Origin of the sequence: Ruegeria meonggei, from assembly GCF_042768335.1 — a bacterium.
GTDB lineage: Bacteria > Pseudomonadota > Alphaproteobacteria > Rhodobacterales > Rhodobacteraceae > Ruegeria > Ruegeria meonggei.
Genome location: NZ_JAXHBT010000001.1, coordinates 2,655,001 through 2,877,500 on the forward strand (window position 1 = coordinate 2,655,001; position 222,500 = coordinate 2,877,500).

Consider the following 222,500-nt stretch of genomic DNA (forward strand, 5'->3'; position numbering starts at 1 on the left):
CCAGGCCTCGACACAACGAAAGCGATAGATCCGCTCTTCGACCGTCATCTCGGACATGATGTCCTGAAAGTCATACTCGCCTGGTTTGTCGACCAGACCATCAATCTTTACGCTCCAGGGCTCGGTCACCAGCGTATGGGCGTATTTTGCCGGATCTTCCTTGCGGGTCCCAAACTCATAATAATTGTTGTACGACGTGATTTCTTCCCAGGAGTTTGGCTCAAGCGCCTCTTGCGCCGCAGCCCCCAGTGCCATTCCCGCCAGCCCGACACCTGCCAGCCCGGCCATGATCTGGCGCCGGTTCAAAAACGCCGCCTGTGGCGTGACGTCGGCATGTGTCAATGTGTTGGTCCAGCGATGCGCCATCTGGGTCTCCGTAGCTATTAACCTCGGGTATGAGATAAGTCGCTAATAGCACGTCACCAAGGAAACACGCGTAACGATTGAGAGACGGGATTGTAACGTATCGGGTTCCAGGCAAACCGGTCCGGGGTGAATCATCGCAGCAACAACCCGGAAAATCTGACAGCTCGGGAACTGGCGGCGTCCACGTCTTTTGGGTATGCGGGACACACCCATTAGTTGATCAGAGATTGAAGCCGTGCTCGCTATACAAGCTATTCCTTTATCCCTATCCATCCTGTGGCGTTATGTGATGGTGTTTCCGGTCCTCGTGATCGGCCTGTTCCTTTATGGGTTTCTGGGGGGCCTTCTGGGCTTTGTGATCGGGCTGATCATTCCGGCCGCCTCTGTCATTCTCATGATTGCGATCAGTGCGTCGTCCGGCATCATTCCAGTGATGGTTGGGACCCGGTTTGGCTTTGCGTCCCAGCAGATCATGCCCAGCGCCGGATACAAGAAACTGATCCTGCCGTCTATCGTCTATGGCGCAACCGAGGCCCTGGCTGTTGCGGTGCTTCTTGTACCGACCACAGGTCTGTTGGCAATCACCGTTATGCCCGATGTCACTGACCTGACCGGAGAAGGGGTTGCCGATTTGCTGAACGGTTCCTTTGGCGCGTCTTTAAGCGGGCTCTCTATCGTCGCCGTTGTTGCGATCTGTGCGATCCGGGCCAGTATCCTGGTGCCCATCGCCTCGGCTTCGCTGGGGCGCGATCCGGATGACCGGGCCTATACGCCTTTCCGGCATTTCGGGGAATCGTTCTGGTCTTTGTTTGCGTTAGTCCTGCTCAGCTATGTGGGAATAGCGGTCATCTACACCGTTATCTCACTGGCTCTGGCGTTCAGCAGTTTCGGCACGGTGATCGCCGATGGTCTGATCGAATTGGCAGAGATGATTGAGGGCACCGCCCCGTGGCGTGCCATTTGGCCTGTAATCGCGGTGATTGCATTGTACATAGTGATCGGCTTTTGGGCACTGAGCGTGCAATGCGCAGGCGGAGTTCTGGTGTATCTGCGCCTGCGAGACACTGCTCCGGCGCATCCCGCAGCCGTGCAGCCTAATCCACGCAACACATCAAAAGCCACGTCACAATCAGGGCCACTGATGAACGCCGAAGATTTGCGCGCATTGCGCAAAAGCCGCGAGCAGGGCAATCACTAGGGCGCGACCTGACCAGGCACTTCATGACAGTTTCACACTGAGTTGACGGGCTTCGGCGGATAACGCCATCCCTCGGCCCTGCGACCTTTACAACCCCTGCGGGAAAAAGGCAGGCTGCACACTATGTTAGGTAAGTCGTTGACCGGATGGATACCCTGTCCCGCCAGCAAAAACAGCAACAAAGGAGAATGCAAATGTGTGACATCTGTGTGATGAACTCGGTCAAGGAGCGTATGCTGTCAAGACGCGGATTCTTCAAAGCCGCCGCAGCCTCAGGCGTTGCGGTCGCTGCAACGGGGGTCTCTGCGCCAATGGCGATGGCTGCGGGCCATGGCAAGGTTGAGGATATGACCCATACGATCAGCCCCGATTTTCCAACCTATTTTGGCGAACCCGGATATACTTCGGAACAACTGTTCAATTTCGGTGAGCACGGGTTCAACCTGCAGCGCCTGACTGTGAACGAACACACCGGCACACATATCGATGCGCCGTTGCATTTCTCGGCGGATGGCGCGTCAGTGGATGAGATCCCGGTCTCGGATCTGGTTGCCCCACTTTGTGTTGTCGACATTGCAGCCCGCGCCGCCGAGGATGCCGACACCCTGCTGACCCCCGATGATCTGAAGGCTTGGATGTCTGCCAATGGCGACATTCCGGATGGTGCCTGCGTTGCGCTCTATTCCGGCTGGGCGGCAAAAGCGGACAGCGACGCCTATCGCGGCTTTGACGGTCAGGCACAGCATTATCCCGGTTTTCATGTCGAGGCCGCCCAGATGCTGATCGAAGACACCGGAGCTCGCTCGATCGCATCAGATACGCTGTCGCTGGATCACGGTATTTCGGCTAGTTTCGCCACCCATTACGCGTGGCTGCCCACGGGTCGGTTTGGGATCGAAAACCTCGCCGGGCTGGACCGTGTCCCTGCCGCAGGGGCGACACTGGTGATCGGCGCACCCAAACATGCCGGTGGTACCGGCGGTCCAGCGCGGATTTTTGCGATGGTTTAGACGCGTTGTCTTAAAACTGAACGAGCAATCCGAGGATCAAGTGACTGCTTCAGCCTTGGAATCAGACATTTTGCCTAGCATGTTGACCTCATCGTCTGGTATTTCTTTCAGAACAAATATAGAAATCCAAATGATCACGAATGAACAAATGATGGAAGCGATAGAGCTGCCAAATGTGGCTGAGCTTTCCTTTGAGGCGTTTTCCCAAGACGACCTTATTAATCTGATAATGCAAAGATCAGAAATCCTCCACGATCAACCCAGATCGGGTCGTATCATTCGTGCTTGGAGCTCGGGAAATGCAGGTCCTGCCAAATTCCTTGTGGAAAAGCATGGAACCGAGCTGGCACGCCGTGCCGCCGCCATAATTTATCTGGAGTACCAAGAAATTCGGGATACGATTGATACCATCGCACCATCGTCAGTCGCTGATATTGGTTGTGGATATGCGATGTTCGATTTGTTCCTCTGGAAGGATCACAGATGCGACCTCACACTCATTGATCTGGAAACCTCGGACAAACGCCACTTTGGGTACGAGGAGACCGGCGCCGCATATTCAAATCTGGCTGTGGCGCATTCGTTCTTGACGGAGAATGGAGTCAGTCACAACAAAATCACCTGTCTCAATCCGGAACGGGATGAATTGCCTCCGGCTGCAAAGTTCGATCTGGCCATGAGTTTCATTTCTTGCGGATTCCACTACCCGGTTCAGACCTATGCAGATTTTTTCCGGAACGCCGTATCAGAAGACGGCACCATCATTCTGGATTTAAGATCCCGTCTGGTACGCGCGGGAACCGAATTTCTCGAAACCATCGGAACTGTTTCCCACCTGGTTGATGCCGCAAAAGGCAGCGCAAAGCGTGTGTCGGTGAGGAAGAATCTCCAGGCTCAAGCAAACTGATCATTCACCTTTGCTACGCCAGCATTTGCTGGCCACACGCGCTCCGGTTCGGTTTACTGGGTGAAATTGGGATTGAGTAAACTGTTGGGCCAAAAAGGCCCGCCAGTTTGGCCAGCCTTTTTGGTATCACCACGAAGTCAATGCACCACGGCATCATCCGGGCGGGGGCGTTCTGACGTCCCCAACCGATCACCGATGATCAAGCCATCGGCCCCGGCAGTGACCGGAACGGTGTCGCCATCCATGATCTCACCGGCAAGCAAAGCCTCGGCCAGTGGGTTCTGCAAGGCGCGCTGGATCACCCGTTTCAGCGGACGGGCCCCAAAGACCGGATCATAGCCTTCGTTAGCCAGCCATTCCTTTGCATCGTCGTCCATCACCAGCTCGATCTTGCGGGCGGCCAGACGTTTTTGCAGACGCGCCATCTGGATATCGACGATCCCGTCCATATCGCCGCGCTTGAGCCGGTCAAAGATGATCGTCTCATCCAGACGGTTCAGGAATTCCGGCCGGAAATGCGCCCGGACCGCATCCATCACATCCCGCCGCGCCTGCGCGCTGTCCGCACCCTCGGGCAACTGGCTCAGCGCCTGAGACCCAAGGTTCGACGTCAGGATGATCAGCGTTTGCTTGAAGTCCACGGTGCGGCCCTGGCCATCGGTCAGAACGCCGTCATCGAGAACCTGCAACAAAACGTTGAACACATCCGGATGTGCCTTTTCGACCTCATCAAACAGCACGACCTGATAGGGCCGGCGCCGCACGGCCTCGGTCAGCACACCACCTTCGTCATACCCGACATAGCCTGGAGGGGCACCGATCAAACGAGCAACCGCGTGTTTTTCCATGAACTCGGACATGTCGATGCGCACCATCGCGTTGTCGTCGTCAAACAGGAAATTGGCCACGGCTTTGGTCAGCTCGGTCTTGCCGACGCCGGTCGGCCCCAGGAACAGGAACGACCCCAGCGGGCGGCCTTCGTCGTTCAGACCAGCGCGCGCACGGCGCACAGCATTGGATACAGCAGTGACCGCAGCATCCTGACCGATGACACGCCCGTGCAGATCATCTTCCATCCGCAGCAGCTTTTCACGCTCACCTTCCAGCATTTTCGAGGTTGGGATACCGGTCCAACGCTCGACAACCGATGCGATCTGTTCCGGGCGCACAGTTTCCTCGGCCATCATCTGGCTGCTTTCGGCATTCTCTGCCTCGGTCAACTGTTTCTCAAGCTCGGGGATGACGCCGTAAGACAGCTCTCCGGCCTTGGCCAAGTTACCTTCGCGCTTTGCGATCTCAAGATCAGCGCGCGCCTTGTCCAGCTGTTCTTTCAGATCGCGGGCTCCGGCCAACTTGTCGCGTTCGGCCTGCCATTGTGCCGTCATCTCGGCGGATTTCTCCTGCAGATCGGCCAGATCCTTTTGCAAGGTGTCCAGGCGGTCCTTGGAGGCAGCGTCATCCTCAAGCTTCAGCGCCTCTTCCTCGATCTGCAACTGCAGGATCTGACGGTCCAGCTGATCCAACTCTTCGGGTTTTGAGTCCACCTCCATCCGCAGGCGCGACGCGGCCTCATCGACAAGGTCGATGGCTTTGTCGGGCAGGAACCGGTCGGTGATATAGCGATGCGACAGGGTCGCCGCCGACACCAGCGCCGAATCCGAGATGCGCACACCGTGGTGCAATTCGTATTTTTCCTTGATGCCGCGCAGGATGCTGATCGTGTCCTCGACCGTTGGTTCAGCCACCAAAACCGGCTGGAACCGGCGCGCAAGGGCTGCGTCTTTTTCCACGTATTTGCGGTATTCATCCAACGTGGTCGCACCGATACAATGCAGTTCACCCCGGGCAAGCGCAGGCTTGATCAGGTTGGCGGCATCCATCGCGCCGTCGGATTTCCCTGCGCCTACCAAAGTGTGCATCTCATCAATGAACAGGATGATTTCACCGGCGGCCTCGGTGACCTCGGTCAGAACTGCCTTGAGACGTTCTTCGAATTCGCCACGATACTTCGCCCCGGCAATCAGTGCGCCCATATCAAGCGCCAGCAGCTTTTTGTCCTTGAGCGATTCTGGCACGTCACCGTTGATGATGCGCAGAGCCATGCCCTCGGCAATCGCTGTCTTACCGACGCCGGGCTCACCGATCAGGACCGGATTGTTCTTGGTGCGGCGCGACAGAACCTGCATCGAGCGGCGGATTTCCTCATCCCGCCCGATGATCGGGTCGATCTTGCCCTCGGCCGCAGCCTCGGTCAGGTCGCGCGCGTATTTCTTGAGCGCGTCATAACCCTCTTCCGCTGACGCGGTGTCAGCAGTGCGACCTTTGCGGATGTCGTTGATCGCCTCATTCAGTTTCTGCGCGGACACCGCTCCGGCATCCAACGCCTCTTTGGCTTTGGATTTCACCATGCACAGCGCCATCAGAACGCGCTCGACCGGAACAAAACTGTCGCCTGCCTTGGTGGCGATCTTGCCAGCCTCATCCAGAACTTTGGCGGTCTGACCATCCATATAGACCTGGCTTGCGTCACCACTGACTTTCGGAATCTTGGCCATTGTCGCATCCAGTGCCTCAACCACCCGGCTCGGCGCGCCGCCAGCGCGGGTGATCAGGTTGCTGGCCAGCCCCTGATCGTCATCCATTAATGCTTTCAGTATATGTTCGGGGGCCAACCTCTGGTGCCCCTCGCGCAGTGCAATAGTTTGGGCTGCCTGCACGAATCCCCGTGCCCGCTCGGTGAACTTGTTCAAGTCCATAGCTCTCTCCTTTTTCCAAGCGCCCTAGGTCTGCTGCGCCCGCCTGGCGGCACGCATCGGTCTGGGCCTCACATTCAATTTGGGAAATATTTGCGTTTGTTCAAGAGGCTAAACCGGAAATTCAGGCTCAGCGGCGCTGCACGGTATAGACACTGTACCCGCCGGTTTCCGCAACTTGCCGCGCGCCGTACATATCCACAAGGGATTGCGACGCATCGCTGCCCGTCGGGCACGAGACCAGATCGGCCGCATCGTCCAGAAAATCGATTGTAAACGCGGTTTCGCCGGTAAGCTGGCAGTCGTCATCAGTCGAGCGGTACCCGCCAACCAGCCGCAGATTGTCATTGGTGGGTGACTTGATGACCATATCCGAGGCTTCGTTTTCCAAAGGCATGTCCTGACATGCGCCCAACGTCACAATAAGGCCAATACCGATCAGATGTTTCATTGTCCCACCTTTTCCAATCTGTTTTTGAATGATCCGAACCATAGCACAATCTGGGCGATGGCAAATGTCTCTGGTCACCCGACCATCTCGCATGGACACAAGCGCCCGAACCCGCTAGGACGCAGACGTTTGCCAAAAAGGAGCCGCAGCCATGTCCGATGATCGCCTGATCGTAGCCCTTGACGTTCCGAACGCCCTGAAGGGTCTGGAAATGGCCCAGCGGTTGGGGGACGCGGTATCCTTCTACAAGATCGGACTGGGTATGCTGACCGGAGGCGGGTTGGCTCTGGCCAATGAGCTGAAACAAGAACACGGCAAACGCATTTTTCTGGACATGAAACTGTTCGACATCGGCAACACCGTCGAGAATGCGGTTCGCGGGCTGGCGCAGTTCGATCTGGATTTCCTGACCGTGCATGGCGACCCACACGTAGTGCGCGCGGCAAAAGAGGGTGCCGCAGGCAAAGACCTGAAAATCCTGGCCGTCACTATCCTGACCTCACTGAACCGCGACGATCTGGATGCCAGTCTGCTGAAACAGGGCGACGTACAGGATCTGGTCGTCGAACGCGCAGCCAAAGCACTGGAGGCTGGCGCCGATGGCGTCATTGCCAGCCCGCAAGAGGCCGCGCTGATCCGCGCCCTGCCCCAGGCCGAAGGTCGCCTGATTGTCACCCCCGGCGTGCGTCCTGCAGGGGCAGCCCTGGGCGATCAGAAACGCGTGGCCACCCCGGCCAGCGCAATTGCCGACGGGGCCGATCACATCGTTGTCGGCCGCCCGATCTATCAGGCAGAGGACCCAAAGGCGGCCGCTGAGGCGGTTCTTGCCGAGTTAAATTCTTTGGCAGGGTCCTAATCGAGGCCTGAGAAATTCTGTGGATTTGGGCTGAAATCCACCGCCAACCAGTTGACCTTGCGTCACTTTCCTCCAAAGCCGCGCCAAATTGCCCCTGTGCCTCAAAACACACATGCAAAACACGAGTTTAGCTTGTGTGATCTAGTTCCTATCGAAATCCATGGTTTTGGGCGATTCTAAACCCGTGATACTCCCCGCGGACCATCTCTTCCTGAGGTCCGTCACCTCCCCCCGCCCACTTGCGGGGGGTCTTCTTGTCAGACATTCCCATCCCTGCGCAGCCCTCCTGTTTCGGGCGGGTCGTCTTATAAGCAGGTTGCGCAGTTCACGATTACCAGCAGCTTCGACGTCGGACACAGCGCAGCCTTTGCGTTGCTAAAGCCCAGGGGCGGCTTTCTCTTTGTGTGCAGACAAGGTAGATTTCTGACAATTCCTCAGACGCGCCAATGCGCATAAGAGAGATGAGCCACATGCCCGCCTTATGCCGCGATTGCCTGACGATACTGGAACAGGAGCCCCGTTGCCCGTCCTGCGGCAGCCCGCGGATCAAAAGGCATGCGGAATTGTTTGATCTGTCCATCGCCCATATGGATTGCGATGCCTTCTACGCCTCGGTCGAAAAGCGCGACAACCCCGAGTTGGCCGACAAGCCGCTTATCATCGGTGGTGGAAAACGCGGCGTGGTGTCGACCGCCTGCTATGTCGCCCGCATTCGTGGCGTGCGTTCGGCCATGCCGATGTTCAAGGCTTTGCAGCTTTGCCCCGACGCGGTGGTGCTAAAGCCGCGCATGTCGGTCTATGCCGAGGTCTCGCGCGAGATTCGGAAGATGATGGACGAGATGACACCCATTGTTGAACCCTTGTCCCTGGACGAAGCATTCATGGATCTGTCCGGAACCCAACGCCTGCATGGCGCACCGCCCGCGGTGATGCTGGCACGGCTGGTGAAGCGGATGAAGGACGAGTTGGGCGTCACCGGCTCAATCGGTTTGTCGCATAACAAGTTTCTGGCCAAGGTGGCCTCGGACCTGGACAAACCGCGCGGGTTCTCGGTTATTGGCAAGGAAGAAACCGCCGAATTTCTACATGACAAGCCGGTGCGATTGATCTGGGGTATCGGACCTGCCGCACAGGAATTGCTGGACCGTGCGGGGATCCGGATATTCTCGGACCTACTGCGCTGGGATCAAGAAGCACTGACAGCTCGGTTCGGATCAATGGGATACAGGCTTTGGCATCTGGCGCGCGGGCAAGACAAACGGCGTGTCTCAGCCCATGAGCCGATGAAGTCGATCAGCAATGAGACCACGTTTTTCGAGGACACGGCCAGTCTGGATATTCTGGACGGGCATTTGTGGCGTATGGCCGAAAAGGTCGCTGACCGTGCCAAGGCCAAAGAGCTGGCCGGACGAGTGGTGACGCTAAAGCTGAAAAAAGCCGATCACAAGGTTATCACCCGCCGCGTGTCGCTGCGCGACGCCACACAGATCGCCGACCGGATTTATCGCACCGCGCGGGGCTTGTTCGATCAGGTGGGCGATCAAGGGCCCTATCGTCTGCTGGGCTGTGGCTTGTCTGATCTGTGTTCCGAGGATCAGGCAGATATCTCTGGCGATCTGCTGGACCCGGGGGCCGCGCGCCGCTCACAGGCCGAACGTGCAACAGATGAGATCCGGCGCAGATTCGGCACCGATGCGATTGTAAAAGGTCGCGCCCTGCGCTGAGTCTATTCGGCCGCCAGTCGCAACGGCTCCTCGCCGACGCGGGCAATATCCTGGATGATCTCGCGCAGAATCTCCTGAAACGCAGCGAAGTTCTCATTTGGTTCGATCCGGGCCTCATCCATATAGAGAGATCGGTCAATCTCGACCTGAACCGCATGCTGGTGGCGGATGGGACGGCCATAGGTCTGGGTCACGTAGGCCCCGGCAAAAGGCGCATTGCGCGCAACGTTCAGCCCGGCCGCGACAAAAGCCGCTTCGATCCGATCGACCACCTTGGCCGAAGCAGATGCGCCGAACCTGTCGCCCAGCACAACCTCGGGCCGTTTGGATTTGGCGGTACTGGCCATCGCAACCGCCTCATGCGGCATCGAATGACAATCGACCAATACCGCCTGCCCAAACGCCTCATGAGATTCAGCCAGCAAGGATTTGATGCGCGCATGGTAGGGACGCCAGCAGGTGTCGATGCGCAGGCGCGCCTCGTCCATTGTCAGCTTGCCACGATAGATTGCGCGCCCATTGGCGACCACGCGGGGAATCACACCCAGCCCCGAGGCCACGCGCGGATTGTGCCCATGACGGCGTGCACCCTGAATCAAAGCCGGATCCAGTTCCTCGGCACTGCGGTTCAGGTCCAGATAGGCACGCGGCACCGTCGCCGCGATCATCGGCGCGCCATAGTCTGCGGCCGCCGAAAACAACTGGTCGACAAACGCATCTTCCGAAGATCGAATCACATTCTGGTTCAAAACAGTGCGGTTGAGCATTGATTCAGGATAGTTCCGACCGCTATGAGGCGAGGAAAAGACCACACAAGACGTGCGCTTGGCAGGCATATCCAGATCATAGGGCGCGTTGAGCATGACGTCTCCTTGTTCGGACTGAACATAGACCGGAAAATAGTTCAACCAAACCCCTTGAACCCGTTTGCGACTCCTTTTATAGACCCCGCTACCGGCGCGGGTATCCGCGCCCCATTTCGTTTTGGGGCAGGTCTTGCAAAGGTTCGTGGGCGGTTAGCTCAGCGGTAGAGCACTTCGTTGACATCGAAGGGGTCACAAGTTCGATCCTTGTACCGCCCACCATCGTATCACTGTTTCGGGTCTGACCCGGGGCACCCGCAAACCCAGGCGCTGGCCACGTCCTTGATGAAGGCGCCGCAGATTGGAGACAGACCATGAAGGTCAAGAACTCGCTCCGCTCGCTCAAGAACCGGCACCGTGATTGCCGCATTGTGCGTCGCAAAGGCCGCGTCTATGTGATCAACAAGACGCAGCGCAAGTTCAAAGCTCGCCAGGGCTGAGAACTGCACTTATAGATTTGAAAGAACCGCGCTTGCCAGCGCGGTTTTTTTGTTTGGGGTGCCTTAGGGCAATGTCGGCTTTGCGGACAAAGCCGACCTTCGATCTATCGCAAGCAACGTCTGCTTCCCGACGCGATCCAGACGGTTCTTTCCGTCATCGACTACGTGGTAAGGAGACGAACCAACGCTTCTGATGGGCTTTCAGTCCGCCGCGTCTCATATACAATTTGCACTTCGGAAAAGATGATCTCTACGGTGACATCATTGAACGATATCGTCCAAAAGCGCGGCGAGAGAGCTTTCCATTTTGCTGTGCGGTCGCTGTCACAAACCTCCGTAAAGTCCCATGCATTCGTAGGATACTTTGCGTCACGCAACCCTTCCACATTGATTGGGTTTTTTTCGAAATGGATCACATCAAAAAACTTGAGAATGGCAATACCACCTCCTGCTACAGGTGCGATGTCGTAACTAAGCAGCAGATCAGATCCATCGAAAAAAATGGCCGGGTTTTCATTAGTACCAATTGTTGGAAAATCCTCTTGTGGGGTTTTGCTTTCCATAATTTCCTCTTGAAGGTGGGCCTCAATCTATAAAGCAAACCTTGGTGCAGATCGCAGCATTGGTCAAACTGGGTTCTGAGCAGTCGTTCTCTTCAGTCCCTAGCCTGACCATGCCAGTCGTCTTACCTAATGTGTCACACCAGTGACCACTTAACCGACTAAATTTGTCAGTTTTACTTGCATCCCTCCCAGAATCGTTTAATTGACCAAATCAGTCGGGTTAAGCCGGCCACGATTTTCAATGTTGGAACATATGATGCTGAAATCCTCTACCTGCGTTGCTGCCGCCTTGACGGCCCTGATCGCAACTTCCGCCGCTGCCGAAGGCGAGCTGAACCTGTATTCGTCGCGCCACTACGACACCGACGAACGCCTGTACTCAGATTTCGAAGAGGCTACAGGGATCAAAATTAATCGTATCGAAGGCAAAGCCGACGAGCTGATTGCCCGGATGGAGGCCGAGGGCGCGAACTCACCAGCTGACATTCTGCTGACCGTCGACACCTCTCGTCTGGAGCGGGCCAAAAACGCGGGCATTCTGCAAACAGTTGACAGCGCCGTTCTGGAAGACCGCATTCCCGCCAACCTGCAGGACAGCGACAATCAATGGTTCGGTTTTTCCCAGCGCGGACGCATCATCTTTTTCGACACGGAAAACGTAGCCAACCCTCCGGCCACTTACGCCGATCTGGCCAAGCCTGAATACGAGGGGCTGGTTTGCATCCGGTCGTCCAGCAACACGTACAACCAGACTTTGCTGGCCTCGATCATCACCCATGAAGGACCAGAGGCGGCCAAAGCATGGGCCGAGGGCGTCGTGGCGAATATGGCCCGTGACCCACAGGGCGGTGACACCGACCAGCTGCGCGGCATCGTGTCAGGCGAGTGCGACATTGCCGTATCGAACACCTATTACTACGCCCGCGCCATCCGTAAAGACGTCAAAGGTGTGTCTGCAGATATCGACGCGATCGGCTGGGTCTTTCCCAATCAGGACAGCTATGGTGCCCACATGAACCTGTCCGGCGCCGGTGTCGCGGCCAACGCTCCGAACAAGGACAACGCGATCCTGTTTCTCGAATACCTGGCCAGCGACTCGGCACAGCAGTATTTTTCGGGTGGCAATGACGAGTTTCCGGCAGTTGAAAACGTCGCCCTCGCGGACTCCGTCAAAGCTCTGGGAGAGTTCAAGGCAGATGACGTAGACCTGTCAGACGTGGCCAAAAACATCCCTGCGGCGCAGAAAACCTTTAACGAGGTTGGCTGGAAGTAATCCTCCCAAAATCAATTGAGCAGTTGAAGGGGCGCAGAGCATTCTGCGCCTTTTCTTCTTGCGTATCGTTTATTGCTGAGCGATATTTCCATATATGAAACATTTTTCCATATTTGAAGCGTGTTAGATGATCTCGCAAACCGACTCGCAAACCGGTTGAGCGAGCTGCGGCAAGGTCGCGGGTGGTCCCTGGACCAACTGGCCGAACACAGCGGCATCAGCCGCGCCACCCTGTCCCGAATGGAGAAGGGTGATGTCAGCCCAACCGCAGAAACGCTGGGGCGATTATGCGCTGCGTACGGCTTGCCGATGTCACGCCTTTTGATGATGGTCGAAGACAGCTTTGACCCTCGTGTCCCGTTTGAACGACAACCGGAATGGAGCGATCCCGAAACCGGATTTACGCGTCGGTCCGTTTCACCCCCGGCAACGGGGTTAAGCGGCGAGGTGATGGAAGGGCATCTGCCACCGGGCACCGTGATCTCTTACGAGACGCCGCCGAAGCCGGGGCAGGAACATCATCTGATCCTGCTGGACGGTGCTTTGACCCTGACCGTGGATGACGTTGCCCATGACCTGAGTGGTGGCGATTGCCTGCGCTATCACTTGTCCGGCCCAACCCGGTTTGAAACCCCGCCCACCCGCGGTGCGCGGTACCTGCTGGTGCTGATATGATTGCGCGCCTGACAGGGGTCGAATTTGGCGCGGCGCTGGAGGATCTGACCGACATTCTGCACAGTTGCGTGCATGCCGGGGCCAGCATTGGGTTTATCCTGCCGTTTTCACCGGAACAGGCCCGGCAATACTGGGCGGATCGCATTCGGCCGGATTTGAGCTCTGGCGCGGTGGATTTGTTCGTTGCCCGTGATGCGCAGCGGGTTGTGGGCACGGTGCAACTGATACCCGCTGTCATGCCAAATCAGCCCCACCGGGCGGACGTGGCCAAGCTGTTGGTTCACCCCGATTCCAGGCGCAAAGGTCTGGGACGCGCATTGATGAACGCGTTGGAAACTCGCGCGGCGCAGCAGGGGCGAACGCTGCTGGTACTGGACACCCGCAGCTCCGACCCCTCGCAGAATTTGTATCAAAGCCTTGGGTTTCAGATCGCCGGAGAGATTCCAAACTATTGCCGCAACCCGTTCGAAAACCGGTTGGAGCCCACAACCTATATGTTCAAAGATCTGCAGTAGGCTTTGGAACTCGGCAACGGGGACGGTTCAGTCAAGCTGTTTCCAGTTGACGCGTTGATCCACCAAGGCCAACCGACCAGTTCTTGCCCGCCCAGTTTTGTCACAGCTTTCGATTGAGATCCTTGACCACAGCCCTCCCAACACCCTTGAACCTACACCGAACCCTTACCGCATCGAAATCACGGTGAAAAAACAAAACAGAAAGAATGCGTCAAACCCGCCAACACGCAAGAAGCGAATGAAGATGGGATCAAAGCTCATCAGTAGGGCGCCGAGGAGTGCGATGAGAACCCTAGCAGGCGCAATCGCTTGAGTGCGACGGAGGCAAATGAGGGATCGGCGATGTTCATCTCACAGAAATCGCACCAGTCGGTATGATTTCGGGCCGACTGAAACAGGTGCAAGGCCTTCGAAATTCTGCTCTAAACACCTGCGAGGAGGCGCGCCGGACAAGGCAATACGAATGTGGACGGCAATGCTGCTGGTATTTCGAAACGGTGCTTTGGTGGGCAACAGATGGCAAATGAAGGAAGAAACCGACGATCACGGAAAAGAAGCGACTAACTGTCTTCTGGCCGGTATTGCCTCTGCATAAACGACACGATCAAGGCTTCCGGAATGGTTGGCAATCCACGCAATTGGGCTTTTGCGCGGCCCACAGATCATTCGTTGGTGTTAAGCGAAACTCCCAGTGGCCTTTTCAGTGAAACGATCAGCGAGATAGTCGGATAAGGCCCGAACGCGTCGCGGCAGGTAAGGCATTTCCGGGCGTAAAATGAAGATCCCACCACCTGCGCTCGGCTCCGTGTGATCGGGCAAAACCGAGTGCAAGCGCCCTGTTTGCAAGTCATGAGAGATGAGAAACTCCGGTAGCCATGCTATGCCGCGCCCAGCGCGGCACGCTGCGTGAAGCGCGTCGAGACTGTTGCAGGAGAATCCTGGCCCAAGCCGCGATACGCCCCCCGCTGTTCGTATGAATCCCCAATCCGAAAGCTGCTTTTCCTGACCGAGGCGCAGACATTTGTGCGTGGTGAGGTCCACTGGCCGCTGAGGAACACCATGCTGTTCGAGATAGGCAAGCGCGGCGCAGGGAACCCGCCGATTGTTCGTCAGCTTTCGCGAAATAAGAGATGAATCTGGCAAGACGCCGCTGCGGACCGCGATATCGAAGCCCTCTCCTACCAAGTCGACGATCTTGTCTGTCAGCAGCAATTCGATATCGACCTCCGTATTGAGTTCCATGAATTCGATCACCAAAGGGACCACATGTAACTGGCCAAGCGCCGCCGAACTCGTCAGGCGGATTGGGCCGCGCAGGTTGCCGGTGTCATCGGCGATATCTTCTTCCAAGGCCGTCAGACGGGCAAGAATATCCCTTGCTTCCCCCACATATCGCTGCCCCGCCTCGGTCAACGTCATTCGCCGGGTCGAGCGGACAAGAAGCGGCACCCGCAACTTCTGCTCTAGTTGATACATCCGCTTTCCGACAGCCGATGGGGTGTATCCCAACACGCGGGCAGCAGCCGAAAAGTTGCCGTGGTCAACGACAGCCAACAATATTTCCAGTTCGGTTTTTAGTGTCATTTGATCCAAAAACTATCAAATGTTGATCCAAAAAACCAGATTATCAGTGTACTTTTTCCAAGTTATCTCAGGAGTGGATCAATAAACCAAGGGGATTTGCCTTGACCTCCGCTTCGAACACCTCTCTCTTTTCACCGCTCACTCTGCCGAATGGGCGTGTGTTGAAGAACCGGATCATCAAATCGGCGATGTCGGATTCACTGGGTGATGGCCGGGGCAACCCGACCGCTGCACAGATGCGTCTCTATGAACGCTGGGCTGCTGGTGGCACGGCGGCGTCGATCATCGGTGAGGTGCAGGGTGATCCGCGTTACCCCGAAAAACCAGGTAATCTTGTGCTCGATAGTCAATCTGACACAGCGGCCTTCAGTGACCTTGCCCAGCGCGGATCGGCCAACGGTGCGCAGCTCTGGCTGCAGCTTGGTCATGCCGGAGCTTTGGCGCATCGGCCGATCAGCCTTCCCAAGGGCCCGAGCGCCATAGACTTTCCAGATTTCCATAGCGAAGCAATGTCTCTGGTTGAGATCAAGGCTATTCCAGAGTGTTTTGCCCGCACAGCCCGTTATGCGGCCGAACTGGGATTTGGTGGTGTTCAGGTTCATGCCGCACACGGATTTCTACTGAGCCAGTTCCTCTCTCCACTTTTCAACCACCGGACGGATGAATACGGCGGTCAGATCCATGCGCGGATGCGCCTTTTGATCGAGACAGTTGAAGCCGTCCGCGAAGCGGTGCCGTCTGATTTTACAGTGGCGGTCAAATTGAACGCCACTGACCAACTTGCCGGCGGGCTGACAGAAGAAGACGCGCTCAGGGTGGTTGCAGCTCTTGAAGGTAAGGGCGTTGATCTGCTGGACATCAGCGGTGGAACCTATTTCCCCGGCGCGCCCTCAAGTTCCGAACGTGCGACCAGCGGCCCGTATTTTCTGGATTTTGCCCGGGCGGCACGGGCGGTGACTGCGATGCCGCTCATGGTCACCGGCGGGTTCAAACATCGCAAAGAGGCAGAGGCCGCCGTCGTTTCAGGGGATGTGGATGCGGTGGGTATAGCACGGGGCTTCATCCTTGATCCCGCTTTGCCCAAGACATGGCAGGCGGGAAACGGAGATCCCACCTTCCCGCGCTTCTCCACTCTGCCACCAGGTGGCATGACGGCATGGTTCACGATGCGAATGGCAGATCTGGGGTACGATCGGGAAGGCCTGGCGGATCGCGATATCGCCCAGGCTGTAGCCGAATATGAAAAACGCGACGAGCAGCGAGCAGCGACCTGGAAAAAGAGGTTTGCTTGTCGTGAAGCCCATACCGGGGCCAGCCAGGCGTAGGCAGGGTCGAAATACCGCGGTGATCACGCGGCAGCGGTGTCTGTCATCTCGATCAGTTGAATGAGATTGCCGCACGTGTCATCGAAAACCGCCATGCGAACCGGTCCTGCATCCATAGGCTCAACAACAAACTCTACGTCCAGCTCGTCCAGTCTTTTTCGTTCCGCATCAAGGTTCACAACCTGAAAGGAATGCGCGGGAATACCATCGGCAACCAGCGCGTCCTTGTAGGGCTTCACAGCCGGATGTTCACTTGGCTCAAGGAGCAATTCCGGCCCATCTGGATCTTCGCAGGATACAACCGTCAACCAACGACTTGCACCTAAGGGGATGTTGTTCTTCACCGTGAAACCGAGGACATCAGTGTAGAATTTCTCTGCTTTGTCTTGGTCATCGACAAAGACGTTCGTCACATAGATTTTCATGGTTTTTCTCCATTCTGTTTGTATTTTTTGATCCATAAAGCCGCCGCGACATGATCATCGCCGATAGACAACGAATGTGCTTTTGTGCGCCCTTTCCAGGATGTCTCGATCAAGCCAGCTTTCTCTAAAACAGCAAGGTGCTGGGAAACCGTCTGACGGGACAATGCAACGCCATCCTTGGCAACCGATGACGCACAGACCTCGAACAAGGACTGAGCCGGTTGCTTGCTCAGACGGACGATGATGCGACGGCGCGTGCTGTCAGCAAGGGCTTTGAAAATGAGATCGAGTTGAGCATCTGTCATCGATTGCCGATATGCAGCAATATTACTGCATGTTAAGCTTGGTCGATAGGCCGTCATCTGTCCGGATCAGAGCAATGCCTGCAAAGTTGCGCTGTGCCGACATGATGGCTCACGTTGAACCCGCGCAGGACCGGGTCGAGTTGTGACAGAAATCCTCACTCGGGAAAGGGTTTTGTCCGCGGTTTCATCATTTTGCATGGCGCGGCTTGCGACGTAGCAATCGCGAGAACAACCGCCCGTCCGTGACCGCGAAACCCAGAGCAATTATGCCAAATCCGATCCATGCTTCCGGCTCCATCCGCTCGCCCAGGAACATCACACCAAGCGCAATTGCGAAAGGCGGGATTAGCAAGGTGACCAAAAGCAGATTTGCAGCGCCCGCCCGGGCCAGGATTGCAAAGTAAAGAATATAGGCCAGCACAGTAGAGAGGGCCACCAAACCCAACAGCGCAGCCCAAACACTTGGGGATAGCGCAAAACTCGGGGGACCATCGACGACATAGACAACCGGGACCATGAGAATTGTGCTGCCAACCAACATGCCAAACGCGTTTACCAGTGGGGGTTGATCGGACAGCGCAGTCCGTCCCCAAACACCGGCGAAGGCATACGACAGCGTCGCGCCGAGGATTGCGAGCTGCGCCAGATTGCTGGGGTTGAATTCCGTCAACGCGCTTGGCCCCATGATGAAGGCCACCCCGGCGATACCCAAAGCGGCACCCACAATTTTCTTCGGTGTCAGGGGTTCGTCTTTGAGAAGTACACCCGCTACAACAGCCGCAAACATCGCTGTCGTCGCATTCAGTATCGAGGCAAGCCCACTGTTGATCTGCGTCTGCCCCCAAAAGATCAGCGAAAAGGGAATGGCGTTGTTGAGCGCCCCCATAACAAGAAAAGCGCCCCAAACTCTTAAAGACGTTGGAAACCGCAATCCTTTCAGGCCGACGATCAGGGCAAGCAGAGGAACAGCCCAGAAAACCCTGTGAAGAGTGATCGTGAGGGGCGGCACTTCCGACAACGCTACTTCGGCGAAAAAGAACGATCCGCCCCACACCGCAGCGAGCAGCAGCAACATGATCGCAGCCTTCAGATCAATCGATGTCATCGGAGTTTGAGCCATGTCTTGCGTATCCAACGGTAAACTTGCGACCACTAAGTTATCTCGCGCCTCGCGGAACAGGCGACCCGTTTCTTGCGAATTGGCACGAAGGGGGAAGCTTTTCCTGCCAGCCACAAGCTTAACATGACTGGGTCATGGTTCAGTCTCTGCCATTAGTTTAGGTGGACCTGTCACGGTTTGATGCCGCCCCAAGTTCTCGTTTATGCAGCCTGAGCCTAGAAGGCCAATTCAACATGCTGATGATAGATCGCACCTTGCATATGTTGATGGAGAAAGATCGATTGAAGGCGCTAAAGCGGGCAGAAGTTGTGAGCGCTGGGAAACGTTTCTTGAATTCAATGTATCGGCTTCTGGTATGCCAACCTGTGCTGTTGGCACGCGCATGAGGCCGTCGGCGAACGCTCGGAGAAGTTCCCCACAATCGGGCTGAACCTGTCGTCAAAAAGCGCGACCCTTCAGTGCCGGAGTTGCGGCTATCTCGGGCAGATTGCCTGAAGGCACTTCTCGAGATGTCCCAAAAAGTTTATGGGTTTACCCTGGTGGCTGCGAAGCAATCCTCAAAAGCAGGTTGCCACCCATTCACAAAATGCTGTTGATGCGCGTTTCTCGATTGGGGTGGTATTTCGTTGGACGACATAATGTGACTGACCGTTTGCGACCGGATCGCCGACAATTTTGATTGGTCGACCCGTCGCGATGGCTTGCCGTGCAAACCGCTCAAACATAATGGCACATCCGTTCTCGGATGCTGCTATTTCACAGGCAGCTACAGAGGTATCGACGACAATTCGCGGGGAAATGTTGTCAGTTGGCAGGCCATTGGCGGAAAGATAACGCGCCCAATGGTCGTCAAAGCCCAAGACGTGAATCGCGTCGAGCTTAGTCAGATCTGCGAGCCTTTGGATCTTCGTTGATGTTTGCATCCCGCAAACGGGTACGATCCGCTCGTCCGACAGCTTGACCATGTGTGGGTCAAATTGGTTCTGCGCGGCCAACAAAATCTCGACGTCTACGGGGTGTTTTTCTAACTCGTTTTGCCACAACGACGTTACTAGCTTGATCCCGATGTTGGGATGTGCCTCCTGGAAGGCAGGCAGTTTCGGCGAGAGCCAGATGATCATCGCCGCCGAGGCGCGCAGAATGATGGTTGTGTCTAACTCAGGCCCGAAAAGCCCGCTTGTTGAAAACGCGATGTGTTCAAGCGCATCACGCACCGAAACCAAATAGGCTTGACCGATGTCCGTAAGCTGCAGGCTTTTGGCGCGGCGGATGAATAGTTTTTGCCCAAGCTTGGTCTCTAGCGCCTTGATATGTTGGCTGACGGCTGTTTGCGTCAGGCCCAATTCATGGCTTGCGGCCGTAAAGCTTAGATGGCGAGCGGCGGCATCAAATGTGCGCAGCCAATTCAGGTTGAGGTTCTGCTTCATCCGCATGGCATAAGTTATTTATGTGCTTGAGGGCAATTAGTTTCGTTTAACTTCTGGCATTAACCGAACTACCAAAACGTAACGGCCCTGTAAGGACTCGAATTCAGAGGAGAGCATGATGTCAAAAACCGATCTGGGAACCGATGCAGACATGGCCCTGAACCTTGTCGATCTAGCGCGCTACCCCATTGCTGATCTGGAAACAGGCGAAGGCGCGGAGTTTCTCAAAGCGTGTCAGGACCATATGGAAACGCATGGCTGGTGCAATCTGGATGGGTTCATCCGCCCTGACGCTCTTGCCGCCCTCGAAGACGAAGCGACCAACTTTTTGCCCGGAGCCGAGGTTCTGACCATCAAGCGGAACATTTATCAGGGTGCAGTTGATCCTACGCTGCCTGCTGATGACCCCCGACGTCGCGAATATACCCATGTTGCGACCCAATTGGCCGACGACCAATTGCCCGCAGATACGCTGATCCAGCAGCTTTATCAGTCAGAAATTCTTACTGATTTTGTCCGTCGAGTACAAAAGAAACCTGTGCTGTATCGCTGCGCTGATGAATTCCAGGCATTGAATGTTGTCGCACTATACCCCGGCAGTTGGCACGCATGGCATTACGACACGACTGAATGCACGGTGACGTTGCTTTTGAAAGCTGCGGAAAGTGGTGGCGACTTTGCTTTCCTTCCAAATTCCCGCACCGACGAGACCGAAGACCGCGCCGCTGTCGACCGTTTGTTGGCCGGAGACATGTCGCATACGCAAAAGTTCGATCGTGGGGCTGGAACGTTCACGCTGTTTCGCGGTGGATATTCCTTGCATGGTGTTACCGAAGTGTTTGGCGCACATCCCAGAATTACGGCAATTATGACCTATGATGAACAGATGGGCCGTGTCATCAGCGACGACATCAATGTGCGCATTTATGGCAAACGTGTCGAAAAAATTCTTGGCGATCGCAAAGCCGCGATGACACAGGCACAATAAGGAAAACTCGAATGAAAACTGCTCTTCTCGTTATTGATGTGCAAATGGCACTCGCTCATGAAGACGCCGCCGGTGCCGAGCGATCGTGCCCGGAAGCTTCCGAAAATATCGCACGATTGCTGTCACAGTTTCGCGGGTCCGGCGACAAGATCATCCATGTCCATCACCATGGCACTGATGCGGATGATCCGTTTCGTCCAGACGTTCCAGGCGCTGCTGTTCAGCCATTTGCAGCCCCTCAGAATGATGAGCAGGTGATCATCAAGCACGTCTCCAGCGCGTTTGGCGGAACGACACTTCTGTCGGATTTGCGAGCTGCGGGTATTGAACGGGTGATCATCTGTGGTGCCACCGCCAATCATTGTGCGGAATCGGCTGCACGTTCGGCCAGCAGCCTTGGTTTTGATATGGTCTATGCGTCTGACGCAGTTTGGGCCTACAACTCGACGGGGCCGGATGGGGTGACCCATACCGCCGAGCAAATTCACTCAGTCACGCTTGCCAACCTTCACGGCGAATTTGGTACGGTTCAATCGACCGATGAAATCCTAGCCGCTGCATAGTTACCAACCTTAGGAGACGAACACATGCGCATTGGCTTTATCGGGCTTGGCACGATGGGTGGAGCTGCGGCCCTGAACTTGATCAAGGGCGGCCATCAGCTGGCCGTTTGTGATCTGGACCCTGACCGCGCCAATCAGCATCTCGAACTTGGAGCATCTTGGGCTGACACGCCTGCCATGGCCGCCAAAGGAGCCGACATCGTCTTTACCATGGTGTTTGGCCCAAAGCAGATCGAACAAGTGGTGCGCGGTGAGAACGGGCTTCTTTCAGCGATGGAGGAGGGTCAGATCTGGGTCGATATGACGACCAATCAGCCCAATCTTGCGCGGGAACTTGGCCTCGAACTTGCTGCCAAAGGCGCGCAGGCGGTTGATGCGCCAGTGTCTGGAGCGGTTGATGGTGCCCGTACAGGCAACATGCCACAGTTCGCAGGCGGCAGCGAGGAGACCATCGAACGCATCCGCCCTGTAATGGAGCTCATGGGGCCGATGCATTACATGGGGCAAAGCGGCAGCGGATCAATCACCAAACTGGCCAGCAACCAACTCTGGGCAATTCACGCCACAGCGATGGGTGAAGCACTGGTCATGGCCGTAAAGTCCGGCGTTGAATTGTCCCGCGCCTGGGAGGCCCTGAAAATAGGGGCTAGCGAAAGCTGGTGCATGCACCATGATGCCCCCTCGGTCTTTGCCGGGCACTACGATCCATCCTTCACGTTGGACCTGTGTCAAAAAGATCTGGGGCTCATTGTCGAGGCCTGCGATGATGCCGGGACAGCAGCGCCAGCAACGCGACTGGTGTGCGCGCAATTTGAAGAAGCGCGACAAACTTACGGCGGCGACAAAGGCGAGCTGCATGTGGTCAAGCTGGAAGAAGATGCCGCGGGAGTGTCACTGCGCATGGAAGGAGACTGGATACCTCATTGGGAAAAGTAGTGAACGAGAAACCCTATGGCCGCTCTGCAAAGTCCCAGGATCAGACATTGGCGCAGCTGCGGCGAAATAGCGCTTTGTCCGCGTTGCAGTCGCCGAGCTATCTTCCGATTTAGTGCTTGGGCGAAGGTCCGCTACGCGGGCTGCAACCGCAGCATCGTGACGCATCGGCCAATGGCCGGTTTGGGCCGGTGAAGACGGGAGAGGCGCCGTCGGATAAGACTGCGTGTCCCGCTACCAGCCCCTCAGATCATTAGATGCGATTGATGAGACGGCGTAGCTAACATGTCCAAAGACACCAGGCCCGGAGCGGCTTTGATGACTTCGACAATCCGGTTCATCATCGTTGAACAGGTAACAAAGCGCGTCGGCACATTGTCATTCCGCAGGTGCAAGTCGGGCTTGCCGTAGACCCGCCAGGTGTTGCTATCGGTTTCACCTTCTTGGTGAATGCGGCCTTCCATTCTGAACTCGAACTGAGGCCTTTCCACGGTAGTGACTGTCGTCGTGTCTATGGTTCCGATCAGAGAACCTACCGCGACCTCAGTCCCAAGCGCGCGACAAGCAACTGGGGCGTCGGCCACGATTGGTAGTACCGTTGAACTGATAATTGCGACGGACAGGTCCAGCCGCGACACCATCGCTTCCAAGGTTTGCCGCGCTACGAATTCAGGCCATCCGTCTTCAGCAACATGTCGTTCGAACTCGGCACGAAGCATATCGATGCACAGGTGTCGCGCGACTTCAGGCCCGTAGTTGTCGACATTTCAAACAGAGTGTCCTTCGACCCGGTCTATCCTGTGCGATGCGCCCAAAAGAGTGGTGATCAGGTTCAGCCAGAAGACATCCTGGGTGCCGGATGCCGCGAGCGTAACACCGTTCGCCCTGGCCAACACGTCAAGCTCCTGTGCCAAATCCGGCGCACTTATCCAAGGGTAGACGGTTTTCTCCTCAATTGTGACAGCATTCACTTCGTTCTCCAGGCACACCGCGAAATGCCGCTGCATGGTCTCGAGGTAACTCCCGACGCAGACGATGGCGATGTCGGCGCCGCGAGCCAGAACCGCTTTTGCATCTGCCTCAGCCTTAACTCCCAGTGATGTTCCAAGACCTGCTAAATCTCCCAGATCACAGCCACCTTGCTTTCGCTGCGTCCGATCGCTCCGATGATATCTAAACCACGTTCCACAAGAAGCCGGGTAAACGACCGAGCCCATTTCTCCGACACCGTAAACGATCTCCCGCACTGGCCGTGAGTTCTTGTTAGCGACCGTCATTCACCCGCAACCTGGCGTTCATAGTCGGCGTTGTCATACCAACCCAGCGACTTGATCACCTTGAGATCGTCGTCCAGATCCCATTCCTCCCAACCAGAGAACTTCACATGGCTGCCCGTTTCTTTGTGGTGTCCCTCAAAGGTCCACGCGTAGACCATATGGTGATCGGCAACTAAAACACTGTCGAGCTTGAGGGCGAGATTAGGAAAGTCGGCCATAAAACCCGCAGCCATTTCGGCGATTTCGGCTTGGCTTGTCATCGGGTCGCCGCGGTTCATACCCATGGTCGTGTCATTTGCGTATCTGCTTGCCACGGCCTCTGGATTTCGTTCGGTCCAAGCGTCGCAATGCGCTTTCGCCATTCTTTGAGCAGTCTCAAAATCAGGTATCAAAATATCCCCCAGAAAGCAGCAACTGCGTTTCAGCGAAGTTAGCGCATGGAAACCAACTTCATCAAGGCGACGGGAAATGCCACTGAGGTCACGCAAATACGAGAAGTTTGCAGGACCAAAGCACGTTTTCATCCCGGCTTGCCAGCGGTATTCGGGTTTAATCAGCGTCAGGTAGTCAGCGAATGTCGTGCCAAAGTACTCTTCCTCAATCTTGGTAACCGCGACATCACCGGTCAAGTCAACATTCCCGTCGTCACATTTGGCAGCGATTTCATTCAACGCGACTTCGAGCCCAGAAGTCGGACAATCTGTTGTGTTTGATTACATACTGCCAACTGCTAGGAACTATGCAGTAGCGACCCCTTGACCGCATCGCGCCTCCTGCTGCAGCCACTTTCGCACAACACTGACGGCTCGCCGCCTTCCTGCGCGTTGGTTGGTGGCGAGGTAATATCCACCAAAACGAATTTCAACGTCGTTGAGGCGCACCAACTCACCCGTCTCAACCTCTGTTTGACAAAGGTGCTGATCCATCAGAACCGCCCCCAAGCCTGCCACGGCTGACTGGATTGATAGCAGCGCTCCTAATGGATGAGGCAGATCAAGAGTAGGAACCTCTTTCAAACCAGATTTTGAGAACCATTCTGGCCAAAGGCGGAAGGTTGCCTCTTCAATCAATGGGCCGGATGCCAGAGCCTCAAGATCAGCCTTAGAGCTGGCATTTGGCGCAAAGCTTGGGGCGGCAAATGCTCTGACCAGAGATGGGAACAACAGGTCGTATCCTTCGTCTGGATGGGTGCGAAGATATCTTAAGCCCAGATCGAAGTCATGCGCTTCAATATCCATGACCTCAGTTGTGATTGAAAGTCGCAGGTCTATCTCTGGATGCGCATCTTTCAGTCGCGGTAGGCGCGGCACCAGCCATTTTTGCGCGACGGCACTCTCAGTCGTCATGGTAACGACACCTTTGGGCGCAGAGATCAGAGCGTCAGTTGCGATTGCAATTTGATCAAGAGCGGGTGTGATCTGACCCAAGTAGATTTGCCCTTGTTCTGTGAGGGCAACACCGGATTTTTGCGTCCGGAAGAGATGCACGTTTAGCCGTTTTTCCAACCCGCGAACGTGACGGGAAATTGCAGAGTGCGATACGCTCAATTCCTCAGCTGCATGGGTAAAGCTACCCAACCTTCCAGCAGCCTCAAATGCACGCAGCGGATTTAGGGGAGGTCAGTTTCTTGGCATGATAGATTGTGACTTTTTGGAACAATTAATGTCAAGAAACGGCGTTTGTGGGATACCAAATTTTTTATGAATGTAGGTGGACACCAAAAACAGGAGGGCCAAATGAAATATGCCGAATCTCGTGATTTTGTATCACATCGTCAAACCCCCATCTCAGGAGTCAAAAGTTCGTACGCCTTGTATGAAAAAGTCAAAGAGTCGCTCCGTTCGCTGTTAGCAAAGCGAAATGATCCGGCGAGAATGAGCAGGGTTGAACGGCAAGATTCCGGAATCTCCTAAGCTGAGACTGATTGGCATAACGCCTTACACGGACCTTTGATTAAATAAGTCAGGCAGGCAAACCAGCTTTACGCAGACCGGTCGCCAAAACTTCGAAATCGTCCAGACGCCGCCACATGGATTCATAACCATGCGCAAGAGAGGAGAGATTATCTTCGGTCACTTCGATGCCTCGACTCCCAAATTCGTCATGACGTTCCGCGATAAATTCCTGCAAGGCAGCCGCCGCCTCAGATTGCCGGCCACGATGCGCGTAAGAAGCTGCCACGAATGCTGTAGCTAACGAGTTGAGCCGCGCCTCGCCAATCAAAAAGCCGATTGCTTCCTCGTAGTTTCCGCAGAAGAATTCTATCTGCCCCATAATCCAATCGATGGACGGGGGATGAAACGGATCTAATCGCATCGCTTCCGATACGACATCTCTCGCCTTCTCGTGCCTCCCCAGCAACAGAAAAGCATAACCACACCACGCCATGGACTCCGCTTCGTTTTCTATCTGCGACAAAGTCTTTTCGAACTGTGCTTCTGCTTCGTCCCAGAGTCCTGCGCAGAGATAAGCAAACCCCAGTTGGTCTTGAATGTAGACGTCCCGGTTGTCCAGTGCGGCGCCTTTTCGTGCGATATGCAGGATGTGATCTGGTGCGTCAGAGTCCGCCAATCCGAGCCAAAGATCGATAACATAGGTGTCTGAGAGGTACATGTAAGACCGAGCGATGGACGGATCGAGCGCAATGGCCCGTTCCAGCAAAGCTCGTGCTTTGGCCGTGTCCCTGGAATTTAGGCCATCTCGAAGTGCTTTGCTTCGTAGCATCAGCTCATAGGCCTTCATCTCATCTGCTGGTTTTTGCGATGATCGGTCAACAACGTTGTGTTGAACACGTCCCGGAAGGACCGCAACGATGTTGCTGGCCACCTCGTCCTGAACGGACAGGACGTCTTCCAACTCGCGATCATATCGTTCTGACCATAGCTGCGAGCCCGTACTAGCTTCCGCGAGCTGTACAGAAATCCTTACCCGGCTACCGGCCTTTCGAACGCTGCCTACTACGAGATAATCGGCTCCCAATTCTGCTGCGATCTCTGCCGGATCGGCTTCCTGTGTTCTGAAACGGAAAGATGCGTTTCTGGAGACAACCTGAAGCGTACGAAATCGAGACAACCCGGTGATAATGTCTTCCGCGATGCCATCGCTGAAGAATGCCTGCTCCGGTTCGTCACTCAAACTGTGCAAAGGTAAGACCGCGATGGTAGCTTTGCGGGGTGTAGCTGCTGGTTTCGCGTCAGGCTGTGCATGCTCCGCTCCTCCAATGCGCCAGGCCCTAACAGGCTCTGCGATGTTCTTGATGGTATGTGTGCCTGCATCTTCCCACACGACCGAAACACGGTTGCCTACCACGCGATAGACAGCGTCCGAGACGAGCACACCTCCTGGCGGGGCAAGTTGCTCTAAACGCGAGGCAAGATTGACACCAGAGCCGAAGACATCATCTTCTTGCATAAGGATATCACCAAGATTGATGCCAATGCGGAAAAGCAACGGGTCTGGCTCTTCCAAGGGAGCTTGTTGCCATTCAACGGCGCAAGAAACCGCGTCTGCAGCACTATTGAAGCTAGCCAAAAGGCCATCACCCATAAGTTTAACAATCCGTCCGTGGTGACGATTGATCAGAGGTGCAACTGTTCCAGTTAAGTGAGCGGACAACGCAGCAAACGTGCCAGCTTCGTCTCGCTCCATGCGACGAGTATAGCCGACCATATCGGCAACCAGAATTGCTGCAAGCTGTCGCTCCAAATTTGCCTCCCTCGCTCTGCATAACGACTGGTGTGGTATTAGGCCATCCGTAACTGAATGGTCACATCTATTGAGCGGAGGCTTTGTGCTCGTTGAGAGTGCTCGTCCGGCACCTGCGTACGCAAACGCAGCGTATGATCGCAAAGCGGGCGCGACGGCAGCATACGTTAAGTGTGCAGAGTTTCCGGTTTGGGTCGCTTCAACGACGACGGCAGCAATTGTTGTAGCGAGGATCAGCAATATCTAACGTTCACAGAGACCCAATGCGGCATACTAGTTTCAGAACGGGTCGTCGGTAACCTGTGCTATCGTTCAATTACCTACGATTGATGCAGAGATAGGATTTGGGGGATTATGTGATGACGAGCGATGTTACGGTTGTAGGCTTGGGTGCCATGGGATCTGCGTTGGCGGCAACCCTTTTGGACGCCGGGCGAGGCGTGACTGTCTGGAACCGTTCGCCAGACAAATTGAAGCCTTTGGTGGAGCTCGGCGCACGGGGCACCTCCGACTTGGGTGAAGCAATTTCCTCAAGTCCGAAGACGGTCATCTGCCTATTAAACTATTCGACCACGAATGCCTTGTTTGGAACACCGCAGGTCTCGAAAGCCGTTTCCGGTCGCAGCATCGTTCAGCTTGGCACGTCATCTCCTCAGGAATCCGAGAACAGTAAAACTCAATTCAATGACTGGGGCGCCGCTTACCTTGACGGGACCATTATGTGTTGGCCCGGAAACATCGGAACTCCCTCGGGCCGGATCGCGGTCGCGGGGGACAAAGCCGCCTTTGATGAGTGCGAAACTGACTTGAAAATACTCGCTGGTGATATGCGTCACCTGGGTCCAAATGTCCGTTCGGCTGCGACTTTGGAACTTGCGTTTCTGTCGCGCCTCCTTGGCATTATTTTCGGGTCAATCCACGGCGCTTTGGTCTGCGAAGCCGAAGGCGTGCCCGTATCGGAATTCACGTCCATCTTACCTCCAGGAGACAGAGCTATTCCGCTGACAGAAACAATACACGCCGGTTCATTCGATCAGATTTCCAAAGGCGGCGCATCGGTCGACGTAGCCGCAGAGGCAGTCACTGGCCTATATGACCATGCGATTTCAATAGGTATAAATAGTGAGCTTCCATCACTGATGCGTGAATGGGTGAAGAGGGCGCAAAATGCAGGTTTCGGAAAACAAGAAACCGCAGCAGTCATCAAAACACTTAGAAAACAATGAGGCCTTTGCGGCTGCTCTGGAGGCAAACTGACCGAAACTGTGCCGCGGAGGCAGTTGTCACTGGGTAACTGGAGCACTGGGACGTTCAGCCAGACTCTGTCTCGACCATTTCGCCAATTAGATATTGTTTAAGACAAGCAAGCGGCCAGTCACGCTCACCACAGAGATCATCAGCGCTGAATGGCCGCTAAGCGGGCTGCTCCGCAGTATTGGTAAGACAGGCTGAGAGTCCGGTTTGGGCCGTGATATGTCGAAGATCACGTGCCCTGCCGTCTCATACAGCTGCACTTCTTGACTGACGCTCTAAAAATGGGAGATCGGATATTGGGGCGATTGTCCGAGATGTTGAGGGTATTGACGGTTTTTCGAGTGACCAACCGTCTAATAGGAGCAGACATTCAACGAAACCGAACTCGACTGGTACCCGTGAAACAACACTGTTGTTTTCGCGGCTTCGTTCCAATTGATGATCTCTCAAGAAATGGCCCCATTTCCAGAGGAACCTGCGGGCTCATTCAGGTCCAACGCCGCAGGGTCGATCATGCGCTTATCAGCGCTCATCTTGACAGAGTTTCGCATGGCTTTGCTTCGCCGCAGCAAGCGTCGGAAACTTGCCTCGTCGAGCTCAAGTAGAGTCGAAGGTGCCAATGCCTTCACGTTTAGGCGACGGGGCCGTTTCAATAACATGGCCAATTGCCCGAACATTTCACCACGACCCAGCCGAGTGGTGTTCCTGCCGAGTTCCACTTCCACCGCCCCGGAAGCAATAAAGAATACACTTTGGGCGAACTCGTCTTTGGATATGATGGTATCACCTGAGTTGGCATATCGGGCACGCAGTACCCGGCTGAGTTTCCTGAGCGAAGACTTGTCGAGATCGGAAAATAGTGGGAATTGCCTGACTAGATCCCGTCCTTTAAGAGTGATGTCCAACTTCGGACGTCCTTCAGATAACGTACGTCGCGTCGCCACTTCCTGCATCAACACAGAATAAAGTTCTTCGCCCACAAGGCCGTCTTCGCGCATGACCGCATATTCACGTTCTTCAAGGCGCAGCGCGGTTCGCTGGATGAATCGTCGCTCTAACTTTTCGGCGTAACCGGGAAATTGCAGCCGCAGACCGTCCAGCGCCGTCTCAACCGCCTCGGATCGACGCGCCAACACTTCATCCAGCAATTCGGCAACCCGGCGGCCATGGATCCGGCGGATGCGGCCGCGGACGAATCCATCGAGGTCCTGCAGGATCAGACGTTGCATGAGCAATCTTTCGAACCTATCCGTTGTGATACGCGTGAGCGGGAACGAAATTCGAAGCCGGTTGTGCAGAAACACGGCGATCCGAAAAGATCTGCCGTAAACGACCGACCGATTTGATGCGCGCTGATAGCCGATCCGCCCGCCAGTCCGTGCGCCTTCAATGAGCCGATCCGCATCGGACAGAATCTTCTCACTCAGAACCGATGACATAGTGCGTTCCCGCATCCGAGCCAAGACGGAATCCCGCTCTGCACCGGCCAGTGCAATAAGACCAAGAGTGACCCGGTCACGATCCAGGATCTGCGCACTGTCTTCGGCGGCCTTTACGGCCTCGTCCAGGCGTTCGCTAAACTGTTTGGCTTCGTTTCTGACGATATCGTGCGTCAGGTTATAGTTTTCTGCGGTGCGGGACACGTCCTCGCGAACCGATTGCAAAGCGACAGCGACCACTTGTCGTGAAAGTGCCGTATCAAGCGGAGAAAGCTTGTCGAGCCCCAGTTTTGTGATCACCGTGCGCAAGGTTGTACCCTGAACAATCAGTGTAAACAGCGTAAAGCCAGTGGCCAGAATGCCGACCAGGCGCTTGGTCTCAAGCGGGATATGCGTGCTTTCGGTGACTGCCAGAGCCAGCGCCAGCGTCACGGCACCACGCAGCCCACCCCACAGTATTGCGGTGCGATAGGGACGTTCAACAGCTGGCGACAGACCGATTGCCGTAAGCAATGGCAGCAACCCGAACAGAATTGCCGCTCTCGCGAACATGGCAGCCAGAACCACCACAACCAGCAGGCCGAAGTCAGACGGCCGCACCTCTTCCAGCAATCGCGGTATCAGTAATGCTGCCAGAATAAAGATCAGCGCGCCTGCCCAATGTGCCAGAAGATCCCAAACTTCTTGCAGATTTGTCCAGGCGACCGGTGACAAACGACCGGGGCCTGTAAGGTTGAGGGTTAGACCAGCGGCCACCACCGCGATGACACCCGAAGCCCCGATGCTTTGTTCTGCAACGATGTAGGCGAGGTATGGCAGCGCAATGGAAATTGAAATCTGCGCCATCTCCCAGCGATCTACAAAGGCCATCAGCCAAACTGCTAGGCGCGCCATGAGCCAACCGGTGAGTACTCCGCCTGCGATTAATAGCGGAAATTGCCCCGCGGCTTCACTTAGTAATGGATTGGGTCTCCCGAGCATGACAAAGCTCATGAATAGCCCGAAAAGAGCAACCGCAGCTGCATCGTTAAGAAGGCTTTCGCCCTCGATTATTCGCGACAGCCTGCGCGGTGCCGAGATCGACCGGAAAATGCTGACAACCGCCGAGGGATCAGTCGTTGACACAATGGCGCCAACCAGCAGGCAGGCGGCCAGTGGCAGCGTGCTTACCCAACTCAGCGCATAGCCAATGGAGAATGTCGCCACAATCACTGCCACAACGGCCATCATCAGGATGGGCATCCAGTCATCCAGCATCCTGCGCAGGTTCATGCCTAGTGTGGCCTGAAAGAGCAACGTTGGCAGGAAAACATAGAGGAAGACGTCTGATCGGATCGGCAAATCAATAATCGCCCGCGCTCCGGGGTTCAGCGCATCCGTCAAGTCAGTATTGAGAAAGAACGTCGCGCCAAGCCCGATCACAATACCCAGGACGGCCAGGATAACGCTGTAAGGCAGGCGCAGCCGTGCAGCCAATGGTTCCGCCACGCCGATTACAACAAAAAGAGAAGTGATGATGGTCGTAATGACGACGATATCCATAGTTACGTATTACCTGAGAACTCGAATTAGTGGAATCCACTCTTAAACCCGGATCGACCACGTGGAATCAATGTGTGAACTTACATTTGACCAGAATGTGCAGTTGCAGCGAATGTCAGGAACGACGGACCGCAGTGCGACACCAGCGCGGTAAATGAACGGTTAGTATGAGCCGCTGGTGTCGCCAACTAAAGCTGAAATTGTGCTGATGCCGCGCAACACCCGATGGCGGCTGTGAACCCAAACCGAGCTTTGGTTCGGGACCAACGGACCACTCGTGGCGCGCTGATGTTCGCGTAATCTCCAACGTGGAAATTCGACCTATCTGAGTGCAAGGTAATTTAGGGCTGCATTTGGAGGAATACGTTTTGATGGAAATGAGTTCTGACTCTGGGACTTCCCCAGAATACTCCAAAGCGGTGGAGAAATTTGATCTGGACGTCGCGAAGTCTGTCTTTTTCGGTAATTTCAGCGAGGGGATCAATGCATGCGTAGAATGTTGTGATGCCCATTTGCAGGGCAATCCCCTGGCTTTGAACTGGATTGCATTGGACGGGCACCATGAGACCCGCGACTTTAGACAGTTGCGCGATGAAGCTGCACGCTTCGCCAACTTGCTGAAAGAGCAAGGTATCCAACCCGGCGACATCGTGGCGGGTCTGTTGCCGCGCACCCCGGATCTTGTGACAGTTGTTCTCGGCGCCCTCCGGGCCGGTGCGGCCTATCAGCCTTTGTTTACAGCTTTTGGGCCCAAGGCCATTCAGGATCGTTTGACCATGAGCGGCGCGAAGCTGGTTGTGACCGACGCCGCGAACCGCAAAAAACTCAATGGAGTGGAAGGTTGCCCGCCTGTCGCGACGATAGTGGATACACAACAAGGTGTTGTTGGGGGAGACATTGATTTTCGCCGGACAACGGCCGCGCAGTCGCCTGAGTTCGTCCCTGTTTTGCGGAACGGCGATGATCTGATGTTCATGATGGCGACTTCTGGAACTACAGGTCCTTCCAAAGGAGTTCCCGTGCCCCTAAAGGCTCTGCCTGCCTTTCGATCGTACATGGTCGAAGGGATTGGCCTGCGGCATGAGGATGTATTCTGGAACATTGCCGATCCAGGCTGGGCCTATGGTCTCTACTATGCATTGGTCGGCCCGCTACTATTGGGACATGCAACCACTCTGGTCGAGGGGCCATTCACAGTGGACAGTACATATGACGTGATTTCGAGACTGAGCGTGACTAACTTTGCAGGCGCGCCCACTGCGTTTCGACTGATTATCGCCTCTGGGACCGAACACGCGTCACGGCTGCGTGATCAGATCCGCTGTATAAGCAGCGCAGGCGAGCCACTGAATCCCGAAGTCATCCGCTGGTTTGAAACCGAACTGAATGCGACGATCAAAGATCACTATGGGCAGACCGAAACGGGTATGCTGGTGAATAACCATCACGGGCTAGAACATCCGGTACGCCCGGGATCGGCCGGCTATGTTATGCCGGGATACAGGGTCGAGGTTCTGGCTGAGGATGGCAGCATTGCGGATCTCAATGAGCCCGGTCAATTGGCGGTCAATATTGCGGATTCACCTCTCTTGTTCTTTAGCGGCTACCTGAACAAGGGCAACAAGTCGATCGAGAACGGATACTATCTGACTGGGGACACCGTGGAGCGGGATGAACACGGATGTATCACCTTCGTGGGCCGGAACGACGACGTTATCACCTCTTCGGGTTATCGCATCGGACCGTTTGACGTTGAAAGCGTTCTGATTGAACATCCCTCTGTGACCGAGGCGGCAGTGGTAGGTGTGCCGGACAAGGAACGGACCGAAATAGTGAAAGCGGTAGTCGTACTGGCGGAGGGCACAGAAGGTAGTGAGGCGTTGGCTGCAGAGCTGAAGGATTATGTCAAACAGCGCCTTTCTGCACACGCCTATCCTCGGCTTATCGAATTCGTCAAGGAACTTCCGAAGACACCCAGCGGCAAAATTCAAAGGTTCCTGCTTCGAGGGGCGAGTGTCGGTACTGCGTGATCGAGCCTATTGAAGGCAAGCTCCGTCGTTCAAGTACACGGTATCTTTGCTGGGCAACGAATGGCCACGTAGACCTTCAAATGTGAGTTCGAACTGACCCACGGTGTGGCAGCGTGACGAATGTCGGCTATGCGTGCTGCGACCGCAGCATCCGGTAGCAGCGCTGAGAGTCCGGAATGGGCCGAAATCGAGATCCGTCATCAGAGGGACAGGGGGCTATGCTGCGCCACCTCCGAGGTCTCTTGTGAGCCCAAAGTTATCACATAAAAAGGGGGGCCGGAGATATGAGAGCCCATTAGGGAAACCGTTTCTTAATCGCGCAGAAGCCCTCCAGAGAGCAGTGTTATCCTCCCGCCATGCCAGCGACGTTGACATAAAGGGCGTACACAGAATGGCTTGCTGCCATGAAAAGCTGGCTGTTGGCACGGCCTCCAAAGCAGAGATTGGCACATCGTTCAGGCAAAGCGATGCGACCTATAGGAGTTCCATCAGGGGCAAAGACCATCACTCCGTCCAGTTCGGCATCACCCATGCCCCATCCGCACCAGAGATTACCGTCTACATCCACGCGGAATCCATCTGGCGTGCCAGAACCTGCATCGATTAGCACGCGTTTGTTCCGGATCGAGGAGCCATCTGTGTTCACGTCATAAGCCAGTATCTTTCGAGACGGTTCACCACGCGATTCAACAATGTAGAGCGCGGTCTCATCGGGGCTGAAGGCCAAGCCGTTTGGTCCCAGAATGTCATCGGCTACCACTTTCAGTTTTCCGGTGTCGGGGCCCCGTCGGTATACGTTCTGGCCCAACTCTGGTTCGGCGCGATGACCTTCGTAGTTGCCTGAGATGCCAAACGGTGGATCGGTGAACCAGACACTGCCGTCGGATTTGACAATCACGTCATTGGGCGAGTTAAGTCGCTTTCCGTCAAGGCTCTCGGCTAGCACGGTGATTGAGCCATCATATTCTGTACGCGTAACCCGTCTTCCACCGTGCTCGCAGGTTATCAGGCGGCCTTGTCTGTCCCGGGTCTGACCGTTGGCGAAGTTCGAGGGCTGACGAAACGCTGATGACTGTCCGGTAACCTCGTCCCAGCGCATAATCCGGTTATTTGGAATATCACTCCATAGCAGATATCGCCCGTCACCGAACCACACTGGCCCTTCACACCAGCGACAACCAGTTGCCAATCGTTCTACACCGGCCAACGGCAGCCTGTATTTATCGAAGCGCGGATCCAGCGTCACAACGGAGGGGTCTGGATACCGCTGAGAGGGTTGCCAGCTATTTTCGAAGTCATATTTGTCCGTCATAGTGCATCCTCAGTGTGGTGCCTGCTCAAGCTAAGTGACTGGTCTTGATTTGAACAGGGCCCGCTTGTCACCATCGGCAAAGCTCCTAGGGAAGTCTGTGCAAATCTCAGTTCCGCTGATCGCAGCAGTTCGACTAGGTCTGCGTCTTCCGCCAAGCTGTGACTCGACCTGTATAGAATCAAAGTAGTCAGGTTTCCGTCCAACGTTTGTGCCCTGTGAGGACTCCGTGATCGACTTTGAACTTGCGTTGGTCGAGTTCAATTGCTCATACGATAATGTTTTAGTACCTGCGGATAATTTGGCGGAAAACTCCAGACTTCATCGCCCGTCGCGCGTACAAGCCCACGCGCTTGAGGGTCTCGGTCTGTAAGCAGAGTAAGGAACAAGTCACTGCTGGCCCACGGTGAAGACCGGAAATACCAATGACCATTTCCTGCACTGGCCTCTTCAGCCCTGGTCACATCGATGATGTGCAGGGAACCGATCTCTGACAGTCGACTCTGGAAGATCGATGCGTTTATTGCTTCGTCAGAAACCTGACCCAGACGGTCCCGTCCGAAAACGAACCGCGACATGGCGAGCGCTGAATCGGTCTGCGACTGATAGAGCGTCAAATCTGTAACCGCATCCAGCAGACCGTCTTCAATCGCCTGCAAAAAGTAGCTGCGATCAAGGTCGCTGCTGATCAGGATCAAATGCCCCAGCCGCGGCTTTGGGTTCGACCGGAGCGCAATTTGGTAAGTCGCTTCAAATGCGAGCCGCGAACCTGCGCTGTATCCTATGAGATGAATGCGGCGCGCGCTTGTATGCTTTGACAGGTATTCGATAAGGGATCGGAGGTTGCGGCGCGTCGACAACGCGGATTCCTGATCACGAAAATATGCGAACCGATGGGGTGTTGCGGGCCAATTGTAGCTTATGAATGCGCCCTGTTAGCCCAGAAAGTGCTGCAACTCTTTGGAAACAAGCGTCGAGTAATCAAAATCGACGTTGTAGCCATGGATGTAGATGAAGATGTCTTTGTTGCGAGAGGATGCAAGTTGATCCTCAATCTTCTTGGCAAAACGACGACCGACCGCCTCCATATCTTGTTGTGACGGAGGGTCTTCAAGATACCGCGTGACACTGAATGGCATGACGCCACTCTCTTGGACCTGAGAGACGCTGAGAAAAAAGTCCTTTGCTCGCTGGCTTGTCATGGTGATGCGACGAAGATCTTCCCAAGACTCCAATGGCGGGTCGATCTGCACATCGGCAACACCAGTGCGCAAAATGTGACCGCGTTCATTGTTATAGAAGGCTTGTGGGTCGACGGGACCTGCGGGTAATCGATCTGTCGCATAGAACAGCTGCGAGCGCTGATGGAAATTGTCGGCAGTAATATCAACGAAAGGGTCAATTGCGGCTTCAGCGTAGACCGTTGGCGAGGGCATCAACTCAACTTCGTCATAGACGTTTGACCCGCAAGCGGCGAGCACACAGCAAGAACACGCGGTTGCCACGTGCAGAGCCTGAGCAATCAGTCGCCTGCGTGTTCCTTTCGCCAATTGCCCGCGCCAGAGTGTTCGACCTCGGCCCTTATTGTCGGCCGCACGCCTGTAGGCATCACCGCTTACGTCCCGGTGCAATTCAGGGATCCCAGATCTGTTTGTGTTTGGCGGCGCCATCTTTCGCATTATGCAGGTACTCAGAAGCTGTAGGTCACGCCCAACACAGGCCCGGATTGCGAAAGCTTGAACCTGTCTTGACCTTCACCTTTGTCAACCATGATATAGCGATAGCCTGCCCGCAGATTCCACTTAGTGGTGATGGCATAACCTACAGTCGCTAAGAACTGCGCCATCTCGCGGTCTGAGCGAAACCCGCCATAGTCGGCCAAGGCAACGGCCGACCATCGGTCATTGATCTGATACCGGATACGGGCTGCGATCAGAGGGTCTATCCAATCGTCGCTGGTCTTAGCACTTGGCGCCGGGGTGGGGCCGCCGACCAGAGTGGTTGTGTTGCTTGTCTCAAACCAACGAAATCCACCCCCAACATCCACGGTCAGATCTTGGTTCTGATAGGCCGTGTAGGCGGCATAGCCACTGAAGAACTGCGTCTTCAGACTGGTTTCATCGCCGCTGAACACCGGGCCGGGAGTATCACCGTCAAAGGACAGGTCTGTGCACATGTAGTCCGCGATCAGTGACCATCGGCCATTTCGCGCTTCAAGCGTCCCCATGAAGGCCAGATCAAGGTTTTCAACCGCATCACTGAAGCTCAGCTCCGACTCCAACGAGCCAATTGTTGTCTTGGTGTCTGCGCCGTAGATGTAGAAGCTGCCGTAAAAGCTCCAGCCGGTATCCTGTGCCACTGCTGCGGATCCGCCAAGCAGCGTCATCGCTGCAACTAGCGAGTTAGCTGCGATACGGCATATTCTTAAGCGCTCCATGACCCGCTTCCCCGTTTTGCCTATCCAGAATTGGAAGCGCGGCAAAAGGTGGACCGCGCCGTAGTCCTGTTACGTTTCACACTCGCATTCGACTGGGTCGAGTATCGGCACAGACGCCGCGTGGCGCTTCACTTCGTGTGCGCGAAAATCAGAAGGTGTTTGACCGGTCCATTTCTTGAATGCCCGTGTCATGGCGGTTGCGTCAGAGTACCCTAGCTGATCAGCGATATCGCCGACTGACGTCGCAGACCCGGAAAGCAGGTGTTTGGCACGGTCGCATTTGGCTTCGATGACTATGCGCGAAAGAGATGTCCCATAAGCCGCAAGTCGGCGATTGAGAACAGCACCACGAGCACCGCATGCTCTTGCAAGCGTCGTAACTGAAAAGTCACTTCGCCCTACCATTGAGTTGGCAACGCTCTGGATCGAACTCAGTAAGTCTGTCGGTACTGGATTTTTGGCGTCCTGACCTGCCGGAATGCCTTCGGCGGCGGTTCGGTTAACCAAATCGTGCAGAAGCCAGGCACTTGGGAACCGGATGGAATACCCATCTGGGCCCGCACCGACTGCCCTGATACCGTAGAAGTATGATGGGAACAGATCAGGACGGTTCACCCGAACAAGGACCCTGTTTGCTTCCCAATTCTGACCAGCGGTTTCATGTAGTAACGTGGCCCACCGGCTGATCTGGAACGCATCCATATAGGCAGGAGAGCAGCGCGGCGTGAACCTGCGTTTAGCAGAAAGCACGGCGTAATCTCCGGATACATCGAGTGTCATCGTGACCGCATTTGTGTTGTTTCCCGCATGAACGCAGAACTTGCCGATGAAATCAGCCAGGGAATTGGCGGTCCGAAAGGCTTGCCCGAATGGGGATGAAACGGTCGGATCTGAAGTCTGGCCAACAAGTGCGGGAAAATCTGGTGATGTGTTTTGCGCGACCGCTTCGAACACGGCGTAGATCGTATCGTGTGGAATGAAGCAATTTGGTGCGCTTAACTCTGAAAACGAAAGATCGAAACCCGCAAGGAGATCTTCTACGGATCGACCGGATTCCCGATAAGCGACCAACAGCGGTAAGAGAACCCGCCCGCGCGCAAGTGGCGGTGTCCTGTGCTGAGCGTTCCCGTCCTGGCCCGTCATCCTACATCCTACACGAACTGCAATAAAAATTTTGAGCACTCCAAACATAGTCCGGCGCAGCTCGGTGTCCCTGACCTGTGTCAAAGCCAAACACACTTTTTGAAGAAATAAGTCAGTTCCCGCTGGATGGGGCATGCGCGAGTTAAATCTCACCACCCGATGATTGCAGTTTAAGGAATTTTTTTCTAACTGGAATTATCGGTCAGCCGCATGACCGCAAAGAAGAAGAAATTCTGACAGGCTGGTTAAAGCGTTTTCACACCCTGTCATTTTGAACCAGTTTTCCGACGCGGTTGTTCCAATCTGTCAGGGCATACATTCGAGTTCTGTGTTTTGTTGAAAAGCAATGACCACGGTTCCAATAGTAGAATTTCTGCACACCGCAAAGTGAGAGGCGTGAGTATGCGCGCCTGATCAGGTGCCGGGGCCATCAAGCAATGCATTTTTTTAGTTGGTTAGTGGAGAGGCAAATGATCAATCACACGCACAAACGCTGGAAGCTGGTGGCCTTGGCTGCAGCGTTAGGCAGCTCCGCGACGGCTCAGAGCTTTGATACGACGGTCGATGCACTTGCCGAGACATACGAGATGCCGGTCACAATAAGTAACTTTGTTCGGGCTGCGACTGATAACGAATTGAAAACGTATGACAGGTTGGCCGGAGGCGTAAACCAGTTCTTCCACTTCAAAGAACCCACGCCAATCGACAATCAGCCCACTATCCGGATGAACCGGGACACGCTCTATAGCGTTGCGGTTATCGACATCAGCAAAGGCGCAACCTTGACACTGCCCGATGTGGGCGACCGGTACATGACGACGATGGTGGTCAATCAGAACCATTTCATCAATGAAGTGTTTGACGGTGGTGGTGTGTTTCAGCTCGACATGGACACATTCGACACCCCCTACGTACTTGTATTTATGAGAATACTGGTGGATGCTGAGAGTCCGGAGGACATCGCGGCAGTCAACACAATTCAGGACGGGTTCACTATCGAAGCTGCCTCGGCAACGCCCTTTGAGATGCCCAATTATGACACCGAAAGCTTCGCGGCCGTGCGTCAGGCCGCGATTGAGTTGGGCAGGTTCGCCACAGATAGCGTTCGGACCTTTGGCACGGCAGATCACGTCGACCCGTTGCGCCATTTCCTGGGCACCGCAGTCGGCTTTGGAGGTCTACCGGAAGAGGAAGCCTTCTATCTCAATATCGAGCCCGGCCTGCCGCTCGGCGAATACAGTATCCAGGTGCCGGCGGATGTGCCCGTAAACGCATTCTGGTCCGTGAGCCTGTACAATGCAGACGGGTTCTTTGAACTCAATTCCCTTGACGCCTACGTGATCAATTCGGTCTCGGGCACCAGGAATGACGACGGCAGCGTGACCGTGCATTTCGGTGGCTGCGACGACGGTCGCGCCAACTGCCTTCCGATCATGGATGGCTGGAACTATGCGGTACGCCTTTATCAGCCCGGCCCCGACGTAATCGACGGAAACTGGGCCTTCCCGAACGTGCAACCCGTGAACTGAAAAACAGGATGCTGAGATGAAGATACTATTTCTGACAGTCGCTCTTACACTCCCGACAGGGGTCTGGGCTGAGGATGTTGTCGATGTGAACGTGGACAATCTCGTGGGCGCTGAAACGGACCATATGTTCCGCACCAACATGAATAACCTCGGCTTGGCCGTTGGCGAGTTAGGGCATATGCGCGAAGCCACCACACCTGACAATCAGCCAGTGATCCGCATGAACCAGGACACGCTCTATTCCGCCGTTCTATTGGATTTGAGCGAACCAGTCGAAGTGACGCTTCCCGAAGCGGATGGCCGTTACATCTCGATGCATGTCATCAACCAGGATCATTTCATGTATGCCGAGGCAACGCCCGGCTCTTTCCTGATCACCAAAGAAGACCTTGGTACGCCATTCGGATTCATCGCCTTCCGCACTTTTGCAGACGTAACCGACCCAGAGGACATCGCCGCAGCACGGGTGGCGCAGGATCAGATTGTCGTCAGTGGCGGTGGAACTGGTCCGTTTGATGCGCCCAGCTGGAATACCGAACAACTCGCCGTAGCACGTCAGGCAATCAGCGATTTGTCCTTGCTGGGCATCGATACGTCGCGTGCCTTTGGTAGAACCAAAGAGGACGTTGACCCGGTTCAGTTTCTGGTTGGGGCGCTTTCGGGTTGGGGCGGCCTACCGCCTGAGGCAGCAATTTACCTGCTAAGCGCGGTCGATAAGAATGACGGAGAAACGCCACACGCGGTTACAGTTAAGGATGTCCCGGTTCGGGCGTTCTGGTCGGTGACCGTCTATAATGGCGAGGGTTTCCTGGCTGCTAATGATCTGGGTGTTAACAGCTACAACGGCTACACGGCCGAAGCCGCGGATGACGGATCAGTTACGCTCCATTTCGGTGGGTGCGAGGACGGCCGCGTGAACTGCCTTCCGATCACTCCGGGGTGGAACTACGCGGTCCGCCTTTACGAGCCAGAGGATGCAATCCTGAGCGGTAGGTGGTCTTTCCCGACGGTGGAACCGATCAACTAGGCCACTCGTCCATCCCGCCCTTCAAAAGGAGTACATGGCCATGCGTCGATCCCATGCACTTTTGGGGCTATTTTTGCAGCCAGCGTAGGAACCTCAACCGTTGCAGACGAGGCCGCCGATTTGGCCCAGGAACTGGCCAACCCACTTGCTGCCATCATCTCGGTTCCGTTTCAGTTGAACTATGATGATAACCTGGGTGTCTCTGATCAGGGGTCGCGCACCACGTTGAACTTTCAGCCGGTCGTGCCCTTTGAACTTAACAATGACCTTAACTTGATCACCCGTACGATCATTCCTTACATCTGGCAGGAGGACGTTGTGCCGGGGACGCGTCAGGAAGGGGTCGGCGATATTCTGTTCTCCGCGTGGTTTTCTCCCGCAGGAACAGGGGATCTGACATGGGGCATTGGTCCGGTCGTGCGGTTACCAACCTTTAGCGACGTGTCAAGCGACACATGGGCAGCCGGGATCACCGGCATTGCCCTGCGTCAGACCGGGCCGTGGACCTATGGTGCGCTTGCCAATCATCTGTGGGATCTGGAGAGCAATCCCGAAACCCCCACGAATGTGAGTTTTCTCCAGCCTTTTCTTGCTTATTCCACTGAAGGTGCCTGGACCTATTCGCTTCAAAGCGAAAGCACTTATGACTGGGAGGCTGAAGCCTGGGCCGTGCCAGTTAACGCATCGGTGTCACGGCTGGTGCAATGGGGGGCGGTGCCGGTCAATCTGCAAGCCGGGGTCGGCTATTGGCTGGAGACACCCGAGGTCGGTGCAGATGGCCTTAGACTACGCTTGCAGGCCCAGGTCGTCTTACCCAGAAGGCGCTGACCGTTGGCACAGGCTTTGCTTACCAAATTCGGAAATTAGGTAGGTCTTGATGGTCGAACAGATGCAACCCACGGGCAAGCGCATGTCGAGCTTGATCCCGATCATGAAGACCTGATCGTCAGAAGCTGCAACCGTCTTATACGACACGTGGTTCGGGTGATGTCTTTGTTCATGGTCATTGTGATCGGATTCGCCGTCATTGATGCCGGGTAGCCAAGGCCGGCTCTGGGCCGTCCCCAGAACTTTGCAAAGTCCGCTTATCTGCGCGTATCGGACATTCGAAAGGAGGTGAACCAAAACGACCCGCTGTTTCGGCACAATTGATCTGTGTTTACAGGTTGTCTAACTCGAATGAACGCAATCCCACGTTTCGATCAAGTGCGCAAAACTATGGGAAAACTACGCAAACTTATGGCGTGCGCGAAGTGTTATGCGCCAACCTACAAAAATATGTAGGGGTGCGCATTACGCTGCATTGCCTTCATTGATTTTGTTTAGAAATTTCGCCCATTCTCGCCCATAATCTTGCGCGGCATTTGCGCATAAGCTTGCACGATTTTCCCATAACTTTGCGCGGTTCTACATAGTCGCTCAATTGATGGCAGTTTCTGCGCCACTTCTTCAACTTTGAAGTATTGTACCTCAATCATAAGTGCAGTCTAAGTGGTAAAATTCAACCCTTATCTGAAGGACGAAACTCATTTTTGAAATTGTGGCAGGGCCCCTTCAACATCTACCGGGGCGGCTCGCTGTTCATGACGTTCGCCGCAATAGCAAAGTCACTCGCACGGCAACCCGAATGTTTCCGCCCACTCGTCGGACGACAAGTTGCTTGTGATTAGTTGGGGATGTACTGGCGTCGTTAATTAGCCAACCGATCAAGACCCGCTTCTTGTTATTGCCAATTACTGCGCACTGGCCAATGACAACAATCGGTGTTGCGGAGCGGGTCTTGTTCTCTTCTGTCAGCCCTTCGGCTTGTGGGTCCCGGAATTCAGAGAGATACGCCACCGCCGAAACTCTCAAACCCATTTGTTGTTTCGGTTACATCCGCCTCGAAGTGGGCGATCAAGGGCATTACCAAGGGCTCGATATGCTTGTTCCATACAGGTCCTTTGTAGAAACTATCTTTGATCCTGTCTCGTTCCTCGAGCGACGAGAATGCCCGCATCCAGTGGACTTTGTCAGGATTGTCCAGATCCCGCAGAGGTCCAAAGACCAGCATCCCGGCGTCGCGCAGTGCAACACGGTTCTTCTGCTCAAAGAACTCGATAAACTCCTCGCGACGTCCGGGTTTTAGTGTGTAGCGACGAACTTCGATAATCATGTGTGTAACCTGTTCGCTCAGAAAGTTCTCTTGGGGGAAGTCTGTTGAGATTGATCCTTACCGTACCACTTAACGTACTCATTTGTGATACTAGGAACTCAGAACTTCCTGGGTTTCCGCACCCACGTCAATCTTGATAACCCATGATATCTCCCTCCGCATTATGGATGTGGTTGATACTAAATCTCTGTAGAAGTCCGCCAAGTTCGAACAAAGTCTGTCCAGACCCACTAGCCATCGATTGACCGAAACAACGGATCTTGCCGCATATGAATTTAATACGTCGAATTTCGGGGCGATGCCGCATGCATTTTCTTGATGAATCCGGTCGAACATTCGACTGCCTCCAGCCGAGGTGACCGAGCCAAAGACGCCTCTTCCTTCGAGTGCCTATTCTAAACGAAATCAGTATATTATCCAGAATCTGTACAACTCCAAAAGCGTCAATCTTGAGTGTGAACTACAGTTCAGCTTGTACTAGGGTTGAATAGTGTTCAGCGCCTTGAACCAAGTTTATTGTGGCTTTTTCACCAAACACACCCTTTAGCGAGTGAGACATTTCAACCGGCGACCAAGTGTCATTAGTCCCGTGCCAAAGGACGACGTCGCACTGCACCGCTGACATAGTTTCGCTCCAATCTGCGACATAGGCGCTGATAAATGCAAGATAGGCCGCTGGCCTCTGTACGAAGCTCTCCGATAGCGCCTTTTTCATAACGCTGACGAAGGTCTCGTCTTCTAAAAGAACTCTTTCCGAAGGGCCGCACTTTGCGAACAATACTTTGACCATAGTTTCTGGAAAAAACCGGGTCAGCAAACTTTGAAGGCGCGTCAGAAACCGGAGTATCCTTGGACGCTTCATGGCCAATTCAAAAACAGGTTTTCCCGCCATCTTGGGTAGAAAATCACCTATGAAAAGTGGGGCAGCGGGCGATATCAATGTTAGTCGGCCAACCAGGTTTGGCCTGGACGCCGCAACTTTTATTGCCGCCATGGCGCCGATGGAAAAGCCAACCACATGCACACACTCGCCGTCGGTTTCCCCCAACGCTGCATCTATGGCATCACAAAGATCTGCGTCGATGGCCTTCGGATCAAAGTTCAGCAAATTCAGAGCAATGGCTTCAATACCAGGATTGGCCTTACTTAGTAGCTCCGCATCTGATGGGCTGCCAGGCATACCGTGGCAAAACACTACTTTCTTCATGATCGTATTCCCGAGTGGTTTAAATGTGGCGCCACAGATCAACTGCCAACCGTCAGATCTTCAATAGTTCCGCCGTCGCGCAGGAAGTCGCCCCAAACCCAGGCCATGCGGTCTACAAACCACATCTTGCCGCCCGAGATCACAACTATGCCGAGGCAAGTGAACCCTAAGTCGAATGCCCACAGACCATAGGCAAACGGCAAGAGACCAACGCCGCTGGCAATGGCGACCGTATTTGCGACGCGCTTATGATGTTCCGCAACTTTTTCGCGGTGCCGCAGCCAGACACGCTCGCCAAGAACACCCTGTGCGGACCAACTGTCGAAAGACTCCGGCCGCGAAAAAGCGCGTGGGTTGATCCATATCCAGACAAGAACGATGCCGACCGCAAGCCACGCCCAATAACCAATCCATGCTCTGCTCCAGATTGCCAACGCCAGAAGCGGCAGGGGTGTCAACACACGGGTCCAAACGGACCAAGAGTTCGCATGCCGCAGCCAAACCTCGTCCTTCATGCCCATGAGGCGTTCGGAAAATCGAGCTATGTCCATCTTTGCAACTCCTAGATCCACCTCTCCGCAAATGGGAGGGATAGGATTTATTTATGTGGATGAGGAGACGCCGCCCCGCTCGTTAGTTGGTAGGCGTCTGGTTTCTTATTTGAACCAGGGCTTCAGCCCAGGCAATGGGTTGGTCGTACATCACCATATGGGCGGCGCCATCGATACGGGTAAAACTCTTCGCTGGAGCCTTAAGGTGTTCGTAATACTCATGTACCAGATCTGCCGGGGTGTTCTGGTCTTCTGCTCCGGTTATGAAGTGGACCGGTAGATCCAGGACTGGGTGCGAGGTGAAGAGGTCGTATGCGCCAACAATCTCAGGCTGTTCAATTGCTGTGCTCGATAGCTCAAGACCGCGGAGATAGTTCTTAACCTGTGCGTCCGTGTAGTAGGGGCTCCGCCCTTCTAGCACATAGGAGAGATAGCGATCCCATAGCCCTTTGGTGTGAAAGTCTCCAGCTCCATATTCTGCCAAAACTTCGCGCTGAACGGTGAGATCTGCTTCATCAAGTGCATCGAAAGGTTCAATCGCCTTGAGTTTCTGCTGAGTTTCAACATCGCCACGAACTTCAGCCTGAACCATTGCCCACTCAAAACCCATGTTCATACTGCGTACCCACGCGACACGCTCTGACGTTGGGACGAACGTGTGATAGGGGGAACTATCCTCTGCGATAGTCATGAACCCTAGCGCGCTGCCCCAGGACTGGCCGGTCAGGAATATTTTTTCTTGCCCAAAGCGGTCGCGTAGGAGGTTGGTGAGTTGAAGCGTATCCACCACCAAATTGGATGGCGTGATGTCTTCTACCGTGAGATCTTCGTTGAATGAACTTCCGGCTCCGCGTTGATCCCAGTGGACAACGACAAAGCTTTCTTCCAGCAAGGGCGTGTGGAACAGATCGACCCAGGGCATCACGGCACCACCAGGACCCCCGTGCAAAAACAGCAGGACCGGTTGGGACAAATCACAAGTGCGAATAAGTATCGTTTGCTCAATCCCGCCAAGAACAATTATTTCCTGTGAAACGAAGCTTCCGAAACACTCTTTGGCTGCAACATCTTCGCCGCTGCGCGTCACGGTAACTTCTTGACGATCCTGGGCAAAAGACCATCCAGCAACGATGGCAGCACAGAATGTCAGTAGTAAGAGACGGCGTTGACGTTTGAGTGAGTACATTGTTCGCTATCCTTTGAATTAAAGCATTGTGGTTGCGTCTCGAATCTGTTGCGACCTGAACTCAATACCTCAGGTTGAGATTGGGCTCGCGCTCGTGATATTCTGGGAGGCCAACATCGCGACGCATGTGATTAGATAGGAATGCCAGCTCGCCATGTTTGGGTAAACGCGGGAAAACAGGACCGCCCATAAACGCTGGGCGTTTCGGGACCATAAAAGTAAGATAGTCGAGCCAAGCTTTTACTTTAGGTGGTATTAAGTTTAGCCGCTCGGTCTTTAGAGTTGGCACGTTAGTCACCTGGCGCCTCTCCGGAATTTGAAGGTGGTAGAAAAATGGGGAACCGTTTGAAGTCCCCCGTCATTTTCGAAATCTCGAAAGGCTTCGGCTAGAACTTGTAGGACACCCGAAGCGCAACGGAGTCAGCAGTGATATCATCACCCGACGTGTCATATGTGTCTCGCAGGTATTCAAGACCAACCAGAACCCTGTCCGTCGCGCGATACGTCACGCCAACACCGGCGGAATAGCCGTCTTCGTTCTTGGATCCGCCATCAATGTTTGCATAGCCAATCACGCCATAGAGGTATGTCCGGCCAAATACATGGCCACCTTTGAACTTCAGGCGTACAGTATCGACTTTTTCGGCTTTCCCTCCCGACTCAACCTCAGCGCCCGCGTCATAAGTAAGTTCACCACCAATTACGTAACCGTCAAAATCGTGTAGATAACCGGCATGGAGACCCAGAGTTGCATTTCCATTGTTGTTGTTGCCCTCGGAGACATCGATTGTGGATAGCTGCAAGCCCGCATTGAAACCGGTCCAGCTTTCATTTGCCAAGGACAAATTCGGCATCACGGCTGCCAGTGTGATCATCGTGATAGTTTTCATTTAATAGGTCCGTTCTCTTGGTTGTGTCGAAAGACCATCCGGACACTGGGCATGCGTGAAGCGCAGTGGGAGTGATTTTACGTTAGAGGGGGTATTGGAATTATTGCTTTCGGGTTTCCGTCCAGCCGTGATCCAGAACTTGGATTAGAGGATGGGTTTGGGCTTGCTGGTCATTTGAAGCAGTTTCCCTGATTGGTCATATCGGGCAGTGACCAGCACCCGGCGCGCATGTGCCACCTCCAGCGGGCCACCAACTACTTCCCAAAGCCCAAAGGTAAAAAGATCCAGTGTTCCATGACCTGCTGCTCGCGCCAGGTTTGGTTTTGTCCTGGGCTCAACATCATAGACGGCTACCCAATCGCCATTGGCTTGTTGCTGCAATTTTTCGGGCGCGCCCAATTGGCGTTCAACATTGAACCGGGTGGCCTTCTGGCTAACGACGCTCAGGTCAGGGCCATCACTGCCCGTCGCTGCCATGTTGGCGGCACATCCGCTCAGAGCGGCACCACAGACGAACGCGACGAACACTGAACGTACAAACTGACTGGAGTTGTCAATGCGTCGTATTGAAAATCCTCGATTTCGACTTGCTTCAATAGATGCCGGGTTCTCCGGCCCCAGAGATTTAAGGCGGTTTTTCATAGCCTTTCCATATCCCGTTTGAATTTTGCGTTGCTTTGGGGGCTTCTGCTTCAAGCAGTTTGTGATCAGAACCCCGAGCAGTTCGCGAATACCCGCCAGGCGAGACATTCGACGCAACTCGGGTGGTGAAACATTCCCACAGACAAGAGTGTTCATGGCATTCAATCCTGCATAGTGAGCGCAACTCAACCGGGTCCGCAAAGCACTACCGCTTGCGGAATTGGGCTGCGTAAACGCATCGTTAAATTCGGGTTGGCAGGTGAATTACATTGCTCTGCCAGGTGAGTCGGGGTACAAACCGACCACGGGTCTGTATTTGCAGACCGCCGGTCGGTTTGCAAGAGGAAAGTGTATGAAATCTACGAAGCGAAAGAATTTGCCACCCGCAGAACGGCGTGCTCAGCTGCTGGGGTGCGCGCAGATATTGTTCTTTTCCAAAGGCTTCGAGGATACAACCATACAAGATGTGCTGGATATGGCGAGCGTCTCAAAGGGCGGGTTTTATCATCACTTCAAATCTAAAGACGAGTTGTTGTTCGGCGTATTGGACGGAATGGCAGAGGGTGTATTTTCGCAGATGGCTGTTGTTGCCTCTGATGAGACCTCCTCTGCACTCGACCTGTTGCACAGCTTTGTCCACCTGCGAGCCAACTACTTACGTGAACATGACTACCCTGGTCAGGTTGAATTTTTCCGGGTCATGAATCAGGACAAAAACATGGTTCTGCTTGAACAGTTCAAGCGCAGGGTCAGAACCGGTGCTATGCCCGTCCTGACCGGGATCATTCAGAAAGGTCGTGATGAGGGCACGTTTATTGTCGCAGATGTTGATACTGCCGCAGAACTCATTTTGTTCCTAAGCACCTTTATTGATCTAGCGCTGTTGCGCGCGATTGAGGCACGGGGATCTGACACAGCCGATCATGCCGCAGAGAAATTGCGGGCGGCAATCGACATGCAGTTTCTCACACTCGACCGCATTCTGGGATTGCCGGATGGGACAACGGATTTCGGTTGGCCGGAAGCGGTAGACGTTACAATGGCAACTCAGCCTCCACTGCCTCCTTCGTCCAATTGATGCAGCTCATAAATTGACCAGACAGGCACCAGACCCATGGCAACAGTAATTCTTCTGAATGGCGTTGGGAGCGTTGGTAAAGGCTCCATTTCAAAAGCACTTCAGAACATATCCACGCAAGCGTTTTTGCATGTTGAAATGGATGCATTCCTAGCGATGCTGCCAAGTCGGCTTGAGGGCCATCCAGACGGGTTGAGCTTTGAAGAGAGTGTCGATGCAGGGAGGGTGACAACCTTTGCCAAAACCGGGCCCGTTGCTAAGCGTGCACTATCCGGAATGCGCCGGTCAGTTGCCGCGATGGCAAGTGTCGGGAACAACCTGATCGTGGACGAAGTGTTATTTGGAAACACGGAGTCTGGGTCAGCGAGCGCAGTGTCTGAATATCGGACCTTACTGGAGCCATATGATTTTTACATGGTTGGAATTTTTGCACCGCTGGAAACCCTTGAGGAAAGGGAACGAAATCGCGGAGACCGAAAGATCGGGTTATCCAGATGGCAATTCGAGCGCGTCCATGAAGGTATGACTTATGATCTGTCTATCAACACCGCAAATACATCCCCGCAAGCATGCGCCGACTTGATAAAAGCAGGCTTAAGTTTGTGATTTCCGCAGGTGTGCTTTTGGTCGCACTGAACACGTCAATACAACCATCTGTGCGTCTGATCATCTGCCCTACGCTTGAACACTCCAATATCTCTAAACGTGTGGTTGGAAATGACGAACGCACTTGGCGCCGTACCGAATACCTCTAAATTGGCGCCAGGACGGAGACACATGTCCTGGAAGTTACCCTGATGAGCGTTGACAGCTTTACTCGAAATTTTGGACGGAACTGCCTTATTTTTCCGACGCAAACTTACACACTCATCAGCGATAACATTGCATAGCAACTTCATCCGAGAGTTGCCCGGAATTCAATCCGAAAACTACATCGCGAAAACTCGCCGTTGCCAGATGTTTAGTCCTGGCATCTGTTGGATCAGGTCAATCCGATGCGTCGTTTTCGCCATAGCCCGAAATCATGACGTCGTTTATCGTGCTCTGAATCTCGAAGTAGGCGCGGATTTCCTCATCTGTGAAACGCTCTACAAACTGCTTCATCCGCGTCATCTCGGTCGCGCGTATCCCTTCGGTTACCGCTTTGCTCTGTTCTGTGAGGCAATAGAAATTCGAAGTCCGGTGCTGAGGGTTTGGAAGGACATTCAAGAGTTTTCGATCAACAAGGTCCTTAAGAAGTCGCCCAACCAGTTGTCGCTTCACCTGCAAGATTTGAGTGATTTCAGGCGCCGTTGCTTGTTGCGCCGATAGCAAAACTTCGAGAATGGCACGTTCTCCAACACTAATGCCTGTGCCATCAAGGTCCGCTTCGACGCGTGCGGTGATGTTGCGCAGCAAGGGCCTCGTCAACTGTATCCCGGCATACAGCATCTCAGCAGGCGACATGTTATCGGTGTCGGTAGCCATTTTCGGGCGTCCTTCAAGTTATTTGTCAACTGAATTGACAATATTATTCTAGCGACCTATGTACCCGACACGGCCCCAAAACTCCAGCGGCGGAACCAACTGATGCCTGATGATAAGCGTGTAACACTGCCAGATCCAAGATCCCGGAACCCGCTTGTGTTTCCGGATGGCACTAATGATCCCGCGACAGTGTTTTTGTCGGAGGTCATAGATCACCCAAATATCGATGTCGGTGACTGGACATACTACAATGATCGCAGTCTACCGGACGACTACGCTGAAACCTTGGCACCTTATCTGTTTCCAGGGGCGCCGGAGCGGTTGAGTCTTGGTCGTTTCTGTCAAATTGCTCAGGGTGTGCAATTCATAACGGCGACCGCCAATCACCCAATGGCAGGTATCTCAACATATCCATTCGCCGTCTTTGATCGTGAACGGATAGGAGGTTACCGGGATTCATTGCCAAGGGGTCGAGACACCAAAGTTGGTCACGATTGTTGGATAGGCAGAGAAGCTGTGTTGATGCCCGGTACAGAACTTGGATGTGGTGTAATCGTTGCTGCAAGAGCCGTGGTTCGCGGAAAAATTCCAGACTTTACAGTCGTCGCTGGAAACCCGGCAAAGGTTGTTCGGATGAGGTTTGAAACCTCGGAAATTTCCAAACTCCTTGAGATCGCCTGGTGGTTTTGGACTCCGGAGAAGATCGTAAAAAACCTGCATTTGATCGAGCAGGGCGATGTTCCTGCTCTGGCAGGATGCATAGAAGATAGGGCTTTAGAGTAGAAACCTCTACGGCTCAACTCAGGTACTAGAACTCCAGTTCCACAACGCAGAAATGGTTCTGCATTCTTGCGGGTTTCGGCCCGTAACAGATCAGTGTTGCCTGAAGCTGGGCCAATCCCAATGGCGCTTGCGCCAACAACCCTCACAAACATTTTGATCACCAAAAGCGCACTAAGACACGTAGTGCCAAGACAAGAAAGTAGAAGAAATGAAAAATAGACCAGTAATGATCGCATCTGTTGTAGCTGCAATGATCGCGCCCGGTATCGCGACGGCGGATGACGATTGGGCCGGGGTATACGCGGGCATTCATTTTGGCGCTGCCGATGGTGACCTTTCAAGTGGCTCAGCCAAGTTAAGTGACCATTCAGCCGTCTACGGGTTGCAACTCGGCTACAACTATAGCCTGGCAAACAACTGGATTGTCGGAAGTGAACTTAGTTATAGCACCGCTGAATTTTCTGCCTTTGGTCCATCAAAAGACATGGACACAACGCGCTTGAAACTCAAAGCAGGATACGCCGTGGGCGCAGCCATGTTCTATGGTGTTCTGGGCTACTCCCACATCGATCTTGATGGCAAGAACGAAAGCGGTGCTACTTACGGGCTTGGGGTGGGCTACAAAGCGACAGAGAGTATTGTTCTTAACGCCGAACTTCTCCGCGACAGCTTTGATTTTGAGTCATCGGGTGCGGACGTAGATGTAGACGTAACCACGCTCCTTCTTGGCGTGTCATATCAATTCTAATCTTGAGCCTTTTAGGGCCTTTGAGACCAATACCAATTCGGATGTTGGTGCCTGCAATGGAGATCATTCTTTTGCAGGCATCTCCTCTGGCCGGCCACCGGCAATGCAAGTGCGATACTCGCGGCCTGAAGGAATTTCGCTGTGGAACCAAGTTCGATTATTCTATTTTCCGGACTTATTATCAGTGCTTGCGTATTGAGTGGAGCAATTTACTCCGGCCTTGCGCGCATCGCCGATGCTCTCAATAGCAAGAATTCGAAACGGATCAAAAAGGTCGAAGACGGGCATGCTCGATAGCTGAGTTGGTTGATTGCAAGCATTATCCTTTCCGTAGGAGCGGTGATCGCCGAACAGAACGATGTAGCCATATCGCAAATTACCAAACACGCTAGTTCGATCCTAAAAGGTGCACTGCCGTCTCAACCAAAGCGTCTGTGCCTGCGATTATGCCGTCAGCATCAAATTCAACAAAAATACCGGGTGGGATGCCGATACCCTCAAACGCCTCACCTTGCGCTGATAAATACTCCTGGTAGGGCAGTCCAAGCAACCAACCGTTCGGCAGCGTGAACTCCAGCACATCGGACAATCCGCCAGACGACCTTGTCCCCATGATCGTGGTTTCCGGCCGCTCTCGCATGATCAATGTGAATATCTCAGCAGCACTTCCCGTCATATCGCTAATCAGAACAACATTTGGTTGCGCGAGATTGGGGCCTTGAGCCGGGTGAACTGTGACTTGATATGGTTCGGAAAACCCTTCCTGTTGCCACGAACTCTTGCTGAATGCGGTTACTGGGTTTTGCAGGAAATACTCTGCAATCGCCACCGCTACGCTGTCTGAACCACCAGGGTTATAGCGCACATCGACAACAATCCGCTTGGCATCCTGAAGGTCCATTACAACTTGCTGGAACGCTCTAGATGCGGCTTCGTGTGACGATTGCCCAATAGGCTTCTGCACTTCCATTTCCTTGATCGCGATGTATCCAATGCCATCGGAGCGCATACCGTAGCGGATTGAGAAACCGTCCAGGCCTTGAACTGGAATCTCTGCCTGGCTCAAAGCGGTCTGCCAGAGGAGCTTGCGGGTCAGCGATGGATTGGCTTTCAGCCAGCTCGGATCTTCCTCTGGCGAAAAATACCCCTGATTCCCCATCGATAACTGAACGTGCCCATCATCGAGGCCAAGCGTCGCCTGCTTGAGCAGAAAAGAAAGCTCAACATCACTGAGGTCATCAGATGACGGTGCCAGTTCCCTGCGTGTGTCCCAGTCAACATTGTGAAGATCAAAAAATGGATAATGCTCATCCATCGCAGACCAAAAGACGTCAAATGTATGGATCGCGCCACGTTCGGTATGATCAGGTTCGGCACATTCAGAGGGGAACTCGGAACGAGTGTGTCGGATTGGCTCTACGACGCCATCAACGCTAAGTTCCAGCATGTCATTTCGGCGCTCTATTGAGGCGCCCGCAATAAGTTTCACCAGACCCAAATGCGCTGGAAAGGCATACTCTCGAAAGCAACTGACAGCTGTTGTTCTATACACTTCGGCACGCAGTCTCGTAATGCGCATGACTTGGCCGTAGCCAGGAGCAACCCAGGTTCCCAACATTTCCTTGGGAGGCATATTGATGAACCAGGACGCAGCAACAGAAATAGTCCCTGCAACCAACAGTGAAGCAAGTATGCGAGACGTGAGCTTTTTCATCAATTGACAGACCTAGGGGATTTCATACCGACCCTACGAGCTTGGTGGGGTCGATATTCAAATGCAGCGCCACAAACGCGCTATCGATTGCGTGGATGCTGCTTGGCGGTTCGCTCATTTCCCCTCCGGTAGTTTCCTGTCAAGCGAGCCATTTCCTGTTGCTGACCCTCGAAGTTCAGGTTGCTCATGTCCTCAAGAAACCACTCAGCCTTTTCTTTTCGGAGCGTCGCCGCCCGCTTGCCATTGTGAGTTATGGACACGTCACCGTTCTTGGATTGTTTGAACGAAAATCCGAGGTCTGCTGAATTCATCTGGGTAATACCTGGCCTGCGTTCTATCCCTGGGGTTATATGGGCTTAATATGACAGCTAATGTTATTTTGGGTGCAATACGATCTAGGTTCCCGCCAGTTACGTCGTTTTGTAGAAATTTTGACGGGCTTCTTGTTCGATTGACAGGCGCATCTGCAAGTCTGCCAATTTGCACATTTCTTTTTTCCTTGCAGTAAGATCCGTGGTTTCTTGAAAGACCTTCCGTTGCTCCTCCACTGCTTTCTTCAAAACGATTTCGCTTGGCAATACACCCGCTTCCGCCATGATCCCGAAACCAGCTGAAACGATGTTACCGTCGTCGCGCAGTGACAAAGGTTTCCCCTCACCCTTGAGGTTGTCCAACTGCCCTCCCGCTTGTGCTTTGTGGATCTGGTTCTCGATCAGTGTTCGCCACCACATGGAGCTTCCTCCAAAGAATGTCTTATACTCGGCATATATGGATGGAATTGCTTTATGTCAACTGAGTTGACGAATTGTATATCAAACTTCCCCGCTTCAAGAATGGATATTGCCGTAACCGCTAGGTGAGCGCATGCAAACCGGCGCGCTCACTTTGCTTGGTATTGCCTATCACGACGGAGTTAAGAGCGATGTATTACTCTGCGGCAACCGCTTCCTCTGCCAGTGCCGGGTAATCGGTGTACCCTTTTTCATTGCCACCGTAGAGGGTAGTTGGATCGAGCTCATTCAGAGCGGCGCCTTTCTCCAACCGGTTGACAAGATCAGGGTTGGAAATAAACGGCCGGCCAAAGGCCACCAGATCGACGGCTCCGGTTTCGACCGCTTCAACCGCCATTTCCCGGTCATAAGCGTTGTTGCCCATTTTCGCACCGTCAAACAATTCATAGAGCGCCTTCAGATCGCCACCTTCCGGAATATCGCGCGGGCCACCGGTCTGTCCTTCTACGAGATGGAGATAGGCCAGCCCATAGCCATTCAGCAATTTGACCGCATGAGAGAATGTCGACTGTGGGTCGCTGTCGGAGATGTTGTTGGCGTCCGAGAATGGGCTGAGGCGGACACCAACACGGTCGGCGCCCCAGACATCGACAACCACGTCCATGACCTCTTTCAGGAACCGTGCTCTATTCTCGACAGGACCGCCGTATTCGTCTTCACGCTTGTTGGATTCGTCCCGCAGGAATTGATCGATGAGGTACCCGTTGGCTGCGTGGACCTCGACACCGTCGAAACCGGCCTCTTTGGCGTTTTCCGCGGCCCTCCGGTAGTCCGCAACGATGCCAGCAATTTCTTCGATGGCCAGAGCCCGCGGTTCAGAAGTTTCAACAAACTGCTCACCATCAAACGTCTTGGCCTTGGCTCCAATTGCGGATGGTGCAACAGGGGCGCCACCATCCTGCTGCAAGCTGGTATGCGAAATCCGGCCCACGTGCCAAAGTTGGATTACGATCTTACCGCCCTCGGCATGGACGGCCTCAGTCACTTTTTTCCAGCCGTCAACCTGTGCTTGTGAATAAATGCCCGGGGTCCAGGCATAGCCTTTGCCTTGGGGCGAGATTTGCGAAGCTTCCGTGATGATCAGACCAGCACCCGCCCGTTGCGCGTAGTACTTGGCCTGCAATTCATGGACGCTGTCATCCTCGGCTCTCGCCCGGTTGCGGGTCAGTGGCGCCATGATAACGCGGTTTTTCAGCTCGATTGCACCAGCCTTGATGCCGGAGAACAGTTTTTCATCAGCCATTGCTGCTTCCTTCTTTGGTTTACTTCGTTCAGAAAATTTTGGACTATTTAGTCCAAATTTAAGGTCGCGATTTCTTGTTGGAACTTTTGTTACGTTTCATGCCCTTATTTTTAGGGGAGGACTTAAGGCGAAATCACCAACCGGGCTTGTTTCAGGGTTTGCGATATCCGCTCTGCGGGAACGCCTGCCTTGCGTAAAGCCAGCGTGCCGATTGCAAGAGAGGCATAGGCACGCGCTTTGTCGAGTGCCTGGCCCGGATCTGAAGGCTCGAGCGCTCCTGCAATAATTTCGTCAATACTCTCCAAATGGTGTCGCCCGAGATCAGTGACTTCATCATCATGCGGGGCAAGCTCCGTAAGGCAATTGATCAGCATGCAGCCGTCACGACCTCCTTGCGGGTTCGCCAAAGCTTCCATTATCGCGCCAACGGGGTCATCTCCACCCGCGTCCGCGACGTCACGCAGAGTTTTCAAACCACGCCTTGAATAGTGGCTGAGGGCTTTAAAAAACAAAGCCTGCTTGTTGCCGAACGTTCCATAGAAGCTGGACCGGCTCAAATCCATGGCCTTGGTCAGATCATCCACGGACGCGGTCTCGTAGCCCTTGTGCCAGAATACGCACAAGGCTTTTTCCAAAGCCTCAGCCTCGTCAAAGGCACGAGGTCTACCCGGACCTGCGGGTGATTTGATGTCGCCATTTGGGGGAGTTTTTTTGCTCATGCGCATGATTTGGAATGATTGGTCCAGAAATTCAAGGCGGCGGTGAGAAATTTTTGGAATGGTCAGTCCGTATTGTGATCAGAGAAAGGAATTTAGGTCGGTAGAAATACAAAACCTCCCCGTCGCGCTTGGTGTCACGCTAATCTTAGGATCAGGACTGTTTTTCTTTTTGCGGGAGTGTCAGACGAAGAGGATCGTGATCGTGATCGTAGAAAAGAGAGTTCACCCTCGGTACTAAATTCCAACACTGGACAGATTGACTGGTGGCTTTGTCCAATGCGTTGATGTTGATCACTCACAAACCAGAGATTGGTTCGGTAGATCCATGGCCAATGCCCTCAGCTTGTGAGGATTACTACTCCAATGAGTAACAAAGCCACGAATTCAGAACTGGTTTTACGAGCATCAGTACGGCGGGCAATTGTAAGAAAACCAACAATAATTTCAGCGCGCTAGGTTAAAATAGCGAGGTTAGCTGAAGTTAAGTTTGCCCAATGTGAACTTCTTAACTTTGGCTAGAACGATTTTTTGGCAGTATCGTTTCATGAGTTGTTAGTGAGTTCAGTGAGTAAGTAGATGTATTTACATAAATTCGAGGGGCATTGTTGCGCGGTCAATGACATCCGGATGGATGATTTTGCGCGTGAGTATCCGTTGCTGGACGATGTCGGCGTGCACGCACAATGGCAGAAGGGCTCCTGGCAGATCACGCGGATAGCCGACATCTGGACACGAACCGGGAAGGTACTTTCGTTGCCTTACAATGGGGCCAACGCCTATCCATCTTTCCAGTTTCCTGAGGATGGAACCCCGCTTCCTTTGATGGAAAAAGTGTTGGAAGCCCTGCCACGTGAAATGACCCCGTGGCAATCCGCGTTCTGGTTAACCTCACCCAAATTGGAACTCGGAGGGGAAAGCCCGGCAGTTCGCATTCAGACCGGCGATGACAGCATAGTAGATATCGCAGGCGAAGCTGGTGGTTTGATGGCAGCTTAGTGTTAGCTTTTGGTCACTCATACGTCGTACAGAATCTGGCAAGTTCGTGTCTCCCCTGCTGTTTCTGCCTCCGGCAAGAATAGCGAGAACAGGGCACTCAAATGTCCGTTCTCTGCTGAGGGTTCAGAGACAATACCAAGCAGTCCAACCATAGATAAGACTGGCTAAGAGCATACTGCAATACGGGTCCTAACTAGTTCTTCGCATATCGATACCCGTTGGAGAAAAACCCACCGACAAGTACAACTGTTCCGCAAATCTGTTATCTGCCGCTACGTGTAGCCGAATCTCTACAAACTCGGTTTCTGTATATTTCTGTCAAACAGACTTCACCGCTCAAACACAGCCATCATCTGCCTGCGCAATCGCGCCAGATCCTCATCCACACTAGCGGTAGGATCGCACGCGAATGCTGGCAATGCCTCCACACGGATCGTCCCGCTGCGCGGTAAATGTTTGCCGCGTGGAAGTAGACTATCGCTGTCGTGGATGACAATAGGGGTGATCGTGCGACCGGTTTCTCGGGCGACTAAGACTGCACCCGCTTTAAAGTCCCCTAGCGATTCTGTTTTGGCTCGGGTGCCTTCTGGGAATAGCACGATGGAACAGCGGGCGGGCATTTCCTTGACAGCCTTTATCAGCGTATCCATGGCAGTTGAGCCGGAGTCCCGGTTGATAGGGACGAGACCCGCTCCATCAAAACCAGTGCGCAGGAGTTTGCTGTTCCAGAACTCTGACTTCGCCGCGAAAGTGAACCATTTGGTGTCGGGCACCACGTGCATGAGACTGAAGCCATCGAGATGGCTACGGTGGTTAACCACGATGATGCTGTTGGTGTCGGCGGCGAGGGCATTCTTTTCCTCAGGACACATCTCGACGCGGATGCTGAGGAGCCACAGCAGGCGTGAACATGACCGTTTCACCAGGCGCCAATACCAACCCCGAAACCCTCTGCGCCGAACGCAAAGAAGAGGGGCAAAGGCCACGAAGAGGAAATAAAACAGGCCGATAAGAACCAGTATAGCGCGCTTGATAAGGCGTATTGGCAATGGGTCAATGGCGCGAGCAGCGCGGTCTTGACCGTCAGGTGAAAGGGGCATGACGTCCTCTGATAGGGCCTGTGGCAGGTGCGTAAGCCGTGAATAAAGGCCAGCGGAGATCCTCCGGCAGCGCTTTGACATGCGCCACTTGCGAAGGAAGACAGCCACCGCAGACCTCTCTATCTGTCGAAGCCAGTACCAGATCAATGAGAAAAGACGACGTAGGGGAATGTATCTTGGTGCTTCAGTGTGACTTGAGTACCAACTGACCGGCCTTGGCATAGAATATCGGTAAGAGCCCAGAGCCGCCGTTCACAAGCTACTTGATCTCTGCGCGTGCATGCGTCCGCTAAGCGGGATTTACAGCCTTTCGCTGCGGCTGCGCCAAGACCTGCTTTACACGTTTCACATAACCAGCTTGCGCTGCTATGAGAGTTTTGAGTTAGGTCATTGGAGCAAATTATCCGAATGAAACAAGGGTTTTCACCGCTTATCATTGGGTTGGCAATGGTCTCTTTTGCCGCGTTTTATTGGTACATTGATGCAAGTAGAAGCCACGAAGCTGAGTTGTTGGCTTCGGAAGTTAAGACGTTCTTGGAAAATCATAGGACTGAAAGTTCCAACCACTTGACTGCGTATCAGCAGGCGCGACAACTGAGCCACTTAACCCAAAGTCCTAATAGAATGCTTCTAAGCATGCTCTCGTTGGTGATGGCAGTACAGTTTTTCTCAGTGTTCTTTAAGAACACCAAAGGGAGGCGGATCGTTCAAAGAATCTCTGAGGCTTGGACCTGGCGGCCATAAACACCTCCAACCGATCCAATTTGCCGCAAACCGGACGTTGTGGCCCAACTGGAGCGACGAGCCCGGAGCTGCCCTTGGTCCCATTTCCGCTTTCGCACGTGCAGCAGGTCGCAAACCGGACATTCCCAGGCGCTTCGCAGATGGCAGGGCAGCGGGACAAAACCGACCTTCAGTCATGCGAATTCAATGACCGATTATCCATGACGCAAGAAGATCGGAATGATGACTTCTTCCTCATCCCAGATATGGCGATTGAGAATATTTTCCAATGCTTGGCCACCTTCATGCAAGCCTGCCAGTTGGTCGCGTGTGACCACGGGATCGTTTAGCTGGTTCAGCGCTGCTTGCGTGCCATCCAGTGCCGCATCCAATACCTTGTGGTCGTCATCCAACAAAGAGAACCCAAGGTTTAGTTCGGGGTACATCAATCCAAATTGAGGGAAGTATCCGTGATCTTCGATCTCGTGATGATGATGTGCAAATCCGATCAGGTTCTTGGCAAATGGCAGCAAGTTCATCTGCATGACGGCCTGGCTAACATCGCTGGCAGGCACGTCTAGCAGCTGTTCAGTACCGCGCGAAAGCTGTACAGCACCATCCAGCAAGTTGCGATGGATCGACCTAAAGAAGCTCGCTTTGCCACCAAAACGCGGATGATCTTTCCATTCAGATCGCGTGCTTTCTAGCAACGTTTCTTTGACCGAGGATGGAAGCCCTTTTCGTTTGCTGACGTGGTATTCCGGCAGATCATAGTCGAGGAGCATTATCGTAGCTTTCTGAATCACTTTGCCATGAGCCAGGGACGCAGCAAATTGCTGAGCCACGGCATGATGGGCCACGTTAAGAGCGCAGACAGAACGATCACGATGATCAAGACCTGCAGAAACTGCGGCAGGCCACCAATGATGGGTGAACTCAGCGCCATCAAAAGCATCAACATCGGGTAGACGGCAGCGGCGCTCATGGCAGTGCGCTTCCATGCTGGTGGCAAATGTGGGGCCGATCCCTCCGCATGATCCACCCACATCCCTAAACCAATGGCCTGCACATGCTGCGCGGGACCGCCGGTGATGGCTTCGATCTGCGTCAACTTCTCGCGAATGGCTGGGTTTTCCCGCCACTGCGTCACAGCGGCTTCATCAGACCACCGCGACAACACTGTGTACGCGACCTGATGCGGGCGGCTGTGCCGCACGGTATCGACTGACAAGAAGCCGTTCTGGGCTTCGAACAATCGGTGCAGTTCTTCGACAAGCGCCTCGTAGCGAGCCTTGGCCTCCATTGGGACATGGTCCGTTACCGCCAATGTTACTGAATCGCTCATAGCACCAGCTCCGGTCCAGCAGGCACAATGCCGCTTGGATTTACACCGCGCAGGCTCGCCCAATAATGGGTCTTGATCTGATCGAACTTCACCGTGTCGGCGACATCGCCATGCTGATAGAGTTTCTTGCGCAGAGCCGAGAGATTTGGGTAATCCGCAATCCGTCGAATATTGCATCTGAAAAGCGCGACATAGACCTGATCGAAGCGGATCAGCGTTGTGAACAACCGTCAGTCGGCTTCGGTCAACTGACCACCCACCAGATAGGCGTTGCCTTCTAACCGCGCCTCAACCGTGTCCAGCGCCGAGAACAGATCGGTGACTGCTTCTTCATATGCATTCTGCGCTCCGGCAAAGCCGACTTTCGCGCAGGGCGCAGCACTCTGTAAATTGGGCTTGCTGCTGACTTTCTCTGCAGTGAGACTGAACAAGGATTTTTATGAGCCCTTACCAGCCATTGCCGAGTGACTTTGCCGCTGTGGGTGCATTCGGCAGGTCACAGACCAAAGCTGACTTTCACAATCAGATCCGCCTCTGCGTTGTCGTATCCCCAAAGCAGGCGTTGGTCGATGTCGCAACGTTGAGGCGTCTCGGATACGGAAAATCGTTAAATTGGCAACAACAGCTGCAGTCTTGGCTTAGTGAACAAATCTCAATTAGGATTTATTTTTCTTTAGCTGCCCAAATGGCACCCCGACGAATAATCTCGGTAACCTGAGGGTGTTTCAAGTCGTCCAATTCATGCCCAATTGAGCAATAAAACACACGGCCGTTATCCCAGCGGCGCTTCCAGACCACCGGTATGACCGTTCCTTCGATCCACCACAGATGGTCACCTGAGAAGGTCGTCGTGGCCAATACATCATTGGAAGGGTCGATAAGCATATAGTATTGCTCGGTTGTTAGTCGAAAACTCCTGATCCCATTGACGATCGGGTCATCCGGTTTGCAGATAGTAACATCATAATCAATGTAGTCCTCACGCGGTTGCAGGTTGTCCGGCCACCCTGGTGGGTGGGCGACGAACTGGCCGCCGATCAGGAAATGATAGGTCGGGCGGTCGCGGAATGCATCTCCCATATGGCCGTGCCATCCGGCCAGCCCGCACCCATCACCGATCAGCTTCAAAAGCCCATCTTCCTGCGGTTTGGTCATATTCCCGTATTTGTCTTTGTGACCCGACCGGGCCGAAGACCAGATTGGTGTGATCAGATCCAGATCAGCCAGCACGTCTGGGTTCTCCAGCGGTTCCAGCGTGTCGTAGACATCGACTTCGAACCCGTTTTCCTTCAATAGAGCTTCGTACCAATCGCTGAATTGCGTGGGGGCATGGCCTTCCCATCCACCAACAAATAGTGCGGCTTTCATTCGGATTTTCCTCGCATGTAGTTGAAGATGGACGCCATGTCGCGGATATCGAAGCCCTGCGCTTCGGCGTCTTTCAAAACCTGAAAGGTGATCTCGGACTGCGGCATCGGTACGCCGACTTGCTCAGCTAGATCCAATGCCAGACCGACATCCTTACGCGCCAGGGCAACCGTAAAGGTCACGTCCTGGTTTGTTTCGTCCAGGTAAATCGGGCGGCGGAATTTCAACATTGGCGCAGCAGCGGCCGAGTTTTCAATCACGTCGAATGCGCGTTCGGTTGCGATACCTGCATTCTCGGCCAGACAGAGCGCCTCTGAGACTGTCTGATTCATCCCGTGGATCAGCAAATTCACGGCCAGCTTCATGGCGGCACCCGCGCCGACCTGATCCAGCCAAATTGTCTTGCGCCCCATTGCATCAAAGAGCGGGCACAGCAGCGCGCCTGCAGAAGCGTCAGCGCCAGCCATGATCAAAAGAGCGGCCTCTTCAGCGGCGTTGGTGGCCCCGGAAACCGGTGCGTCAATAAAGCGTTTTCCTGCCGCCTCGGCGGCCTCGGCGATCTCTGCGACCAAGGTAGGGCTCATGGTGCCCATCTCGACCAGAACTGGTGCACCCGAGGCGGTGATCAGCCCGTCATCCCCCAAATAGACTGCCCGGGCGGCTGTATCGTCGGCCAGCATGGATATTACGACCTCGGAAAGGCCCGACAACTTTGCCGGAGTGGCCGCAATGCGACCGCCAACGGTTTGGACAAACGCTTGTGCTGGACCTTTGCTTCGGTTCCAGACGGTCAGGTCATGACCCGCTTGGGTGCAATTTGCCGCCATCCTCCGCCCCATGCGTCCCAGTCCTGCAAAACCAACCTTCATCACGCGACCTGCGGCGAGCCGGTATCAGCAAGGCCCGAGATCGCGCGCACCAGGCTGTCTTCGGTTACTGCCTCAGAAGTGAATTCTTGCGTGATTTTCCCCTGGAACATGGCGTAGATCCGATCCGAAACATGCAGGACTTCCGGCATTTCTGAACTGATCACAATCACCGCATAACCCTGCGCGGCGAGGTCGCGGATCAGGTTGTGAATCTCGGCTTTGCTACCGACGTCAATGCCGCGTGTTGGCTCGTCAACGATCAGGACATTGGGGTGCATGGACAGCCATTTGCCAATGACGATCTTTTGCTGATTGCCGCCTGATAAATTGCCTACAAGCTGCTTCCACCCCGGGGTTCTGATATCCAGACGATCACGGTATTGGTCAAATATCGCGATTTCGGCCCCTTCGGCCACAAATGGCCCCGTCTTCAAATCATCCACTTGCGGCAGAGACATGTTATCCCGGCAGTTCATGCCCAGCACCAACCCCTGGCCTTTTCGATCTTCGGGTACCAGTGAAATGCCCTTCTCAATCGCATCCGAGGGCGATTGAATGCGTATCGCCTGACCATCAATCAAGATTTGCCCGGCAGACGGATCGCGCAGGCCAAACAGGGTTTCGGCGATCTCGGTGCGGCCCGCTCCGACGAGGCCATAAAACCCGACAACTTCCCCGCGTCGGATCTGAAAACTCACGTTTCGATAAAGGTCGCCGCAACTCAGATCGCGCACTTCCAGGGCCACGTCCCCAAGTTCGTGGTGCGAGACGTTGCGGGACAGGTCCAGCTTACGCCCGATCATCATTTGGGTGACGGCTTCTTCATCTGTGTCAGCAGTGATCGCGGTACCAGTATGTTGCCCATCGCGCAGAACGCTGACCCGGTCTGTAATTCGGAAAATTTCCTCCATCCGATGGGAGATATAAATGATGCCCACATTCCGCGCTTTGAGGTCCGCGATCACCTCGAACAGCACGTCTTTTTCGGTGTCTGTCAGTGACGCGGTGGGTTCGTCGAATATCACAACCTTTGCATCAACCGTCAGAGCACGGGCAATTTCGACCATTTGCTTGTTCGCAATCGACAGCTCTCCGACAAGGGTTTTGGGCGTGAACCCGACTTTTAGCCGATCCAGAATTTTCGCGGTATTGGCATAGAGCGCCTCCCAATCGACCCGCCCGTAAGATTTGCGAGGCAGCTCTCCCAGATACACATTCTCAGCCACGGACAGTTCATCTGCGAGGCTGAGTTCTTGATGAATGAATACAACACCCATGGCCTTAGCCTCCAATGGGGACGCCATGATCGTAGGTGTTTCCGCAATCAGGATCTGGCCGTCGTCTGGTTGATAAATGCCCCCCAGAACTTTCATCAGCGTTGACTTTCCAGCGCCGTTTTCACCCATCAGCGCATGGACCTCGCCCGGCATGACCGCAAATGAGACCCCATCAAGCGCACGAACCCCGGGGAAGGTTTTCACGATCCCCTCAAGACGCAGGGCCGGTGTGTGTTCGGTCATATCTTCAACTCCTCGGCACCTTTGCGGTTTAGCTGCTTATCCAGATACAGCACCGCAATCAGGATGAGGCCGATCACCAAATTGACGGTCGACGTATCGGCCCCGATATGGCCAAGTCCTTTGCGCAACAGCTGGATTGCCAACACGCCGCCAAAGGTCGACACAACAGACCCCGCGCCGCCCGTTAGCTTGGTGCCACCCAGGACAACAGCCGTGATGATCCACAGCTCGTACAGCTCGCCGTCATTTGGATTGACTGACCCGCTTTCGGAATAGAACACAACAGCTGACAGGGCCGCCAAAAACCCGATGATCATGAAATTGATCATCATATGGGCTCCGACCCGGATACCCGCATTCACCGCCGCTTCGCGGTTGTCGCCGATGGCATAAGCGTTGCGCCCGTGGATGGTGCGGGTCATGATGAACCAGATCACCAAGGTCACGGCCAGCAGGAACCACGTGGCGGTGTGCAGGCCAAGAAACTGGGCTTCGGCAAAATCGACCAATGTCCAGTTCAGCTGACTTGTCGGTTGCTCGCCGTTGTACATGAAAACCAAGCCGCGATAGCCAAGCATCGAACCCAAGGTCACGATGAATGCATCTACCCCGGTCTTCCAGACGATCACACCGTTGATGGCGCCCAGAACAATCCCGGTAAGCAAGGCTAGACACCACGAGATTGGGATAACCCAATCGCCTAAACCTGCGAATACCGGCCAGGTCAGACTGTCCAGCAGGACGATGGCACATAGTGCAAAGGTTGCCCCGACGCTGAGGTCAATATTGCCGTTAATCATGACGATGGTCATACCCATCGCAATGATCCCAATTGGGGCGGATTGTTTGAACAGCAACAGCATGTTGTCGAGATCCATGAAGGCCTTGTCGCTGAGCGACATGAATTCACCCGCGATGCTGAAAAAGATCAGCTCGAACAGGATAAAACCCCATATGGCGCCGCGCTTCAGGAATGTGCTCAGAGTACCAGCTTGCATGTATCCGTTTCCCTTACGCGATCGGTGACCAAAGCTTGCCGCGTTTGGCCGCAATATCGAGCCAGACTGCCAGAATGATGATCACCCAGGTCACGACGTATTGGACGTAGAATTGAAGACCGACGAGCAACAGCCCGTTCTGGATAAACCCAAGCATCAGGACTCCGATGACGGTCTTGAAGATTGTTCCGGACCCGCCCAACAAAGATGCCCCGCCAAGGATCACTGCCGCCAGCACCTCAAGCTCTAGCCCTTGCCCCACAGTGTTCTGGCTGCCCATTGAACGGCTTGCCTGAATAAGGCCAGCTGTCGCCACACAAAATGACGAAGCCAGATAGCAGGCGAACACGACCCGCGCCCGGCGGATGCCTGAAAAGGTCGCGGCAACGCCATTGCCGCCCACAGCATAGACCTTGCGGCCAAAGGGCGTTTTGGCCAGCACAATTCCCAAGAATGAAGCAAGCAATACGAACAGCAGAATTGGCACAGGAATACCCAGCGCCTCGCCTTGACCAAACACGCTGAACCAGGTCCCTTCCTTATCGGCGATATCCATGTTTTTGCCGCCGGAATACGTGAGCGTCAGCCCATGGATGGCGGACAACATACCAAGCGTCACAATCAAAGAATTCAGCTTGAGGTAACCGACAAGAAACCCGATCAGCGCCCCCAGGCACATCGTCATGGCAAACATTGAAGGGATCGCCAGGGCTGGCCCGATCTTGTCGTGAAGATCCAGCACAACAATGGTCGAGAAAGACATCATCGAGCCAACCGACAGATCAAGATTGCCGCTGATCACAACGAAGGTCACACCCAGCGCCATCACGCCCAGAATGGCAGATGAACGGATGACGCCCATGATGTTGTCTGGATCCAGAAACCTTGGATTCGCCAACGTAAATCCGATGATAAACACTGCGAAGGCCACAAGAATGCCCTGTCGGGCCAATATGCCTCCGATGTCGGATTTCCTTAGTTGCACCATCCCGTTCTCCCTGTCTCCGTCATGCCGGAGCGTATTCTTGCGCCTGCAGCGCACGCGGTTGTCAAACCAGCGTCATTCCACCATCGATCATCACGATCTGGCCGGTCATGTAGTCACTGTCTGATGACGCAAGGAAGGTCGTCGTTCCGGTGATATCCTCGGGCTGCGCAACACGTCCGCGCAATATCTCTGCCGAAAACTCTTCCATTGCCTGCCCTGGCCGTTCGGCTGCCCCGATCTCCATCAGGTCGCGGTCGACCTCTTCCCACATTTCCGTCGCGACCACACCCGGCGCAAATCCCGTCACCGTGATACCATGCTTTGCCAAATCCCGAGCACCAGACTGGGTCAGCGAAACAACAGCCCATTTCGAGGCACAATAGGGTGCCACATTGTCAAAACCTTGCCGACTGGCAATGGAGGCGGTGTTGATGATCTTTCCAGCGGTGCCTTGCGCAATCATTTGCCGCGCGGCCTCTTGCATACCGATCATGCATCCCAACCCGTTTACTCCCATGATGAAATGCCAGTTCTCATCAGTCACATCGAGGAAATTCATCGGCTTGTTGACACCCGCGTTGTTGAATTTCACATCCAGTTTTCCAAACATTCCCACGGTGTGATCAATCATCGCGCGGACTTGCTGGCGGTCGGTCACGTCGACCGCTGCATGGGTGACCTGGCCACCATGACGTTTGGCGCGATGCTGGTTCTCGGCGGCGACCTCGGCCACCTTGTCTGCGTTTATGTCGGCAAAGCAGACATCTGCGCCGTCTTCCAACAGCGCCTCACCGATGGCGCGTCCGATACCTTGAGCTGCCCCTGTGACAATACAGGAACGTCCAGAGACCCGCCCCATGGGTTCCTCCCTATTCTCTTAAAGTGATAAAAAATGCGCAGAGCCCACCGGGGCTCAACGCATCTGAGGAGAGGCTTTAGAATACGGGCTTGGTATAATCGCCCATGTTGTCCTGAGTGATCTTCGGCGTGTCGAAGTAGTTCAGGAATGGCAATTCCTTGCCATCAAGCGTTTCTATTGCTGTCTTTAACGCGGCCTCGGCATCGTCAACAGGCGACTGGTAGATAGATCCCCAGTATTCGCCACGGCCCATTGCCTCATACCCAACGGCAAAGTTGGTTGCGCCGACAAAGATAATGCCTTCGCGACCTGCCGCTTTTGCTGCGTTCAGTGCACCAACACCCATGTTGTCATCACCGGAATAGACGCCATCAATGTCATCGTATTTAACAAGGAAGGCTTCCATGACTTTCTGGGATTTCTCACGATTCCAGTCGCCCGGCTGCGTTTCCACCAGCGTTACATTGGGGCAGACTTCCGGCAGGCGGTCATCAAAGCCCTTTTGGCGCTCGATGGCCGTTGTGTATCCGGGCTGACCTGAGATCTGAACGACGCGCGCCTCATTCTCGATGCCCATATCCTTGAACTTGTCGCATATGATTTCTGCGGAACGCGAACCCTGTGTGATGTTGTCAGGCCCCGAGAAGGATGAGACGAACGGAAAGCCAGCTTCGGCGATGTTCGAATTGGTGACGATGACAGGAATACCGGCTTTGTGGGCCTTGCGCACCGCAGGGATCACGGCCTCGCCATTGGTTGGCCAGATAATGATGGCGTCGACTTCCTGTTGGATCAGGTCTTCCATTTGGGCGATCTGACGCGCAACGTCGCCGCCCGCGTCCAGGACAACGACATTAACATCGCTGTTTGCTTCGGCTGCGGCAATAAAGGCTTTTTCGTAAGTGGTCTGGTAGCTGTCGACGCCTACATTGTTCTGCGTAATGCCAATTGTCTTTGTCTCGGCCAGTGCGGCCCCGCCGAAGGCAGTCAGGGTCAGGGCGGTGGTCGCAACAAGAGTTTTGCGGATATTCATTCGGTTTCCTCCCGGGTAACTTCTTTGTCTTGCCAACTCCCGTCTTTCCTCTGCGGGAATCATTATCCTCTGAGCGGATTAGCCCCGACAGGATGGCGAAATCCGCAAAGCTAACAGTCCTCGAAAATATCCAGATTGAGAATCATGGTATCCAGAACGGATATCTAAGCAATACTGCACCACGATCATTCTGAACATTTTGAGGGGGAGGGCAATATGAGCGAATCGAATTTGTCCAAATCGAACAATCAAGCGTCGAACCCGGCGCCAACTCCTGAAAAGGGTGCAAAGCGGTACAAACCCATGGACGGCTCAGCTTCGACATTTCAGCAAGGTTTTCATCAGGACAAGACTGAAATGCTTCAGGTTGTCTCGTTCCTTGAGAGTTTTTGCGAAGAGTTGGAAGACGTGATCGAGGCGTTTGCCCCGAACCCGTTCTTCCTGATGTCCCTGTTTCTGATCCGCAACCATTTCGAGGGAAAAACCGTCACGCCGACGTCACTCATCTCGGCCTCTCATATTCCCTATGCCACTGCGTCGCGCAGAGTTAAGGAGATGATCGAGAAGGGTCTGATCGAACAGCGCCCGCGCACCAGCTCGGGCAAAAGCTTCTCTCTTCATCCCAGCGAGCATCTTCTTGATGGATGGATGCAGCTCTCGACGCGCATTCGGCGTCTGGCCGAGCTTAAATTCGGAGCGAGTGAAAAACGCCCCGAATCCACCGACTACTATTTTGGTGGATCCTATATGGCGACTAAGTCGATCCCACCGCTGCAAGTGCTCGGAGAGCCCCTGAAACTTGCCGGTGGCGTTCGTGTTCTTGTCCATGGCGATCCGACTTTCATGGTGATGGAAACGCTTAAGCGTCAGTTTGAACAGGTGATTGGATCACCCATTCAGCAACGTGCGTTTTCGATCGACCGTCTGCATGAAGAAGCCCTGAAGAACGCAGAACGCCCGACCAGCCGCTATGACATCATCGCCGTTGATCTGCCCTGGATCGGTGAGTTCGTCGAGAAGGGCGTATTGCAGCCGTTGGAAGAGGTGATGGATCTGGACGTACTAGATCCGGCCGACTTCCATACTGCTGGCTGGAAAGCGGCGCATTGGGCTGGCAAAGCATATGGTGTCCCCGCCCAGACCACGCCAGAGCTTTTGTTTTATCGACGCGATCAGTTCGCCGAAGCAGGGCTGGAACCCCCTGCGACCACGGATGAACTGCTGACGGCCGCGCAGGCACTGCACGACCCGCAACATGGGCGATATGGCATCGCCTGGAACGCGGCGCGCGGAACTGCTCTTGGGCATACATTCTTAACGACGCTTTCGGATTTCGGGCAACCGATCGTTGATCTGGACGAAATTGCCGGCGGTTTTGACACTGAAAACCTGCATCACGACACCTACAAATTCACCATCGACACAGCCGCCGGTCTGTACGCCGCTGAGTATCTGATGGAGCTTCTGAAATACTCGCCACCCGATATCCTGTCGATGTCGTGGTATGAACGGATCCGTCCCTATGCGGCGGGCAAGGTGGCGATGGCCTATGGCTACACTCTGCTGGCGCCATATTTTGAAAGCGATCCGTCCTCGCCCGCGTTCGGGCAAACCGGTCTGCTTCCGCATCCCGCCGGTCTCGGCGCCACTCAGGTGGCCCCGGTTGGTGGCTATGTGATGGGCATCCCGTCCAACCTGCCACCAGAACGCCGCGCGGCGGCCGCAGAAGCGCTGCGGGTCTTCACCTCTCCCGAGGCACAAAAGCTCTACGTCCAGAACGGGAGCCGGACCAACCCGCGCTACTCGGTCGGGGCCGACCCCGAGGTGCGGCGATCCTCACCAATCTTTGAGGCGGTGGACGCGATGTCCTGGCGGGATGAACTGCAGTTTTGGCCACGCCCACCAGTGCCCGAGATCAGCGACGTTATCCGCATCTGCGGCGAAGAACTGCACGACATGCTGCGTGGAATGGTCCCCCCGAAAGAGGCCATGTACCGCGCGCAGACCCGAGCCGACGCAACGCTTGAAAACAAGCGACGAAGTTAGAACTCCAAGGAGAAGATCATGGACCTCAATCGCCTGAAAGGTAAAAATATTCTGATTACTGGTGCCGCCCGCGGCATGGGTCAGGCCAATGCCGAAAGTTTTGCCTCTCAGGGTGCCAATGTCTGTATCGGGGACCTTGACCATATTGAGGCGGAAAAAGTCGCGGATGGCATCAATGCCAGCGGCAACGGCAAGGCGATTGCGGTAAAAATGGATGTGACCAAACGCGAGGACAACGCCGCAGCCGTTGCCGCGACAGTCGATGCCTTTGGCAGCATCAATGTGGGCCTGTTTAACGCAGGTCTCAACAAGCCCCGGTTCTTCATGGATATCGATGAAGACAACTGGGACATGATCATGAACGTCAACACCAAGGCGATGTGGCTGGGCATGCAGGAAACTGCGCGCCAGATGATCAAACAAGGCCCGATGGAGGGCCATCCTTACAAGATCATCAACGTGGGGTCGATTGCCTCGCGTAAACCGCTTGTGGATGTGACGGTATATTGCACGTCGAAATACGGCTGCCTGGCACTGACGCATTGCGGTGCCGTCGCATTGTCCGAGCACAGCATCACCGTCAACGGATATGCGCCGGGGGTGGTCGTTACTCCGCTGTGGGAACAACTCGACAAGGACCTTGTCGATATCGGGTTCAAGGAACGTGAAGGGCAAGCCTACGAAGACATCGTCCGCGATGCCCTTCAGGTTAAGCGCGTGTCATATCCCGATGACATTGTTGGCACCGCGTCGTTCCTGGCGAGCGATGACAGCGACTATATGACCGGTCAGATGATCCATATCGACGGCGGCTGGTGCATTCAGTAGCGCCGCAATTTTGCAGAAAATCCAAATGAAACACAGGTGGCTCGACCGCCTTGAGGAGCCGATATGTCCAGAGCATTAATGCCCAACCTGCTGACCCCGCAGGATCTTGAACCCAACTGGCAATGGGAGGGGCGACTGCCTGCCTGGGGCCATACATCGGTCGATTTTGAACGCAGGATCGATCATGACCGACTGCGTCGCTATCGCCTGGCTCGTACGCGTGAGGCATTGATCGCTTCGAATGCCGGTACGCTTCTCCTCTTTGATGTGAATAACATCCGCTACGTGTCATCCACCAAGATAGGTGAATGGGAACGCGACAAGATGTGCCGCTTTTGCCTGCTGACCGGTGATGACGCCCCATATGTCTGGGACTTCGGGTCCGCCGCGATGCATCACAAGAAATATTCGGATTGGCTGGTGCCGGATCATTGCCGTGCCGGCGTCGTGGGCATGCGCGGGACCATCCCGCCAGAGTTCGGATTGATGCGCAAATACGCCAAAGAGATCGCCGGGTTGATCCGGGATGCCGGGATGGCCGATATGCCTGTCGGAGTGGACTATGCGGAAACAGCGATGTTCGAGGCGCTAAAGGCTGAAGGCATCAACGTGGTTGACGGCCAGCAGATCATGCTGGCTGCACGTGAGATCAAGAACTGGGATGAAATCCAGCTTTTGACGCAGGCGGCATCGATGGTCGATGGCGTCTATCACATGATCTATGAAGAGCTGAAGCCAGGCGTGCGCGAAAACGACATCGTCGCCCTGTCCAACAAGATGCTTTATGAGATGGGCAGCGACGACGTCGAGGCGATCAACGCCATTTCCGGCGAACGCTGCAACCCGCATCCTCATAATTTCACAGACCGGTTGTTCCGTCCCGGCGATCAGGCGTTTTTTGATATTCTACAATCTTATCAGGGATATCGCACTTGTTATTATCGAACGTTCAACATTGGTCGCTCAACGCCCGCCCAAAACGACGCCTATGTGAAAGCGCGCGAATGGATCGATGCGTCGATTTCGATGATCAAGCCGGGTGTCAGTACTGACAAGGTTGCTGCCGTCTGGCCCAAGGCGGAAGAGTTCGGATTCCCGGATGAAGCGTCTGCGTTTGGCCTGCAATTCGGTCACGGGCTTGGGCTGGCGCTGCATGAGCGGCCCATCATAAGTCGCGCGGTCAGCCTTGATCACCCGATGGAGATCAAGACCGGGATGGTGTTTGCGCTTGAGACCTATTGCCCGGCCGCCGACGGTTACTCTGCCGCGCGGATCGAGGAAGAGGTCGTGGTGACAGAAACCGGTTGCGAGGTGATCAGCCTGTTCCCGGCCGAAGAATTGCCAATCGCCAACCGCTACTGACGCGGATCGATACGGCCCCGACAAGGGCCGGTTTTACCCATTAGGAAAGTTCGCCATGAGCGTCGCAAGAACTAACACCGAGGACTATCTGCGCATGTACGCCCAGATGGTTCGCATCCGGACATTCGAAGACAATGCCAACCAACTGTATCTGTCAGCCAAAATGCCGGGGCTAACCCATATGTATTCCGGCGAAGAGGCCGTTGCGGTTGGAATTTGCGAGGCGTTGCGGGTAACCGACAAGATCACCTCGACCCACCGTGGTCACGGCCATTGCGTAGCCAAGGGCGCGAATTTCAAAGAGATGTTCTGCGAATTGTTGGGCAAAGAAGAAGGCTATTGCCGTGGCAAGGGCGGGTCCATGCATATCGCGGATCAATCCAATGGGAACCTTGGTGCAAACGCGATTGTCGGCGGGTCGATGGGCATCGCTACCGGGGCCGCCTTTTCCGCCAAGCTGCTGGGCAAGGATGACGTCACCGTCTGTTTCTTTGGCGATGGCGCTACGGCGCAGGGCTTGATGTACGAGGTCATGAATATGGCCGCGCTGTGGAAGTTGCCGGTCATTTATGCATGCGAAAACAACGGGTATTCAGAATACACACGCACCGAGGAAATCGCTGCAGGCTCGATCACGGCGCGGGCCGAAGCCTTTGGGATCGAGGCCCATCAGGTCGATGGGCAGGATGTCTTGGCGGTGAATGAGCTGACGCAGAAACTGGTGGAAAGCACGCGTCGGGGCGAAGGACCGTTCTTTATCGAACTGATGACCTATCGGTATCACGGCCACCATGTGGGCGATATCAACCGCGAGTACTACCGTTCCAAAGAAGAAGAAAAGGACTGGAAGGAAAACCGTGATCCGATAACACGGTTCCGGTCCTGGCTGGTCGCCGAGGGTATCACCTCGGAAGAAGAAATTGAGGCGATGAATGCCGAAATCAAATCCGAAGCTGTAGCGGCCGTCGACTATGCATTGAACGCAGACTACCCGGACGTATCCGAGGTCGACATGCATGTCTTTACTGACGTCAAACACGCACTAGCCTGAGGAGAAGATTATGCGAGAGATAACCCTGTCTCAGGCTGTTAACGAAGCGTTGGCCGAAGAAATGCGTCGCGACCCCACGACCTTCATAATTGGTGAAGATGTTGCCGAGGCGGGAACACCGTTCAAGATCCTGTCTGGCCTGGTTGAAGAATTTGGAACAGATCGTGTGGTGGACACGCCAATCGCAGAGCCGGGTTTCATGGGGCTGGCTGTCGGTGCCGCGATGACCGGGACCCGCCCCATTGTCGATTTGATGTTTGGCGACTTTCTCTTTCTGGTGATGGATCAGCTGTGTAATCAGGCCGCAAAGACACACTATATGTCTGGCGGCAAGATGAACGCGCCTTTGGTCCTGCGTACCAATCTGGGGGCGACCCGGCGCTCCGCTGCCCAACATTCGCAATCACTGCACGCCCTTGTGGCCCATATACCAGGCTTGAAAGTAGCTTTGCCGTCTTCGGCCTACGAGGCCAAAGGGCTGCTGAAAACCGCCATTCGCGACAACAACCCGGTTGTGATCTTCGAAGACAAGCTAATGTACAACGACAAAGCGCCAGTACCGGAAGAGGAATTCCTTATCCCCTTCGGTGAAGCCAACGTGAAACGTTCGGGCACCGACATAACCCTGATTGGGACGTCTTCGATGGTCCAGGTCTGCGAAAACGCCGCCGACATATTGTCATCCGAAGGGATTTCAGCTGAGGTGATCGACCCGCGCACAATCGTCCCGTTGGATGAAGAAACACTGCTGACGTCTGCTCGCAAGACCAGCCGTGTAATCGTGGTTGATGAGGGGCATCAAAGCTATGGCGTCACGGGCGAAATCGCCAGCCGTATCAACGAAAAAGCATTCTACCACTTGGATGCGCCAGTGCTGAGGATGGGGGCCATGGATGTGCCTGTTCCGTTCTCGCCCGCCTTGGAAGACATAACCGTTCCAACCCCGGAAGGCGTCGCCGAAAGCGCGCGCAAACTTATGTCAGGGGAAATGTTCCATGCCACATGAGGTGATCATGCCAGCCTTAGGCATGGCGCAGGACACCGGTCTTTTGGTGAATTGGCTGAAAGCGCCGGGCGAGGCGGTCAGCGCCGGTGATCCGCTGTTCGAGGTGGAGACTGATAAATCGACCATGGAGGTCGAAGCGCCCGTCGATGGCTATCTGACAAACATTACCGCCGAAGCCGGAGCAGAGGTGCCGGTAGGGCAGGTCATCGCGCATATATCGGACACGGCCGACGACAGCGGCCCGCTGCCAGCGTCCAGCGATCCGGTGGATGCCCCCGTGCAGCCTACTGTCGCCAATGAGATCGTCTCGGCAATTCCTTCACCATTCGATGACAAGCGATCCGCTGAACCAAATCAAACGACGATGACAGAGAGCGGGCGCATTCTGGCCTCGCCCAAAGCGCGCCGCGTTGCCTTTGCTGAAGGGTTGGATTTGAACCGGCTAGTATCGGCCGGACATCCGCAACCCTATCATGTTGCCGATATTGAAATCCTTCGAAACCTGCCCGAGAGCAACCGCAATTCGCCGCCCACAAGCCATCTGATGCAGATCACCGCCAGCGTTCCCCGGTCCGGCACGGATGATTTCCTCAGCTGGATGCTGGAAGACGGCGGAATAACCATTGCTCCATCGGCGCTTTGGGTCAGCATTGCCGCCGGGGCACTGCGCTCCGCCCAACCCGAGCGCTTGGATTTGGCGATTGCCGTTTCGGACTTGACCGGTACCGCGACCACTTACAGGAACCCTGACAAAACCCGCCTTCTTAATCAGTTGGAAAGCCCCGACGAGAAGGCGGATTTGGTTTTGAGGGACTTGACTGACAGCCCGATAACCGGGCTGCGGCTTGGCCCGGTTGCGGCTCCAATCCTGAGTATCGCAAGCGACAACGACACCTTGCGCCTCAGCCTTGAATTCACAGCTGACCTGATGGACGACGCCGCCGCGATAGCCCTTATCTCAGGTTTTTCCGAACGGCTGGCCAATCCTTTGCTCCACCTGCTTTGACCTAAAGGGACCCCTCATGAAAAACACCGATCTCTATATCAACGGCCAATGGCAACCAGGATCCGAAGGTCAGCGATTTGATGTGATCAACCCGGCCACAGAAGAAGTCTTGGCCTCGGTCGCCTCCGCCGAAATCGCGGATGCGGACAGCGCGCTGGATGCTGCCGAGACTGCCATGGCCGATTGGTCTGCCCGCACACCCCGGGCGCGGTCCGAGGTCTTGCGCAAAGCTTGGGAGCTCATGTCAGACCGGTTGGAAGAGTTTGCGCATCTGATCACGCTGGAGAATGGCAAAGCCAGGGCAGATGCGATTGGCGAGGCCATCTACGCCGCAGAATTCTTCCGTTGGTTCGCTGAAGAAGCCGTGCGGGCGGATGGAATGATAACTCATGCCCCCAGTTCCGGTACCCGGATCATTGTGCAACATAAGCCCGCGGGCCTAGCGGTGCTGGTGACCCCTTGGAATTATCCGGCTGCCATGGGCACCCGCAAGATCGCGCCGGCCCTGGCCGCAGGTTGCGCGGTAATCATCAAGCCCGCGTCAGAGACCCCTCTGACCATGCTGGCGCTGATGCCCCTTCTGGAAGAGGCTGGCGCGCCACCGGGATTGGTTAATGTTCTACCATCGCGGCGCACGGGTGCCTTGGTTGATCACATGATGCACGACCCGCGCGTGCGTGTGGTCAGCTTTACCGGATCAACGGTTGTTGGACGGAAACTTCTGAAGGGTGCCGCTGATCAGGTGTTGAAACCAGCGATGGAGCTTGGGGGAAATGCACCCGTTATTGTTCTGGAAGATGCCAACATGGAAACGGCAATCGAGGGCACCATGCTAGCCAAGATGCGCAATCTGGGCGAAGCTTGTACGGCGGCCAACCGGATATACGTGCATGCAAACCTCGCCGAGGAGTTTACGAGGCGCCTATCGGAAGAAATGTCCGCGTTGAAGGTCGGGGACGGCACCGATCCCTCCGTCGACGTTGGTCCACTGGTCAATGCCGATACCCGCAACAAAGTGGCCGGGTTTGTTGCTGACGCAGTTGCGAAAGGGGCCCGTATCGAGTGTGGGGGTACCACGCCTGATGGGCCTGGATTCTTTTATCCTCCAACCGTTCTTTCTAATGTTCCGGAAAGTGCCGAGTGTGTGAATGATGAGATTTTCGGACCCGTCGCTGCCATTCAGACCTTCACCAACCAAGAAGATGTCCTCCGCCGCGCCAACGCCACCGAATACGGTCTTGTGGCTTACGTCTTCTCAGATGATTTCAAGCGCGCGCTACAGGTTTGCGAGCGATTGGAATACGGCATGGTCGGCCTCAATCGCGGGTTAGTAAGCGACCCGGCGGCGCCATTTGGTGGTGTTAAACAATCCGGCCTAGGGCGAGAGGGCGGACATGAAGGTATGCTCGAGTTTATGGAAACTCAGTATATCTCGGCCAGCTGGTGATTTCGGTATTTCAAACTGAGTAAAGACCGGAAACTAAAACCACTCATCGGGACTCATCCTTGGAATAAATGACTATGGGGAGATGCAGAGGTCAGACGACTACGGCTATAGAAACATCACATTCGCCTTCGATAAATCAATGTCCGCTCTCACGTGTGCGAAGTTGGTTTGTCGCACCTGCAGCGAATGTCCGCTTGGTGGCCACTCCACCAACTCTGATCCTTGGAGGAACGTCTGTTTTATCCGAGGTAGGATGACGGTGGAATGTTCGCATCGGGATGGCCCGCGAAGATGTCGTAGGTCTTCCGACCAAATACCATGTCATATGGCTCGGAAATGGCGTGACGCTCGACTTGCTCCATCACGCCCTCCCAATATGGCGCTGCCCAGCCACCGTGTTCAAGCCCTTCCGACGGATCTTCTTCTGGCATACTCGGGGATTGCATCACGCCATCGAGCGTCACGAATGTCAGAATGGCAAGCTGTCGCATGTGTCCGAGCTGTCAGCCAAATTTTTTTGCGGAAAGATACTCGACGAGCTTGTCAAAGGCCTGGTTCCACCCACCGGCACCTGCTGTGCCCGCCTCAACACCAATGTGGACCATGGTCAAAAAGGTTTTCCCGTTCGCTTCAGAGAGTTCAACAATGATCTCGGTGATGTCAGGAAAGTCACCAGGCATGCCCATGGACTGAGGTGTGATAAGGGTGCCATCCTCATCACACATACTCTCCGTATAGACGAGGCGATGCGGTCGGGTGACTTCTTTGTACACGCCTGTGAACCACATTTTCATGGGTCGCTCAGCCGAATTCATTTCCATGCAAACCTTACGCGTGCCGCCAACAACCACGTCCATTTCGGCTACTGGAACCGACATGCCGCGGGGTCCATACCATGCACTAAACAGGGCCGGGTCAGTCCACATGTCCCAGATGGTGCCAATCGGGGCGTCAAATTCTCGCTCGATCTTTACCCATTTCTTCTCGTCATTCATCTGGTGTTTCCTTCATTCCATTCAGAATTCTGTCCATTGCGTCGAACCGAGCTTCCCAGATGAAACGGTATTGGTCGGTCCAGCTTGCAACGGCCTCCAGCGGTTTTGTGTCCAAAGCACAAGGGCGGAACTGAGCACTCTTGCCACGTAAGACCAAGCCAGCAGCCTCCAGTACCCGGATATGTTTGGAAATCGCGGGTAAGGTCGCATCGAAGGGTTCTGCAAGCTCGTTCACAGTCGCTGTGCCTTTGGCCAATCGTGCCAGAATTGCGCGCCTCGTAGGGTGGGCCAGTGCTGAAAAAGCTGCATCAAGTTGTTCATCACCTGTCATGGCGACATATTATACCAGTTAGTTAATTAAACAACTGGTTAATTTAACTCGTCGAATACGTAACCGCAGTCAACACCGCTTTTGCGCGGCTTGCGCGAGTTGAAGTTCGATACACCGTCGGCAGACACCATCAGTTTTGGAGCGTTCCCAGGCAAATGGTTGACTTCAACCTGTATGGTGAACTAGTTCGATACACATGATGAAAGCGTTTGACATTTCCAAAGGGTATTATCCTCAGCTTGCATAGCTGCGGACGCTTCACTGTGAATTTTCCGCTGCCCTGACAGCGGTCTAAACACGAAATGATCTCCTGCCGGGCGGCAGTTTTTTGAGGTCATGAGATGAAAAACTCTAGAGTTGAAAAAGCCGCTACATCTGTCGGGATCATCGGTTTCGGCGCATTCGGGCAGCTGATTGCAAGGCACCTGAACGAGCAATTCAAGCTGATTGCTTATGATCCATCACCAAACCTAAAAGAAGACGCATCGAAACTCGGCGTGTCACTTACTTCTCTTGATCAAGTTGCAAAGTGCGACGTGATTGTAGTCGCTTCACCTGTTTCAAGCTTTGAGAGTGTCGTGAGGTCCATTGCCCCAATCTGTCGCCCTGGTGCGATCATAGTTGATGTTGGTTCGGTAAAAGTTGAGCCCTCTGAGATTATGGATAGGTTTCTTCCAGATTACGTCAGTATTGTCGCAACTCATCCACTATTTGGCCCGCAAAGCGCCCGCAATGGTGTCAGAGGTCGAAAGATCGCTATTTGTCCAATACGCGGACATCACCATATCCACGTTGCGGCTTTTCTACGAAAACACCTGGGCCTTCACGTCATAATGACGACACCAGACCAGCACGACAGGGATGCGGCAACTGTTCAAGGCATTACCCATTTGATTGCTAAAGTGTTGCTGAATATGGGGCCTTTACCGTCTCGTATGACGACCAAGAGTTTTGATCTTATCTCAGAAGCTATCTCGATGGTACAACATGACGCGCCGGAGGTTTTTGAGGCTATTGAGAACGCGAACCCCTACGCAAAAGAGGTCAGGCAAAGGTTTTTTGGTTTGGCGTTCGAACTGAGTTCTATTTTGGAAGACAGCGAAGGGCACGATTGAGTGCTACCTGCGCCTAACCCCGTTCCTCGCGACGATGAATGCGGCCGAACCGTTCTCTGGACGCCATTTGTGTTCGATGCTGAACCCGTGAGCCTGCATTCGCTCAACAAGGATTTCTTGGCTAAGCACACGGATTTTGGGCAACAAACCAATGGCCCCGAGGGTCGGTATGGCGTATTTTTCCATGCCTTCCAGGCAAACTGTCGAGCTGAAGAGCAGGCCACCTTCTTTCAATGAGCCTCGAACCCGCTCCAAGGCTTCGTCAAGATCCAGCACCAGGTGCAGTACCGACATAGCCAATACCGCATCATACTGCTGATCCTTTGCAGGGATGGGCCAGTTGTCGAACGCGCTTACTTCGAAGTTCACGTTCTCAACACCCTGTTCTTCGGCTTTTTCCCGAGCAATTGAGATCATTTCTGAAGAGTAATCGATGGCGTCGATATGAGCGACGTTTGGAGCGTGAATAAGTGCCGTCGTTCCCGTGCCGCAACCGATTTCCAGGAGGTGATCCTGAGGAGAAAGATGTCTCGCGGTAAAGTCGAGCTTGTATTCGTAGGCAGCTTGGTTTCCAACGGGGCGGCGCGCATATGAACGTGCCATCATGTTCCAAAATCGTGGTGGATGGATGAGCATATCTGTTCCTTGGAATAATGTGTTGCAGTCGCGAAGACTTAACTGGCGTCTTGGATGTCGAAGACTTTTTCGAGGGGCTTGTCGAAGACGCGGGAAATCAGGATCGCCAATTCAAGCGTTGGTGAATATTTTGCATTTTCGATGGCAACGATTGTTTGCCGGGTGACACCAACTCTTTCGGCGAGTTCTTTCTGGGTCATTTCGTCTGCGTCAAACCTTAGCCGTCTGATGTTGTTGGTGATCTTGAGCTTTCCCATCGTTCAATACCCGCGCCGATAGCTAACAAACTTGACGATATCTGCCGCAAAAGACCCGAATGCCATGCCGAAATAGATAATGTTAAACCCAATCAAAGCTGATGCGTTGAAGGCCAGGGCCAGGACGGCAGAGACAAAGCCTGCACCTGCGAAGACAATGATCGCAAGGCTACCGCGGCGTTCGAACAGCTTGTCACGTTCATCGACGACGAAACTGGGTTTGGGTTCGCGTGTGACAATTGCAAAACCGATATTGAACAGAATCGTGCCAATTATGGTGGCGACAATGCCCAGGGGGATTAACCAGATCACCATGCGGGCCCAGTTATTCACAGCATCAGGACCATCGAACATCCCAGAGGCATTCATGTCCAGAAGCCGAAAAACGACAAAGGCACTGACAGCAAGATTCACGAAGATTGAGACGACAGTGTTGCGATCTTGGTAGGTCATATCCGAGGTCTCCAGAGTGCAGCATTCAATCTGCGAGTGTCCAGTATCTATTACACGATGCATGCTTTACCATACTCTGAGTCAAATATTATTTACATACCATGTCTTCAAATTTCTGGCGTTGGCTTTGAGACTGGGCATCTATTGACGCTACCAATTCAGACGTTCGTACGCTCATAGCTCGCGCGATTTGGACTGCAACCAGGCCGCAAAGGATCGCGAATCAATGTGCTCGAAACAGGCCGAATTGGCTCATGACGGCTTTATCGAAAGGTTGAGTGACGCCAATTCACACACGTTTTGGCAGAAGGGTCTCGGAACTACGCGGTGGAAATCCAAAAACTTCATTCATGGTCTTGACGCCGAGCATCAGTTTCCCGCAGCCTTAGCTCATGACTTAAGCACGCAACATCTGCCAACGAATATCGGCCTGAGGTCGATACCCCACACGAAACCTGTGGGAGGCGGCATTGGTATGCGGGCGAGGTTTATATCCTTGTAATTGCTCCAGATTAGAGTGCACGAGTCGGTTCGATCCCGACGCCTCCTACCATCCCTTGGAGGCAAAGCATGTCATTGAAACTCAATAACTCTGAAGACCTTAGGGCTGCCGTGGCAGCGGAAACGAAAGAAGGCTTGCGCCGGTTCGTCGCCTCGCTGCGCGACAGTGATTCAGACGTAAAACCCGAGGTCAGTGCGGAAGTGGAGCACACCGATGACTGACAGGTTCGACTATGGCGACATCCGCGGCTCCGTGGAGAAACATCTCGCAAAAGACAAACTGGGCTGGATTCAGATTGTCACGGAATGCTTTGAAGACATCAAAGCTCGTTGTGACAGCGAGGAAAAAACATACCCCTCGGTCAGCCAGATCAAACAGAAATATGGCGCGCTTCGAATTTACCTGGGTTGCGCAATTGAAGACCCGTTCATCCAGTCCAGCTTGGAGGAGGCCGTTCAGAAAGCTGACAGGAGCTGCGAGCGCTGCGGCAACGTCTCTAGGCCTCAGTGCATCGGCGCCTGGTATGCCAACCTGTGCTGTTGGCACGCCCATGAAGTCGCAGTCGAGCGCTCGGAGAAGTTCCCCAAAGTCGGGCTGAACCTGCGGTCGAAAAGTGCCGCCCTTCAGTGCCGCAGCTGCGGTTATCACGGACAAATTGCCTGGGATGTGTCCGGCCACAGATGCCCTGCCTGTGTGTCAAAGGGCTGGTGAGATGGGAAGTGATACAACATGGGCAGACAGTGAGGTCTTAGCTCTGGCGGGTTTTAACCACGACAAGGCGGACGTGTTGCGCCGTATTCTAAACTTTGTGGAGTCCGGCGACGAATGGCTGTGCGTCAAGCAGATGGTTCTACAGAATGCCAGTGCCGACGATCTTGGGGACGTGCTGCGCAAACGATTCAAGGAAGCTGCGGCCTACTGCGACGAGTCCGAAGACTGGCGACAGCGTGAGATTGCGCGGTTGGGGGAAATTGAACCAACCCTGGCACTCTTTGCCGCTGACGCGGTAAACCAGATGCTGAGCCGGGATATCTGGCTGGATGTCATGCACGTTATCGCTGAAGCCCATGCAAAGGCAAGCTCATCCGAAACCAAGGCTAGCAAGAACATAAAGCCCGCTCGTTATCTCATCGACAAAACCGACTTCAACTACTTGCCGCCCAACCTCCGGAAGGAGATGCCAAAACACATCCAAAAGCTCACAGAATGGAGCGACCAGTTTGCTCGCCTAAGGGCGCTGGTGGATCTCGACGAGCTTCGTTCGCTCTCCGACCGGTTCCCGCATTGCGATCACGTCATCGAAGGGATTGCCGAGGGGATCGAGCGAACCTGGGACATGGGTTCGAACATCATTCACATTCAACCAACATTGCTCGTCGTCGAGGCGGGCCTTCGCAAAACGGCTCTGGCCCGGGAGGTCTGCAAGACACTTGGGCTACATGCGCAGATCGCCAATGTGGGGGGTAAGTCAGAGAACCATCTGTTTGGCCTCAGCGCTGGCTGGAGCAGCGCACATGCGGGCATCGTCACGGAGGCCGTCGCCACGGCACGTGTATTGAACCCTGTCATCATTCTGGATGAGATCGACAAAACGCATGCCGGCCGCAACGGGGACATCACTGGTGAACTCCTTGGCAGGTTGGAACCGATGGAGGCTCGGAGATATCGGGAAAAATATCTCGCTGCTGATGTGAATGCCGCGCTTGTGAGTTGGATCCTGACGGCAAACGATCTGTGGTGCATTCCTGCTCCATTGCGCAGCCGCTGCATCATCTATGAGGTCCCGGAACCAACACCGAAGCAACTGCCGGCGATCATCAAAAGCATGGTGAATGAATACGCTGCTGAGTTCGGACTGCGCAATGAGTTCTTTGCGCTTGATTTGGGAGATGTGGAAGCTCTGGTCGAGACTTTCAAACAGCACAAATCGGTACGGGTTCTGCACCGGTTTGTACGTGGGCTCCTTCATCAGAAATCAAAGCGTCGGAAATGGAATTGAACCGCGCAATGCGCCTCCAAGAGGGAACCTGAGCGATTGGGTTAAGGGCCCTACACCTATGAACACAGATAACTGAGAGAGAGCTAAGATGCTTAGAATTGTGGTTTATGCAAATCAGACTCCAATCGCAGAGGCTTGGGCGGGCAACATGTCTATGTTGGCCGACGTTAGCAATTACGAGGTGAGAGCCGTCGAGCACGCCGCGCCCAAACTCGACATCCCAGCCAACGATGTAACGGGTTGGGTAAAAGATCATCCACGGCGGACGAGTGTCTGGCACCTTGTTCGAAAAAATCGCGGAGATGGCTGTCGGTGAGCATACTAAAGCCACCGCAGCGCAAGGAGATACACCGTCGATTGCGGCCAACAGTTCTGATTGAGGCCGGTCGGTGACCCCTTCATTCCTCATCAGATCACGAGAGATCGTGTTATCGATCATCTGATCAGACGACAAAGACACTATGTGGTAAAGTTGACTATGAGCACTGAAACCCTGATCAGCCTTACAATATCCCTTGTGCTTAGCGGCCTATGCTGTTGGCTGGTCCGCCATGTTGTGAAACATGCCGGTCAAGACAGGATAGTAGACCCAGAGGCCGTTGAAGAGCTGATGCGAACCACCGACTGGTCTCAGCTCGATAGGGTCATGGATCGGCCCAGTGACAAGCACCCCGGCGCCGACAAGTCGTAACGTTGGCTCACGGAGATCGACTACGAGGCTGACGATCAGAAATTCGCGCCAAGGCGGATGGATTTGTTGAACTCAATTAAATGGCTTTCGCATCGACCCAAAATGAGTTTCCTGCCGCTTCCGTTGGAGGCGGCTGTGAGTTCAGCCTTATCCATCCGGAATTTCACGATCCAGACGACAGCACATATCCAGAACCGCAGAAGTTCAGTTCTCATGTTCGAACAAATGGTGACGATCATGGCGTGATTGGCATTCGCTACCAAAGCGTCAGGCGCCCCGGTCACGACAATTGGGTGTGTTTTGTGCCGCCAGCGATCTTAGATGTAACTCAGGCGCGTCACTTTGACATTGACGTGAGACCCACCGGGAAGGTGATTGTTCACAGTCTGACATAGGGCAGCCCCATGATAGGGGTCCATTGCAGCACAGAGCGAAATGTCACTCTCAGAGTTTTCGACAAAGCGGCCGTTTGCGCGTGGCGCAGTGGATTCAATGAATGAGCCCAAACCCACTGATGCCGCAGCAGGGACGAATAACCGCGGATCAAAACAGGCAGCCATTGACATCATTAACAGCGAACCTGTCCAAGCTAATCACCATGTTGCTACTTTGAAGAAGTGCGATCCGCAAAACTGTCTCCGGCATCGAGCGGCACCCCTTGTCGATAAGTGTCATTTTTACTAAAGCGCTTCAATCTCACAGACATATGCGCGCAAAGGAACTGAACCACTTACAGGGTCCACCACATCCTGACTGATCATCTGATTGAAGTTCGCTGTGTTTTCGCCAAGTACGTCATAGCCCGGCGCGTCAAGTTCAGGGCAAGCTTGCCACCATCCGTGCTGGCCACAGATCACCTTCGGATCAAGGTTTTCGTCCAGCCGCGCCCGAGCTCGGGCGTGTCCATGTGGTGTCTGTATACGCACCCAATCTCCGGCGCTGATGTTTCGCGCTTCAGCAGCTTCTGGATGCATGTCAACTTGTGGCTCCGGTGCGCGACGACGCAGGCTTGGCAATCCACGATGCTGGCTTTCGCAGTAGAGTGAATCTTTGGTGCAGGTCAGGATCAATGGATAGCGCGCTGCAAGTTTAGGCTGCGCCTTATGCCCAATAAGTGGCTCCTCATAATCAGGCAGTGGCGGATAGCCATGATCCATCAAGGTTTCAGAATAGAATTCTACTTTCTTCGAAGGTGTATCGAATCCGCGCGGCACGCCGTCTTTGACGCCCTGATACTTCTGATAGGACGTCCGCAACGGCACACGAATGCCTTCAGGAGTTGCGCGTAAGTCCTCGGGTGTCAATCCGCTGGGCGACAGCTGGTGGCGGTAGGCCGCGTTAATATCACCGTCCCAGAACAGATCTCCCAACCCAAGCTCGCAGGCCAGGTCAAAAACAATCTGGATGTCCGACCGTGCCTCGCCTCGTGCTTCGACCAGCTGCTGGCGTAACTGAACAAGGGAACATGCGTCTTGGCTAACCTCAAATCCAATCTTCAACCCTTCAGACTCGAACGGGCTGGTCGTAGGCAAAACGATATCAGCGAGCTCGGCACTGGGGTTCATGAACAGATCGATATGGACATTGAACTCAAGCGCCTTCAGCGCCTCGTAACCACGCGCGCCATCTGCATGGGCCAGTAGCAGGTTCGAGCCAAAGTTAATCATCGCTCGTACTTTGTAGGGTTTCTCGTCCAGAATGGCGTCGTAAACATCGGCCGAGGCGACAAAATCATACTTTGCCGGACCAAGCGGCCTTTTAACCCGTCCCAAAGTCTTTTCACGTTGCGTCGCAGACAGAAACTCGTCCCCTTGGATATTGTTTGTCGGAACGGCGGGAAATTCTACATTGCCCCCTTTGGTGTCGTAGTTGCCGGTCAACGCGTACAACAGCCCAATGGACCGCGCGCTCTGGGTCGCATTGGATTGCTGCTCAAGTCCTGACCAGGCCATGTAGGCAACAGGTCGCGATTGCCACATCATCTTGGCCGTGCGCGTGATATCCGATGCGGCGACGCCCGTGATTTCCTCTACGGTATCGGGGGTATAGCGGGCACAGATTTGCGACCAAATCTCAAAGACCGGGCGGCAGGTCATAGGCCCATCCAAAGTTGTGACTTCGAAAGAACCAGATAGGGCATAGCTGCCGGTATCGGCACCGTGTTCGCAGGGCACTGGTTCCTTGGTTGCTTCAGACCAGACCATGTAGCTGTCAGACGACTTGCCAACCGACAAATCAGAAGCGCGTAACAACCTTTTGGTATCATCCCGAACCAACATCGGCGCATTGGACCAACTGCGCAAAAACGCATGATCGAACCAACCCTCTCGGATCATGACATTCGACAATCCCAACGCCAATGCTCCGTCTGTACCGGGTCGCACCTGCAACCAAGCGTCAGCCTGCCGCGCCAACCCCGCGTTTCGCGGATCTACAACGATCAATTGCGCGCCACGCTTTTTGGCCGCACTGGTTGCAGTCGCATGTGCAATCCGCGAAACCGTCGGATTGTAACCCCAGAACAAAATACAACCGGCGTTTTCCAGGTCCGGCATTACTCCCGCAGGTAACGCGGACCCAAAGGAGTAAAGGTTGGCTAAATACCGACCCCAACCGCAGAGTTCCATTGATATTGATTGGTTCGGGCTGCCGAAAGCTCGCCGTATCCGTCGGACCCATTCGACGGAATCAGACATGGCAGACGTCGACGGGGACGCAGTATTGAAGGCTACAGTCTCGGGGCCATGTTGATCGGACAGGCGCTTTAGGTTGTCAGAGATTGTGCGCAATGCTTCGTCCCAACTGATCCGTTGCCACCCAGGATCGGCCGCGCCTTTAGGCTGTGTGCGCTGTATCGGGTATTCAAGCCTGTTCGGATGGTAAACCAATTCAGGGGCAACCTTGCCCTTGATACAGAGCGCCCGCCCTGTCGGATGTGAAGGATCCGCCGACAACGATGTCAGCCGCGCATCTTCAACGGTAGCTATCGCACCGCACCGAGACACACAAAGCGCGCAATAACTGGATATCTCTTCTCGGACCTGCGTAGGCTCAGACATGAAAATTCGCTTTCGGCTGTTCGGTTCAGTCAAACTAATGAGTGTTGGCTGACGCTATCACAAATTGACGCAATGTCTCTTTTTCCATCCAAAACCATTGCACCGCATTCGATGGCGACGTGTTAACTTCGAGGTGAAAAAATACTAAGCAGCCGTTAGCGTGAGCGCAGTGAATTGGCGCTTCGTCCCGCAACGATTGATTTCAAAGCTCGTTTCGTAATGTCCGGCTCGGGCCGAGGGTGTGACTCGTCGCTGACGCGAGTTGCAGAGAATGTCGGAAGCGAGCCTATTTTGACCGGTGCTGCAAAACGTATGAATGCCCGCAATTGACGTTGCCCTGATTTCGAGCAGTCTCAAGAAATCATACCGGGCTTGTTTTCATTAAGTTGGCCAGGAGTGTACTAAAGCCTCGCGCACGTTCGCTTGTCACGCCTGCAAATCCCACAACGAGGCCAGCCATCTTGGTATCCAGAGACAGCGATGACAGCGGCAGTGGATGATAACCTTCTGGGCGCATGGCGTTAACGATCCGACTGTCGTCAATAGCTTCGTGAAACGTCACCATAAGTTGCAGCCCACCTTCCGGTTCCGATACGTTGATCCGGTCTCCGAGAGTTGCTTTTAAACTTGCAGCCAATACGTCTTTGCGCTCGCGGTAAACCTCCGCCGTGCGTCGGACATGCCGCGCGTACAAGCCCTCATACATGAACTGAGCGAGCGCCGCTTGAACGTGCAAGTTCGCCGCAAGCCCGAGCGTGCGATGCGCCCGTATTGCAATGTCGCGCATGCTGTCTGGCAAAACCAGCCAGCCTATTCGCAGGCTGGGCAGAAGCGACTTTGAGGCTGTTCCCAGCATGAAAACGCATTGGTTCTGATCCAGCGCAAAAAGTGGTGGGATATCGCGATGCTGCCAGACAAAATCGCTGTCGTAGTCGTCCTCTAAGATTACTGCATTCTCCCGCAGGGCCCACGCCAAAAGGGATTGCCGGTGCTGCATCGGCATCCGCGTTCCTGTCGGGTATTGCGTCGACGGCGTGACGTAAGCCAACCGTGCGCTCGGCAAGTCTGCATCATTCAACGGGCGTAATTGTACCCCCATTGACCGCAACACAGCCCGTGCGCCGCCATATCCCGGATCTTCGACAAGTGCGGTATCGCCGACATCTGTGATCAATGAGGTAACAAGTCTCGCAGCAGTCTGCGTGCCGGTGGTAATCAGAATGTTGTCTGGCGAAACGCGCACACCGCGCGTTTGCAACAGATGCTTCGCCAATGCATTTCGCAACGACGCGTGGCCGTGATACTCCGCGTAGTTCTCGGCTTCGTCGTAGCGGGTTCGTGCGGCACGGCGTAGTATGCGTGCCCATTGATCGTGTGGAAAAAGGTTTGGATCAGGCAACCCCGGCGATAAGGCGTTAACAGACTTAGTCCCGTGGCCAACCAAGTTGTCAGCTAATTCTTCGCCGCGTGCCGAAACACGAATACACGATGTGGGCTGAGCAATTTGGGGCACTTGCGGTACACTCAAAACGATTGGCGGTCGACCTCGAGCGGTTTTGATCACGCCCTCAGCCACAAGCGCCTCATAGGTGTCTTGAACACTGTTGCGCGACATTCCCAGACCTGCTGCTGCCGAACGAGTTGAGGGGAGCACTTCACCTGCTGTCAACTTGCCAGTTGCCACAGCGCTACGGATCGCTGCACGCAGACGTTTCGCCCGCCCATCGTTCGGCGCGGCGTCTTCATTCAGTAGTTTGGACAATTCTAGTGGCCCCATGCTTTCTAATACAACTGTCCCTTTGTGCAGTCCACTTTTGAGTTTAGAAAGTGCGAGACCATTACAGAGCCGAAAGCGCAAACGATGACATATACCACGTTCACCCGTGTCTTCATGACGGCCTGTGGGTTGCAATCTATCACCTATGGCCTGACGTTTTTGTTGCCGGAACTGTTTGCACAGATCGGCGGAACCACGGCGGACGTTGGCTCTGTTCTTGGTGTGACCGCGCTCACTACGTTGGCCGTTGTGTTGTTATTGGGTGAAGCCACTAAGCGAATAGGCATCATGCCCCCATTGGCGGCGTCAGGCCTTATTTGCGCACTAAGCTTGATCCTCTTTGCACGGGCCGCATCGATTGACGCAATGGTTTATTTTGCGGGAGGGATGCTTGGTCTTGGATGGGGGTTGTTCTACGTGTTGGGGCCGATTGCGCTGGCACAAGTGTTGAAGCCGGATCAACGCGTCACGCAATTTACATGGTTGTCCACCTTTGTGATGGCGGGCATCGGAGTGGGGCCGATCATCGGGTATTTGGTCGGGGCGGAGCTAGGGTTTTCTGTAGTCGCCGTCGCTTGCCTGGCTTGTGCTGCCGCCTTTGCAACGCTCACACACCATCACACTAATTTGCGCGTGACACAGGCGGATGTGGAAAACGACCTATCGTTTCGCAGCGCCACACAGGTTATGACCTCATGCGCGTGGCGGCCCATTGTGATGGTGGGCCTTGGCGCCTCCGTATTTGCCGCGGTCTCAAATTTCCAAACGGTTTATGCGGATGCTAACGGGCTAAGCTACGCTGCGTTTTTTCTAGCTTATACCGTCACGGTCATCATTGGTCGCCTCGTCATGGCGCGATTTATCGGCACTCATGCGCCTTACGGTGTGATCGCTTTTTTGATGGTGGTTATGACCGCAGCGGTTCTGGTACTTTTGATCCAATCCTCCAACATGATCGTCTATGTGGCTGCTTCGATCTTGTTCGGAATCGGCTACGGTGTTGCATACCCGATTGTAAAAGCCATGGCCGCCAATGATGCGTGCCCAGAACTGACCGCGGCGACCCTCCAGATGTTCGGACTGTCCTATTTCGTGGGCGTTTTCGGGTTCCCTTTTGTCGCGGGCGTGGTGATCACGACCGCAGGTATCCCAACACTTCTGATAATCGCAGCACTGTTGAGCTGCGCTGAAGGCAGTCTAGCCTATGTCCGATGGCGGCAGGATAGAATAGTTGTCGCCATGATGAGTAGCGACTGAGAAATGCCAAAAGACAACAGGAGGTCATCATGACAATGCTATCGGTGAACATGAACGTAGCTGCTCTGTTGCGAAACAGGCGCGATCATGCGTGGCCCGACGTGGTGAAATTGGGCCGCATCGCACTTGAGGCTGGAGCGGGTGGTTTGACGGTTTACGTAGAGTTGATGTGTAGCCATCGACCTCAAGCGGATATTTAGATGGGCAACTCGAACGGCGGTTTTGTCCCGCATGGCGAGCCTTTGACTGACCCATGATATCTGGCCGCTATGGTTCCACCGAGCCGCTAACTGTAGTTTCACTAATGCGTTTGTTGCGAACAGAGGCAGCAAGCTGCCCCTGTTCGATGGGCTGTTCAGAAAGGGAACCTATGGCGAAGTGGTGGCGGGCGTTCAACCTCTGGCGGGAGGCCAACGTCCTTCCTCAGATAGTCCGGCAACTCCGCACGCCTGAACTGGACGGGACGCTCCCCGCCGAGCCGCCGCACTAGACTTTCTACCAATCGCAGCAAGAGACCGTGCGACCGACTGAGGGGGATGTAAAGGGATAAGCTTGGCATTGTTCTCTCCATGAATTGATGGAAAGCCGCCACATGAGGAAAACACAAAAAAGGCCGCTCATGAGGCGGCCTTCAGATTAGAAACCTGTCAGACCGCGTTAACGGATTACTGCGCCTACCGCGCGAAGCATTGAAGTCTGACAATTCAGCATTTCTGATCTCTCCTGAATCAGGGTTTCCGGAACGCATGTGTACCAAACGGATGGCGCCGGTTCAACAAACTATGAAGTCATAGGTCGAATTTCGCCGGATCGCGAACTCGCGTTCATTCGCATGAGCCGAGTATTGAACCCCATAATTGCGAATTATATTAAATTTCTTCTCAATACCTGATGTTGTCGGCAACCGACTGTTTTAGTGCCAGTTTAATCTCGCTCTGCAATGGTCGACGGGCATTTTATGAAAGGAATTTACATGCAAAAACTTGCTGCCATTGAGCTGCCTGCTGACAAGGCCAACGCGTTCGAGATTCTGGCGCTTTGCCAGACGGCTGCCGAACAGGCCAACGCCGAGCAAACCAGAATACAAGACTTCCTCGAAGACGCGGTCGCAGGAGATTTCGAGCATTTGTTCCGTACCGTAAAGGCTCACTTTGAGGTTTCGAACACAGCTCGCGAAGACGCGTTGTCCTGCCTGTCCGGCGAGGCAGGCAGGACCGCCAGCGCTCGACCCCATAGACCCTTGTTCCCACGACGACTGGTAACAGCTAGGCAGCAATGCTGGACGATCGTTCGACAGAAAGGAGATCCGTCAGCTTTATTAGGTGGCCCCGGCTCGTTTCACCTTCCCGCTCTGCACCGTATGTCGGGATGTTTCGATTGGCGAAGTCTCCAAGCAGCTTACGGGAGGCCGTGCCCTGAGCCTTAGCTAATGTCACAACCGGCACATACAAGCTCTGAAACGTCGCCAGATTTGTTGGACTGATCAGGTAACTAATGCCGTTTCCGTGCGGAACGGTTCGAGCTTCCAGCAAGCCCTCCTTACACCAGTGAGCAACTGACTGCGCCTTCCAACCAGTGAGATTGGCAACATCGTTTGCAGTCCAATCCAATGAGTGCCGTTCAGAACGCAGGACCTCTTCGACGTCTGATCGTGAGAATTGAAACTCCGCGAGCGGCGCTTCCATATCCGTTCTGGTTGCTTTGATTTCGCCATCGAAGATTTTTTGAAACAGCTTCAAAATACTAGAAATCCAGGTTCTCCACGCTCAGTGCGTTTTGTTGAATGAACTCGCGGCGGGGTTCGACCACATCGCCCATGAGCTTGGTGAACAGGTCATCAGCCTCGACCATATCATCCACGCGTACCTGCAACAGTGTCCGCGCATCCGGGTCCAGAGTGGTTTCCCACAGCTGATCGGGGTTCATCTCACCCAGGCCTTTGTAGCGCTGCAGAGACAAACCTTTTTCGCCCTCTTCCAGGACGGCGCGCAGCAGTTCCAGCGGGCCGTGGATCGCCTGCGACCGATCGCGGCGGATCAGCGTGGCCGGGCTGTTATAGATCTCTTGAAGGCTTTGGGTGAAGCTGCCGGTTTTGCGGGCCTCGCCCGAGCGCAACATGGGGCCATCCAGCGTGCGGACTTCTTCAACACCGCGCAGGATGCGGGCCAGACGGATGCCGTGATCCTGCGTGATCCGGCCCTGCCAGCCGCGCTCGTATTCCTGTGCAATCAGGTCCAGCCGTGCGGCAACTTTGTCGGCCACGCCTTGCAGGTCAGCATCGACGGCACCGGGTACAAATGCTCCGGCGACCGCGGCTTGTTCCAAAATGTGGCGCGGATAGTGGGTCGGGAAGGCGTCCAGCACGCGTTTTAGCTGGCGCGCCTCATCGACAACGCGGGTCAGGTCCTGACCGATAATCTCTTCACCTGATCCGAGCTTCAGAATCGCGCCCTCAACCCCCTGATTGATCAGGTAGTCGTCCAGTGCGGCCTGATCCTTGAGATACACCTCGGACTTGCCGCGCGACACCTTGTAAAGCGGCGGTTGCGCAATATAGAGGTACCCGCCCTCGATCAGTTCCGGCATCTGTCGGTAGAAGAAGGTCAACAACAATGTCCGGATATGCGCGCCGTCGACGTCCGCATCGGTCATGATGACGATCTTGTGGTAGCGCAGCTTTTCGATGTTGAACTCATCACGGCCAATACCAGTGCCCAGCGCCATGACAAGGTTGCCGATTTCCTGACTGCCCAGCATCCGATCGAACCGGGCGCGTTCCACGTTCAGGATCTTACCGCGCAGAGGCAGTACGGCTTGGGTCAGCCGGTCGCGACCTGTCTGGGCCGAACCGCCGGCCGAATCCCCCTCGACCAGAAAAACCTCGGTCTTGGAGGGGTCTTTTTCCGAGCAGTCTTTCAGCTTGCCAGCAAGGTAATTCACATCCATCGCCGTCTTGCGGCGGGTCAGTTCACGGGCTTTACGCGCAGCCTCGCGGGCCAGTGCGGCCTCGATGATCTTGCCGACAATGATCTTGGCTTCGTTTGGGTTTTCTTCAAACCATTCGGCCAGCTTCTCGTTCACCATGCCTTCGACCGCCGGGCGCACTTCCGAGCTGACCAGTTTGTCTTTGGTCTGAGAGGAGAATTTCGGATCAGGCACTTTCACCGACAAAACGCATGTCAAACCTTCGCGGGCGTCATCACCGGTAAAGCTGACCTTCTCTTTTTTCGCGATCCCACTGGATTGCGCATAGTTATTGATGGTCCGCGTCAAAGCACCCCGGAACCCGGCTACATGGGCACCACCATCCCTCTGAGGAATGTTGTTGGTAAAAGGCAGCACCGATTCATGGTAGCTGTCATTCCACCACATCGCGATCTCAACGCCGATATCATCCCGCTCACCCTTGATATAGATCGGTTCGGGCATGGCCGACGTCTTTGACCGGTCGAGGTATTTGACGAACTCCTTGACGCCGCCTTCGTAGAACAGCTCGGTCTCAAGCCGTTCTGCAGGGCGTTCGTCGATCAAGATGATCCGCACGCCCGAATTCAGAAAGGCCAATTCGCGCAGGCGTTTTTCCAGTGTTTCAAACGAATATTCAAGGTTCGAGAACGTATCGGTTGAGGCCAGGAACCGCACCTCGGTTCCAGTGCGATCGCCACACTCTTCGAGTGTCTTCAGGTGCTCGGTGGTCTCACCACCCTCAAACCGGGCCACGTGTTCCTTGCCGTTGCGCCAGACACGCAGCTCCAGCCAGTTGGACAGCGCGTTCACAACCGAAACACCGACGCCGTGCAGACCGCCCGACACTTTGTACGAATTGCTGTCGAACTTACCGCCCGCGTGCAGCTGGGTCATGATGACCTCGGCGGCGGACACACCTTCTTCGGGGTGAATATCCACCGGAATACCCCGGCCATTGTCGCTGACCGAAACGCTGGAATCGGCATGGATTTTGACAGTCACATGGTCGGCGTGACCAGCCAGAGCCTCGTCAATTCCATTGTCGACCACCTCATACACCATATGGTGCAGACCCGAGCCATCGTCCGTGTCGCCGATATACATGCCGGGACGTTTGCGAACCGCCTCTAAACCTTTGAGAACTTTGATGGAATCTGCGCCGTATTCTTGTGGTGCCTGTGCGTCTTCGGACATGCCGTTAGTACCTATATTATTTTGGTAACTTATACGTTTACTGGGGGGGAATGTCACGCGATCCCCCAACATTTTGTGTCAAAGATCGCCTTGGCCAGAAGATCAAAGGCGATCGAGGTCTGCGGCGATATCCGCCGCGATTTCCGCGGCGTTCACGTCTTCACGTTCAGCCGACAACCGCAGACCCAGCAGGTCGGATTGATAGCGGGCTGCCAGACGATCCGGATCATGATCGGGGCCTATTTCACCCACGCTCTGAGCGCGGCGGAACAACGTTGCAAAGCAATGCTTCATCTCGGCCATATGCTGGCCTGCCTTATCTGCCAGGTCGTGATCTTTCGCCTGCAATTCGGCATAGGTCTTGGCCAACATGCAGGCCCGGGCGGGCATCTGGCTGGAATCGATCACGATGCGCGGTTGCGTCTTGAGCGCCGCCAATGGCCCCAGCTCTTCGGCCAGCGCGGTCAAGCGGGCAACACCGTCCTGCGCGTAACGCTCCAGTGTCAGAGCATACAGCGCGTCTTTTGAGCCGAACGCCGCATAAAAGCTGCCGGGCTTCAGCTTCAACTCTCGCTCAAGGTCCTTGAGCGACGTCCCGGCCCAGCCCTGACGCCAAAAGATATCCCTAGCCTGCGCGATCAGCGCGTCTCGGTCGTATGAGGGTTTGCGGGGCATCGTCTTCACCAATTCTTGAACACTTGCTCAAATATATACTTGAGTGATCGCTCAATAAAGACTATTTCCAGCTCAGACGCCAAAAAAGGAGTTCCAACATGGCCAGCTTCCCCTCCCACGACCTGACCACCGCCCCAGAAGGATCAAAACCGCTGCTCGAGAAATCTCAGGCCGCGTTTGGTCGCCTGCCCGGCCTGCACAAAGTGATGTCGGAAAGCCCGCAGCATCTGGAAGGCTACCAGGTTCTGCATCACCTGTTCTTGCAGACCGATTTCGACAATGACGAAAAAACCGTTGTCTGGCAGACCATCAATGTCGCCAATGAATGCCACTATTGTGTGCCCGCCCATACTGGTATCGCCAAGATGATGAAGGTCTCGGACGACATCACCGAAGCGCTGCGCAACGAAACCTCCCTGCCCAACGCCAAGCTTGAGGCGCTGCGCACTTTTACGCTGCAGATGATGGATCAGAAGGGCAACGTGACTGACGTGCAATTGCAGGCGTTCTTTGACGCAGGCTATTCGCACCGCGCGGTTCTGGACGTGGTTCTGGGGCTGGCACAGAAAACCATGTCAAACTATGTGAACCACATTGCGCAAACTCCGGTCGACGAGGTCATGCGCGGCTTTTTGTGGGAACGTAAAGTCGGCGAACCTGCCTAAGAATTGACGACCGAGCCCTCATCGCCTTCGGTCACCACGAGGGTCTGGGCCCGGTCACCCAGTTCAGCAAACAGCTCAGGCCCGGTGCCCGTCATCCAGGCCTGAGCCCCCAAGGCGCAAATCTCTTCATACAGCGCCGCGCGCCGCTGTGCGTCCAGATGGGCGGCCACCTCGTCCAGCAAAACAATCGGCGGTGCCCCGACCTGCCCGGCCAACGCGCGCGCATTGGACAGGATCAGCGAGACCAACAGCGCCTTCTGCTCTCCGGTTGAACAATCCTTGGCAGGAACACCCTTGGCAGCGAAAACACCATACAGGTCAGATCGGTGCGGCCCGACCAAAGTGCGGCCTGCGGCCAGATCGCGAAACCGGCTTTCATTCAGCGCCTCGCGTAGATCATCTGCTGTTTCGGGCATCGCCCCTTCGGTCTGCACCAATTCCAGCGTGGCCGAAGGGAAAGCCGTTTCCGCTTGCTCTTGTGCTGTGCGTAAATGCTCTAGCGCTGCCAGACGCGTCGCATGTATCCGATACCCCGTCTCGGCCATCTGCCCTTCGAGGGCAGCATACCAATGGGCGTCCCGGACCTGCTCTTTCAGCAGGCGGTTCCGTTCCCGCATGGATTTCTCATAGATCAACGACGCCTCGGCATGGGCGGGATCAAAGCTTAGCGCGATGCGGTCCAGAAACCGACGCCTTCCTTCGGACCCCTCGATCCATAGCCGGTCCATCGAAGGGATCAGCCATACGACGCGGGCCAGTTTCCCGAGATCAATCTGGCTGGAGGCCTTGCCATCTATCCGAACCTGCCGCGCCGTGCCGCCTTCGGACCAGGTTTCGATCTCATACTTTTGGCCCTGGGCATTCAGCAGCCCGGACAGTTTCCAGCCCAACGCTTCGGGGCGTCGGGTCATGTCGGCCGCACTTGCCCGCCGCATTCCGCGACCGGGGGAAAACAAAGACACCGCTTCCAGAATGTTGGTTTTGCCCGCCCCGTTTGGCCCATGAATGGTCACAGGCCGTCCATCCAGCGCCAGACGCGCCAGCTTGTGCGAGCGAAAATGCGAGACCGTAAGTTCGGTCAGGGCCAACCCCATGACCCCTCCTTATTGTGAACCCAGCGTCCAAACTCTCGGATTGTCTCTGGTCTGCTGTATTACATGAGCCACATACAGAACAGAGGACAATATCACTCCAAACAAAACGAAGTTAAGTCCCAAGGCCCGCAGGACTCCACGACGGTACATCCGTCCTTTCCATGTGCCCTTAAACTCATCCGGCTTGCGGGCTCTGGGGTTTGTATGCTCATAGCCCTTGGCCATGGCCGTTCCCTTTGTCAGAGATCACCCCGCAGGGTCATCAGACGCGCATCGGCATGACCACGTAAACCGCGCTCAGGTCATTGCCTTCGCGCATCAGGGTCGGGTCACCGGCCGAGTTGAACAGAAACACTGCGTTCTCGCGATCGACCTGCGAGGCAATTTCCAGCAGGTATTTGGCGTTGAATCCGATCTCAAGCCGCTCGTCCGCGTAGGCTACAGCCAGCTCTTCCTCGGCGGCGCCACTGTCAGGGGCATTAACAGACAATACCAGCTTGTCGGCGTCCAACTGCAGCTTCACCGCGCGCGATCGCTCTGAGGACACCGTTGCAACGCGATCCACAGCCTGTGCAAACTCGGCTGCGTCCACTTCCAGCTGGCGCGTGTTGCCCTGCGGGATCACGCGCGTATAGTCGGGGAAAGTGCCGTCGATCACTTTGGATGTAAGGGTAATATCCGGCGTCGCAAACCGCACTTTGGTTTCGCTGACCGACACGGCGATGTCCATCTCATCATCATCCAGCAGCTTGCGCAGCTCGCCCACGGTTTTGCGCGGCACGATCACGCCCGGCATATCCGCTGCACCTTCTGGCAAGTCTGCATCGATACGTGCCAGGCGGTGACCGTCCGTGGCCACACAGCGCAGCACCTTGCCACCTTCAGAGCCATCCGAGACATGCATGTAGACGCCGTTCAGATAGTACCGGGTCTCTTCGGTTGAAATGGCGAATTTCGACTTGTCGAACAGCCGGCGCAGCAGGGCAGCCGAGGCTGTAAAATTCGATTGATATTCCGAGGACGCCATCACCGGGAAATCCTCTTTCGGTAACGTCGCCAGCGAGAAGTTCGACCGCCCGGCCTCAACCGTCAGACGGCCTGCGGCACTGTCGGCGGTCAGGGTCACCAAGGCACCATCGGGCAGCTTGCGCACAATCTCATGCAGGGTGGTGGCTGCCACCGTGGTTGCACCGGCTTTTTCCACCTGCGCCGGAGCTTTGTCGACCACCTCGATATCCAGATCGGTGGCGCGAAACTGCGCCTGATCGCCTTCGGCCTCGATCAGAACATTGGCAAGTATGGGGATTGTGTTACGCCGTTCGACAACGGATTGGGCCTGGGAAACGGCCTTCAGAAGGGTGCCGCGTTCGATGCTGATCTTCATACCCTCAATTCCTCTGACTTGCGTGCCGAAATGGGCGGGACTGGCACGTTAGCGGTTCCGCCCTGATGCACAAGGATTTTTTATGGATTTCTGGGTCGGAATGCCCAAGGCGTCAAGGGGCGCGTGATCCCTTGGGCACAGTTCCTTTTCAACCGTGGATTAAAGCGCACAAGAAAACGCCCCGGGCGTGAGGGTCCGGGGCGTTTTCCTTTTAGTCAGTGATAAAGCCTAGGCCTCCAAAGACCGGCGCAGCATTTCGACATCTTCGGCAATCTGGCCGTCGGTTGTTTTCAACTCTTCGATCCGTTTGACACCGTGCATGACCGTGGTGTGGTCACGCCCGCCAAAGCGGCGGCCAATCTCGGGCAACGAGCGGCTGGTCAGCTGTTTGCACAGATACATCGCAACCTGACGCGGGCGGGCGTAAGACCGCAGACGCTTGGGGCCGATGATGTCCGACAGTCGGATATTGTAATAGTCCGAGACTTTGCGCTGAATCTCTTCGACGGTGATCTTGCGCTCGGATGCGCGCAACACGTCGGCCAGACAATCCTGCGTCAGATCCATGTCAATCTCGCGCCCGACCAGCGAAGCAAAGGCGAACAGACGAGTCAAAGCCCCTTCAAGCACGCGCACATTGGTCGAGATGCGCTGCGCCAGAAACTCCAGCACGCCATCGGCAATGGTCAGGTCGGGATAAGTGCTGCTGTATTGCTGTACCTTGGTCTGCAGAATGCCCAGACGCAGCTCATAATCGGTGGGATGCAAGTCGACAACCAGACCGCATTGCAGGCGCGATTTCACGCGGTCCTCAAGATCCTTGATTTCACCCGGGGCACGATCAGCCGAGATGATGATCTGCTTGTTTTGATCCACCAGTGCATTGAACGTGTGAAAGAACTCTTCCTGAGTCGAATCCTTGCCAGCGATGAACTGCACATCATCAACCATCAGCACGTCAACCGAGCGGAACAGGTGCTTGAAATCCATCATCCGACGTTCCCGCAGCGCTTGCACAAAGCGGTACATGAATTGTTCCGCCGACAGGTAAAGTACGTTGAGGTCAGGGCACTTGGTTTTCAGTTCCCACGCGATGGCGTGCATCAGGTGGGTTTTACCCAGACCAACACCGCCATACAAAACCAGCGGATTGAATGTCACAGGACCACCTTCTGATACCCGTCGCGCAGCAGCATGGGCCAGCTCATTGGGCTTGCCAACGACAAAGCTGTCAAAGGTAAATCGTGAATCCAGCGGTGCGGCCTGCAACGAACCCAGCGCGTCATTGCCAACCTGAGCCTGTTGCGACAACGACTGCTCTGGTGCCGGTTCTGGCGCCGCGTCGGTCGACGGACGCGCCGGCAAGTTGGCGGCAACGCGAAACGCCAAGCGTTCCACAGATTCACCTGCGGTGTTCATCTCGTACAATATGAGATCCGCAAAATTTTGACTGACATAATTGCCCATAAAGTTCGTCGGCACAGAAAACACGGCCACGCCATCCTGAAGCTCTTGGAATTCAAGAGGTTCAATCCAGGTCGTGTAGTTGTTCTTGCCAACTGCCTTGAGCAATTTGTTACGCAGTAGTCCCCATTTCTCTTGTGTCATCAAGCGCCTCACGCATCCCGTTCTTTATTGGCCTGTCGGCCTTTTTGCTACGCTCCGGTTGCCCGGAAAAGCTTTCACACGCAAAAGGATGCCCTGCGCCAAACTCAAGGAGTCTGGCGGGTTTGTCCCCGAAAGTCAGCGCTGCCTGGTCAGTCGACGTCCAACAGAAGAACGTCCCGGAATCCGGGTTGCGCGTCGCAATCTAATTTTTCGACAGGGCGCAGATCTTTGGTTGTCCCAAGACCTACAGCAGATCAGCAAATCAGTCGTAACCGTTTGCCAACATTCGTTTCACAATCGTCCTGATGCCCGTCAGTCTGATCGGTGAAACAGCCTGTCCCCCCAAGCGAGTGAATCGCTGTATCAGTGGTAACAAGAGGCTGACGCTTACGGCAACGAAACTCTGATATTGACTCGGATTCTTGGCCGAAAGAATCTCTCGGTTTCGTGAAGGCGCGGTATTCTGGCAACAGCAAGAAAGGCGCCGCATGAAGCGACGCCTTTCAAAATATATCAGCTTTACTTACGTGACCATGGGTCAAGTAGCGGCTTAGCCCAGCGCCTTCACGCGAGACGACAGGCGCGACATTTTACGCGATGCTGTGTTCTTGTGGAAAACGCCTTTGGTGACGCCGCGCATCAGCTCGGGCTGAGCGGCGCGCAGAGCAGCGGTTGCCGCGTCTTTGTCGCCAGATGCGATCGCTTCTTCGACTTTGCGCAGATAGGTGCGGATGCGCGAACGGCGCGCTTTGTTGACTGCGAAACGCTTTTCGTTCTGACGTGCGCGCTTCTTTGCCTGGGGCGAATTTGCCATGTGTGTGTGACCTTTGTTCGGTGCGGTTATCTGGGTTTGCGCGCCACGGAAAATTCCGCACCGGATCGTCGATCACGAGTGTGAGTCGGGCCAGAGCGGGCCGCACGCGCATGTATAGCGGCGGTCTCTACCCAAGTTTGTCGGGTTTGCCAAGCCGATTCTTCGTATTTGCAGGATGGGAATGAAAAAGGCGGGCCTGGCCCGCCTGATCCCCGTCAGCGATGCAATGTGCCTACTTATCCCGGAACTGCGCTGCGCGCTTTTCAAGGAAGGCTGCCATGCCTTCTTTCTGGTCGTCGGTCGCGAACATCGAATGAAACACCCGGCGTTCGAACAACATGCCTTCGCTCAGCGGCAGCTCATAGCTGCGGTTGACCGCCTCTTTTGCAGCCATTGCAGACAGCTGCGATTTCTCGGCTATCTTCTGGGCAACACCGATGGCTTCTTCCATCAACTTTTTGGCCGGCACAACCCGGCTAACCAGACCCGCGCGCTCGGCCTCTTCCGCATCCATGAAGCGGCCGGTCAGGTTCATGTCCATCGACTTGGATTTGCCGACAAAGCGGGTCAGGCGCTGGCTGCCACCCAAGCCGGCGATGACCCCCAGGTTGATCTCGGGCTGGCCGAACTTGGCGGTGTCTGCGGCGATGATGAAATCGCACAGCATGGCCAGCTCGCACCCGCCACCCAGCGCATAGCCGCCAACGGCCGCGATGATCGGCTTGCGGATCGCACAGATGCGGTCATTGACGTCACCAAACAGGTTCTGGCTGTAGACGTCCACAAAGCTCATCTCGGACATCTGTTTGATATCCGCACCGGCGGCAAAGGCCTTGTCTGAGCCGGTGATGACGATGCAGCGCACCTTGTCATTGCCGTCGGCCTCTTCCAGCGCAGTACACACTTCACCCAGCAATTGAGTGTTCAGCGCGTTCAGAGCGTCCGGCCTGTCGAGTTTGATAAGGGCGACGTGGTCTTCGATTTCGACGATGATCGTCTCAAAAGCCATGAGGTTTGAGCTTTCGGTTGTTCCGTTCAGATACGATTCATTATCACGCGAAAAACCTGGATCAAGCTATCTTTGGCATTGCGCACAGTAGAAGGATGAGCGACCAGACTGGGTGATTCTCTTGATTTCACCCCCACAACCTGGGGTCTTGCAGGGCGCGCCTTCACGCCCGTAGACATCAAAGCTGTGCTGAAAATATCCAAGTTCTCCATCGGCTTGCCGGAAATCCCGCAACGATGAGCCGCCTGCGTCGATGGCGTCCTGCAGCACTTGACGGATGATCGGAACAAGGGCCGCAACACGGGCCACAGAAATCTGTCCCGCCTTGCGACGTGGCGACACGCGGCCGCGATAAAGCGCCTCGCACACATAGATATTGCCCAATCCGGCAACAATTCCCTGATCCAGAAGCGCAGATTTGACCGGAGTGTTCTTGCTTCGGAACGCGTCGACCAAATGTTGCTCGTAAAAATCATTGCCCAAAGGTTCTGGCCCCAGAACGGACAACAGCTTGTGATCTTCGGCCGTTGCGGTTGGCAACAAATCCATCGCACCAAAACGGCGCGGATCGTTAAAGGTGATGCGCGCGCCGTTTGCCATGTGAAAGACCACATGGTCGTGTTTCTCCGGCATCGGGTGCGTATGCGCAAACTGACCCAGCGGATCACCCGACACGGTCATGCGTCCGGACATGCCCAGATGGATCAACAGGGTTTCACCACTGCTGAGATCCGCCAGGATGTATTTCGACCGGCGCCGCAACCGGTCAACTCGCTGACCTGTAAGCCGCTCGACCATGCGGTCGGGAAAGGGCCAGCGCAGATCGGGCCGGTTCACATCCGCCTTTTCGATCACCACCCCTTCCATTGCGGGGGAAAGGCCGCGTCGTACTGTCTCAACCTCGGGCAATTCCGGCATTACACGGCTCCTATTCCAAAGGGCCGCATTGTGCCCGGTTCGTATCGCCCTATAACAGAGGCGAAATTCGACAAACGGCAAGGCTTATGTCCGACAACAGCGACAAGACCACCCATTTCGGGTTCGAAACCGTGCGCGAGGCTGACAAAGCCGGGCGTGTGCAGGGCGTGTTCAACTCGGTCGCCTCAAAATACGATGTGATGAACGATGTCATGTCGATGGGCATCCATCGGGTCTGGAAGGACGCAATGATGGACTGGCTTGCACCGCGCCCTGGGCAGCGCCTGTTGGATGTGGCAGGGGGCACCGGCGATATCTCGTTCCGCTTTCTGAAACGTGCGGGCTTTGGCCATGCCACCGTACTGGACCTGACGGAACCCATGTTGGTCGAAGGTCGCCAGCGGGCCGAAGCTGACCAGATGTCTGACAGCCTGAACTGGGTGGTGGGCGATGCGATGGCCCTGCCCTTCGACGACAACACCTTTGACGTCTACACAATCTCGTTCGGCATCCGAAACGTCACCCGCCCGCAAGAGGCGCTGAACGAAGCCTTCCGCGTGCTGAAACCCGGTGGCCGCCTTATGGTGCTGGAATTCAGCCAACTGCCCCATGACGGGCTGCAAAAGCTCTATGACCTTTACAGCTTCAACGTCATCCCGCGCATGGGCAAGCTGATCGCCAATGATTACGACAGCTATCAGTACCTGGTGGAATCAATCCGCAATTTCCCTGACCAGGACACGTTTCTGGAGATGATCCGCGCCGCCGGGTTCGAAAATGCCAAGTACCGCAACCTGAGCCTGGGCATCGCCGCGCTACATTCCGGCTGGAAGATCTGACGCATGCGAGGACCCCATAACATCATCCGCCTGATCCGCACAGGCGCCACGTTAGAGCGCACAGGCGCCATGAATGTCGTCCTGGACGCGTTCGAAGCCCCGCGCGCCTTGCGCATCGTGGCCCATACGCTGGGCAAACCGTTCCAATGGCTGGGATACAAGGGCGACCCGAACATGCCCCCCGCCACCCGTGCGCTGACGGCATTGGGACCGGCTTACATTAAATTCGGCCAGGTGCTCTCGACCCGTCCCGACGTGGTTGGCGACGAACTTGCCGATCAGCTGCGCGTGTTGCAGGACAAGCTGCCGCCCTTTTCCCGCGATGAGGCCATGGCCGAAGTGGAAAAAGAGCTGGGGCAACCGGTCTCCGAGATGTTCTCGGAGTTCAGCGAACCCATTGCGGCAGCCTCGATCGCGCAGGTGCACAAGGCCAAGCTGACCAGCACCGGCGAGGATGTCGCTGTCAAAGTGCTGCGCCCCGGCATCGAACGCGCCTTCCGCAAAGACGTCGACGCGTTCTATTTCGCGGCCCGGATCGTTCAGCTCTTTGCCCCCGGTGCGCGCCGCCTGCGCCCGATGGAGGTGATCGAACATTTCGACGGTGTGGTTCGCGGAGAGCTGGACCTGCGTCTGGAAAGCGCTGCGGCCTCGGAATACGCCGCCAATATCAAGGACGACGCGGGTTTCTGGCTGCCGCCCGTGGTGTGGTCGCTGTCCGCGCGCCGTGTGATGACGCTCAGCTGGGCAGATGGCATTGCACTGGGCGACAACGCCGCGTTGGACGCCGCAGGCCATAACCGCCCCGATCTGGCTGAACGGGTGTTGCGGATGTTCCTGCTGCACGCCCTGAGGGATGGGTTTTTCCACGCTGACATGCATCAGGGCAACCTGAAGGTCGCAGCCAATGGCGACATCATCGCCTATGATTTTGGCATCATGGGCCATATCAACGAATACACCCGCCGGGTCTATGCCGAGATTCTGTTCGGCTTCATTCGCCGCGACTATAAACGCGTGGCCGAGGTCCATTTCGAGGCAGGCTATGTCCCCGCCCACCAAGATGTCGACGAATTCGCCCGGGCTCTGCGCGCCGTCGGCGAACCGATCTTCGGCATGGATGCCACCCATATTTCAATGGGCCGACTGCTGAACTATCTGTTCGAAGTCACTGAACGGTTCGGCATGGAAACCCGGACCGAGCTGATCTTGCTGCAACGCACCATGGTGGTGGTCGAAGGTGTGGCGCGCTCGCTCGATCCTCATATGAACATCTGGGAAGTCGCCCGCCCTGTGGTCGAGGATTACATCAAAAAATCCATCGGCCCCCGCGCCGCACTGCGGGATTTTGGCAAAACGGCGATGGTCCTGGCTCGGTTCGGACCGCGTCTGCCTGCACTGGTGGAAAACGCGCTGATCGCACAGACCCAAAAGGACGAACCAACCTCTTCGCGCCTTTGGTCCGTGGCCTTGCCCGCCACCATCGGGGCCGCCGCAGGTGCCGCTCTGGTTCTTCTGCTGACGACATTCGGCTAACCCGAGCTCGCCCGCTTCATCTGGCCAAAAATATCCTCGGGGGGAATCGCACCAAAGGTGCGATGGGGGGCAGACAGCCCCCCTGCCTGGTTTGTGATCAGAGCAGCTCAAAGGCAATGGCGATACCTTGACCGCCGCCGATGCACATGGTGACCAGCCCCTTGGACCCGCCCGTGCGCTCCAGCTCGTACAGTGCCTTCAAAGTGATAATGGCACCTGTCGCACCCACCGGATGACCCAATGCAATCGCGCCACCATTTGGGTTCACTTTTGCCGCGTCCAGGCCCAGCTCTTTGTTGACGGCCAGCGCCTGCGATGCAAACGCTTCGTTGCTTTCGATTACATCGAAATCGTCAATTGACAGACCGGTGCGGGCCATCAGGTTCTGCACTGCAGGCACCGGACCGATCCCCATCACCTCAGGGCGCACGCCGGCGTGACCATATCCCAGGATACGCGCTTTGGGCTTCAGGCCCGCTTTCTCGGCGGCCTCGGCGGTGGCCAGTACCATCGCTGCTGCGCCGTCATTGATGCCTGACGCGTTGCCCGCCGTGACACGCCCGTCTTTCCGGAAGGCAGGGCGCAAACCGGCCAGCGCCTCGGCCGAGGTCGCCTTGGGATGCTCGTCGACCATGAAATCGACCATGTCACGCTTGACCTTGACCTGAACCGGCGCGATCTGGCTTTGGAAATAGCCTGCCTCCAGGGCTGCTGCCGCGCGGGTCTGGCTGGTCATGGCAAAACCGTCCATCTGCTCGCGGGTGATTTGGTGCTCATCCGCCACGTTTTCGGCCGTAATGCCCATGTGACCGGTGCCAAACGGGCAGTTTAGCGCGCCCAGCATCATATCCATCGACGTGACATCACCCATCTTCGCCCCCCAGCGCGCCTGAGGTACGATGTACGGGCTGCGCGACATGCTCTCAGCGCCGCCCGCAACAGCGAATTCCGCATCTCCCAGCATCAGGGACTGCACCGCCGAAACGATGGCCTGCGCACCCGATCCACACAGGCGGTTCACGTTCATCGCTGGCGTTTCAACCGGAATGCCCGCCTGTTTGGCGGCTGCGCGCGACAGGTACATGTCGCGCGGTTCGGTGTTGATGACATGACCAAACACCACATTGCCGATCTGGTTTGCCTCAACCCCGGATTTCTCCATCGCCGCTTCGGTCACTACGGTTGCCAGGTCAATCGGCGCGGTCGAGGCTAGCGCCCCACCAAAGGTTCCGATTGCGGTGCGGGCACCATCAAGAATGACGATATCTTTCATGTCTCTACTCCTCGTGGGTTTGGCGGCACTATGCCCCTGTCATGTGGGGCTGTCCCATGGGACGTACCGTCACAAGCGGAATTGACATAGCACCCGCAAACGCGCATGAGATTCCGTCATGACGGAAAACCCAGACGATATCCTGACACGCCTGCCCGCCCGCCTGAAAGAGGCCCGCCGCGCAAAAGGTCTGTCCTTGGAAGCCGTGGCCAACCTCAGCGGCGTGTCCCGTTCGATGGTCAGCCAGATCGAGCGGGGCGAAAGCAGCCCGACCATCTCGACCCTGTGGAACCTGACCCGTGCGCTGCAGGTCGATTTCGCAGGATTGTTGGAGGACGCAGACAACAGTGACCAGATCGAAGTGCTGCGCAATTCCGAAGTGCCCAGCATCGACAATATGGGCGAGAAATGCCGGATACGCATCCTCTCCCCGCCCGAAGAGGCCGGCGGACATGAGGTCTATGACATTCAGTTCGATCAGCACGGCGCATTGGCCAGCCAGCCGCATACGCGCGGCGCGCAGGAACAGCTGACCGTTCTGGAAGGATCGGTTCGCGTGACGTCCGGCGCGGCCACAATGGACCTCAGCCAGGGGGACACGGCCCGCTATGCCGCCGATGTACCGCATGCGATCATGGCGTCAGATGGACCGGCCCGCGTGTTTCTGATCGTCAAAAACGCCTGATCCGGCATTTATCCGCCTTCACGGATTTTTTTCCGCAATCCTGAAATTCCCCTATTTGGGAATTGTATCCGTTATGTTAGACATGCGACTCAGATGAACGGAGATCGCCATGGCTGATGCATTCCTGTCCCATATCACGGACACTCTCGCGCAGATCGAATCTGAGGGGTTGTACAAACGTGAACGCATGATCACCTCGCCTCAGGGCGGTGAGATTACGGTGGGCGACAAACAGGTCATCAACCTGTGCGCCAACAACTATCTGGGTCTGGCCGATCACCCGGCGCTGATCGAGGCCGCCAAGGGCGCGATGGAACCCAAAGGCTTCGGCATGGCCTCGGTCCGGTTCATCTGCGGCACGCAGGACATTCACCGCGAACTCGAACAGAAGCTGGCGCAGTTCCTGAACAAGGACGACGCGATCCTGTTCGCTGCTTGCTTCGACGCCAATGGAGGCCTGTTCGAACCCCTGCTAGGCCCCGAAGACGCCATCATCTCGGACAGTCTGAACCATGCCTCGATCATCGACGGGGTGCGGCTGTGCAAGGCGAAACGCTATCGCTATCTGAACAACGACATGAACGATCTGGAGGCCTGGCTGAAACAGGCCCGTGACGACGGCGCGCGCCATATCATGATTGCGACCGATGGCGTGTTCTCGATGGATGGCTATCTGGCCAACCTGCCGAAAATCCGCGAACTGGCCGACAAATACGAGGCCATTGTCATGGTCGATGACTGCCACGCCACCGGCTTCATGGGGCCATACGGGGCCGGAACACCGGATCATTTTGGCGTCGATGTGGACATTCTGACGGGAACCCTGGGCAAGGCACTTGGAGGGGCAATCGGCGGCTATATCGCCGGGCCGCAGCCGGTGATCGACCTGTTGCGGCAGCGGGCGCGGCCCTATCTGTTCTCGAACTCGCTGCCGCCATCCATCGTCGCCGCCGGGATCGAGGCGATCCGGCTGGTCGAACAGGGCGACATGCTGCGCGCGCAACTGTTCGGCAACGCCAAATACTGGCGCGCGGGGCTGGAAAAACTGGGCTTTGACCTGCTGCCCGGTGAACACCCGATCATCCCAGTGATGCTAGGCGAAGCACAGCTGGCGCAGGACATGGCATCGCGGCTGTTTGACGAAGGCGTCTATGTCTCGGGCTTTTTCTTCCCGGTCGTCCCGCGCGGCCAGGCGCGGATCAGAACGCAGATGAATGCGGCCCTGACCCGTGACGAGCTGGACCGTGCATTGGCCGCCTTTGGCAAGGTCGGCAAAGAACTGGGGATCATCTGATGCGACCCAACACGATGAAAGCGCTGGAAAAATCCAAACCCGAGGAAGGGCTGTGGATGGTGCAGGCCCCAGTGCCCGAAATTGGCCCCGAAGAGGTGTTGATCCGGGTCAACAAGACCGGCATTTGCGGAACCGATATCCATATCTGGAACTGGGATGACTGGGCCGCCGCCACGGTTCCGGTGCCCATGATCACCGGGCATGAGTTCGCCGGTGAGATCGTTGAACTGGGCCGAAACGTGACCGGCCTGGAAATCGGCCAGCGCTGTTCCGGCGAAGGCCATCTGATCACCACCGACAGCCGCCAAAGCCGCGCGGGCAAGTTCCATCTGGACCCCGGCACGCGCGGGATCGGGGTGAACGAACAAGGGGCTTTTGCCCAATATCTGAAACTGCCCGCCTTTAACGTCGTGCCCCTGCCCGATGATGTGCCTGATGAAATCGGCGCCATTCTCGACCCGCTGGGCAATGCCGTTCACACCGCGCTGAGTTTCGATCTGCTGGGTGAGGATGTTCTGATTACCGGCGCTGGCCCCATCGGCATCATGGCCGCCGCTGTCGCCCGCCACGCAGGCGCACGACATGTGGTGATCACCGACATCAATCCCGACCGTCTGAAACTGGCCGAACATGTGGTGCCAACCTTGCGCCCTGTCAATGTCACCAAAGAGGACCTTCAGGACGTCATCTCTGAGCTGGGCATGAAAGAAGGCTTTGACGTGGGCCTTGAGATGTCAGGCTCTCAAGCTGCTCTGGACCAGATGGTCGAGGCGTTGGTGATGGGCGGCAAGATCGCTCTGCTGGGCATTCCACCCGGCAAGTCCCCGGTCGATTGGTCCCGTATCGTGTTCAAGGCCATCACCATCAAAGGCGTTTACGGGCGCGAGATGTTCGAGACCTGGTACAAGATGATCGCCATGTTGCAAAACGGTCTGGATGTCAGCCGCGTGATCACTCACCGTTTTGGCGTCGACGACTTTGCGGAAGGATTCGCCGCGATGAAATCGGGGCAGTCGGGCAAGGTGGTTCTGGACTGGACCTGACGCTCTGATATTCACAGGGGTAACCCCTGGACGTTTGGAGGAGCAGATGGGCGACAAGGATAACAGGTATCTGGAGCGCGGAATCGAGGACTCGCTGGTCACCGATTTCGCGGATACGCATCGCAATAGCTATGGCGATTTCCTGCAGCTTAAAACGCTCCTGAACCTGCAAAAGACCTTTCAGGACCCGGCCCAACCGGATGAGATGCTGTTCATCATCATCCATCAGGTCAGCGAGCTGTGGTTGAAACTGATGCACCACCAACTGGTCGAAGTGCGCCGGTTCCTGCAACAGGACGATTTTGGCCCGGCGATGAAGAACCTTGACCGGATCAAAGCGATCCAGCGGCAGTTGATCACCGCGTGGGAGACTCTGCTGACCATGACGCCTGCTGACTACATGACATTCCGGCAGGCACTGGGCAGCTCGTCCGGATTTCAAAGCTATGGCTATCGCCAGATCGAATTCATTCTGGGCAATAAGGACGCCTCGACCCTGAAAGTGCACGAACATGACGCTGAAGTTATGGAGATGCTGAATGCCGCCCTGACCAAACCCTCGCTTTACGACGAAGTGCTGCACATGCTGGCGCGACAAGGGTTCGACGTGCCCGCCGACTTGCTGAGCCGCGACTATGCGCTGCCCTATTCCGGCGATCCGCGCGTGGTGAAAATTTGGTGCAATGTGTTCCGCAACACGGAAAAACACTGGGATCTGTATGCATTGGCGGAAAAGCTGATGGATGTGGAATCTCTGTTCCAACGCTGGCGCTTTGACCATGCCACTGCGGTCGAGAGGGTTATCGGCATGCAGCCAGGTACCGGCGGGTCCAGCGGTGTGGCGTTCCTGCGCAAAGCGCTGGAGCTGCGGTTCTTTCATGACCTCTACGACATGCGCACGGAACTGATGTATAGCGGGCAGGAGTAGGCAATGCTGTATCGCGGGTTTTCACAGGAAGAACTGGATCAGGAATATTCGCCCGGTTCGATGGTCGGTGGCGATTTGACACCTTATCTGGACAGCTACACCGCACTCAGCGCGCAGGCGCGGGCGAGGATGGAAGTGCGGGAAAACCTTGCCTATGGCGAATCGCCGACACAAGTGCTGGATTTCTTTCCCGCGAAGGGAGCAGGCGCACCGCTGCACGTCTTTGTTCACGGCGGATATTGGCAAGCGCTCAGCCAGCGCGAATCGGCGATGATGGCCTCCACACTGATCGAGGCCGAGCAGTCCTTTGCCACGTTGAATTACACACTCGCCCCGGATGCGCGGCTGGATCAGATGGTCAACGAATGCCGCGACGCCTTGCTTTGGTTGGCAGCGAACGCCTTCAATCTGAGGTTCGATCCGTCACGGATCACCCTGTCGGGGCACAGTGCCGGTGCGCATCTGGTCGCCATGGTCATGGCCACCTCAGCTGACGAACTGGCCCGTGCCGGGCTGCGGGTGCGCGATGTGATCCTGATCAGCGGCGTCTATGATCTGGAACCGATCAGCCTGACCTCGGTGAACGACCCGCTGCAGTTGACCCCGGTCGAGGTACATGATCTGTCCCCGATCCTGCACCTGCCACCCCCCGGTCCACGCTATCACGTGACAGTGGCAGAACGGGACACGCCGGAATTCATCCGCCAAAGCCGTGATTATGCAGAAGCCCTACGCAAAGGCGGGCATTCGGTCAGTTTCGATTTGCTAAAGGGCATGCAGCACTTCGATATCATCATGCATCGTGGGACGTTTTTGCCCGGGTCCAACTAGCTAAGAGTATTGGACGGCGGGATAATTTAAATTCATGCTGCAAGTCAGGTAAATTTGCTATCGGGCTGAATGTTGACACGGCTGGCTTCTTAAGCATGAACCCAGCGCGATGCCATGAGGGTTGCATCCAAAGTCGATGATTTTCGCTTGCCCCCTTTGATTGAGCGTGCATCATGATTTCAATCAAAGAGCGATAACAATAGGTAGTAGTGATATGCTTTTGCACAGTTATTACATGCGAGCGATTTTGCCACTTCTGACTTGTTTGCTCAGCCTGCCGTCTACAGCGATTTCGGTAACACCTGAGCTGGAAGCGAGTGGAAAACAGCTTCCTCAGGTAACCGGAACTGTGATTGGAGTCAGATCTAACGGTGTCATGCTGTTGCACCCGTCTGGCGAAGGCAATCAAACGATCATTTCGGTTCGTCAATGGGGGTACGAAGTAGATCCCAAGCTACTTAGCTTCTCTGTACTTGGCCGAGAGGTGGGTTGTACAGTTTTGTACGATGGAGATGGCATTTTGGGTGGAAATTGTTCGCTTCAGTTTTTTCCCAACTTCGAAACCAGCAGGAAATGGCGTGGTGACGAAAGCTTGGACAGCATTTCACAATACTACGGGTTTTTTTTGACACATTACCTGAAGATCTTAGGAATTGGGCGATTCATGTGCAGCGATCAGGACCGGCGATTCCTGTCAGAGCTGCCGCAGGAACCACCCTTTCGGCGCGGCTATCTTTTGGAACGCTGCGACTACTTTGACCAAATCGAATCTGAAGAGGGTAGTGATTGAGCATCAAGAATATGATTGACAAAGGCACAATTGATTTCATCGATTAAGTGCAAGAAAGCACTGAAAATCCAGCAAGAACTTTGTCGACACAGAGATACCCCGGTATTCAATCGACTGATCACTGCATTCCATAAAAAAACAGCGGCCCAATTGAGCCGCTGTTTCCAAACTCTCATTCCGAACCGGATCAATCCAGCGTACGGGTTACCTCTTCGCGCTCGAAGATTTCGATCACATCGCCTGCGCGGATATCATCGTAGTTCTCGAACGCCATACCGCATTCCTGACCTGACTGAACCTCGGCCACTTCGTCCTTGAAGCGTTTGAGTGTCTTCAGCGTGCCTTCGTGGATCACCACGTTGTCGCGCAGCAGGCGGACACCTGCGGAACGACGCGCCACGCCTTCGGTGACCAAACAGCCAGCAACCTTGCCGACGCCGGTAACTTTGAAGACTTCGCGGATCTCGGCGTAGCCGATGAACTTTTCGCGGATCTCGGCGCTCAGCAGGCCCGATGCGGCGGCTTTTACGTCGTCGACCAGATCGTAGATCACCGAGTAGTAACGGATTTCCACGCCCTTCTGGTTGGCCGTGTTCCGCGCCGACGCATTGGCACGCACGTTAAAGCCCAGGATCGGCGCGCCGGATGCTTCGGCCAGGCCGACATCCGTTTCGGTAATCGCACCAACGCCCGAATGCAGCACGCGCACGCGCACCTCGTCGTTGCCGATCTTCTCCATCGCCTGAACGATGGCCTCAGCCGAGCCCTGAACGTCTGCTTTCATCAGAATTGGCAGTTCGTTGACGTTCTCGTCTTCCTTGGCCTTCTGCATCAGCTGCTCAAGGGTGGTTGCGGCACCAGCGGCAGCGCGTTTGTCCTTGGCGGCCTGTTCGCGGTATTCCGCGATCTCGCGGGCCTGCGCTTCGGTCTCGGTGACGTTCAGCACGTCCCCGGCCTCGGGCGTGCCGTTCAGACCCAGAACCTCGACCGGGACCGAGGGGCCAGCTTCCTTGACGCGTTCGCCCTTGTCGTTGATCAGCGCACGAACCTTACCGTACTGCTCACCCACAACGAAGATATCACCCTGACGCAGCGTGCCGTTCTGAACCAGAACGGTGGCGACGGGGCCACGGCCCACATCCAGCTGCGCTTCGATCACGGCACCTTGGGCGGCGCGATTCGGGTTGGCTTTCAGCTCCAGAATCTCGGATTGCAGCGCGATGGCTTCCAGCAGCTCGCCCAGACCCTGACCGGTGATTGCAGAGACTTCGACGTCCTGAACTTCACCCGACATTTTCTCGACGATCACTTCATGCTGCAGCAGATCGGTACGGACCTTGTCCGGGTCTGCGCCCGGCTTGTCGACCTTGTTGATCGCCACAATCATCGGCACTTCGGCCGCCTTGGCGTGGTTGATCGCCTCGATCGTCTGCGGCATCACTGCGTCATCGGCAGCCACAACCAGAACCACGATATCCGTGACCTGAGCCCCGCGCGAGCGCATCGAGGTAAAGGCCGCGTGGCCCGGAGTGTCCAGGAAGGACAGCGTGGTGCCACTATCGGTTTTCACCTGATAGGCACCGATATGCTGGGTGATACCCCCGGCCTCGCCTGCCACAACCCGCGCGTCACGGATCGCATCCAGCAACGAGGTCTTACCATGGTCGACGTGACCCATGATGGTAATGACCGGCGGACGCGGCTGCAGGTCTTTGTCGTCGTCTTCTGCTTCTTTGATGACGTCCTCGACATCCGAATCAGAGACACGGGTCACCTTGTGACCGAATTCTTCGATGATCAGCTCGGCCGTATCGGCATCAATGGTCTGGTTCTGCGTGACCATCATGCCCATGTTCATCAGCGACTTGACGACATCTGACACGCGCTCGGCCATACGGTTGGCCAGTTCGGACACCAGGATCGCCTCAGGCAGTTGCACATCGCGGATCACCTTTTCGCGCTCGACCGTGCCACCCATCGCCTTTTGACGGGCACGTTCCTGCTTGCGCTTCATCGCCGCCATCGAGCGATGGCGATTGCCTTCGCCGCCCGTGGCCTGACCCAGTGTCAGCTTACCGGACCGGCGGTTGTCATCACGGCCTTTGCCACGATTGCCGCGCTGTTCACGCTCGCGATCGTTTTTCCGCGGTGTTGCAGCCGGCGCAGGTTTGTTGGCCGGGCTGCGCGGAGCAGCGGCCTTGGGTTCTGCCGGTGCAGCCGGAGCGGCAGCGCGTTGGGCCGCAATTTCGGCCTCTTTGCGCTTGCGGTCTTCTTCCTCGGCCTTGGCACGGGCACGTTCTTCAGCTTCGCGCTGTTCGCGTTCCTTGGCCTCTTGTTCCGCGCGGCGACGGGCGCGTTCTTCTTCACGCGCCTTTTCCGCTGCTTCACGCTGGGCGGCCTCTTCGGTCTCACGCGCTTTGGCGGCCTGCAAGGCTTTCATGCGGCGCGCCATTTCAGCGTCAGAGATGCCCGCTGGGCGACGCGACGGATCACCCGAAGGCGTAGCACCGCCACCCGGTTTGCTGGCACCCGGCTTGGGGACCACCACGCGCTTGCGTTTGGTTTCCACCACGACATTCTTGGTGCGCCCGTGGCTGAAACTCTGTTTCACATTTCCGGGGCGTGCCCCGCCACGAAGACCCAATGTCTTTTTGCCGTCATTATCGCTCATAAAGCTTTTTACCCTTCCGTGCGGCCCCTGCCGCCGTCATCCGTTTCGCGCAAGCCACGCAGGCGCTGCGCTTCCTCTACAACACGTTTGGCGAGTCCGCCAGAGGCCAGCGCCGCATGAATCACGGTTTGGCGCCCAAATGCCGCCCCCAGTTCATCCGCGGTCAACCAGCCGATGTATTTTCCAAAGTGCGGCGTGCTTAACTTCGACTTGCCGCGCCCTGATCCATCAACAGCCTGAAGCAAGACCTGAGCTTCTTCCCGGTCCAGCCACGTCTTGACCTTTTCATAGCCCGCGACCGCATCGCCGGACTTGCGCGCCAGGCTAAGCAGTTCAACCACACGGCGCGCGATTTGCTTTTCGACTTCATCGGCCAGATCCGCGGGCACCGTTACTTGCGCTTTGAACCCGCGTGCGAACAGCTTCTTGCTCACCGCCTTGTCCAGCGCAGCGCGTTCTGCTGCCACATAAACCCCGCGCCCCGGCAGTTTTGCCGCGACATCCGGATAGACCTGACCGTCCGGCCCGGCCACAAAGCGGATCAGCCCATATCTGGGCTGAACCTCGCCCGTGGCAATGCACTTGCGTTCGGGTCCGTCAGACCGATCCTTATGGACGCCACCGCGACCCATGCTCGTCACCCGAGACCTGAGATCAGGCCTCGGCTTCCTCTTCAGCAACTTCGCCGTCTTCTTCGGCTTGTTCCAGTTCAGCCGGATCAACCCAACCCAGCATGATGCGCGCGGTCATGACCATATCCTGCGCCTCTTCCAGCGCTATGCCGAAAGGCTCCAGAACACCGTCATCCTTGATGCGTTCACCATCGACCGTGGTCCAGCCGCCTGCCAGTTCCCAGTCAGCACAGGTGGCAAAGTCTTCCAGCGTTTTCACGTCGTCTTTTGCCAATGCCTCCACCATTTGGGGTGTCAGGCCTTCAAATTCAATAAGGCTATCCTCGACACCCAGCGCGCGCGCTGCATCCAGTGCCGCCTTGGCCTGTGCTTCCAGGTGTTCACGGGCACGGGTCTGCAATTCTTGCGCAGTGCCTTCGTCGACACCGTCGATCACCAGCAACTCGTCAAGTTCGACATACGCGACCTCTTCGAGGTTGGTGAACCCTTCCGACACCAGCAGCTGAGCGAAGAATTCGTCCAGATCCAAGCTTTCCATGAACAGACCGGTCCGGGCTTCGAATTCCTTCTGACGGCGGGCTGATTCCTCGGCCTCGGTCATGATGTCGATGTCCAGATTGGTCAGCTGGCTGGCCAGACGCACGTTTTGACCACGACGACCGATGGCAAGGCTCAGCTGTTCTTCAGGAACCACAACTTCGATCTTGCCAGCTTCTTCGTCTAGGACCACCTTTGAGACCTCGGCGGGTTGCAACGCGTTCACCAGGAAGGTCGGCTGATCTTCGTTCCACGGAATGATGTCGATCTTTTCGCCCTGCAGCTCGTTCACAACGGCCTGCACGCGGCTGCCGCGCATACCAACGCAGGCACCGACGGGGTCGATGGATCCGTCATACGAGATCACAGCGATCTTGGCACGCGAACCGGGGTCACGGGCCACAGCTTTGACCTCGATGATGCCGTCATAGATTTCCGGCACTTCCATCTTGAACAGTTCAGCCATGAATTCCGGCGCGGTGCGCGACAGGAAGATCTGGTGGCCACGCACCTCGCGGCGGACCTCCTTGATATAGGCGCGCACACGGTCGTTGGGGCGATAGCTTTCGCGGCCGATCTTGTCGTTGCGGCGCAGAACGGCCTCAGCACCGCCCAGATCGACGATGATATTGCCAAACTCTTCGCGTTTGACGGCCCCGTTGATGATGGTGCCGGCGCGGTCCTTGAATTCTTCGTACTGACGATCCCGCTCGGCTTCACGGACCTTCTGCAGAATGACCTGCTTGGCCGACTGAGCGGCAATCCGGCCCATTTCGACCGGGGGAACTTCTTCGACATAGACGTTACCGACTTCGGGCGCTTCCATGTACTGCTTGGCCTGCTCGACGGTCATCTCGGCCTGGTAGTTCTCCAGCTCTTCATCCTCGACCACGGTGCGGACGCGGGTAAAGGTTGCCTTGCCGGTTTTGCGGTCGATCGACACGCGGATGTCCATCTCAGCGCCATAGCGGCTCTTGGCGGCACGGGCGAGCGATTCCTCCATCGCCTCGACAACCAGACCGGGGTCGATCATCTTTTCGCGGGCCACGGCCTCGGCGGTCTGCAGCAGCTCCAGCTGGTTGGCTGAGGTGATTGCCATCAGTTCGTCTCCTCTTCGGACCCTTCGGTCTCAATCTCGTCGAAAGCGTTTTCGTTCAGGGCACCGGCGTCTTTGCGCTGGCGCAGCATTTCTTTGATCAGATCATCGGTCAGGACCAGTTTGGCGTCACTCAGCCAGTCGAATTGAAGGCCGATTGTGATCGTCTCTTCCCCTTCGGCGATGTTGATCAGGACCTCATCGCCTTCGATCCCAGCCAGTTCGCCTTTGAAGCGGCGGCGGCCGTCGATCAGCTCGGCGGTTTCAATCTTGGCCTCATAGCCTTCGAACATCTCAAAATCCTTGAGACGAGTCAGAGGGCGGTCGATGCCCGGGCTGGACACTTCCAGCGTGTAGGCGTCCAGGATCGGGTCCTCGACGTCCAGCGTGGCGCTGACCGCGTTCGAGATTTCGGCGCAATCATCCACCTCAATCCCGCCATCGGGCTTGTCGGCCATGATCTGCAATGTGGTCAGCTTGCCGCTCATCAGGCGAATACGGACGAGTTCATATCCCAAATCCTCGATCACGGGGATCAGGATCTCGGCCAGTCGCCGGTCGAGGGCTGCTTTGGCTATCAAGTCGTTTGTCATCTGGGTCTCTACCCTGTCAGTCGGGCACAAAAAAACGGGCGCGCGGCCCGTCGAAATTTCCGGTGGAGCCCCGGACAAGAAGTCCGACACGCCGCTGTTGAAACTGCATATACGCAGGGTTTCCCGAGTTTGCAACCCCTAGCAGGAAACGTGATCAGAATTACGCCCGCCACCACCGTTCAGCCATGCGCCCATCATCCAGCGCGCGGCCCGCGCCGATCTGACGCGGCATTCCCACATGCGGGGCCACGGCCAGGGCCATATCCGATTCGCCGGGGTGAAACCGCAGGCCACGTTGTCCTTTCAGATCATCGGATTCAGGCAGGGCTGCAATATCGACATAGCCGTCCCGCAGGGCTTCGGCCCTGACACGGGCATCGGGGATGACGATGATCTCGAACGCCTCGGCCCAGCCCGACTGGCCTTGTTTGTAATGCCCCGCCACCTTGCGGGCCAGGAAATGCCGGTCATCCTCGGCCCGCTCGACCCGGTAACACCCGGTGCCGTTGGCTGTGTGCAGCGGGGTGACCCCCTGTCCGGCACGCGGGATGACAAACCGGCTGTCGGCCAGCAGGAACGGCAGGCCCGGATTGGCCTCGGCCAGATCCAGCCGCACTGCGCCATGCGACAGCGCCTCGGCCCGGCCGACTTCGTTCAGAACCGCCAGAACATCGCTGACCTCGAGCAGTGCGCCGTCGTGAAAAGATACGCCTTCGCGCAGATCGAAGTGCCAGACCTGCGCATCGCTGTCCGTATGCCAGCCGGTTGCCAATTCGCTACGCAAGGTGCCATCCGGGGCGATCTCGGTCAGGGTGTCGAACACGGCGCCGCGCGCCACCAATTCCAGACTGTCATCGCGCGGAACGGCCAGCCGCAGGACGCCGCCCGATTTCGGCGTATCCGCCAATGAGGCCCCCGTGGCCGCCAGCAACGCAGCAGCAGCACCCGAGGCGAACAAGGCACGGCGGTCAATCCGGGTCATGCCACCCCCTCGGCCACACGATCCATGGTGCGGACCAGTTCGGCGCTTATTCCGGGTTCAGACAGGGCGTGCCCGGCCTGACGGATCATTTTGACTTCGGCATTGGGCCAGCGTTCGGCCAGTTTCCACGCGGCCTGCGGCGGGCAGATCATGTCATAACGCCCTTGCACGATATGGCCGGGGATATGGGCAATCTTGTCCATCTGATCCAGAATCTGACCGTCTTTTTCAAGAAAAGCAGCGTTGATGAAATAGTGATTCTCAAGCCGCGCAAAAGCCCGGGCATATTCACCAGGGCTTTCGCCTGTCGCGCCATGCGAATGGATCGACGCCAGCGCGTTTTCCCATGCCGACCAAGCCCGCGCGTACAGGATTTCCGTCGCACGGTCGCCTGAGAACAGACGCTTGTTATACGCACCGATCGTGTCAGACAGTTCGGCTTTGGTCAGCAGCGCTGTGAACTTGGCCCATTGCTCGGGCCAGAACTTGCCTGCCCCGCCGCCATAAAACCAGTCCAGCTCGGACTGGGTCGCCAGAAACACGCCACGAAGCACCAGACGATTCACGCGATCGGGATGGGCCTGCGCATAAATCAACGCCAGGGTCGCACCCCAGCTGCCGCCAAACACGGCCCAGTCGTCGATATCCAACAGGGTGCGCAGCCGTTCGATATCGGCCACCAGATGCCAGGTTGTGTTGTCTGTGACCGATGCGTGCGGACGCGAGCGTCCACAGCCTCTCTGATCAAAAAGAATCACCCGAAATATGCTTGGATCAAAGTAACGCCGCATCGCCGGGCTGCATCCGCCGCCCGGACCGCCATGCAGAACAACAACCGGCACCCCATTGGGATTGCCGCATTGCTCCATATAAATACGGTGCCCGTCGCCCACATCCACCATGCGCTGATCGAACGGGTCGATCGGCGGATACAGATATTGAACTGCGCGCTTTTGGTCCGGGTACTTGTCCATTATGGCCCTATATAGTCCTTACAACTAAAAGAGCACACGGAGACAGGAATGCAAGCGCATCCGAACACGGTCGACCCGTCCGAGATCGCAAAATTCGAGGCGATGGCTGCGGAATGGTGGGATCCTCACGGAAAATTCAAACCTTTGCACATGCTGAACCCCTGTCGTCTGGATTACATCACGCAGCAGATCGCGGGTGAGTTTGACCGCGATCTGAAGGCGCCGAAGCCGTTCGAGGGCCTGCGCCTGCTGGATATCGGCTGCGGCGGCGGATTGCTGAGCGAGCCTATGGCCCGACTGGGGGCCGAGGTCGTGGGTGCCGATGCCGCCGAGGGCAACCTGCCAGTTGCGCGTATCCACGCCGAACAGTCGGGTCTTGAGATCGACTATCGTCACACCACGGCCGAGGCCATGGCGGCCGCAGGTGAACAGTTTGATGTGATTCTGAACATGGAGGTGGTCGAACACGTCGCCGATCCTCTCAGTTTCCTGACTGCAGCGCAGGACCTGTTGAAACCTGGCGGGTTGCAGGTCTGTTCAACCATCAACCGCAACCCGAAATCCTACGCGATGGCCATTTTCGGGGCCGAGGTCGTCATGCGCTGGCTGCCGCGCGGCACGCACGAGTGGAACAAGTTCATCACCCCCGACGAGCTGTTCGACCTGCTACGCCAGGCAGGGCTGGAGCCAGTAGACCGCAAGGGTTTCGTGTTCAACCCGATCCTGTGGAGCTGGTCGATCTCGGACCGCGATCTGAGCGTGAATTATGTGACGGCGAGTGTGAAGCCGGTCTGATGTTACTCCCCCTCCAACTGCAACCGTAAATCCCGCAGCACCGGCAGTGTGCTGCGCACCCGCTCCTGCCCCAATTCATCAACAACGCGATTGATTAGCGGTGCGATCGCAGAAATCGCCTGATCACGCGCCCTGCGACCCGCGGGGCTGATCGCCACCATTTTGCGCCGCGCATCGTCCCAATCGGGACGGATATGAATGTATCCGGCCCATTCCAGTTTGGCCAATGTGTTGGTCATGGCGCCACGCGTGACATGAAAGGTGCTGGCCAGTTGCGCCGGGCTGCGCTCGTCTCCCACGAAGACCAGATGGTTCAGCACCGAAAAATGCGAGATTTCCATGCCCTTGGGCAGCACCCGGCTAAGCCGGTTCCGCAATAGCTGATCGGCGGTCAGGATCTCGCTGAACAGCGTGACCGCTAGGGCATTGGTATCTTCTGTCATCGTCCGGTTCTGAATCAGGGCCCATCAAAGGAACGGGCATGCGTCAATGAGGGCACACGGCGGCGCGCCTCTGTCACAGAACTATCATCCAAATCGAAAATGTGAATGCCCGGATCGGTGCCTGCGTCGATGACGACCTCTCCCCACGGGGCCACAACCATGCTGTGACCATGGGTATACCGCGTCTTTCCGCGGGTTTTGGGATGCGTGCCGGTCTGGGCCGGGGCGAGGACCCAGCAGGTGTTTTCAATCGCCCGCGCCCGCAGCAGGGATTCCCAATGGGCCGCGCCGGTCACTGGCGAAAACGCCGCCGGAACCGTCAGGATGCGCGCACCCGCCTGCGCCAGCGCCGCGTATAAGGGAGGAAAGCGAATGTCATAGCAGATGGTCATGCCGACTATGCCGAACTCTGTCTTAGCCATCACCGCACTGCTGCCAGGTCGGTAGTTCTTGAACTCGCGGAAGGTCTCGGATTCGGTGACCGCCACATCGAACATATGAATTTTGTCGTACCGCGCCACGATCTGCCCCTGCGGGCCGATCATGAAGGACCGGTTGGCAAAACGCCCATCGGCATCGTGGATCTTGATGGCCAGCGAGCCGATCAGCAACCACACTCCAAACTCAGCGGCCAATGCGCGCAGGCCAGCCAGTGAGGCATCGTTTTCTTCGTGCTGCAAAACTTCGCGCTGCCGCGTCGTGCTGGTGGACACGCAATTCGTTACCTCTGGCGTGAGGATGAACTGCGCGCCCTGCGCTGTAGCCTCGGCCATCATGGCGTGAACCGTCCTTAGATTATCGGCCGGATCGTCTGACGAGGTGATCTGCAGCAGCGCGGTTTTCATCAGGCTGCCAGCAGGGTATCCAGCTTGCCCTGACGCTCCAGCTCATACAGCTCGTCACAACCGCCCACATGCGTGGTTCCGACAAAGATCTGCGGCACGGTCCGCTTGCCGCCTGTACGCTGGATCATCTCGGGCTTGCGTTTTGGGTGCATCAGCACGTCGACCTCTTTGAATTCGACGCCTTTCTGTTTCAACAGACGTTTCGCCGCGTGGCAAAAGCCGCATAGCGGCGAGGTATAGATTTCAACCGGTTTCATATTCCGTTCCCTCGGGTTTCGCATAATCTTGAGCGAATTAGGTATCCTTGGCAACGCGCGCCAGAGCCAACACGGAAATATGATTTGCTCCGGATGCAAGGCAGACACGCGCACAGGCCGCCAGCGTCGCGCCCGATGTCATGACGTCATCCACCAACAAAACACCCCGGCCCTGCATCAACCGGGTGCGTTTCGGATGGGCAATAATCGCCCGTGACAGGATTTCTGCGCGCTGTGACGCGGTCTTTCCATCCAGAACCGGCGTGCGGCTTCGGCGCACCAGCAGGTCCGGACAAACCTCAAGCCTCGTCTGTCGCCCCAGATGCTGGGCCAGCAGGGCCGACTGGTTGTACCGCCGTTTCAATAGCCGCGACCAATGCAGCGGCACCGGTGCGATCAGCATATCCTCGCGCAGCAGATCCCGCCCTGCCTGCGCCATCCAACGGGCCGCCGGACGGGCCAGTTCGGGCCGGCCCCCGTGTTTCAGGGCCAGGATCAGCGACCGCGCCTTGCCGTCATACAACAGCGCTGCACGGCCGTCCCGCCACGGGCGCGGCGTTTTCATGCAATCATCACACTCGATCCGATGGCCGTCCGTCTCACCCGGCAAAGGTACGCCGCAGCTTTCGCAAATCACCCCTCCGATAAAGAGCGTGTCACGCCAACAACAACCACACAGGCCAAAATCGGCTTCGGTCAGATCTCCGCATCCCAGACAGCGTGGCGGATAGATCAGCTCAACAGCGGTTTGAATCCGCTGCCACATGCGATAGTTGCGCCTTATGAAACTGCCTGAGTCCAACGCACCCTCATTGTTTGACCGCCCGGCCGTGACCCGGCATCGCGCCCGCGCGCGGGACGAGGCTCTGTTTCTGCACCGTGCCGCCGTGGACGAGGTGCAGGATCGACTGTCCATGGTTAACAAAACCTTTACGGCCCCGGCGATCGTGACGCCGTTTGCACATATCTGGCAGGCGGATTTACCCAAGGCGCAGATCGTTGCCGACGATGAGGTGCTGAATCTGACCCCTGGCGCATACGATCTGGTAATTCACGCCATGGCACTGCACTGGGCCAATGATCCTGTGGGTCAGCTGATTCAATGCCACCGCGCTCTGCGCCCTGACGGATTGCTCCTGGTGATCTGCCTAGGTGGAGAAACCCTGCATGAGCTGCGCACGGCTTTGGGGCAGGCCGAGATCGAAGTGACCGGTGGACTCAGTCCCCGCGTTGCGCCCATGGCCGAGCTCCGCGATCTGGGTGGGTTGCTGCAACGGGCGGGCCTGGCTCTGCCAGTGGCGGATACCGCCAGGCTGACGGCAGAATACCGCGATCTTACTCATCTGATGCACGATCTGCGCGCGATGGGTGAGGCCAACAGCCTTGCCGACCGCCTGAAACACGTGACCCGGCGGCAGGTTTTCGGCAAAGCCCAGCAGATTTATGCCGACCATTTCGCCACACCAGATGGGCGCTTGAAAGCCACGTTCGAACTGACCTGCCTGACTGGTTGGGCGCCTGATGACAGTCAGCAAAAACCGATGCGTCCGGGATCGGCTCAGATGCGCCTTGCGGATGCTTTGGGCACAAAAGAAGGCAATCTGTCCGATTGACGATTAGACAATTCCGGTTATCTCAGCCCAAAGCAAGGAAATCTCAGGAAGTGAAACATGTTTGACGCCACTCGCCCCGATCACGCACCGGCCGACCACCCCGAGGTCAAAATGGGCCGTGTTGGCATCCTGCTGGCCAATCTGGGAACACCGGACGATTACAGCTATTGGCCGATGCGTCGCTATCTGAATGAGTTTCTGTCAGACCAGCGGGTGATCGACTACCCCAAGTGGAAATGGCAACCGATTCTGCAGGGGATCATCCTGACTAAACGGCCCTTCAGCTCGGGCGAGGCGTACAAGTCGATCTGGAACCATGACAAGGGCGAAAGCCCGCTGATGACAATCACCAAGGACCAGACCGCCAAGATGCGTGATGCGATGCAGGCCCGCTATGGCGATCAGGTGATGGTGGATTTCTGCATGCGCTATGGCAATCCGTCGACCAAATCCAAAGTACAGGAAATGGTGGCCGCGGGTTGCAATCGCATCCTCTTCTTCCCGCTGTATCCGCAATATGCGGGCGCCACGACCGCCACCGCCAACGATCAGTTCTTTCGCGCCCTGATGGATGAAACCTGGCAACCGGCCAGCCGTACCGTACCCGCCTATTTCGACGAGCCAGCCTATATCGACGGGCTGGCAGGGTCGGTTGAAAGAGCCTATGCAGCGATGGAGACGAAGCCCGACATCCTTGTTTGCTCGTATCACGGTATGCCACTGCGTTATCTGCAGCAGGGTGATCCCTATCACTGCCAATGCGCGAAAACGAGCCGACTGCTGAAAGAACGGCTGGGTTGGTCGGACGAGCAACTGGTTTCCACCTTCCAATCGCGATTCGGACCCGAGGAATGGCTGCAACCGTATACGGTCGAACATGTGGCCGAGTTGGCGCGCCAGGGTAAGAAGAACATCGCCGTCATTGCACCGGCTTTTTCCGCCGATTGCATCGAAACGCTGGAAGAGATCAACGAAGAGATCAAGGAAAGCTTCGAAGAGGCCGGTGGCGAGAGTTTTACCTATATCCCCTGCCTGAACGACGATGATTCGCATATCGCGGCGCTGGGCAAGGTGATCGAAGATAATCTGAAAGGGTGGCTGGACTGACCGGCCCGCTACAATCAGGCATGAAAAAAGGCGGTGGAGCGATCCACCGCCTTTTCTCTAGTTGATGCTTGTCGAATTAGCTTGCTGCAACAGCAGCGGCAACTACGACCAGCAGGATCAGCGGCAGGAGGATACCCTGCGACGAACCCTGTGTTTCTTCAACTACAACCGGTGCCTCAACAATCGGCTCTTCCAGGTTGCCGGCATAAGCCGTCGATGCAGCAGCAGTCAGAGCCGCGGCGAGAACGAGTTTCTTCATATTAACCTCCAGAATTTGCGCGGCTCCGAATAGTGAAACCGCACACCCAAGACTTACCTCGTGCTTTTTTTCTAACCAGCTATCTGACTGGAATGCAATTGCAACTTGCGCCGCAAGCAGGTTCGTGCGCGAAAATGTCGTCAAATAAGCAACACTTGCGTGCCGACCTTCGCCATCGAGAACAGCTCGGCGATATCGTCGTTGAACAGACCGATACAGCCGTTTGAAGATCTGCGCCCGATCTTGCGCGTATCATGGGTCCCATGGATTCGGTAATACTTCCAGCTCAGATACAAAGCATGTGTTCCCAATGGGTTATCAGGACCTGCCGGAATATGATCCGGCCATTCCGGATTTCGCTTTTTCATTGACGGGGTCGGCGACCAACTTGGGCCTTCGACTTTGCGGATCACACTGGTGCGACCGCGACGTGTCAGCTCTTCGGTCAGGGGAACTGATGACGGATAGAGTTTGTACACGGTTTGATCATCTGACCAATAATGCAGCGCGCGTGACACGGTATCGACCAGAATGGCCCCGTTATTGGTGTTCGAGAAGTAGGGCTGCCAGTCCAGCGCCCGGAACCCCGAAATATTGCGGCGCACCTGTGGTTCTGCCTCGGGCGCGGGGCGCAGCGGATCGCCCGGCGTATACTGGGCGATAGCGGGCGAAGCCAGCAAAGCCGACGCCCCGGCCATGAAACCACGGCGGGTTGAAAAGCGAATGTGTTTTTTGACCATGTCGAACGGTCCTTTGCTAAGGCTGAACTAAAAATCTGGCCCATATTATTGCCAGAATGCTTCAGTCGCAAATCAAACCGGCAGAATCACGCAAAACAACGCCATTGTCCGTTTGCTCAAGGCGTCTGGTCGCGCTATGCCCTAGGATAGCACAATAATCAGGTCAATCATGACGCGTATCCTTTCTTTTCTGTTCGTTTGCCTTGTCGCGCTGAGCGCATGTACCACTAGCAGCACCCCAACCTATGGGTCGGATGGCCAGCCCTTGCCCTCGGTCTACAAAATCCGGGGCAACCCCGAAAAGCTCCAATTCCGCATGCTTGATTCGGTCAACGCATTGCGACAGGCGCAAGGTCTGCAATCTGTGCAGTTGAATTCACAGCTGAACGCAGCCGCGGCCACGCATTCCAAGGACATGGCCCGCCAGAACCGTCCCTGGCACTTTGGCTCGGACGGGTCGTCGCCATTGGATCGCGCGCAGCGCGTTGGGTATTTCGGCACCTACCTGGGTGAAGCGATTGCAGAAACCTACGAGACTGAGACTGAAACACTGGCCGCCTGGATGCAGGAACCCGGCCCCCGGTCGGTAATTATGGACTCGAAAGCCACACAGATGGGGTTTGCCTGGCATCAGGAAAGTGGCGGCAAAATCTGGTGGACGCTGGAAATGGGATCCGGCGGCTGATCTTCACCCCCCTAAATGAATAAAGCTCCCGATCTTCGGGAGCTTTTTTATTTGCCAATTTGGATTCTGCGGGGATTAAGCCGCTTGCATCGACTGCGCTTCGGTCAATATGGCATACAGTTTGACCGGATCGGGGTTGGCGCGAAGCTTTACGCACACGGATGTGTCGCGCAGGGTGCGGGACACCAGCGCCAAGGCTTTCAGGTGATCCACTCCTGCTTCTTCCGGGGCAAACAGCGCAAACGCAATATCGACCGGCTGCCGGTCGACCGAGCCAAAATCGATCGGCTTTTCCAGCATCACGAACACGCCGGACACTGTTGACAGCTCTGCCATACGGGCGTGCGGCAGGGCTACTCCGTGGCCAACGCCGGTTGGCCCCAGGCTTTCGCGTTCCAGCAGGCCATCAACAACAATCTGTGCGTCCAGGGCCAGTGCCGCCTCAGCGACATCAGCTATTTCCTGAAACAACCGCTTCTTGCTGGAAGCGGCGGATAATACACGTACTGCTTCGGGCTTCAGTATGCTCGAAAGCTCCATGATCACGCTCCATGGCGAGGCCCCTGCAGGTAGCAGGGGCGTGCCTTTGCTATTCTTGCCTGTTACGGATCGATCCAGCCGATATTCCCGTCTTCACGACGATACACGACATTCAATCCGTCCTTGTTTTCATTCCGGAACACCAGCACCGGGGCACCAGCGAGTTCCATCTGCATAACGGCTTCACCAACACTCAACGATGGAATCTTGGTTTCCATCTCGGCCACAATCATCGGCTGCAAAGAGTCGGGTTCATCAGCCGATTCCGATTCGTCAGAGGCGAGGATATAAGAGGAAGCTCCAAAGAGTTCAACCGGCTCGGCGCGATCCTTGTGGTGGTCCTTCAGGCGGCGTTTGTACCGGCGCAATTGGGTTTCCATCTTGTCGCAGCAAGCCTCAAACGCTGCGTAGATTTCGATGGCATGCGCTTTGGCCTGCGCCGTCAGGCCGGTGGAAAGATGCACAGTGGTTTCGCATACATATTCATGCGCAGAACGGGAAAAGACGACATTGGCGTCGGTCGGACGCTGGGCATATTTGCCAACAACCTCGCCTAGCTCGGTCTGCACATGATTCTGTAGTGCTTCGCCAATGTCGATCTGTTTTCCGCTGATTTGGTAACGCATGTGATCTCCTTCACTATTCACACCCATTCTGACGTCATGCAATATGACGTAGTTGTTTTTATCGGGTGGGGGACATCGGCATATCTTGCGGTAACCGAAATGTACGCCCTTCAAAGAAGGAGCATCGTGATCCAGACGGGAACCGAAGAAATGCCATGACCCAATTGAGGCAAGAGACGGCGGGAGAGTCAATCAAAACAGGTGTGTATATACGTGATTTCCGCCATGCGCCCGGCGCATTTCCGCGCAAGCTCATGAAATCCTGAAATTTTCACCAAGATAGACACGGCGCACATTTTCATTTTCCACTACTTCATCCGGGGTGCCGGACATAAGCACCTGCCCGTCGTGCAGGATGTAGGCGCGGTCCACGATCTCTAGGGTTTCACGCACATTGTGATCGGTGATCAGAACGCCGATGCCGCGTTTTTTCAGGTCAGCGACAAGGTGGCGGATATCGCCCACGCTGATTGGGTCGACACCGGCAAATGGTTCGTCCAACAGCAGGTATTTCGGATCAGCTGCCAGACAGCGTGCGATCTCGACCCGGCGACGCTCACCGCCTGACAAGGCCAGCGCAGGTGCCCGGCGCAGGTGCTCAATCGAGAAATCCGACAGCAGTTCTTCCAGCCGCTCTTTGCGGCGGTGCGCGTGGCTGACGGTGATGTCCAGAACGGCCGAGATATTGTCTTCGACGCTCATGCCGCGAAAAATCGACATTTCTTGGGGCAAATACCCGATACCCAGTCGCGCACGGCGATACATCGGCAGCGTGGTTACCGTCTGCCCGTCAATCGTGACTGAGCCGGCCTCAGGGAATACCAGTCCGGCCACGGAATAGAACGTCGTGGTCTTGCCCGACCCGTTTGGCCCAAGAAGGGCTACAACCTCGGACCGGTCCAGCGTCATCGAGACGTCCCGGATCACTGTTTTCTTGCGATAGGATTTCCGCAGCTTTTCGATCCTGAGACCGGAGTTGCCCTCAGCCACGGTCAGACTTGGCCGTGCCATCAGTTTTGCCCTTGCTGCAGAATGGTTTTCACGTTGCCGATCATCGTCGCCGTGCCGGCGGTCAGGTCGGCATCCATCTGATCGCCAGTGATCGTGCTGGGTCCCTGTGTCAGCAGCACATTGCCCTTCATGACGATCACACCTGAATCGATGGTGTACTCTGCCCAATCGCCTTCGGCTGCATCGGGGGGGCTGATCAGGACCACATCCTCGGTCGCCTCCATCCGTTCAATGCCCGAGCGGTCTTCTTTGTAGATCACCAGCACACGTTCCGCCGTCAGGCGCATTTCGCCCTGAATGACGATCACATTGCCCAGAAACTCGGCCGAGCCGTCCTCCTGGTTGACGTTCAGTTTCTCCGAGGTCACCTCAACAGGTAGGCTGGGATCGGCTTTAACCGCTCCGAACGCCACCTGAGTCTCTTGCGCAGACGCAGAAACTGCACCGGCTAAAAGGGCACAACACACAAGGACAAAACGAAAATCGTACACAGGTTATCTTTCTGTTTTTTCAGGCTCGTATACCAGCTTCACGCCGTCTGTAAAAATAATATGGACCGGACCGTCTTTTTTTTCTGTGCCAAAGGTCATGCGCCCCGCAGTGAAATTGCCGATAATCCCGGTTCCGTTGACCTGACCGGGGGTATCGCCGCGTATTTCGTCCAATGAGGTGTTCAGCAAATCGGTGGTGATTTCGGTCCCGTCGGCAGAGGTGATGACCACGTCGCCGACAAATGTTGCGGTATTCTTGTCGGGGCGGATCAGGCCAGAATTGGAATCCAGCGTGATGACACCGCCGTCAGACAGGCCCAGACGGCCGCGAAATTCAGCCGCAGTGGGGATTGCCCCTTCGGTTCCCTGCGTGGCCCGGATCGCCTCGATCTGAACCTCTTCGCCTTTACGCGTGGTGCCGCGGTAGTTGGGCTGGGTCACCACCTGATCGGCCAATCGTTTGTCGATATCCTGCTGAGTGAAAGGAACAGTCACGTTGGTTTCGATACTGCGTGACAATAAAAACACGGTAGACAGCATCAAAATGGCCACCAGAGGCAGCACCACTTTGAAGAACTGAACCATGCGTGAGTGACCGTCCACCGCCCTGCCCCCTGTCTAACCCAGGCCGACGCGCAGGCAATCGTGGATGTGCAGCACCCCTTCAGGCTGAGCCTCTGCGCCGGGACCCACCACAAAAAGCGAGGTGATCTTGCGGTCATTCATGATCGAGACCGCCTCTTCCGCCAGGGCGTCCGGGCCGATTGTGGTTGGGTTTGCCGTCATCACCTGCCGGGTGGTCTTGTCCAAAAGCCCGTCCATATGGCGGCGCAGGTCACCATCGGTGATGATCCCGGCCAGTTGACCCTGTTCGTCGGTCACCCCCGCCACGCCAAAGCCCTTTTGGCTGATCTCGATCAATGCGTCGCTCATAGGGGTTTCCGCCGCCACCAACGGCAGGGCGGATCCGGTATGCATCAGATCGCGCACCGTGCTGAGCCGCGCACCCAGCTTGCCACCGGGGTGGAAGGCGCGGAAATCCTCGGGCTTGAAATCGCGATGTTTCATCAACGCAATCGCCAGCGCATCACCCATGGCCAGTGTCAGTGTGGTCGAGATCGACGGCACCATACCAAACCCGCAGGCCTCGCCCATGGACGGGATCAGCAGATGCACATCCGCCTGTGTCATCAGCGTGCTTTCCGGCTTGCTGGACAGGCCGATCAGCGGAATGCCAAAGCGGCGGGTAAAGGCCAGCATATTCACCAGTTCCGGTGCCTCGCCCGAGTTCGAGATCGCCAACACAACGTCACCTTTTGACACCATGCCCAGATCGCCATGGCTGGCCTCGGCCGGGTGCACGAAATAAGCGGGCGTGCCAGTGCTGGCCAACGTGGCGGCAATCTTGTGGCCGATATGGCCCGACTTACCGATGCCGCTAATGATAATCCGGCTAGGGGCCTGCAGGATCAGTTGCACCGCCTCGGCAAAGTGCTCATCCAAACTCTCGGCCAGCACGTCCAGCGCGCGGGCCTCGTCGGTGACAACCTGTCGGGCGGTTTTCAGGAATGCTTCGGTATCGGTCATGAGTGCGCAAAAATATCCGTTTCGGGCCAACCGGCAAGGTCCAGCTTCGCACGCATCGGCAGGAAATCAAAACAGGCCTGCGCCATCTCGGTCCGGCCTTCGCGGGCCAGACGCCCGTCCAGCGCGTCGCGCAGTTGGTGCAGGTACAAAACATCCGAGGCCGCATAATCCAGCTGTGCGGTGGTCAGTTTTTCAGCGCCCCAGTCGCTCATCTGCTGTTGCTTTGAGATATCGACGCCGATCAGTTCCTGACACAGGTTTTTCAACCCGTGGCGGTCGGTATAGGTGCGCACCAGACGGCTGGCGATTTTGGTGCAATAGACCGGTGCCGCCAGCGCGCCAAAGGCGTGATACATGGCGGCGATATCGAACCGGCCAAAATGGAACAGTTTCAGCACATCCGGATCTTCCAGCATGGCGCACAGATTCGGAGCCTTGGTCTGGCCGATCTCAACCTGCACAATATGGCTGTTGCCATCGCCCCCTGACATCTGGATCACGCACAGGCGGTCACGATGCGGGTTCAGCCCCATGGTTTCGCAGTCAATGGCCACAACAGGGCCCATATCCAACCCGTCCGGCAGGTCGTTTTGATAGAGATGGTTCGCCACGGGGGTCTTCCTTTATGCGATATCGCCCCCGAGATAGGAGGTTTGATCCGTAAACTCAACGCTATCAATAGAATGCGGCCAAGATGCGCGGATTTCTTGACCCCGAAGCCATTGACGGGACAATAGGAAATGCAGGCACCGCGCCGTAGGGTCACAGGATTGCCCCCGGTACAGAACCCGTGCCGGATTGGTCAAAGGAAACCCACACCGGATGCTGAGCGTTTTACAGAACCGCACGTATTGCCATTTGCTGGCGGCTCAGGTCGTGGCGCTGACTGGCACTGGCCTCGCCACGGTTGCGCTGGGACTGTTGGCCTATCAGCTAGCCGGAGACGCCGCTGGGCTGGTTCTGGGCACCGCGCTGACGATCAAGATGGTGGCTTATGTGATCATTGCGCCCATTGCGGCCGCACTGGCCGAGCGTGCCGACCGGCGTCGGATGCTGGTGGCGCTGGATGTGGTGCGCGCGTTGGTGGCAATGTGCCTGCCGTTTGTGACCGAGACCTGGCAGATCTATGCGCTGATCTTTGTGCTGCAATCTGCCTCTGCCGGATTTACCCCGGCGTTTCAGGCGACGATCCCGGACGTTCTGACCGACGAGCAGGATTATACCAAGGCACTGTCCCTGTCGCGGCTTGCCTACGACATGGAAAGCCTGCTCAGCCCGATGCTGGCCGCCGCACTTTTGCTGTTTGTCAGTTTTGACAACCTGTTTTGGGGCACCAGCCTGGGTTTTGTCGCCTCGGCCCTGCTTGTGGTGTCAGTGGCGCTGCCTTCACCCCAGTCCACAAAGCGTCGGGGCATCTATCAGCGCACTACCCGCGGTGTTCGCCTGTATCTGGCCACGCCGCGCCTGCGCGGGTTGCTGGCGCTCAGCTGGGCAGCGGCGGCGCTCAGCGCGATGGTCATCGTAAACACCGTGGTCATCGTGCGCACCGATCTGGGCCTTTCGGCAAGCGCAGTTGCCATTGCGCTGGCCGGGTTTGGTGGCGGTTCAATGCTGGCGGCCCTGATCCTGCCCCGCCTGTTGGGCAAGTACAAAGACCGGCGCGTTATGCTGAGTGGTGCGATCTTCGGCACCGCGTCCATGGCCATGTCGGCCACGGCCTTTGCGCTTACGTCGGTCTCACTGACCGGGCTGACATTGCTCTGGGCCTGTGTCGGGTTTGGCTATTCCGCAACGCTGACGCCTTCGGGCCGATTGCTGACCCGCTCGGCCCGCCCCGAGGATCGCCCTGCGGTTTTTGCAGCACAGTTTACTCTGTCCCATGCCTGCTGGCTGGTGCTTTATCCGCTGGCGGGCTGGATCCTGACACAAACCGGCACGGCGCAGACACTGGCCTGGATGACTTTGGCCGCCGTACCTGGCCTTGTCGCAGCGACGCTGATCGCGCCAGGCACTGACCACAAAACAGTTTCCAAAGAACATCCCGACATCTCTTGAGCCCCCGGGCCTGTCTGCTCTACACCTTGGCTACCATGGATCAATTAGACCGCCGTATCATCGCCGCCCTTCAACACAACGCCCGCGAGTCGACCTCGAAGATCGCGGCGAAACTGGGCGTGGCGCGCACAACCGTGCATGAGCGCATCCACCGGATGGAGGAACGCGGTGTGATCGCGGGGTATTCGGTGGTTCTGAGCAGCCCAGAAGATGCACCGCGCGTGCAGGTCGTTGTTCTGCTGGAAGTGCAGCAAAAGGAAACAACGCGCATCATCAAACGGCTCGAGGCCTATCCGGAGGTCAAGCTGTGCCTGTCGATCAATGGTGAGTTCGACCTGCTGCTGTCAGCCGAGGCCCCCAGGATCGAGGATCTGGATATTCTGGTCGACGAGCTGGCCAAGGTCCCCGGCGTGCTGCGCACCAATACAAGCGTGGTGTTTGGTCGGCGGATTGATCGAATCTGAACCGCCGCTAACCCTCTGTAAACCCAACTGCCCCTAGCGTGGCCGGGACTGATCAGAACCCCGGACCGGCAGAATGCCACATCGCACGATCTTTGGAATGACATTCCTTGCGCTGCTGAATGCGCAACAGGGCTTCGCCATGCCCGACGCCCGCGTGGTGAGTATTTGCGACGCAGCCGCGCAACACGCCGCTTCGGCCGAGGGCGTTCCGCTGAATGTATTGCGCGCGATTGCGCGGGTGGAAACCGGGCGCGCCCGTGACGGGCGTCTGGAACCCTGGCCCTGGACAATCAATGTCGAAGGGCAGGGATATTGGTTCACCTCAGAGTTCGAGGCAAAAAACTATGTCTTCAACATCTTCAAAGCGGGCAAACGCAGCTTTGATATCGGCTGCTTTCAGATCAATTACCGCTGGCATGGCAAGGCGTTTCGATCCATCGACGCCATGTTCGACCCAGACGAGAACGCGACCTATGCCGCCCGGTTTCTGACCGAGCTGTATGCGGAACTGGGATCGTGGCCTGCTGCCGTGGGCGCCTATCATTCCCGCACCCCTGAACTGGCCCACGCCTATTCCGGCCGGTTTCAGGCTGTGCTGGCCCAGCTGGACCATAATCTACTTGCTGCGACCCAGCCTATGACCCGCGATCCGTTCACTGCGGCCTCTACACCTCTGATCCCGGTCATCGCCCCGCTCACCGGCACCAGTGTGTTGGGGTCGCTGGTTCCGCCCGCGGGCGCGGCCACCGCCTTTATCTCGTTCAACTAGGAGCTCTGCGTGCCCAAGATTGACGCCCGTTCCCTTTTCTCTCCTACTGTTTTGCTGGCGTTGGCGCTGATGACGGTCATCGTGATGATGATCCTGCCGATGCCCGCTTGGGTGCTGGATATGGGCCTTGCCACATCCTTTGCGCTGGCGATCCTGATCTTCACGCTGACGCTGTTCATCGAACGGCCGCTGGATTTTTCGTCCTTTCCGACGATCCTGCTGGCCTCGCTGATGTTGCGGCTGTCGCTGAATGTCTCGTCGACCAAGCTGATCATCGGACAGGGGCATACCGGCCCTAACGCCGCCGGGGATGTGATCGAAGGCTTTGCAGAGTTTGTCATGGGCGGCAGCGTCTTTCTGGGGCTGGTTGTGTTTGGCGTGCTGCTGATCGTGAACTTCATGGTCATCACCAAAGGTGCTGCGCGTATGGCCGAAGTCGGCGCGCGCTTTGCGTTGGACGGGATGCCCGGCAAGCAGCTGGCCATCGACAGCGACATGTCCGCCGGGGCCATCGACCACCAGCAAGCCAAGGAACGGCGCGAACGGGAACAGCAAGAGACGACCTTCTTCGGTTCGCTGGACGGGGCATCGAAGTTCGTCAAAGGAGATGCAGTGGCCGGCTTGCTGATCACACTGCTGAATCTTGTGATGGGTCTGATCATGGGAGTGATCGTGCACGGGTTGCCGATTTCCGCGGCGTTTGAGACCTATGCCATCCTGACCGTTGGCGATGGGCTGGTGTCGCAGATCCCAGCCGTCATCATCTCGATTGCTTCTGCGCTGTTGCTGGCGCGTGGCGGCACGCAAGGGGCGACCGACAGCGCCATCTTCTCGCAGCTGGGACGGCATCCGGCAGCGCTGGGAACTGTGGCCATGCTGATGGTGCTGTTCGCACTGGTTCCCGGACTGCCTTTCCTGCCCTTCATTCTGGGTGCGGCTGTGCTGGGCTATGCCGCTTACACGGTGCAGCGCAAACAAAAGGCAGAAGAGGTCGAGGCCCTCACCCAGCCCCCTCAGGACGACAGCCCAGTCAGCCAGGCAATCGGGGACATTCTGGATCTGGACGACGTGCATCTGGAGTTCGCCCCCGATCTGGTCAGCATGGTCCTGAACCCCGGCACCGGACTGGACGCACGCATCGCCAATATGCGGACCTATGTCGCCTCCAGCTTTGGTTTGATCCTGCCGGATATCCGCCTGACTGACCGGGCCGATCTGCCTATGGGCACCTATGTGGTCAAGGTGCAGGGGGTTGAACAGGCGCGCGGCGTTCTGAACCCAGATCTGGTGCTGGCACTGGTACAGGATGGCGATGACATGCTGCCAGAGGGCAACGACGTAACCGAACCGGTTTATGGCGCCCCTGCCCGCTGGATCCTGCCCAAACATCAGGAAGAGGCGGCGCTGAGCGGTGCCACCATAGTTTCTCCGCCCGAAATTCTGGCCACGCATTTGCTGGAGATCATCAAACAGAACTTCTCCCGCCTGCTGACGCTGAAATCCCTGCGTCGCCTGCTGTCCGAGATGACCCGCCTCAGCGATTCTATCCGGGCTGAGGCAAACCGCAAGCTGCTGGATGAGCTGGTCCCCGACAAAGTGCCGATTGACACGCTGCATGCGGTGCTGCGCCTGCTGCTGGACGAACGCGTCTCGATCCGCAACATGGCGCTGATCCTGGAAAGCGTGGCCGAGGCGCGCCTGACCACAACTCAACCCGAAGGTATTTGTGAGCTGGTCCGCCAGCGGCTGGGCTTCCAGCTGGTGGCCGACATGAAGCGTGAGGACGGCTCGATCCCCCTGATCCAGTTGGCCCCGGAGTGGGAAGACACGTTTGTCACCTATCAGATCGATGCGCCCAGCGCCGGGCTAGACGTTGCGCTGCCACCAAATCTGTTCAACAAGCTGGCCGACGGGGTTGTCGACAGTGTCGCACAATCCGCCGATCACGGGCTGTTTCCGGCGGTCGTCACCTCGACCCGACGGCGCAGGCTGCTGCGCACGATCATGCATGCGCGCGGTGTGTCCAACCCTGTGCTGTCGTTTGAGGAAATCGGGCTTGAGGCGCGCCCGGCACTGGTTGGAACAGTGCCCGCATGATCGCTCTGCCACCCGAGCTTTTGCCCCAGTTGGGCGAAGGTCTGTGGCATCTCTTTGCCGTGTTCCTGCGCATCTCGGCCCTAGTGTCACTGTTGCCTGCTTTTGGCGAACGCAGCGTTCCGACCTGCGTCAAACTTGGCATCGCTTTTGCCTTTACGCTGGTCGTGACGCCAGCGGTGCAACCTTTGGGCATGGGCCCTGGCCTGCTTCCGATGGCGCGGATGGTATTAACCGAAGTTCTGATCGGCATGGTCCTTGGCATGGGGTTGCGGCTGTTTGTACTGGCGCTGCAAACCGCCGGGTCCATCGCAGCGCAGGCGACATCGCTGTCACAAATTCTGGGCGGCGCTGCTGCGGATCCGGTGCCTGCCATGGGGTACCTCCTGACCCTTGCAGGCCTTACGCTGGCCGTCCTGCTTGGCCTGCATATCCGGGTCGCGCAATTTCTGATCCACAGCTATGCGCTATTTCCGATGGGCGCGGCCCCGCTGACGCCGAACCTCTCGCAATGGGGGGTACAGCAGATCGCGCACAGCTTTTATCTGGCCTTCGCGCTGGCTATGCCTTTCGTCATCGCCTCGCTGATCTACAATCTTGCGCTTGGGGTGATCAACCGGGCGATGCCACAGCTGATGGTGGCCTTTGTCGGTGCCCCGGCCATCACCTTTGCAGGCCTGTTTTTACTATTTGCTGGCACGCCCCTGATCCTGTCGGTCTGGTCGGACGCCCTGTTCGGCTTCATGCTGAACCCACTTGAGGATCCAAGATGAGCGGGTCGGACGACGACAGTGACAAGTCCTATGAGCCGACGCCCCAAAAGCTCCTGAAAGCGCGGGAAAAGGGCGAGGTTGCAAAATCCACCGACCTGTCTGTCGTCGCGGACTATGCGGGGTTTCTGCTGGCCCTGCTGGCTGCCGGACAATTCGGCGTACAGCAATTGGGAACTCTGTTTGTGGTTTTGATCGACCAGTCGGACGAGATCGGTCATCTGTTGACCAATGGTCCGGCCGCCAGCCCATTGGGGGGGATGCTGAAGGCGGCGCTTCTGTCTGTCGCGGTTCTGTTTGCTTTGCCAGCCGCCGCCGTCTTGCTCAGCCTGATTGCTCAACGCGCGCTGATATTTGCGCCAAGCAAACTGAAACCCAAGGCGTCGCGTATCTCGATCCCTTCGAATGCAAAAAACAAGTTCGGCCGCGGCGGGCTGTTCGAGTTCGCCAAAAGCTTTGTCAAACTGGCGATCTATGGCACCTGCCTGACGCTGTTTCTGCGATCCAACCTCAACGAAATCCTTTCGGCCAGTGCAGCACCGGCGCGATCCTCAATCCTGTTGATGATGAACCTGTTGTTTCGCTTCCTGTTCATTGTCATTGCCGTGGCACTGGCAATCGGAGCGGTAGACTACCTTTGGCAACATGCCGAGCACATCCGCAAGAATCGGATGTCGCGCAAGGAAATTCAGGACGAAACCAAAGATGCTGAGGGCGATCCCCATGTGAAGCAACAACGGCGTGCCCGCGCACAGGATATCGCGACCAATCAGATGATGGCGGACGTTCCCAAAGCTGATGTCGTCATCGTCAACCCGACACATTTCGCAGTGGCCCTGAAATGGGCCAGGACCGCGGGCTCTGCCCCTGTTTGTGTCGCCAAGGGTGTCGACGAGGTTGCAGCGGCGATCCGCGCCAGCGCGTCCGAGGCCGGCGTTCCGATCCACTCCGACCCGCCAACAGCCCGCGCCCTACACGCGGCGGTCGAGATTGGACAAGAGGTGGCCGAGGAACACTATCGCCCCGTCGCAGCCGCGATCCGCTTTGCGGAAGCAATGCGGAAACGGGCAAAGGGGCAGATCAGATGAAAAAGGTCCGATTTTCAGATCTTGAAAAGATCACCGAGGCTGCGTTCCAAAAGGAATACGACACGTTGCGCCCGCTACTTGAGGCCGAAGCCCGGGTTCAGCAACAGCTGGCCCGTCTGGATGCACAGGCCCGTCAGTGCCGTCAGGACAGCGCTGCCGCCGATGGCTACCGTGTTACCGGGACCGACGTCCTGTGGAACGGACGGGAGTCCGCCACGCGCCGCCAATTGAACACGGAGCTCGCCCAATTGAGAGCGCAAAAACTGTCTGCGATGGACGCATTGCGCGAGGCATTTGGCCGAAAACAAGCAGTTACGACCCTGTCGGCCGACCAAAAAGCAGCGCGCAAGCGCATGCTACACAAGAGATTCTCTTCCTTTTAAGCGGACCTTTTGCAGGATCGAGGATGTTAAACGTCTTGGCGATTGACACTCATGATCAAAACCTCGGACACGTCATCTCCCAGATCCTTGCGCGCCGTTTCCAGCAAAGCCTTGCGCAGCATCTTCAGGGTGTCGGACTCGGTGAAGGCGCCGTCAAAACCGCCCGTGTTGGCGTGATCGAACATGACCTGCAAGAACCCATCCCTCAGCTTGGGTTCAATCGCATAAAACGCTTCGGTCATGCCTGGGGTTATCTCCAGGCTCAGGGACATGGTGACCAGAGCTTCGATCCGGTCGGAATCCACGACCGGAACCACAAATTGCTTGGTCAGCTTCAGATACTCGTACTCGCTCTGCCCATCTTTTTTTGCGACCTTGTCTGACTTCGATTTAGCAGGCTTTTTCTTTGCCTTGTCCGGATCAGCCGCGGCGGCAGATTTCTCTTTCGGCTCACCCTTAGGGGCCAGAAAAACTCCGGCCCCGATGCCGCCCCCAAGGCCGATCAGCAGGAAAATGACAGGTATCAGTTTCTTGATCATCTCTACTCCTCAGAACGGTAAAACTGCATCCAGGACCTGCTGGCCGTAGCGCGGCTGCTGCACGTCCGTGATCTGGCCGCGTCCCCCGTATGACACCCGCGCCGAAGCGATTTTGTCATAGGTAATCTCATTCTGGCGCGAAATATCCTGCGGCCGCACATAGCCCGTGACCAACAGCTCTCGCAGTTCGAAATTGACGCGCAACTCCTGCGAGCCCGAGATCGAGAGCACGCCGTTGGGCAACACATCGATCACTGTCGCAGCAACTCTCAGGGTCAGTTTTTCCTTCCGCTTCACCGATCCTTCGCCCTTGCTTTCGGACGAGGAATTGATCGCCACAGCCTCATCCAGTGTCGCGCCATCTGGCAATCGTTCAGCGGCGCGTTGCGGCAAGCCGAAAAGCCCCACAATGCCCAGGCTTTCCGAACCGGATCGGGAACGTTCGGTGTCATTCGATATCTCGGCCTTTTCGTCCAGCTCGATCACCACGGTCATGATATCGCCCTTCTTGATGGCCCGCTGATCGCCCAGCAACGAATGCTGCCCCCCACTCCAGAGTGAGGACCTGTCGACATTGCGTTGGGGTTGTGTGTGCAACGGCAGGCCGGGCCACAGCATGGCGACATGTTCCGGCGAATCCTCGTTCGGAGTAAAGCTGGGTGGTTTGCCCAGGTGATCCACACGGCCACAGGCGGACAAACCAAGAGCCGTAAGCAGTAGCGATTTTGATAATCCTGACATCATTTTACCTCGATTTGGCCGTCTGGCCGAACAAAACCTGAGACGGTTGTGCGCGACGACAAGTTCATGACCCGAATGCGATCCCCAACCGCGCCGCGACCCAGAGCTCGGCCTTCGGCTGTGATCGACAAAGGGCGGCGGTCAAAAACTAGAACAACCAAATCGTTGCGATCCACCAGCGCCGGAGGGCCTATGTCGCCCTGACGAATAGGGCGACCGGGATAGAGAGCCACGCGGGCCTCCTGGCCGATCAGAGTTTCGGGGTTGGCCACGGCGCCTGGCACTTGCTGGGGTTTTATGCCCAGATCGGCGGCCGTAATGACTTCTTTGGCGCGAATGGTGCGCGTGGGCACGACAATATCGGCCTGAACGGACAGCGGTGCCAGCAAAGCCAGCGACATAAACAAGACCCGCATCACCGCACCTGCGTTGTCGCGCCCATCATCTGGTCGACGGCGGATATGACCTTGGCATTCATCTCGTAGCCGCGCTGCGCTTCGATCAGCTCGGTCACCTCGCGGACAGCGTCGACCGAACTGTCCTCAAGATAGCCCTGCCGCAACGTGCCCAGCCCGTCTTCGCCGGGTGTCCCGACAACCGGCGCACCCGAGGCCTCGGTCTCTTTGAACAAGTTGCTGCCCATGGCTTCCAGCCCCTTGGCATTGGAAAAGCTGGCCAGGGTAAACTCGCCCAGCAACTGCGCTTCGGCGCTGTCATCGAAATAAGCGTATACCTCGCCTGAGGCATTGATCGAAATCGAACGCGCATCGTCGGGGATGGTGATTTCCGGGGCTACGGCAAAGCCGTCAGAGGTCACGATCAAACCTTCGGCGGATCGTTTCAAACTGCCGTCACGGGTAAAGCCAGACTGGCCATTGGGCAAGGTCACCTCAAGATATCCACGCCCGTCGATGGCCACATCCAGATCGCTGCCGGTGGCCGACAAAGCGCCTTGTGCCAGTTGTACGGTCACCGCTGCCGGCCGCACCCCCAAGCCCAGCTGGATACCCGTAGGCAGCACCGTCCCATCATTGGCATTCACCGTCCCGGCCCGCGCCATCTGCTGATAATGCAGGTCCACAAACTCGGCCCGACGCGCGTTGTAGCCAGTGGTGTTCATGTTCGCCAGGTTGTTCGAGATCGTCTCAACCCGCATCTGTTGCGCGATCATGCCCGTCGCTGCGATTTTCAATGCCCGCATGTCAAAATCTCCTTCAATAGTTCAGCGCAACAGCGCCTTGAGCGCTTCGCGCACGCGTTGATCTTCGGTCTCCAGAAAGCTCTGACCCAGCTCATAGGCGCGCTGGATTTCGACCAGCCGCGTCACCTGTCCAATGGCATTGACGTTCGAACCTTCGAGAAATCGGTGCAGGACCACCGGGTTATCCACCGGAGCCACGTCGCCGTCGGCCCTAAACTGCGTGCTGCCTTCGCGCACCAAGGTCTTGGGATCCGCCACGTGATAGATACCGATCTGGCCCAGCAATTGCCCCTCAATGCTGAGCGTACCGTCGCCACCCACATCGATCGAAGCCGCATCCGGTGGGATGAACACCGGCGCCCCGTTCACATCCAGCACCCGGTGCCCGTCCATTGTGACCAGATCGCCCTCGGCACTGGGGGAAAAGGCACCCGCACGTGTCAGCCGATTGCCCGTAGGGGTCTCGACCATGAAAAACCCGTCACCCTCGATGGCAAAGTCGAATTGGCCGCCCGTTTCGGTCAACAGGCCTTGCTGCAACGAGGTATTCCTCGCCTCGGCCCGGCTCATCGACAGGGACGGATTGCCCGGCATGTCGCGAACAAACTCGGAAAACACCAACCCTTGCTGGCGATATCCGGTGGTGTTGGCATTGGCGATGTTATTCGCCACCAGCCGCATTTCATTCATCAGTCCGGATTGACGGGACAGGGTGACATAGGCGGTATCCATCAACGACCTCCTGCGATCAGTGGGATGAGGGTTGTGGTGAAGAACGTCACCAACGTCTGGGTCATGAAGCCCATGGAAACCCAGAACACGACGACGATGGCGATCAGCTTGGGCACGAAGGTCAGCGTCATTTCCTGCACCGAGGTCAGCGCCTGGAACAGGCCGACAACCAGGCCCGACACCAGCGCCACCGCCAGTATCGGAACCGAGGTGATGACCGCGACCCACAGCGCCTGACGCACGATGTCATAGAAGAGACCTTCGCTCAGCATGGGGTCAGACCGGCATCCGCAGGATTTCCTGATAAGCCTCGACCACCTTGTTGCGGACAATCACCGCCGTTTCCACGGCCAGTTCGGTCTGTGCCAATGCCTGTACCAGCGCGTGCGGGTCCGCCTGCCCGATCATGGCGGCCTGCGATATCTGCTCGCTGTGTTTCAACGTTGCGGCAAAGTCCTGAAAACCGGATCGCAGCCCCTGCGCCATTTCGGCGTGATCAGGATCGGCCTGCGTTGCAGGGCGGGCAAACGCGTAATTCTGCGCGGCATTCAATGATCGGATATCCATTCTGGTGTCCTTTATTTCCGGAGGAGTTCCATCAGGCTCGACGACATCTGACGTGTCTGGTCGAACATCTTGAGGTTGGCTTCGTAGCTGCGCTGCGCTTCGCGCGCGTCGGCAATTTCGATCATCAGATCGACATTCGAGCCAGGGTAATGACCGCTGTCATCGGCCATAGGATGGCTGGGGTCATGAATGCGCGATAACGCGCGGCGGTCGAGCTTGACCTGCCCGGCCTGCACTGTCTCGCGCCCGCCTTTCTCAACGGCTTCAAACGGTACGGTCTTGCGGCGATAGCCGGGTGTGTCGGCGTTCGAGATATTCTCGGACACATGTCGAAGCCGCGCAGATTGCGCCTGCAACGCGCTGGCCGAGGCGGCAAGGGAATGGGAAAAATCGCTCATCTATTTGGTCTCCTTAAGCCCGGCCCAGACTGCTGCGCAGCACGTTCATCGAGGATTTGTAGATGGCCAACGCCCGATCATGCTGGCGTTTAGCCTCAACCGCCCTGAGCATTTCTTCTTCGATAGAAACGCCGTTGCCATTGGGATCGCCTGCGGGTTTCACCTCAACCTCGGCCCAGGGCTGCGCGCCGGACCCGCCGAACAGATGGCCCTGCCGCGTGGCGGTCATCGCGACCTCACGTCCGGAATTTTCGAGAGCTTTCTGAAAGGCCTCGATATCGCGGGGCTGGTAGCCCGGAGTATCTGCATTGGCCATGTTGCGCGAGATGACAGCCTGCCGTTGTCCAGCGTGGGTTGCCATTGCGTACGCGGTCTTAAAGACGTTCAGGTCATCGAACATCGGGGCTTCTCCCTCGATCAATTTCAATCAAGGCTTAACCCCGATTCCTTTAGAAAGCGTTTGCAGAAACCTGTTGGAGACCCCATCATGTCCGATCTCGACCCGTTGCTTCTGAAATGCGAATTCGACCGTCTGTCCGCCACGCGTCACATGGGCCGTGTTGCGGGCGTGGCGCGTGGTGTCATTGAAATACAGGGGCTTGCGGGGCAGGCGCGCATCGGTGATCACCTGACCCTGCGGCGGCGCAGCGGGCCGGAATTGCCGGGTGAGGTACTGCATGTCGAGGCAGAGATGGTTCACATGATGCCGACAGCGGCCCCCGATGGCGTCTGTCTGGGCGATCGGGTGATTCTGAACCAAACGCCCGCCTTTGCGCCAGGCCCGCACTGGATGGGGCGCGTATTTGATCCGTTTGGCAAACCGTTGGATGGCAAACCCCTGCTGGCCGGGGCGCAGGCACGGGATATCATGCAGGCGCCACCCGCCGCTGTCGCGCGCAAACCACTGGGCGCGCGGATGGAGACCGGGCTGGCGATGCTCAACACCATGTTGCCCGTGGTACAAGGGCAGCGGATCGGACTGTTTGCCGGCTCGGGCGTTGGCAAATCCACCTTGTTGGCGACATTGGCGCGGTCCATGCAGGCAGATGCGGTGGTCGTCGCGCTGGTCGGGGAACGAGGGCGCGAGGTGAATGAGTTCGTCGAACACGCGCTGGGGGCTGATGGCATGAAGCGCGCGGTTGTTGTGGCCGCCACCTCGGACCAGTCGGCCCTGGCGCGCCGGCGTTGCGCGTGGTCGGCAATGTCGGTGGCAGAGTATCTGCGCGATCAGGGGTTGAACGTCCTCTACCTTGCGGATTCGGTCACACGCTTTGCCGAAGCGCATCGCGAAATCGCCGTTGCCATGGGCGAGACATCCTCGCTTCGGGGGTTTCCACCGTCGGTCACGCCTCTGATTGCCGGTCTGTGCGAACGGGCAGGCCCCGGAACCGCAGATCAGGGCGATATCACCGCCGTGTTCAGCGTGTTGGTGGCTGGGTCTGACATGGACGAACCTGTCGCCGATATCCTGCGCGGTGTTCTGGACGGCCACATCGTGCTGAACCGCGAGATCGCCGAACGCGGGCGGTTCCCGGCCATCGACCTCAGCCGGTCCGTCTCTCGCAGCTTGCCGGCTGCGGCGTCGGACGAGGAAAACCAGATGATTGCCGAGGCGCGCAGGCTGGTGGGCAGCTATGAGCAATCCGAGGTAATGATCAAGGCGGGCCTGTATTCCGAAGGCGCGGACCCGCTGCTGGATCAGGCGGTACGTGTCCATGAGGACCTGGACGCGTTCTTCGGTAAGGTCGAACCGGACGGGGTAAAAAACAGTTTCAACCACCTGAAACTGATTTTACGGCGGATAAACGCCCACCAGCCCCATTAGAGAAGTCCGGACAGTTTTAAGTGTTAAACCCACCTTAAGACCTGCGCGGCTATCCCGGTAGTTGGGTGATAAAAAGGTGGTGGAGATGGGTGCGCAAACCAATGCGGCGCCAATCATCATCAAGAGGAAACGTGTGTCGGGTGGTGATGGTCACCACGGTGGCGCGTGGAAAGTCGCATATGCAGACTTTGTCACGGCCATGATGGCGTTCTTCATGTTGATGTGGCTATTGAATGCAACGACGGAAACGCAGCGCAAAGGGTTGGCGGATTACTTCTCGCCGACGATTCCGGTGAACCCGGTTTCAGGCGGCGGGGAGGGCGCTTTTGGCGGCAACAACATGTTTTCCGAACAGACCATGGTGATGGACGGCTCGGGCGCCGCGAAACGGCATCCGATGATCGCCAGACGGGCGCGGGGCTCGGTTGGCGTAAACCCGGATGGTGGCAAGAAAAAGTCCGCGGATTTTTCCACGCTTGAGGCGCAGCTTCTGGGACGCACCGGCGAGAGCATGGTTTCAGACAAGGTCCTCAAACATATCGTCACGCGCGTCACCGACGAAGGTCTGGTGGTCGAGCTGTTCGATACCGACGATCAACCCCTGTTCGAATCGGGCACGGGTGATCCGACCCCAATGATGCGGGCGCTGGCGCTACTGGTGGCACGGTCCTCGGATCTGGTGACAAATGCCGTAGCCGTAGAAGGACATGTCCGCGCATCACCGGTCGTGCTGGTCCGCGACCCGTCCTGGGATCTGTCGACAGCGCGTGCGCAAGTGGTGCGCCAGATGCTGCAGGACAAGGGCGTCGCCAAGCCTCGGTTGGACCGTGTCACCGGCCATGCCGACCGGAAACTGTCCAGTGAAAACCCGATGGCTGCCCGGAACAACAGGATCGAGATTATCTTCCTGCGCAACTCGTGACGGCGAAAGGTTAGAACGCATTTTACCTGTTAGCGCGCTGTTAAGGCCCGGCACGTTAGCTGTTGCATCAACGATTGACGCAACAGAAGGGCGTGCCAATGACTATTTCTTCTTCGCTGAAAGCCGGTGTGGCCGCATTGAAGGCCAACGCCAACCGACTGGCCACCATTTCAGACAACATCGCCAATTCGTCCACCTTTGGCTACAAACGGGTTGAGACGGATTTTCATTCCATGGTGACGTCCGGCCAGGGCGGCAGCTATTCGGCAGGTGGCGTCAGAACCACCAGTCAGCGTCTGATAGACCAGCGCGGGTCCCTGGTCACCACCAACAATTCAACCGATCTGGCCGTGCGCGGCCGGGGTATGCTTCCCGTACGCCCCAGCTCGCAAATCGCTGGCGGCTCGAACGAAATGCTGCTGACCACCACGGGGTCGTTTCGCACGAATGAAGAAGGATACCTGGTCACAGAATTGGGGCTTGTCCTGCTGGGATGGCGCGCCAACTCGGACGGGTCATTTCCACCGGTTCCGCGCGACACGCCCGCAGCCCTGGAAGCCATTCAGCTGAGTGTAAACCAGCTGTCAGGCGCCCCGACCACGCAGATGAACCTGCGCATGAACCTGCCTGCGACAGCCACCGATGCCGGGGCATCAGGGAACACGCAACCGCTTTCGGTCGAGTATTTTGACAATCTGGGCAAATCCGAAAGCGTCGATATCGAGCTTGTGCCAACTGTTCCCGCAACCGGGTCCAGCAATGAGTGGACCATGATCCTGCGCGACTCGGCCTCGGGCGGGGCGGTGATCGGAGAGTACACGCTCACCTTCACCGATAGCCGCACAGCGGGAGGCACCTTGGCCAGCGTCGCTACGGTTTCTGGCGGGGCGTTTGATCCGGCCACCGGTAGTGTTGTCGTAACTGTTGCTGGCGGCCCGATGGAGATCAATATCGGTCAGATCGGCGACAAGGACGGAATCACGCAATTGTCCGACACGTTCGCGCCGGTGTCGATTACGCGCGACGGCTCGGCCGTCGGAACCATGACCAGTGTTCAGGTCGACGAAAACGGCTATGTCTACGCGTTTTATGATACTGGCGTCAGTCGCCGTATGTTCCAGATTCCTCTGGCTGATGTGCCAAACCCCAATGGCCTGACAGCACTGGACAGCCAGACCTATGCGCCATCGCGGGAAAGCGGCACGTTCTTCCTGTGGAACGCAGGCGAAGGTCCGACGGGGGATTTGATTTCCTTTGCGCGCGAGGAATCCACCACCGATGTGGCTACTGAGCTGACCTCGATGATTCAGACTCAACGCGCTTACTCTTCCAGCGCCAAGGTGATCCAAACCGTGGATGAGATGCTTCAGGAAACAACCAATATCAAACGCTGATTTGAGATCTGACCCAGGAAGGGGACCTGCCTCATGAATATGTCGACAGCATTGAACAACGCTCTCAGCGGATTGACTGCTGCCAGCCGCGGTGCATCGGTTGTGTCGGACAATATCGCCAACGCACTGACGCCCGGCTATGCGCGCAGGTCTCTGGAACTGACAACAAACGCGATCACAGGCAATGGCGTGCGTGCGGCCGGTGTGGTCAGACACCAGAATCCGGTTCTGGCCGCAAATCGCCGCACCACCGATGCTGATCTGGCCCATCAAACCGCGCTGTCCGATTTTCATACCCGGCTGGAAGGCCTTGTTGGATCTGCGGATGATGCGACTTCGCTGGCCACGCGTCTGGCGGATTTTGATGGCAGCCTGATTACGGCCGCAAGCCTGCCCAACTCGGCCGAGCGGTTGGATCAGGTCGCCCGCACAGGCCGGGATTTGGCAACGGGCCTGAACGCCGCGTCCGAGGGGCTGCGGCAGGTGCGATCAGACGCGGATCGCGCGATCGGCAAGCAGGTGGATCGCCTGAACCAGACCCTCAAGGATATTGAGGAACTGAATGCCAGGCTGCCAGCGATCAAATATTCGGGCGGCGATATCAACGCGTTGCTGGACCAGCGACAGGTGCTGATCGATCAGGTTAACGAACTGGTGCCGGTGAACGCCGTGCCCCGCGCGAATGATCAGGTTTCACTCTATTCACACGGCGGCTTGATCCTGTTGGAAGGCACCGCCGCGGAATTCTCGTTTACGACAACCGGCGACACCAAACCGCATATGACTGTGGCAAACGGGTTGCTCTCGGGGCTGGAAATGAATGGCAACCCTGTACGCACCAGCGGCGACAGTGCCCAGATCAGGGGCGGCTCGCTGATGGCACAGTTCCAGATCCGGGATGAGCTGGGGGTCGAGGCCCAAACCCATCTGGACACTGTAGCCCGTGACCTGATTGAGCGTTTTGAAACCCCCGGTCTGGACCCGACGGCACTGGCAACCGACCCGGGGGTGTTCACGGATGACGGCAACCGCTTTGACGTGACCGCGCCGGCCGGGCTGGCGTCTCGTATCAGTCTGAACACGGTTGTTGACCCGGATAATGGCGGCGACAGCTGGAAACTGCGGGCCGGGCTAGGGGCACTCGCCCCCGGAGACCCGGGCAACGCCATGCAACTGAGGGCCTTTGGTGCCGTACTAAGTGACGCGCGACCGGTTGCAAGTTCAAGTTTTGGCACCGGCAACATGCGCGCGGCCGACCTAACCGAGGCGCTGCTGTCACAGGTTGGCAGCAATGCGCATACCGCCAGTCAGCGCAAAGCTTTTGCCAGCGGCGCGCAGCTTGAAATGTCCAGGATCGAGGCCGAACAAGGTGTGGACACGGATCAGGAATTGCAGCGGCTGATGCAGATCGAGCAAATATACGCGGCAAATGCGAGGCTCGTCTCGGTCGTGGATGAACTGATGGAAACTCTGCTGAGGTTATGAACATGACACTGACATCTATCGGCGATCTGGCGCGGGGCTTGACGTTGCGCACCCGCGCCACCGAAATCAAAAGCCAGATCGAAACCCTGTCCTACGAAATGTCCACCGGCAAGGTTCAGGATGTGTCCGGGCGGCTGGACGGCGACTATTCTCACCTGCTGGATCTGGATCGCAGCCTGTCCCGGCTGGATGCGTTTCAGGTCGCGACGGCAGAGGCGGGGTTGTTCGCAGACGCCATGCAGCTGAGCCTGACAACGGTCAGCGACTCAGTGTCCGAAATTGCCGCATCCCTGTTGTCTTTTGGCACATCGAATCAGGCTGTTTCGCATGAAAATGCGTCCGTTCAGGCCCGGAACGAACTAGATACGATCATGTCTGCGCTGAACACGCGGGCCGGGGGGCGCAGCCTGTTTTCCGGAGTGTCTACGGATGTCTCTCCGCTGCCGCCAGCAGACACATTGCTGACCGCGCTGCAGGTCGAATTAGCCGGTTTGACCACCGTGACAGATATCAGGCAGGCGGCGGAAGCCTGGTTCAATGACCCGGCCGGTTTTGACGCAGTGATCTACCAGGGATCGGGCACGTCGCTTGCACCGATGCAGATATCCGAAAATGAAAGCGTCACCATCCCCCTTACCGCCACGGATCCCGCTTTGAAAGCGGCCTTACGGGATATCGCCGTCGCGGCCGTGGTGTCGGACACGGCTCTGGCCGTGCCGTCAGATCAACGCACAGCGTTGTTCACTCAACTGGGTGTTGACCTGGCCAACACCCAAAACGACACCGTGAACCTGCGTGCTTTTGTGGGATCAGCCGAGGCCCGGATAGAACAAGCCGCTACGCGCAACAGCGCCGCGCGCACAAGCCTGGAATTCAGCCGGAATGAACTGTTGGCTGCGGACCCCTACCAAACCGCCGCTCAGTTGCAAACCGTGCAGTTCCAACTGGAAAGCCTGTATTCGGTCACCGTTCGCAACGCGAACCTGTCGCTGGTGAATTTCCTGAGATGAGAGTTCTTGTTTTTCTTCTGATGTTGCTTCCTGGCCTGGCCTCCGCCGGCGCTATCCGACTGAAAGATCTGGTGGACTTCGACGGAGTCCGCGGAAACGATCTGGTCGGTTACGGTCTGGTAGTAGGGCTGAATGGAACCGGTGACGGGCTCAGGAATTCGCCCTTTACCGAAGAGATCATGTCCAACATTCTCGAAAGGTTGGGCGTCAACGTCAACGGCGAGGATTTCCGCCCCAAAAACGTGGCCGCCGTTCTGGTGACTGCAAGCCTGCCGCCTTTTTCGCGCGTTGGGGGGCAGATCGACGTGACGGTCTCTGCCATCGGAGATTCCAAAAGTCTGCTGGGCGGTACGCTGATCATGACGCCATTGAACGCTGCTGACGGGCAGATTTACGCTGTTGCGCAAGGCACCGTTTTGGCAGGCGGCGTGTCGGCTGAGGGAGAGGCTGAATCGGTGGTGCAGGGCGTTCCCACTTCCGGCGTGATCCCCTCCGGAGCAAGGGTGGAACGAGAAATCGATTTCGAACTATCGGCGCTAACCCAGATGCGCCTTGCTTTGCGAGAGCCTGATTTTACTACGGCAGGCAGGATCGAGCTTGCCATCAATACCGAGTTCAACAGCGCAGTGGCCATCATGCGCGATTCCGGGACGGTTGAGCTGAACATCGAGGCAACGCAGGCAATTTCGACCGCCCACGCGCTTGGGCGGATCGAGAACATTCTGGTCGAACCCGAAACCAAGGCCCGCGTCGTGATCGATCAGCGTTCGGGCACGATTGTGATGGGGCAGGAAGTGCGGATATCCCGCGTGGCTGTCTCCCAGGGCAACCTTACGCTCACGGTCGAAGAGGCGCCGATTGCGGTTCAACCCAACCCCTTCGCGCGTGGCGAAACTGTTTTGGTGCCCAGAACAATCGCCGGAATAGAAGAAGAGGAAGGAACCGGGCTGGCTGAAATACCCGAAGCGGCAACCCTGTCCGAAGTTGTGGCAGGCCTAAACGCGCTTGGGGTGTCGCCCCGGGACATGATCGACATCCTGAAGACGATCAAAGCCGCCGGGGCGTTGCACGCCGAATTTATCGTACGCTGAGGAACTCCGATCAGCAGGTCACTGCCAAGACTGGCGGAGGGGCCAAACGGCCCCACCAAAACTTATTTGGATTTCCAACTGTTCAGCCATTTTCGGAACCTGCTGCCCTGCTCTTCTATTGCGTCGCCGGCGGCATAAAGGCCATCTTCCATATTCTCGATCACGGGATCGACCCGCGCCTCACGAAACCGGCGCCAGCGGACCCAAAGGGCCCAAACTATCGCGAAGAATACGGTCAGGAAAATGATATTGAACCAGGGAATAATCCGAACGTCAGGACTGTCGACTGCCCAGATCTTCACTGCATTCGGGAAAATCGACAGGAACTCACTGCGCCAGCCATAATGGCGCACGACAACCCAACGGGGCGCCTCAGTCGTCGATTTCTGGTCCGCTGCTTCGGCTTGCAGGTTCGACGAATTCAGCTTGAAATAGGGCGGCCAGCCCCAGCCCGTGTCTTCGTTCCGATACACCATGACCTTGCCGTTGGTCTTGCGAGTCTGAATGAAAAACACATCGCGGTTTGGCGTTGTCGCATCACTGCCGACATCATGAACCGACCAGAAGATGCTGTTCTCACCGGGGTCGATCCGTTTCTCATAGGTATCCGAAATCCGAACCACATCGTGCTGCGGAAGGGTGTAATTCAACACCGCCGCAATCGTGCCCCAGAACAGGATGATGATAGCCCATTTGACGTAACGCATCAGCGAAACCCTCACATGAAATTCGTAACATAAATCAGGATTGCGATCAGGCCCAGCGGCACGACGTAAATCCCAAGGATCAGTTTGCGGCGAAACGATCCGTCGTATTTTTTTAGCCCGCGCTGGACAAATGCATCGCGGTCGCCGGTCAGACCCTTTTTCTCCCAATGGGCGATCAGCTTACTGCGCCGCACCCAGCGAGAATAGATTGATACGCCCACATACATGACCGTCAGAACGACCAGCAACGGGATCAAAAAGCGCAGTGCGACGAACATTTAACTTCTCCCTACTGCGCCCCAGGGGCCGACGCGTGCGATGATGTCTTCGCTGATCCGGTCATTGCCGCTCATGTCCGGTTCGTGGCCGAATAGTGCGGCCCGGGCGCCAGCCTTATCCACCTGATACTCGCGCGCAAGGAAGTCGGCAACATAGGCTTTTTTGGCCTCGGGCCATGTCGCATAGGTGCGGTAGAACAGTTCTTTATGGCAAATGAACATCTGGCGCGGGTCCAAGGGTGCAAGCTCGGCCAGCAGCATGTTCACCAGATCGCGGTCCGGCGTGTCCGCGGCGCGCAGCGTATAGAAATAGGCCGGATGAGCCGAGGTGATCCGAGGCCACTGCCCGCCATCAGTCGCCCAGCGCAGCAGCTGCGCCAATCCGTGATAGGCCTCGGGCAGATGCTCAGCGTGGCTGCGGGCCAGACGCCGCATGTCGCTGCGATCCAAAGCGCTGAGGTCGACATCGGCATTTGCGGCAGCGTCGATAGTCAGGAAATCCATCTTTTGCCGCAGGATTGCAGCGGCATCCACACCGGGCGCTTTGACGATTGGTTCGACCAGATCGTTGTAATCCAGGAACTTGGCAATCTTGTTCCTCTGCGACGGATCGAAGGTGTATTTGATCAGCAGATCATCGAGCTTTTCACCCATGCAGATCGCAGCCGGGTGGTCCATGTCCGGGAACAGATACAGCCCGCCAAAATGCGCCGTCCAGAAGTTGCGCTGCTCGAAGGCGGTGTGGTGCGGACGCACCGGGTTGCGCGTTACGTCGCCGGTTTCTTTGGCCGTTTCGATCATTTTGGCGATCAGCACATCATCAAACCACGCGTCTTCTTCGGTCTTGAACTGTTCGACCATGCCCGCCAATTGTTGAGCCTTGCGCAGGGTGCCGCCTGCGGTGTCGACCTCAACCTCGATCTTGCGCAGGTTCAGCAGATCGCGCGGTGTGGTGAGTTTGATGACCGAGTTCACCAGCTCTCCGGCCACCGCATCGGTGGCGGTCAGGGCAAACAGCTGCGCCTCGTTCATCTCGATGAACTCGCGCAGGATATCGCGCGAGGTCGAGAATTTGACGTTCAGCAAAGGCGCGCGTTTCTGTTCGGTCGTCAGCAGGATGAACTGCCGGTTGACCCCGTTGGGGTTGAGGTAGAGCTCATCCTCCAACTCAATCCCCACCTCCGGCGAATAGCCCGAGATATCGACATGGAAATCCGTCAGTGCCGTGGTCTTGCCCGCCAGATGCTGCAGCGCGCGGTTATACCGCTCGACCAGAGCCGGGCTGGAGATGTGGACGAGATTGCCGAACATCAGGCCTTTTTTGATGAGGCGGATCATTAAGCAGCCTCCGCCCAAAGTTTTCTGGTTTCTACCAGCTTGCCGAGATCAGACTTAATTTCGTGAAGCCGCATCCTAGATAACCGCTCCCGTTGTGGTGACGAAAGTGTATCTTCCATTGCGAGAATAGTTTCAATTTTCTGAATGAGATCAGGAACTAAATTGGTTCTCGCTGGAAGTTTGTAGTCAACAGAAGTATGCAGCAATTCCCAAAGATGCTCATGCGTATTGCACAGTCGTCTGCGCAGGTGAGAGATAGCGTCATCTATAGTTTTGTCCGCGCTCCGTTGGTCCCCAAGGTAATAACTATGAACGTCACCATTGGTGATAAAATCCTCATAAAAGACATCATTCGAAAAATGCCAAGCTAAACCCTTAGCGCTGGCTTCATTGATTGCTACGATAAATGATCTCAAGTTCTCATTAAACAACGCCTCCGCCCGATCTTCGTCTCGCTGACGAGCTTCAGCTTCAAATATTCTAGCTTGAGCGGACATTGAACGTGCCATGTCCTGCGTGGCTTCGCGTTGCTCTTTCATTTCGAGCCTTGTAAGGCGTAATTTCTCTCTTTGCTCTGCCAATTCTTGGCTCTGAAGGCCGACGGTGACGATAATCCAAACAAAAGCTAGAGTTCCAGCAAATCCTGCCAGCGTATCTCCAACTTCATTCGGTGAGTTGTCCAAGAAGCTCGCCCACTTTCCGTTATTGCAAATCTGACCACCCCAAAAACTTGGCTCGCAAACCGGTTGCAAGAAAACAAATGCACCCACCGCACCTACGACTGCTGTCGTAATTACCCCCCACATAACCGGGTTATTGCTTCGCCAGAAACTCTCGACTTCCCTGCGGTTCACCCCTTCCCCTCCAGATACCGCCGCTTGGCCTCTTCCATCCGGCCCATCTCGCGGACGGCATTTTCGATAGCGACCTCGTCGCTCTTGTCGGCATAGCGGAACTCGCTGTCGGCGTAGCGGTTGATCTCTTGGATTACCATTTCCACCGTGATCGGCTGGCGCAGGTCCTCGATCATGGCCTTCTTGGTGTCGTAGTCGCGGGTCAGGAACAGGTCGGGGTTTTCCATCCATTCGTCGGGCAGCTCAAAGTCCATCGCGCGGACCTTGACCGCGTCGGTGATGTTCTTGATTGCGCGGCCGGTGAAGCGCTCATCCGCGGCTTGGATCGCCTTGAGGTAGGTGCCCATCTTGGCAATCGTATCCATCTGGCCGATATCGCCGGACACCCGGTCATAGACCTGCAGCAAAGCGTCCTCATGCGGGCGGGAATGGCTTTCGAAACTGGCGGCGACGGCCTTCTTGATCTCTTGCGCGGCATAGGCCTCGTGCTCGCCCAGCGGAATGTCGTGGTTGCGGCCCATCAGCAGGTGCAGGATGTCGATGTAATCCTCGCGCGTTTGCGGCCCGTCCACCAGGAACCGAGCACCGGCCCGCTGACGCAGGGCGTCGTCCACATTCTCGGGGTAGTTCGAGAACATACCAAAGGTGCAGTTGCCGCGCACGACGGTGTTGGCGCCGGCAAAACTCTCCATCAGTACGGCGGTGATTTCCAGTTGCCCGGCTGACGATTGCCGGTCACCGCGCTTGCCCGCCAATTGGTCAATGTCGTCAATGGTGCCAAAGCCGATGACCGAAGGGTCGAGGATCGTGTTGATAAACGCCTTGGCGTTTTGGCCGGACTTGCCCTGATAGCTGTCGATATTGTCGGTGCTCAGGTTCTGATAGCGGAACGGATAACCCGCGTTGTGGCAATAGTCGTTGATCAGCCCGGCCATCATCTGGATCAGGGTGGTTTTGCCGGTGCCCGGTTTGCCGTCGCCCATGAAGGTAAAGATGAACCCGCCAAGTTCGGCGAACGGGTTCAGGCGGCGGTCGAAATCATAGGCCATCACCATTTTGGCCAGCTTCATCGCCTGATATTTGGCGATATGGTTGCCGACCACCTCGTTCGGTTTCTTGAACGTCATGGTGAGGGTGGTGGATTTGGCTTTGGATGCGGGCTCAAAACCCCGGATTGTCAGGTCGTCAGCCTCAATATGCCAGGCGGCGTTCTGGAACGGGGCCAGATGGCCTGCGGACTGGGCGCGCAGGGCGGCCTTGTCCATCAGTTGTTCCGCATAGGCGCTGGTGGCGGCGATCAGATGCGCATCGTCGGGGGCGTGTTTGGCCAGCGTTTGGTCCAACTCCCACAATGCGCCGTGCAGGGCGAGTTGGCCATTGTCGGTCAGGACCTCTTCGATGTCCCCGACATCAACGGTGGTTTCGCCCAGATGCGAGGACATCAGATACGCCAGCGCATTCCCGAAGGTATGAGAGGTGATCAGGGCCTCGGCCGTCAGCAGTTCCGAAAACTCAGTTTTTCGCGCTGCAGGCAAGTCGCCTGCCAGATTGGCGCGTTTCAGGTCGGCCAGCGGGGTCTGTTCCGCATAAGCCTCGGCCACAGCCAGCGCGATGGAAATTGCTCGTCGAATGGCCTGCTGCGCGGTCGCCTGCGGTGGCGACACCAGAGTATCGCCATCATCCGAGGCTTCGATCCGTTCCACCAGATGCACCCCGTCGGCGCGCACGGTGCGTCGCGTCACCAACCCCGGCGTCGTCGACCGGAACCGCCGTCCTGTCGATACACCGGGGGACCGTTCTGTCGTCACCGCAACGGCCTTGGCAATCCGCGGTGCATGATCGAACCCGTTTAGCAGAGCAGTGGCCGCCGGGTAGTGCTTGCGAATGTCGCCTTCGCGCAATTCCATCTGATCTGACGTCAAGCTCATCTCAAAATCGCCTTTTCTTTATTCAATATCGCAGCACCTGCCCGGTTTTGCTGACGACAAACTTTTGCACATCACCAAAGCCCGGCGGATTTCGTTCAGCCAGCACCTGAAACGGGCGTTGGGGCAGGATGATCGACCTTTGGGTCCGCGTTGCCCCGGTTTCTGCCCCTTGCCCGCCGAACGGGTCCAGTGCGAAGACCTCGCGCTCGACGGTCGAGAACCAGCCGGCGCGTTCTTCGACAACCTTGGCGCTGTCCAATTCCTCCATGGTCCAGGCCAGAGCCCAGTCCTGACCTTGTGGGGCCTGGGCGTCTTCCAGCACTTGCCGCAGTGGTCCGGATTGCTCGGTATAGGCCGAGGAATACATCGGCCCCACATGGATGCGGCGCAGGTGTTTGGGGTGCAGGTCGTCGAAATCCTGATCAAACCCTTTCGCGATCGTCACCAGTTTCAGCCCGCCCAATGATTGCGCCATCAGATGAGCCTGTACTTCGGGCCAGCGGCGCTGATCCTTCGGCAGGGCGGTTTTGCCGCTATCTTCCAACTGCATCAAGTAAATGACCGGCAGGTTGATCTGGCTGTCATAAACCGCCCAGTGGATCAGAAACTTGCGCCGCTCGCCTTCGTTGCCAATCCAGTGGCATTCGGGATCGTTGCGGGCCCAGAACAGCTCACCCTTCAACAATTCCTCGTAATAGAGCCTTTGAGAAAGCGCGAATTGCAGCTTGGTGGGGATGTCCTGATCGCCAATGATGGTCCGCACCATGTCGGTTTTCAGATCATCTTCCGAGGGCATATTCGCCAGATGCACCTGCGCCTGCTGCGCGTCATTGGCCATGGTCAACAACTCAGCCGCCACCGGAAACCCGCTGTCGCGCTTGTCCATGGCGAGGCTGCCAAAGAACCGCCCCGTATCGCGCCCGACCAGCAGGTATTTCATGGAGAGCGCCCGGAAGGTGTAGAGCAGCCCCGAGAGGTAGCGCGACACAATCCGCACCTCTTGCTTGCTGATCGCGCCCTCAGCCTCCATCGTCGCGGCCACGCGCAGGAGGTGAACGGTGATCACCTCGAATTTGCGAAAATAGCGGCGCGAGGCGAAGGTGTCGGTCAGGCCGACATGGTCTTGGGTGGGGTTTGTCATCGCCGAGTTCGATTACGCTCCACTTGAACTTTTGCTGTTTCAAACAGCTGAACGAAAGTCAAAAGACTGACACCAAGTGCGCCCATCCAAAGCAAGCCCCACCCTGTACTCAATATCAGGAACAGAACCAAAAGACAGACTTCCAGCCAGCGATGCCTAAGGATTTGTAACCAAACGTCTTTGGTACGAATTGCTTCGAATAATGTCATATGGTGAAGCTCGTCCTCTGGTGTACCTATTGCAGGGGGCATCAGTCTTGCGCCCATAATATAGACAGCAACCGCAATCCAAATAACCACCACAAACAGCAACTTATTGTCGGTGTTATTGCCCTGCCACGTCAGGAAAGCCAAAACGCCGGAGGTAACTAAGGCAAGTACGGTTTTCCACTTTGTGCGAAACCAGTTCACTTACCTTAGCCCCCATACAAATTCTTATCATGCTTCTCGACAATCGAGGCAAACCGGCGGGCAAAGCGTTCATCCGCCTTGGCCTTTTTCTCCAGCACGTCGCGGGCAAAGACCATGTGGTCCTCATGCGCCTCGAGCATGTCGGCCATCTTCTGGTTGGTCGCGGTGCCGATGGCGGCCATCGCCGTTTGCGCCTCTTGGTCCGTCTGCACGCCGATCTCGTTGATGCGGTGGGCGACGTCCTGCTGCTGTGCGGTTTTCAGCGATTTGGTCAGGGCATCATACAGCACCACGCGTTGTTGTGTGTCTGTCTGCAGTTTGTTGATCAGCACCATCTGTGTCGCCGCCTGGTTCTGTAGGGAGTCGACCCAGGTCTTGCCCTTTTCGATATAGCGCTCCAGCGTTTGGGATTTGGCCAGCTTGACCTGCTCTTCCTGAACCTTGGCATTGTATTGCTTGTTCAGCTCTGCCAGTTCGGTTTCCAACTGGGTGCGCGCGGCGGCATCCTGTTCGACACTGATCTTGTTTTCCAGCGTAATAATGGCCGGGTCCATGCCCTGAATTTCGGCGCGCAGTGCCTCCAGTTCGGCCACCGTGGCCTCACGGTCGTCCAGCGTGCCGGTCAGGTTATCCTCGACCTTCACGCGCTGTTCTTCCAGCACGGACAGCTGCCCTTGCAGCAATTGCACGATCACGTCGGATTTGGCGATCAGGTCCTGCAATTTGTCGTCGATATTGGCGGTGCGCATACGCTCCTGCCGCATCGACTCAGATTTGCCTTTGGAAAAGATGCCAACAAAGCTTTCCCACCCGGACTTTGAGCGCATTTCGTCGAAATCCTTGGAAAACGCGTTGGTGACGTCGTCCAGCCCCATGATCAACTCGGCGATGTTGGCGTTCATCACCTCGGTATGGGCATGCACGTCTTCGAGCGTGGCGTTTTCGATGTCGATATCGGCCTCGGCGGTACCGATCTTGGCGCGCGCAGCTTCGATCCGGCTGGTCAGCCCCTCAATCTGCGACTGGCTTTCGCGCACTTTGGTCTGAGTTTCTTCAATCAGCGCTTCAAATTGCTGGTTCGACATCTCTGCTGTCCCCTTTTTCGTTATTTACCCAATAAGATAGGGAATGTTACGTCCATTTACATCCCCTTGGGCTCAAAATTCCTGCGGACTCTGGCAAACTCATCAGCAAAATGAAAGCGCGTTTGCACAAGCGAATGGCGAAGTGTTGGCCGGATGCACAGGCGACATTTGATCAAATCTGGAGCGATCCGCGCAGCACAGTGGACATAGACAATCCGGGCGCCACCTGATTGTGTGCGCGGGACATCATTTCTGCCGGAGGGCGACCCATGCTGGACGCAACAACAGACCTGAAATCCATCCTGAAAAACCCTGATCTGCTGGTGACCAAAGCCTATGTCGGCGGGCAGTGGGTCGACGGCGACAACGGCACTTTCGCAGTGACCAACCCAGCGCGGGGTGATGTGGTGGCCGAGGTCGCAGACCTGAGCCGCGCGCAGGTCGCCGGCGTGATTGCACAGGCCGAGGCTGCGCAAAAGGAATGGGCCAAGCTGACCGGCAAAGAACGCGCTGTAATCCTGCGCCGCTGGTACGATCTGATGATGGAAAACGCCGAAGATCTGGGCAAAATCCTGACCGCCGAGCAGGGCAAGCCGCTGGCCGAGGCCGTTGGTGAAATCGGCTATGGCGCGTCTTTCATCGAGTTCTTCGGAGAAGAGGCCAAGCGGATCTATGGCGAGACCATTCCGGGCCATCAGCGCGACAAGCGGATCATGGTGCTGAAACAGCCCATCGGGGTGGCAGCCTCGATCACGCCGTGGAACTTCCCCAATGCGATGATTACCCGCAAGGCCGGACCTGCGCTTGCAGCGGGTTGTGCCTTTGTTGCCCGCCCGGCTGCGGAAACACCCTTGTCGGCCTTGGTCTTGGGCGCTTTGGCCGAGCAGGCCGGGATCCCGGCAGGTGTCTTCAACGTGGTGCCGTCTTCACGCTCCAGTGAGATTGGCAAGGAATTCTGTGAAAACCCCGGCGTGCGCAAGCTGACCTTTACCGGCTCGACCGAGGTGGGGCGCATCCTGCTGCGACAGGCGTCGGAACAGGTGATGAAGTGCTCGATGGAGCTGGGCGGCAATGCGCCGTTCATCGTGTTTGACGACGCCGACCTGGACGCAGCCGTCGAAGGCGCGATGATGTGCAAGTTCCGCAACAACGGCCAGACCTGCGTCTGCGCCAACCGGATTTATGTACAAGCCGGTGTCTACGATGAATTCGCAGCCAAGTTGAAAGCAGCCGTTGAGGCGCTGCAAGTCGGTGATGGCCTGACCCAAGGCATCACAACCGGCCCGCTGATCAATGACGACGCTGTCACCAAGGTGCAGGAACACATTCAGGACGTCACCGCAAAGGGTGGCGCAGTTCTGACCGGCGGTCTGCCGCATGATCTGGGCGGCACCTTCTTTCAGCCCACCATTGTCACCGGAGTGACTCAGGACATGCTGGTCGCCCAGGACGAGACCTTTGGCCCGCTGGCCCCGCTGTTCAAGTTCGACGATGAGGACGACGTGATTGCAATGGCCAATGACACGATCTTTGGACTGGCCTCGTATTTCTATGCCAAGGACCTGAGCCGCGTCTACAAGGTGGCCGAGGCGTTGGAATATGGCATCGTCGGCGTGAACACCGGCATCATCTCGACCGAGCTGGGTCCGTTTGGCGGCGTCAAGCAATCCGGTCTGGGCCGCGAAGGCAGCCATCACGGGATGGAAGATTATCTGGAAATGAAATACGTCTGCCTGTCGGTCTGATCCATTGCGGCCATCGCCAAAGCGCGGTGGCCGGTCTTGTCCTCACGCTTGTCACAAAACTGCAGTCAAACTGTCACAACTGCGTAATGAACCCGGTCCATCCCCCTTGCATCCAAGTGAGAGAGGATAACTACCGATGTCATTGCGCTTTGCCTGCCTGACATCTGCCCTTGCCCTGACCGCCGGTCAGGCCGTAGCAGAGATGAACTTCAACCGAATTGCGTCCTTCCTCGTGGTCGAAAACATGGTCGAGGGGGCCGATACCAACCGCGAAACCTCGCCCGAGATCATTGCCGCCACAGCGGATGGCATGACGCTGGTATATACCGACAGCCCGCTGGGTGCGATCGGTAAGGTGGACATCACCGACCCCGCGAACCCGGCCCCGCTGGGCACGATGGATGTGGGCGGTGAGCCGACATCCGTTGGTATCATCGGCACGACGGCATTTGTCAGTGTGAACACTTCTGACAGCTACACCGCGCCTTCTGGCAAGCTGATCTCGGTCGATATCGCAGACAGGGCGGAAACCGGCGCCTGTGATCTGGGCGGCCAGCCCGACAGCGTCGCCATTGCCCCCGACAGCAGCTTTGTCGCCGTGGCTATTGAAAACGAACGGGACGAAGACCTGAACGGCGGGCTCATCCCTCAGCTGCCCGCCGGATCGCTTGCACTGGTGCCGCTGAAAGACGGCGCGCTGGACTGTTCAGCGATGAAAATGACCAGCCTGACCGGCCTGGCCCAGGTTGCCCCCACCGACCCAGAGCCCGAGTTCGTCGACATCAACGGCCTGGGTGAAACCGTCATCACGCTGCAGGAAAACAACCACATCGCGGTTGTCGACAAGGATGGCACCGTGATCAGCCATTTCTCAGCCGGAGCTGTTGATCTGGACGGCATCGACGCCACGGACGAACGCGGAGCGCTGATCTTTACCGAAAGCCAGCAGGGCCGCTTGCGCGAACCGGACGCGGTCAAGTGGATCGACGATGATCACTTTGCCACCGCCAACGAAGGCGATTACGAGGGCGGTTCGCGTGGCTGGACGATCTTCCACAAGGACGGCACAGTTGTTTACGAAAACGGCACCGCGTTTGAAAAAGCCATCATTCAGATCGGCCACTACCCCGACAAGCGCTCGGACAGTAAAGGCGTTGAGCCAGAAAGTGTGACCGCCGCGACCTTCGGCGACACGCCGATGATCTTTGTGGGGGCTGAACGTGCCTCGGTCGTGGGTGTTTATGACGCCACCGATCTGGCCCACCCGGTTCTGAAACAGCTTCTGCCGTCTGGTGTTGGCCCGGAAGGCTATGTTGCGATCCCGGACCGCAACCTGCTGATTTCGGCTAACGAAAAAGACCTGATCGAAGATGGCGGTCCGCGTGCGCATGTCATGATCTATGAATACCAGGACGCCCCCGCCACCTATCCGCACCTGACATCGGAAGGCGCGGATGAGCTGATCGGATGGGGTGCCCTGTCCGGTCTGGTGGCTGATGAGGACGGCATGATCTATGCGGTGAACGACAGCTTCTACGGCTTCCAGCCTTCGATCTTCAAGATCGACCCCAGCCAGAAACCCGCCCGCATTGTGGATGTGATCCGCGTCCACCGTCAGGACGGCAACCCGGCGCAGAAGCTGGATCTGGAGGGCATCACGCTGGATGGTAAGGGCGGGTTCTATGTCGCCTCCGAAGGGCGCACGGATCGTCTGATCCCACATGCGATCTATCACGTCGCTGCAGACGGCAAGATCAAGGACCGCAAAGGTGAGATCGGCCTGCCACCGGAACTGATGGCCGTCGAGAAACGCTTTGGTTTTGAGGGCATCACCCGCGTCGGCGACACCCTGTGGATGGCGGTGCAGCGCGAATGGAAGGACGATCCCAAGAACCACGTAAAGCTGGTCGCCTTTAATCTGGACACCAAGGAATGGGGCGCCGTGCATTACCCCAAGGAAGAACCCGCCAAGGGCTGGATCGGCCTGTCGGAAATCGTGGCCTTTGGCGACTATGTCTATGTCATCGAGCGTGACAACCAGCATGACCACCGCGTTGTGACCAAAAAGGTCTATCGCATTCCGCTGTCGGACATGACGCCCGCGCCGCTGGGCGGCGATCTGCCCGTGGTCAGCAAGGAAGAAGTCCGCGACCTGCTGCCCGACCTGTCCTCGACCGGCGGTTACGTTCTGGACAAAATCGAAGGTCTGGCCATCCTGCCCTCGGGCGAAGCCTTTGTGATGACCGACAATGACGGCGTCGACGATGCCTCGGGCGAGACGATGTTCTGGTCCATCGGGTCGGTGACGGCCGGGAATTGATCAGCGTTCCAAACTGTGATCGGCCCCGCGCGAATCATGCGTGGGGTCGTTCAGTTTCCCCGCGGCCATTCCAAAAGGCGACTTATACACATTCACAAAGCAAACTAACTGAATAGTTTCAAATTAAAATCTCCCCAGAACAGTGGGGAACCGCGTGTTTAAACAGAACGTTTTGCGAAAACAGATTATTGAGCTATCGTTCTTCTGTTAGTTGTGGGGGAAATTTCGGTGAACTTATCAAGAGTACTCATTGCGGCCAGTGTTTCGGCCTGTGGGGCTTTCAGCGCCCACGCGTTAACAATCGACGTGGTCGAGTATTCCGAGGCTTCTTACAACTCAATCTACGGATCGGGCTCTGGGATTTTAGAAGGGTTTGAAACGCATGGCGCCACCTACGGACAAGGTGAAGTTGCCAACGGTTTCTCTACTTCGGTTGGAACCTTCTCGACTCTGGGTGGCATCGGCTCGGGTGGCACGGTTTCCGGATTGCCGGGCAACAGTGGAAGTATGCTGGCCTTGCGAGAGGGAAACGTTTTTGGACGTGAAAACCTTTCTCCTAACGGCTCGTGGTTTTTGGACAGCAATGACACCTGGGGATTGAGCTGGGATGTGGCGCTTGCTGGTGGAAAAGCGTTTGATAAACTGACGTTTGCTCTGAGCGACGGCAGCGATGCTGGTGGCTTCCTTCGCATAACCGCAGGTGGCGAGAGCCATGAACTCCGTACTGATCGCAGATTGTCGGATGGCAACGTTAGGTTGGTTACAATTAATTTCGGGGCTCCGACAAAGACTGCCGGAATATCGCTGGCCAACTATACCGCGTTGGGTGGTGATGTCGCCCGTCGGAATGACGGCTTCTCGATCGACGCGATACAAGTGGCCGCTGTTCCCTTGCCTCCGTCGATTTTACTGTTGGGGGGGGCATTGTTTAGCTTGGGTTTCGTAACCCATCGCAGAAGAAAAGCCGCAGCTTGATACGCTCTGGGTAGTTCAACCGCTTTCACCTGCGTGAAAAATGGTTCTGAAAAAAGGCGTTCGCAATAGTGCGGGCGCTATTTTTTTGCCCGCCGCTCACCTGCTCTAAAAACAACGCCCCGCGTCTGGAGGAACGCGGGGCGTGTGGTGCGATAGCCCAGAGAGGAGAAGACTATCGCGGCGTGGTGATCGACCGCCTTAGTTCACGGCTTTGGCGTCAACCACATCCTTTTCAATGGCCTTGGACGAGGAAATCTCGATCCGGCGCGGTTTCAGGGCCTCGGGGACCTCGCGCTTGAGGTCAATGTTCAACATACCGTTTTCGTGGCTCGCGCCAGTGACGCGGACGTGGTCGGCCAAGGCAAAGCGGCGCTCGAACGCGCGGGTGGCGATGCCACGGTGCAAATAGCTGCGCTCTGCGTCCTCGGCGGCTTTCTTGCCAGCCACGATCAGTGCGTTTTCCTTCATTTCGACCGACAGGTCGCTTTCCGAAAACCCGGCGACAGCAACCGAGATGCGATAGGTGTCGGCATCGGTTTTTTCGATGTTGTAAGGCGGATAGCTGGGTTGTGCCACGTCATTGGTCAAAACCCGATCCATCATGTCGGCGATCTGGTCAAAGCCAACTGTGGCGCGGTGCAGCGGTGCAAAATCAAATGTACGCATGTGTCATATCCTCATATCAGAGCGATGTACGGTTTTGCCCTCCGTTTGGACGGGCGGTGATGTAGCCGGGCCCCGTTTGTGGCGACCCGATACATTTCACATGGGTAGCTTTTGGCCGAGTTCAAGACCCGCCGGAATTGATGAATTTCGCGCCCGTATTCGATTTACCCGATCCCACCTGCAAGCGGCGAATAGTGGCCTTGGGTTGGGGGGCAGCGCGACGTAAAATCGCCTTGAGTTCAGACACGATTCCAGACAGTTCCATGCCAAATCCGGCTTTCCGGCCGCGATAGGCGCCGACGGCGGATACGACCGACAGTATTTGCCAGCGCGAGCCCTTTTTGGCCAACAGCGCCGATCCGGATGAGCCATAAGTAATATCACAATTAAAGACGATCAGGTCTTGTTGACGGTCCAGGATATGACAGGACCGCTCACGCATGATCGCCTCGGACCGACCGCGCCCGTACGAGGCCAGACTGACCTCGGCTCCTGTCACGCGGCCGCTGTACAACGCGAACGGGTTCGCCACGGTATACGGTATCGGCTGGTCCAACCGCATCAGAGCGACATCTGCCTGAACAGACTCGACCGTCAATTCCGGGCGGTTGGTATACCCGGGATAGACCGCGATCTGAGTAACCTTGCGATCGGCCAGGGAAGTTCCGTCACTCAGGCCAGCCCGGAATGTCACAGTTTCAGGCGCATAGGGGTTCCCCGTCGCGCGATCCACCGCGCAATGAGCCGCCGTCAGAACCAGATCCTGCGCAATCAAGGTGCCGGTACAAAAGCCCTGGTCACCGATATCCAGGCGACCAACCGCTTCCCAGCCATAGAGATCATCCCGGTCCGTCAGTTTCCGCTTGTCACTTTGCGCGTGTGACCCAAGTGGCAAGACCGTCAGGCACAGCAAAAGGCTTAACACAAACCGCATCATGGCTTGATAAACCGAGCGCCGATGTTTCGGCTTGTTCCACCTGGCGGGGCCGCCGCAGAAAATCCGCGACCAGCGAGCAGTTCTGCCTCTAGCAATTCCAGCGAACCTTCTACTGCGGTTCCCACGGAGACGCGCTGCCCCTTATATTCAGCTTTGGCTGCAACAACCGACACGATGCGCGGGCGGTCGCCGTCAAAGGAAAAGACCGGGGCACCAGACGAGCCGAGCTCGACATCGCAGGACATCACCAGAACCTCTGTCCGGCGGGTAATGACCGAGCAAACCTCTTGCAGCGCAGGGGCTTCGGCCCGGTCATGCGCGTATGAGACGACGCCGACCTCTTCGCCCCGACGTGGTCGGGTGCCGGTTTCAAACGGAATGATCGCTGTATTTCGAATCGGCTGCCACAGCTCGATCAGCGCGATATCACTGCGCAAACCTGCGTTCGGGGTCTTGGTGTCATACTGGTAATCCGGATGGATGACGGCCTGTCGCGCCGCCCGGTAGGCCGAGGCACGACCCAGACGCCACGCGGCCAGAAACTCGACCTGCGACAAGTCGATGTGCTGGCCCGTCACCTTGTCGTACAGACAATGGGCTGCGGTCAGAACAAGTGTCGGCGACACAAGTGTGCCGGTGCAAAACCCTGACCCGTTTATGTTCAGACGGCCAACCGCCATCCATGCCCGTCCGGCATCGGTGGTGTCCAGGCTTTTCAGCCCGCTGTCCTGCGCCATGGCGGCCATCGGCGTTAAAGCCAGCGCTAAAGCCCTGATCCAGTTTCGCACGCAAATCTCCGGCGTTTTTGTTGACCTATTCTCCTATGCGTCGGGTAGGGCGAAAATAGGGCGCGTGTGCCGGAAATGGTTTCATGCGGTAACTGATGCAGCGCCGCATCAGCCGGTTTTACCTGAGGATCGGGACATTCGATGCGACAGTGCTATTCTGCTGCATTGCCCGGGGTTTGGGGCCACCAGTGGCCCAGTCCAGCAACTCGACCGTGTGCACAATCGGAACATCCGTGGCTGACCCGATCTGCATCATGCAGCCGATATTGCCAGCCGCAATCACATCAGGGTTCTTAGCCTCTAACGTTTTGACCTTGCGCTGTTTCAACTGGCCCGAGATTTCGGGCTGCATCAGGTTGTAAGTCCCGGCACTGCCGCAGCACAAATGGCTGTCGGCGGGTTCAGCCACTGTGAATCCGGCCTGTTTCAGCAGGTCCTTGGGATGGGTTTTGATCTGCTGCCCGTGCTGCAGGGAACAGGCCGCGTGATAGGCAACAGTCATGCCCTTGTCCGCGCCTTCAGGCAGGTCCAGCTGCACCAGCAACTCGCTGATATCCATGGCAAGGGCGGACACCCGCGCGGCGTCTTCGGCCAAAGGGCCATCGCGGAACATATGGCCATAGTCTTTCACAGTGGTGCCACAGCCTGAGGTGTTGATGACGATGGCGTCCAGACCGTCACCGTCCAACTCATTTATCCAGGCTCTAATATTGGCTATTGCAGCCTTATGGCTTTCATTCGACTTGCCCATATGATGGGTCAGCGCGCCACAGCACCCTGCTCCGTCCGCCACCACGACCTCGCACCCCGTCCGTGTCAACAGGCGGATTGTGGCGTCGTTGATATCGGTGTTCAGCGCCTTTTGCGCGCAACCCGTCATTAGTGCCACGCGTTTGATGCGCGGTCCATCGGGTGCAAAGCTTTGCGGGTCGTCATTGCGGCTGACGGGCGGGATATGTTTCGGCGCCATGTCCAACATCGCCCGCAATCGCGCATCCGGCATCAAATGCCGCAACGGGCGGCCCAGCTTTGCCCCGATCAGCGCCCAGCGGAACCGCATCGGGTAGGGCAGGATCTGTGCCAATACCCACCGCAGTGCCCGATCCGTGAAGGGGCGTTTGTAGTTCTCTTCGATGTATTCCCGCGCGTGGTCTACCAGATGCATGTAGTGCACACCCGACGGGCAGGTGGTCATGCAAGCCAGGCAAGACAGACAGCGATCGATATGTTTGACCGTTTTCGCGTCAGGGATCCGCTCATTCTCAAGCATGTCCTTGATCAGGTAGATGCGCCCGCGCGGGCTGTCCAATTCGTCGCCCAGCACCTGATAGGTCGGGCAGGTAGCGGTGCAAAAGCCGCAATGCACGCAGCTGCGCAAGATCTCGTTCGAGCGTTTGATCGCCGGGTCCTGCAACTGCTGTTCGGTAAACGTCGTTTGCATGTGCTTACCCCATCAGCCCCGGATTCAACAAACCGCGTGGATCAAATTTGTGCCGAATTCCCCTGTTTAGAGCCTCAACGGCTGCAGCTTCAGGCTGAAACCGCCCTAGGGTTTCAGCTGTAGAGGCCTCTGCCCGGACCAGCGTTGCGTGACCTTCAAAAGCACCCAACCGGGCGCGCAGGTCGGTGCCTTTGGGAACCAAAGCCCAGATCAGCCCCCCACCCCAGTCAAACAGTGTCTGCTCTGCCTCAAGACGCGCGGCGAGGTCAGGCGCGTCCGAGGGCTTGACTGAAATGCGCCAGACATCGCCGTCCTTGCCGTGAAACGCGGCGACGTCCCGCAGCGCCCGCCACAGAGCAGCGGAATTCGAGACCTCGGCGATCTCGCCGATACCCGCCAACACGGACTTCAACTGTTCGACGCGATAGGCCACTGACTCTGCAAACCCTTCGACCCGCAGCAGGGCTTGGCCGTCCTGCGGGTCATAGGCTGCGCCGCTGACCTCGAACGGGGATTTCAACGCCGCTGACAGCGCACGGATGGCGGTTGTGGTGTCCGGAACCTGGATGGCCAGCGTTGCCGAGACCTCGGGCTTGGGCAGAACCTTCAGCGACACCTCGGTCAGTACACCCAATGTGCCCCAGGACCCCGCCATCAACTTGACCAGATCATAGCCGGTCACGTTCTTCATCACTCTGCCGCCGTTCTTAACCACCTGCCCGGCGCCATCGACAAAGCGCACGCCCAGCAGGAAATCGCGACAGGCCCCAGCCTGAATCCGGCGCGGACCCGATATATTGGTGGCCACGACACCGCCGATAGTCGGCGTTCCTCCGGTGCCCAGTAAGCCCCGGTGATCCATGGGCTCAAACGCCAGTTGTTGCCCTTCCGCCTCTAGCGCGGCCTCAATCCGAGCCAGCGGCGTTCCGACCTGTGCCACGATGGTCAGAGCGCCGGGTTCGTACAGCGCAATGCCGCTTAAGCCTACGGTTTCGATTGTGGCTGCGGGTCCGGTTATGCCACGGGTGCCGCCACCAACAATGTTTACCGGCTCGGTCAACCCGGCCACCATCTCGGCCAGCTCGGCTTCTGTCTCAGGTTTCATTTCAATTCTTCTTTGTTAGAGCCGTTATTCTGCAGCGATCTGCGCATCGCGGCGAGCCTCGGACACATCCAGCGGGAAGACTTTGGCTGGGTTCAGCAACCAGTTCGGATCGAACACATCCTTGACAGCCATCTGCGCCTCTAGGTCTGCAGGGGCGTATTGGTGGGTCATCAGATCCCGCTTTTCGATCCCCACCCCGTGTTCGCCAGTCAGACACCCGCCCACATCCACGCAGAGCCGCAGGATATCGGCGCCAAATGCCTCGCATTTTTCAAGATCACCGGGTTTGTTGGCATCAAACAGGATCAGCGGGTGCATATTGCCATCACCGGCGTGGAACACGTTGCCCACAGGCAGACCATAGTCTTCGCTCAGCTCACCGATCCGGCGCAGCACCTCGGGCAGCGAGGACACCGGAATCGTGCCATCCAGACACATGTAGTCGTTCATCTGCCCCATCGCGCCAAAGGCGGATTTACGGCCCAACCAGATTTTCGCACTTTCCTCGGCCGACTGACTTTCGCGCAGCTCGACGGGGTTGTGGCGTTTGGCGATCTCGATGATCTTGGACAGTTGATAGTCGATTTCAGCCTCAGAGCCCTCAACCTCAACGATCAGCAGCGCGGTGCAGTCCGGGTATCCTGCATGGGCAAAGTTTTCGCAGGCCTTGATGCACAGCGTGTCCATGAACTCGATCGCGACAGGCAGGATGCCTGACTTGATGATGTCTGACACACACTGCCCGGCGACCTCATTATCGTCGAACCCCATCAGAACAGGCCTTGCGCCTTCGGGTTTGTGCAGAATGCGTAGGGTGGCTTCGGTCACAACGCCCAGCTGACCTTCGGAGCCACAGATTACCCCCAGCAAGTCCAGCCCGCCCGCATCCAGATGGGCGCCGCCAATCTCGACCACGCTGCCATCCATCATCACCATCGTCACGCCCAGCAGGTTGTTGGTGGTCACGCCGTATTTCAGGCAATGTGCACCGCCCGAGTTCATCGCGATATTGCCCGCAATCGCACAGGCCAGTTGCGATGACGGGTCGGGGGCGTAAAAGAAGTCTTCCTCTTCCACGGCCCCGGTGACGCTCAGATTGGTGCGACCGGTTTGCACGCGGATGAAGCGGTTGTCGTAGTCGACCTCCAGCACCTCATTCATCCGTGCGATGCCCAGAATCACGCAATCCGCCGTGGGCAGCGCCCCACCAGCCAGCGAGGTGCCCGAGCCGCGCGGGACCACCGGCACGCCCTCTTCATTGCAGATGCGCAGCACATCCGCGACCTCTGCCGTCGATGATGGCAAAACCGCCAGCATCGGCGGGCAGCGATAGGCCGTCAGCGCGTCGCATTCATAGGCGCGCGTCTCGGCCGGGTCGTGAATGACCGCGTCCTGCGGCAAGACTCGCAGCAGACGCGATACCACGATCTGCTTGCGCGCCAGAACTTCGGGATTTGGCCGGGGCATTTCCATCGCTGATCCTCCGTTTGGTAAAATAATATTACCAATTTACCCATCTGGCAAGTTCCTATCTCTGCCCCTACTGTCGCACCCATGACCTGGATTGACCGCGCCCTGCTGTTTTCAACGTTGGATTACGCCGCTGTAGTGCTGCTGTTATGCGCCTGGCAGTGGATCGGCTGGCGGATCGAGCATCCATCGCCGGACAGGCAGTCTGTGTCGATGATGATGGACGATTTCCGCCGTTGCTGGATGCAGGAAATGGTCACACGGCAGCCCCGGATGTTCGACGCACAGGTTGTTGCGGCGATGCGGCAGGGCAGCACGTTCTTTGCCTCAACCACGATGATCGCCATTGGGGGCGGGCTTGCGCTGTTGGGCAATACCGAACGGCTGGCCGGGGTGGCCAGCGATCTGGCCATCGGCAGCGCCCCGGCACTGGTGTGGGAGATCAAGATCCTGGTTGTCATCCTGTTCCTGGCCAATGCGTTTCTGAAATATGTCTGGGCGCATCGCCTGTTTGGCTATTGCGCCGTCATCATGGCTGCGGTCCCAAACGATCCTGACGATCCGCTGGCCTATCCGCGCGCGGCGCAGGCGGCGGAAATCAGTGTCACAGCCGCGCGCAGCTTTAACCGGGGCCTGCGGGGCACCTATTTCGCACTGGCGTCGCTGGCGTGGATACTGGGGCCAATTGCTTTGATTTTGGGAGCACTAATCACCCTTGGCGTATTGTACAGACGCGAGTTTGCCTCGCAATCACGGTCGATCCTGTTGACCCTTCCACCCAACACAGAGACGTGATCCCCATGCATCCACCCTGCTTCTATATTCGCGCTATGCGATATCTGATTCTCAGCGCCCTTCTGGCCACACCCGCCTTTGCCGACCCTTCCGTGATCGAGAACGTATCGGCCCGTCAGACTGGTGAGACATGGCGATTCGACGTGACCATCCGGCACCCGGATACCGGTTGGGATCACTACGCGGACGGATGGCGGGTTTTGGATATGAACGGGCAGGAACTGGGGATGCGGGTGCTGCATCACCCGCATGAGACCGAACAGCCCTTCACCCGCTCGCTTGGCGGCGTTGTTATCCCTGACGGGGTAAGCCAAGTGCAGATACAGGCCCGGTGCAATGTCGATGGTTGGAATGCCGACGCCACGCTGGTCCCGCTGAACTGAACCTCAGAACACACCCAGGCTAAGGCCTGCGGCCAGCGCCGCACCGATCTCGCGGCAACGATCCAATTCTTCTTTTGCGATAGTCTTTTCGGCCAGAATGGCCTGCTGGGTCTGCGCGTGCGTACACAGGATCAGCGGCGGCTGAACCTCTTTTAGCCGCCAGCCGGTGGCGATACGGGCGGTCTGACGCGCGGCGTTTTCGCCATCTGATCCGGCACAGACCATCTGGGCATAGGGGCGGCCTTCGATCTGCCCCAGCACCGGGTAATAGCATCGGTCAAAGAATTCTTTCATCAGACCCGAAATCGCCGCCAGATTCTCAGGTGCACAAAAGATGTAACCATCGGCGCGCAGCAAATCTTCGGGCCCTGCCTGATCGGCGGGTTTCAGGATGGTTTCGGCCTCATCCCGTGCAGCGTCTGCCGCAGCCTCGGCCATTTGCCGGGCTCCGCCGGTACGCGAGTGGTAAACGATCAGAAGCTGCGCCATATCAGACCCGGTGATAGGGACCGCCCGACAGGATGGTTGCGGCCCGGTAAAGTTGCTCGGCCAACATCACACGAACCAGCATATGCGGCCAAACCATCGACCCGAAGGAGATGGAAAAATCAGCCTCGGCCCGCAATTCAGGGTTTATTCCGTCGGCCCCGCCAATGATCAGCACCAGATCTTGCCGCCCCGCATCGCGCCAGCCGCCCAGTTTGTTGGCAAAATCTGGTGAGGTCATCACCCGCCCGCGTTCGTCCAGCGTGCAGATCACCGCGCCCTTCGGCAGCGCCTTCCGCAGCAACGCGGCCTCGGCCCCCATCCCAGCGTTTTTCTTGTCCTCAACCTCGATCAAGCGGGCAGGCCCAAGGCCCAAGCCACGCCCGGTCCGGTCGAAACGGGTCAGGTAGTCGTCAAGCAGGGTCTTCTCCGGTCCGGCGCGCAATCGCCCGACCGCAACTATGCTGATACGCATGTCTCTCTCGTCTCCGGCCTTTCAATACAGGCCGGGATAGCGCCTCAGTTCGCCGAGGCGCTGCCGCCCTGGGGCAACCACATCTTTTCCAGCTGATAGAATTCACGCACTTCGGGGCGGAAGATATGGACGATCACGTCGCCCGTATCGATCAGCACCCAATCGCCGGCATCCTTGCCTTCGACCTTTGAGGTGAAACCGAATTCCTGCTTGATGCGATCCGTCAGTTTTTCCGCCATGGCCGAGACCTGTCGGGTCGAACGACCCGAGGCAATGACCATGTGATCCGCGACGGACGACTTGCCCTGCAGGTTAATCTGCACGACGTCTTCGGCCTTGTCATCGGAAAGTGAGGAAAGGATACGCTCAAGCAGCTTGTCGCTGATTGACTGAGAGTGGGCCATCATCTTGGCCCCTTCATCGGCAGGCAAACCCGCCTGGGTATGTAGAGACAGGACATAGTCCTCCTTTGTTGCGCGCCGTGAAACCCCGGCGCAGAGGTACTAATAAGGTAGCAAGGGGAATGCAACATTTCAATGAAGGGCCGCGTAGGCGGGCGCACGGCGGCTCACTCTTTGGCGACCTGTTGCGCAGCTGCGTCGTCGGATAGCAGCCGAACTTCGCGCTGGGGGAAGGGGATTGAGATGCCCTGATCCTTGAACGCATCCCACAGCGCAAGGTAGACATTGCCCCGGATATTGGTCAGCCCCTTGGTCGGGTCGCTAATCCAGAAACGTAGCAAATAGTCCACACTGCTGTCACCAAAGCCGGTGATATGGCAGACCGGTTCATGGCCACTTCCGCTTAGCACGCGCGGGACAGTTTTCACCGTATCTTTGGCCGTTGCGCGCACTTTATGCGGATCGTCGTCATAGCTGGTGCCAAACTCCAGATCCAAACGCACAAACCGGTCCGAATGCGACCAGTTCACCACCTGATTGGTGATCAAGTCCTCATTTGGGATCAGGTATTCGCGCCCGTCGCGCGTCACCACCGACACATAGCGCGCACCCAGCGCGTTGATCCATCCGAACGTATCGCCCAGCGAGATCACATCGCCCGGTTTGATTGACCGGTCCATCAGGATGATGATCCCTGAAATCAGGTTGGACACCACCTTTTGCAGGCCAAACCCGATCCCCACGCCAATTGCCCCCGACAATAGCGCAATGCCGGTCAGATCGAACCCCAACGTGCGAATGGCAGCCAGAAAGACGGCACCATACAACAGCACCTGAATTCCTTTGGACAACAGAACCTGCATGGACGGGGTGATGTCATCGTTGTTTTGCAGCCCCCGTTCAGCAGCGCGGGTGCCAATGCGCGCCAAAGTCAGCAAGACACCAATCAGCAAAATCGCCTTGAGGATACCCAGTGCCGAGATATGCAGATCGCCAATCGAAATCGCCACCCCGTCCAGAAAACCAGCCACATCGTCGGTCAGATTCAGCGCAATCAGCGTTGCATAGACCCACATTGCCCATTTGAATATCCGCCGCAGCGTCCGGTTGCGCACCAACCGGGCCACCAGCGCGATAGCCAGCCAGGCGGCGGCCAGCGTCGCGACCACTCCGATAATATAGCTGCGTGAGGGCCAGGTGATCTGCTGCATCACCGTATACAGCGCCCAGGAAATCAGCACGAAATAGACCAGGGTCAGGCGCTGCTTCAGCTGAATCAACGTGCGCAGTCGCCATTTTGGCCATCCGATGCGGGCGCGGGCCCAGGCGTCCCACCGGGTTTGCGTCGTCAGTTTCAGCACAACGGCAAGTGCCCACAGACCCAGAATAATCACAAGCTGGTACTGCCGCCAGCCCGGCGTGACGACCAATTCGGCAAGGTTCTCAAATTGTACGGTAAAGCCCGCGACCATGGTGTCATAAAGGTCAGCCAGCGAACTGGGGATCAGGTCTTGGTTCATGCAGGTCTCCTGACCCGCAGCTTGAACAGCGTTTTGTTGTGATGCAAGCCTGATGCCGGATTGAACCTTGATTGACGGCAAGGCCCGATATATCTGGTGCGCATGAGACTCAACTTGGCCCCTGCTCCGACACTGCAAGACCGCACGCGCCTGCGTGAACGGTTCTTTGGGGCCGCCCGCACGGTTCTGGCCTGCCTATAGGCGGCACCCAGCCACTCGCCAGCTATTTCTCATTACATACGGGAGAGGACCAATGTCCCCCAAAACACTCTATGACAAGATCTGGGATGCCCATGTCGCGCACGAAGCCGATGATGGCACCTGTTTGCTGTATATCGACCGCCATCTGGTTCACGAAGTAACCAGCCCGCAGGCCTTCGAAGGGCTGCGCATGGCCGGCCGCCCGGTGCGAGCACCGGAAAAGACCATTGCGGTACCGGACCACAACGTTCCGACCACCGCCGATCGTGTGAACGGGATCGAAAACCCCGAATCACGCATTCAGGTCGAAGCGCTGGACAAAAACGCCAAGGATTTTGGCATTCACTATTATCCAGTTCATGACGTGCGTCAGGGCATCGTCCACATTGTCGGCCCGGAACAGGGATGGACCCTTCCCGGTATGACCGTGGTTTGCGGCGACAGCCACACCGCAACGCACGGTGCCTTTGGCGCGCTGGCCCATGGCATTGGTACGTCCGAGGTTGAGCACGTTCTGGCCACGCAGACCCTGATCCAGAAGAAATCCAAGAACATGAAGGTCGAGATCACCGGCAAATTGCAGCCGGGCGTGACCGCCAAGGATATCACTCTTGCTGTGATTGGCGAGACCGGGACCGCCGGGGGCACCGGCTATGTGATCGAATATTGCGGTGAAGCGATTCGCGATTTGTCGATGGAAGGCCGCATGACCGTCTGCAACATGGCGATCGAAGGCGGCGCGCGCGCCGGTCTCATTGCTCCGGATGAAACCACCTATGACTACGTCAAAGGCCGCCCACACGCCCCGAAGGGCGCGCAGTGGGAAGCTGCCTTGAACTGGTGGAAAACGCTCTATACCGACGATGACGCACATTTCGACAAGGTCATCACCCTGCGCGGCGAAGACATCGCCCCTGTAGTCACCTGGGGCACCAGCCCCGAGGACGTGCTGCCGATCACCGCAACCGTGCCACACCCCGAAGACTTTGAGGGCGGCAAGGTCGACGCGGCCCGCCGGTCCATCGAGTATATGGGACTGGAAGCTGGTCAGAAACTCAGCGATGTCGAAGTCGACACCGTCTTTATCGGCTCGTGCACCAATGGTCGGATCGAAGACCTGCGCGCCGCAGCCGAGATTTTGAAGGGCAAGAAGGTCAAGGACGGTATGCGGGCGATGGTTGTGCCCGGCTCGGGCCTTGTTCGCGCACAGGCCGAGGAAGAAGGTCTGGCGGAGATTTTCAAAGAGGCCGGGTTTGAATGGCGTCTGGCGGGATGTTCGATGTGCCTGGCCATGAACCCCGATCAGTTGCAGCCGGGCGAGCGCTGTGCCGCAACCTCGAACCGCAATTTTGAAGGCCGTCAGGGCCGCGGTGGACGCACCCATCTGCTGAGCCCGGCCATGGCTGCCGCTGCGGCAATCACTGGACGGCTGACAGACGTCCGTGAATTGATGTAAGAAGCTCTCATATCTAGATATTTGAGGGATTGAAGACATGAGTGACTGGATCAAATGGCTCCTGCTGGGGCTTCTGTCCATAGTGTTCGGCATTTTCGTGCTGGGCGCGCCGGCGGTGGCGTCGATTGCGGTGACAGTGGTGACCGGCATATTGCTGCTGGTTTCCGGCGCATTGCAGGTTGTTGGCGGGTTTACAGTAGAAGGCACCGGCAACAAGGCTCTGTCGCTCATTATGGGTGCGGTGATGCTGTTTCTGGGCTGGTCCTTTCTGGATCACCCGCTGCAGGGCACCGTTACGCTGGCCACGGTCTGCCTGATCCTGTTCATGGCAGGCGGCATTGCCCGGGTAATCCTGTCGTTCCAAATGAAGGGAACGCAGTATTTCTGGGCCACGCTGATTTCCGGCATCATGTCGATTGTTCTGGCGATCATCATCTGGCGGTTCGCCGCCACTGATCCGGCCGTGCTGCTGCAACTGCTGGGGATTCTGCTGGGCATCGAGATGCTGTTCAACGGACTCGGGTTGGTCTTCATGGCGTTCTTCATCAAAGACGCACCCAAAGGCGAAACAAACGAAGCGAAAGAAGCTTAACAGCGGGACTTGGGCGCGGCCCTCTCCTGCAGGAGTGTAGACATGGAAAAGTTTGAAAAAGTCCACGGGGTGGCCGCCCCAATGCCTCTGATCAATATCGACACCGATATGATCATTCCGAAAGTGCATCTGAAAACCATCAAACGGTCCGGCCTTGGCGTCGTCCTGTTTGATGAGATGCGTTATCACGACCATGGTGGGGAGAACGAAGAATTTGTTCTCAACAAGCCCGCCTATCGCGCCACCGAGATTCTGGTTGCCGGCGACAATTTCGGCTGCGGCTCGTCGCGAGAACACGCGCCCTGGGCAATCAAGGATTTCGGCATCAAGGTTGTGATCTCGACTAGCTTTGCCGACATCTTCTTTAACAACTGCTTCAAGAACGGCATCCTGCCCATCGTAGTCGAAGAAGAACATCATGCCGTACTGATGGAAGATGCGCATAAGGGCGAAAACGCTCGCATGACCGTGCATCTGGAAGATCAGCAGATCACCACGTCCGACGGCATTGTGATCGCATTCGAAGTCGACCCCCACCGCAAGCACTGCCTGCTGAATGGTTTGGACGATATCGGCCTGACGATGGAAAAAGACCATCACATCGACAAGTTCGAAGACCACGCGAGTCAAGCCCGCCCCTGGGTATGATTCTGGGGACGAATCTGTGGACACTCAACTTTATGGGATCGCCAAGGCGGTCCCATTCGCATTCTTGGGGTTGAAATCAAGTCCGCCACAACATCTAGGTCTCAATTCGATACACACGTCGCGTTTGCGTCAAAAATGATGCAATCGCGCACCAGTTGCGCCATCATTTTGCCCGAAATGACATGTTATCTGCACCTCGGCTTGAGCGAAATGCCGCTTATCGTCAATGTTGGTGGAGACAGGCACCCACCAGACAAAAACGTTGGTGAGATTTGGCATCTGCTGTGACGGAACACGGCAGGCACAAGTTGGAATGAAGTCGGCGAAGAATCGACTAATCCAGTGTGAAAGGGTTCGGATAGTGATTGCACGCACAACAGGGGCGGCAATTCGGGGAATATTGGTCGCGCTCATGGTGCTGACCCCCGCGTTGTACTTGCCCGTATCGTCAACGAATGGCACCGAGATTGTTGTCTTTCTCGCGATTCTAGCCTTTTTTCTGACCTTTGCCGAATACAACTCGGCCTTTCCCAGCTTTATCGAATTCCGGGACGCACCGCCGGTGAACCGCCTGCGTTTCGTCGGCCTGATGTCGATGGTCACTTTTCTGACGCTGATCTGCAAAAATGCCTATGCGCCGACTGATTTGACCACCTCTGCCTATGCAATCGGTCTGGGTGTCGCCAACGTCGTCGACTTCCCTTATTCGCCCGTGCGCCTGATCGTCCTGATGCTGCCCGCGGATGCCAGCTCGCCCCTGCTCGAGCTGGTTCGCATATCCGCAAGTGTCGCCTACGTGGCCGCGTTGGTCACCATCGGCAGCTTTGCCTATGCCGTGAAGCTGAAAGGCTGGCCGACCGGTAACGGCGCATTCAACGTCTGGACCAATCTGCCGCTGTTCGACCCGACCAAAGGCGGTGACGTGGTCACCCGCTTGCAGCGCGACGGACGTCTGAACATCTCGATCGGGGTATTGCTGCCATTCCTGATCCCGGCTCTGATCAAAATGCTGACCGATTTTGCCAATCCGATCTCGCTGAGCAACCCTCAGACCCTGATCTGGACAATGAGCGCCTGGGCCTTCCTGCCAGCCAGCATGATCATGCGCGGCATGGCAACGTTGCGCATCGCGGGCCTGATCGTCGAAAAGCGCCGCGCCTATTCCACAGCCGAGTCCACACAGGCAGCATGATCCGCACCCTTATTCTGCTGCTGCTGCCGATGATGGCGCAGGCAGAAACGGTGCGCATAGCCACGTACAACACCGAGCTTGGTCGCAAAGGTCCAGGGCTGCTGCTGCGCGATATCCAACGCGGCGAACCGCAGGTGCAAGCGGTGGTGGATGTGCTGGTCGCGACACAGCCGGATATCGTGACCCTTCAGGGCATCGACTGGGATTTGCGGGGCCAGGCCCTCAGCGCGCTGGCAGACGAATTGCGCTCTGCAGGGTTGGATTACCCCTATCATTTTGCGCCCCAACCAAATGCGGGGCGAGAAACACCCTTCGATCTGAATGGCGATGGACGCACGGCCGGCCCCGCCGACGCGCAAGGCTGGGGACGTTTCACCGGTCAGGGTGGGCTTGCAGTCTTGTCGCGGTTCGCCATCGATACAGACACGGCGCAGGACTTTACCGACTTGCTGTGGCGCGACCTGCCCGGGGCGCAACTGCCGCAGACCGAGACCGGGCCCTTTCCCTCGGAGGCGGCGCAAGAAATTCAGCGCCTGTCTTCGATGGCCCATTGGGTCGTGCCGGTGAACACTCCGATTGGACCGCTGGAGTTGATGACGTTTCACGCCGCGCCGCCGGTCTTTGACGGGCCAGAGGATCGCAACGGATTGCGCAACCGCGACGAAATCCGACTGTGGTCCGTGCTGCTGAACGGTGAGTTGGGGCGCAGGCCCGAAGGGGCCTTTGTGGTCGCCGGAGACGCCAATCAGGATCCCACACTGGGCGAGGGCCGCAAAGAGGCGATACACGGCCTATTGGCTGATCGCCGCTTGCAGGACCCAAAACCCCGTGACCCTTCGGGGGCACTGACCACGGTAGAATGGAAAGCCGTGGGGCAATTGCGTGTCGATTACATCCTGCCCTCAGCCGATCTGCGCGTGACGGGGTCTGGCGTGTTCTGGCCCGCAGACGGCACACTACTGCGGGAGGCCGCCGTAACGGCCAGCCGGCACCGATTGATCTGGGTCGATATCGCCGCGCCATAGCAGTTGTCAGGCCTGCGCCAGCACCGACGGCCGCGCGGTTGGGTCTGGTATCGCATGACGCAGCGCGACATCCGGTTCCGTGGGCTCAAACCCTGCGACCAACTGATCAAAGAACGTCCCATCCAGGCTGTTTGGCAGGTTCCAAAGATACCGCATCTCCAGCAGAAACGGCGCCATGCGCCAGAACGGGCGGGCCAGCCAAAGGGGCCACCAGCGCATCTGCTTTAGCCGCACGGTGTCACCGGTCACGCGCGACAGGGCCTGTGCCAGCTCGGAACCAGTCAGGGTGTAGCCCGTATAGGGCACGTCGCAGAACCGCGGCAGGCTGCCCCGCTGCTCGGCCAGCGCCACGGCTGCGCGGGCAAGATCCGGCAAGTATGCCCAGGCGTGGGAAACATCCGGTCGGCCCGGATAGACCAGTTCGCCGCGCGCAAGACCTTTGGTCAGAATCATATCGAACCAATTGCCCGACGCCGTGGTATCAATAAAGTCCCCGGCCCTCAGAATGATCGTTCTGACCGAAGATTTGCGATAGGCCTCCTCCATCTCAATTCGAATCCGCCCCAAAGGGTTTTGGGCCATGTGCGGCGTGGCACCTGACCAGGGACCGGGCATCTGCGCCCCAAACACATAGACGTTTCCGGGAATAATCACAGTCGCTCCGGTGTCTGCGGCCACCGCAATAACCTCGCCATGCAGCCTGGGCACAAGGCGGGCCCAGTCCGGATAGGGTGGGTTCCAGGCATTCACGATCACGTCGACGCCATCGGCCTGCTGTCGCAAGTCCTGAGTCTGTCGATCAAAGCTGCGCACCGACCAGCCTGCAACGCGGAATGCCTCGGCTGCATTGCGGCCGAACCGGCCAGTCGCGCCCAAGATAAGAACGTTCTTTGTCATGGTCACCTCCTGTTTCCCCTTCAGTTTGGGCCATTCAGTTCATTCAGGGAATTGCCGAAAAGCACAGAACGTGTATTCATTTTTGAATGGACAAATCTCTAACCCATTCTGACTGGTCGTTGATTCAGAGCTTTCTGGCCGTGGCTGAAACCGGCTCATTATCTGCGGCGGCGCGGCGACTGGATCGCAGCCAGCCGACGCTGGGCCGCCAGATTCATGCGCTTGAGGACGAGCTTGGCGTGTCTCTGTTCGACCGCCATGCGCGCGGCCTCAAGCTGAGCGATGTTGGCGCGCAATTGTTGCCGATGGCCCAGCAGATGCACCTGGCCATGAATACGTTCAGTTTGACCGCCGCCGGTCAATCGCAACAACTGGAAGGCTCGGTGCGCATCACGGCCTCGGTCTTTGCCTCGCACCATCTATTGCCCGCGATCCTGGCGCATATCCGGGTGGAAGAACCCGCCATACAGCTGGATCTGGTCGCCACGGATGCCACCGAAAACCTGCTGTACCGCGAGGCCGACATTGCCGTGCGCATGTACCGACCGGAACAGGTGGACCTCATCTCGCGTTATCTGGGGGACGTACCGTTGTGTTTCTGCGCCGCACGATCCTATCTGGACCGCGTCGGCAGGCCTGAAAAACCCGAAGATCTGTTTGATCACGATCTGGTCGGGTTCGACGCCAATGAACAGATCATCACCAAAATGCAGGAAAAGGGCTGGCCCGCGAACCGGGGCAGCTTTGCCACCCGCTGCGATTTGCAAAGCGCCTATTGGGAGCTGATCCGCGCCGGATGCGGCATCGGGTTCAGCCAGGTGCAGGTCGCCGAAGCTGATCCGCTGGTCGAAGTGCTGCCATTGGACGTTGCGATCCCCGTGCTTCCGGTTTGGCTGGCCGCGCCACAGGCGATGCGCCAGACACCGCGAATCCGCCGCGTCTGGGACTTGCTGGCCGAGGGGCTAAGGTCCGGTCTGAAAGCGTAATCACCGCCGCAGGCGGCCTGCAGGGCACAGAAACCCGATTTCCCGCACTGTTCCGACGTTTAAGCCTGTTCGTCTCATTGACCCGATGCAGCACAGGCGCTAGGGCCTTTTCGACGAAACGCAAGGAGATCCTTCATGTCCAACCCCTCGCTCCTCATCCTGCCCGGAGACGGAATTGGCCCCGAAGTCATGGCCGAAGTACGCAGAATCATCACTTGGTTCGGTGCGAACCGAGGCCTGGAATTCGACGTGAGCGAGGATCTGGTCGGCGGTGCCGCGTATGACGCCCATGGCAAGCCCCTGTCGGACGAGACCATGGTCAAGGCGCAAGAGGCAGACGCGGTATTGCTGGGCGCTGTAGGCGGCCCGAAATACGACGATCTGGACTTCAGCCTCAAGCCCGAACGCGGTTTGCTGCGCCTGCGCAAAGAGATGGACCTGTATTCCAACCTGCGCCCGGCACAATGCTTTGACGCGCTGGCGGACTTCTCTTCGCTAAAGAAAGACATCGTCGCTGGCCTCGACATCATGATCGTCCGCGAGTTGACCTCGGGCGTCTATTTCGGCGAGCCCCGCGGAATTTTTGAAGAAGGCAATGAACGTGTGGGCATCAACACCCAGCGTTATACCGAATCCGAGATCGAACGCGCCGCGCGGTCGGCCTTTGAACTGGCGATGCGCCGGAACAAAAAGGTCTGCTCGATGGAGAAGGCCAACGTGATGGAATCCGGCATCCTGTGGCGCGAGGTCGTCGACCGTGTGGCCAAGGAATACCCCGAGGTCGAGCTGTCGCACATGTATGCCGACAATGGTGCGATGCAGTTGGTGCGCGCGCCCAAACAGTTCGACGTCATCGTGACCGATAACCTGTTTGGCGATATCCTGTCGGACTGTGCCGCGATGTTGACCGGTTCACTGGGCATGCTGCCCTCGGCGTCTCTGGGTGCACCGATGGCCAATGGCCGCCCCAAGGCGATGTACGAACCGGTCCATGGATCGGCCCCGGATATCGCGGGTCAGGGCAAGGCCAACCCGATCGCCTGTATCCTCAGCTTTGCCATGGCGCTGCGCTATAGCTTTGATCAAGGTGACGAGGCTGGTCGTCTGGAAGCCGCGATTGAAAAAGTTCTGGCCGATGGTGTCCGCACCGGTGACCTGCTGGCCGACGAAGGGGTTCAGCCGGTTTCCACCACCGAAATGGGCGACGCTATTCTTGCCGCTTTGGACGAAAGCCTCTGATCTAGGTCCATATTCGAAAAAAAGGCGGCGCACTGGGCGCCGCCTTTCTCTTTTGCTTCTCAGTTTCCGAAGATATTCTTCAATAGATTGTTTATCGTATCTTCGAAGCCTTTGCCCTTACGGCGCTGTTGTTGCGGTTGTGCTGTCCGAACAGGCGGGTCCGGGGCCAACATTGGCAGCGGTGTCGGGGTCATCCCCTCGGTCACGCGCACCATCGTCTCTCTCCAGATTTCCGCAGGCAGGCCCCCGCCGGTCACACCCGACAGGGGCGTGTTGTCGTCATAGCCCATCCAGACGCCCGTCACGTAATCCGCCGTGAACCCGATGAACCAGGCATCCCGCGCGGCCTGCGTCGTGCCGGTCTTGCCCGCCACTTGCCATCCGGGCAGCTTGGCGCGCCCGCCAGTACCCTCAGAGACTACACGCTCCATCATCCAGGTCAGTTGCTTGGCAGCTTTGTCGTTGATCACCCGTTCGCCGATGCCCGTTGTGGTCACCATCATGGGCGCGCTGTCGCCCAGAAGTTTCAGCTCGGACAGGCCATAGGGTTCAACGGATGAGCCCCCGTTCAGGATACCGGCGTAAGCGCCGGTCATCTCGATCAAAGTGCTTTCTGACGCGCCCAATGCCAGTGCGGGTCCTTCGGCCAAATTGCTTTCAATACCAAACTCGCTGGCAACGGTGCGGACATTGTCCAGCCCTGAGATTTCGGCCACTTTCACCGCCGGAATGTTCAGCGAGTTTTTCAGCGCGTCGGCCAGTGAGACGCGCCCATAGTATTTATTCGTGTAGTTCTTGGGGCACCATTGGCCCGATCCAGCGATGTTCCAACACGTCGGCTCATCCATCACCGTATCCAGCGGCGAATAGCCCAGCTCCAGCGCCGTGGCATAGACGAAGGGCTTAAAGGATGACCCGGTCTGACGCAGCGCCTGTGTGGCGCGGTTAAACGCCCCCGACACCCGCGTCTTGCGCCCGCCGACCATGGCCCGCACGGCTCCGTCTGCTGACATCACCACAATCGCGGCCTGCGCTTTCGATCCTTCGCGCACCTTTTCCTCAAAGATGTATTTCAGCGCCTCTTCTGCCGATTTCTGCAAGCGCTGATCCAGCGTGGTGCGGATCACAACGTCATCGGTGGTGTCGGTGCCAAAGAAACTGGGCAGCTCGGTGATGACCCAATCAGCGAAATAACCGCCAGCGCGCGCTGCGGCGGCCTCGGACAGCTGAGCCGGATTGCTGCGCGCCTTGCTGGCCTGTGAGGCAGTCAGGTACTCCTGCGCCTCCATCAGCCCAATCACCAGTTGGGCCCGATCCTGCGACCGTTGCAGGTTGTTTGTGGGCGCGTATCGCGTGGGCGCAACAAGCAAACCAGCCAGCATCGCAGCCTGAGATGGGTTCACTTCTGCCGCTGAAATCCCGAAATAGCGCTGACTGGCGGCTTCGAACCCGCGAGCGCCAGAGCCCAGAAAGGCGCGGTTCAGGTAGATGGTCAGAACTTCATCCTTGGAGTATTTGACCTCCATCGCCATCGCATAGACCGCTTCCTTGGCCTTGCGCCACAGCGATCCCTGACGGCAATCGGATTCGTAGGCTTTCTCAGACTCCCATTCGCTGGGCACATAAGGCACACCCAAACACAGCAGTTTGGCCGTCTGCTGGGTGATGGTCGACCCGCCATGGCCTGACAGCGGCCCGCGCCCCTCGCTCAGGTTGATGCGCACCGCGCTGGCAACACCCCGGGGGCTGACACCGAAGTGACGGTAGAATCGCTTGTCTTCGGTCGCGACAACGGCGTTCTTCAGATAGGGCGACACGGTGTCGGCAGTAATTACCCCGCCAAACTGATCACCGCGCCAGGCAAAGACCTTGCCGTTGCGATCCAACAGGGTCACCGACCCGCGCGCCCGACCGTCCAGCAACGCGTCCACATCGGGTAGCGAGGTGTAGACAATCCCGACCGCCAGCGCCAGCAACAGCGCCGCAATCGCTCCGACACGCCAGGTCACGCCCCAGATCAACCGCCAGACCCAACGGAACAACCGGCGGAAAAATCCGCCGCCGCCGCCGGACTTCTTGCGTGTTTTCTTGCGGGTGGTGCGCCGCGTCGTCGTCTTGCGCGCCGTCGCTTTCTTGCCCGCGGGCTTTGCAGCCCGCTTGGTCGCCGTGGGTTTGCGCCCTTTCGACGGGTATCTCTTGTCCGCGACAAGCGGAGCCTTGCGGCGCCTGGACTCAGTCATGCTCAAACTCTGCCCGTTATCGTTTTGGGGCACCATACCCTGCCATACCCGCGAAGTAGAGGTATGAAATTCCGGAAGGCAGCCTCCTCAACACGCCTATAATTTAATCAAACAGCAGATTCTGTGCAAAAAATGTGCACCTTGCCTGTATTTTCCCCGGCGATTTACCCGCAACACCGTTCCTAACAGCGTTCAGGCGCGTTCTTTTTCTGCAGGTGCAAACAAACCGGACAGACCGGGGAAGCAGAGGGGATTAACGTGAAACTGATCATTGCGACAATCAAGCCGTTCAAGCTCGAGGAGGTGCGCGAAGCACTGACCGAAGCGGGCGTTCGCGGCATGATGGTGACCGAAATCAAGGGCTTCGGCTCGCAATCGGGTCACACCGAGATTTATCGCGGCGCAGAATACGCTGTGAACTTTGTACCCAAGATCAAACTGGAGATCGTGGTGCCCGCCACGATGGGCGACCAGATCGTAGAAACCATCACCAAATCCGCCAAGACCGGCAAGATCGGCGACGGCAAGATTTTCGTCCTTGATGTCGAGCAGGCCCTGCGCGTGCGGACCGGGGAAACGAACGAAGAGGCGCTGTAAGCGCCCCCACTCAACACTATTCGAGGACTGACAATGAACCTGATGAAATCTCTCATCCCTGCCGCCGCGATCGTCGCGCTGCCGCAGATGGGCCTAGCGCAGGAGGCCGCCACCGGCGAAGCCGCCCTGCACACACAATACATCTTCACCACGCTGCTGTTTCTGATGGCAGGGTTCCTGGTGTTTTTCATGGCCGCCGGCTTTGCCATGCTCGAAGGCGGGCTGGTGCGGTCGAAAAACGTGGCCATGCAGATGATCAAGAACGTGGCGCTGTTTTCCTTTGCCGCGATCATGTACTGGCTGATCGGCTTCAACCTGATGTACCCCGGCGACGGCTGGACCATCGCGGGGTGGGTTGGACCGTTCTTCAAAACCACGGTCCTGGATCCGGTGGGCGTGGGTGCTGACGCCGCGGCATTGGATTATGCTTCGGTTGGTTCGGACTTCTTCTTCCAGCTCGTGTTTGTGGCCGCAACCGCGTCGATCGTATCGGGTGCTGTAGCTGAACGTATCAAGCTGTGGCCCTTCCTGGTTTTCGTGATTGTTCTGACCGGCGTCATGTACCCGATCTCTGGCTCGTGGCAGTGGGGCGGTGGCTGGTTGTCCGAGGCTGGTTTCTCGGATTTTGCTGGCTCGACCATCGTGCATTCGGTTGGCGGCTGGGCGGCTCTGGCAGGTGCCCTGATCCTGGGTCCGCGGATTGGCAAGTACAAAGACGGCAAGGTTCATCCGATGCCTGGTTCGAACCTGGCGCTGGCCACTTTGGGGACATTCATCCTGTGGCTGGGGTGGTTCGGTTTCAACGGCGGGTCGCAGCTGGCGATGGGCACCGTGGGTGACGTATCCGACGTGTCGCGCATCTTTGCCAACACCAACATGGCCGCAGCCGCAGGTGCAGTGGCAGCCCTGATCCTGACACAGCTGCTGTACAAAAAACCTGACCTGACCATGGTGCTAAACGGCGCGCTGGCCGGCCTGGTGTCGATCACTGCGGAGCCGCTGGCCCCGACCCTGTTCGGCGCGCTGTGGATCGGTGCCGTTGGCGGTGTCATCGTGGTCTTTGCGGTTCCGATGCTGGACAAGTTCAAGATCGACGACGTGGTTGGTGCCATCCCGGTTCACCTGTTCGCCGGGATCTGGGGCACCGTCGCCGTGATTTTTTACGGCGAAGCCAGCCTGGGTATGCAGCTGCTGGGTATCCTCGCCTACGGTCTGTTCACCTTTGTCGGCGCTTTGACCCTGTGGTCGATCCTGAAGGCCACCGTCGGCATTCGCGTCAGCGAAGAGGATGAGATCAACGGCCTGGACATGGCTGAACTGGGCATGGAAGCGTACCCAGAGTTCTCAAAGGGCTGATATCCAACCCAAACCAACAAAAAACCCGGGCGGTTTCGCCCGGGTTTCTTTTTTTCCGCAGATTTAAACTCCGACGTCGACAATCGCCTTGGCCAGAATCGGAACCGTGTTGGCATTCAGCCCGGCAATGTTCAGACGGCTGTCGCCGACCATATAGATGCCGTGATCAGCGCGCAGTTGTTCTACCAGTTCCGGGGCTGCGCCAAGGCGCGAGAACATGCCGCGATGTTGCGCGACAAACCCGAACCGGTCCGAGCCGCTGTGGCGTTGGAGCTCATCAGCCAGCTGTTGCCGCAAGCCCAGCATCGACAGGCGGATCTCCTCCAGCTCAGCCTCCCAGTCGGCCCGCAGGGTGGGGTCGGTCAGAATCGTAGTCACCACGCGTGCGCCGTGATCGGGCGGGAAGGAATAGTTCTGGCGGTTCAAAAACGCCAATGTGCTCTGATTCAGGGCAGTCTGCGCCGCATCATCACTGATCGCCATCAGTAGACCGGTGCGTTCGCGGTAAACGCCGAAATTCTTGGAACAGGACGCCGCGATCAGACAGCGTTTGACCGATGAGGCCACCAAACGGGTCGCCTGCGCATCCTCTTCCAGACCATCGCCAAAGCCCTGATAGGCAATGTCGATCATCGCCACCAGGCCAAGTTCGTTGATGATGTTCACGATCTCTTGCCACTGCACCAGGTTCAGGTTGGCACCTGTTGGGTTGTGGCAACAGCCATGCAACAGCACAACGTCGCCCGCCTTGGCGGTTTTCAGGTCGGCGATCATACCGTCGAAATCAACGCCGCGGGTTTCGCCGTCGAAGTAGCGATACTGGACCGTCTCCATCCCCAGATAGTTCAGGATCGACAGGTGGTTCGGCCAGGTCGGGTTCGACACAAACACACGCGCCGAGGGGTTGGCCATGCGGATCATCTCAAACGCCTGGCGGCAGGCCCCGGTGCCGCCGGGGGTTGCCACGGCGGCGATGTTGCCGCGCGGAACGGATGTGCCAAGGATCAGGTCGATCATCGCATCCGCATAGGCCGGATCACCGGCCAGACCGGTATAGGCCTTGCTCTGCTGCTCTTCCAAAATGCGCTTTTCGGCTGCTTTCACCGCGCGCATGACCGGGGTGATCCCGTCGGCATTCTTGTAGACGCCCACACCCAGATCGATCTTCTGATCGCGGGGATCTTCACGGTACGCCTGCATCAGCGCCAGAATCTTGTCGGCGGGTTGCGGTTTCAGGTTTTCGAACATCAGTTCTCTCCGGTAGCGACGGGCAGGGTTGGGAAGGCACCCCATTCAGCCCAGGAGCCGTCATAAAGCGAATGATCTTTCTTGCCGATGCGCTCAAGCGCCAGGCTGAGGATCGCGGCAGTCACGCCCGACCCGCACGAGGTGATCGCCGGTTTCGACAGATCGACACCTGCGGCCTCGAAGATGGCGCGGCATTCGTCGGGCGATTTCATCGTGTGGTTTTTGTTCAGCAATGTGCCAAAGGGCACATTGCTGGATCCGGGGATGCGGCCCGAACGCAGGCCTTCGCGCGGCTCGGGGTCTGTCCCTACGAACCGGCCCGCCGCGCGCGCGTCGATGATTTCGTGATCGCCCAGTTTCGCAGCCGCGGAAACCTGGGTAACATCGCGGACAAGATGGTTCTGAACCCGCACGGTCATGTGCCGATCACGGATCACGGGGGGCAGATCCTCAACCTCGCGCCCCTCAGACTGCCATTTCGGAAATCCACCGTCCAACACGGCGATGTTGTCCTGTCCCATCAGGCGGAACATCCACCAAACCCGCGCGGCAGAGGACAGGCCCGATCCGTCATAAACAACAACCTGATGGCCATCGCCCACGCCCATCGCCCGCAGGCGCGACATAAACTTCTCGACCGGAGGTGCCATATGCGGCAGGTCCGACCGGTGATCGGCAATGTCATCGATATCAAAGAACCGCGCACCGGGGATATGACCTGCGTCATATTCAGCCTTCGCGTCGCGCCCGTGCTGCGGCAAGTACCACGACCCATCCAGAACCCGCAGGTCCGGATCCTTGAGATGGGCGGCAAGCCATTCAGTGGAAACGAGGGTTTTCGGATCGTCCTTCATCAAAGCCTCCCCTAAGCGCGCTTGGGTTTTCCCTATACGCGGCTGGATTTGGGTTCAAGTCTGGATGGGGGCAATTACAATCAACAGCCGGACATAGTTCCACTATGATCAAAGAAAAATCGGGGCCGAAAATGCCAAAAGCAGTATATGTTTACAAATTGCGCAAATCCGTGCCACTGCTTGGGGATGCTGACCGGGCAAGTTTAACAGACATGCTGCGCGGCCGCGTGGCATCTGTCATAGAATACCACAGGAAGACCGGTTGCTCGTTGGAGAAGGCGCGACGCCTCGAACCAATCGGTCAGGCTGCTTTGACGAATTACCACAAGATCACAGGAGCAACGCTTGAGCACCCGGACGAGATTTGGTGCACGAGACGTTCGGATTTTGACAGCCTTTGCCCGCAATGCAGCAAACCCTTTCGTACCGCGGAGGCTAATCTATGCGCGGAATGCGGATTCACTTTGCCTTTAGGCGAGGTCGCCGGACCACTATGAGGCAGCGCCGGACCAGGCTTAGGCGTCAAGCTGTGCATAATGGTGCATGTTCAGAAACGCCGCGCCTTCAGGTCCAGCGCGGTATCCGTGCGGCAGGTCGGCGGCAAAGCGCAGCCCCTGCCCGGCCTGTAACGGCACCCACTCGCCGTCGCGCAGAATTTCTAATGCGCCGGTCAGGATGAACACTTCTTCGGTTACGCCTGTGGCATGGGCGGCGGACTCGTGGCTCTGGTTCGGGGCGAGGTTAACGTGAAAGGTCTCGGCCCCAAGCGCAGGGTCAAACGGAAAGACGATCTTGACCTCGATACTGCCGGGAAAGGTCACCGTGCGAAACACATCCGGCGTTGCGGTATCACGCAGGGCAGACGATCCGATCAGCGCGCTCAGCGGCAGTTGAAACCCTTTGGCGATCTTCCACAGCGTCGCAATGGTCGGGCTGGATTCGCCCCGTTCGATCTGGCCCAGCATGGCTTTGCTGACGCCGGTCATCTCAGCCACTTTGGACAGGCTCAGCCCCGAGGCCGCCCGCACATCCCGTAGTTTCAGCGTTATGTCGTCCGGTGCCATGGTCCCACCTTGCAAATCCTCTTGTGCGTTATAGCGCACATGTGATACGTGCGCTATAACGCACAAACCCGAAGATATGCAACCCGAGGCAAAAGGGAAACAGCATCATGCCATTGTACCGATCCAGAACCTCAACCCATGGCCGCAACATGGCCGGTGCCCGCGGCCTGTGGCGTGCCACCGGTATGGGTGACGACGATTTCGGCAAGCCGATCATCGCCATCGTCAACTCGTTCACCCAGTTCGTGCCAGGCCACGTGCACCTGAAGGATCTGGGCCAGATGGTCGCCCGCGAGGTCGAAGCCGCAGGCGGTGTCGCCAAAGAGTTCAACACCATCGCGGTGGATGACGGCATTGCCATGGGTCATGACGGAATGCTGTATTCCCTGCCCTCGCGTGAGGTGATCGCGGATTCGGTGGAATACATGGTCAACGCGCACTGTGCTGATGCGATGGTTTGCATCTCGAACTGCGACAAGATTACCCCCGGAATGCTGATGGCCGCGATGCGCCTGAACATTCCGGCCATCTTTGTCTCGGGCGGGCCGATGGAGGCGGGCAAGATCGACATCGCCGATCTGGACGCCAAAAAGATCGACCTGGTAGATGCGATGGTGGCCGCTGCTGATGACAAGTTCACCGATGAGCAGGTCCAGCATATCGAAGAAAACGCCTGCCCCACTTGTGGCTCGTGTTCAGGCATGTTCACTGCCAATTCGATGAACTGTCTGGCCGAGGCGCTGGGTCTGGCACTGCCGGGCAACGGCTCAACCCTGGCCACGCATTCGGATCGGAAAGAGCTGTTTCTTGAAGCCGGTCGCCGGATCGTCGAGATTACCAAACGCCACTACGACCTAAACGAAAAAGGTTTTCTGCCACGAGAGATCGCCACGTTTGAAGCGTTCGAGAACGCGATGAGCCTGGATATCGCAATGGGCGGGTCCACCAATACGGTACTGCACCTGCTGGCCATCGCCCACGAGGGTGAGGTTGATTTCACCATGACCGATATGGACCGCCTCAGCCGGAAAGTGCCTTGCCTGTGCAAGGTCGCGCCCAATACCGAGAATGTTCACATGGAAGACGTCCACCGTGCTGGTGGCATCTTCTCGATCCTGGGTGAACTCAGCCGCGCGGGGCTGTTTCACAATGAATGCAGCACCGTACATTCCGGAACGATTGGCGAGGCAATTGCCAATTGGGACATCAAGGTAGCCAACAACCCCAAGGCACAGGACCTGTTCAAGGCCGCGCCGGGCGGTGTCCGCACCACGCAGGCCTTCAGCCAGTCGAACCGGTACAAAGACTTGGACATCGACCGCGAAGGCGGCGTGATCCGGTCCAAAGAACACGCGTTCAGCCAGGATGGTGGTCTGGCCGTGCTGTTCGGCAATATCGCCCGCGACGGCTGTATCGTGAAAACCGCAGGGGTCGATGCCAACAGCCTGACCTTCACCGGATCGGCCTATGTCTGCGAAAGCCAGGATCAGGCCGTCAACGATATCCTGACCGGCAAGGTTCAGGCCGGCGACGTGGTGGTGATCCGCTATGAAGGTCCGCGCGGTGGGCCGGGGATGCAGGAAATGCTGTACCCGACGTCTTACCTGAAATCCAAAGGTCTGGGAAAAGCCTGCGCTTTGCTGACGGACGGACGGTTCTCAGGTGGAACCTCCGGCCTGTCGATCGGCCACGTCTCACCCGAAGCAGCCGAAGGCGGTGTGATCGGGTTGGTGCGTCAGGGTGACCGGATCGAGATCGACATCCCGAACCGCTCGATCCATCTGGCCGTATCTGACGAAGAATTGGCGGCACGCCGCGCAGAGCAAGACGAAAAAGGCTGGGTACCCGCTGCACCGCGCAAGCGCAAAGTGTCTACGGCGCTCAAGGCCTATGCCAAGCTGACAACCAGCGCGGCAAAAGGGGCAGTACGCGAGGTCTGATCATACCCAACCCCTCCCGCCCCCGAAACGCACCATCTGCTGCGCAGATGCCACGTTCGGCCTTGGGCCCGGCGCCGCGCTTTGCGCGGCGCCGGGCCCAACCATAGGAGATGTCTCGTTTGAGACAGCGAGGATGGGCGGGAGTGGCTGTTGTGTGTCTTAGTCGCCGAGTTTAGCCTGGACCTCGTCCAGATCGATCTCGCCAATTGGCATCTTGTTCCCCGGATTCTCGAAATCGTATTTAAACAGCTCAAAATCCTGTTTGTAGATTTCGTACACAAGATGCATCGACAGATCGTCGAAATAATCCTCGACCGGATGGGCGCGTTTAGGGCCATGACCTTCGGATTCGTTGAAGCGCGGAATCTCGGTCAGGTTGACCGCGTGCTGCGTCTGAAGGCTGTCCAGAACGCCCTGCATCCCGTCATTGAATTTCTCGGTCCAGAAAATCCGATCATACCGACCACCGTTGACAATGAAGGTCGACACATGGCCTGACATCGCCGACCAGTGAATGTCGGGATCCATCGGCCTGCGCCAGCGGATCGTATCGCGCGCAAACAACAAAAACCGCCGAAAGCTGGCAATCTGGTCGAATTCGCCCCTGCCATCGTCCCCGCCCACATCAATCCCATAATTATAGATCAGTGTTGGTACCAGATTGCCGCGATAGCGTTTGCCGTTGCGCTGAATGCCGCAAATCTTGTCGAAGAACGAACTGAGGATCCGCGTGTACGGGTTGCGCACGCAGGTAAACGTAAAAGATGCATGATCACGGACATTGTTCGAGATTTTGCCCTGACTGCCGTCAAAGGCCCATTTGTGCATCCCGTCCTTGGCGTCGTGAATGTCGCCCTCGAAGAACTGTCCATGGTCCGAATAATACATGATCTGCCCGATGGTCGAGCAGGCACATTTTGGCACAACACGGTACACCATGCTTTCACTTTCGGTCATCCATGTGCCGGGAAAACCCATCTGCTGTGCCTCCTTACCGGTCGGTACTTAATAAACACGCCTGCTTTTGTACCCAAAGAACCAAAAATATTCTGTTTATTCAATCGCTCATCCTCAGTATCACGGATGGAAACGAGCTAAAACAAACCTTACAGGGGCATTATGGCAAGGATTGCCTATATTCTGTTATGTCACAAAGACCCCGACGCCATCATTGCTCAGGCCGAGCAACTGACTGCCGCCGGGGACTGCATGGCCATTCACTTTGATGCACGCGCTGATGCGAAGGCCTATGACCGCATGCGCCACGCATTGAAGGACAACCCCAACGTCACCTTTGCAGCCAAGCGTATCAAGTGCGGTTGGGGAGAGTGGTCTTTGGTGCAGGCCACCCTGAACGCCGTACAAGCAGCCGTTGACGCGTTTCCACGCGCGACGCATTTCTACATGCTGTCGGGCGATTGCATGGCGATCAAGACCGCCGAATATGCCCATTGGTTTCTGGACGAAAACGACAAGGATTTTGTCGAAAGTCACGATTTTTTCGCCAGCAACTGGATCAAGACCGGCATGAAGAAAGACCGGCTGATCTATCGTCATTTCTTCAATGAACGCACCCAAAGCAAACTGTTCTACACCGCGTTCGAAATGCAGAAGCGTTTTGGCCTTACACGTGACATACCGGCCGATCTTCAGATCATGATCGGCAGTCAATGGTGGTGCCTGCGCCGCCGTACGGTCGAAATGATCCTGGATTTCCTGCAACAACGTCCGGATGTGGTGCGGTTTTTTTCGACCACATGGATTCCGGACGAGACGTTCTTTCAAACCCTCGTCCGGCACCTGATCCCAAAGCAAGAGATTGAAAATCGGACGCCCACATTCCTGATGTTCTCGGATTACGGGATGCCGGTTTCGTTTTACAACGACCACTACGACCTGCTGCTGGGTCAGGATTACCTGTTTGCCCGCAAGATCAGCCCCGAGGCGCATGAGTTGAAGGAGCGGCTTGGCAAGCTTTATGCCAGTGAAGGGGTCGCGTTCAAAATCTCGGATGAGGGACGCAACCTGTTTGGATTCCTGACCGGGCGAGGACGGGTTGGTCGCCGTTTCGGCCAGCGCTTCTGGGAGGCCGGGAATACGCTGGGCCCGGAACGTGAGGTCTATCTGATCGTCTGTAAGAAATGGCACGTCGCCAAACGGCTGGTGGATCAGATCGTCTCTGAGACGGATATTCCGTGTGTCGAATACCTGTTCAACGAAGAGGAAACGGCTCTGCCCGATTTGGGCGGGATCGAGACGACCTTGCTGAAACGGTCCCGGCACAGGCGCGCGGTGGTGCGGATGCTGTTTGACAGCTTTGACACCGACAAGTTGGTAATCTGCGTCGATCCTTCTGATCTGGAGGTCATTCAGGATTTCTGCGCCGATCAGGCCAAAACCCATATTCTTGAGATCGAGTGTGACTATTCAGACGACTACCTGATCGGACATGCCCGGCGGGTTGGGCTGGCCGGGGCACACAACCCGGCTGAGGCCGTGGCCCATCTGATCCCAACATTACGCAATTCGATGGCCTATGAATCCGAACTAATCCGGGGGGCCGGGTTTGACGGGTATCTGCGCATCCGCGAATCCAGCCCGCGCATCGAAAACGAAGCGGCCGTGGCCGAGTTTCTGGGCATCTCACAAGACCAGGCGCAGGCAATAATGCGACTGGAGTATCTGTTTGCGGATTGACCCGGCGACCTGGTGCGCCGCCGGGCCGATCGGTCAGATATCGAACTTAACGCCCTGCGCCAGCGGCAGCTCAGCGGAATAGTTCACCGTATTGGTCTGACGGCGCATATAGGCTTTCCACGCATCCGATCCGCTTTCACGCCCGCCACCGGTTTCCTTTTCACCGCCAAAGGCGCCCCCGATTTCGGCCCCCGAAGGTCCGATATTCACATTGGCGATGCCGCAATCCGATCCGGCTGCGGTCAGGAATTGTTCCGCCTCGCGCATATTCAGGGTGAACACGCAGGATGACAGGCCCTGAGGCACGTCGTTCTGCAACTCAAGCGCGTCGTCGAAGGTGTCATAGCCCATGACATACAGGATCGGAGCAAAGGTCTCGGTCTTTACCGTGGCAGTCTGACCGGGCATTTCCACAATGGCGGGCTGCATGTAGACACCGGCGGGCACGCCCTCGGTCACCCGGTCACCACCGGACACGGTGCCGCCTTCGGCCTTTGCGGCCTCCAGCGCTGCGGTCATCGCTGTGCCCGAGGCCTCATCCACCAGCGGGCCGATCAGCGTACCCTCGGTCAGCGGGTTACCGATGGGCAGACCAGCATATGCTTTTTTCAGACGGCTAACCAACTCTGACCGGATCGAGTTGTGCACTATCAGGCGACGCAGCGTGGTACAGCGCTGACCGGCGGTGCCGACGGCGGAAAAGACGATGGCGCGCACGGCCATTTCCAGATCAGCCGAGGGGCCAACGATCATCGCATTGTTGCCGCCCAGCTCAAGAATGCATTTGCCGAAACGCTGGGCCACAATAGGGGCCACAGCGCGGCCCATGCGGGTTGATCCGGTGGCCGAGATCACCGGCACGTCCTCGCTGGCCACCAGCGCCTCGCCCAGCGCGGCACCGCCGATCAGGGTCTGCAACAGATTGTCAGGCGCGTCCCCGAACCGGGCCAGCGCGCGTTCAAAAATCTTCTGGCAAGCCATCGCGGTCAGGGGCGATTTCTCGGACGGTTTCCAGATCACCGGATCACCGCAGACCAGCGCAATCGCCGCGTTCCACGACCAGACAGCGACCGGAAAGTTAAAAGCCGAGATCACGCCGACCGGACCAGCCGGGTGCCAGGTTTCCATCATCCGATGGCCGGGACGTTCGGACGCAATGGTCAGACCATATAGCTGGCGTGACAGGCCGACGGCGAAATCGCAGATGTCGATCATCTCCTGCACTTCGCCCAGACCTTCGGATGTGATTTTGCCAGCCTCCCAACTGACCAGCGCACCCAGATCGTCCTTGGCGGCGCGCAGTTCTTCGCCCAACAGGCGGATCAACTCACCCCGACGCGGGGCGGGCACAACGCGCCAGGCTTTGAACGCCGCTTTGGCCCGAACAAAGATGGCGTCCATCTCAGATACCGGTGATTCATGCACCTCGGCCAGCAGGCTGCCATCGATGGGCGAATGCACGGCCAGTGTACCGCCGGTCAGTTCGGGCGATGTCAGGTCTAGATTTGCAAGTGTGGTTTGTGCAGTCATCACGATGTCTTTCATATCTCAGGCCGCCTTGTTCTGTTCGGTTACGTCGCCAGCACGATAGAGCCGGCCAAATTCGGTATTCAGGAAATCCGCAAGCGTCACCTGTTCCTGCCGGACAAACCCTGTGCTGGGCAGACCACCGGTCCGCATCAGATCGACCACACCCAGAACGCCAGCGGCGGTGGTGACCTGAATGGCGCTCCAGACCTGACCGTTGAGCGTGCGGGCGAAGGACTTGTTGATCAGGGATTTCTCGCGCAGCGCGCCGTCGATCCTGCCCTTGGCGGTGCAATAGACCAGAACCACATCCTGATCCGTGCGCGGCAGGGCGGCTTCAAAGATGTCCTTCAGCAGATCACGGCGATGTTCCAGCCCAAGATCCTTGAGCAGCAGTTTCAGGATATCGCAATGACCCGGATACCGGATCGAGCGGTAGGACACTGCCTGCGCTTTGCCCTCAAGAGTTTCGGGCAGCGTACCCAAGCCACCGGAGGTGTTGAAACACTCATACTCGACCCCGTCATGGCCAAGTACCTCGTAATCCTCCAGCGGCGCGGTCTTTACACGCTGGCCGTTCACAATGGCATCACAGGGGTTGCAGTATTCGTTGATCAGCCCATCAGTCGACCAGGTCAGGTTGTATTTCAATGCGTTGGTCGGATAGAGCGGCAGCGCGCCGACCCGCATATGCAGGCTGTCGAGCTCATCAAACTCGGCCGCCAGCGACGCGCCGGCGATACCAACAAACCCAGGCGCCAGACCGCATTGCGGCATAAAGGCGGTTTTACTGTCTGCTGCCAGTTCGCGCACGGCGTTCGTGGCCGCAACGTCTTCGGTCAGGTCAAAGTAATGCGCGCCAGCGATTTTGGCGGCCCTGGCGATGTTCGGTGTCAGAAAGAACGGAGCCGCCGAAATGACCGCGTCAAAGCCAGCCATCCCCTGTGCCATTTCATGGTCGTCACTCACGTCGATCTGGCGGGTCGCAATCCCTTGCCTGTTCAACACCGACAAAGCCTGCAAATCTCGGTCGGCAACCGTGACCGAATAGTTCGATGATGCATGCAACAGGCTGGCGATCATCTGACCGATCTTGCCTGCGCCAATGACACAAATGTTCCAGCTCAAAACAGGTCTCCTCTTTCCTTTCAAAAAGTATGAGGCCGCGCCTGTTCGAACCGCAGGGGCAATCTTGACGAAATCACCGATTTTTCCGTCATGTTGACGAAATAGTTGTCAAATAGTCAGATCAAGTGATCTGCACCATGCGTCGGCCACCGCCTCGGACCTGGGTGCGGCGCTGGTGACCTGCATCTGATCCTGCGCTTGTTTCGCCGTGGCAACCACCGCCCGCATAACCATCGCATCCATCCGACCGATACAACCGATGCGAAAACTCTCAACGTTCGTCAGCTTGCCCGGATAGATGATAAACCCCTGATCCTTCATCACATCGTGGAACTGGCCAAAGTTGAAATTCGGATCTGCCGGGCAGAAGCACGTCACAATGATGGGTGACAGCCATTCATTCGATAGCAGGGTTCCAAACCCAGTGTCCGCATCCCGGAAACCATGACATCGCGGTTCTCAGTATGCGGGCTCCGCGCCCGGCGGCGCAACCACACGGGTCGGAGGGGTAAAGCGCCACTGGCTGGTTTTCTGCATCGCGTCCCACTGCGCATGCAGATCCAGGCTCACCTTCGATGAATTCGTTGACCGAGGACACCAGCGCCTCAACCGCGAAATTGCCCGAGCCCTGTCAGAAACCTGTGATCAAGGCCGGACCGCAGGCCGCACAGCGCGGGCAATGTCAGGTTGCCCCGCCCAGCATGTACCAATGGATCAAGTCTCGGCGGTTAGGCCTTCGGTCGACAGATCATCCAGCTTGGGCATCAGGCGCAGCAACTCGCTTGCGTAATCCGTCTGCGGATTGGCAAACAGGTCGTTGGTGGCCTGAAGTTCGACCACTTTGCCCTGCTTCATCACCGCCACCCGGTCGCACATCTGACGCACCACCGGCAGGTCGTGGCTGATGAACAAAAGGGTCAGGCCCAGATGTTCCTGCAAATCCTTCAGGATGTTCAGAATCTGCGCCTGAATGGACACGTCCAGTGCGCTGGTCGGTTCGTCGCAGATCAGGAACCGCGGCTGCGTGGCCAGGGCGCGCGCGATTGAGATCCGCTGCCGCTGCCCGCCTGAAAACTCATGCGGGTACTTTGTTCCGGCAACGTGGCCCAGCCCGACCTGATCCAGCAACTCATCAACGCGGCGCTTGATATCAGCCCCGTCCATCAGCCGGTGATGGCGGATCGGCTCGGCCACAATATCGTCCACCCGCATCCGGGGGTTGAGCGAAGAAAACGGGTCCTGAAAGATCATCTGAATGTTCTTGCGATACGCATCCAGCGCGGCGCGGTTGGTCAGATCGCTGACCACCTGGCCTTCAAACGTGATGGTGCCACCATCCACCGGATACAGCCCCGCAATCATCCGCGCGATGGTGGATTTCCCCGAGCCGGATTCGCCCACGACGCCAAAAACTTCGCCTGCCCGAATATCAAAGCTGACTTCGTCCACGGCGGTGAAATAGGTCCGGTCCCAGGGCAGCAATCCGCGACGTTGCAGGAATTTCTTTGTCAGGTTGCGGATCTCAAACACCGGTTTTGAAGTGTCATTGTCCACCTTGGGCCAATGGCGCGCCATGTCTTCGATGGCAAAGCGGGTCTCGCGCCCGCCATAGCTGATCTGCGGAAAGCGGTGCAGTTTCAGCGTCGGACGGGGCACGGCGGCGATCAGCGATTTGGTGTATTCGTGGCTGGGCTGGCCCATCACCTGCGCGGTTGGGCCGGTTTCGACCACCTTGCCAGCATACATCACCGTTACCTTGTCGGTGGTATCTGCAATCACACCCATGTCGTGGGTGATCAGGATGACCCCAACCTGCCGTTCCTGCGCCAGTTCCTTGATCAGGTCCAGAATCTGCGCCTGAACTGAGACATCCAGCGCGGTGGTCGGCTCATCCGCGATGATCACATCGGGTTCGGTACACAGCGCCAGCGCAATCACCACACGCTGCCGCATCCCGCCCGAGAACTGGTGCGGGTATTGATCCAGCCGGGTATCCGGGTCGGGAATACCAACCCGGTCAATCAGGTCACGAGCCCGTTGGTTCGCCTCGGCGTCAGAGCCTCCCAGATGGGCCTGAATGGTCTCGGTCAACTGCTCGCGTACCGTGAACAATGGGTTCAGAGAGGTCAGCGGGTCCTGAAAGATCATCGAGATCTTCTTGCCTCGCAATCCGCGCATCGCCTCGGCGTCCAACCCGCTGATCTGGTCTCCGCTCAGCCGGATCATGCCGCTGGCTATGCGCCCGGGCCGGTCCAGCAGACCCATGATCGCGGCGCCGATGGTCGACTTGCCAGCACCGGATTCGCCCACCAGACCGTGGATTTCACCGGGTTCAACCGACAGGTCGACATGATCCACGGCCGTAAACAACTGGCGGCGCGTGGGAAATTCGACCGTCAGGTCGTTGATTGTCAGAAGGCTCATGAGATCACCGCAGCTTGGGGTTCAGCGCATCGCGCAGCCAGTCGCCCAGCAGGTTAACAGACAAGGCCAGCGCCAAAAGCGTGCAGGACGGGAAGAACAGAATCCACCATTCCCCCGAGAACAAAAACCCCTGCCCGATCCGGATCAGCGTACCCAGAGACGGCTGGGTTGGCGGCGCCCCGACGCCCAGAAAACTAAGCGTCGCCTCGGCAATAATGGCCAGCGCCAGCGAGATCGTGGCGATCACCAGAACCGGGCTGAGTACATTGGGCAGGATGTGACGGAACATGATCGGGATCGACCCGCGCCCGATCAGACGCGCGGCTTGCACGTATTCCTTGTTCTTTTCCACCAGTGCCGCGCCGCGCACGACGCGTGCAAACTGCACCCAGTCCGACAGGGCAATGGCGATGATCAGCACATAGATCGCCATCTCATTGCGGTATTCGGGCGGGGTTACGCCTTTGGCGATACCAAAGATCAGCATGGCGACCAGAATGGCGGGAAAGGTCAACTGCACATCGGCGATCCGCATGATCAGGGTCTCGACCCAACCGCCGAAATAGGCTGCAACCAGCCCCAGGATCACACCGATGATCATCGCCAAAAGCACCGCCGAGGCGCCAACAAACAGCGAAATACGCATCCCATACAGGATGGTCGAAAACACATCGCGCCCCTGATCGTCGGTGCCCAGCAGGAAGCTCTCTTGTGTGAAGGCATTTGGCGTACCCGGGGGCGTAAACCCGTTCATCAGGTTCAGGGTTACCGGATCAAACGGGTTATGCGGAGCAATCAGCGGTGCAAAGATCGCTGCCAATACCAAAAGCACAACAACGGCTGAGGCCACAATTGCCACCGGCGAATGGCGGAACGACCACGCAAAATCGCTGTCCCAGAATTTGGCAAAGCGTGATTGCTCGGGGGTCTTGGGGGATTCGATGGTGTCAGTCATGTGGCCCTCGCGTCGACGCGCAGGCGCGGGTCAATGGCATAATAAAGAAGATCGACAATCAGATTGATCGACACGAACATGACCGAGATCAACATCAGATACGCAGCCATGACGGGGATATCGACAAACTGGATCGCGTTGATGAACAGCAGACCTACGCCCGGCCACTGGAACACCGTCTCGGTGATGATGGCAAAGGCGATGATCGAGCCCAGCTGCAGTCCGGTAATGGTGATCACCGGAACCAATGTGTTCTTCAGCGCATGGCGAAAGTTGATCACCCGGTCGGACAGCCCACGGGCGCGGGCAAAACGCACGTAATCGGCCCGCATGACCTCAAGCATTTCCGACCGCACCAGTCGCATGATCAGCGTCATCTGATACAGGCCCAGCGTAATCGCCGGAAGGATCAGCGCCTTCAGCCCCGAGGTTGTCAGGAACCCCGTAGACCAACTGCCAATCATAACGGTCTCGCCCCTCCCAAAGCTGGGGAGAACGCCAAGCTCAATCGAGAAGACGTAAATCAGCAATATCCCGATCAGGAAGGTCGGCAGGGACACTCCAAGCAGGGACACGGTCATGATGACATTCGCAGCCACCCCTTGTCGTCGGATCGCCGTAAAGACGCCCAGCGCAATGCCCATGGTGATGGCCAGAAAGCCCGAGACAAAAGCCAGCTCAAGCGTGGCGGGAGCCCGTTCGATCAGGATCGTCGAGACCGGACGCCCCTGTCGGTACGAGACGCCAAAGTCGCCCTGCACAGCGCCCTTGAGGAACTTGAAATACTGCACCGGGAATGGTTGATCCAGGCCAAGCTCTGTCCGCAGGCGGTCGATATCGGCCTGCGTCCGTTCCTGGCCCAGCATGTTGTCGATCGGATCACCGACAAAGCGGAACATCGAAAAGGCAACCAAACCCACGACCAAAAGCACGATCACGGATTGGAACATCCTTCGGACAATATAAGCGAACATTCGTTTTCCTCGTTGATCGGCCTCTCTAGGCCGCGCGTGATCAGATGGTCAAGGTATCGCTAACACTCTGGCCTTTAGTTCACAGTCACCCAGCGCAGCAAAAAGAAGTTATCCGGGCGCTGCGTCAGATCAACCGTGCTGCGCGTACCCCAGACCAAAGGCTGCACATACATCGGAACATAGACTTGTTCGTCCTGAATGATCTGCGCGACCTCATCCAGCATGGCCTGCCGGTTACCCGCATCCAGTTCCGACTGGATCACCGGCAGCAATTCATCCACCCGCGCGTTCGAGAAGCCACCGAAGTTCCAGCTGCCCAGCTTCTTTTCCTCATTCGGAGTGGCAACCAGAAAGCGCACAGGGTGTTCGGCATCAAAAGTGCCCGGGCTCCAGCCCAGCAGGTACATATCGTACTTGTCCTCGCGCAGCTCGGGCCAGTAGTTGCGCACGGGCATGGCGTCCAGCTCTGCCGTGATCCCGATCTGCGCCAGCATGCTGACAACCGCCTGACAGACCGCTTCGTCATTCAGATAGCGGTCATTGGGGCATTTCAGCCCGAAGGAAAACCCATCCGCATACCCGGCCTCGGCCAACAGCGCCTTGGCGACCTCGACGTCAAAAGCGGGGCGGTCTGCATTGGCCTGAGAATAGCCGCTCATCGCTGGGCTGACCAGTTGCGAGGCAGACTCGGCATTGCCGCGCATGATGGTGGCCAGAATAGCGTCTACATTGACCGCCTGCGCCACGGCTTTTCGCACGCGCGGGTCACGGAACGGGTTCGGCTTACCCGCATCGTCGGTGTATTTCAAAACCTCGGCCTGATGATCGAACCCCAGCATGATCACGCGGGCCTCGATACCTTGAATGACCTCGACATCACCGCTTTGCTGCAGGCGCGCCACATCCTGAATGGGCACCGGGTTGATCATATCGACATCGCCCGACAACAGCGCCGCCACGGCGGTGGCTGGGTTCTGGATCGGAGTGAACTCGGCGCTGGTGATGTTGTGCTCGGCCTGATCCCACCAGCCGTCAAAGGGTTCTAGCACCGTGCGCAAACCGGGCTCGCGGGCGGTGACCTTGAAGGCACCGGTGCCATTGGCGTTCAGCGTCGCGTAGTTCCCGGTTTCCTTGTCGGGTACAACGGCATCGTTGGCCTCGGTCCAGCCCTGATCCATGATCATCCAGTTGGCGATCGAGGACGGGAACAACGGGTTCGGGGCGGTGGTCATGAAATCGACAGTATAGTCGTCGACCACGATCACCTCGCTGATGGGTGCAAACCAGCTACGGGTATCCGCCGCCTCGCCCGAGGCGCGCTGATAGCTGAACAACACGTCCTGCGCATCAAAGCTGCTGCCGTCGTGGAACGTCACACCCTCGCGCAGCTTGAACCGCCAGCCTTCGCCGTCACCAATCGTCTCCCAGCTGACAGCCAGCGCGGGTTCAACACTCATGTTTTTGTCGCGGCGCACCAGACCTTCGTAGACGTTGTTCAAGAACCCCAGAACAGGGGCCGAGTTGACGGCGTGCGGGTCCATCGTTTGCGGGTCGGTGGTCGAGGCCCATTTGAATTCAGCGGCCTGGACGCTGGTGGCGGCCAGCACGGCCAGAGCAAAGGCACTGTTCCTGAGAATCATGGCGAAATCTCCCTGTATGTCCCGCAACGGGTGGTGCACCAAACCATAGCGCAAAAGGCAGGGCGCTATACACGCGCCCTGCCAAATCACCGATCTGAATGACTTAATTCAGAGTGAAGTACTTGATCTTGGGCAAATCCTCGGGCTCGACCACGGTGCCGACGTTCGACTTCATACCCCAGTTCAGCACCTGATGGTGGATCGGAATATACAGCTGTTCGTCCTGCACCACCTGCCAGATTTCGGCGATCTGCTTATCGCGCTCAGGCAGGTTGGTTTCCGAGGCCAGCGCCACGATCTTCGCATCCAGATCCGGGTTGGAATAGCGTGTGCCGTTCCATGATCCATATTTCTCACCTTTGGTGTGAGTCAGGAAGTTGAAGATGTATTCCGAGTCGTAGGTCGGAACACCCCAGCCCAGCATGTAGAAATCGGTTTCCAGGTTGTTGATCAGCGGGAAATGCTGCGCCTTGGGTTTGGCATCCAGATTAACGGTGATGCCGATCTGCGCCAGCATACCGACGGCAGCCTGACAGATCGCCTCATCGTTGACATAACGGTCGTTCGGGCAATCAAGCTGGATCGAGAACCCATCCGGATACCCCGCCTCAGCCATCAGCGCCTTGGCCCCTTCGATATCGGTGCTGGACGAGCTGTCCATGCCTTCGTCCCAACCATTCACAAAAGGCGGCGCGATCATGCCTGCCGGGGCCGACTGGCCGCGCATCACAACCTGTTTAATCGCATCGCGATTGATCGCCTTGGACATGGCTTGACGCACACGCACATCTGACAACGGGTTCTTGCCGTCGACATTGTCATTGGCCAAATCCGCATCGCCCATGTTCATGCCAAAGAAGATGACCCGGTTCTGCGGCGCGGTGCGCACGTCCAGACCGTCGGAACCCGCAACCCGCTCGAGGTCTTGTACGGGCACGTCCTGAATAAAGTCGACCTCGCCTGACAACAGTGCCGCAACGCGGGTGGCGGCGTTCTGGATCGGGGTGTAGATCACCTCGGTCACCTGCAGCGGGAACTCACCCTGTCCCCAATAGTTTTCATTGGCCGCCAGAACAGTTTTCACGTCCGGTTCGCGGCTAACCAGCTTGTAGGGGCCGGTGCCATTGGCGTTCTTGGCTGCGAATGTATCTTCGCCACCCTCATAATCCTGCACCTTGACGGCGTTGTTCGCTTCGGCCCAGCCTTTATCCATCATGAACATGTTGGTCAGGTTGTTGGGCATGATCGGGTTCGGACCATCGGTTTCGATCTCAACCGTGTATTTGTCCGGTGCGCGCACCTCTTTGACCGAGGCCAGCAGTTCCTTGTAGTCGCTGTCCGGCGTCATCGCCCGGTTCAGCGAGAACACAACGTCTTCGCTGTCAAACTCGGCACCGTCATGGAAGGTCACGCCTTCACGCAACTTGAACACCCAAATGTTCGGGTTTTCCTCGGACGGGGCCCATTCGGTGGCCAGCGAGGGCACAAGCGCGCCGGAATGGTCGCGCATCACCAGCGTTTCCATGATCTGGTGCGCCAGCGCCGATGTCGGACCTTCGTTCTGAGCATGCGGGTCCAGCGTCAGCGAGTTGCCCGCACGCGCCCAGCGCAGAGTTTCAGCAGATGCACCCGTGGCCATCAACGCGGTGGCGCTGGCAGCCATCATCAAGTTTCTTAGGATCATTATAGTCTCCCCTGTTTTTTGTATGCACCGTCGGTTTTGGACGGCGGGCCGCTTTTTGCGGCCATGGTGAACCTGATCATCCAGATCATTTTGCCAGTTGCAACATTAGATTGTGCTCACCCGCCCCGACCCAAGGGAAAGTCGGCTGGAAACGTCACATATCAGACGGGTAAAGACGTTAATCCAGTATGACCGAGCGCTGATGCGGATCCTGCGGAAAGACGCGACCCGATTGCACGCATTGCATAATATGCACGAACACCTTGCCGGCGTCTCCGCCGCGTTTTTTGGCGCCAAAATACTTGTGCCCGGTCGGCGTGTCATAGCGTGTGTTGACGTCATCGCAATCGACCTGAAACACGTTACGCGGGGTGCGGTCGATGTTTTCCGGCCCCGTATGCCCCAACCGGCGTGAGGCCACCTTGTTCCTGAGGTTCGCCGCCTTGCTGGCCCGCAACGCCAGATCGTCAGAAGCGTAATAAACCACCACATTGCGCGAGGCATGGCTGACCAGAACACCCGGCTCGTCCTCGTGCACGGTCTCATTTACCACGTCCGCGGCCACCATGAATGTATTGCGGAACAGCAGCGGCACACCGGAGGCCAGATCATACCGGTCCCAGGCGATCAGAGTCTGCCGCAGCACCCGGTTGCCCATCGAATGGGCCAGAAGGTTGATCCGTTTCAGACAGGGCGCAACATCGGGCTCGTTATCGGCGCTGTTACGCCACTCCATGAACCGCTCCAGCACCCGGGCAAAGGAAAACCCGCTTTGGTCTGCGGATTTCTGATCGTCCCAGTATTTCTGCACGATGCCCTCTTCGGCGTCACTGGGCCAAATCAGGGGCAGCACCAGAACTTCGTTTGGATTGGCCGCATCACACAGCCTTTGCAGCTCGGCCGTGGTTTCGAACACGTCCTCGGGCAGATTGTTGAACCCGTGCAGATACAGCAGAATCTGCCGGCGTTGGCTGTCACGCACCCGGCGCAGCAGTTCCTTGCTGGTAATTTCGGTATGGTGCTCGTCCGGACCTTTTTCGCAATAAAAGACCGAATTGGACGGCGCGTTGTTGTTCAGATCAAAGGTAAACCGGCGCCCGCGGCGCGTGCGGATGCTTTGGGTTGGAAATCGGTTGGTGATGAAAAGCATGTGAAATCTCCGGGCTGAAAATGAGGCACTGGATACCTCCAGAGTATCAATCCGGGGAGGCGCTGTCAGCAATCGGCTGCGGTCATTGGTCAGACGGCACCCGCGCCTCGTCCAGAATGGCCGGGCCAGTGGGCAGGTTCAGCGCATGCGTCACCGGGTTTGACCGGGCGATGATCCGGCCTTTGCGCACCACGGCCAGACGATGGGCACGCAACCGGATCGCCTCGATCCTGTCGGTCGCCTGCAACAGCACAAAATTCGCGTCACACCCTTTGGCCACGCCATAGCCCTGCAGCCCCATGATCCGGGCCGAGTTTTCGGTCACGGCATCGAAACACCAGGCCATATCGGCGCGGCTGGACAGTTGCCCAACATGCAACCCCATAAAGGCCACGTCCAGCATGTCGGCGTTGCCCAGCGAATACCACGGATCCATCACGCAATCCGAGCCGAAGCCGACCGTGATCCCTGCATCGCGCAACTCGCGCACACGGGTCTGGCCACGGCGTTTGGGATAGCTGTCGTGTCGGCCCTGCAGCATGATGTTGATCAGCGGGTTGGGGATGGCGTGCACCCCGGCCTCGACCATCAGCGGAATCAATTTCGAGACGTAATAGTTGTCCATCGAATGCATCGAGGTCAGGTGCGATCCGGCCACCCGGCCCTGCAGTCCAAGACGCTGCGTCTCATAGGCCAGCGTTTCGATATGGCGGCTCAGCGGGTCGTCGCTTTCATCGCAATGCATATCGACCATCAGACCACGCTCAGCGGCTATTTCACATAACAGACGCACGGATTCTGCCCCATCATCCATGGTGCGTTCGAAATGCGGAATACCGCCCACCACGTCGACACCCATATCTAGTGCCCGAATCGTGTTCTGCATCGCGGTCGGATCACGCAGAACACCGTCCTGCGGGAAGGCGACCAATTGCAGGTCCAGGTAGTCTTTCACCTGATTGCGTACCTGCAGCAGAGCCTGCACGCCCTTGAGTTCATCATCGCAGGTGTCCACATGGCTGCGGATCGCGCCGATCCCCTTGGCAACGGCCAACTCACAGTAACGCAGCGCGCGGGCGACGATGTCATCTACTGACTGGATCGGCTTTAGCTCGCCCCACAAGGCGATGCCTTCCAGCAAGGTGCCAGAGACATTCATGCGTGGCGTCCCCAGCGACAGGGTGGCATCCATGTGGAAATGCGGATCAACGAAGGGCGGGGATACCAGTTGGCCCTCAGCATCGATGACCTCGGCGGCTTCGGCTGTGATCCCGGCCTCGACCGCAGTGATCTTGCCATCCTTGCAGGCGATGTCCGCTTTGGTCTGGCCGTCGGGCAGAGTGGCATTTTTGATGAGCAGATCAAGCATGATTAGCGTTGGCCTTTGAACCAAGGGGTGAGCAATGCACGCGGATAGTCTGCCGAGCGCGCCGCAATCACAAGGGCGATGATCGACAGAATATAGGGCGCCATCAGGAACACCTGCCCTGGCACCAGCGCACCGATCTCGGTCTGTAGACGCACTTGCAGGGCGTCGAAGGCCCCAAACAGCAACGCACCCAGCAAGGCCTTGCCCGGCCGCCAGCTGGCAAAGATCACCAGCGCAATACAGACCCAGCCACGCCCATTGACCATGCCGAAGAAAAACGCATCAAAGGCGCTCATGGTCAGGAATGCCCCGCCCAGCGCCATCAGCGCTGATCCCACGGTGATCGCGCCCATCCGCAGTGCATAGACCGACAGGCCCTGCGCATCGACACTGTCGGGATTGTCGCCGACAGCCTTTATCGCCACGCCTAGCGCTGTTCGGTTCATCACATACCACACCACCGCGACCAGCAGCAGGGCCAGCCAGGTCAATGCGGTTTGCTGGAACAAAACAGACCCTAAAAATGGCAAATCTGACAGGATCGGCAGGTCCAGTGGCTGAAACGGCTCGATCCGCGGCGGCGAGGATACGTTTGGCAACGCCGTGCGATAGGTGAAATAGCTGACCGAGGTTGCAAACAGCGTGATCCCCAGCCCCGAGACGTGCTGCGACAGGCCCAGCGGCACGGTCAGGATCGCATGTAACAGGCCGAAAAACGCACCCGCAAGTGCCGCCACCAACACGCCACCCCACAGCCCAGCGCCCAGCCAGACCGCCATCCAGCCGCACATGGCGCCGACGACAAAGATCCCCTCGATCCCCAGGTTCAACACCCCCGCCCGCTCGCAGATCAACGCGCCCAGCACGCCAAAGATCAGTGGCGTGGCGATACGCAGGGACGCAGCCCAGAAACTCTCGGACAACAGGATGTTGAGTATGTCCATCATGAGGCGGCCCTCGTGGTACTGGACCGAACGATCCGGTAACGGGCGACAAAGCCGCCGACCAGCACGCACAGCAAAGACATTGAAACCACCAGATCGGCCAGAAAGGACGACACGCCCATGGCGCGGCTCATGCTGTCCGCGCCCACAAAGACCGAAGCGATGAACAGCGCGGCAATCACCACACCCACCGGCGACAAGCCCGCCAGCATGGCCACAACGATGCCGGTATAGCCAAATCCGGGCGACAGATCGGCGGTCAAATAGCCTTTGAGCCCCGCCACTTCGCTGACCCCCGCCAGACCGGCCAGACCACCCGACAGGATGGCGACACCAAACAGGGACCGCTTCACGTTGATCCCGGCATGGCGCGCAGCGGCGGCGTTTTCACCTACCGCCCGCAACCGAAACCCCCAGACCGAGCGCGCCAGCATAAACTGAGCCAATCCGGCCAGTATCAGAGCCAAAATCAGCCCGGAATGCACCCGCAGCCGCTCCATCAACGGGGGCAGCATGCCTTGATCCAGAACCGGCGCCGATTGTGGCCAGCCCAAGCTCATCGGGTCCTGCAAAGGCCCTTCCAGCATCATCTGCACAAAGATCAGAATGATAAAGTTCAGCAGCAGCGTGGTTACAACCTCATCCGCGCCGAACCGCGTTTTCAGATAGGTAGGGGCGACCATCCCCGCAGCGCCAGCGGCCGCGCCCAGAATCACGATCAGCGGCAACAGGAGAATACCGGGCACATCCAGCACCCCGGACCCGATGGCTACGGCAGCCATTGCCCCCAGATATAGCTGCCCCTCTGCCCCTATATTCCACAGCTTTGCCTGGAACGCCAAAGCGGCAGCCAGACCGGTAAAGATCAGCGGCGTGGCACGGGTCAACACTTCGGAAAACGCAAAAACAGAGCCAAACACACCGCGAAACATCTCGGCATAAGCCACGATTGGGTTAGCCCCGGCGGCCAGCAACGGGATGGCGGCCAAGGCCAGCGCAATCACTGCTGACAGGATCGGAACACCCAGCGCGAAGGTCCGCGATTGCGTCTCGCGCGGTTCAATACGGATCATGCCGGTTCTCCTGCCATCATCAGTCCGATCTGTTCCCGATCGCGGCCAGGGGCTTCGTGCAGTTCTCCGTCGCGGATCACGACGATCCGGTCGGCAAGGCCCAGAATCTCGTCCAGATCTTCCGAGATCAACACAACACCAGCCCCGCGTTCACGCGCCTCAAGCAAGCGCCGCCCGACCTCGGCCGCCGCGCCCATGTCCAGCCCGCGTGTTGGTTGATTGGCCAGGATCAGACGGGGGGCGCGGTCGAATACGCGCGCCAGAATGAGTTTCTGAATATTACCACCCGACAGCAGCCGTGCCGGGGCGTCCACACCCGGGCCGCGGACATCATAGCCTTTGGCCAGACGTTCGGCGTTGGACTGAATCGCCTCATGCCGCAACAGACCGCGCGATTGCACGCCCGGGTCATCCAGATATTCGATAACCATGTTTTCGGCCACGCTCATCGCGCCGACAATACCTTCGTGGTGGCGATCTTCGGGAATACGACCCACACCTGCGTGCACCATCGCGGCTGGGGTCGGCGCGTCAATTTCCACCTCATTGACCTTAATCAGACCCCGTTCAGCTTGCGCCAACCCCGAGATCACGTTGGCCAGCCCGCTCTGCCCGTTGCCCGAAACCCCGGCGATCCCCAGAATTTCATGCGCGTGAACGGTCAGATCAACCGCGCTCAGCGTATCCCGTTTGGACCGACCCGAGACCGAGACCCCAGACAGGGTCAGAACCGGTGAGCCCGGCGCGATTCTGGTGCTCGCAAGTTCGGGCGTTTCCGCACCAACCATCATCCGCGCTATGGATGTTTCGTCCGCCTCAGATGTCGCCATTTCACCGACAAGGTGCCCATGGCGCAGCACTGCGATGCGGTCGGAAAAGGCCAGGACCTCACGCAGTTTGTGGCTGATGAAGATGACCGACAGCCCTTCATTCGTCATCATCCGAATGTTCTCGAACAGCGTGTCAGCCTCTTGCGGGGTCAGCACCGCCGTGGGTTCGTCCAGCACCAGAATACGAGCCCGCCGATACAGCGCCTTGAGAATCTCAACCCGCTGACGTTCGCCAACAGACAACCGCCCAACAGGTGTATCCAGCGGCGCGTTCAATCCGCTTTGGGCTATGATCGCCTCGATCTTCTTGCGGGCCTCACGCCGGTTCCGGCGCAACGCAAACAAAGGTTCCGACCCCAACGTGATATTGTCCAGGGCCGAAATATTCTCGGCCAGCGTAAAATGCTGGTGCACCATGCCAACGCCCGCACCCAGCGCCACTTGCGGCTGGCCCAGCGGCAGCGGTTGCAGCTCGCCAGCCTCATCCGCCACTTCGATGGTGCCCGCATCGGGCAGGTAGTGCCCAAATAGCATATTCATCAGCGTAGTCTTGCCCGCGCCGTTTTCGCCTAGCAGCGCCAGCACCTCACCCCGGTTCAGGGTCAGGCTGACGTCGTCATTGGCTACGACCGAGCCGAAACGCTTGCTCAGCCCATTGAGCTTGAGAACTATGGAATCAGTCATGGGAAAAGCGGGCCGGCACAGGAGCCGACCCGATTGCAATCAATTGTCCGAGACCGGGCGGTCGTCATTTACGTTAACCCGGTACAGACCTTCAAGGATTTCGGTTTGCCGGGCATTGACCGCCTCAAGAACCTCGGCCGGAACCAGCGCTTCGTCCAGAACCATCGATCCACCGCCATAGCCCATAAAGCTGTACTGGCCGTAATCAGACGCCTCAAACGATCCGTCGGCCACGTTCGAGATGGCCTTGTCGATCGTAGGCTCCATATGCCAAAGGGCCGAGGCCATGATAGTGCCTGGGTAATCGCCGGACGTGTCGATCACGTTGCCCACGGCCTTCACACCACGCTCAACCGCCGCGTCCGAGACGCCAAAGCGTTCGGCATACATAATGTCTGCACCCGCATCCATCATCGCGATGGCGCTTTCCTTGGCCTTTGGCGGGTCGTACCAGCTGTCGATGAAGGTCACCAGAAAGGTGACATCCGGGTTCACTTCGCGCGCACCTTCCATGAACGCGTTCATCAACCGGTTCACTTCAGGGATCGCATAGCCACCGACCATACCGATCACGTTGGATTCGGTGGCTGCACCAGCCACCATGCCGGTCAGGTAGGACGGTTCATGAATCCAGTTGTCAAAAACCGAGAAATTGGGTCCGACCGGACCAAAGGACGAGCCCATCAGAAAGGCGGTGTCGGGATAGTCTTTCGCCACTTTGCGCGCGGCGCGCTCCAGACCAAAAACCTCACCTACGACCAACTGCGCGCCTTGTTCGGCATATTCGCGCATCACCCGTTCATAATCCGTGTTGGCCACGTTTTCCGAGAACACATATTCGATGTCTCCGCGATCGGCCGCAGTGTTCAGCGCCAAATGGATGCGGCTGATCCATTGCTGTTCCACCGGCAATGTGTAAATCGCAGCAACCTTGACCGTTTCGGCAGCAGCCAGCCCGGCGGAGTATAGTGTTGAGGCGGCAGCAACCGCAGCCAGCAGCACTCGACGTGTTAATCTGTTTTGGGTCATCACTCTCTCCTGTTTTGCAGGATGCGAGCATTTTTTTACTATTTAGTCAAATTTTTTGATCCACGGCGATGGCGTCCAAGAGGGCCTCAGCCGCTTTTTGAGCAAGCCTTAGGACACAACAACCCTGTGAAAACCCGCGAGTTCCACCATCGGCATCAATGGCAGATACTTATTAAAGTACGCCTTGGCACCAGGCAGCCGACCAATAAAGGTTTGCCGCACCTCGTGTTGCCAGATTTTGTCACTTACATAGCCGGGGTCGTAGACATGGGTGACAATCACAGCATCCGGATAAAGATCCAGAAAGGCCTCAAGCACCTTTTCTCCACCGCGCATGCCCACCAACCAATAGTGAACAATTGCGATCTTCACGACGCTTAGCCTTTTGCCCCCTGGCCCCGCGCATATATGTCTTCATAGCGAACGATATCATCTTCGCCGACATAAGCACCGGTCTGCACTTCGATCAGGACCATTGGAACCTTACCCGGGTTTTCCATCCGGTGGACCGCGCCCAGCGGGATGTATACCGACTGATTTTCGGTCACCAACTGCTGCGTGTCGTCAATCGTCACACTGGCGGTGCCTTCAACAACGATCCAATGTTCAGACCGGTGGAAATGGCTCTGCAAGCTCAGCGACGCACCGGGGTGAACCACAATCCGTTTCACCTGGAACCTGTCACCGACCACAAGGCTTTCAAACCAGCCCCACGGGCGGTGGTCCTTGGGGAAAGTCGTCGCTTGAGCCGCGCCCTTTTCCTTCAATGCGGAAACAGCTTTCTTAACGTCCTGGGCCCGCGATGTATCGGCAACCAGAACCGCGTCGTTCATCGCCACGGCAATGATGTTGTCCAAACCGATACCAACTACTTCCAGTTGGTCGCTATCCGACCGCAAGAGCGTGTTGTGGCAGTCAATTGCGGTCGCGCCACCGCTGGTCACCACGCCCTGCGCGTCCGGCTCACTTTCGCGCCAGACCGCATCCCAGCCGCCCAGATCTGACCATGCGGCATCAAACGGAACCACCGACAGATTTGTGGCTTTCTCCATGACGGCGTAATCGATCGAGATATCCTCGGCCTGCCCCCAAGGTTCGGGGTTCAGGCGCAGGAACCCAAGGTCCGCGGTTGCGGTTTCAACCGCTGCGGTGACCGGCTCAATCAGTTCGGGCGCATGTGTCTTAAAGGCCGCGATGATTTCACTGGCGCGGAACAGGAAGATCCCCGCATTCCATTTAAAGGTTCCGGCCGCCAGCATCTCGGTCGCGCGGGGCAGGTCTGGCTTTTCGACAAATTGCTTTAGTGGAACAGGCGAGCCGTTTTCATCCGGCGTATTTGCGAGCTCAAGATACCCATAGGCGGTCTCGGCATGGGTTGGCATGATCCCAAACGTCACCAGTTGCCCCTGTGCAACCGCGTCCAGACCACGCGCTACTGCCGCTTGAAACGCAGCGGCATCCGGAACAACGTGGTCCGACGGCGCAATCAAAAGAACGGCATCCTTGTCCTCGTGATACGCACGCAGCGCAGCGGCCAGAACGGCCGGAGCCGTATTGCGCCCTTCGGGTTCAATGATGATCGTCCCCGGATCAATCCCAATAGCCTGAAGCTGTTCCACAACGATGAACCGAAAATCCGAGTTGGTCAGCACAACCGGCGCGGCAAAACTCAGATCTCCGGTTTTGCCCGACAGCCGTCGTGCGGATGCCTGAAACAGAGTTTCTTCCCCTACCAATGGCACGAATTGCTTGGGATAGCTTTTGCGGGACAAAGGCCAAAGGCGCGTACCGGAACCTCCGCAGAGGAGAACTGGAGTGATCAACATATTGGGCTCGAAATCTGTTCAACTTTAACTTGGTCCTATTGAATGTGAGTTACAGTGACAAGTCCAAGACTGAAATCAACCAGAAAAAGAGCTTTTTTGCTGCTACCTCAGCAGGATAAATGTTTCTTTTCGTGCGGGGCAGAATGCGTCCCGAGGGTGTGAAAAATAACTAAATAACAGAAACTTGGGGCTTGAGAGAATGGCAACAGTCCAAAATCACGGGCGTGCCGTCAGAAACCTCGGCTCGTTTCCGTCAAGACATACCGCACTCAGCACACCTGTCGCATAAGCACCTGTATCCACCGCGATGCGCCCCCTTGTGGCACCTGCCTGACCAACGATGGTATGCCCGTAAACCACCCAAACTCCATCGCGCCGATCGACTTTTTGAAATGACGGGTGTCCCCAAACCAGCGATGTATCGGATTGCTGGGCTGGATCTGAATTAGGATCCGCGCCCGCATGGGTGACCAGCACATTGCCAGAAGACCAGGACGTCTTCAGCCCCTGCACCCATTGACATAGAACGTCCCCCATCGCGTCCAGCAATGCATCCCGGCAGCCTCGCAATTCTGATTTGCTCATCTCTGCCCTGGCGCTCCGCACACCAAATGAGGCCAAAGTTTGCAGCCCGCCATAGCGCAGCCATCGCGGTCCGTAGGCCTCGGGGCTTTCGAGGAACCGCAACAGCATCTCCTCATGGTTGCCCCTCAAACAGGTGAATTCCGGACGCGCACTGATCAAGCGCAGCACCTCTGCGCTGTGTTCGCCGCGATCAACGCAATCACCAACCAGAATAACTTGATGATCCTCTGGCACTTGGACCAACAGCATCTCAAGCTGAGCTATACAGCCGTGCACGTCACCAATCACACAGATGGGATTATCCGGGGCAGGCGTCAAAAAAACAGAACGGCGTCCGAAGAGGTTAGGGAGAGATGGCAGCACGCTGCAATGACCTTCCGAGTGATTTTCCCGAAGTCGCTATCGAAATGGATCACAGAGTGATACCTGTGACGGTTGGTCCGGGCAAGCCTGTCTTCAGGCTGTTTGGCAGGCTGGTACGCCCATTTGGATGATCTCAGACCCTTTGATCCGGTAGACTCCTGTGACCCGATTGCGCCCTTTGTCCATGAACCATGATTTAAGGGGTTCCGGGTAGTAGTCCGCCATAACCCGGCTGAAATAGTCAAAGTCTTTCTGAGACAGTCGTCGCCCGCCGCGGGACGGTCCGTGAAATCCAAATATCGTATTCGGGTCCACACATGTACCTGGCAGTCCGAGAAACATCGTACAGGTTGAAAAGCGCACCCGTCCTTGAATCCGGACCTGCACACCGTTGCGTTCCAGGTTTTCAAGCTCCAACAGACGGTCATGTAAATATCCACCCCTGTCATTGCCGACCACGAGATACCGTGGGGTCTGTGCCCCAATATTTGTCGAATACATCATTGCCGCAACGGCCAGCAGGTACATCACCAACCGCCGGGGGATCCTCGGGCAATTGACCGAATACACCTCATCCCTGGCCTGCATCTCTTTAACTCCGATTCCAGTGGTTCTGGATCAGGGCTAAAGAAACGGCATGCCTGCGCTAAGCGCGGCATGGGGAAAATTTGGTCTTAAACCGATGTTTTAAATCGTAATTTTACTAAATGGACCAATGTGAAAACTTCGTTTGCACCACTTCTGCGCCAGTCATCCTATTGGCGCTATATGTCGGTGACAGTGCGATCGACGACTATGTTTTGGAATTTCTTTTGGGTCGAGGTTCGGGTTAGAGGACTTCATAGCGGATGATGAGCGCCGCCTACTCTCGGCCATTCGAAATCTCTATGCCGGCGTTCTCTTGCTGTGCAAGCAAGTCCTGTGGAACGCTTCGCCGGAAGGTTCTGAAGGGTCTTTGATATACAAGGATCTGGTCCCAGAAAAACAGGAAAACGGGTCAGTGCTGATGAAGCCGAAGAAGGCGCATCGCAACACAATTGACCGTCGCCAGATTGAGGAACGGTTCAAATCTTTGGACTTGGAGTTGGATTGGGCGCGATTGACGTCGCTTGCGAACATTCGAAATGACGCGGAGCACCTCTTCCTCAAACCATCATTTGCCGTGGCGCCTTGGGCCGTCGTTGCTGCAGGTAACTTGTTATAGATCGCTTCTTGATTGAACTGACCGTTTGTCCAGCCAGCTATTCGTGTAGCGAATTCGGCGTAAACGGCGGTCGGAATGATGTGATGTATTTGCACAGAGGAAGTCATCGGTCAGCAGCCCCGTCAGTAAGATCTTGATGCTATTTTTGAGAATATTGAGGTTTCAGTGCTCTTCGGCGCGCCAAAATTTGTAACCTTTGATCTTTTGAGCTTTGAACTCAGCGTGCATTTCGTCGACATTAAAAGCGGCAAGGAAAGATACCTTTTCTCTCGCCAAAAATGGTGCCCCTCTGCAGCTTCTCTTCTTAAGATCAAATTTCGCGACGATGGCGGATCAAGCTCCATTCGCTCTGACGTTTTCGCTCCTGAAAACTGCCAGGCCATCCCAACGCTGGACAATTCATCGTTGACCGTATCGAGATGCTTGGTCACGTTCAAAAAAAATATAGGGCATCGGGTTTCGACCCATCCTTGTATACGGCTTCGATCGGGATGATCTGATGCACGCCCGGATCAAAGTCCTCCAAGATCTGTCGCACCCTGTCTGTGATGATGCGCACCCCGTTTCTGGCCGAAAAAATGTCCGGCAGTTTTTTCGGCTTTCTTGGAAAACAACACGTGTTCTGGCGCCTCACCTGGTTCTAAACGACGATTGCCTTGATGAAAAACGGTCGGAACATCCTTCGCGATCTTTCCTGCGTCATATTTTTCCTCCCAACCAGGCAAATCGAAGCCTTGTAGATAAGGTGCTGTTGAAGGATATTGGCAAACGTAAGCGATGTGTTTCCTCTTGCAGTTCGTGTTGTTTCACATGTGCTTCCGAAGCACTAACTTGAAAAGCGTGCGCATAGGTGCAGATCGCGCTTTACGTCAGATAGAAAGATCAAAGCCATCTCACAAAAAATTTAGGTAAGTTCTCTTTCTTCATTGGGCTATCGTAGTACCTCAAAATACATACTCAGGATGTTCGGATAGTTTCTTCTCCAATGCATCCTCGCATCGCTCCTGAAAGGCAGCATCCCCTTCAGGATCAGAAACGTTCAAATGCGCGTATGGGTTGCGCCTTGCACATGCTGTATGCGAACGGCGGCTTTGCCGAAACCCTTAGAGTGTCATTTCACCCCGTCCCGTATGGTTGTCCGTTACCGCCGCCGTGGCCACAAGCCCAATTCGCTCCTATTGCTTCCAGCGCCATCAGCGCCAACGCAAAGAACCACCCGATGGTTGTGTGTAAAATACTGATATTATACGTTTTATTTTGATTGAGGGAGCTGGATTTGGCCTTTGCCAAACTATCGTTGTTTTGAGAAAATTCAAATAATGCAAAGTGTGTGTCAAAGCTCGATCTTAGAAAAACTGGAAGAGAACATCCGAAAGGCACCTTTCGACAGTGCGGTTATGAGGTCATTGAGCCAGATGAAGCCAGGGCGGCTGTGTCCCGCATGGCGTATAATCTCAAGCGACTTGGCTTTTAAACGCGACGACAAGGGAATGGGGGCAAAGGTAGCTCTGCGCCCGAAGCTGCCCTTATTCCCGCTTCTGCCTTTCGCCTATGCAGTAGACCGCAAGCGGCACATTCCGGACGTTCAGAACCAGTCGGCAAATGGTAGGTGAGCGGGACAAACTTGCCGTTCGCTGCGGCTTCACCAAAGGCTGCTTCATCCAGATATTTCGTTTGGCCAACACGGAAATTACTCTGAAACCATCTTAAGCGTTTGACACAGATGATGTTTCGTTCCCTTTTATGCTGATGAACCAATTGAATGGAAAAGTCGCGCTGGTTACTGGCGCATCCGCCCTACAGGGGATCGGTCGCGCAATAGCGATGAGATTGGCTGCCGATGGCGCAAAAGTTGTTGTGACGGATCGCCTCGCCCCAACCACCGTAGACAATGCATTCGCGCGGCTCGAAGAGATTGCACAGAACATTCGGAATGCCGGGACGGACGCGTTGGCACTGCCGCTCGACGTGACCGATTCGGATCAGATATCCTCGGCAGTTGACCGTTGTATCTCCGACTTTGGCAGCTTGGACATTCTCGTTAACAATGCAGGTTCCCTTGCAGGCTCAGCGGATTTTTTGACAACCACCCCGAACGAATGGGAAATGAGCTACCGCGTGAACGTGCTGGGGCCTATGATGCTGTCACAAGCGGTCATACCTCATATGCAAAAGCATGGCGGTGGTCGGATCATTAGTATTGGTTCAACTGGGAGCTTGGGAGCAGAGCCGGGCTTCGGAGCATATACGGCGACGAAACACGCGCTCGTGGGGTTTACAAAGACGCTTGCGGCAGAGTTCGGTCCGGATGGCATTCTCTGCAACACCGTTTGCCCCGGCTACATAGCAACCGACATGCACGAGGCGGCAAATGAACGGCTAGCGGCAGAAGCAGGGGAAAGTTTAGAGGCGATACGAAAACGCCGGTATGCAAGTGTTGCGCTCCGTTCTGCCGGCCTACCGGATGATGTTGCAAATGCCGTTGCATACTTGGCTGGTCCGGCTGGACAGTATGTCACCGGTATTAACCTGCCTGTCGCCGGTGGCGTCCCCATGGGAATCTGAAAGTCGACGTTCATGCAAGCCGCAGCATCCGGCAAAATGGGCTCAAACCGGTCATCTGACGGTTTCAATAGGTCATCGGGTCGGGTCAGACGGCATCAAGGTCAGCAACGCGGACAAAACTGCCATTCGCCGCAGTTGCGCCAATGCCCGCTCTCGGAACCATGAGTTGGCCAAAAACTGCGGGTTACCGCAGGTGACAGAAGCGTGTGAGATTTAAGTTTCCCAGAGTCAAACCGTCTAGATATCATCCCACGAGATCACCATCTCTTGTTTCTCTCGTTGCATGAGGGCGATAAACTTCTTGGCGCGAACTTCAAACTCGTCGGATCGCCGTGAGAGATCAAGCCAAGTTTCATATACCTGATCGGCGCGTTCGTGATTTGACAATACCTTGGTGGCACGAAGTAACGCTTCTTCAACCGCCTCTTTGGTCAAGATTGAACAAATAAAATCTGTATTTGCCAACGGTGCCGCATTAGTACGCATGTGATGGGTTTCGAACACTGTCGGCGGGCCACCTCCATCTCTTCTGGTCCACGATCTGAAGTATGGATTATCGTCTTTGTCGTAGATGAACGCCGAAAGCCATTGGACGGCACATACAGCCAGCTCAGGTGTTTCGAAGCTCCACCATCGTTTCCAGATTTTCTCAGCGACCGGGAACAACCAGATCAGAGTGGCATGTAAACCTATCCAGTCGTATGGGCTGGCGTGGCTCCCTTGAAACGAAAGCATTTTCTCTTCGTTCATACGCGCTAGCAACACGCGAACCAAAAACTCCGACATCGCGTTAGCCTGGGCCGCATTGAAGAACTCGGGGTGTATCGGCCGGTCAGCCAAGGCATCCCACATACCCTCAAAATGCCATTCACCCTTGAAGCGCTCGGGCGCAGGGGTTTTGAGCTCTTGCCTCGCCCAAGCTTCCAGTGCCTTCGGGAGGGCGAATGCGAGCAGGTCTTCCTGAACCGTCATGTATTGGTAATCGAGAAAGAAATCGCAAAAGTCGAAGAGATCGGTAGGTTTGTCGGTTTCGGCAATCCGCTCACAGTGACCGCGAATGTAATCGAACGGTTCTTGCCAGATTTCAGTTGGAGCCTTCGGCCAGTTCAACGCCTCCAGCAATTCCGAAGGAATGCAAAGCTCGTCCTGCATTTCTTTGCCGACCATGTTTGTTCTTACCCTGTGAAACACACACGCCTACCGCGGCAGTTTCACATGCCCGAGAAAACCGTCTAGACGCAGCGAGCCACACACTTTGAAAGGACTGTTTTAATTTTGGAACGTTTTGGCCTTCAACTGAACAGAACGGACATTCGCGCAGACCGCGGGATCGGTCGTTTTGGGCTCTCTGCCGCCATTCTCTGCGAAGCATTTCAACTGGTAGTAATAGCCCCTACCTATATGTTTCGTACGGGGAGGGTCATTTCCTATGTATAGCTATACCGCGCATGGGGGCCGTTGATACTTCAACTCAGTAAGGCCGGATTTACGGACAACCCAGATGGTCACCTCTTAGAAGGCCACACAACTGCTATTCGCTGCGGTTGCGAATAAGGTCGGTTCAAAGCCGCGACCACCATGGTGCGTTTGCAATAACATGAGACTGGGGAAACGGCAGCTTAGGGCTCATCGCGACTTATTTGCGGGGTTTGTGCGAGCAATCTCTGTTGCGGCTTCGCGACACTCCCAATTCGCGTCCGTTTTCTTCCACAGTGCTTCCAGTTGGTTTGGCACAAATAGAAACACCGCCCGGGGGCGGTGCGTAAGCATCTGTGATGATGTGTTTTATTTTGGTTGCGGGAGTAGGATTTGAACCTACGACCTTCAGGTTATGAGCCTGACGAGCTACCGGGCTGCTCCATCCCGCGACACTTTTTGAGACCTGATGCTTGCGCTACTTGAGGTCTTTGGTTGGTCTACCGCCTATTCGGCTGCTTGAGACCGTTTGTTGGCCTGATGCATGTTTGCTTGAGGCCGGGTCGTTTTATTGATCGTTTTGAGAGAGGGGGATTTTTCTAGGTTTGGCGGTGACCTACTCTCCCGGGGCTTAAGCCCAAGTACCATTGGCGCGGCAGCACTTAACTTCCGGGTTCGGGATGGGACCGGGTGTTTTGCTTGCGCTATGACCACCAAACCGAGGAAAATCCCCGTCGCGGCTTTGCTTTGCAAAGCGCGACGAGTGGCAGGCGGCGTATTTGCGTGCAAATGCGCGTTGCCACTCGGTTGTTATGTCAATCAACAGTGCCGCTTGGCGCGACACAGCCATCCATGTTTAATGAGGTGTATGTTTTTGGCTTATTTGTTCGCCTACCGCTTCGCTACTTGAGGCGGTGGGTTGTCTTTCCATTACTGGATCAAATCAAGCCTATCGGGCGATTAGTACCGGTCAACTGAACGCATTACTGCGCTTACATCTCCGGCCTATTGACGTGGTGGTCTTCCACGGCCCTCAGGGAGACCTTGTTTTGAGGGGGGCTTCCCGCTTAGATGCCTTCAGCGGTTATCCTGTCCGATCATAGCTACCCTGCACTGCTGCTGGCGCAACAACAGGTCCACCAGTGGATCGTTCACCCCGGTCCTCTCGTACTAGGGGCAACTCCTCTCAAGTCTCCTACACCCACGGCAGATAGGGACCGAACTGTCTCACGACGTTCTAAACCCAGCTCACGTACCTCTTTAAACGGCGAACAGCCGTACCCTTGGGACCTGCTCCAGCCCCAGGATGAGATGAGCCGACATCGAGGTGCCAAACACTGCCGTCGATATGGACTCTTGGGCAGTATCAGCCTGTTATCCCCGGCGTACCTTTTATCCGTTGAGCGATGGCCCTTCCACTCGGGACCACCGGATCACTATGGCCGTCTTTCAACTCTGCTCGACTTGTCAGTCTCGCAGTCAGGCTGGCTTCTGCCATTGCACTCAACGAGCGATTTCCGACCGCTCTGAGCCAACCTTCGCGCGCCTCCGTTACGCTTTAGGAGGCGACCGCCCCAGTCAAACTACCCGCCACGCAGGGTCCCGGATCCGGATAACGGACCGCGGTTAGACATCAAGAGTGCGAAGGGTGGTATCTCAAGGGAGGCTCCACCGCGACTTGCGTCACGGCTTCAAAGCCCACCACCTATCCTGCACATCACAATCCTGATGCCAGTGCGAAGCTGTAGTAAAGGTGCACGGGGTCTTTCCGTCTAACCGCGGGAAGCCTGCATCTTGACAGGCAATTCAATTTCGCTGAGTCGATGTTGGAGACAGCGGGGAAGTCGTTACGCCATTCGTGCAGGTCGGAACTTACCCGACAAGGAATTTCGCTACCTTAGGACCGTTATAGTTACGGCCGCCGTTTACCTGGGCTTCAATTCAAGGCTCTCACCTCTCCTTTTAACCTTCAGGCACCGGGCAGGCGTCAGACCCTATACGTCGTCTTGCGACTTCGCAGAGCCCTGTGTTTTTAATAAACAGTCGCCACCCCCTGGTTTGTGCCCCCAGCCCCTAGTTGCCTAGGAACCGGGCCTCCTTCTCGCGAACTTACGGAGGTATTTTGCCGAGTTCCTTCAACATCGTTCTCTCAAGCGCCTTGGTATTCTCTACCAGTCCACCTGTGTCGGTTTAGGGTACGGTCTTATAGGAGGGCTATTTCCAGGAACCTCTCAGCAGCCCATTCAATCCGATAAGGATGAACTACCTCTGAGATCCGTCACCACTCCACGGCCTAGGAATATTAACCTAGTTCCCATCGCCTACGCCTTTCGGCCTCGGCTTAGGGGCCGGCTTACCCTGCTCAGATTAGCTTTAAGCAGGAACCCTTGGACTTTCGGCGAGAGTGTCTCTCACACTCTTTGTCGCTACTCATGTCATCATTCTCACTAGTGATCTCTCCACCGGATCGCTCACGCGCCGGCTTCATCGAAAAGACTCGATCCTCCAAGGTGCCCCGAAGGACACTAAAGAGGATAAGTCTTATGTCACACTACGCTCTGCTACCATGCCTTACGGCATCCTAAGCTTCGGCTCATGGCTTGAGCCCCGTTACATCTTCGCCGCAGGACAACTTATTTAGACCAGTGAGCTGTTACGCTATCTTTAAAGGATGGCTGCTTCTAAGCCAACCTCCTGGTTGTTTTGGTCGTCCCACCTGCTTTCCCACTTAGCCATGAATTGGGGGCCTTAGCTGTAGGTCAGGGTTGTTTCCCTCTCCACTACGGACGTTAGCATCCGCAGTGTGTCTGCCATCTAGTACTCCCGGGTATTCGGAGTTTGGTTAGGATCAGTAAGCCTGTGGGGCCCCATTACCCATCCAGTGCTCTACCCCCCGGGGTATTCGGATGACGCTCTACCTAAATAGATTTCGCAGAGAACCAGCTATCTCCGAGTTTGATTGGCCTTTCACCCCTAGGCACAGCTCATCCCGATCCTTTTCAACGGATGTGGGTTCGGTCCTCCAGTAAGTGTTACCTTACCTTCAACCTGGCCATGCCTAGATCACTCGGTTTCGGGTCTGATCCCACGAACTCATGCGCCCTATTAAGACTCGCTTTCGCTACGCCTACACCTAACGGCTTAAGCTTGCTCGTGAGACCAAGTCGATGACCCATTATACAAAAGGTACGCCGTCACCCCGCAAGGAGGCTCCGACTGATTGTAGGCGTTCGGTTTCAGGTACTGTTTCACTCCCCTCGTCGGGGTGCTTTTCACCTTTCCCTCACGGTACTGGTTCACTATCGGTCAGCAAGGAGTACTTAGCCTTCGAAGGTGGTCCTCCGATCTTCAGACAGAATTTCACGTGTTCCGCCCTACTTAATACGTCCCATTGAGCTTAGAATACGGGGCTGTCACCCGCTATGGCCATGCTTCCCAACATGTTCTTCTCACTCTCAAGGCTCGGCTGGTCCCCGTTCGCTCGCCGCTACTAGGGGAGTATCAATTGATTTCCTTTCCTCCGGGTACTTAGATGTTTCAGTTCCCCGGGTTTGCCTTTATAACCCTATGTATTCAGGTCATAAATACCTGGTTAAGCCCATTATTGACTGGCAGTGCCAACAATAACAAACTTTCAGGTGGGTTGCCCCATTCAGAAATCCATGGATCAAAGCTTATTCTCAGCTCCCCATGGCTTATCGCAGAGTATCACGTCTTTCATCGCCTCTTGCTGCCAAGGCATTCACCAAACGCCCTTCTCGCGCTTGATTTGATCCAGAAAAAGAAAGACTTGATACTTGTGCTACCGCCTATTCGGCTACTTGAGCACATGAACTCTTTCGGCCTTGCGGCCTGCAGAGTTCGATCAGATCAATCACGATGACCCAGCTGGTAACTAAAGGTCATCTGTTCTTCTGAACCAAAAACATACATTTCCCGCCCCCGCCACTTGGACGAGGACAATTGAGCAACCCCATATGGTCTCTCAGCCGTGCAGCTGATCAACGCAGGTCGCTCGGGTTAGTATATTAGACTTGGACAACTCTGTTCGTTTCAGTCGTGATACGCATTCCAGGCCGGCTAGACCCAAACTGCGCCGTCTGCCAAATGGCAGAAACGACCGAGATCAGTGCCACACTCGGCACGATCAAACAGTGTTGATTGATTTCTCTCTAAACGATGTCAAAGCTTCCGAAGAAGCGACGTCCGATTGGACGGTGAAGAACCAAAATGGTGCTTAACGGTCAAATCGAAGGCAAATGGTGGAGCCTAGGAGGATCGAACTCCTGACCTCCTGAATGCAAATCAGGCGCTCTCCCAGCTGAGCTAAGGCCCCAAAAGTTTTTG

220 protein-coding genes, 4 tRNA genes, 2 rRNA genes and 1 pseudogene (2 of these 227 only partly in view) are annotated in these 222,500 nt (G+C 56.8%); 85 read left to right on the forward strand and 142 right to left on the reverse strand.

Translation table 11 applies throughout. From position 1 onward, the window contains the following. Positions 1–366, reverse strand: the 5' portion of a protein-coding gene (gene msrP, locus SJY13_RS13095; RefSeq protein WP_377191383.1) for a protein-methionine-sulfoxide reductase catalytic subunit MsrP. Its footprint begins 537 nt before the window's first position; the window shows 366 of its 903 coding nt (coding positions 1–366); it begins with the start codon at positions 364–366; its stop codon lies off the left edge, out of view. A 235-nt stretch (positions 367–601) separates the two neighbouring features. Between msrP and SJY13_RS13100 the strand changes: the two genes are divergently transcribed. The 3 genes from SJY13_RS13100 to SJY13_RS13110 all read left to right on the forward strand — a co-directional run bounded on the left by SJY13_RS13100 (position 602) and on the right by SJY13_RS13110 (position 3,481). Continuing rightward, the gene (locus SJY13_RS13100; RefSeq protein ID WP_377191384.1) at positions 602–1,564 is read left to right on the forward strand and encodes a hypothetical protein; all 963 of its coding nucleotides are present in this window, start codon (positions 602–604) and stop codon (positions 1,562–1,564) included. Between the two features lie 194 nt (positions 1,565–1,758). Next, complete coding sequence (locus tag SJY13_RS13105; RefSeq protein WP_377191385.1) at positions 1,759–2,574, forward strand: cyclase family protein; 816 nt, start codon at positions 1,759–1,761, stop codon at positions 2,572–2,574. A gap of 130 nt (positions 2,575–2,704) precedes the next feature. Continuing rightward, on the forward strand, positions 2,705–3,481 hold the full coding sequence (locus SJY13_RS13110) for a hypothetical protein (RefSeq protein ID WP_377191386.1): 777 nt from the start codon (positions 2,705–2,707) through the stop codon (positions 3,479–3,481). 137 nt (positions 3,482–3,618) lie between these two features. On the opposite strand, the gene clpB is transcribed toward SJY13_RS13110, so the two are convergent. Both clpB and SJY13_RS13120 read right to left on the reverse strand, forming a co-directional pair. Continuing rightward, positions 3,619–6,237 (reverse strand): ATP-dependent chaperone ClpB, encoded by a 2,619-nt coding sequence (gene clpB / locus SJY13_RS13115; RefSeq protein WP_377191387.1) that lies wholly within the window; start codon positions 6,235–6,237, stop codon positions 3,619–3,621. A gap of 127 nt (positions 6,238–6,364) precedes the next feature. Continuing rightward, positions 6,365–6,685, reverse strand: a complete 321-nt coding sequence (locus SJY13_RS13120) for a hypothetical protein (protein WP_377191388.1) — start codon at positions 6,683–6,685, stop codon at positions 6,365–6,367. Positions 6,686–6,836: 151 nt separating this feature from the next. On the opposite strand from SJY13_RS13120, the gene pyrF reads away from it, so the two are divergent. Both pyrF and SJY13_RS13130 read left to right on the forward strand, forming a co-directional pair. Further along, positions 6,837–7,541, forward strand: coding sequence for an orotidine-5'-phosphate decarboxylase (gene pyrF / locus SJY13_RS13125; protein ID WP_085823683.1), 705 nt, complete (start codon positions 6,837–6,839; stop codon positions 7,539–7,541). A 470-nt stretch (positions 7,542–8,011) separates the two neighbouring features. Beyond that, positions 8,012–9,265 (forward strand): DNA polymerase IV, encoded by a 1,254-nt coding sequence (locus SJY13_RS13130; RefSeq protein ID WP_377193637.1) that lies wholly within the window; start codon positions 8,012–8,014, stop codon positions 9,263–9,265. Between the two features lie 2 nt (positions 9,266–9,267). Here SJY13_RS13130 and SJY13_RS13135 read toward each other — a convergent pair whose 3' ends face one another. Continuing rightward, positions 9,268–10,128: an N-formylglutamate amidohydrolase gene (locus SJY13_RS13135; protein WP_377193639.1), complete on the reverse strand. Its 861-nt coding sequence runs from the start codon at positions 10,126–10,128 to the stop codon at positions 9,268–9,270. 147 nt (positions 10,129–10,275) lie between these two features. Here SJY13_RS13135 and SJY13_RS13140 point away from each other — a divergent pair. Both SJY13_RS13140 and ykgO read left to right on the forward strand, forming a co-directional pair. Next, a tRNA-Val gene (locus tag SJY13_RS13140) sits at positions 10,276–10,350 on the forward strand. A 92-nt stretch (positions 10,351–10,442) separates the two neighbouring features. Next, the gene (gene ykgO, locus SJY13_RS13145) at positions 10,443–10,568 is read left to right on the forward strand and encodes a type B 50S ribosomal protein L36 (RefSeq protein ID WP_008755722.1); all 126 of its coding nucleotides are present in this window, start codon (positions 10,443–10,445) and stop codon (positions 10,566–10,568) included. Positions 10,569–10,729: 161 nt separating this feature from the next. On the opposite strand, the gene SJY13_RS13150 is transcribed toward ykgO, so the two are convergent. Continuing rightward, positions 10,730–11,131, reverse strand: coding sequence for a hypothetical protein (locus SJY13_RS13150; RefSeq protein ID WP_377191389.1), 402 nt, complete (start codon positions 11,129–11,131; stop codon positions 10,730–10,732). A gap of 256 nt (positions 11,132–11,387) precedes the next feature. On the opposite strand from SJY13_RS13150, the gene SJY13_RS13155 reads away from it, so the two are divergent. The 3 genes from SJY13_RS13155 (at position 11,388) to SJY13_RS13165 (ending at position 13,594) form a co-directional block, all read left to right on the forward strand. After that, positions 11,388–12,404, forward strand: coding sequence for an extracellular solute-binding protein (locus tag SJY13_RS13155; RefSeq protein WP_377191390.1), 1,017 nt, complete (start codon positions 11,388–11,390; stop codon positions 12,402–12,404). A gap of 120 nt (positions 12,405–12,524) precedes the next feature. Then, entirely contained in the window at positions 12,525–13,079 is a 555-nt protein-coding gene (locus tag SJY13_RS13160) for a helix-turn-helix domain-containing protein (protein WP_377191391.1), read from the forward strand. Further along, positions 13,076–13,594: a GNAT family N-acetyltransferase gene (locus SJY13_RS13165; RefSeq protein ID WP_377191392.1), complete on the forward strand. Its 519-nt coding sequence runs from the start codon at positions 13,076–13,078 to the stop codon at positions 13,592–13,594. Before SJY13_RS13160 ends, SJY13_RS13165 begins: the two co-directional genes overlap by 4 nt. Positions 13,595–14,269: 675 nt before the next feature. On the opposite strand, the gene SJY13_RS13170 is transcribed toward SJY13_RS13165, so the two are convergent. Next, positions 14,270–15,178: a LysR family transcriptional regulator gene (locus SJY13_RS13170; protein ID WP_377191393.1), complete on the reverse strand. Its 909-nt coding sequence runs from the start codon at positions 15,176–15,178 to the stop codon at positions 14,270–14,272. 101 nt (positions 15,179–15,279) lie between these two features. Between SJY13_RS13170 and SJY13_RS13175 the strand changes: the two genes are divergently transcribed. Continuing rightward, entirely contained in the window at positions 15,280–16,503 is a 1,224-nt protein-coding gene (locus tag SJY13_RS13175) for an NADH:flavin oxidoreductase/NADH oxidase family protein (RefSeq protein ID WP_377191394.1), read from the forward strand. Between the two features lie 23 nt (positions 16,504–16,526). On the opposite strand, the gene SJY13_RS13180 is transcribed toward SJY13_RS13175, so the two are convergent. The 4 genes from SJY13_RS13180 to SJY13_RS13195 form a co-directional block, all read right to left on the reverse strand. Continuing rightward, positions 16,527–16,928: a VOC family protein gene (locus tag SJY13_RS13180; protein WP_377191395.1), complete on the reverse strand. Its 402-nt coding sequence runs from the start codon at positions 16,926–16,928 to the stop codon at positions 16,527–16,529. Further along, entirely contained in the window at positions 16,925–17,233 is a 309-nt protein-coding gene (locus tag SJY13_RS13185) for an ArsR/SmtB family transcription factor (RefSeq protein WP_377191396.1), read from the reverse strand. Before SJY13_RS13185 ends, SJY13_RS13180 begins: the two co-directional genes overlap by 4 nt. 187 nt (positions 17,234–17,420) lie before the next feature. After that, positions 17,421–18,353: a DMT family transporter gene (locus SJY13_RS13190; protein WP_377191397.1), complete on the reverse strand. Its 933-nt coding sequence runs from the start codon at positions 18,351–18,353 to the stop codon at positions 17,421–17,423. A 557-nt stretch (positions 18,354–18,910) separates the two neighbouring features. Beyond that, positions 18,911–19,780, reverse strand: coding sequence for a LysR family transcriptional regulator (locus SJY13_RS13195; RefSeq protein ID WP_377191398.1), 870 nt, complete (start codon positions 19,778–19,780; stop codon positions 18,911–18,913). A gap of 118 nt (positions 19,781–19,898) precedes the next feature. On the opposite strand from SJY13_RS13195, the gene SJY13_RS13200 reads away from it, so the two are divergent. From SJY13_RS13200 to SJY13_RS13210, 3 genes are read left to right on the forward strand one after another with little or no spacing between them, the layout of a single operon-like run. Further along, complete coding sequence (locus tag SJY13_RS13200) at positions 19,899–20,768, forward strand: HalD/BesD family halogenase (protein WP_377191399.1); 870 nt, start codon at positions 19,899–19,901, stop codon at positions 20,766–20,768. A gap of 11 nt (positions 20,769–20,779) precedes the next feature. After that, positions 20,780–21,331: an isochorismatase family protein gene (locus tag SJY13_RS13205; protein ID WP_377191400.1), complete on the forward strand. Its 552-nt coding sequence runs from the start codon at positions 20,780–20,782 to the stop codon at positions 21,329–21,331. Positions 21,332–21,355: 24 nt separating this feature from the next. Next, positions 21,356–22,267 carry an NAD(P)-dependent oxidoreductase gene (locus SJY13_RS13210; protein ID WP_377191401.1) on the forward strand — a complete coding sequence of 304 codons (912 nt, stop codon included), beginning with the start codon at positions 21,356–21,358 and terminating at the stop codon, positions 22,265–22,267. Between the two features lie 242 nt (positions 22,268–22,509). On the opposite strand, the pseudogene SJY13_RS13215 reads toward SJY13_RS13210, so the two are convergent. The 5 genes and pseudogenes from SJY13_RS13215 to SJY13_RS13235 all read right to left on the reverse strand — a co-directional run. Beyond that, positions 22,510–23,010 (reverse strand): annotated as a pseudogene (locus SJY13_RS13215) (hypothetical protein); the annotation flags it as partial. Between the two features lie 21 nt (positions 23,011–23,031). Further along, the gene (locus SJY13_RS13220) at positions 23,032–23,541 is read right to left on the reverse strand and encodes a hypothetical protein (protein WP_377191402.1); all 510 of its coding nucleotides are present in this window, start codon (positions 23,539–23,541) and stop codon (positions 23,032–23,034) included. Next, entirely contained in the window at positions 23,538–24,170 is a 633-nt protein-coding gene (locus tag SJY13_RS13225; RefSeq protein WP_377191403.1) for a DUF1348 family protein, read from the reverse strand. The genes SJY13_RS13220 and SJY13_RS13225 overlap by 4 nt, the downstream gene beginning before the upstream one ends. Positions 24,171–24,278: 108 nt before the next feature. Continuing rightward, positions 24,279–25,145, reverse strand: coding sequence for a LysR substrate-binding domain-containing protein (locus SJY13_RS13230; RefSeq protein WP_377193641.1), 867 nt, complete (start codon positions 25,143–25,145; stop codon positions 24,279–24,281). Between the two features lie 358 nt (positions 25,146–25,503). Continuing rightward, a complete protein-coding gene (locus SJY13_RS13235; protein WP_377191404.1) occupies positions 25,504–27,246 on the reverse strand; it encodes a tetratricopeptide repeat protein in 1,743 nt (580 codons plus the stop codon). Between the two features lie 359 nt (positions 27,247–27,605). Here SJY13_RS13235 and SJY13_RS13240 point away from each other — a divergent pair, with 359 nt between their 5' ends. Next, positions 27,606–28,472: an NAD(P)-dependent oxidoreductase gene (locus tag SJY13_RS13240; protein WP_377191405.1), complete on the forward strand. Its 867-nt coding sequence runs from the start codon at positions 27,606–27,608 to the stop codon at positions 28,470–28,472. A 474-nt stretch (positions 28,473–28,946) separates the two neighbouring features. On the opposite strand, the gene SJY13_RS13245 is transcribed toward SJY13_RS13240, so the two are convergent. Beyond that, a complete protein-coding gene (locus SJY13_RS13245) occupies positions 28,947–31,481 on the reverse strand; it encodes a cation:proton antiporter (RefSeq protein ID WP_377191406.1) in 2,535 nt (844 codons plus the stop codon). 419 nt (positions 31,482–31,900) lie between these two features. Here SJY13_RS13245 and SJY13_RS13250 point away from each other — a divergent pair, with 419 nt between their 5' ends. Next, a complete protein-coding gene (locus SJY13_RS13250; protein WP_377191407.1) occupies positions 31,901–33,511 on the forward strand; it encodes an AMP-binding protein in 1,611 nt (536 codons plus the stop codon). Positions 33,512–33,854: 343 nt separating this feature from the next. Here SJY13_RS13250 and SJY13_RS13255 read toward each other — a convergent pair whose 3' ends face one another. From SJY13_RS13255 to SJY13_RS13275, 5 genes are all read right to left on the reverse strand, one after another. Next, the gene (locus SJY13_RS13255) at positions 33,855–34,823 is read right to left on the reverse strand and encodes an SMP-30/gluconolactonase/LRE family protein (RefSeq protein WP_377191408.1); all 969 of its coding nucleotides are present in this window, start codon (positions 34,821–34,823) and stop codon (positions 33,855–33,857) included. A gap of 257 nt (positions 34,824–35,080) precedes the next feature. Further along, on the reverse strand, positions 35,081–35,743 hold the full coding sequence (locus tag SJY13_RS13260) for an alpha/beta hydrolase (protein WP_377193643.1): 663 nt from the start codon (positions 35,741–35,743) through the stop codon (positions 35,081–35,083). A gap of 12 nt (positions 35,744–35,755) precedes the next feature. After that, entirely contained in the window at positions 35,756–36,256 is a 501-nt protein-coding gene (locus SJY13_RS13265; protein WP_377191409.1) for a hypothetical protein, read from the reverse strand. Between the two features lie 254 nt (positions 36,257–36,510). Next, positions 36,511–37,257: a porin family protein gene (locus SJY13_RS13270; protein ID WP_377191410.1), complete on the reverse strand. Its 747-nt coding sequence runs from the start codon at positions 37,255–37,257 to the stop codon at positions 36,511–36,513. Between the two features lie 69 nt (positions 37,258–37,326). Then, positions 37,327–38,535, reverse strand: a complete 1,209-nt coding sequence (locus SJY13_RS13275) for an AraC family transcriptional regulator (RefSeq protein WP_377191411.1) — start codon at positions 38,533–38,535, stop codon at positions 37,327–37,329. A 335-nt stretch (positions 38,536–38,870) separates the two neighbouring features. Here SJY13_RS13275 and SJY13_RS13280 point away from each other — a divergent pair, with 335 nt between their 5' ends. The 3 genes from SJY13_RS13280 to SJY13_RS13290 all read left to right on the forward strand — a co-directional run bounded on the left by SJY13_RS13280 (position 38,871) and on the right by SJY13_RS13290 (position 41,784). Next, entirely contained in the window at positions 38,871–39,929 is a 1,059-nt protein-coding gene (locus SJY13_RS13280; protein ID WP_377191412.1) for a DUF1214 domain-containing protein, read from the forward strand. 16 nt (positions 39,930–39,945) lie between these two features. Then, positions 39,946–40,956 (forward strand): DUF1254 domain-containing protein, encoded by a 1,011-nt coding sequence (locus SJY13_RS13285; RefSeq protein WP_377191413.1) that lies wholly within the window; start codon positions 39,946–39,948, stop codon positions 40,954–40,956. Between the two features lie 120 nt (positions 40,957–41,076). Continuing rightward, positions 41,077–41,784 carry a transporter gene (locus tag SJY13_RS13290; protein WP_377191414.1) on the forward strand — a complete coding sequence of 236 codons (708 nt, stop codon included), beginning with the start codon at positions 41,077–41,079 and terminating at the stop codon, positions 41,782–41,784. A gap of 994 nt (positions 41,785–42,778) precedes the next feature. Here SJY13_RS13290 and SJY13_RS13295 read toward each other — a convergent pair. From SJY13_RS13295 to SJY13_RS13320, 6 genes are all read right to left on the reverse strand, one after another. Beyond that, positions 42,779–43,111 (reverse strand): putative quinol monooxygenase, encoded by a 333-nt coding sequence (locus SJY13_RS13295; RefSeq protein ID WP_377191415.1) that lies wholly within the window; start codon positions 43,109–43,111, stop codon positions 42,779–42,781. 460 nt (positions 43,112–43,571) lie between these two features. Continuing rightward, entirely contained in the window at positions 43,572–44,318 is a 747-nt protein-coding gene (locus SJY13_RS13300) for an alpha/beta fold hydrolase (protein ID WP_143534982.1), read from the reverse strand. 38 nt (positions 44,319–44,356) lie between these two features. Further along, positions 44,357–44,869, reverse strand: coding sequence for a DUF6653 family protein (locus SJY13_RS13305; protein ID WP_377191416.1), 513 nt, complete (start codon positions 44,867–44,869; stop codon positions 44,357–44,359). A gap of 82 nt (positions 44,870–44,951) precedes the next feature. Continuing rightward, complete coding sequence (locus SJY13_RS13310) at positions 44,952–46,055, reverse strand: alpha/beta fold hydrolase (RefSeq protein ID WP_377191417.1); 1,104 nt, start codon at positions 46,053–46,055, stop codon at positions 44,952–44,954. A gap of 386 nt (positions 46,056–46,441) precedes the next feature. After that, entirely contained in the window at positions 46,442–46,945 is a 504-nt protein-coding gene (locus SJY13_RS13315) for an outer membrane protein (protein WP_377191418.1), read from the reverse strand. Positions 46,946–47,089: 144 nt separating this feature from the next. Further along, positions 47,090–47,743, reverse strand: a complete 654-nt coding sequence (locus tag SJY13_RS13320) for a hypothetical protein (protein WP_377191419.1) — start codon at positions 47,741–47,743, stop codon at positions 47,090–47,092. Between the two features lie 196 nt (positions 47,744–47,939). On the opposite strand from SJY13_RS13320, the gene SJY13_RS13325 reads away from it, so the two are divergent. Next, positions 47,940–48,665 (forward strand): TetR/AcrR family transcriptional regulator, encoded by a 726-nt coding sequence (locus SJY13_RS13325; protein ID WP_377191420.1) that lies wholly within the window; start codon positions 47,940–47,942, stop codon positions 48,663–48,665. A 36-nt stretch (positions 48,666–48,701) separates the two neighbouring features. Then, positions 48,702–49,271, forward strand: a complete 570-nt coding sequence (locus SJY13_RS13330) for a chloramphenicol phosphotransferase CPT family protein (RefSeq protein WP_377191421.1) — start codon at positions 48,702–48,704, stop codon at positions 49,269–49,271. 381 nt (positions 49,272–49,652) lie between these two features. Here SJY13_RS13330 and SJY13_RS13335 read toward each other — a convergent pair whose 3' ends face one another. After that, entirely contained in the window at positions 49,653–50,132 is a 480-nt protein-coding gene (locus SJY13_RS13335; protein WP_377191422.1) for a MarR family winged helix-turn-helix transcriptional regulator, read from the reverse strand. A gap of 102 nt (positions 50,133–50,234) precedes the next feature. Here SJY13_RS13335 and SJY13_RS13340 point away from each other — a divergent pair, with 102 nt between their 5' ends. Both SJY13_RS13340 and SJY13_RS13345 read left to right on the forward strand, forming a co-directional pair. Next, on the forward strand, positions 50,235–50,915 hold the full coding sequence (locus SJY13_RS13340) for a CatB-related O-acetyltransferase (protein WP_377191423.1): 681 nt from the start codon (positions 50,235–50,237) through the stop codon (positions 50,913–50,915). Positions 50,916–51,123: 208 nt separating this feature from the next. Further along, positions 51,124–51,663 carry an outer membrane protein gene (locus SJY13_RS13345; protein WP_377191424.1) on the forward strand — a complete coding sequence of 180 codons (540 nt, stop codon included), beginning with the start codon at positions 51,124–51,126 and terminating at the stop codon, positions 51,661–51,663. Positions 51,664–52,051: 388 nt separating this feature from the next. On the opposite strand, the gene SJY13_RS13350 is transcribed toward SJY13_RS13345, so the two are convergent. After that, positions 52,052–53,377, reverse strand: a complete 1,326-nt coding sequence (locus SJY13_RS13350) for a S41 family peptidase (protein WP_377191425.1) — start codon at positions 53,375–53,377, stop codon at positions 52,052–52,054. Positions 53,378–53,472: 95 nt separating this feature from the next. Here SJY13_RS13350 and SJY13_RS13355 point away from each other — a divergent pair, with 95 nt between their 5' ends. Next, positions 53,473–53,682 (forward strand): hypothetical protein, encoded by a 210-nt coding sequence (locus tag SJY13_RS13355; protein ID WP_377191426.1) that lies wholly within the window; start codon positions 53,473–53,475, stop codon positions 53,680–53,682. 105 nt (positions 53,683–53,787) lie between these two features. On the opposite strand, the gene SJY13_RS13360 is transcribed toward SJY13_RS13355, so the two are convergent. The 3 genes from SJY13_RS13360 to SJY13_RS13370 all read right to left on the reverse strand — a co-directional run bounded on the left by SJY13_RS13360 (position 53,788) and on the right by SJY13_RS13370 (position 56,136). Further along, a complete protein-coding gene (locus SJY13_RS13360) occupies positions 53,788–54,108 on the reverse strand; it encodes a DnaJ family domain-containing protein (protein ID WP_377191427.1) in 321 nt (106 codons plus the stop codon). A 196-nt stretch (positions 54,109–54,304) separates the two neighbouring features. Then, the gene (locus SJY13_RS13365) at positions 54,305–55,411 is read right to left on the reverse strand and encodes an alkene reductase (RefSeq protein WP_377191428.1); all 1,107 of its coding nucleotides are present in this window, start codon (positions 55,409–55,411) and stop codon (positions 54,305–54,307) included. Positions 55,412–55,533: 122 nt separating this feature from the next. After that, positions 55,534–56,136, reverse strand: coding sequence for a TetR/AcrR family transcriptional regulator (locus SJY13_RS13370; protein ID WP_377191429.1), 603 nt, complete (start codon positions 56,134–56,136; stop codon positions 55,534–55,536). A gap of 570 nt (positions 56,137–56,706) precedes the next feature. On the opposite strand from SJY13_RS13370, the gene SJY13_RS13375 reads away from it, so the two are divergent. Next, a complete protein-coding gene (locus tag SJY13_RS13375; protein WP_377191430.1) occupies positions 56,707–57,126 on the forward strand; it encodes a hypothetical protein in 420 nt (139 codons plus the stop codon). 329 nt (positions 57,127–57,455) lie between these two features. Here SJY13_RS13375 and SJY13_RS13380 read toward each other — a convergent pair whose 3' ends face one another. The 12 genes from SJY13_RS13380 to SJY13_RS13435 all read right to left on the reverse strand — a co-directional run bounded on the left by SJY13_RS13380 (position 57,456) and on the right by SJY13_RS13435 (position 67,929). Next, positions 57,456–58,226: a lysophospholipid acyltransferase family protein gene (locus SJY13_RS13380; protein WP_377191431.1), complete on the reverse strand. Its 771-nt coding sequence runs from the start codon at positions 58,224–58,226 to the stop codon at positions 57,456–57,458. 938 nt (positions 58,227–59,164) lie between these two features. Then, positions 59,165–59,794 carry a hemerythrin domain-containing protein gene (locus tag SJY13_RS13385; RefSeq protein WP_377191432.1) on the reverse strand — a complete coding sequence of 210 codons (630 nt, stop codon included), beginning with the start codon at positions 59,792–59,794 and terminating at the stop codon, positions 59,165–59,167. Further along, a complete protein-coding gene (locus tag SJY13_RS13390) occupies positions 59,752–60,294 on the reverse strand; it encodes an antibiotic biosynthesis monooxygenase (protein ID WP_377191433.1) in 543 nt (180 codons plus the stop codon). The genes SJY13_RS13385 and SJY13_RS13390 overlap by 43 nt, the downstream gene beginning before the upstream one ends. Next, on the reverse strand, positions 60,291–60,521 hold the full coding sequence (locus SJY13_RS13395; RefSeq protein ID WP_377191434.1) for a hypothetical protein: 231 nt from the start codon (positions 60,519–60,521) through the stop codon (positions 60,291–60,293). The genes SJY13_RS13390 and SJY13_RS13395 overlap by 4 nt, the downstream gene beginning before the upstream one ends. 3 nt (positions 60,522–60,524) lie before the next feature. After that, positions 60,525–60,725 (reverse strand): glutathione S-transferase C-terminal domain-containing protein, encoded by a 201-nt coding sequence (locus SJY13_RS13400; protein ID WP_377191435.1) that lies wholly within the window; start codon positions 60,723–60,725, stop codon positions 60,525–60,527. A 232-nt stretch (positions 60,726–60,957) separates the two neighbouring features. Then, positions 60,958–61,662, reverse strand: a complete 705-nt coding sequence (locus tag SJY13_RS13405) for a ThuA domain-containing protein (protein ID WP_377191436.1) — start codon at positions 61,660–61,662, stop codon at positions 60,958–60,960. Further along, on the reverse strand, positions 61,659–62,531 hold the full coding sequence (locus SJY13_RS13410) for an NAD(P)-dependent oxidoreductase (protein WP_377191437.1): 873 nt from the start codon (positions 62,529–62,531) through the stop codon (positions 61,659–61,661). Before SJY13_RS13410 ends, SJY13_RS13405 begins: the two co-directional genes overlap by 4 nt. Beyond that, entirely contained in the window at positions 62,531–64,051 is a 1,521-nt protein-coding gene (locus tag SJY13_RS13415; RefSeq protein ID WP_377191438.1) for a sugar ABC transporter ATP-binding protein, read from the reverse strand. The genes SJY13_RS13410 and SJY13_RS13415 overlap by 1 nt, the downstream gene beginning before the upstream one ends. Next, a complete protein-coding gene (locus tag SJY13_RS13420) occupies positions 64,048–65,049 on the reverse strand; it encodes an ABC transporter permease (RefSeq protein ID WP_377191439.1) in 1,002 nt (333 codons plus the stop codon). Before SJY13_RS13420 ends, SJY13_RS13415 begins: the two co-directional genes overlap by 4 nt. Before the next feature lie 13 nt (positions 65,050–65,062). Then, positions 65,063–66,037 (reverse strand): ABC transporter permease, encoded by a 975-nt coding sequence (locus tag SJY13_RS13425; RefSeq protein ID WP_377191440.1) that lies wholly within the window; start codon positions 66,035–66,037, stop codon positions 65,063–65,065. Positions 66,038–66,098: 61 nt separating this feature from the next. Next, positions 66,099–66,896: an SDR family oxidoreductase gene (locus SJY13_RS13430; protein ID WP_377191441.1), complete on the reverse strand. Its 798-nt coding sequence runs from the start codon at positions 66,894–66,896 to the stop codon at positions 66,099–66,101. 76 nt (positions 66,897–66,972) lie between these two features. Then, positions 66,973–67,929 carry a sugar ABC transporter substrate-binding protein gene (locus SJY13_RS13435; RefSeq protein WP_377191442.1) on the reverse strand — a complete coding sequence of 319 codons (957 nt, stop codon included), beginning with the start codon at positions 67,927–67,929 and terminating at the stop codon, positions 66,973–66,975. Positions 67,930–68,232: 303 nt separating this feature from the next. On the opposite strand from SJY13_RS13435, the gene SJY13_RS13440 reads away from it, so the two are divergent. From SJY13_RS13440 to SJY13_RS13470, 7 genes are all read left to right on the forward strand, one after another. Then, positions 68,233–69,975, forward strand: coding sequence for an extracellular solute-binding protein (locus SJY13_RS13440; RefSeq protein WP_377193645.1), 1,743 nt, complete (start codon positions 68,233–68,235; stop codon positions 69,973–69,975). 18 nt (positions 69,976–69,993) lie between these two features. After that, complete coding sequence (locus SJY13_RS13445) at positions 69,994–70,803, forward strand: SDR family NAD(P)-dependent oxidoreductase (RefSeq protein WP_377191443.1); 810 nt, start codon at positions 69,994–69,996, stop codon at positions 70,801–70,803. 63 nt (positions 70,804–70,866) lie between these two features. Then, entirely contained in the window at positions 70,867–72,165 is a 1,299-nt protein-coding gene (locus SJY13_RS13450; protein ID WP_377191444.1) for a M24 family metallopeptidase, read from the forward strand. A 55-nt stretch (positions 72,166–72,220) separates the two neighbouring features. Then, positions 72,221–73,216: a thiamine pyrophosphate-dependent dehydrogenase E1 component subunit alpha gene (locus SJY13_RS13455; protein ID WP_377191445.1), complete on the forward strand. Its 996-nt coding sequence runs from the start codon at positions 72,221–72,223 to the stop codon at positions 73,214–73,216. A gap of 10 nt (positions 73,217–73,226) precedes the next feature. Continuing rightward, on the forward strand, positions 73,227–74,222 hold the full coding sequence (locus tag SJY13_RS13460; protein WP_377191446.1) for an alpha-ketoacid dehydrogenase subunit beta: 996 nt from the start codon (positions 73,227–73,229) through the stop codon (positions 74,220–74,222). After that, positions 74,212–75,228, forward strand: coding sequence for a biotin/lipoyl-containing protein (locus SJY13_RS13465; protein WP_377191447.1), 1,017 nt, complete (start codon positions 74,212–74,214; stop codon positions 75,226–75,228). Before SJY13_RS13460 ends, SJY13_RS13465 begins: the two co-directional genes overlap by 11 nt. Before the next feature lie 16 nt (positions 75,229–75,244). Next, positions 75,245–76,675, forward strand: a complete 1,431-nt coding sequence (locus SJY13_RS13470) for an NAD-dependent succinate-semialdehyde dehydrogenase (protein WP_377191448.1) — start codon at positions 75,245–75,247, stop codon at positions 76,673–76,675. 239 nt (positions 76,676–76,914) lie between these two features. On the opposite strand, the gene SJY13_RS13475 is transcribed toward SJY13_RS13470, so the two are convergent. The 3 genes from SJY13_RS13475 to SJY13_RS13485 are packed head-to-tail and all read right to left on the reverse strand — an operon-like array spanning position 76,915 to position 78,001. Beyond that, on the reverse strand, positions 76,915–77,166 hold the full coding sequence (locus SJY13_RS13475; protein ID WP_377191449.1) for a hypothetical protein: 252 nt from the start codon (positions 77,164–77,166) through the stop codon (positions 76,915–76,917). A gap of 12 nt (positions 77,167–77,178) precedes the next feature. After that, positions 77,179–77,670: an SRPBCC family protein gene (locus tag SJY13_RS13480; RefSeq protein WP_377191450.1), complete on the reverse strand. Its 492-nt coding sequence runs from the start codon at positions 77,668–77,670 to the stop codon at positions 77,179–77,181. Beyond that, positions 77,663–78,001, reverse strand: coding sequence for an ArsR/SmtB family transcription factor (locus tag SJY13_RS13485; protein ID WP_377191451.1), 339 nt, complete (start codon positions 77,999–78,001; stop codon positions 77,663–77,665). The genes SJY13_RS13480 and SJY13_RS13485 overlap by 8 nt, the downstream gene beginning before the upstream one ends. Positions 78,002–78,342: 341 nt before the next feature. Between SJY13_RS13485 and SJY13_RS13490 the strand changes: the two genes are divergently transcribed. Beyond that, positions 78,343–79,116 (forward strand): prephenate dehydrogenase/arogenate dehydrogenase family protein, encoded by a 774-nt coding sequence (locus SJY13_RS13490; RefSeq protein ID WP_377191452.1) that lies wholly within the window; start codon positions 78,343–78,345, stop codon positions 79,114–79,116. 3 nt (positions 79,117–79,119) lie between these two features. On the opposite strand, the gene SJY13_RS13495 is transcribed toward SJY13_RS13490, so the two are convergent. The 3 genes from SJY13_RS13495 to SJY13_RS13505 all read right to left on the reverse strand — a co-directional run bounded on the left by SJY13_RS13495 (position 79,120) and on the right by SJY13_RS13505 (position 80,462). After that, positions 79,120–79,722, reverse strand: coding sequence for a class I SAM-dependent methyltransferase (locus SJY13_RS13495; protein WP_377191453.1), 603 nt, complete (start codon positions 79,720–79,722; stop codon positions 79,120–79,122). Between the two features lie 68 nt (positions 79,723–79,790). After that, positions 79,791–79,952: a helix-turn-helix transcriptional regulator gene (locus SJY13_RS13500; protein WP_299662572.1), complete on the reverse strand. Its 162-nt coding sequence runs from the start codon at positions 79,950–79,952 to the stop codon at positions 79,791–79,793. A gap of 60 nt (positions 79,953–80,012) precedes the next feature. Beyond that, positions 80,013–80,462: a hypothetical protein gene (locus SJY13_RS13505; RefSeq protein WP_299947339.1), complete on the reverse strand. Its 450-nt coding sequence runs from the start codon at positions 80,460–80,462 to the stop codon at positions 80,013–80,015. A 570-nt stretch (positions 80,463–81,032) separates the two neighbouring features. Here SJY13_RS13505 and SJY13_RS13510 point away from each other — a divergent pair. The 4 genes from SJY13_RS13510 (at position 81,033) to SJY13_RS13525 (ending at position 83,654) form a co-directional block, all read left to right on the forward strand. Beyond that, a complete protein-coding gene (locus SJY13_RS13510; protein WP_377191454.1) occupies positions 81,033–81,185 on the forward strand; it encodes a hypothetical protein in 153 nt (50 codons plus the stop codon). After that, positions 81,178–81,675 (forward strand): hypothetical protein, encoded by a 498-nt coding sequence (locus SJY13_RS13515; protein WP_377191455.1) that lies wholly within the window; start codon positions 81,178–81,180, stop codon positions 81,673–81,675. Before SJY13_RS13510 ends, SJY13_RS13515 begins: the two co-directional genes overlap by 8 nt. 73 nt (positions 81,676–81,748) lie before the next feature. Continuing rightward, entirely contained in the window at positions 81,749–82,963 is a 1,215-nt protein-coding gene (locus SJY13_RS13520; RefSeq protein WP_377191456.1) for an AAA family ATPase, read from the forward strand. 478 nt (positions 82,964–83,441) lie between these two features. Further along, positions 83,442–83,654, forward strand: coding sequence for a hypothetical protein (locus SJY13_RS13525; RefSeq protein WP_377191457.1), 213 nt, complete (start codon positions 83,442–83,444; stop codon positions 83,652–83,654). A 35-nt stretch (positions 83,655–83,689) separates the two neighbouring features. Here SJY13_RS13525 and SJY13_RS13530 read toward each other — a convergent pair whose 3' ends face one another. Then, complete coding sequence (locus SJY13_RS13530; RefSeq protein WP_377193734.1) at positions 83,690–83,893, reverse strand: hypothetical protein; 204 nt, start codon at positions 83,891–83,893, stop codon at positions 83,690–83,692. On the opposite strand from SJY13_RS13530, the gene SJY13_RS13535 reads away from it, so the two are divergent. Then, a complete protein-coding gene (locus SJY13_RS13535) occupies positions 83,804–84,049 on the forward strand; it encodes an RES family NAD+ phosphorylase (protein ID WP_377193647.1) in 246 nt (81 codons plus the stop codon). The genes SJY13_RS13530 and SJY13_RS13535 overlap by 90 nt on opposite strands. 285 nt (positions 84,050–84,334) lie before the next feature. On the opposite strand, the gene SJY13_RS13540 is transcribed toward SJY13_RS13535, so the two are convergent. Next, a complete protein-coding gene (locus tag SJY13_RS13540) occupies positions 84,335–86,713 on the reverse strand; it encodes a molybdopterin-containing oxidoreductase family protein (RefSeq protein ID WP_377191458.1) in 2,379 nt (792 codons plus the stop codon). A gap of 361 nt (positions 86,714–87,074) precedes the next feature. After that, entirely contained in the window at positions 87,075–88,490 is a 1,416-nt protein-coding gene (gene pdxR, locus SJY13_RS13545; protein ID WP_377193649.1) for a MocR-like pyridoxine biosynthesis transcription factor PdxR, read from the reverse strand. Positions 88,491–88,574: 84 nt separating this feature from the next. On the opposite strand from pdxR, the gene SJY13_RS13550 reads away from it, so the two are divergent. Both SJY13_RS13550 and SJY13_RS13555 read left to right on the forward strand, forming a co-directional pair. Continuing rightward, positions 88,575–89,747 (forward strand): MFS transporter, encoded by a 1,173-nt coding sequence (locus SJY13_RS13550; protein ID WP_377191459.1) that lies wholly within the window; start codon positions 88,575–88,577, stop codon positions 89,745–89,747. Between the two features lie 29 nt (positions 89,748–89,776). Beyond that, positions 89,777–89,947 (forward strand): pyridoxine 5'-phosphate synthase, encoded by a 171-nt coding sequence (locus SJY13_RS13555; protein ID WP_377191460.1) that lies wholly within the window; start codon positions 89,777–89,779, stop codon positions 89,945–89,947. Positions 89,948–90,660: 713 nt separating this feature from the next. On the opposite strand, the gene SJY13_RS13560 is transcribed toward SJY13_RS13555, so the two are convergent. The 4 genes from SJY13_RS13560 to SJY13_RS13575 form a co-directional block, all read right to left on the reverse strand. Continuing rightward, on the reverse strand, positions 90,661–90,897 hold the full coding sequence (locus SJY13_RS13560; RefSeq protein WP_377191461.1) for a hypothetical protein: 237 nt from the start codon (positions 90,895–90,897) through the stop codon (positions 90,661–90,663). Positions 90,898–91,012: 115 nt separating this feature from the next. Beyond that, positions 91,013–91,486 (reverse strand): hypothetical protein, encoded by a 474-nt coding sequence (locus SJY13_RS13565; RefSeq protein WP_377191462.1) that lies wholly within the window; start codon positions 91,484–91,486, stop codon positions 91,013–91,015. Positions 91,487–91,490: 4 nt separating this feature from the next. Further along, entirely contained in the window at positions 91,491–93,908 is a 2,418-nt protein-coding gene (gene gyrB, locus SJY13_RS13570) for a DNA topoisomerase (ATP-hydrolyzing) subunit B (protein ID WP_377191463.1), read from the reverse strand. 102 nt (positions 93,909–94,010) lie between these two features. Beyond that, positions 94,011–94,583 carry a TetR/AcrR family transcriptional regulator gene (locus SJY13_RS13575; protein ID WP_377191464.1) on the reverse strand — a complete coding sequence of 191 codons (573 nt, stop codon included), beginning with the start codon at positions 94,581–94,583 and terminating at the stop codon, positions 94,011–94,013. A gap of 98 nt (positions 94,584–94,681) precedes the next feature. Between SJY13_RS13575 and SJY13_RS13580 the strand changes: the two genes are divergently transcribed. After that, a complete protein-coding gene (locus tag SJY13_RS13580; RefSeq protein ID WP_377191465.1) occupies positions 94,682–95,248 on the forward strand; it encodes a carboxymuconolactone decarboxylase family protein in 567 nt (188 codons plus the stop codon). Here the strand turns inward: SJY13_RS13580 and recF are convergent. The 6 genes from recF to mutM form a co-directional block, all read right to left on the reverse strand. Further along, positions 95,245–96,342, reverse strand: coding sequence for a DNA replication/repair protein RecF (gene recF, locus SJY13_RS13585; RefSeq protein WP_377191466.1), 1,098 nt, complete (start codon positions 96,340–96,342; stop codon positions 95,245–95,247). The genes SJY13_RS13580 and recF overlap by 4 nt on opposite strands. A 262-nt stretch (positions 96,343–96,604) precedes the next feature. Beyond that, entirely contained in the window at positions 96,605–97,726 is a 1,122-nt protein-coding gene (dnaN, locus tag SJY13_RS13590) for a DNA polymerase III subunit beta (RefSeq protein WP_377191467.1), read from the reverse strand. Between the two features lie 228 nt (positions 97,727–97,954). Then, positions 97,955–99,334 carry a chromosomal replication initiator protein DnaA gene (gene dnaA / locus SJY13_RS13595; RefSeq protein ID WP_085823598.1) on the reverse strand — a complete coding sequence of 460 codons (1,380 nt, stop codon included), beginning with the start codon at positions 99,332–99,334 and terminating at the stop codon, positions 97,955–97,957. 550 nt (positions 99,335–99,884) lie between these two features. Beyond that, the gene (gene rpsT, locus SJY13_RS13600) at positions 99,885–100,148 is read right to left on the reverse strand and encodes a 30S ribosomal protein S20 (RefSeq protein ID WP_037313205.1); all 264 of its coding nucleotides are present in this window, start codon (positions 100,146–100,148) and stop codon (positions 99,885–99,887) included. A 232-nt stretch (positions 100,149–100,380) separates the two neighbouring features. Then, on the reverse strand, positions 100,381–101,157 hold the full coding sequence (locus tag SJY13_RS13605) for an enoyl-CoA hydratase (RefSeq protein WP_085823597.1): 777 nt from the start codon (positions 101,155–101,157) through the stop codon (positions 100,381–100,383). A gap of 66 nt (positions 101,158–101,223) precedes the next feature. Next, positions 101,224–102,075, reverse strand: coding sequence for a bifunctional DNA-formamidopyrimidine glycosylase/DNA-(apurinic or apyrimidinic site) lyase (gene mutM, locus SJY13_RS13610; RefSeq protein ID WP_377191468.1), 852 nt, complete (start codon positions 102,073–102,075; stop codon positions 101,224–101,226). Between the two features lie 86 nt (positions 102,076–102,161). On the opposite strand from mutM, the gene ubiE reads away from it, so the two are divergent. Both ubiE and ubiB read left to right on the forward strand, forming a co-directional pair. Then, positions 102,162–102,914, forward strand: coding sequence for a bifunctional demethylmenaquinone methyltransferase/2-methoxy-6-polyprenyl-1,4-benzoquinol methylase UbiE (gene ubiE, locus SJY13_RS13615; RefSeq protein WP_377191469.1), 753 nt, complete (start codon positions 102,162–102,164; stop codon positions 102,912–102,914). Between the two features lie 3 nt (positions 102,915–102,917). Further along, a complete protein-coding gene (gene ubiB, locus SJY13_RS13620) occupies positions 102,918–104,447 on the forward strand; it encodes a 2-polyprenylphenol 6-hydroxylase (RefSeq protein WP_377191470.1) in 1,530 nt (509 codons plus the stop codon). 97 nt (positions 104,448–104,544) lie between these two features. On the opposite strand, the gene SJY13_RS13625 is transcribed toward ubiB, so the two are convergent. Further along, complete coding sequence (locus SJY13_RS13625; protein ID WP_377191471.1) at positions 104,545–105,720, reverse strand: acetyl-CoA C-acyltransferase family protein; 1,176 nt, start codon at positions 105,718–105,720, stop codon at positions 104,545–104,547. Positions 105,721–105,838: 118 nt separating this feature from the next. Here SJY13_RS13625 and SJY13_RS13630 point away from each other — a divergent pair, with 118 nt between their 5' ends. The 6 genes from SJY13_RS13630 to SJY13_RS13655 all read left to right on the forward strand — a co-directional run bounded on the left by SJY13_RS13630 (position 105,839) and on the right by SJY13_RS13655 (position 111,291). Next, positions 105,839–106,405 carry a helix-turn-helix domain-containing protein gene (locus SJY13_RS13630; protein ID WP_377191472.1) on the forward strand — a complete coding sequence of 189 codons (567 nt, stop codon included), beginning with the start codon at positions 105,839–105,841 and terminating at the stop codon, positions 106,403–106,405. Between the two features lie 109 nt (positions 106,406–106,514). Next, entirely contained in the window at positions 106,515–107,699 is a 1,185-nt protein-coding gene (locus SJY13_RS13635; protein ID WP_377191473.1) for a glycine C-acetyltransferase, read from the forward strand. 14 nt (positions 107,700–107,713) lie between these two features. Then, a complete protein-coding gene (tdh, locus tag SJY13_RS13640; protein WP_377193651.1) occupies positions 107,714–108,742 on the forward strand; it encodes an L-threonine 3-dehydrogenase in 1,029 nt (342 codons plus the stop codon). Positions 108,743–108,788: 46 nt separating this feature from the next. Then, positions 108,789–109,670, forward strand: coding sequence for a tryptophan 2,3-dioxygenase (locus tag SJY13_RS13645; protein WP_377191474.1), 882 nt, complete (start codon positions 108,789–108,791; stop codon positions 109,668–109,670). Positions 109,671–109,673: 3 nt separating this feature from the next. Beyond that, complete coding sequence (locus SJY13_RS13650) at positions 109,674–110,501, forward strand: alpha/beta hydrolase (protein ID WP_377191475.1); 828 nt, start codon at positions 109,674–109,676, stop codon at positions 110,499–110,501. A 214-nt stretch (positions 110,502–110,715) separates the two neighbouring features. Continuing rightward, positions 110,716–111,291 (forward strand): hypothetical protein, encoded by a 576-nt coding sequence (locus SJY13_RS13655; protein WP_377191476.1) that lies wholly within the window; start codon positions 110,716–110,718, stop codon positions 111,289–111,291. Positions 111,292–111,478: 187 nt separating this feature from the next. On the opposite strand, the gene infB is transcribed toward SJY13_RS13655, so the two are convergent. The 6 genes from infB to pip form a co-directional block, all read right to left on the reverse strand. Then, positions 111,479–113,962 carry a translation initiation factor IF-2 gene (gene infB, locus SJY13_RS13660; protein ID WP_085823588.1) on the reverse strand — a complete coding sequence of 828 codons (2,484 nt, stop codon included), beginning with the start codon at positions 113,960–113,962 and terminating at the stop codon, positions 111,479–111,481. A gap of 8 nt (positions 113,963–113,970) precedes the next feature. After that, positions 113,971–114,594: an RNA-binding protein gene (locus SJY13_RS13665; protein WP_085823587.1), complete on the reverse strand. Its 624-nt coding sequence runs from the start codon at positions 114,592–114,594 to the stop codon at positions 113,971–113,973. Between the two features lie 22 nt (positions 114,595–114,616). After that, positions 114,617–116,230 carry a transcription termination factor NusA gene (nusA, locus tag SJY13_RS13670; RefSeq protein ID WP_377191478.1) on the reverse strand — a complete coding sequence of 538 codons (1,614 nt, stop codon included), beginning with the start codon at positions 116,228–116,230 and terminating at the stop codon, positions 114,617–114,619. Continuing rightward, on the reverse strand, positions 116,230–116,820 hold the full coding sequence (gene rimP, locus SJY13_RS13675; RefSeq protein WP_085823585.1) for a ribosome maturation factor RimP: 591 nt from the start codon (positions 116,818–116,820) through the stop codon (positions 116,230–116,232). The genes nusA and rimP overlap by 1 nt, the downstream gene beginning before the upstream one ends. Before the next feature lie 160 nt (positions 116,821–116,980). After that, positions 116,981–117,802 (reverse strand): ABC transporter substrate-binding protein, encoded by an 822-nt coding sequence (locus tag SJY13_RS13680; RefSeq protein WP_377191480.1) that lies wholly within the window; start codon positions 117,800–117,802, stop codon positions 116,981–116,983. Beyond that, on the reverse strand, positions 117,799–118,776 hold the full coding sequence (gene pip / locus SJY13_RS13685; RefSeq protein WP_377191482.1) for a prolyl aminopeptidase: 978 nt from the start codon (positions 118,774–118,776) through the stop codon (positions 117,799–117,801). Before pip ends, SJY13_RS13680 begins: the two co-directional genes overlap by 4 nt. A 48-nt stretch (positions 118,777–118,824) precedes the next feature. On the opposite strand from pip, the gene ubiG reads away from it, so the two are divergent. Next, the gene (gene ubiG, locus SJY13_RS13690; RefSeq protein WP_377191484.1) at positions 118,825–119,571 is read left to right on the forward strand and encodes a bifunctional 2-polyprenyl-6-hydroxyphenol methylase/3-demethylubiquinol 3-O-methyltransferase UbiG; all 747 of its coding nucleotides are present in this window, start codon (positions 118,825–118,827) and stop codon (positions 119,569–119,571) included. Between the two features lie 2 nt (positions 119,572–119,573). On the opposite strand, the gene SJY13_RS13695 is transcribed toward ubiG, so the two are convergent. Genes SJY13_RS13695 through SJY13_RS13710 form a run of 4 tightly spaced genes read right to left on the reverse strand, consistent with a single transcriptional unit; the run spans position 119,574 to position 121,882 of the window. Next, positions 119,574–120,014, reverse strand: coding sequence for a MarR family winged helix-turn-helix transcriptional regulator (locus SJY13_RS13695; protein ID WP_085823581.1), 441 nt, complete (start codon positions 120,012–120,014; stop codon positions 119,574–119,576). Between the two features lie 14 nt (positions 120,015–120,028). Next, positions 120,029–120,859, reverse strand: a complete 831-nt coding sequence (locus SJY13_RS13700) for a carbon-nitrogen hydrolase family protein (protein WP_377191486.1) — start codon at positions 120,857–120,859, stop codon at positions 120,029–120,031. Next, positions 120,859–121,116, reverse strand: coding sequence for a glutaredoxin 3 (gene grxC / locus SJY13_RS13705; protein WP_377191488.1), 258 nt, complete (start codon positions 121,114–121,116; stop codon positions 120,859–120,861). The genes SJY13_RS13700 and grxC overlap by 1 nt, the downstream gene beginning before the upstream one ends. A gap of 37 nt (positions 121,117–121,153) precedes the next feature. Next, the gene (locus SJY13_RS13710) at positions 121,154–121,882 is read right to left on the reverse strand and encodes a double zinc ribbon domain-containing protein (RefSeq protein WP_377191490.1); all 729 of its coding nucleotides are present in this window, start codon (positions 121,880–121,882) and stop codon (positions 121,154–121,156) included. A gap of 16 nt (positions 121,883–121,898) precedes the next feature. Between SJY13_RS13710 and SJY13_RS13715 the strand changes: the two genes are divergently transcribed. Both SJY13_RS13715 and hemH read left to right on the forward strand, forming a co-directional pair. Beyond that, a complete protein-coding gene (locus tag SJY13_RS13715; protein WP_377191492.1) occupies positions 121,899–122,729 on the forward strand; it encodes a methyltransferase domain-containing protein in 831 nt (276 codons plus the stop codon). 57 nt (positions 122,730–122,786) lie between these two features. After that, positions 122,787–123,836 (forward strand): ferrochelatase, encoded by a 1,050-nt coding sequence (hemH, locus tag SJY13_RS13720; protein ID WP_377191494.1) that lies wholly within the window; start codon positions 122,787–122,789, stop codon positions 123,834–123,836. Between the two features lie 76 nt (positions 123,837–123,912). On the opposite strand, the gene SJY13_RS13725 is transcribed toward hemH, so the two are convergent. Then, positions 123,913–124,095, reverse strand: coding sequence for a hypothetical protein (locus tag SJY13_RS13725; RefSeq protein WP_085823694.1), 183 nt, complete (start codon positions 124,093–124,095; stop codon positions 123,913–123,915). Between the two features lie 140 nt (positions 124,096–124,235). Then, positions 124,236–124,835, reverse strand: a complete 600-nt coding sequence (locus SJY13_RS13730) for a L,D-transpeptidase (RefSeq protein WP_377191496.1) — start codon at positions 124,833–124,835, stop codon at positions 124,236–124,238. Positions 124,836–125,004: 169 nt separating this feature from the next. Here SJY13_RS13730 and SJY13_RS13735 point away from each other — a divergent pair, with 169 nt between their 5' ends. Further along, the gene (locus SJY13_RS13735) at positions 125,005–125,520 is read left to right on the forward strand and encodes a CAP domain-containing protein (protein WP_377191498.1); all 516 of its coding nucleotides are present in this window, start codon (positions 125,005–125,007) and stop codon (positions 125,518–125,520) included. A gap of 75 nt (positions 125,521–125,595) precedes the next feature. On the opposite strand, the gene SJY13_RS13740 is transcribed toward SJY13_RS13735, so the two are convergent. The 7 genes from SJY13_RS13740 to SJY13_RS13770 form a co-directional block, all read right to left on the reverse strand. After that, positions 125,596–126,060 (reverse strand): PTS sugar transporter subunit IIA, encoded by a 465-nt coding sequence (locus SJY13_RS13740; RefSeq protein ID WP_085823573.1) that lies wholly within the window; start codon positions 126,058–126,060, stop codon positions 125,596–125,598. 62 nt (positions 126,061–126,122) lie between these two features. Further along, positions 126,123–126,686, reverse strand: a complete 564-nt coding sequence (gene hpf / locus SJY13_RS13745) for a ribosome hibernation-promoting factor, HPF/YfiA family (protein WP_085823572.1) — start codon at positions 126,684–126,686, stop codon at positions 126,123–126,125. A gap of 252 nt (positions 126,687–126,938) precedes the next feature. After that, positions 126,939–127,697 carry an LPS export ABC transporter ATP-binding protein gene (lptB, locus tag SJY13_RS13750; RefSeq protein ID WP_085823571.1) on the reverse strand — a complete coding sequence of 253 codons (759 nt, stop codon included), beginning with the start codon at positions 127,695–127,697 and terminating at the stop codon, positions 126,939–126,941. After that, entirely contained in the window at positions 127,697–128,110 is a 414-nt protein-coding gene (locus SJY13_RS13755) for an LptA/OstA family protein (protein WP_377191500.1), read from the reverse strand. The genes lptB and SJY13_RS13755 overlap by 1 nt, the downstream gene beginning before the upstream one ends. 81 nt (positions 128,111–128,191) lie before the next feature. Next, positions 128,192–128,791: an LPS export ABC transporter periplasmic protein LptC gene (gene lptC, locus SJY13_RS13760; protein ID WP_377191502.1), complete on the reverse strand. Its 600-nt coding sequence runs from the start codon at positions 128,789–128,791 to the stop codon at positions 128,192–128,194. A 15-nt stretch (positions 128,792–128,806) separates the two neighbouring features. Next, positions 128,807–129,775: a KpsF/GutQ family sugar-phosphate isomerase gene (locus tag SJY13_RS13765; RefSeq protein WP_377191504.1), complete on the reverse strand. Its 969-nt coding sequence runs from the start codon at positions 129,773–129,775 to the stop codon at positions 128,807–128,809. Beyond that, on the reverse strand, positions 129,772–130,386 hold the full coding sequence (locus SJY13_RS13770) for a ribonuclease D (protein WP_377191505.1): 615 nt from the start codon (positions 130,384–130,386) through the stop codon (positions 129,772–129,774). The genes SJY13_RS13765 and SJY13_RS13770 overlap by 4 nt, the downstream gene beginning before the upstream one ends. A 211-nt stretch (positions 130,387–130,597) precedes the next feature. Here SJY13_RS13770 and SJY13_RS13775 point away from each other — a divergent pair, with 211 nt between their 5' ends. The 7 genes from SJY13_RS13775 (at position 130,598) to SJY13_RS13805 (ending at position 137,398) form a co-directional block, all read left to right on the forward strand. After that, positions 130,598–131,830 (forward strand): MFS transporter, encoded by a 1,233-nt coding sequence (locus SJY13_RS13775; protein WP_377191507.1) that lies wholly within the window; start codon positions 130,598–130,600, stop codon positions 131,828–131,830. Between the two features lie 35 nt (positions 131,831–131,865). Beyond that, entirely contained in the window at positions 131,866–132,294 is a 429-nt protein-coding gene (locus SJY13_RS13780; protein WP_085823565.1) for an Lrp/AsnC family transcriptional regulator, read from the forward strand. 73 nt (positions 132,295–132,367) lie between these two features. Next, the gene (locus SJY13_RS13785; protein ID WP_377191509.1) at positions 132,368–133,063 is read left to right on the forward strand and encodes a lytic transglycosylase domain-containing protein; all 696 of its coding nucleotides are present in this window, start codon (positions 132,368–132,370) and stop codon (positions 133,061–133,063) included. 69 nt (positions 133,064–133,132) lie between these two features. Beyond that, the gene (flhA, locus tag SJY13_RS13790; protein WP_377193653.1) at positions 133,133–135,160 is read left to right on the forward strand and encodes a flagellar biosynthesis protein FlhA; all 2,028 of its coding nucleotides are present in this window, start codon (positions 133,133–133,135) and stop codon (positions 135,158–135,160) included. Then, positions 135,157–135,930 (forward strand): flagellar biosynthetic protein FliR, encoded by a 774-nt coding sequence (locus SJY13_RS13795; RefSeq protein ID WP_377191511.1) that lies wholly within the window; start codon positions 135,157–135,159, stop codon positions 135,928–135,930. Before flhA ends, SJY13_RS13795 begins: the two co-directional genes overlap by 4 nt. Beyond that, positions 135,927–137,015, forward strand: a complete 1,089-nt coding sequence (gene flhB / locus SJY13_RS13800) for a flagellar type III secretion system protein FlhB (protein ID WP_377191513.1) — start codon at positions 135,927–135,929, stop codon at positions 137,013–137,015. Before SJY13_RS13795 ends, flhB begins: the two co-directional genes overlap by 4 nt. After that, on the forward strand, positions 137,012–137,398 hold the full coding sequence (locus tag SJY13_RS13805; protein WP_377191515.1) for a hypothetical protein: 387 nt from the start codon (positions 137,012–137,014) through the stop codon (positions 137,396–137,398). The genes flhB and SJY13_RS13805 overlap by 4 nt, the downstream gene beginning before the upstream one ends. Before the next feature lie 26 nt (positions 137,399–137,424). Here the strand turns inward: SJY13_RS13805 and SJY13_RS13810 are convergent, their stop codons facing one another. The 9 genes from SJY13_RS13810 to SJY13_RS13850 are packed head-to-tail and all read right to left on the reverse strand — an operon-like array spanning position 137,425 to position 141,976. Further along, positions 137,425–137,937, reverse strand: a complete 513-nt coding sequence (locus tag SJY13_RS13810; protein WP_377191517.1) for a flagellar basal body-associated protein FliL — start codon at positions 137,935–137,937, stop codon at positions 137,425–137,427. 9 nt (positions 137,938–137,946) lie between these two features. After that, a complete protein-coding gene (gene flgH / locus SJY13_RS13815; protein ID WP_377191519.1) occupies positions 137,947–138,678 on the reverse strand; it encodes a flagellar basal body L-ring protein FlgH in 732 nt (243 codons plus the stop codon). Beyond that, positions 138,678–139,094 (reverse strand): flagellar basal body P-ring formation chaperone FlgA, encoded by a 417-nt coding sequence (flgA, locus tag SJY13_RS13820; RefSeq protein WP_377191521.1) that lies wholly within the window; start codon positions 139,092–139,094, stop codon positions 138,678–138,680. The genes flgH and flgA overlap by 1 nt, the downstream gene beginning before the upstream one ends. Then, positions 139,094–139,879 carry a flagellar basal-body rod protein FlgG gene (gene flgG / locus SJY13_RS13825; RefSeq protein WP_377191523.1) on the reverse strand — a complete coding sequence of 262 codons (786 nt, stop codon included), beginning with the start codon at positions 139,877–139,879 and terminating at the stop codon, positions 139,094–139,096. Before flgG ends, flgA begins: the two co-directional genes overlap by 1 nt. A gap of 21 nt (positions 139,880–139,900) precedes the next feature. Continuing rightward, the gene (locus SJY13_RS13830; protein WP_377191525.1) at positions 139,901–140,611 is read right to left on the reverse strand and encodes a flagellar hook-basal body complex protein; all 711 of its coding nucleotides are present in this window, start codon (positions 140,609–140,611) and stop codon (positions 139,901–139,903) included. Beyond that, the gene (locus tag SJY13_RS13835; RefSeq protein WP_377191527.1) at positions 140,611–140,883 is read right to left on the reverse strand and encodes a flagellar biosynthetic protein FliQ; all 273 of its coding nucleotides are present in this window, start codon (positions 140,881–140,883) and stop codon (positions 140,611–140,613) included. The genes SJY13_RS13830 and SJY13_RS13835 overlap by 1 nt, the downstream gene beginning before the upstream one ends. Before the next feature lie 4 nt (positions 140,884–140,887). Then, positions 140,888–141,178, reverse strand: coding sequence for a flagellar hook-basal body complex protein FliE (fliE, locus tag SJY13_RS13840; protein WP_377191529.1), 291 nt, complete (start codon positions 141,176–141,178; stop codon positions 140,888–140,890). Between the two features lie 11 nt (positions 141,179–141,189). Further along, a complete protein-coding gene (gene flgC, locus SJY13_RS13845; RefSeq protein ID WP_377191531.1) occupies positions 141,190–141,576 on the reverse strand; it encodes a flagellar basal body rod protein FlgC in 387 nt (128 codons plus the stop codon). Between the two features lie 13 nt (positions 141,577–141,589). Further along, complete coding sequence (locus tag SJY13_RS13850; RefSeq protein ID WP_377191533.1) at positions 141,590–141,976, reverse strand: FlgB family protein; 387 nt, start codon at positions 141,974–141,976, stop codon at positions 141,590–141,592. Between the two features lie 87 nt (positions 141,977–142,063). Between SJY13_RS13850 and SJY13_RS13855 the strand changes: the two genes are divergently transcribed. From SJY13_RS13855 to SJY13_RS13880, 6 genes are all read left to right on the forward strand, one after another. Beyond that, the gene (locus tag SJY13_RS13855) at positions 142,064–143,401 is read left to right on the forward strand and encodes a FliI/YscN family ATPase (RefSeq protein ID WP_377191535.1); all 1,338 of its coding nucleotides are present in this window, start codon (positions 142,064–142,066) and stop codon (positions 143,399–143,401) included. Positions 143,402–143,486: 85 nt separating this feature from the next. Beyond that, complete coding sequence (locus SJY13_RS13860) at positions 143,487–144,323, forward strand: flagellar motor protein MotB (protein ID WP_377191537.1); 837 nt, start codon at positions 143,487–143,489, stop codon at positions 144,321–144,323. Positions 144,324–144,421: 98 nt separating this feature from the next. After that, positions 144,422–145,717, forward strand: coding sequence for a flagellar hook protein FlgE (locus tag SJY13_RS13865; RefSeq protein WP_377191539.1), 1,296 nt, complete (start codon positions 144,422–144,424; stop codon positions 145,715–145,717). A gap of 33 nt (positions 145,718–145,750) precedes the next feature. Next, a complete protein-coding gene (gene flgK / locus SJY13_RS13870; protein WP_377191541.1) occupies positions 145,751–147,202 on the forward strand; it encodes a flagellar hook-associated protein FlgK in 1,452 nt (483 codons plus the stop codon). A 2-nt stretch (positions 147,203–147,204) separates the two neighbouring features. Continuing rightward, positions 147,205–148,212, forward strand: a complete 1,008-nt coding sequence (locus tag SJY13_RS13875) for a flagellin (RefSeq protein ID WP_377191543.1) — start codon at positions 147,205–147,207, stop codon at positions 148,210–148,212. Then, positions 148,209–149,303 (forward strand): flagellar basal body P-ring protein FlgI, encoded by a 1,095-nt coding sequence (locus SJY13_RS13880; protein WP_377191545.1) that lies wholly within the window; start codon positions 148,209–148,211, stop codon positions 149,301–149,303. The genes SJY13_RS13875 and SJY13_RS13880 overlap by 4 nt, the downstream gene beginning before the upstream one ends. A 62-nt stretch (positions 149,304–149,365) precedes the next feature. Here the strand turns inward: SJY13_RS13880 and SJY13_RS13885 are convergent, their stop codons facing one another. Genes SJY13_RS13885 through SJY13_RS13920 form a run of 8 tightly spaced genes read right to left on the reverse strand, consistent with a single transcriptional unit; the run spans position 149,366 to position 157,044 of the window. Continuing rightward, positions 149,366–150,010 (reverse strand): DUF1523 family protein, encoded by a 645-nt coding sequence (locus tag SJY13_RS13885; RefSeq protein WP_282152855.1) that lies wholly within the window; start codon positions 150,008–150,010, stop codon positions 149,366–149,368. Positions 150,011–150,021: 11 nt separating this feature from the next. Next, positions 150,022–150,288 (reverse strand): hypothetical protein, encoded by a 267-nt coding sequence (locus SJY13_RS13890; protein WP_377191547.1) that lies wholly within the window; start codon positions 150,286–150,288, stop codon positions 150,022–150,024. Next, entirely contained in the window at positions 150,289–151,626 is a 1,338-nt protein-coding gene (locus SJY13_RS13895; RefSeq protein WP_377191549.1) for a DUF6638 family protein, read from the reverse strand. Continuing rightward, positions 151,626–152,480: a hypothetical protein gene (locus SJY13_RS13900; protein WP_377191551.1), complete on the reverse strand. Its 855-nt coding sequence runs from the start codon at positions 152,478–152,480 to the stop codon at positions 151,626–151,628. The genes SJY13_RS13895 and SJY13_RS13900 overlap by 1 nt, the downstream gene beginning before the upstream one ends. Beyond that, on the reverse strand, positions 152,477–154,408 hold the full coding sequence (locus SJY13_RS13905; RefSeq protein WP_377191553.1) for an AAA family ATPase: 1,932 nt from the start codon (positions 154,406–154,408) through the stop codon (positions 152,477–152,479). Before SJY13_RS13905 ends, SJY13_RS13900 begins: the two co-directional genes overlap by 4 nt. A 22-nt stretch (positions 154,409–154,430) precedes the next feature. Beyond that, positions 154,431–155,549, reverse strand: a complete 1,119-nt coding sequence (locus tag SJY13_RS13910) for a hypothetical protein (RefSeq protein ID WP_377191555.1) — start codon at positions 155,547–155,549, stop codon at positions 154,431–154,433. Next, on the reverse strand, positions 155,546–155,959 hold the full coding sequence (locus SJY13_RS13915; RefSeq protein ID WP_377191557.1) for a hypothetical protein: 414 nt from the start codon (positions 155,957–155,959) through the stop codon (positions 155,546–155,548). The genes SJY13_RS13910 and SJY13_RS13915 overlap by 4 nt, the downstream gene beginning before the upstream one ends. Positions 155,960–155,964: 5 nt before the next feature. Continuing rightward, positions 155,965–157,044: a hypothetical protein gene (locus tag SJY13_RS13920; protein ID WP_377191559.1), complete on the reverse strand. Its 1,080-nt coding sequence runs from the start codon at positions 157,042–157,044 to the stop codon at positions 155,965–155,967. 269 nt (positions 157,045–157,313) lie between these two features. On the opposite strand from SJY13_RS13920, the gene SJY13_RS13925 reads away from it, so the two are divergent. The 3 genes from SJY13_RS13925 to SJY13_RS13935 all read left to right on the forward strand — a co-directional run bounded on the left by SJY13_RS13925 (position 157,314) and on the right by SJY13_RS13935 (position 162,084). Next, positions 157,314–158,789 (forward strand): NAD-dependent succinate-semialdehyde dehydrogenase, encoded by a 1,476-nt coding sequence (locus SJY13_RS13925; protein WP_377191561.1) that lies wholly within the window; start codon positions 157,314–157,316, stop codon positions 158,787–158,789. 136 nt (positions 158,790–158,925) lie between these two features. After that, positions 158,926–161,109, forward strand: a complete 2,184-nt coding sequence (locus SJY13_RS13930; RefSeq protein ID WP_377191563.1) for an esterase-like activity of phytase family protein — start codon at positions 158,926–158,928, stop codon at positions 161,107–161,109. A 228-nt stretch (positions 161,110–161,337) separates the two neighbouring features. Further along, positions 161,338–162,084: a hypothetical protein gene (locus SJY13_RS13935; RefSeq protein WP_377191565.1), complete on the forward strand. Its 747-nt coding sequence runs from the start codon at positions 161,338–161,340 to the stop codon at positions 162,082–162,084. Between the two features lie 198 nt (positions 162,085–162,282). On the opposite strand, the gene SJY13_RS13940 is transcribed toward SJY13_RS13935, so the two are convergent. From SJY13_RS13940 to SJY13_RS13965, 6 genes are all read right to left on the reverse strand, one after another. Then, positions 162,283–162,750 carry an Hsp20 family protein gene (locus tag SJY13_RS13940; protein WP_085823543.1) on the reverse strand — a complete coding sequence of 156 codons (468 nt, stop codon included), beginning with the start codon at positions 162,748–162,750 and terminating at the stop codon, positions 162,283–162,285. Positions 162,751–162,871: 121 nt separating this feature from the next. Then, positions 162,872–163,687 (reverse strand): trypsin-like serine peptidase, encoded by an 816-nt coding sequence (locus SJY13_RS13945; RefSeq protein WP_377191567.1) that lies wholly within the window; start codon positions 163,685–163,687, stop codon positions 162,872–162,874. Beyond that, entirely contained in the window at positions 163,684–164,475 is a 792-nt protein-coding gene (locus SJY13_RS13950; protein ID WP_377191569.1) for a trypsin-like serine peptidase, read from the reverse strand. Before SJY13_RS13950 ends, SJY13_RS13945 begins: the two co-directional genes overlap by 4 nt. Positions 164,476–164,593: 118 nt before the next feature. Further along, on the reverse strand, positions 164,594–165,916 hold the full coding sequence (gene glcF / locus SJY13_RS13955; RefSeq protein WP_377191571.1) for a glycolate oxidase subunit GlcF: 1,323 nt from the start codon (positions 165,914–165,916) through the stop codon (positions 164,594–164,596). Between the two features lie 4 nt (positions 165,917–165,920). Next, positions 165,921–167,021 carry an FAD-binding protein gene (locus SJY13_RS13960; protein ID WP_377191573.1) on the reverse strand — a complete coding sequence of 367 codons (1,101 nt, stop codon included), beginning with the start codon at positions 167,019–167,021 and terminating at the stop codon, positions 165,921–165,923. Positions 167,022–167,045: 24 nt separating this feature from the next. Continuing rightward, complete coding sequence (locus SJY13_RS13965; protein ID WP_377191575.1) at positions 167,046–168,494, reverse strand: FAD-linked oxidase C-terminal domain-containing protein; 1,449 nt, start codon at positions 168,492–168,494, stop codon at positions 167,046–167,048. 81 nt (positions 168,495–168,575) lie between these two features. Here SJY13_RS13965 and SJY13_RS13970 point away from each other — a divergent pair, with 81 nt between their 5' ends. Both SJY13_RS13970 and SJY13_RS13975 read left to right on the forward strand, forming a co-directional pair. Continuing rightward, the gene (locus tag SJY13_RS13970; protein ID WP_377191577.1) at positions 168,576–169,286 is read left to right on the forward strand and encodes a DUF599 domain-containing protein; all 711 of its coding nucleotides are present in this window, start codon (positions 168,576–168,578) and stop codon (positions 169,284–169,286) included. 35 nt (positions 169,287–169,321) lie between these two features. Further along, positions 169,322–169,669, forward strand: a complete 348-nt coding sequence (locus SJY13_RS13975) for a hypothetical protein (protein ID WP_377191579.1) — start codon at positions 169,322–169,324, stop codon at positions 169,667–169,669. Between the two features lie 3 nt (positions 169,670–169,672). On the opposite strand, the gene SJY13_RS13980 is transcribed toward SJY13_RS13975, so the two are convergent. The 4 genes from SJY13_RS13980 to SJY13_RS13995 form a co-directional block, all read right to left on the reverse strand. Continuing rightward, the gene (locus SJY13_RS13980) at positions 169,673–170,158 is read right to left on the reverse strand and encodes a flavodoxin family protein (RefSeq protein ID WP_377191581.1); all 486 of its coding nucleotides are present in this window, start codon (positions 170,156–170,158) and stop codon (positions 169,673–169,675) included. 1 nt (position 170,159) lies between these two features. Next, the gene (gene rlmH, locus SJY13_RS13985) at positions 170,160–170,630 is read right to left on the reverse strand and encodes a 23S rRNA (pseudouridine(1915)-N(3))-methyltransferase RlmH (RefSeq protein WP_377191583.1); all 471 of its coding nucleotides are present in this window, start codon (positions 170,628–170,630) and stop codon (positions 170,160–170,162) included. 44 nt (positions 170,631–170,674) lie between these two features. After that, positions 170,675–171,037: a ribosome silencing factor gene (rsfS, locus tag SJY13_RS13990; protein ID WP_050605604.1), complete on the reverse strand. Its 363-nt coding sequence runs from the start codon at positions 171,035–171,037 to the stop codon at positions 170,675–170,677. A 161-nt stretch (positions 171,038–171,198) separates the two neighbouring features. Then, entirely contained in the window at positions 171,199–172,551 is a 1,353-nt protein-coding gene (locus tag SJY13_RS13995; RefSeq protein ID WP_085823533.1) for a mechanosensitive ion channel family protein, read from the reverse strand. Positions 172,552–172,804: 253 nt separating this feature from the next. Between SJY13_RS13995 and leuC the strand changes: the two genes are divergently transcribed. From leuC to leuD, 3 genes are read left to right on the forward strand one after another with little or no spacing between them, the layout of a single operon-like run. Beyond that, entirely contained in the window at positions 172,805–174,208 is a 1,404-nt protein-coding gene (leuC, locus tag SJY13_RS14000; RefSeq protein WP_377191585.1) for a 3-isopropylmalate dehydratase large subunit, read from the forward strand. A 37-nt stretch (positions 174,209–174,245) separates the two neighbouring features. Next, the gene (locus SJY13_RS14005; RefSeq protein ID WP_085823530.1) at positions 174,246–174,800 is read left to right on the forward strand and encodes an HdeD family acid-resistance protein; all 555 of its coding nucleotides are present in this window, start codon (positions 174,246–174,248) and stop codon (positions 174,798–174,800) included. Between the two features lie 42 nt (positions 174,801–174,842). Further along, entirely contained in the window at positions 174,843–175,448 is a 606-nt protein-coding gene (gene leuD / locus SJY13_RS14010; protein ID WP_377191587.1) for a 3-isopropylmalate dehydratase small subunit, read from the forward strand. A gap of 129 nt (positions 175,449–175,577) precedes the next feature. On the opposite strand, the gene SJY13_RS14015 is transcribed toward leuD, so the two are convergent. Continuing rightward, entirely contained in the window at positions 175,578–175,862 is a 285-nt protein-coding gene (locus SJY13_RS14015) for a hypothetical protein (RefSeq protein WP_200818593.1), read from the reverse strand. On the opposite strand from SJY13_RS14015, the gene SJY13_RS14020 reads away from it, so the two are divergent. Then, positions 175,861–176,640: a hypothetical protein gene (locus SJY13_RS14020; protein WP_377191589.1), complete on the forward strand. Its 780-nt coding sequence runs from the start codon at positions 175,861–175,863 to the stop codon at positions 176,638–176,640. The two genes, SJY13_RS14015 and SJY13_RS14020, sit on opposite strands and share 2 nt — an antisense overlap. Further along, entirely contained in the window at positions 176,637–177,665 is a 1,029-nt protein-coding gene (locus tag SJY13_RS14025; protein WP_377191591.1) for an endonuclease/exonuclease/phosphatase family protein, read from the forward strand. Before SJY13_RS14020 ends, SJY13_RS14025 begins: the two co-directional genes overlap by 4 nt. 6 nt (positions 177,666–177,671) lie before the next feature. Here the strand turns inward: SJY13_RS14025 and SJY13_RS14030 are convergent, their stop codons facing one another. Further along, complete coding sequence (locus tag SJY13_RS14030; protein ID WP_377191593.1) at positions 177,672–178,562, reverse strand: epimerase; 891 nt, start codon at positions 178,560–178,562, stop codon at positions 177,672–177,674. A gap of 86 nt (positions 178,563–178,648) precedes the next feature. Between SJY13_RS14030 and SJY13_RS14035 the strand changes: the two genes are divergently transcribed. Further along, entirely contained in the window at positions 178,649–179,548 is a 900-nt protein-coding gene (locus tag SJY13_RS14035) for a LysR family transcriptional regulator (protein ID WP_377191595.1), read from the forward strand. Between the two features lie 135 nt (positions 179,549–179,683). Continuing rightward, on the forward strand, positions 179,684–180,787 hold the full coding sequence (leuB, locus tag SJY13_RS14040; RefSeq protein WP_377191597.1) for a 3-isopropylmalate dehydrogenase: 1,104 nt from the start codon (positions 179,684–179,686) through the stop codon (positions 180,785–180,787). 59 nt (positions 180,788–180,846) lie between these two features. Here leuB and SJY13_RS14045 read toward each other — a convergent pair whose 3' ends face one another. Then, positions 180,847–183,027 (reverse strand): transglycosylase domain-containing protein, encoded by a 2,181-nt coding sequence (locus SJY13_RS14045; RefSeq protein ID WP_377191599.1) that lies wholly within the window; start codon positions 183,025–183,027, stop codon positions 180,847–180,849. Between the two features lie 258 nt (positions 183,028–183,285). Between SJY13_RS14045 and SJY13_RS14050 the strand changes: the two genes are divergently transcribed. Together SJY13_RS14050 and SJY13_RS14055 are read left to right on the forward strand one after the other, a co-directional pair. After that, positions 183,286–183,624 (forward strand): P-II family nitrogen regulator, encoded by a 339-nt coding sequence (locus SJY13_RS14050; RefSeq protein ID WP_377191601.1) that lies wholly within the window; start codon positions 183,286–183,288, stop codon positions 183,622–183,624. 33 nt (positions 183,625–183,657) lie between these two features. Then, positions 183,658–184,980, forward strand: a complete 1,323-nt coding sequence (locus SJY13_RS14055; RefSeq protein ID WP_377191603.1) for an ammonium transporter — start codon at positions 183,658–183,660, stop codon at positions 184,978–184,980. Between the two features lie 63 nt (positions 184,981–185,043). On the opposite strand, the gene SJY13_RS14060 is transcribed toward SJY13_RS14055, so the two are convergent. Together SJY13_RS14060 and sseA are read right to left on the reverse strand one after the other, a co-directional pair. Then, the gene (locus SJY13_RS14060) at positions 185,044–186,228 is read right to left on the reverse strand and encodes an amino acid aminotransferase (protein ID WP_377191605.1); all 1,185 of its coding nucleotides are present in this window, start codon (positions 186,226–186,228) and stop codon (positions 185,044–185,046) included. Further along, complete coding sequence (gene sseA / locus SJY13_RS14065) at positions 186,228–187,082, reverse strand: 3-mercaptopyruvate sulfurtransferase (protein ID WP_377191607.1); 855 nt, start codon at positions 187,080–187,082, stop codon at positions 186,228–186,230. Before sseA ends, SJY13_RS14060 begins: the two co-directional genes overlap by 1 nt. A 104-nt stretch (positions 187,083–187,186) precedes the next feature. Here sseA and SJY13_RS14070 point away from each other — a divergent pair, with 104 nt between their 5' ends. Further along, on the forward strand, positions 187,187–187,579 hold the full coding sequence (locus SJY13_RS14070) for a hypothetical protein (protein WP_377191609.1): 393 nt from the start codon (positions 187,187–187,189) through the stop codon (positions 187,577–187,579). Positions 187,580–187,597: 18 nt separating this feature from the next. Here SJY13_RS14070 and SJY13_RS14075 read toward each other — a convergent pair whose 3' ends face one another. Further along, positions 187,598–188,146, reverse strand: a complete 549-nt coding sequence (locus tag SJY13_RS14075; protein ID WP_377191611.1) for a helix-turn-helix domain-containing protein — start codon at positions 188,144–188,146, stop codon at positions 187,598–187,600. A gap of 107 nt (positions 188,147–188,253) precedes the next feature. Between SJY13_RS14075 and ilvD the strand changes: the two genes are divergently transcribed. Next, a complete protein-coding gene (gene ilvD / locus SJY13_RS14080) occupies positions 188,254–190,086 on the forward strand; it encodes a dihydroxy-acid dehydratase (protein WP_377191613.1) in 1,833 nt (610 codons plus the stop codon). Between the two features lie 159 nt (positions 190,087–190,245). Here the strand turns inward: ilvD and SJY13_RS14085 are convergent, their stop codons facing one another. Continuing rightward, the gene (locus tag SJY13_RS14085) at positions 190,246–191,064 is read right to left on the reverse strand and encodes a sulfotransferase family protein (protein WP_085823515.1); all 819 of its coding nucleotides are present in this window, start codon (positions 191,062–191,064) and stop codon (positions 190,246–190,248) included. Positions 191,065–191,205: 141 nt separating this feature from the next. Here SJY13_RS14085 and SJY13_RS14090 point away from each other — a divergent pair, with 141 nt between their 5' ends. Then, positions 191,206–192,783, forward strand: coding sequence for a DUF5928 domain-containing protein (locus tag SJY13_RS14090; RefSeq protein WP_377191615.1), 1,578 nt, complete (start codon positions 191,206–191,208; stop codon positions 192,781–192,783). A 33-nt stretch (positions 192,784–192,816) separates the two neighbouring features. Here SJY13_RS14090 and amaB read toward each other — a convergent pair whose 3' ends face one another. The 18 genes from amaB to SJY13_RS14180 all read right to left on the reverse strand — a co-directional run bounded on the left by amaB (position 192,817) and on the right by SJY13_RS14180 (position 213,556). Further along, positions 192,817–194,313: an L-piperidine-6-carboxylate dehydrogenase gene (gene amaB / locus SJY13_RS14095; RefSeq protein ID WP_377193655.1), complete on the reverse strand. Its 1,497-nt coding sequence runs from the start codon at positions 194,311–194,313 to the stop codon at positions 192,817–192,819. A gap of 18 nt (positions 194,314–194,331) precedes the next feature. Next, entirely contained in the window at positions 194,332–195,438 is a 1,107-nt protein-coding gene (locus SJY13_RS14100; RefSeq protein ID WP_377191617.1) for a saccharopine dehydrogenase family protein, read from the reverse strand. Between the two features lie 108 nt (positions 195,439–195,546). Next, positions 195,547–195,816: a hypothetical protein gene (locus SJY13_RS14105; protein WP_377191619.1), complete on the reverse strand. Its 270-nt coding sequence runs from the start codon at positions 195,814–195,816 to the stop codon at positions 195,547–195,549. Between the two features lie 336 nt (positions 195,817–196,152). Further along, on the reverse strand, positions 196,153–197,862 hold the full coding sequence (locus tag SJY13_RS14110) for an ABC transporter ATP-binding protein (protein ID WP_377191621.1): 1,710 nt from the start codon (positions 197,860–197,862) through the stop codon (positions 196,153–196,155). A 4-nt stretch (positions 197,863–197,866) separates the two neighbouring features. Next, complete coding sequence (locus tag SJY13_RS14115) at positions 197,867–198,817, reverse strand: ABC transporter permease (RefSeq protein ID WP_377191623.1); 951 nt, start codon at positions 198,815–198,817, stop codon at positions 197,867–197,869. Beyond that, positions 198,814–199,791 carry an ABC transporter permease gene (locus SJY13_RS14120; RefSeq protein ID WP_085823508.1) on the reverse strand — a complete coding sequence of 326 codons (978 nt, stop codon included), beginning with the start codon at positions 199,789–199,791 and terminating at the stop codon, positions 198,814–198,816. The genes SJY13_RS14115 and SJY13_RS14120 overlap by 4 nt, the downstream gene beginning before the upstream one ends. Positions 199,792–199,865: 74 nt before the next feature. Further along, positions 199,866–201,431: an ABC transporter substrate-binding protein gene (locus tag SJY13_RS14125; RefSeq protein WP_377191625.1), complete on the reverse strand. Its 1,566-nt coding sequence runs from the start codon at positions 201,429–201,431 to the stop codon at positions 199,866–199,868. A gap of 103 nt (positions 201,432–201,534) precedes the next feature. Next, positions 201,535–203,115 carry an ABC transporter substrate-binding protein gene (locus SJY13_RS14130; protein ID WP_377191627.1) on the reverse strand — a complete coding sequence of 527 codons (1,581 nt, stop codon included), beginning with the start codon at positions 203,113–203,115 and terminating at the stop codon, positions 201,535–201,537. A gap of 178 nt (positions 203,116–203,293) precedes the next feature. Beyond that, positions 203,294–204,265: an alpha/beta hydrolase gene (locus SJY13_RS14135; RefSeq protein WP_377191629.1), complete on the reverse strand. Its 972-nt coding sequence runs from the start codon at positions 204,263–204,265 to the stop codon at positions 203,294–203,296. An 82-nt stretch (positions 204,266–204,347) separates the two neighbouring features. Continuing rightward, positions 204,348–205,634 (reverse strand): amidohydrolase family protein, encoded by a 1,287-nt coding sequence (locus SJY13_RS14140; RefSeq protein WP_377191631.1) that lies wholly within the window; start codon positions 205,632–205,634, stop codon positions 204,348–204,350. A 2-nt stretch (positions 205,635–205,636) separates the two neighbouring features. After that, positions 205,637–206,578 (reverse strand): ABC transporter permease, encoded by a 942-nt coding sequence (locus SJY13_RS14145; protein WP_085823504.1) that lies wholly within the window; start codon positions 206,576–206,578, stop codon positions 205,637–205,639. Continuing rightward, positions 206,578–207,648, reverse strand: a complete 1,071-nt coding sequence (locus tag SJY13_RS14150; RefSeq protein WP_377193657.1) for an ABC transporter permease — start codon at positions 207,646–207,648, stop codon at positions 206,578–206,580. Before SJY13_RS14150 ends, SJY13_RS14145 begins: the two co-directional genes overlap by 1 nt. Beyond that, the gene (locus SJY13_RS14155) at positions 207,648–209,165 is read right to left on the reverse strand and encodes an ABC transporter ATP-binding protein (RefSeq protein ID WP_377191633.1); all 1,518 of its coding nucleotides are present in this window, start codon (positions 209,163–209,165) and stop codon (positions 207,648–207,650) included. Before SJY13_RS14155 ends, SJY13_RS14150 begins: the two co-directional genes overlap by 1 nt. A 39-nt stretch (positions 209,166–209,204) precedes the next feature. Next, complete coding sequence (locus SJY13_RS14160) at positions 209,205–210,194, reverse strand: BMP family protein (protein WP_377191635.1); 990 nt, start codon at positions 210,192–210,194, stop codon at positions 209,205–209,207. 108 nt (positions 210,195–210,302) lie between these two features. After that, positions 210,303–210,566: a hypothetical protein gene (locus SJY13_RS14165; protein ID WP_377191637.1), complete on the reverse strand. Its 264-nt coding sequence runs from the start codon at positions 210,564–210,566 to the stop codon at positions 210,303–210,305. 5 nt (positions 210,567–210,571) lie between these two features. Further along, the gene (locus SJY13_RS14170) at positions 210,572–212,020 is read right to left on the reverse strand and encodes a mannose-1-phosphate guanylyltransferase/mannose-6-phosphate isomerase (protein ID WP_377191639.1); all 1,449 of its coding nucleotides are present in this window, start codon (positions 212,018–212,020) and stop codon (positions 210,572–210,574) included. 216 nt (positions 212,021–212,236) lie between these two features. Beyond that, on the reverse strand, positions 212,237–212,893 hold the full coding sequence (locus SJY13_RS14175; protein WP_377191641.1) for a metallophosphoesterase: 657 nt from the start codon (positions 212,891–212,893) through the stop codon (positions 212,237–212,239). Positions 212,894–213,061: 168 nt separating this feature from the next. Beyond that, on the reverse strand, positions 213,062–213,556 hold the full coding sequence (locus SJY13_RS14180) for a hypothetical protein (RefSeq protein ID WP_377191643.1): 495 nt from the start codon (positions 213,554–213,556) through the stop codon (positions 213,062–213,064). 418 nt (positions 213,557–213,974) lie between these two features. Here SJY13_RS14180 and SJY13_RS14185 point away from each other — a divergent pair, with 418 nt between their 5' ends. Beyond that, the gene (locus SJY13_RS14185; RefSeq protein ID WP_377191645.1) at positions 213,975–214,172 is read left to right on the forward strand and encodes a hypothetical protein; all 198 of its coding nucleotides are present in this window, start codon (positions 213,975–213,977) and stop codon (positions 214,170–214,172) included. A 433-nt stretch (positions 214,173–214,605) separates the two neighbouring features. Here SJY13_RS14185 and SJY13_RS14190 read toward each other — a convergent pair whose 3' ends face one another. Next, entirely contained in the window at positions 214,606–214,806 is a 201-nt protein-coding gene (locus SJY13_RS14190) for an imm11 family protein (RefSeq protein WP_377191647.1), read from the reverse strand. A gap of 1,109 nt (positions 214,807–215,915) precedes the next feature. Here SJY13_RS14190 and SJY13_RS14195 point away from each other — a divergent pair. Then, complete coding sequence (locus SJY13_RS14195) at positions 215,916–216,737, forward strand: SDR family NAD(P)-dependent oxidoreductase (protein WP_377191649.1); 822 nt, start codon at positions 215,916–215,918, stop codon at positions 216,735–216,737. Between the two features lie 237 nt (positions 216,738–216,974). On the opposite strand, the gene SJY13_RS14200 is transcribed toward SJY13_RS14195, so the two are convergent. From SJY13_RS14200 to SJY13_RS14225, 6 genes are all read right to left on the reverse strand, one after another. Next, entirely contained in the window at positions 216,975–217,904 is a 930-nt protein-coding gene (locus SJY13_RS14200) for a hypothetical protein (RefSeq protein ID WP_377191651.1), read from the reverse strand. Positions 217,905–218,528: 624 nt separating this feature from the next. Next, positions 218,529–218,605, reverse strand: a tRNA-Met gene (locus SJY13_RS14205). A 151-nt stretch (positions 218,606–218,756) separates the two neighbouring features. Continuing rightward, positions 218,757–218,871, reverse strand: a 5S ribosomal RNA gene (rrf, locus tag SJY13_RS14210). Between the two features lie 221 nt (positions 218,872–219,092). After that, positions 219,093–221,923 (reverse strand): 23S ribosomal RNA (locus SJY13_RS14215). Between the two features lie 490 nt (positions 221,924–222,413). Further along, positions 222,414–222,489, reverse strand: a tRNA-Ala gene (locus tag SJY13_RS14220). A 9-nt stretch (positions 222,490–222,498) separates the two neighbouring features. Further along, positions 222,499–222,500 (reverse strand) — tRNA-Ile (locus SJY13_RS14225); it runs 75 nt beyond the window's last position.

Excerpts from the sequence above, each read along its gene's own strand:
- SJY13_RS13965 (WP_377191575.1), bottom strand. The coding sequence starts at position 168,494 with ATGGAAATGCCCCGGCCAAATCCCGAAGTTCTGGCGCGCAAGCAGATC.
- SJY13_RS14035 (WP_377191595.1), top strand. The coding sequence starts at position 178,649 with ATGGACAAATCTCTAACCCATTCTGACTGGTCGTTGATTCAGAGCTTT.
- SJY13_RS13830 (WP_377191525.1), bottom strand. The coding sequence starts at position 140,611 with ATGGATACCGCCTATGTCACCCTGTCCCGTCAATCCGGACTGATGAAT.
- SJY13_RS13330 (WP_377191421.1), top strand. The coding sequence starts at position 48,702 with ATGGCAACAGTAATTCTTCTGAATGGCGTTGGGAGCGTTGGTAAAGGC.
- SJY13_RS13355 (WP_377191426.1), top strand. The coding sequence starts at position 53,473 with ATGCTGCTTGGCGGTTCGCTCATTTCCCCTCCGGTAGTTTCCTGTCAA.
- SJY13_RS13380 (WP_377191431.1), bottom strand. The coding sequence starts at position 58,226 with ATGCCCCTTTCACCTGACGGTCAAGACCGCGCTGCTCGCGCCATTGAC.
- rlmH (WP_377191583.1), bottom strand. The coding sequence starts at position 170,630 with ATGCGTATCAGCATAGTTGCGGTCGGGCGATTGCGCGCCGGACCGGAG.
- SJY13_RS13860 (WP_377191537.1), top strand. The coding sequence starts at position 143,487 with ATGGGTGCGCAAACCAATGCGGCGCCAATCATCATCAAGAGGAAACGT.
- SJY13_RS13630 (WP_377191472.1), top strand. The coding sequence starts at position 105,839 with ATGACGGAAAACCCAGACGATATCCTGACACGCCTGCCCGCCCGCCTG.
- SJY13_RS14120 (WP_085823508.1), bottom strand. The coding sequence starts at position 199,791 with ATGTTCGCTTATATTGTCCGAAGGATGTTCCAATCCGTGATCGTGCTT.
- SJY13_RS13695 (WP_085823581.1), bottom strand. The coding sequence starts at position 120,014 with ATGACAGAAGATACCAATGCCCTAGCGGTCACGCTGTTCAGCGAGATC.
- SJY13_RS13885 (WP_282152855.1), bottom strand. The coding sequence starts at position 150,010 with ATGCGTTACGTCAAATGGGCTATCATCATCCTGTTCTGGGGCACGATT.
- SJY13_RS14090 (WP_377191615.1), top strand. The coding sequence starts at position 191,206 with ATGGCAAGGATTGCCTATATTCTGTTATGTCACAAAGACCCCGACGCC.
- SJY13_RS13850 (WP_377191533.1), bottom strand. The coding sequence starts at position 141,976 with ATGTTCGATGACCTGAACGTCTTTAAGACCGCGTACGCAATGGCAACC.
- SJY13_RS14070 (WP_377191609.1), top strand. The coding sequence starts at position 187,187 with ATGATCAAAGAAAAATCGGGGCCGAAAATGCCAAAAGCAGTATATGTT.
- SJY13_RS13810 (WP_377191517.1), bottom strand. The coding sequence starts at position 137,937 with ATGATCAAGAAACTGATACCTGTCATTTTCCTGCTGATCGGCCTTGGG.
- SJY13_RS14155 (WP_377191633.1), bottom strand. The coding sequence starts at position 209,165 with ATGACTGATTCCATAGTTCTCAAGCTCAATGGGCTGAGCAAGCGTTTC.
- SJY13_RS13435 (WP_377191442.1), bottom strand. The coding sequence starts at position 67,929 with ATGAATATCCGCAAAACTCTTGTTGCGACCACCGCCCTGACCCTGACT.
- SJY13_RS13780 (WP_085823565.1), top strand. The coding sequence starts at position 131,866 with ATGGATCAATTAGACCGCCGTATCATCGCCGCCCTTCAACACAACGCC.
- recF (WP_377191466.1), bottom strand. The coding sequence starts at position 96,342 with ATGGGGTTGGCCCTGACCGAACTTACGGTCTCGCATTTTCGCTCGCAC.
- pyrF (WP_085823683.1), top strand. The coding sequence starts at position 6,837 with ATGTCCGATGATCGCCTGATCGTAGCCCTTGACGTTCCGAACGCCCTG.
- SJY13_RS14110 (WP_377191621.1), bottom strand. The coding sequence starts at position 197,862 with ATGAGCCTTCTGACAATCAACGACCTGACGGTCGAATTTCCCACGCGC.
- SJY13_RS13490 (WP_377191452.1), top strand. The coding sequence starts at position 78,343 with ATGAAAAACTCTAGAGTTGAAAAAGCCGCTACATCTGTCGGGATCATC.
- clpB (WP_377191387.1), bottom strand. The coding sequence starts at position 6,237 with ATGGACTTGAACAAGTTCACCGAGCGGGCACGGGGATTCGTGCAGGCA.
- SJY13_RS13325 (WP_377191420.1), top strand. The coding sequence starts at position 47,940 with ATGAAATCTACGAAGCGAAAGAATTTGCCACCCGCAGAACGGCGTGCT.
- SJY13_RS13270 (WP_377191410.1), bottom strand. The coding sequence starts at position 37,257 with ATGGAGCGCTTAAGAATATGCCGTATCGCAGCTAACTCGCTAGTTGCA.
- SJY13_RS13970 (WP_377191577.1), top strand. The coding sequence starts at position 168,576 with ATGACCTGGATTGACCGCGCCCTGCTGTTTTCAACGTTGGATTACGCC.
- SJY13_RS13920 (WP_377191559.1), bottom strand. The coding sequence starts at position 157,044 with ATGTCGAACCAGCAATTTGAAGCGCTGATTGAAGAAACTCAGACCAAA.
- SJY13_RS14055 (WP_377191603.1), top strand. The coding sequence starts at position 183,658 with ATGAACCTGATGAAATCTCTCATCCCTGCCGCCGCGATCGTCGCGCTG.
- SJY13_RS13155 (WP_377191390.1), top strand. The coding sequence starts at position 11,388 with ATGCTGAAATCCTCTACCTGCGTTGCTGCCGCCTTGACGGCCCTGATC.
- SJY13_RS13995 (WP_085823533.1), bottom strand. The coding sequence starts at position 172,551 with ATGAACCAAGACCTGATCCCCAGTTCGCTGGCTGACCTTTATGACACC.
- SJY13_RS13105 (WP_377191385.1), top strand. The coding sequence starts at position 1,759 with ATGTGTGACATCTGTGTGATGAACTCGGTCAAGGAGCGTATGCTGTCA.
- hemH (WP_377191494.1), top strand. The coding sequence starts at position 122,787 with ATGTTTGACGCCACTCGCCCCGATCACGCACCGGCCGACCACCCCGAG.
- SJY13_RS13455 (WP_377191445.1), top strand. The coding sequence starts at position 72,221 with ATGAGCGTCGCAAGAACTAACACCGAGGACTATCTGCGCATGTACGCC.
- SJY13_RS13135 (WP_377193639.1), bottom strand. The coding sequence starts at position 10,128 with ATGCTCAACGCGCCCTATGATCTGGATATGCCTGCCAAGCGCACGTCT.
- SJY13_RS13405 (WP_377191436.1), bottom strand. The coding sequence starts at position 61,662 with ATGAAAGCCGCACTATTTGTTGGTGGATGGGAAGGCCATGCCCCCACG.
- SJY13_RS13365 (WP_377191428.1), bottom strand. The coding sequence starts at position 55,411 with ATGGCTGATGAAAAACTGTTCTCCGGCATCAAGGCTGGTGCAATCGAG.
- SJY13_RS13625 (WP_377191471.1), bottom strand. The coding sequence starts at position 105,720 with ATGAAAGATATCGTCATTCTTGATGGTGCCCGCACCGCAATCGGAACC.
- ubiG (WP_377191484.1), top strand. The coding sequence starts at position 118,825 with ATGCAAGCGCATCCGAACACGGTCGACCCGTCCGAGATCGCAAAATTC.
- SJY13_RS13710 (WP_377191490.1), bottom strand. The coding sequence starts at position 121,882 with ATGTGGCAGCGGATTCAAACCGCTGTTGAGCTGATCTATCCGCCACGC.
- SJY13_RS13725 (WP_085823694.1), bottom strand. The coding sequence starts at position 124,095 with ATGAAGAAACTCGTTCTCGCCGCGGCTCTGACTGCTGCTGCATCGACG.
- SJY13_RS14005 (WP_085823530.1), top strand. The coding sequence starts at position 174,246 with ATGAGTGACTGGATCAAATGGCTCCTGCTGGGGCTTCTGTCCATAGTG.
- SJY13_RS14135 (WP_377191629.1), bottom strand. The coding sequence starts at position 204,265 with ATGCTTTTCATCACCAACCGATTTCCAACCCAAAGCATCCGCACGCGC.
- SJY13_RS13940 (WP_085823543.1), bottom strand. The coding sequence starts at position 162,750 with ATGCGTACATTTGATTTTGCACCGCTGCACCGCGCCACAGTTGGCTTT.
- nusA (WP_377191478.1), bottom strand. The coding sequence starts at position 116,230 with ATGGCAATCACCTCAGCCAACCAGCTGGAGCTGCTGCAGACCGCCGAG.
- SJY13_RS14130 (WP_377191627.1), bottom strand. The coding sequence starts at position 203,115 with ATGATCCTAAGAAACTTGATGATGGCTGCCAGCGCCACCGCGTTGATG.
- SJY13_RS14015 (WP_200818593.1), bottom strand. The coding sequence starts at position 175,862 with ATGAGCGCGACCAATATTCCCCGAATTGCCGCCCCTGTTGTGCGTGCA.
- SJY13_RS13150 (WP_377191389.1), bottom strand. The coding sequence starts at position 11,131 with ATGGAAAGCAAAACCCCACAAGAGGATTTTCCAACAATTGGTACTAAT.
- SJY13_RS13605 (WP_085823597.1), bottom strand. The coding sequence starts at position 101,157 with ATGGCTTTTGAGACGATCATCGTCGAAATCGAAGACCACGTCGCCCTT.
- ilvD (WP_377191613.1), top strand. The coding sequence starts at position 188,254 with ATGCCATTGTACCGATCCAGAACCTCAACCCATGGCCGCAACATGGCC.
- SJY13_RS13195 (WP_377191398.1), bottom strand. The coding sequence starts at position 19,780 with ATGAAGCAGAACCTCAACCTGAATTGGCTGCGCACATTTGATGCCGCC.
- SJY13_RS13200 (WP_377191399.1), top strand. The coding sequence starts at position 19,899 with ATGTCAAAAACCGATCTGGGAACCGATGCAGACATGGCCCTGAACCTT.
- SJY13_RS14185 (WP_377191645.1), top strand. The coding sequence starts at position 213,975 with ATGAAGCCGAAGAAGGCGCATCGCAACACAATTGACCGTCGCCAGATT.
- SJY13_RS13240 (WP_377191405.1), top strand. The coding sequence starts at position 27,606 with ATGACGAGCGATGTTACGGTTGTAGGCTTGGGTGCCATGGGATCTGCG.
- SJY13_RS13680 (WP_377191480.1), bottom strand. The coding sequence starts at position 117,802 with ATGACCCGGATTGACCGCCGTGCCTTGTTCGCCTCGGGTGCTGCTGCT.
- SJY13_RS13890 (WP_377191547.1), bottom strand. The coding sequence starts at position 150,288 with ATGTTCGTCGCACTGCGCTTTTTGATCCCGTTGCTGGTCGTTCTGACG.
- amaB (WP_377193655.1), bottom strand. The coding sequence starts at position 194,313 with ATGACTGCACAAACCACACTTGCAAATCTAGACCTGACATCGCCCGAA.
- SJY13_RS13765 (WP_377191504.1), bottom strand. The coding sequence starts at position 129,775 with ATGACCGATACCGAAGCATTCCTGAAAACCGCCCGACAGGTTGTCACC.
- SJY13_RS13485 (WP_377191451.1), bottom strand. The coding sequence starts at position 78,001 with ATGACAGGTGATGAACAACTTGATGCAGCTTTTTCAGCACTGGCCCAC.
- SJY13_RS13335 (WP_377191422.1), bottom strand. The coding sequence starts at position 50,132 with ATGGCTACCGACACCGATAACATGTCGCCTGCTGAGATGCTGTATGCC.
- grxC (WP_377191488.1), bottom strand. The coding sequence starts at position 121,116 with ATGAAACCGGTTGAAATCTATACCTCGCCGCTATGCGGCTTTTGCCAC.
- SJY13_RS13550 (WP_377191459.1), top strand. The coding sequence starts at position 88,575 with ATGACATATACCACGTTCACCCGTGTCTTCATGACGGCCTGTGGGTTG.
- SJY13_RS13715 (WP_377191492.1), top strand. The coding sequence starts at position 121,899 with ATGAAACTGCCTGAGTCCAACGCACCCTCATTGTTTGACCGCCCGGCC.
- SJY13_RS13305 (WP_377191416.1), bottom strand. The coding sequence starts at position 44,869 with ATGGACATAGCTCGATTTTCCGAACGCCTCATGGGCATGAAGGACGAG.
- SJY13_RS13930 (WP_377191563.1), top strand. The coding sequence starts at position 158,926 with ATGTCATTGCGCTTTGCCTGCCTGACATCTGCCCTTGCCCTGACCGCC.
- SJY13_RS14025 (WP_377191591.1), top strand. The coding sequence starts at position 176,637 with ATGATCCGCACCCTTATTCTGCTGCTGCTGCCGATGATGGCGCAGGCA.
- SJY13_RS13375 (WP_377191430.1), top strand. The coding sequence starts at position 56,707 with ATGTATTTACATAAATTCGAGGGGCATTGTTGCGCGGTCAATGACATC.
- SJY13_RS13410 (WP_377191437.1), bottom strand. The coding sequence starts at position 62,531 with ATGAAGGTTGGTTTTGCAGGACTGGGACGCATGGGGCGGAGGATGGCG.
- SJY13_RS14160 (WP_377191635.1), bottom strand. The coding sequence starts at position 210,194 with ATGACCCAAAACAGATTAACACGTCGAGTGCTGCTGGCTGCGGTTGCT.
- SJY13_RS13875 (WP_377191543.1), top strand. The coding sequence starts at position 147,205 with ATGACACTGACATCTATCGGCGATCTGGCGCGGGGCTTGACGTTGCGC.
- SJY13_RS13855 (WP_377191535.1), top strand. The coding sequence starts at position 142,064 with ATGTCCGATCTCGACCCGTTGCTTCTGAAATGCGAATTCGACCGTCTG.
- SJY13_RS14145 (WP_085823504.1), bottom strand. The coding sequence starts at position 206,578 with ATGGACATACTCAACATCCTGTTGTCCGAGAGTTTCTGGGCTGCGTCC.
- SJY13_RS13925 (WP_377191561.1), top strand. The coding sequence starts at position 157,314 with ATGCTGGACGCAACAACAGACCTGAAATCCATCCTGAAAAACCCTGAT.
- SJY13_RS13515 (WP_377191455.1), top strand. The coding sequence starts at position 81,178 with ATGACTGACAGGTTCGACTATGGCGACATCCGCGGCTCCGTGGAGAAA.
- SJY13_RS13425 (WP_377191440.1), bottom strand. The coding sequence starts at position 66,037 with ATGGTGCAACTAAGGAAATCCGACATCGGAGGCATATTGGCCCGACAG.
- SJY13_RS13470 (WP_377191448.1), top strand. The coding sequence starts at position 75,245 with ATGAAAAACACCGATCTCTATATCAACGGCCAATGGCAACCAGGATCC.
- SJY13_RS13805 (WP_377191515.1), top strand. The coding sequence starts at position 137,012 with ATGAAAAAGGTCCGATTTTCAGATCTTGAAAAGATCACCGAGGCTGCG.
- flhB (WP_377191513.1), top strand. The coding sequence starts at position 135,927 with ATGAGCGGGTCGGACGACGACAGTGACAAGTCCTATGAGCCGACGCCC.
- SJY13_RS13735 (WP_377191498.1), top strand. The coding sequence starts at position 125,005 with ATGACGCGTATCCTTTCTTTTCTGTTCGTTTGCCTTGTCGCGCTGAGC.
- SJY13_RS13500 (WP_299662572.1), bottom strand. The coding sequence starts at position 79,952 with ATGACCCAGAAAGAACTCGCCGAAAGAGTTGGTGTCACCCGGCAAACA.
- SJY13_RS13265 (WP_377191409.1), bottom strand. The coding sequence starts at position 36,256 with ATGCCCTCGCCAACGGTCTACGCTGAAGCCGCAATTGACCCTTTCGTT.
- infB (WP_085823588.1), bottom strand. The coding sequence starts at position 113,962 with ATGAGCGATAATGACGGCAAAAAGACATTGGGTCTTCGTGGCGGGGCA.
- SJY13_RS13320 (WP_377191419.1), bottom strand. The coding sequence starts at position 47,743 with ATGAACACTCTTGTCTGTGGGAATGTTTCACCACCCGAGTTGCGTCGA.
- mutM (WP_377191468.1), bottom strand. The coding sequence starts at position 102,075 with ATGCCGGAATTGCCCGAGGTTGAGACAGTACGACGCGGCCTTTCCCCC.
- SJY13_RS13555 (WP_377191460.1), top strand. The coding sequence starts at position 89,777 with ATGACAATGCTATCGGTGAACATGAACGTAGCTGCTCTGTTGCGAAAC.
- SJY13_RS13420 (WP_377191439.1), bottom strand. The coding sequence starts at position 65,049 with ATGCAAGCTGGTACTCTGAGCACATTCCTGAAGCGCGGCGCCATATGG.
- SJY13_RS13205 (WP_377191400.1), top strand. The coding sequence starts at position 20,780 with ATGAAAACTGCTCTTCTCGTTATTGATGTGCAAATGGCACTCGCTCAT.
- SJY13_RS13245 (WP_377191406.1), bottom strand. The coding sequence starts at position 31,481 with ATGGATATCGTCGTCATTACGACCATCATCACTTCTCTTTTTGTTGTA.
- SJY13_RS13475 (WP_377191449.1), bottom strand. The coding sequence starts at position 77,166 with ATGCGACAGCTTGCCATTCTGACATTCGTGACGCTCGATGGCGTGATG.
- flgC (WP_377191531.1), bottom strand. The coding sequence starts at position 141,576 with ATGAGCGATTTTTCCCATTCCCTTGCCGCCTCGGCCAGCGCGTTGCAG.
- SJY13_RS13480 (WP_377191450.1), bottom strand. The coding sequence starts at position 77,670 with ATGAATGACGAGAAGAAATGGGTAAAGATCGAGCGAGAATTTGACGCC.
- SJY13_RS13450 (WP_377191444.1), top strand. The coding sequence starts at position 70,867 with ATGTCCAGAGCATTAATGCCCAACCTGCTGACCCCGCAGGATCTTGAA.
- SJY13_RS13505 (WP_299947339.1), bottom strand. The coding sequence starts at position 80,462 with ATGACCTACCAAGATCGCAACACTGTCGTCTCAATCTTCGTGAATCTT.
- SJY13_RS13110 (WP_377191386.1), top strand. The coding sequence starts at position 2,705 with ATGATCACGAATGAACAAATGATGGAAGCGATAGAGCTGCCAAATGTG.
- SJY13_RS14060 (WP_377191605.1), bottom strand. The coding sequence starts at position 186,228 with ATGTTCGAAAACCTGAAACCGCAACCCGCCGACAAGATTCTGGCGCTG.
- SJY13_RS13430 (WP_377191441.1), bottom strand. The coding sequence starts at position 66,896 with ATGGGGCGGGTCTCTGGACGTTCCTGTATTGTCACAGGGGCAGCTCAA.
- SJY13_RS13340 (WP_377191423.1), top strand. The coding sequence starts at position 50,235 with ATGCCTGATGATAAGCGTGTAACACTGCCAGATCCAAGATCCCGGAAC.
- SJY13_RS13350 (WP_377191425.1), bottom strand. The coding sequence starts at position 53,377 with ATGAAAAAGCTCACGTCTCGCATACTTGCTTCACTGTTGGTTGCAGGG.
- SJY13_RS13275 (WP_377191411.1), bottom strand. The coding sequence starts at position 38,535 with ATGCCCCATCCAGCGGGAACTGACTTATTTCTTCAAAAAGTGTGTTTG.
- pdxR (WP_377193649.1), bottom strand. The coding sequence starts at position 88,490 with ATGGGGCCACTAGAATTGTCCAAACTACTGAATGAAGACGCCGCGCCG.
- dnaN (WP_377191467.1), bottom strand. The coding sequence starts at position 97,726 with ATGAAGATCAGCATCGAACGCGGCACCCTTCTGAAGGCCGTTTCCCAG.
- SJY13_RS13980 (WP_377191581.1), bottom strand. The coding sequence starts at position 170,158 with ATGGCGCAGCTTCTGATCGTTTACCACTCGCGTACCGGCGGAGCCCGG.
- SJY13_RS13910 (WP_377191555.1), bottom strand. The coding sequence starts at position 155,549 with ATGACAAACCCCACCCAAGACCATGTCGGCCTGACCGACACCTTCGCC.
- gyrB (WP_377191463.1), bottom strand. The coding sequence starts at position 93,908 with ATGTCCGAAGACGCACAGGCACCACAAGAATACGGCGCAGATTCCATC.
- SJY13_RS13785 (WP_377191509.1), top strand. The coding sequence starts at position 132,368 with ATGCCACATCGCACGATCTTTGGAATGACATTCCTTGCGCTGCTGAAT.
- SJY13_RS13460 (WP_377191446.1), top strand. The coding sequence starts at position 73,227 with ATGCGAGAGATAACCCTGTCTCAGGCTGTTAACGAAGCGTTGGCCGAA.
- fliE (WP_377191529.1), bottom strand. The coding sequence starts at position 141,178 with ATGGATATCCGATCATTGAATGCCGCGCAGAATTACGCGTTTGCCCGC.
- SJY13_RS13740 (WP_085823573.1), bottom strand. The coding sequence starts at position 126,060 with ATGGAGCTTTCGAGCATACTGAAGCCCGAAGCAGTACGTGTATTATCC.
- SJY13_RS13445 (WP_377191443.1), top strand. The coding sequence starts at position 69,994 with ATGGACCTCAATCGCCTGAAAGGTAAAAATATTCTGATTACTGGTGCC.
- SJY13_RS14075 (WP_377191611.1), bottom strand. The coding sequence starts at position 188,146 with ATGGCACCGGACGACATAACGCTGAAACTACGGGATGTGCGGGCGGCC.
- SJY13_RS13945 (WP_377191567.1), bottom strand. The coding sequence starts at position 163,687 with ATGATGCGGTTTGTGTTAAGCCTTTTGCTGTGCCTGACGGTCTTGCCA.
- SJY13_RS13700 (WP_377191486.1), bottom strand. The coding sequence starts at position 120,859 with ATGAAAACCGCGCTGCTGCAGATCACCTCGTCAGACGATCCGGCCGAT.
- flgH (WP_377191519.1), bottom strand. The coding sequence starts at position 138,678 with ATGTCAGGATTATCAAAATCGCTACTGCTTACGGCTCTTGGTTTGTCC.
- glcF (WP_377191571.1), bottom strand. The coding sequence starts at position 165,916 with ATGCAAACGACGTTTACCGAACAGCAGTTGCAGGACCCGGCGATCAAA.
- SJY13_RS13975 (WP_377191579.1), top strand. The coding sequence starts at position 169,322 with ATGCGATATCTGATTCTCAGCGCCCTTCTGGCCACACCCGCCTTTGCC.
- ubiB (WP_377191470.1), top strand. The coding sequence starts at position 102,918 with ATGCGAGGACCCCATAACATCATCCGCCTGATCCGCACAGGCGCCACG.
- SJY13_RS13525 (WP_377191457.1), top strand. The coding sequence starts at position 83,442 with ATGAGCACTGAAACCCTGATCAGCCTTACAATATCCCTTGTGCTTAGC.
- SJY13_RS13895 (WP_377191549.1), bottom strand. The coding sequence starts at position 151,626 with ATGATCCGCCTCATCAAAAAAGGCCTGATGTTCGGCAATCTCGTCCAC.
- SJY13_RS14085 (WP_085823515.1), bottom strand. The coding sequence starts at position 191,064 with ATGGGTTTTCCCGGCACATGGATGACCGAAAGTGAAAGCATGGTGTAC.
- SJY13_RS13345 (WP_377191424.1), top strand. The coding sequence starts at position 51,124 with ATGAAAAATAGACCAGTAATGATCGCATCTGTTGTAGCTGCAATGATC.
- SJY13_RS13190 (WP_377191397.1), bottom strand. The coding sequence starts at position 18,353 with ATGGCTCAAACTCCGATGACATCGATTGATCTGAAGGCTGCGATCATG.
- SJY13_RS13730 (WP_377191496.1), bottom strand. The coding sequence starts at position 124,835 with ATGGTCAAAAAACACATTCGCTTTTCAACCCGCCGTGGTTTCATGGCC.
- hpf (WP_085823572.1), bottom strand. The coding sequence starts at position 126,686 with ATGCGTTACCAAATCAGCGGAAAACAGATCGACATTGGCGAAGCACTA.
- lptB (WP_085823571.1), bottom strand. The coding sequence starts at position 127,697 with ATGGCACGGCCAAGTCTGACCGTGGCTGAGGGCAACTCCGGTCTCAGG.
- SJY13_RS13580 (WP_377191465.1), top strand. The coding sequence starts at position 94,682 with ATGGCCAGCTTCCCCTCCCACGACCTGACCACCGCCCCAGAAGGATCA.
- SJY13_RS13180 (WP_377191395.1), bottom strand. The coding sequence starts at position 16,928 with ATGAAAATCTATGTGACGAACGTCTTTGTCGATGACCAAGACAAAGCA.
- SJY13_RS13130 (WP_377193637.1), top strand. The coding sequence starts at position 8,012 with ATGCCCGCCTTATGCCGCGATTGCCTGACGATACTGGAACAGGAGCCC.
- ykgO (WP_008755722.1), top strand. The coding sequence starts at position 10,443 with ATGAAGGTCAAGAACTCGCTCCGCTCGCTCAAGAACCGGCACCGTGAT.
- SJY13_RS14195 (WP_377191649.1), top strand. The coding sequence starts at position 215,916 with ATGCTGATGAACCAATTGAATGGAAAAGTCGCGCTGGTTACTGGCGCA.
- SJY13_RS13310 (WP_377191417.1), bottom strand. The coding sequence starts at position 46,055 with ATGTACTCACTCAAACGTCAACGCCGTCTCTTACTACTGACATTCTGT.
- leuB (WP_377191597.1), top strand. The coding sequence starts at position 179,684 with ATGTCCAACCCCTCGCTCCTCATCCTGCCCGGAGACGGAATTGGCCCC.
- SJY13_RS13905 (WP_377191553.1), bottom strand. The coding sequence starts at position 154,408 with ATGAGCTTGACGTCAGATCAGATGGAATTGCGCGAAGGCGACATTCGC.
- SJY13_RS14125 (WP_377191625.1), bottom strand. The coding sequence starts at position 201,431 with ATGATTCTCAGGAACAGTGCCTTTGCTCTGGCCGTGCTGGCCGCCACC.
- SJY13_RS13415 (WP_377191438.1), bottom strand. The coding sequence starts at position 64,051 with ATGACCGAACACACACCGGCCCTGCGTCTTGAGGGGATCGTGAAAACC.
- SJY13_RS13280 (WP_377191412.1), top strand. The coding sequence starts at position 38,871 with ATGATCAATCACACGCACAAACGCTGGAAGCTGGTGGCCTTGGCTGCA.
- SJY13_RS13360 (WP_377191427.1), bottom strand. The coding sequence starts at position 54,108 with ATGTGGTGGCGAACACTGATCGAGAACCAGATCCACAAAGCACAAGCG.
- SJY13_RS14045 (WP_377191599.1), bottom strand. The coding sequence starts at position 183,027 with ATGACTGAGTCCAGGCGCCGCAAGGCTCCGCTTGTCGCGGACAAGAGA.
- SJY13_RS13775 (WP_377191507.1), top strand. The coding sequence starts at position 130,598 with ATGCTGAGCGTTTTACAGAACCGCACGTATTGCCATTTGCTGGCGGCT.
- dnaA (WP_085823598.1), bottom strand. The coding sequence starts at position 99,334 with ATGACACAAGAGAAATGGGGACTACTGCGTAACAAATTGCTCAAGGCA.
- SJY13_RS13465 (WP_377191447.1), top strand. The coding sequence starts at position 74,212 with ATGCCACATGAGGTGATCATGCCAGCCTTAGGCATGGCGCAGGACACC.
- SJY13_RS14030 (WP_377191593.1), bottom strand. The coding sequence starts at position 178,562 with ATGACAAAGAACGTTCTTATCTTGGGCGCGACTGGCCGGTTCGGCCGC.
- SJY13_RS14200 (WP_377191651.1), bottom strand. The coding sequence starts at position 217,904 with ATGGTCGGCAAAGAAATGCAGGACGAGCTTTGCATTCCTTCGGAATTG.
- SJY13_RS13370 (WP_377191429.1), bottom strand. The coding sequence starts at position 56,136 with ATGCGCATGAGCAAAAAAACTCCCCCAAATGGCGACATCAAATCACCC.
- SJY13_RS14170 (WP_377191639.1), bottom strand. The coding sequence starts at position 212,020 with ATGTTGATCACTCCAGTTCTCCTCTGCGGAGGTTCCGGTACGCGCCTT.
- flhA (WP_377193653.1), top strand. The coding sequence starts at position 133,133 with ATGACGGTCATCGTGATGATGATCCTGCCGATGCCCGCTTGGGTGCTG.
- tdh (WP_377193651.1), top strand. The coding sequence starts at position 107,714 with ATGAAAGCGCTGGAAAAATCCAAACCCGAGGAAGGGCTGTGGATGGTG.
- SJY13_RS13165 (WP_377191392.1), top strand. The coding sequence starts at position 13,076 with ATGATTGCGCGCCTGACAGGGGTCGAATTTGGCGCGGCGCTGGAGGAT.
- SJY13_RS13285 (WP_377191413.1), top strand. The coding sequence starts at position 39,946 with ATGAAGATACTATTTCTGACAGTCGCTCTTACACTCCCGACAGGGGTC.
- ubiE (WP_377191469.1), top strand. The coding sequence starts at position 102,162 with ATGTCCGACAACAGCGACAAGACCACCCATTTCGGGTTCGAAACCGTG.
- SJY13_RS13575 (WP_377191464.1), bottom strand. The coding sequence starts at position 94,583 with ATGCCCCGCAAACCCTCATACGACCGAGACGCGCTGATCGCGCAGGCT.
- SJY13_RS13255 (WP_377191408.1), bottom strand. The coding sequence starts at position 34,823 with ATGACGGACAAATATGACTTCGAAAATAGCTGGCAACCCTCTCAGCGG.
- flgK (WP_377191541.1), top strand. The coding sequence starts at position 145,751 with ATGAATATGTCGACAGCATTGAACAACGCTCTCAGCGGATTGACTGCT.
- SJY13_RS13440 (WP_377193645.1), top strand. The coding sequence starts at position 68,233 with ATGGACGGCTCAGCTTCGACATTTCAGCAAGGTTTTCATCAGGACAAG.
- SJY13_RS13210 (WP_377191401.1), top strand. The coding sequence starts at position 21,356 with ATGCGCATTGGCTTTATCGGGCTTGGCACGATGGGTGGAGCTGCGGCC.
- SJY13_RS13300 (WP_143534982.1), bottom strand. The coding sequence starts at position 44,318 with ATGAAGAAAGTAGTGTTTTGCCACGGTATGCCTGGCAGCCCATCAGAT.
- sseA (WP_377191607.1), bottom strand. The coding sequence starts at position 187,082 with ATGAAGGACGATCCGAAAACCCTCGTTTCCACTGAATGGCTTGCCGCC.
- SJY13_RS13120 (WP_377191388.1), bottom strand. The coding sequence starts at position 6,685 with ATGAAACATCTGATCGGTATTGGCCTTATTGTGACGTTGGGCGCATGT.
- SJY13_RS13645 (WP_377191474.1), top strand. The coding sequence starts at position 108,789 with ATGGGCGACAAGGATAACAGGTATCTGGAGCGCGGAATCGAGGACTCG.
- SJY13_RS13390 (WP_377191433.1), bottom strand. The coding sequence starts at position 60,294 with ATGAGCGATTCAGTAACATTGGCGGTAACGGACCATGTCCCAATGGAG.
- SJY13_RS13170 (WP_377191393.1), bottom strand. The coding sequence starts at position 15,178 with ATGACACTAAAAACCGAACTGGAAATATTGTTGGCTGTCGTTGACCAC.
- flgG (WP_377191523.1), bottom strand. The coding sequence starts at position 139,879 with ATGCGGGCATTGAAAATCGCAGCGACGGGCATGATCGCGCAACAGATG.
- leuD (WP_377191587.1), top strand. The coding sequence starts at position 174,843 with ATGGAAAAGTTTGAAAAAGTCCACGGGGTGGCCGCCCCAATGCCTCTG.
- SJY13_RS13185 (WP_377191396.1), bottom strand. The coding sequence starts at position 17,233 with ATGACAGATGCTCAACTCGATCTCATTTTCAAAGCCCTTGCTGACAGC.
- SJY13_RS14020 (WP_377191589.1), top strand. The coding sequence starts at position 175,861 with ATGGTGCTGACCCCCGCGTTGTACTTGCCCGTATCGTCAACGAATGGC.
- SJY13_RS13295 (WP_377191415.1), bottom strand. The coding sequence starts at position 43,111 with ATGATTATCGAAGTTCGTCGCTACACACTAAAACCCGGACGTCGCGAG.
- SJY13_RS13650 (WP_377191475.1), top strand. The coding sequence starts at position 109,674 with ATGCTGTATCGCGGGTTTTCACAGGAAGAACTGGATCAGGAATATTCG.
- SJY13_RS13865 (WP_377191539.1), top strand. The coding sequence starts at position 144,422 with ATGACTATTTCTTCTTCGCTGAAAGCCGGTGTGGCCGCATTGAAGGCC.
- SJY13_RS13540 (WP_377191458.1), bottom strand. The coding sequence starts at position 86,713 with ATGTCTGAGCCTACGCAGGTCCGAGAAGAGATATCCAGTTATTGCGCG.
- leuC (WP_377191585.1), top strand. The coding sequence starts at position 172,805 with ATGTCCCCCAAAACACTCTATGACAAGATCTGGGATGCCCATGTCGCG.
- SJY13_RS14180 (WP_377191643.1), bottom strand. The coding sequence starts at position 213,556 with ATGCAGGCCAGGGATGAGGTGTATTCGGTCAATTGCCCGAGGATCCCC.
- SJY13_RS14140 (WP_377191631.1), bottom strand. The coding sequence starts at position 205,634 with ATGCTTGATCTGCTCATCAAAAATGCCACTCTGCCCGACGGCCAGACC.
- rimP (WP_085823585.1), bottom strand. The coding sequence starts at position 116,820 with ATGACAAACGACTTGATAGCCAAAGCAGCCCTCGACCGGCGACTGGCC.
- SJY13_RS13635 (WP_377191473.1), top strand. The coding sequence starts at position 106,515 with ATGGCTGATGCATTCCTGTCCCATATCACGGACACTCTCGCGCAGATC.
- SJY13_RS13220 (WP_377191402.1), bottom strand. The coding sequence starts at position 23,541 with ATGACGGTCGCTAACAAGAACTCACGGCCAGTGCGGGAGATCGTTTAC.
- SJY13_RS13530 (WP_377193734.1), bottom strand. The coding sequence starts at position 83,893 with ATGATCGTCACCATTTGTTCGAACATGAGAACTGAACTTCTGCGGTTC.
- SJY13_RS13960 (WP_377191573.1), bottom strand. The coding sequence starts at position 167,021 with ATGAAACCTGAGACAGAAGCCGAGCTGGCCGAGATGGTGGCCGGGTTG.
- SJY13_RS13510 (WP_377191454.1), top strand. The coding sequence starts at position 81,033 with ATGTCATTGAAACTCAATAACTCTGAAGACCTTAGGGCTGCCGTGGCA.
- SJY13_RS13315 (WP_377191418.1), bottom strand. The coding sequence starts at position 46,945 with ATGAAAACTATCACGATGATCACACTGGCAGCCGTGATGCCGAATTTG.
- rpsT (WP_037313205.1), bottom strand. The coding sequence starts at position 100,148 with ATGGCAAATTCGCCCCAGGCAAAGAAGCGCGCACGTCAGAACGAAAAG.
- SJY13_RS14115 (WP_377191623.1), bottom strand. The coding sequence starts at position 198,817 with ATGACTGACACCATCGAATCCCCCAAGACCCCCGAGCAATCACGCTTT.
- flgA (WP_377191521.1), bottom strand. The coding sequence starts at position 139,094 with ATGCGGGTCTTGTTTATGTCGCTGGCTTTGCTGGCACCGCTGTCCGTT.
- pip (WP_377191482.1), bottom strand. The coding sequence starts at position 118,776 with ATGGACAAGTACCCGGACCAAAAGCGCGCAGTTCAATATCTGTATCCG.
- SJY13_RS13880 (WP_377191545.1), top strand. The coding sequence starts at position 148,209 with ATGAGAGTTCTTGTTTTTCTTCTGATGTTGCTTCCTGGCCTGGCCTCC.
- SJY13_RS13655 (WP_377191476.1), top strand. The coding sequence starts at position 110,716 with ATGCTTTTGCACAGTTATTACATGCGAGCGATTTTGCCACTTCTGACT.
- SJY13_RS13795 (WP_377191511.1), top strand. The coding sequence starts at position 135,157 with ATGATCGCTCTGCCACCCGAGCTTTTGCCCCAGTTGGGCGAAGGTCTG.
- SJY13_RS13495 (WP_377191453.1), bottom strand. The coding sequence starts at position 79,722 with ATGATGGCACGTTCATATGCGCGCCGCCCCGTTGGAAACCAAGCTGCC.
- SJY13_RS13835 (WP_377191527.1), bottom strand. The coding sequence starts at position 140,883 with ATGCTGAGCGAAGGTCTCTTCTATGACATCGTGCGTCAGGCGCTGTGG.
- rsfS (WP_050605604.1), bottom strand. The coding sequence starts at position 171,037 with ATGATGGCCCACTCTCAGTCAATCAGCGACAAGCTGCTTGAGCGTATC.
- SJY13_RS13665 (WP_085823587.1), bottom strand. The coding sequence starts at position 114,594 with ATGGGTCGCGGTGGCGTCCATAAGGATCGGTCTGACGGACCCGAACGC.